Genomic DNA, 225,339 nt, shown 5'->3' with positions numbered 1-225,339 from the left:
CCGCGCCCGGCGGAGTCATGACCCTCCGTCAGGCCGCAGCCGACCGGCTGGACGGCGACAGCCGGTATGACGCCGCCGCAACTATCGCCAAGGCGGCCTTCCCCACCGGAGCCCCGGTCGTATACGTCGCCTCGGGCCAAAACTTCCCGGATGCGCTGTCGGCCGGACCGGTCGCGGCCGCCGACGGCGGGACGCTGCTCCTGACGCTGCCCGGCAGCCTCCCGACGGCTACGCGCGATGCCATCACGGCGCTCGCTCCGTCGAAACTCGTCGTCGTCGGCGGCACCGCCTCCGTTTCGAGCGGGGTGCTCGACCAGCTGCGCGGGCTAGTGCCCGACGTCACCCGCATCACCGGACCGGACCGATACGCGGTCAGCCACGACCTCGTCGCGTCACACCAGAAGCCGGGCAAACCGCTCTTCGTGGCAACCGGCGCCGGGTATGCGGATGCCGTCACAGCGGGCGCCGCGGCCGCTCGCGCGGGTGGACAGTTGCTGCTCGTCCCCGGCAGCGGCGCCGGCCTCCCGGCGGGCTACGCCTCGTTCATCGCCGGGCTCGCTCCCTCCACGATCGCCGTCGTCGGCGGCACCGAGACGATCAGCGACGGCATCCTGAGCCAGCTCAACGGCATCGCCCCCGCGACACGCTATGGCGGCGAGGATCGGTACGCCGTCTCGGCCGCCGTCGTCTCCGCCTTCGGCAGCCCCTCCGCCCACGTCTACCTGACGACCGGTCGGAACTTCCCGGATGCGCTCGCCGCCGCCCCGCTCGCCGGTCGCGCAGACGCGACCCTCGTCTCCGTGCCAGGAACGTGCGTCCCGGCCAGCGCGCTCTCCGCGATCGACGCCGCACGCCCCAGCGCGGTCACCAGCCTCGGCGGCACCGACTCGGTCGGCGTCGACGCCTCATGGCTCGCCGGCTGCTGAGTTCAACGGTTCAGACTTCCCCACTCACGATCGAAGGACGCGCATGTCGAACACCAGCACGAGTCGAACGGCGCTCGTCGCGACAGCGATCGCGATCGTTGCAACCCTCGCTACCGGACTGATCGGTACCGCCGCACCGGCGACGGCTGCGCCGACCCCATCGGCACCACCCATTCCCTCCACCGACCACGTTCTCGTGACGCGGACCGTCCGCTACCCGCAGGCTGCCGGCACCTTCCAGACGCAGTCGCCCGTGATCACCGGCCCGGACGGGGCGCTCTGGTCCACACACGGACTGAACGACATCATCAGGATGTCGGCGGACGGCGTCTACACGCGCTTCGCCGCCTATCCGGCGGGCGGGAACTCGTGGGTCGGGTCGGCGATCGTCGCCGACGATCAGGGCGGCTTCACGTACACGGTCGAGACTGGCAACGACGACATCCCGCATGTCATGCACATCAGCCTCGACGGCGCGGTCACCGAGATTCCGATGCCGGACGGAGCGAGCGCCGCCGACTACCTGGTGGCGGGAACCGACGGCACGGCGTGGTACGAGGGTCTATTCGCCGGTCCGCGGGACCCTGGCCTCGCCGTCCGGATCGTTCACGGTATCGCCCAGAGCTTCCCGTTTCCCAAGCGCGTAGAGAGCATCATCCCCACCGATGACGGGGGAGCTTGGGTGAGGGTGGGGGCTACGCTCATGCGGATCGCTCCGGACGGCACGATCACCACTCCTCCCGGCGTCGCCGACCGTCTCACGTCATACGCCTGGCCGGGAGCCGACGGAGCCATCTGGTACATCGGGAGGATCTCGGGTGACCTGACCGTCCGGGTAGGGCTCGTTCAGAGGGACGGCACTTCGGCCGAGAAAGCGCTCGACACCGGGGTGAATCAGGCGCGTCCCGCGACACAACAGACTCAGCGCTCCGCCACATGGATCGGAGCGTGGCTCCCGAGCGGCACCGGGGTGCTGTACGGCGGCACCACCCCTGCCGATCTGCACGCGATCCCCATCCCGGCGAGCGCGACTCAGCCGCGCGGCATCGAAGCCGGCGGCCGGCTGTGGATCACCGATAACTCCGGCCTCTCGAACGGCGTCGGCACCCAGCATCTCCTTTCTGTCGGACTCGACGGTGCGGCCGTCGACGAGGCCGATCTTCCGGACAACCAGGCCGCGCCGATCGCTGCCGGACCTGACGGCACCGTCTGGCTGGGAGGTCAGAACTACCAGAACGGCAGTTGGACGGATGGTGCACCGGTACTGGCGCTCCGCCCCGACGGGACGCTGCTCCGCGGAGCGATCGATCGGACTTACCTCTCCGCTCTCACGTTCGACACGGAAGGCCGTCCGTGGTTCGTATCGGGTAGCGGCTTTGCGACCATCTCTGACGCATCCTCCGACCGTCTGGCCGGAGACACCCGCTACGACGCTGCCGTTTCCATCGCGAAGGCGGCCTTCCCCAGCGGTGCGCCCGTGGTCTACGTGACGGCCGGCCAGTCTTTCCCGGATGCCCTCTCGGCCGGCCCCCTGGCCGCCGCGACCGGCGGTCCACTGCTGCTGACGCCCGGTGATGCGCTCCTTCCAGCAGTGACGGCGGAGATCGCAGCACTAGCGCCCCAGAAAATCGTCGTGGTGGGCGGGCCGAACTCCGTGTCGGACGGCGTCGTCCGGCAGCTGCGCGCGCTCGCGCCCTCGGTCTCCCGCATCTCCGGAGCCGACCGCTACGCCGTCTCGCACGACATCGTGGCCGCTCAGCAGCGCACCGGTAAGCCGCTCTTCGTCGCTACCGGCTCCGGATTCGCGGATGCTCTCACCGCGGGAGCCGCAGCGGCGCGTACCGGCGGGCAACTGCTGCTCGTGCCGGGCGACCAGAACCAGCTGCCTTCCGGCTACGCGACCTTCGTCGCGGGTCTGCATCCGTCATCGATAGCCGTGGTCGGAGGCTCGGCCTCCGTTAGCGACGGCATCTTCGCGCAGCTGGGGACCATCGCACCGGCCACCCGATACGGAGGAACCGACCGTTACGCCGTCTCCGGGGCTGTCGCGACCGCATTCGGGACCCCGTCCTCCCACGTCTATTTGACGACCGGGCAGAACTTCCCTGACGCCATGGCGGCGGCCCCACTGGCAGGACGCGCGGACGCCACGCTCGTGTCGATTCCCGGCAACTGCGTCCCGGCGGACACGCAGCGAGCGATCGACGGCGCACGGCCGTCCATGCTCACCGTCCTCGGTGGCACCGCCAGTGTCGGCCCCAACGTCGGATGGCTCCAGATCTGCTGAGCCACCCGACGCCGGCCGATCAGGACGCGACGGTCACCAAACCGAGCTCGGCGGGGGTGAGAAGGAGGTCGTTCACCGGCACCACGCGGACCGTGTAGCCGAACGAACCCGCCCAAGCGAGACGCACCGTGCCGACGAACTCGTGCGCGACGGACGCGTCGTGCGTTCCGGGCACCGCCGAGTCGACGTCAAGCGCCTGGCGGCGCACGTCGGTCAGGTCGTCGCCCTCGTGGCTGCGGCCGTACACGACCTGCACCTCGACGTCGTCGGGCGAGAGGCCGTTCAGGTTGACCAGGGCACGGACGTGCAGCTCGTCGCCGACCTGCGGCACCGCATCCAAGCCACCTGCGTCGACGTGCGCGACGTTGACGCCCGGCCAGGCGGCTGTGACGCGCGCCTTCCAGTCGGCTAGGGCGCGCGCCTCGGCGTAGTCGTTCTCGCTGAGGCGGTTCTCGTAGCCGGCGGCCGGCACGTAGAGGCGCTCGACGTACTCGCGCACCATCCGCTCCGCCGAGAGCGGCGACGACAGCGTGGCCAGCGTGTGGCGGATGCGCCCGACCCACGCGGTCGGCACGTCGTCGCCGTCGCGCTCGTAGAAGCGCGTCGCGATCTGGTTCTCGATCAAGTCGTACATCGCCTCGGCTTCGAGCGCGTCGCGCTCGGCACCGTCGCCCGCCGCATCGGCGGACGGGATCGCCCACCCGTTCTCGCCGTCGTAGAACTCGTTCCACCAGCCGTCGAGGATCGACAGGTTCAGGGCGCCGTTGAGTGCCGCCTTCATGCCGGACGTGCCGCACGCCTCCAGGGGGCGCAATGGGTTGTTCAGCCAGACGTCGGTCCCCGGGTACAGCAGTTGCGCCATCCCGATGTCGTAGTCGGGCAAGAACACCATCCGCTGACGGATGTCCGCCTCGGACGCGAACTGCACCAGCTTCTGGATGAGGCGCTTGCCCTCGTCGTCGGCGGGATGCGACTTGCCGGCGATCACGAACTGCACCGGACGCTTCGGGTCGGTGAGGATGCGCCGCAGCCGGTCGGGGTCGTGCAGCATCAGAGTGAGGCGCTTGTACGTCGGCACACGCCGCGCGAACCCGATGGTCAGGACGTTCGGGTCGAGCAGATCGTTCATCCAGGCGGGGGCGATTCCGCCGGGGTTCTGGTCGCGCCACGCCGACTCGACCCGGCGGCGCGCATCCTGCACGAGCTGCTCGCGCATGCGGTTGCGCACGCCCCAGAGATCGAGGTCGGAGACGGCGGAGGCGTTGCCCCAGTCGGCGTGCGTGGTGTCTTCGGTGCCGAGGCGCTCCAGGGCGAGCGCACGCAGCATCGGGTCGGTCCAGGTCGGGGCGTGGACGCCGTTGGTGACGGAATCGATCGGCACCTCCTGCGGGTCGAATCCCGGGTACAGACCGTTGAACATGTGGCGCGAGACGTCGCCGTGCAGCTTCGACACACCGTTCGCGTGCTGGCCGAGGCGCAGCCCCATGAGGGCCATGTTGAAGACGTCGGGCGAACCGGCGGAGTCTTCCGCCCCCAGCGGGAGCACCTGATCGACGCTGACACCGGGGAGCAGCGTCGTCGAGAAGTAGCGCTGGACCAGCGCCCGGTCGAACCGGTCGATGCCCGCCGGGACGGGCGTGTGCGTCGTGAAGACGGTACCCGCCCGCACGACCTGCAGCGCCTGGTCGAAGGTGAGCCCTTCGCCGATCAGATCGGAGATGCGCTCCAGGCCGAGGAAGCCGGCGTGGCCCTCGTTGGTGTGGAACACCTCCGCCTCCGGGGCACCGGTCAGCTCGGTCCACGCTTTCACCGCGCGTGCTCCGCCGATCCCGAGCAGCAGCTCCTGCAGCAGGCGATGCTCGCCTCCGCCGCCGTACAGACGGTCCGTGACCGAGCGCAGGCGCTCCTCGTTATCGGGGATGTCGGTGTCGAGCAGGAGCAGCTTCACCCGGCCGACAGCGGCCTGCCAGACCCGGGCGTGGAGCACGCCGTCCGGCAGAGCCAGAGAGATCTGCACCGGCGTGCCGTCCGGGTTGCGCAGAACGCTCAGCGGGAGCCCGTCCGGGTCGAGGGTCGGGTAGGTCTCCAGCTGCCACCCGTCGGGGGTGATCGCCTGCGAGAAGTACCCGGAACGGTAGAACAGCCCGGCAGCGACGAGGGGGACGCCGAGGTCGCTGGCCGCCTTGAGGTGGTCGCCGGCGAGGATGCCGAGGCCGCCGGAGTACTGCGGAAGGGTCGCCGCGATACCGAACTCTGGCGAGAAGTAGGCGATGGTTCGCGGCGCGCCCTCGCCGAGCGACTGGTACCAGCGCGGCTCGCTGAGATAAGAGTGGAGGTCGTCGCGGATGTGGTTCGCCCAGTCCACATAGCCCTGGTCGCCGGCCAGTTCGGCCAGTCGCTCCGGGTCGACAGCGCCCAGAAGCGCGATCGGATCGTGTCTCACCTGCTGCCACAAGTCGGGCGAGATGCGCGCGAACAGCTCCTTGGTGGGCTCATGCCAGGACCAGCGGAGGTTGCCTGCGATCTCCTCCAACGCAAGGAGATTCTCGGGGAGGACGGCTCGGACGGTGAATCTACGGATGGCCTTCACTCGGTCCACACTAAAGGAGCCTCATTGCGCGTGGGTTAATGAGTGTACGTTCGGGGGCGTGGTGAAGAACGCAGCGACCAGATCAGCAGCCGCCGCGCCAGAGGCGTCCACGGCGAATCCCCCGAAGGCCGACCCGCCGGAGGCGGCGCAGCCTGCCCGATACGAGCCATTGCTCCCGCGCATCCCCATCCTGGAGCTCTCGCCCCAGGTCGATGAGGGCCTGTGGGCGGCGACCGCGTTCAGCGGCGAGGTGATCCCGTTCCGCGCCACCGCGTTCCGCGAGGGCCACGACAAGATCGGGGTCGATCTCATCCTGCTCGACCCCGCCGGGCAGCAGACCGAACATCACATGCATCCGCTGACCCCCGGCACCGACCGGTGGGAGGTGGAGGTGCAGCTCGACCAGACCGGGCTCTGGCGCTACCGCGTCCAGGCCTACGCCGACGAGTACGCCACCTGGCGGCACAACGCCGAGGTGAAGGTCCCGGCCGGCATCGACGTCGAGCTCATGCTGCAGATGGGCCACGACCTCCTGGTCACGGCATCCAAGGACAAGCGCCGCAGCACCGCCGAGCGCCGGCACCTCTCCGAAGCGGCGAAGGTCGTCGCGGACGGCAAGCGGCCAGTGGATGAGCGGTTCCAAGCCGCGATCGACGACCGCATCCAGCAGGTGCTCGCCGCGCGTCCCGTGGTCAGCCTGCCGTCGCTGTCGGCGACCCGCGCCATCCAGGTCGAGCGGACGCGCGCCGGCGTCGGCAGCTGGTACGAGTTCTTCCCGCGGTCCGAGGGCGCGAAGAAGCGTGCGAACGGCTCCTGGCAGTCCGGCACCTTCCGCACCGCCGCCAAGCGCCTCCCCGAGGTCGCGGCGATGGGCTTCGACGTCGTCTACCTGCCGCCGATCCATCCGATCGGCCGCACGTTCCGCAAAGGCCCGAACAACTCGCTCGACGCCGGTCCCAACGACCCCGGCTCGCCGTGGGCGATCGGCAGCGCCGAGGGCGGCCACGACGCGATCCACCCCGACCTCGGCACCGAGAAGGACTTCACCTTCTTCCTGGGCAAAGCCAAGGCGGCCGGGCTCGAGGTGGCCATCGACCTGGCCCTGCAGGCGTCGCCCGACCACCCGTGGGTGACGACGCACCCGGAGTGGTTCACGACCCTCCCGGACGGCACGATCGCGTACGCCGAGAACCCCCCGAAGAAGTACCAGGACATCTATCCGATCAACTTCGACAACGACTACGAGGGTCTGCGCCAGGAGGTGCTCCGCATCGTCCGGCACTGGATGGCGCTGGGCGTGCGCATCTTCCGGGTGGACAACCCGCACACGAAGCCTCTGCACTTCTGGGAGTGGCTCATCCACACGGTCAACGAGACCGACCCGGATGTGGTCTTCCTGGCCGAGGCGTTCACGCGGCCCGCGCTGATGCGCACCCTCGCGAAGGCCGGGTTCCAGCAGTCCTACACGTACTTCACCTGGCGGAACACGAAGGAGGAGCTGGAGGAGTTCCTCGACTCTCTCGCACACGAGACCGCCGACTACCTGCGGCCCAACCTCTTCGTGAACACGCCCGACATCCTCACCGAGTACCTCCAGTTCGGCGGCCAGCCGGCCTTCAAGGTGCGTGCGGCGATCGCGGCCACCGCAGCCCCGACCTGGGGCGTCTACTCCGGCTTCGAGCTCTTCGAGAACGTCGCCCGCCCGGGCGCGGAGGAGTACATCGACAACGAGAAGTACGAGTACCGCCCGCGCGACTACACCAGGGCGCAGGCGCAGGGCAGGTCACTCGCGGACTACCTGACCATGCTCAACCGTGCCCGGAGTGAGCACCCCGCGCTGCGTCAGCTCCGCAACCTGAGCATCCACTGGAGCGACGACGACAGCATCCTCGTCTACTCGAAGTACCTGGACGGGCGATTCACCCGGAGCGGAAAGCCGGACGCGGTGCTCGTCGTCGCGAACGTCGACCCGCACTCGGTGCGCGAGACCATCGTCCACCTCGACCCCACCGCCTTCGGCATCCCGGTCGGCGCGCAGTTCGAGGTGAAGGATCGCGTGACCGGGCAACGCTGGACGTGGGGCACGGACAATTACGTGCGCCTGGACGCGTTCACGGAACCGGTCCACATCCTGTCCGTCCGCCCGCTCTGACCACTGATGCGTGAACTGACCCTTTGCCAGAATTGAGGAGTACCACCATGTCCCCGATCCCCGAAGGTGCGGCCGCCGTCGACCTCCCCGCACTGGACGAGTCCGTCCTCGCCGCCCTCGCAGGCGGCAGCTACCACGATCCGCACTCGGTGCTGGGCCAGCACCAGATCGCCGCGCCCGGCGTGGCCGACCCGGTCACCGTCATCCGCACGCTGCGGCCGCTCGCCCGGGAAGTGTTCGCGATCCTCTCGAACGGCGCGCACATCGAGCTCGCGCATGTCGGCTACGGCGTCTGGCAGGGCATCGACATCGTCGGCCCCGGCGCGTACCAGATCGAGGCCCGCTACGACGACGGCAGCACGTGGACCTCGGACGACCCGTACCGCTTCCTGCCCACGATCGGGCAGCTCGACCTGCACCTGATCGGCGAGGGGCGCCACGAGACGCTGTGGACCGCGCTGGGCGCCCACGTCCGCGACCTCGGCGGGGTCGTCGGGACGTCGTTCACCGTGTGGGCACCGCACGCCCGCGCCGTGCGCGTCGTCGGCGACTTCAACGGCTGGGACGGCACCCTGCACTCCATGCGCAACATGGGCTCCTCCGGCGTGTGGGAGCTGTTCGTCCCCGGCCTCGGCGAGGGCGAGATCTACAAGTACGACCTGCTGGCGCAGGACGGCCGCTGGGTGCGCAAAATCGACCCGATGGCCCAGTTCGCCGAGACTCCCCCGGCCACGGCGTCCCGCATCGCCGTCAGCCGGCACGAGTGGGCGGACGACCAGTGGATGCGCGACCGCGCCGAGCACGACCCGCACGCGGGCCCGATGAGCGTCTACGAACTGCACCTCGGCTCGTGGCGCCCCGGCCTCGGCTACCGCGAGGCCGCCGACGAACTCATCGACTACGTCGGCGCCCTCGGGTACACGCACATCGAGTTCCTGCCGCTCGCCGAGCATCCCTTCGGCGGATCCTGGGGCTACCAGGTGACCGGGTACTACGCCCCGACCAGCCGCTTCGGCTCCCCCGACGACCTCAAGTACCTGATCGACCGCCTCCACCAGGCCGGGATCGGCGTCATCCTCGACTGGGTGCCCGGCCACTTCCCCAAGGACGACTGGGCGCTGGCCCGGTTCGACGGCCAGCCGCTGTACGAGCACGCGGACCCCCGCCGCGGCGAGCACAAGGACTGGGGGACGTACATCTTCGACTACGGCAACTCGCAGGTGCGGAACTTCCTCGTCGCCAACGCGCTGTTCTGGCTGGAAGAGTTCCACGTCGACGGCCTGCGGGTCGACGCCGTCGCCTCGATGCTGTACCTCGACTACTCGCGCAACGACGGCGAGTGGGAGCCGAACATCTACGGCGGCCGCGAGAACCTCGAGGCGATGGGCTTCCTGCAGGAGGTCACGGCGACCGCGTACAAGCGCAACCCGGGCACCGTGATGATCGCCGAGGAGTCGACCAGTTACCCGGGCGTCACCGCGCCCACCTCCTCGGGCGGCCTCGGATTCGGCCTCAAGTGGAACATGGGGTGGATGCACGACGCGCTCCAGTACATCGAGCAGGATCCGATGTACCGCAGCTACCACCACAGCGAGATCACGTTCTCGTTCGTGTACGCCTGGAGTGAGAACTTCCTCCTGCCGATCAGCCACGACGAAGTCGTGCACGGCAAGGGGTCGCTGCTCAACAAGATGCCGGGCGACCACTGGCAGCAGCTGGCGAACGTTCGCGCCTTCCTGGCGTTCATGTGGTCGCATCCCGGCAAGCAGCTTCTGTTCATGGGTCAGGAGTTCGGGCAGCTGTCCGAGTGGAGCGAGGAGCGCGGACTCGACTGGTGGATGCTCGACCAGCCGGCGCACCAGGGTCTGTGGAATCTCGTGGCCCAGCTCAACGCGGTGTACCGCGCCCACCCGCAGCTGTGGGCGGCCGACAACGAGCCGGCCGGATTCGAGTGGCTCGACGGCTCGGACGCGCAGGGAAACGTTCTCGCCTTCCTGCGGAAGGATCGCAACGGCGACCCGATCGCCGTGTTGTTCAACTTCTCGGGGGCGCCGCACAGCGACTACCGGGTCGGACTGCCCTTCGCCGGCGAGTGGGAGGAACTGCTCAACACGGACGCGGAAGCGTACGGCGGATCGGGCGTCGGCAACCTGGGCGCGGTGACCGCGGTCGACGAGCCCTGGATGGGCCGGCCGGCCTCCGCGGTGCTGACGCTGCCGCCGCTCGGCGCGCTGTGGCTGAAGCCGCGTCGCTGAGGCGTCGTCGTTGAGGCGGCGTCGCTGAGGCGGCCGGGTCAGGCGCGGGATTCGATCCAGGCGCCGTAGCCGAGGCCGCCGTCGACGGCGTGCTCGGGGACCAGGTTGCGTCCGGCGCGCCAGGTGGCCCCGAGCGCGCCGCCGAGACGGACCGGCAGGATGACGCGGCGGCTCCCGCTTCCCTGCTTCCACTGCTCGGCGAGCGAGCGGGCCGATTCGACGCGCGGTCCTCCGACGTGGATCACGCTCCCCGGCTCACCGTCCCCCTCCGCTGCGTCGACGAGCACCCGTGCCACATCCCCCACCGCGATTGGCTGGAACCGCGTGCTGGTCGGAGCGAGCAGCGCACCCAACGGGCGCCCGCGGTCGAAGATCGCTGTGACGAAGTCATGGAACTGGGTCGCCCGGACGATCCGGGTGTCGAGCGCCGAATCGAGGTAGGCGCGCTCCTGCGCAGCCTTAGCGCGGTAGTAGCCGTATGCCGACCGGTCGGCCCCCACGATCGACAGCAGAACCGCGCGGTGCACACCGAAGCGCGCCGCGGTGTGCATCAGGTTCTGCGCGCCGGTCGCGAAGACGTGCGCGGCCTGCTTGCCCGTGGCGTTGCTGGTGTCGACGATGACGTCGACGCCGTCGACCGCCTCCTCCAGCCCGCTCCCGGTCACCAGGTCGGCGGTGACATAGGCGGCGCCGTTCACATAGTGGTCGGCGTCGTCGTCCGGAACCCGGCGCGCGGCCACGACGACCTCATGCCCACGCTCGACCGCCTCTGCGGTGACGGCGCGTCCGGCCAGGCCGGTGCCTCCGACGACGAGCACACGAGACATGCGCGATCACTCCTGAACGGTGAGGCGGGTGAGGATCGCCGCCGACGGCCGTCCAGCGGGGACGGACTCAGTACAGCAGCGACGCCAGCCTAGCCCTGGCCTTGCCGACACGCGGGTCGTCCACACCCACGATCTCGAAATACTCGAGGATCCGCGCGCGCACCTCATCCTTGCTCTCCGCGTCGAGGGTCGGGAACACGGTGAGGAGGCGGTCGAACGCATCCTCGATGTGGCCGCCGGAGATGTCCAGGTCCGCTACCCCCAGCTGAGCGGCGGCATCGCCGGGAGCGTCGGCTGCGGCCGCGCGGAGCTCGTCGGCGGTGTGACCGCTGAGCCGGGCCAGCAGGCTCACCTGCGCGAGCCCTGCGGCGGCCATGGTGTCGCGCGGGTCCTGCGCGATCGCCGTGCGGTATGCGCGGATCGCGCTCTCGTAGTCGCCCCGATCGATCGCCTCGTACGCCTCAGCATGAAGCGGCGGCAAGGGCGGCTCCGGAGCCGGCTCGGCCGAGGCCTCGGAATCGCCCTCCGCGTCCGGTCCACCCTCCACGGTCACGGTGTCGGTGACGCCGTTCTGGGCGGCCAGCTGGAGCAGCTGCTCGAAGACCTCGCGCAGCTGCTCCTCCGGCACGACTCCGGCGAACAGCTGGACGGGACGGCCCCCTACGAGCGCTGCGACGGTGGGGACCGCCTGCGCCTGGAAGGCCTGGGTGAGCTGCGGGTTCGCATCCACGTCGATCTTGACCAGTACCAGACGGCCGGTGAAGCCGCCGATCACGCGATCGAGCACCGCCGAGAACTGCGTCGACTGCTCCGACCGGGCGGTTCCGAGATCGACGACCACGGGGACCCGCATGGACAGGTCGATGAAGTCGTTGAAGTTGGCGTCGGTGCCCTCGAAGTACAGGCTCGGCAGCGTCAGCGCTTCGCCCGCCGGCTGTCCGGCGGCGGCGTCGGCCGGGGCAGGCCGATTGACGAGCGAGCTGAGGTCGACGGCCCCGCGCAGATTGGTGGGCGGGGGCGGGACGTTGCTCATTGATCCTCCAGATGCGTGCGCCGGAACGCGATCGACGCGAGAGTCAACGATACTCGCGTCGACGCGACCCGCTACGGGATCTGCTTGGCGGACACCATGCCCTGGGCGAACCCGAGGAGGGTGATCTTCGCGTCGGAGCCGGCCGGCGGGACGTAGAACGCGAGCTGGTAGCCGAAGTCGGACTGAATACCGGTCTTCGACGTCGCCACTCCGCTGAGGGCTGCCGCCGTGGCGCCTGCGCTCACCTCAGCGCCTGCCTCGACGACCTTGAGCACCTGCGACTCCTGCAGGTCGGTCCAGACGATGGCGCCGGAGTCGTTGGTCGCCATGGCGACGTCTGTGCCGGGACCCGGGCCGGTCGTGAACGCGAGCGACGCGGTGGCGGGGACGGCAGCCTTCTGCTTGGCCTTCCAATCGGCGCCGACCTGAGTGCGCAGGGTGTCGCCCTCGGCGCTGAACAGGTTCGCATACTGGCTCTTGTCACCGTTCATCAGGACGTCGCCGTACGCGGCCGACACCTTCTCCGGTGCGAGGGCGAGGAGCTTCGAGTCCGGCGGCACGACCGCCGAGCCGATGCTCGCTGGTGCGAGGTTCGGAACCTTGGCCTTGGGCTCCAGCGAGATCGCGTACTCGACCTGGTAGTTGTCGCGCGGCGACTTCTGCACCATCGTCAGGGCGATCGGCGCCTGGGCGTTGCCCTTGGCATCCTTGGGGCTCTCGATGACCGCGGCGACGGTCCGTGGCCAGCTGTCGGTGGCCTGGGGCAACGACAGCACGATCGGGCTCGCGGGGATGGCCGGGAGCGCCGGCTCGTCGGTCTTCTTCGCACGGATGGCGTAGTTGGCCTGACGAAGCTGGAGCGCCGGCCCGGTGAACCGCGCCTTGGCGAGGTCCGCGCTCGCCTTGGAGTCGGCCTCCGTCGCCGAGTCGGAGATGCGCTTGACGATGCGCTCGAGCTGCGGCACGGTGACCGCAGGCGGCATCTGGTCAGCCGAGTCGGGTGCCTCCGTCGCCAGGGGGGTGGAGGTCTTCGACGGCGTCGCCGCGTCCGTCCCGGCGGTGCACCCCGTCAGGGCGAGCGCTCCGGCGAGGGCGACGGGCAGGATGACGCGGGCGCGACGGGTCGACCGTCGTCCGCGAGGAGTGGTCTCGATCATGGCGGTGGGCTTGTACTTGGGGGCCTTCGGCAGCTTCGGCATCTTCGGGCCGCTCTTGCGACGCGGGCCGCGCGAGCGGCGGTGCGTGTACAGACCCCACAGATACAGGGCGATGCCGATGACGAGCAGGATGAGCCCGCCGATGATGAGCGGGAACGCCCACGGGGTGCTGGAGTCGACCGGCCACGTCACGGTGACGCGGGAGGGCGCCGCTTTCTGTCCGTCGGACGCGACGATGACGCTGACGTCGTCGGGGATGTTCATGCGCGTCACCTGGGCGTCCTGGCCGTCGAACTCCTCGAGCCAGAGGTCGGAGCCCGCCGGGTTCGGGCCGGCGGTGGGCGTGGTGGCCGAGCCGCTGGTCGCGCCCGCCGTCGCGGACGGGGCCGGCGTCGGAGTCGCCGACGCCGCCGGTTTGGAACTGTCGTTACCGCTTGCAGACGCGGCCTGCTTCGGAGTGACCGACTTCGTCGCGAGTCCTCCGGTCGCCTTCTGATAGCGGATGGCGACGTACTTCTGGTCGCCGAGCCATGCCTTGACGTCCGCTGTACGGCCGTAAGCCACGACGGGCTTCACGCCCTGCGGCGCGTCCGCGACGGTCAACGTCTGCTGTCCGGGATGGGCGTTCAGCGCCGACCCGTCGATCACCAGGTATCGCGGGTCTCCGGACACCGTCGCAGCGGCCTCGACCCTGCTGGGGGGCGCGAAGACGGTGCGCTGCGCGATGCCGGCCACGATCATGACGGCGGCGACCACGAACGCGACGATAGCGAGTACGAAACGCAAGCAGGACTCCTCATGTGCCGAAGTTCGGGGGCGGGCACAGACACTCGACGATACCGGACGTGTCTGAAAGCCAGCTAACCCTTGCCTGGACGCTCGCGCAGCCCCCAGTGCGGGCGCAGACGGCAAATTGTAGGATCGATCCGGCACGCGCGCGGCGAGTCGACCCGAAGAATCCCCCAGGAGCATCAACAGTGGCCACCGACGAATCCACCTTCACCCAAGCCTTCCGTGGCTACGACAAGGACGAGGTCGACAAGGCGCTGCAGGAGCTGCGGCGCGAGCTCATCAAGTCGAACACGCAAGCAGCGGACTCGGCCAAAGAGATCAAGCGACTCCAGGCGCGCATCGAGGACCTCAACGCCGAGATCGAGGAAGTCGGCAGCCCCACCTACGCCGGCCTCGGGACCAAACTCGAGACCACGCTCCGCGTCGCCGAAGAGCAGTCCACCCGCCTGATCGCACAGGCCGACATCGACGCGGAGAAACTGCGCGCCGGAGTGGCCGCCGAGATCGAGAAGGTGAAGAAGGCCGCGGCCGCTCAGGCCGAACGCATCCTGGCCGACGCCCAGGCCCGTGCGACGACCCTTCTCGAGGACGCGCAGATCGAGTCCGGTGAGCTGCTCACGAAGACGCGTGCCGACAAGGAGACCCTCCTCACCGACGCCATGCGCGAGGCGGCCGCCATTCGCGGCGCCGTCGCGACCGAAGCAGCCGAGCTGCGGGCGACCAGCAAGCGGGAGGCCGCGGCCGTCCGCGCCGAGGCCGACCGAGAGGCCGCCGAGCTGAAGGCCGTCGCCTCTCGTGAGGCGGAAGCCGCACGCGCCGAGGCCGCCGAGCTCGACCGCACGATCGCCACGCGCCGCAGCGAGCTGGAGAACGCTCTCGCCGCCGATCGTGCGGCGTTCGAGCGCGAGGCGGCCCAGACGCGTCTCGAGCTGGATCGCCGGGTCGCAGAGACCGCCGACCGCCTCGCCGCGGAAGAGACCGAATCCCGCAACGCCCTCGCCGCGGAGGCCGCTCAGGCGCGCGCCGACCTCGCCTCCGAGGTCGAGACCCAGCGCTCCGAACTCGCGGCCTCCGTCGCGCAGACGCGGGCCGACCTCGAGAACGACGAGAAGTCGCGCCGGCTCGCCCTGCAGACCGAGGTGGAGCAGACCACCAAGTCGCTCGCCGCCGAGGTGGAGCAGACCAGGGCGGCTCTCGCGGCCGAGGTCGAACAGGCGCGCACCGCGCTGGACGCCGACGTCACATCGACGCGCAGCGCCCTCGCCGACGAGGTCGAACGCGCCCAGGCGGAGCTCGCCGACGAGGTCACGCGCACCCGCTCCGCTCTGACCGAAGAGGTCACGCGCACGAAGTCGGAACTCGAGACCGAGGTCACCACGACGCGTTCCGCCCTCGAGAGCGAGGTGACGTCGACACGCGCCACCCTGGAGAACGACGTCACGACGACCCGGTCCGCGCTCGCGGAGGAGGTGGAGCGCACCACCACGCAGCTCGCGAACGACACACTGCAGACACGCACCACTCTCGAGAAGGAGACGACGGAGACACGTGCGGCCCTCGAAGCCGACCGCGCCGCGACCGGCGCCCAGCTCGCGGCGGAGCGCGAGCAGACCACCAGCGAGCTCGCCGCAGAAGTGGAGCAGACCCGCTCCCGGCTCGCAGCCGACGCGGAGCGCCAGCGGCGCGAGCTCGACAGTGAGGCGGCCGACCTCCGCGCCGAGCTGGCGACGGAAGTGGACGCGGCCCGCACCGCCCTCGCCGATGAGATCGCCCGGGAGCGCAGCGCAGTCGAAGCCGAGCTGATCGCAGAGCGCGCCCGACTCGCGGCCGAAGTCGAGACGACCACGTCCGCCCTGGCGGCAGAGGTCGAGCAGACCCGGTCCGCGCTCGAGACCGAGGTCACCACCACCAAGGCCGCCCTCGCCGCCGAGGTGGAGCAGACCACAACGGCGCTCGCGACCGAGGTAACCACCACGAAAGCCGAACTGGCCGATGAGGTGGAGCGGACGAGGACCACCCTCGCCGCCGAGGTGGAGCAGACGAAGAGCGAGCTCGCGGCCGAGGTCGAGCAGACGAAATCGGCCCTCGAGACCGAGGTCACGACCACGAAGTCGGCTCTGGCAGCCGAGGTCGTCCAGACGAAGAAGTCGCTGTCCGCCGAGGTCGAGAAGACCACGAGCGCCCTGACCGCGGAGAAGGAGCAGACCCGCAGCCGACTCGCGGAGGACGTGCGGAGCACCACGACCGAACTCGCCGACCGCCGGGAGGCCACCGCGAACGAGCTGGCGGACCAGCGCGAACAGCAGCGGCTGGAGTTGGAGCGCGACGCCGAGCGCACGCGGGTCGCCCTGGCCGATGACGCTCAGCAGACCCGCGTCGCGTTGGAGAAGGAGACCGCTGAAGCGCGCGCAGAGCTCGCCCGGGACGTCGCCCAGGCCCGAACGGCCCTGGAGGCAGAACTGGCGGAGCGCACCGCGGCATTCGAGCAGGAAGCGACGGGCGCCCGCGCAGCCCTCGACGCCGAATTGACGCAGCTGCGCACATCCACACAAGAAGAGGTCGACGCCCGCACACGAGAGGTCGAGCAGGCCCGCATCGACCTCGACGTCGAACTCCGCGCACGCCGCGACGAGGCCGAGAAGGAGTACCTGGCGCGTCACCAGGAGGCCGTCGCTCAGACGCAGAAGTACCTCGACGAGGCGAACCTTCAGCTTGCGGACGCCGTCAAGCGCACAGCGCAGGCGCGATCGGAGGCGGAGGCCTTCGAGGCGGAGGCACGGCGCACCGTCACCGAGGCCCGGTCGAAGGCGGAGGACACGGCGGCCGCGGTCATCCGGGATGCCGAAGAGCGCTCGGCCGCTCTGCTCGCGGAGACCGAGGAGCGTACACAACGCCTGGTGGCCGACGCCGAGGAGAGGCTCACCCAGATTAGGATCGAGCGTGAGGCCGTGGCCGGGTACTTCGAGAATCTCCGGGGCGTCCTGCAGCAGGCTGAGAAGGTGACCGCAGACCGCGACTGATCCCAGGGGGACGCTACGTGAAGATCCAGAACTCGTTCCGCCTCGGCCTGATCGGAACGCTCGGGGTCGGGCTCGGGATCCTCATCCTCATGTCGATCGTCAGCCTGGCGACGATCATCACCTACATCGGCGCTGCGCTCTTCCTCGCACTGGGCATCGAGCCGCTGATCTCGTTCCTGGAACGCCGCCGCTTCCCGCGGTGGCTGGCGCTCACCGTCGCGCTGGTCGTCATCATCGGCGCGTTCATCGGCCTGATCTGGGCGATCGTCCCGGTCGCCGTCGATCAGGCCACCCAGCTGGTCAACAACACGATCTCCTGGGTCAACAACGGCGGCGCGGAAGACTGGTTCCTGAGCCTCCAGCACCAGTTCCCCTCGATCGTCAACCAGCAGAACATCGACGCGGTGACGAAGTGGCTGCAGCAGAACCTCCCCGACATCACCTCGAAGGTGCTGCAGACGGGCGTCGGGATCGTGCAGGGAGTTTTCGGCGCCATCATCGTCGTCATCCTGACGATCTACTTCACGGCCTCCCTGCCGAGCATCAAACGCTCCGCCTACCAACTCGTCCCCGCGTCGCGGCGCGCCCGCTTCGCCGACCTCGGCGACCAGATCACCGACTCGGTCGGCAAGTACGTGATGGGGCAGGTCTCCCTCGCTCTGGTCAACGGCATCCTCAGCGCGATCTTCCTGACGGTCATCGGCGCGAAGTTTCCGATCCTGCTCGCATCCATCGCGTTCTTCTTCTCGCTGATCCCGCTCGTCGGGACGATCACGGGCTCGGTGATCATCGTCGCCGCTTGCTTCCTGGCCGGCCCCCCAACCGCGATCGCCGCCGCCATCTACTACCTCGCGTACATGCAGGTGGAGGCGTACTTCCTGAGCCCGCGCATCATGAACCGCGCTGTGTCGGTCCCCGGTGCGCTGGTGGTCGTGGCCGCTCTCGCCGGCGGCACGCTGCTCGGGATCCTCGGAGCGCTCGTCGCGATCCCGTTCGCCGCGGCTATCCTGCTCATCGTCAAGCAGGTGGTCATCCCCCGGCAGAACGAGCTCTAGGCTGCGGGCGGCGGCCACTCCGTCGGCAGCGGCAACGCCGACGGGTTGAGTCGCTGCACGACCTCCGTCAGCACGCGGCGAGTCTGGTTCTCCCCCACCCACAGGTGCTTGCCGCCTTCGACGTTGACCAGTTCGATCTGCGGCAGAGGCGCGAAACGCTGCTGCGCCTCTGCCGGGCGAAGATAGTCGTCGTTCTCCGGGATGAGTGCGACGATCGGTCGGGTGTCGCCCGCCCAGGAGGCGAGGTGATGCGGCTGGGCACGGTGAAGCGGCGGCGAGAGCAGGATGACGCCGTCGACCGGCAGCTCCCGGCCGTACATGAGCGCCAGCTCCGTGCCGAACGACCATCCCAGCAGCCACGGATGCGGTAGGCCGCGCTCCTCGACGAACGCCATGGCGGCCTCGACGTCGGAACGCTCACCCACGCCCTCCTCGAACGAGCCATCGCTGCGTCCACGCGGCGATGCCGTGCCGCGGGTATTGAACCGCAGCACCGCGATATCCGCCAGGGCCGGGAGGCGCCCCGCCGCCTTGCGCAGGATGTGCGAGTCCATGAACCCACCGGCCGTGGGAAGCGGGTGCAGAGTGACGAGGGTGGCCACCGGCTCCCGGTCGAGCGGGCGGGCCAGCTCGCCGACCAGCGTCAGTCCGTCGGCGGTGCGCAGCTCGACGTCCTCCCGGCGCGCGGGCAGTTCGACACCGCCCCGGATCTCGACCGTCGTTGCCTCGGCTCTCGTGGGTTCAGCGCTCGTGGGTTCCATGCTCGTGGGCTCCATGCTCATGCGATCCTCCAGCAGGACTCGTGCCAGTGCCGCCGGGCGGCCAGGTCGGATGCGTCGCCGAGCACGCCGTCCGCGCGCCACGCGACGACGTGCGAGGTTCCGGGCGGGATGTCGCGTCCGCATCCCGGGCAGACGTACGTCTTCTGCGACTGGGCGGCCGACACCGGCTGTACGTTCCATTCCCCGCCGCGGCGGGTTTCCGTGCGTCGCCAGCCGGCAAGCAGGCGGTCGAGGCCGTACGGGTCCTCCTCCGGGCGACCGCCGGTGCGGCCCCGGGGACGGTTGGAACGCGGCATGCGTCAAGTCTACGTGCGGCCCACCGGCGTCCGGTCAGTGTCGCCGACGCTGTCGGCGATCAGTACCAGCCGTCGGACTCCGAGTGCGCCCACGCGCCGCACGGAGTGCTGTAGCGGCCGGCGATGTAGCCGAGCCCCCAGTTGATCTGCACGGAAGCGTCGGTCTGCCACCCCGGGCCCATCTTGCTGCCGGGGAGAGCCTGCGGGATGCCGTATGCGCCGCTCGGGTTCGCGGCATTCACCCGCCAGCCGGATTCCCGGCTCCACAGGCTGTCGAGGCAGCCCCACTGGTCGTCGCCCCAGCCGTGCTGCTGCATCAGCTGGTAGCCGATGTCGCGCGCGGACCCGGCGCTCGGGATGGGAGCGGTGGGGTTGCTGTTGACCGACGACTTCTTCGCCGAGGCGACCGGCTTGGGGGTCGGCGTCGGGGTGGGCTTGGGCTTCTCCTTGACCGTCACCGCGTCACGCGTGATCGTCAGGGCCGCAGAATCCGGCGCCGTGAGATTCTGGGCCGGAGCGCCGTCGTAACGGTCGGTGGTCGGGATGCTCTGCATCGCCTCCGCATACGCCGGCGTGGTCGTGGTCCCCGAGAACGGGTCGACGACGTTCACCAGTGCGAAGCCGACGGCCGCGGTGAAGGCGAAACCCCACACCGCCGCGTGCGACCGGATATGCGGACGCCGCGACCGCTTGAATGCGACGCCGACCGGGTTGGCCGGAGTCAGCGGCACGATCTCTGCTGCTGCCTCTGCTCTTCTACCCACGATCACAGAACGATAACGGAGATCGGCGGAAAACCCAAGATTCGGCCCCCGCACTCAGCGAACCGCCAGCATGACATCCGTGACGCTGTCGAGGAGCAGATCGACCTGCATCTCGCGATATCCGCCGCGCTGCTCACGGAACGTCACCGTCCGCACCTCGTCGACGCTCATCGGTCGGCCGTCTTGGAAATAGCGCACCAGACGGTTCGCGAACCGGTCGACGTCGTTGCGGTTGTAGCCCAACGTCAGGAAGCTCACGCGCTCGAACCGCTGCCCCAGCGGCCGGTCGAGACGGTTGAGAACGACCTGCGCCGTCGTCCGGGCCTCCTCGAACCAGGCCGCGTCGCCTTTGCGCGTGCGCGCCGCCTCCCGCTCCCGGGCAGCGAACGCGTCTTCCAGGCGCTCCAGCGCCGCGTCGACGTGCGTGGTGGAGTAGCCGCCCTTCATCATCGGGAAGGCCGTGTGGCGGATGTCCGCCGCCGTGAGATCGGGTGCCGACTCGTCGCCGTCGTAGGAGCGGCGGGCGGTCGACAGGAACTCATCCACCTGCTCGACGTCGTAGCCCGGCTGGGACTTGGGGCTGCGGGGGAACGTGCTCACTCCCCCATTCTGTCATCGGAAGATCAGGAACAGCACGTAGGTGGCCGCTGCCGACGGAAGGATCGAGTCGAGCCGGTCGAGGAAGCCGCCGTGTCCCGGGAGCCACGAGCTCATATCCTTGATTCCCAGATCGCGCTTGATCAGCGACTCGGCCAGGTCGCCGGCCGTCGCCGTCAGCAGGATGACGATGCCGAAGATGACACCGAACCACCACGACTCGCCGATCATGAAGATCGAGAGCAGGACACCCGCGATGATCGCGGCCGCGGCCGCTCCGGCGAAACCTTCCCAGGTCTTCTTCGGGCTGATGGTGGGAGCCATCGGGTGCTTGCCCCAGGACAGGCCGCTCACGTAGGCGCCGGTGTCGACGGCGACGACCAGGATGAGGAACGCCAGCACCCACCACTCGCCGCCCTGCTCCGCAAGGAGGAGGATCGCGAAACTGCCGAGCAGAGTGACGTACAGCTGCACGAACACCGACCACAGCAGGTCGATGCCGAGCGCACGCGGACTGCGCCGTCCGGCCGGTATGAAGAGCTCCTCCACGAGACGCCAGACCACGATCAGGACGATGCCGACCGACAGCGCGACGAGTTGGCCGCCCGCGTGGAAGAAGAACGCGGCCGGCACGATCCCGACCGCCGCCACCACCGTCGCGATGCGCGGCACCCGACGACCGGACCCGCGGAACGCCTGCGCCAATTCGAATGCCGCGAAGCCGACCATCGCCATCCCGAACACCAGGAAGAGTTCCTTGATGAAGATCAGGCTCACCACGACGAGCGCGCCGACGACCAGCCCGATGACGGTGGCCAGGATCAGGTTGCGGCCGGTACGCGCGGCGATCCGCTCTTGCGTCGCATCCAGTTGCGCCTTGCGCACCTGTACCTGACGCTCGAAGTCGGCGCGTGTCGCCTGCACCTGTGCGCGGAGTTCCTCGCGCGAGCGCGGCTTGGCCCGACGGGCCGACGGGTCAGCGGCGGACGCGTGGTCCGCCCCGCTCGTCGCCGACGGGGTGCCCGCCACCGGTGGAGTCGGTGGTCCGGAACTGCTCTCGTCGGTCATCCGTTAGACCTCGAGGAGTTCGGCTTCCTTGCGCTTCAACGCCTCGTCGACGGCGTCGACGTGCGTGCGCGTCAGGCTCTCCAGCTCCTTCTCGCCGCGGGACAGCTCGTCGTCGCCGACCTCGCCCTTCAGGGCGTCCAGGTCGTCCTTCGCCTTGCGGCGGATGTTGCGCAGAGCCACCTTGGCGTCTTCGCCCTTGCCGCGGACGATCTTGACGAACTCCTTGCGACGGTCCTCCGTCAGCTCCGGAAGCGTCACGCGGACGATCTCGCCGTCGTTGCCGACGTTGGCCGAGAGGTTCGGCATCGTCACGATGGCTCGCTCGATGTCCTTGAGCGCCGACTTGTCGTACGGCGTGACGAGCAGGACGCGCGCCTCCGGGTTCTGCAGGCCGGCAAGCTGAGCCAGCGGCGTCGGCGAACCGTAGTAGTCGACCAGGACCTTCTGGAAGAGTGCCGGGTTGGCGCGGCCCGCGCTCACGGTGCCGAAGTCCTCCTTCGCCGCCTCCACGGTCTTGCTCATGCGCTGGCGGGCGTCGGAAATCACATCCGCGATCACGGTGTCTCCTTCAGATCGGTGGGTCGGTGTCTAGTCTATTGCGCGGCCGCTGAGGTCTCAGCCGAGCAGTGTCCCGATCTCGGCGCCGAGCAGGGCGGCGGTCACGTTGCCTGCCGGCTCGATGCCGAAGATGCGCATCGGCATCCCGTTGTCCATGCAGAGGCTGAGCGCCGTCGAGTCGACGGCCTTCAGGTTCTGCTGCAGAGCCTCCTGGTGCGTGATCTGGTCGATCTTGCGGGCGTCCGGGTTGGTGCGAGGGTCGTCGTCGTACATGCCGTCGACACCGTTCTTCGCGACGAGCACCAGGTCGGCGCTGATCTCCAGCGCACGCTGCGCCGCGACCGTGTCGGTCGAGAAGTACGGCAGGCCCGCCCCGGCGCCGAAGATGACGACGCGGCCCTTCTCGAGGTGGCGCTCGGCGCGGCGAGGGATGTACGGCTCGGCGACCTGGGTCATCGAGATGGCGGACTGGACGCGCGTCTCAGCGCCGGCCTGCTCGAGGAAGTCCTGCAGGGCGAGCGCGTTCATGACGGTGCCGAGCATGCCCATGTAGTCGGCGCGTCCGCGGTCCATGCCGCGCTGCGACAGTTCGGCGCCGCGGAAGAAGTTGCCGCCACCGACGACGATCGCGATCTCCACATCCTGAGCCGCCTGCGCGATCTCACGGGCGATGCTGCTGACGACGTCCGGGTTCACGCCCAGCTGGCCGGCTCCGAAAGCCTCGCCGGACAGTTTCAGAAGGACCCTGCGTCTCTTGTTGGCTGCCGTCATGCGTGATCAACGTCCTTCCGTCGGTGGTTCTGGTTAACGCTAGCGGGTGCCGCGCACAGAAAAGGAGTCCGGATCGTTGTCACGATCCGGACTCCTTCATCGTCTGCTACGCGCCGACCTTGAACCGGGCGAAGCCGGACACGGTGAGACCCGAGTCCTTCAGCACCTGGCTGATCGTCTGCTTGTTATCGCGGGCGTACTCCTGCTCGAGCAGGGCGACCTGCTTGAAGTAGGCGCCGAGGCGGCCCTCGATGATCTTCGGGAGCGCGGCCTCCGGCTTGCCCTCGTTGCGCGAGATCTCCTCGACGATGCGACGCTCGTTCTCGACCTCGCTGGCCGGAACGTCCTCACGGTTGAGGTACGTCGGGTTGGCGAACGAGATGTGCTGCGCGATGCTGCGAGCCGTCTCCGCGTCGTCGCCGGCGTAGCCGAGGACGACACCGACCTGCGGGGGCAGGTCTTTGGAGGTCTTGTGCAGGTAGATCGCGAAGTTGTCCCCGTTCACGACGGCGATGCGGCGAAGCTCGACCTTCTCGCCGAGGATGGCGGCCTCGTCACCGATGAGCTCGGCGACGGTCTGGCTGCCGGCGGGGGCCGCGAGGGCCTCCTCCACGGTGGTGGCGCCCGCGGCGGCCGCCGCGTCGAGCACCTTCTCGGACAGGGCGACGAACTTGTCACCCTTCGCGACGAAGTCGGTCTCGCACGCGAGCTCGATCATCGTGGCGGTGCCGTTGCCGTTCTCCTTGGCTGCGACGAGCCCCTCGCTCGTGGAGCGGTCGGCGCGCTTCGCGTTGCCCTTCGCACCCTTCAGGCGCAGGATCTCGGTGGCCTTCTCGATGTTGCCATCGGCCTCCTCGAGCGCCTTCTTGGTGTCGACCATGCCGGTGCCGAGCTGCTCACGGAGAGCCTTGATGTCGGCGATGCTGATGTTTGCCATGTTCTGACTGGAACCTTCTGTCTCGAAGACTGTTGTTGGAGGCTGGACTACTTGGACTCGGCGTCCGCAGCAGCGTCCGCCTCGCCCTCGGCCTCGGCGACGACCTCGGCCGTCTCAGCCTCGGTCGCCTCGGTCTCGACAGCGTCGGACTCGCCCTCGGCGATGATGTCGGCAGAGTCTGCCTTCGCCTCGGCCAGGTCGGCGTCCGCTGCCTTGGTGGTCTCGGCGCTCGACTGGACCTCGTCGGTGCCCTGGAGGAGCTCCTGCTCCCACTCGGCCAGCGGCTCGGTGGGCTCAGCGCCCTCCTCGGGCTTCTGGTGACGCTGGATGAGGCCCTCGGCCGCCGCGTCGGCGACGATGCGGGTCAGCAGCGTGACGGAGCGGATGGCGTCGTCGTTGCCCGGGATCGGGTACTGGACCTCGTCCGGGTCGCAGTTCGTGTCGAGGATGCCGATGACCGGAATGCCCAGCTTCTTGGCCTCGTCGATCGCGAGGTGCTCCTTCTTGGTGTCGACCACCCAGAGCGCGCTCGGAGTCTTGCTGAGGTTGCGGATGCCGCCGAGCGACTTGTGGAGCTTGTCCAGCTCGCGCTTCTTGATCAGCAGTTCCTTCTTGGTGAAGCCGCTGGTGGTGCCCTCGAAGTCGAGCTCCTCGAGCTCCTTCATGCGAGCGAGGCGCTTGGACACGGTCTGGAAGTTGGTCAGCAGACCACCCAGCCAGCGCTGGTTGACGTAGGGCTGGCCCACGCGGGTCGCCTGCTCGGCGATCGCCTGCTGGGCCTGCTTCTTGGTGCCGACGAAGAGGATGGTGCCGCCGTGGGCGACGGTCTCGCGGACGAAGTCGTACGTCTTGTCGATGTACGCGAGCGACTGCTGCAGGTCGATGATGTAGCTGCCCGAGCGCTCGGTGAGGATGAAGCGCTTCATCTTCGGGTTCCAGCGGCGGGTCTGGTGCCCGAAGTGGACGCCGCTGTCGAGCAGCTGGCGCATGGTTACGACGGCCATAGCCGTTCTCCTTTTGCTTGCGGTTGTCTGCGACGGCCGGCGGCCGTCACTCCTGGTGCCCCGCGCGCATCCGCACCCTTCCGCCCGCACAGTAAGACCGTGACGTGGAAGGGAGACCGGTGGATGCGCGTACCGCCTCCGCGAGGAGGCGCCCCTGCAGGTGTTGCTTGGCAGGATTGCGGGCACGCGTAGTCACCCCGACGAGCGGAGTGCTCCAAACAGCTTAGCAGGAAAGGGCGCTACGCCGAGTCGCCGGTCGACCGCACCTGCGGACCCCGGGCGCGGCCTCCGGCGTTCTTGAACAGGGTCTCGGCCTGCTCCAGCGCCATGCCGTTCGTCTCCGGGATCTTGAAGAAGACGAAGAAGAACGACAGGGCCGCGAAGATCGCGTACATGCCGTAGGTGAACGGCAGTGAGAAGTCCGACATCGGCGGGAAGGAGATGGTCACCAGGAAGTTGGCGATCCACTGCGCCGCAGCCGCGACGCCGAGTGCCTTTCCGCGGATGCGACTCGGGAAGATCTCGCCGAGCAGCACCCAGACCAGCGGGCCCCACGAGGCGCCGAAGCACACCACGAAGACGTTCGCCGCGATCAGCGCGACCGGACCCCAGGGATTCGGGAGGCTCACCACTCCGTCGTGTTTCTCCGCGAACGTGAAGGAGAGCGCCATGAGGCCGAGCGAGAGCGCCATGCCCACGGAGCCGGTGAGCAGGATCGGGCGGCGGCCGACGCGGTCCACGAGCAGGATGGCCACGATCGTGACCACCACGTTGGTGATCGAGGTGATGACCGTGATCAGGAGCGAGTTCTTCTCGGTGAACCCGACCGCCTGCCAGAGCGTCGTCGAGTAGTAGAAGATCACGTTGATGCCCACGAACTGCTGGAACACGGACAGGATGATGCCGATCCAGACGATCGGCTTCAGGCCGAAACGGTTGCCGACGAGAGTCGCCTTCGCGCCCTCGCGGTCCTCCTTGATCGCGTTCTCGATGTCGCCGATCTGGCGGTCGATGTCGCCTTCGGGCACCAGGGTCTCGAAAATGGCGCGCGCTTCGTCGTGGCGCCCGTTGGTGAGCAGGTAGCGCGGCGACTCCGGCAGGGTGAGGGCGAGAATCCCGTACACGACCGAGGGGATGACGCCGACGAGGAACATCCACCGCCACGCCTCGAGCCCGAGCCAGAGCTGGCTGGCGGCGGACCCGGCGATTCCGGCGAGCAGCGCGTCGGAGAGGAGTGCGACGAAGATACCGATGGTGATGGCGAGCTGCTGCAGCGAGGCGAGTCGTCCTCGCGACTGCCGGGGCGAGATCTCTGCGATGTAGGCCGGGGCGACGACCGACGCGATGCCGATGCCGAGGCCGCCGACGACGCGCCACAGGCCGAGGTCCCACGCGGAGAACGCGAGCCCCGCGCCGATGGAGCTGATGAGGAACAGGCCGGCTCCGAGCAGCATCACCTTGAGGCGCCCCCAGCGATCGGCGAGCCGACCCGCGACGAACGCGCCGACGGCGCAACCGAGCAGGGCGATGGCGACGATGAAGCCGGTGATGAAGGCATTCAGCCCGAAGTTCTTCTGGATCGAGTCGACCGCCCCGTTGATGACGGAGGAGTCGAAACCGAACAGGAATCCGCCGACCGCTGCTGCGATGGCGAGTCCGGTCACCCTGCGGCGCATCTTCGCCGTGGGCTGCGGTGCGTTGTCGTCGGCTGTTGCGGCTGGATTCCTGCGTTGTTCAGACATGTCATCCCTTTTTCGGTTGTACTCGCCCCGGTTTTCGCGTCACCCGCAGAGAGCGCCACGAGGGCGAACCACACGCTACGCCGTGAATCGGCCGGGGAGAACCTTCGGCCTGGCGCGTCCACAGGACCGTGCACGCACGGGTTCTCCACGGCTTCTCGCTGCGGCCCTGCGCCGAGGGCGGGAGGCCGGAAGAGTGGGTGAGGAGATTCCGGAGGTCAGGAGGTGTGCGGGATGCGACAGTACGGGGCACGGGAGGCGGCCTGGCCCGGGCGGCGGGGCGGCGGAAAGGGTCTGTTGGTGGCGGCAGTGCTCGCTGCAGTGGTGGTGTCGGCCGGTGCGAGTAGCGCCAGGGCCGCTCAGGGCTCGCCCAACGCGGTGACCGCCGGTGCCGCGGAGGTGACGGCCCGCGTCAGGGCTGCGTCGATCAGCGGCGGTGTGTGGGCTTGGCCGCTGCAACCGCCTGTGCTCACCGGTGCGTACGCCGCCCCGCCCACGCGGTACGCCGCAGGCCATCGGGGAATCGACCTTCAGGCAGGTCCCGGCGTTGTCGTCACCGCCCCAGACGACGCGGTGATCCGGTTCTCGGGAATGGTGGTGGACCGGCCCGTGGTGACGTTGGATCACGGCGGCGGAGTGCTCTCGAGCTACGAGCCGGTTGAGTCGGAGGCGCCGGTGGGGTCCGTCGTCGGCCGTGGTGCCGTGGTGGGCACAGTCGCGTCTGGAGGTCACTGCGACGCACGCTGCTTGCATGTCGGCGTGCGGGTCGACGGCGAGTACGTATCGCCTCTGCTGTTCTTCTCGCGGGTGGAGCCGGCGATCCTGCTCCCGCTCGGTGGCGGCTAGCGGAGGGGCGCTCAGGCCCGTGGGTGCGCGATCCGGTATGCCTCCTTGAGGCGCTCCGTGGAGACGTGCGTGTAGATCTGCGTCGTCCCGAGGCTGGCGTGACCGAGCAGCTCCTGCACGGCGCGCAGGTCCGCTCCCCCGTCGAGCAGGTGCGTGGCCGCGGTGTGGCGAAGTGCGTGTGGACCCGATGGCCCGCGCCCCGGAATGTCGGCGAGGAGCCCGGCCACGAGCTCGTACACGGCGCGACTGCCGAGCCGTGCGCCGCGCGAGCCCAGGAACAGCGCGGGCCCGGAGGCCGCGACGGCGAACCTCGGGCGCCCGGACTGAAGCCAGACGCGGAGGGCGCGGAGGGCGGGAACCCCGAACGGGACCACCCGCTCCTTGGAGCCCTTGCCGATGACCCTCACGGTGAGACGGTCGAGGTCGACGTCGTCGACATCGAGCCCGGTGAGCTCGGAGACACGAATGCCTGCCGCGTACAACAGCTCGACCACGGCGACATCGCGGAGCGCACCGGGATCTCCCTCGTCCGCCCGCGCCGCCAGCTGCTCGAGGATGCCATCGATCTGCTCGCGGGTGATGACGCGCGGCAGGGTCTTGTCCGCCTTCGGAGCGCGCAGCCGGGCGGCGGCGTCCGCCGGCACGCCAGCCACGCCTCCCGCGGCGCCGTCGTTCATTGTCATGTCGTTCGCAGCGGATTCCGCCGCCGTACCCGAGCGTGCGAGCCACGCGCTGAATCCCCGAGCGGAGGCCGAGCGCCGGGCGAGCGTGGCTTTCGCCAGCCCGCGCTGCGACCCCTCCCACAGCCAGTCGCGATAGAGGTCCAGCGTCAGGCCGGAGGGCGAGTCGACGCCCTTCCCCGCCGCGAAGGCGGTGAGCGCCGTCAGGTCGGCCCGGTACGCTCGCACCGTCTGCGGCGAGTACCCTCGCTCGACGCGCAGGTGGCGCTCGTACGCGTCGATGGCGGCGGGCAGGTTCACCTCCCCAGCATCCATCCGCACACGGACGGGACGGGGCAGCGACGCGCGGGCCGCCCACTACAGGCACTTCCTCTCGGTGAGCGACCATCCGCCCCCGCTCTCGCGTGCCCGACCGGCGAGGTCGAGGCGTCCGAGGACGGCCGCCACCGTCGCGAACGGCAGCGCGGACCGAGCCGCGATCTCGTCAGCGCTCGCCCCGCGGGTGCGAGTCAGTTCCGAGAGCACCGTCCGTTCCTCGGTCGATCCGCCGTCGGGTGACGGCGCCTGTGGCGAGACCGGGTCGGGCGGCGAGCCGGCACCCAACGGGTCCGCGAGCTCCGCCATCTCGTCCGGGGTTGTCACGCACGTGGCCGCGTACTCACGGATCAGCCGATGGCAGCCGGCGGACGCGGGCGACAGGACGCTGCCCGGCACCGCACCCAGCGGCCGACCCATCTGCGCGGCGTGCCCTGCCGTGTTGAGCGACCCGGAGCGGCGACCCGCTTCCACGACGATCGTTGCGCTCGCAGAAGCGGCGATCAGCCTGTTCCGCATGAGGAAACGCCACCGCGTCGGCGCGGACCCGGGAGGGAGCTCGGCGACCAGGACTCCCTCCGCAGCGATCCGCCGCAGCAGCTCGCTGTTGCCCGCCGGGTAGAGACGATCCGCTCCTCCCGCCAGGAAAGCGACGGTCAGGCCCCCGCTCGCCAACGTTGCCCGATGCGCCGCGGCGTCGATCCCGTAGGCTCCGCCCGACACGATCACGAAGCCGCGATCCGAGAGGGCCGCTGCGCTCTCCATGGCGACGTGCTCACCGTATTCGGTCGATGCCCGCGCGCCGACGAGGGCAATGGACCGGCCCAGGCGGCCGAAATGTCCTGGGTCGCCTCGGATCCACAGCGCCAGAGGAGGTCCATCGTCGAGAGCGACCAGGCCCTCCGGCCACCAGTGCGAGTCCGGGGTGAGCAATCGTGCGCCGATCCGCTGCGCTCTCTCGAGCGCCCGTGCCGACTCCGCCAGGGACAAGCGTGCCCGCCAGCGGGCGAACGCCTCGCCGACCCGACGCACCAGCTGGGCATCCAACTCGCCGTCGCCCCGGGACGTCTGGCCCAGCAGTGCAACCCCTTCTACCTCGTCCGCGCCTGCCGCGTATTCGCCGGAGAGCGCCGGTGCAAGAACTGCTGCCGCATCCACTCCATCGATCAGTGCGCGAAGGAGGCCGACCGGCCCGAGCGCTTCGATCAGCCGACCCCCTTCCCGGTCTCCCGGCTCGATGGCCGTGCTGAGGGCGGCGCGCGCGAAGCGGTCCTCAGCGAGGGAGCCACTGCCTCCTGCGAATGCGCCCGGGTTGTCGTCCACGAGTACCGGTTCGAGAAGCCGATCGAGATCGTTTCGGCTCATTCCCGGTATGGCTGAACTCTCCCGTCTCGCCGGAGCGATTGCCGGTGTCCCGGCCCCGCCTTCCGGAGCGGCGAAGGCTGTCACCGCCCGCGTGTCGTGAGCCGCAGCAGGGGCGATGCAGTCTCCGTCCCGCTGGTCAGCCGTCGCGTCGACGCACACGTGCTGCGCGACCGCGCATCGGTCGCATGCGGCGCTCATGCGCCGATCCCGCGACGCAGGAACAGGGCGCGACCGACATGGTCCACGCCGGGAGTGGACGCCTCGTCGAGGTCCGCGAGCGTCCAGGCCAAGCGAAGCGTGCGATCGTAGCCGCGCATGGTGATGGCTCCGCGCTCCAGGGCTCGGTCGAGGGGCGCGATGGCTGTTGGGCCAAGGCGCCGCTCCCCCGACCGGAGCCAGCTCCCGGCGACATCCGCATTGCGGACCCATTCCGTGCCGCGGAGGCGCTCTTCGGCGCAGGCTCGTGCGGCCTGAACTCGCAGCCGAAGGTCGCCGCTGCTGCGCCCAGGAGCCTGCCCCTGAGAAGCAGACCTGAGCGCTGCCAGGCCCAACCGGCGAACCGTCAAGCGGATGTCGACGCGATCGATCAGCGGGCCCGACATGCGAGCCAGATACCGTCTTCGCGCCATCGGCGAGCACGTGCATTCAGCGTCGGACGAGCCGTAATGCCCGCACGGACAGGGATTGGAGGCAAGGATGAGCTGGAACCGTGCCGGATACGATGCGGTTCCGCGCGCTCTGTGGATCGTGATGCTGCCGTTCTCGAGGGGCTGCCGCAGCGCATCGAGCACCGAGGGCGGGAACTCGGCAGCTTCGTCCAGAAACAGAACACCGTGCGTCGCGCGAACGATCGCACCGGGCGTGATCCGTCCGCTTCCTCCGCCGACCAACGCCGCTGCCGAAGCGGTGTGATGCGGCGCTTCGAAGGGCGGCCGCCTGACGAGCTCCGCACCCACACCCAGCCCGGTGAGCGAGCGGATGCATGTCGCCTCGAGCGCATGCTCGTCGGACAGGTCCGGGAGCAGTGAGGGCAGCCGGCGAGCGAGCATGGTCTTGCCGGCGCCGGGCGGCCCCACCATCGAGAGGTGATGCCCGCCGGCTGCGGCGGCGACCAGCGCCTCCACGGCCTCCTCGTTGCCGGCCACCTCCGCCATGTCCGGCTCGGCGGCCGAGCGGACCTCAACGACGGGAGGCAGCACCGGGTCTTCGTCGACCGCATCGAACTCGGCACCGTGGACGATCGCCGCCGCCCGCAGCCCCGTGACACCGATCACCTCGATCCCGTCGACGAGCCCTGCTTCATCGGCGCTGCCGGCCGGGACGAGAACGCGGGCGAACCCGGCGTCGCGCGCGGCGAGCACCGCGGGAAGGACGCCCGGCACCGGCCTCAGCCGGCCATCCAGCCCGAGCTCCCCCAGATGCACAGCGCCAGCGGCCGCGTTCGGGGGAACCGATCCTGCTGCTGAGAGGGCGGCGATCGCTATCGCCAGATCGAACCCCGAACCCTGCTTGGGCAACGCGGCGGGCGACAAGTTGACAGTCAGCTTTTTCTGCGTGAGCGAGCAGCCCGCATTGACAGCGGCAGCGCCCACGCGTTTGCGGGACTCGCCGAGCGCCGTATCCGGAAGTCCGATGAGCACGAATGCCGGGAGGCCGGCCGAGATGTCGGCCTCCACTTCGACGACGTGCCCGCGCACGCCGTCGAGGGCGATGGCGAAGGTGCGTGCGAGCGCCATCAGACGATCCCGGTCAGGTGCTCGACCGTCGGGCGCTCGCTCCAGGCGTCCGTGACGGCCACGGCGTCGATCCGTACATCGGTCGAACCGGGGCCGCGTTCCCGGCACCACGCGGCGGCCAATCGGCGAAGGCGTGCAGCCTTGCGCGACGTGATCGCTTCGAACGGATGCCCGAACTCGAGCGACGAGCGCGTCTTCACTTCCGCGAAGACCATCGTCGAGCCGTCTCGCATGATCAGGTCGAGTTCGCCGGACGGACACCGCCAGTTCCGGTCGACCAACGCGTACCCGCGCTTCTGCAACCACTCCGCCGCGACCTGCTCGCCGCGTCGTCCCAATTCGTCTTTGTGTGCCATGTGAACCTCCGCGAACAGCCTCGCGGGGGTCGGAGACCGGCGGACGCGGGAGGGAGAATCTGTGGAGAAGGCGACCGCCTCCGCGGGTGTGAGCACCATCGCGAGCGCAGCACACCCCACCACACCACAGCGCGCCAACGGCTAGCGTTGACCCGCCCCCGACGGAAGGATCGCCATGCCCTGGCTCGGCCACCTGCTCCGGCATCGACGTGCCGGCGAGCAGTCGCTCTCCTGGCACACGCCGGGGCTGGACGCTCCCGCGTCGATCACGCTGACGAGCGCCGACTTCGCCGACGGTGCACCGATGCCCCGGCGCACGGCCGGCCGGCCCGTCGGCGACAACGTCTCACCAGCGCTGGAGTGGTCGGGCGTGCCCACAGACACGAAGCAGCTGGTGCTGATCGTCGAGGACAGGGACGTGCCCTTCTCGCGACCCATCGTGCACGCTGTGGCTCGCTTCGAACCGCGACTCACCCGCATCGGTCAGGGCGAGCTCGTTGCCGGCGCGATCCACGGCAATGGCGTCGGTGGATTCGGCCGGAAGGGGTATCACGGACCACGCCCGATCCCCGGACACGGCCCGCACACCTACGTCTTCCAGCTGTACGCGCTCGACCGCGCGATCCCCGGCGACGATTCGCTCCGGCCCTCTACCGTGGTCGCAGCCATTGCCGGCCACGTGCTGGCGCGGGGCCGGCTCGACGGCACGTACGAGCGCTGACCGCTCACGAGCGCTGACTGCTCACGAGCGCCGACTGCTCACTCGTCGAGCGCGAGTTCCTTCGGCAGCTCGAACTCTTTCGACGAGAGCTCCTCGATGTTGACGTCCTTGAAGGTCAGGACGCGCACGGACTTCACGAACCGGTCGGCACGGTACACATCCCACACCCACACGTCGTTCATCGTCAGTTCGAAGTAGAAGTCGTGCTCGGTGTCCCGTCGCACGAACTCCACCTCGTTGGCGAGATAGAAACGGCGCTCCGTCTCGATCACGTACTTGAACTGCGAGACGACGTCCCGGTACTCGCGATACAAAGCCAACTCGACCTCGCGGTCGTAGTCGTCGAACTCGTCTTCATCCATCGTTCCGCAAGTCTATGCCGGATGCGCCGCGAGCGCGTCCGCCCTCCGCGAAGCTGTGGACAACGTGCGGCCTGTGAACGGGAATTCGCGGCTACTGGGGGATGTCGATCAGCGCGGGCTGCTTCAGCCAGGTGAGCCGGTGCAGGGCGCTCGGCCCGAGCTCGGCGATCGCGGCGAAGTGCTCCACGGAGGAGTACCCCTTGTTGCTGGCCCAGCCATAGCCCGGATAGTCCTGATCGTGAGCGATCATCATCCGGTCGCGGTGCACCTTGGCGATGACCGAGGCTGCGGCGACCGATGCGCAGTCCCGATCCGCCTTGATCCGCGTCACGACCATCGCCGGCCGCATCAAGGCCGGATTGAGGTAGTCGTAGTTGCCGTCGAGGATGAGCGTGCTGTCGTGTACAACAGCACCCTGCTCCTCCAACTGGGCGAGTGCTCGCGCCCCGGCGAGGCCGAGGCAGCGCATGATCCCGAGCGAGTCGACCTCGGCAGCCGACGCCAGGCCCACCGCGTGGTGCATCGCCCACTTACGGCACAGCGGATCCAGGGTCTCCCTGACCGGTTCCGGCAGCAACTTCGAGTCGCGGAGACCCGGCGGGATGCGCTTCACCGCCGTGTCGATGACGACCATGCCGACCGCGACCGGACCGGCGAGGGCCCCGCGACCGACCTCGTCCACCCCCACGATCGAGGTGACCCCCTCGCGATAGAGGGCCTTCTCGAACCGCAGCGTCGGCGATACGGGGGTCATCATCCGCTCGTCACTCCTCCGCCTGTCGAACTGCTGAGGATCTCAGGATAAACGCTCGTCGGCCCCTGCGGCGTCCATGAAACGACCGAGCTCCCGGTCCGAAATCGGACCGGGAGCTCAGGATGCTCGTGGAAGCGGCGATCAGTTGTCGCGCTTCTCCTTGATCTTCGCCTTCTTGCCGCGAAGCTCGCGCAGGTAGTACAGCTTCGCGCGGCGCACGTCACCGCGGGTGACGACCTCGATCTTGTCGATCACCGGGGAGTGGACCGGGAAGGTGCGCTCGACGCCGACCTGGAAGCTGATCTTGCGGACCGTGAAGGTCTCGCGGACGCTCTCGCCGGAGCGGCCGATGACGACACCCTGGAAGACCTGGACACGAGAGCGGGTGCCCTCGATGATGTTCACGTGCACCTTGACGGTGTCGCCGGCGCGGAAGTCAGGGATGTCCTGCTTCAGAGACGCGGAGTCGAGCTGGTCGAGGATGTGCATGGCTGTTCGCTCTCTGTACCCGCCGCAGGTCGGGGACGGATTCTGGGGCCGGCTCCGATCAGGAGTGTCGGCCGTCTGGCTTCGGTATGTGGGTGTCCGCGAAAAGTGCTGGCTCCCCTGTGGCAGAGCCCGGCCGCGGCACAAGGGTCAATTCTGCCATGCGCGACCCCTGTTTGCCAAAGCGATGGGATGCGCGCGCCCCGGTCAGTCCCGGTCGCGTCGCTCCTCGATCACGATGTACTCCCCGTCATCGACCGAGTCTCTCGCGGGAGAGGCGGTCGCTTGGGGCTGCGCCGCCCGCTCGTAGGCGGCGAAGGTCTGCTGCACCCGCGCGCGCGTCTCGGTCAGAAGCTCCCAGATCGAGACCCAGAAGGTGGCGACGAAGAGCAGGATGCCGGCGACCGCGAACCATCCCGTCAGACCGCTCAGGAAGAACCCGAACCCGATGATGCTGAGGTGCCAGGCGGCGAAGAGGGCGACATCCCACCAGGAGACGGCTCGCCTCTCGCGGACACTCCCTCTCGCCATGACGATGCCGCTCACGATCAGCATGGCGATGAAGAGGATGGGGCACAGCACGAGCAGCCCGAGGAACGACCATCCGCTCCCCTGATGGAAGGCCGCCCAGCCGATCAAAAGCCACACGGGAAGCACCACGGCGGCTGGGAAGAGCCACCAGTAGAACGCCTTTCGGATGATCACGGCATCAGCGTACCTGCGGTCGCCTGTGCTGCGGCTGCGGGTTTGCCGCGCGCGCACCTGCGAGACTTGACCGGTACACGTCGAGAAGGAGAACCCGTGATCGAGCTGAGGACCCCCGCGGAGATCGAGCAGATGCGCCCGGCCGGGAGGTTCGTCGCGGAGGTGCTCGCCGAGACGGCCGCTGCCGCCCGCGTCGGTGTCAACCTGCTGGAGCTGGATGCGGTGGCCCACGAGCTGATCCGCCGGCGCGGCGCCGAGTCGTGCTACATCGATTACCACCCGTCGTTCGGCGCCAGCCCGTTCGGCAAGGTGATCTGCACCTCCGTCAATGACGCCGTGCTGCACGGGCTGCCGCACGACTATCGGCTGCAGGACGGCGACCTGCTCACGCTCGACTTCGCGGCGGCCGTGGACGGCTGGGTCGCCGACTCCGCTGTGAGCCTGGTCGTGGGAACACCGAGGGACGAAGATCTGCGACTCATCGACACCACGCGCCGGGCACTCGCCGCCGGCATCCAGGCGGCGCAGCCTGGCGGCAGGGTCGGCGACATCTCGGCCGCGATCGCCGCTGTCGCGCACACGGAGGGCTACTCCATCAACACTCAGTTCGGCGGCCACGGCGTCGGTCGGACGATGCACGGCGACCCGCACATCGCGAACGACGGGCGCGCCGGTCGCGGCTACCCGCTGCGCCCGGGACTCGTGATCGCGATCGAGCCGTGGTTCCTCGAGACGACGGACGAGATCTACACCGACCGCGACGGCTGGACGCTCCGCAGCGCCGACGGTTCGCGCGGCGCCCACTCCGAGCACACCATCGCGATCACCGACGACGGCCCCCTCATTCTCAGCGCTCCCTGACCCGCACCGGCTCCCTGACCCACACCGGCACTCACGGCAGCAGATCGGGACGCACGGCGCGCGTGCGGGCGAGCTGCTGCTCGCGGCGCCAGGCGTCGACGGCACCGTGGTTGCCGGAGAGCAGCACGGGCGGCACTTCACGGCCGCGCCAGACCGCCGGCTTGGTGTAGCTCGGGTACTCGAGCAGGCCATCCTCGTGCGACTCCTCCACGAGGCTCTCGGGGTTGCCGACGACCCCGGGGATGAGCCTCCCGATCGCCTCGATCATGGCCATGGTGGCGACCTCGCCCCCGTTGAGCACGTAGTCGCCGATGCTCATCAGTCGGACGCGCGCACGTCCTGCCGTCTCGTCGAACACCCGCTGGTCGATGCCCTCGTACCGCCCGCAGCCGAACACGAGCTGCTGCTCCTGGGCGAGCGCGCGCGCGGTCGCCTGAGTGAAGACCTCTCCGGCGGGCGACGGGAAGATCACGACAGGGTCGGACGCGTCGTTCAGGATGCTGTCCAGCGCCTCACCCCAAGGCTCCGGCTTCATGACCATCCCGGCGCCCCCGCCGTACGGGGTGTCGTCGACGGTACGGTGCCGGTCGTGCGTGAAGTCCCGGAGGTCGTGCACGCCCAGTTCGATCAACCCCGTCGTCCGGGCCTTGCCGAGGAGTGAGATGTCGAGCACATCGAAGAAGGTCGGGAAGATCGTGACGATGTCGATGCGCATCCCTGAATTCTAGGAGGCTACGCGGGGACGGCGACGAGTTCCCGGTCGCGCGGCACCAGCGGGGTGGCCACAGCCGGGCAGAGTGCGACCAGCGCGAATGCGAGCGGATAGCCCACCCAGCCGATGAGCGCGCCAACGGCCGGGCCGACGACGGATGCCGCGAGGAACTGCCCGGTGTTCTGCGTTCCGAGCGCCCGTCCCGACCAGAACGGGCCGGCGATCTCGGCGACGGACGTGTACGCGAGACCGTTGTCGGCCACCGTGACGATGGCAGCGACGATGAGGATGACCGCAGCCGCCACCGAACCGAGGGCGGAGGCCGCCGCCATCGACAGCATCACCCCCACCGCGCACAGCGAGACCCAGCGCAGCGGTCGCAGGTGACTGCCGACCCGGTCGCTGAGCAGACCCACGCCGATGCGCCCGATCGCCCCGGCGAACTGGCTGACGCCGATCACCAGCCCCGCGGCGAGCGACGAGAAGTGCAGTTGCGAGACCAGCCAGACCAGCCCGAACGTGGAGACCGTGAACTGCGGCACCACGAGCAGCATCGAGACCCCGTGGATGCGCCAGAGCAGCGACGTCTCCCGGTAGGGCCGCCATGCCGCCTGCGGGTGGGCGGCCTCACCGTCGGCCGCCCGGCGGGGCGGCCGAGGAGGATCGACGATCCCGACGGCGCACAGCACAGCTGACACTCCGCACAGCACCGCAGGGACGACGAGTGCCGCCGCGATACCGCCGGACTGCGCCAGCAGGGGGACGCTGATGGCCGCGACCGCCACGCCGAGCGGCTGACACATCTGCCGGATGCCCATGGCCAGCCCGCGTCGTTCCTTGGGGAACCAGCCGATCACCACCCGGCCGCTCGCAGCGTTCGGGCTGGCGGAGGCCATCCCGCCGACCAGGAACAGCGCACCGAGCGCCACGTAGGAGTCGACGAACATCGCGGCGACCGCCGCCAGCGCCGTGATCGCGAGGCCGGATGCGATCACCCACCGTTCGCCGATCCGGTCGCTCAGCGCCCCCCAGGCGATCAGGGTGAGCACAAGGCCGAGGGTGGGCGTGGAGGCGAGCAGCCCCGCCTGCGCGAGGCTCAGCCCCCGCTCGGTGTGCAGCAGCGGGATGAGGAACGCCGGCGTCGACACGAAGACCGTCGAACTCGCCTGGGCGAGCACGCCGAAGGCGAGCATGAGCCAGGGGCGCGGACGGCGTGCGATTCGACGGTTCACGGGTATACCCTAGCGGTATACCAAGCCGGTATACCAAAGGAGGGTCATGTCAGAGCAGCCGCAGGTGTACGCACGACTGCGCGCCCAGATCCTCGACCTCGACCGCGTCCCCGGGTCCCGTCTCACCGAGCGGGGCCTGGAGGCCGAGCTCGGCGCATCCCGCACTCCGCTCCGTGCTGCGCTCATGCGCCTGGAGGGGGAGGGACTCGTCGCACGCGACGGCCGCGCCTGGCAGGTCTCCCCCATCGACCTCGGCGAGATCGCGCGCCTCAGCGAGGTGCGAGATGCCGTGGAGACGGCCGCCGCACGGCTCAGCTGCGCGCGTGCCTCGGACAGCGACATCGCTGCACTCGCGGTACAGGCGGATCGGATCGATCACAGCGCGACGACCGACGACGCCGTCCGCGCGGGCACCGACTTCCACGTTCGCCTCGCCGCTCTCTCGGGCAACCACTTCTTCGCCGATGCGGTCGACTCGGCCATGACACGGCTCGCCCGCGCGCGCTGGCTCGTCGCCCGCGATGAGGAGGCCTGGGAGGAGCACCGCCAGATCGTGGCGCTCGTCGCCGCGCGAGATGCCGACGCGGCGGCCGAACTCATCCACGAGCATGTCGTCGGCACGCATGCGCGGCTATCGGCGGCACTGGATGCGGACGCTCGGACACTGCGCGGGCGCGGGCTGGCCATCGTCTCCTGACGGGAACCGCGGCTAGCCCACGACGTCGGCGACGGGAACGATCCGCACCAGGTCGTCAGCACCGGTGTACAGGTGGGGAGCGCCACTTCGGCACCGCTCCAACCCGCCTCGGCAAGGCGGATAGCTGCGGAGGCATCGATCACGTAGGCGGTCATGCCGCATTCTGACCATGCCCCCGACGCAAAAGGAAGAGGGCGACCCGTACGGGTCGCCCTCTCAGTCTTCGTCGCGCGTCGGCGTCTGTTCTGCCTCGCCGTCCGGAGCGGGTTCTTCGTCACTCGCGGACTCGATGTCGCCCGCGGGTTCCGGCTCGTCGTCCGGCAGGTCCTCGAAGAGCCCCGCCGGCGGCGTCAACGTCACGGTGCCGGCGGTGATGTCGACCTCGGGCACGATGGCCTTCACGAACGGCACGAGGACCTCCCCGTTCGGCGTAGCGACAGCCAGCAGATCCTGCGCCGGAAGGTGGTCGACACGCGCGATGCGGCCGACGGTCACTCCGTCGCGGACAGCGTCCAGACCGACCAGCTGGTGGTCGTACCAGGCGTCGTCCTCGTCCGGCAGCTGCTTCTCGTCCTGGCTCACCCAGAGGATCGCCTTGACAAGGGTCTCAGCCTCGTCGCGGTCGTCGACGCCGGCGAAGAAGCCGACAGCGTGGCCGTTGTACCAGCGCAGCTCCGTGAGCTCGAGCGTCTTGCCGTGCCACTTGGATGCGGTGGGCACCTGGAGGGTGAACACCGCACCCGGGACGAACCGCTTCTCGGGCTCGTCCGTGAACAGTTCCAGCTTGAGCGCGCCCTTGAGACCGTGCGCCTTGGTGAGGCGCCCCACGCGCAGCTCGGTCTGGCCGGGCCGGGGAGCGACGTCCTTGCGGGGCAGTTTGTGGTCTGCCACCTCAGTCGTCGACGACGTCGACGCGAACGCGACGGCCATCGGCCAGCGCGGCCACGAGAGTGCGGAGCGCTTTCGCCGTGCGGCCGGAACGGCCGATCACCCGGCCGAGGTCCTCGGGATTCACGCGAATCTCGAGGACCTCGCCACGCGGGGAGCTCTTGGCCACGACGTGGACGTCGTCAGGGTGATCGACGATCCCCTTGACCAGGTGCGTGAGCGCGGGTGCGAGCAAGACGTCAGGCCTTCTCGTCGGCGTCGGCGATGGCCTCGGCCTCGGCGACGACCTCGGCCTCAGCGGCCTCTTCGGACTCGACCTCGGCCTCGACGACGGCCGCAGCCTCGGCGGTGACCTTCTCGGCCTTGGGCTTCAGGACCGGCTTCTTCTTCTCGTCGGCGACGAACTCGGCCTTGCCCTCGGCGACCCGGACGGTGCTGACAGCGTTCTTGTCGCCCTTGAAGCGGCCCCAGTCGCCCGTGAGCTTCAGCAGCGCGGCGACCTGCTCGGTCGGCTGGGCGCCGACGCCGAGCCAGTACTGCGCACGCTCGGAGTCGACCTCGATGCGCGAGGGCTCCTCGGTCGGGTGGTACAGACCGATCTCCTCGATCACACGACCATCGCGCTTGGTGCGCGAGTCGGCGACGACGATGCGGTAGTACGGAGCGCGGATCTTGCCCAGGCGCTTCAGACGGATTTTGACGGCCACGATTCTCCTGTATGAGTGGATGCGTTGTGTCGAACTGACTGCCGTGGGCGTGGGGGCACACGCGGCAGGAGGTCTAATGTTCGTCCCACGCGCCGGATAGAGGGTCGGGCACGGTGAACTCAACTAGCTATTCTGTCAGATACTGCCCTGCTTTGGACAATCGGACGGACGGGACGACCGCATGCAGATCGAATTCTCGGAGTCCGAGCGCTCCACCGTCGGCATCGAATGGGAGATCGCACTGGTGGACGGCTCCACCGGCGACCTCGTGCAGATCGCCGACGACGTGCTCCGGGAACTCGGAACGCCCGACGGTGAAGAGCATCCGCAGATAACGCACGAACTGCTGCTGAACACCGTCGAGCTCGTCAGCCGGGTGCACAAGACGGTCCCCGCTGCGATCACCGACCTGCAGGAGCTGATCGGCCTGGTCCGAGAGGTGACCGACCCGCTGGGTGTGGAGCTCATGTGCGCGGGGACGCATCCCTTCGCCCAGTGGTTCGACCAGAAGGTGACACCGAACGAGCGCTACGACCGTCTGCTCGACCGCACGCAGTGGTGGGGCCGACAGATGATGATCTGGGGCGTGCACGTGCACGTCGGCATCGACTCGGTGGATAAAGCGCTGCCGATCGTCAACGGCCTGCTCACGTATTACCCGCACCTGCAGGCCCTCAGCGCATCGAGCCCGTTCTGGGCGGGCGCGAAGACCGGGTACGCCTCCAACCGCGCGCTGATGTTCCAGCAGCTGCCGACGGCGGGGCTGCCCTGGCAGTTCGGGACCTGGGCAAACTACGAGGAGTACGTGCAGGATCTGGTGACCACCGGCGTCGTCGAGGACCACTCGGAGGTCCGCTGGGACATCCGTCCGTCGCCGAAGTGGGGCACCGTCGAGATGCGCGCCTGCGACGGGCTATCGACACCGGACGAGGTGGGCGCGGTCGCGGCACTCATCCACTGCCTCACCGACCGGATGGCCGGGCGGCTGGACGACGGCGTGGAACCGGTCACCCTGCAGCCGTGGTTCGTGCGTGAGAACAAGTGGCGCGCGGCCCGCTACGGTCTGGACGCGGAGATCATCACGGCGCCGGACGGCAGCGAGCGGCTGGTCTCCGACTCCCTCCGCGAGCTGGTCGACGACCTGCAGCCGGAGGCCGAACGACTCGGATGCGTCGACGAGCTCGGGACAGTCCTCACCATCCTGGACACCGGCGCGAGCTATCAGCGGCAGCTGGCCGTCGCCGAACAGAACGGCGGGAGCCTGCAGGCCGTCGTGAGCTCGCTGACCCACGAGCTGCGAAGCGGGCTGGGACGCTGAATCCGGGTGATCCCCTGAGTCCGGCAAAGCCCATCCATAGGATCCGCGCGTACCGTATGGGCATGCTCGCTCGACGTCCCCTCGCCGCCGCGGCGACGGCCCTGACCGCCGCCCTGCTGGCGCTCACGGCACTGTCGGGCTGCGCGACGGCAGCCGACCTGGGAGCGGGCGCCGCACCGTCCGCGGATGCCGCCGACTCCTCGAACGCCGACCGCGTGGCCGTGATCGGCGACTCCATCGAGTCGGGCTTGGGCCTGGAGCCGGCCGAAGCATGGCCCGCGTTGGTCGCGGCCAGCAGGGACTGGCGGCTTGACAACCTCAGCGTCCCCGGAGCGGGTTTCGTCGCGCAGGGCTCGGACGGCGACGATTTCTCGGCGCAGGTGGATGCGGCGATCGCTTCCCGCGCCCAGCTCGTGCTCATCGGCGCTTCCGACAATGACCTCGGCACCGACCTCGCGGAGGTCTCCGCAGCCATGCAGAAGTCCGTGGACCGCCTTCGCAGCGAACTCCCCGACGCGCGACTGGTCGGGTTCAACGCCCTCACCGGCCAGGCCAGCGATGCGGACCTTGCACCCTTCGACGCTGCGCTGCGCACAGCGGTCGAGGGCGCGGGTGGAACGTGGCTCGATCTCGGGCAGCCGTACCGCGACAGAGGTGGTCTCGTCCAGGACGACGACGAGCATCCCACCCTGCCGGGCCAGCAGGCGATCGCCGCCGTCGTCGAGTCGAAGCTCAGTACGTGAGGATGCTCCCAGGCGCGACGCCTAGCGTTGTCCGAGTGACGACCCGACGCTCCGCCCGAGGCCTTCTCGCCACCGCAGTCATCTCGGCTGCCGTCCTCGCGACGGCGCTCACGGGCTGCGCCGCCGCCGGCCAGGCCGCCCCGCCGACCGCCGGCATCGCCGCTGCCGATCGCCCCGGCACGGCTGCGGAGACACCCGCTCCGGTCACCGCGGTCGCGATCGGTGACTCGATCGCCATCGGGAACGGCGTCCCCGCCGACGACGCGTGGCCGCTCCTCGTCGCCGACCACTTCGACTGGACGCTGAGCGACTTCGCCGAGAGCGCCGCGGGCTTCACGGTCGAGGGCCTGAACACGCACACCTTCGACGATCAGGTCAGCGCAGCGATCCGGGTGCACCCGGACGTCGTGCTCATCGGCGGCACGCGCAACGATCTGTTCGCTCCGACGTCGACGCTGGAGGCGGCGGCGACGGCCGCGCTGGAGAGGCTGCGCGCCGCGCTCCCCCACGCCCGCATCATCGGAATCGGACCGCTCTGGGGCTCCGATCCGGCGCCCGCTCAGATCGCGGTCATCGACAACACGGTGAAGGCGGCCGTACTCGGCGTCGGGGGCTCCTGGGTGGAGGTCGGCCAGCCGTTCGCCGGTCGGCCCGATCTGGTCCAGAAGGACCGCATCCATCCCACCGTCACCGGCCAGCGCATGCTCGCGGAGGGCATCTCGAACAGGATCCGAGCGCTGCTCTTCCAGCGCTGATCGCGCGGTTACCACCGCAGCGACACGCCCGCGAGTCGAACACAGCGTTTTCGCAGCTTCGAGCGTTTAGCCTCACACCCGTGCGCATCCTCACCCGCCGCCGCTCGCGCCCGCTCGGCACCCGCCCCGCGTTGCTCGCGCCTGTGGCCCTGACGGTCGCTCTCCTGGCCCTGGCCGGATGCGCCAGCACCCCCACCGCCCGGCCCGTCGCCCAGCCGCAGTCGACGGCGATCGCCGCACCCGCAGCCGGCGCCGGGCATCAGAGCACCGAGGCCGTGGACGCTGTCGCGATCGGTGACTCCATCGCCTTCGGCAAGGGCGTCGCTCCCAGTCAGGCGTGGCCCGCCCTCATCTCGGCGGAGCACGGCTGGCGGCTCACCGACCTGGCGGTCTCCGGCTCCGGCTTCGTGAAGCCCGGGTGGAACGGCGCGACCTACCGGCAGCAGGTCGACGCGGCCCTCCGCCTGCACCCCGAGGTGATCCTCCTCGCCGCGACCCGCAACGACCGGGACCAGGACCCGGCCGCCGTCACCGCGAACGCGGATCGGATGCTCCGTGAGCTGCGCGAGAAGTTCCCGGATGCCACGATCGTCGGCATCACCGGCATCTGGGGATCGGACCAGCCGCCGGCGACGATGACCCGCGTCGATGACATCGTCGAAGATGCCGTCCGGGATGTGAACGGCACGTGGCTGGACATCGGATTCCCGCTGGTCGGGCATCCCGACCTGCTCCAGGCGGACGGCATCCACCCGAATGCCGCCGGACAGAAGGTCGTCGCCCGGACCATCGACTCGAAGCTCCGGCCGCTCAACCTCGCACTGTAAGCGAGCGCTGCGCGCTCACGCGCGGGCGCTACCGGGCGCGCCTACCGCCCCAGGAACTTCTGGAGCGCCGCCATCTCGTCCTCCGACGGCCCGCCATCGGCACCGCCCTGAGGCGCGCCGCCGCCCAGCCCGAAGCCGCTGCCGCCGGCCGACGCGCCCGCGGGCTTGACGCCCGAGGTCAGCGCGGCGTTCTCCGCCGCCCGCTTCGCCGGGTTGCCCGAGCGCGAGCCGCTCTTCTTCTTGTTCTTCGCCTGCTTGCGACCGGCATACGACGCGCCGGGAATCGGGCCCATGCCGGGGACATTCGGCACGCCGCCCTTCGCCACCGTCTTCATCATCTTCGCGGCCTGCTCGAACCGGGTCACGAGCTGGTTCACCTCGGTGACGGTGGTACCCGAGCCCTTGGCGATACGCAGACGGCGGGAGCCGTTGAGCAGCTTCGGGTTGGTGCGCTCCGACGTCGTCATCGACTGGATGATCGCCTCGGTGCGGACGATCTCGCGCTCATCGAAATTGTCGAGCTGCTGCTTCATCTGGCCGGCGCCGGGAAGCATCCCCATCATCTTCTTGATGGAGCCCATGTTGCGCAGCTGCTGCATCTGCTTGAGGAAGTCGTCGAGCGTGAAGCTGTCGGTCGCGAACTTCTCGGCGACCTTGCGGGCCTCCTCCTCGTCGAACGCCTCCTGGGCCTGCTCGATGAGGGTCAGGATGTCGCCGAGGTCGAGGATGCGCGATGCCATACGATCCGGGTGGAACGGCTCGAAGTCGTCGAGATTCTCACCGGTCGACGCGAAGATGATCGGGCGCCCGGTGATCGAGGCGACCGAGAGAGCGGCACCACCGCGGGCATCGCCGTCGAGCTTGGAGAGTACGACGCCGGTGAAGTCGACGCCGTCCTGGAACGCCTTCGCCGTCGCGACAGCGTCTTGACCGATCATCGCGTCGATGACGAACAGGACTTCGTCCGGGTCGGTCGCCTTGCGGATGTCCGCCGCCTGCTTCATGAGCTCGGCGTCGACCCCCAGACGTCCGGCGGTGTCGATGACGACCGTGTCGTACTGCTTGGTCTCGGCGAACTTCAGCGCATCCTTCGCCACCTTGACCGGGTTGCCGACCCCGTTGCCGGGCTCGGGTGCGAAGACGGGCACACCGGCCTGCTCGCCGACGATCTGCAGCTGGGTCACGGCGTTCGGACGCTGAAGGTCAGCGGCGACGAGCAGTGGGGTGTGGCCGTCTTTGACAAGCCACTTGCCGAGCTTTCCGGCGAGCGTCGTCTTGCCGGCGCCCTGAAGGCCCGCGAGCATGATGACCGTGGGTGGACGCTTCGCGAACTGGAGGCGACGCTGCTGCCCGCCCAGGATGGCGACGAGCTCCTCGTTGACGATCTGGACGACCTGCTGCGCCGGGTTCAGCGCCTTGTTGACCTCGTCGCTGAGAGCGCGTTCGCGCACCTTCGCGGTGAAGTCTTTGACCACCGGGAGCGCGACGTCGGCGTCGAGCAGGGCGCGACGGATCTCGCGTACGGTGCCGTCGACGTCAGCCGGCGACAGCTTGCCCTTGGTGCGCAGGTTCTTGAAGGTGTCCGCGAGACGGTCGGACAGCGAGCCGAAAGTAGCCATGATGGAGCTATTCTATCGGGCGACGTTGGCTAGGCGCCGCGAACGTCGGTCAGTCGCCCGATGTCAGTCGCCCGATGTCTCGACCGCGACGACGTCGCCGCGCACGTCGAACGAGACGGTCAGCAGCGCGTCGGACTCGTCCGGTGCGATCGAGTAGTCGAAGGTCGCGAAGACCTCGTCCTCGTCGGCGTGGTCCGCCTGAATGACGACGGTAAGGAGTTGGAGGGACCGCAGCACATCGATGGCGATGTCGCCGGAGTTGTAGACGAGGAGGTCGACGAGGCTGTCGCCCAGTTTCTCCACGTGCTCGTCGATGTAGCCGACCGTCGCCGACTGGCGGGAGCTCAGCTCCGCGACCAGTGCATCCCGAGCCCGGGCGTCGAAGCCCTCCAGGGCCTGAATGAGCGCGGCCGCCGAATCGAGCGCGAACTCCGAGACGCTGCTCTCGTCGTCAGCGAGCAGCTCGAGACCGATGCTCTGGTCGCCCAGCTCGACGGTGTCGTCCCACGCGAGACCGCCGCTGGCCGTCTCGTCGATGATGCCGAAGAAATCGTGCTCGATCGCCATGGCGTGACCCTATCCCACCAGCTGCTGCGCGAAGACGTGCGGGGTGAATCCGGTCAGGTCGTTGATCCCCTCGCCCTGGCCGACGAGCTTGATCGGGATGCCGGTCCGCTCCTGGACCGCGAGCACGAAGCCGCCCTTGGCGGAGCCGTCGAGTTTCGTCAGTACGAGTCCGGTGACCCCGGCGTGCTCGAGGAAGGCCTCGGCCTGGGCGAGCCCGTTCTGGCCGGTGGTGGCATCCAGCACGAGCAGAACTTCCGCAATCGGCGACTGCTTCTCGACGACGCGCTTGATCTTCGAGAGCTCGTCCATCAGGCCCCCCTTGGTCTGCAGGCGGCCCGCCGTGTCGATGATGACGATCTCCGTGCCGTCCCGCTTCGCCTTCTCGACCGTCTGGAAAGCGACGGACGCCGGGTCCTGGCCCTGCTGCTGCGGACGCACGATCTCGGCGCCGGCCCGCTCCGCCCACGTCGCCAGCTGCTCGACCGCCGCGGCGCGGAACGTGTCAGCCGCACCGACGACCACCGACCGGTCGTAGGTGCGCAGGAACTTCGCGAACTTGCCGATGGTCGTCGTCTTGCCAACGCCGTTCACACCCACCACGAGCACGATCGCCGGGCGGTCGCTCAGCTTCAGCGTGGTCTCGAACTTCGAAAGGCGCTCTTCGAGCGTCTCGCGCAGCATCCGCTGGAGGTCGGCCGGGTCAGTGGTGTGGTAGCGCTCCACTTTGGCGCGGAGGTCGTCCACGATCGCTTCGGTGACATCCGGGCCGAAATCGGCGGTGATGAGTGCCGTCTCGAGGTCGTCCCAGGTGTCGTCATCGATGGTCTTCTTCGCGAACAGCCCGCGGAGTGCGCCGGAGAGAGACCAGGGGGTGCGATCAGCCATGACTTCAGATTAGCGGGGGCGGATGTACCGTGTGCTCATGTACGCGCTCGTGGGGGTCTCGGCGGAGCTGGCGGAACAGCTGGTGGCCGTCGAGACCGGCGGCGAGGACGCCGTGCACCAGGCGCGAACGCGGGTGAGGCGCCTGCGCAGCATCCTGAGCGTCTATCGACGCGCCTTCGACCGCGAGGCGGAGGGGCGGATGCGCGCCCGGCTGAAGGGTCTGGGCCATCGCCTCGGCAACGTACGCGACCTCGAAGTGCGGGCGCGCGATCTCGCTGAGCTGGCCGCCAGCCAGCAGAACGCCGACGTCGCACAGTCGGTCAGGCGCCTCGCCGACCGGGCGCGCGAGCAGCACGAGCGGGCCCTTGACGACCTGCTGCGCCTGCTCCGCAGCCGCGGGCTCCGGGAGCTGCTGGCCGACCTGCAGCAGTTCGCCGCCGCTCCCCCGCTCAGCGACGCGGGGAGCGCCGATCCGGTGAAGGTCGCGCGGAGAGGGCTGAAGAAGGCCGTACGGCGCGTCCGACGGGACGAAGGGGACACGCTGGAGCAGCGGCACGCGGTCAGGAAGACCTCGCGCCGCATCCGGTATGCCGCCGAGGCGGTGAGCGACGACCTCGGTGACCGCGCCAAGCGGCTGGCCGCAGCAGCGGAGGCGGTGCAGGATGCGCTGGGCGATCACCGCGACCTGGTGCTGCTCGGGCGCCACCTGCGTGAGGCCGCCCCTGACGGCACGCTCGACGCCGTCGCCGCTTCCTGCGAACGGCGCGCGGACGACGCCGTGGCCGGGCTCGACGAGGGGCTGGCCGCGATCGAGTGGTGAGGCGCGCTAGCTGGCCTGCTCCTGCGCCACCCGCTGTCCGACGACGGCGGAAACGCCGTCCTGGCGCATCGAGACGCCGTACAGCGCGTCGGCGATCTCCATCGTGCGCTTCTGGTGGGTGATGACGATCAGCTGACTGTTCTCGCGGAGATCCTCGAAGATCGTCAGCAGCCGCCCCAGGTTGGCGTCGTCGAGAGCCGCCTCCACCTCATCCATGATGTAGAACGGGCTGGGGCGCGCCTTGAAGATCGCGATCAGCAGAGCGACAGCCGCCAGCGACCGCTCACCGCCCGAGAGCAGCGAGAGCCGCTCGATCTTCTTGCCGGCCGGTTTCACCGACACCTCGATGCCGGTGGTGAGGAGATCATCCGGGTTGGTCAGGCTGATGCTGCCCTGGCCCCCCGGGAACAGAACCGGGAAGACGCGCGAGAATGCCGCCTCCGTGTCGGCGAAGGCGGACGCGAAGATGGACTGCATCCTCTCGTCGATGTCCTCGATGATCGTGAGCAGGTCCTTGCGGGTGTTGGTCAGATCGACCAGCTGCTCGCTGAGGAACTTGTGACGCTGCTCCAGCGCGGCGAACTCCTCGAGGGCGAGCGGGTTCACCCGCCCCAGCTGGGAGAGCTTGCGTTCGGCGGCGGCGAGGCGCTTCTGCTGCTGCTCGCGCGCAAACGGGACCGTCTCGACGTCGGGCTCGGGGCCGGAGTCGAAGTCGGGCTCGTTCTGTTCGCCGCGGGCGACATCCACTGGCACAGGCACCTCCGGGCCGTACTCGGCGACGAGCACGTCCTCGACAAGGCCCAGTTCGCTGCCGGCGCGCTCCAGGAGACTGGACAGGTGCAGCTTCTTCTCGTAGATCTGCAGCTCAAGGCCGTGCACCGACTCGGTAATCGCCTGCAGGCGCTCGCGGACGGCGTTCTCGTCGCGGCGCAGGGTCGCCAGCTCCTCGTTCTGGCTGGCCCGCTCCGCCTCTGCGGTCGCGAGTTCGAGGCGTGCCTGCGCCACCGAGCGGTCCACCGACGCGAGGACCGCAGGCAGGGCGGCGATGACGGACTCGGCCGCATCCAGCTGACGACGGCGGATGACCGCGCGACGGGCTGCTTCCTCGGCCGCCGCGCGCTCCGCGTCCAGCCGGCGGGCGAGCGCCTCGCCGCGGGCCTGCTCGGCGCGCACCCGCTCCTTGGCCGTCTCCACTGACAGGCGGGACTCGACCTCGGCTTCGCGGGACGCATCCAACTCGGCCGACAGGGCGTCACGCGCGCTGACGTCCAGGATCGGACGCGGACGCGAGCGCGCCGCCTCCAGTTCGGCCTTTGCCGTGTCGGCCGCCTTCTCCGCCTCGGCGACCCGCTCGCCGGCCTGCTCGAGCGCCCGGCTGAGCCGGTCGAACTCCGCCTGCGACGCTTCGAGCTGCACCTTGAGCCGGTTCAGCTGCTCGGTCTGCGCCGCGAGCTTCGCGTCGAACTCGCGCAGCGTCGTCAGCGCGGCCTGCGACTGCTCCTTCGCCACCTGCAGCACACCGCGCTGCTCGGCGAGGGCGAACGTGGCGCGGTCGATGAGGGAGGTGACCTCCGTCAGCCGCTCGCGTGCCGCCTCCCGGTCGGCGATCAGCTCGATGCGGCTCTGCTTTGCGCCGGACCCGCCACGGAGGACGTGCTCGGTGAGAACATCCCCACTCTTCGTGATGATGGTCACCGGACCGCCGAGCCGGCGGCTGCCGAACACGTCGAACGCACGCTGGGCGGACTCCAGGTCGTCGGCGATGGCGGTGAACGCGAGGATGCCGCGGACACCCTCCGGCGCCTCCACAACGTCGACGGCGGCCACCACTCCCGCGACGCCGGAGAGGTCGACGGAGGCGGCAGGGGCGTCGGCGATGACGACCTCCACCCGGCCCAGGTCGTCGGCCGCAGCGTGCGCGACGGCCGCGCGGGCAGCATCACGATCATCGGCGAGGACCGCATCGGCCAGGGTGCCGAGCGCCGCCGCGATCGCGGCCTCGTGCCCAGGGTGGACGCGCAGGTGCTCCGCCACCAGACCGCGCACACCATCCAGCCGGTCAGCGACCAGGGCCGCTGAGCCGTCCTTCTGGTCGAGGGCCATCGAGAGGGCGCTCGTCCGTGCGGCCAGAGCGTCGCGCTCGCGCTCCAGAGTGTGCAGCTCCTCGCGGAGCCGCTCGATCTCGCCCTCCGCCTCGAAGACCGTCGCCTGGGCGAGCTCGTACGCTTCGTCGAGGTCGCCCTCGCCGATATCCGCGGTGGCGGCCTCGGCCTCACGTGCGGCGAAGTCCGCGCGGGCTCGCTCGCGCCGCTCCGTGGCGGCATCGAGCGCGTTCTGCTGACGCAGCACCTCGCCGCGCACGGCCGCGAGACGCTGGGCTGCGGCCTCAGCCTGGCCGTTCAGCTTCGAGATCTCGAGGTCGTGGCGGGACACCAGCGCGCTCTGGGCGGCGATCTCCTCGTCCACTGCGTCCAGCCGAGCGCGCGCGGCACGGGTGGCGGACTGCGCGGCGATCCATGCCGCCTCCGCCTCGCCCACGACGGTGCGCAGACGCTCGACCTCGTCGCGCGCGTCCTGAACGTTCTGCGGAGTCACGCTGGGACCGGACCCGGGAGCGTCGCCCTGACTGCCGAGCAGGGCGACGCGCTGGTTCGCGAGGGTGAAGAGGCTCCGCAGCCGTTCCTGCACGGATTCGAGGGCGAAGGCCGTGCTGCGAGCCGCATCCACGGCGTCGCCCACCTGCGCCTGTTCCAGTCGGGTGCGCCGCAACTGCTTCTGCTCCAGCTGCTCCTGAAGCACGATCTGCTCGCTGTGCCGCTCCGACTCCGTGCGGCCGTGATCGTCGAGGGTGCGGCGCAGGGTGACGACCTCGTCTGCGAGCAGGCGCGCCCGCGCATCCCGGACCACCGCGGCGATGGACTGCGCCTCCCGCGCGATCTCCGCCTGATGGCCGAGCGGCTTCAACTGGCGCCGCACCTCGCCCGCCAGGTCGCTGAGCCGGGTGAGATTGGTCTGCATCGCCTCCAATTTGCGGAGGGTCTTCTCCTTGCGGCGACGGTGCTTCAGGATGCCGGCCGCCTCTTCGATGAAGCCGCGACGGTCCTCCGGGGTGGCACGGAGCACGGCGTCCAGCTGCCCCTGCCCCACGATGACGTGCATCTCGCGGCCGAGGCCCGAGTCGCTCAGCAGCTCCTGCACATCGAGCAGCCGGCAGGACTGGCCGTTGATGGCGTACTCGCTGCCGCCGTTGCGGAAGAGCGTGCGCGAGATGGTGACCTCGGAGTACTCGATCGGCAGCGCGCCGTCCGAATTGTCGATGGTCAGCTGCACCTCAGCGCGCCCGAGCGGGCCGCGGGTGGCGGTCCCGGCGAAGATGACGTCCTCCATCTTGCCGCCGCGAAGCGTCTTGGCGCCCTGCTCGCCCATCACCCAGGCCAGGGCGTCGACCACGTTCGACTTGCCGGACCCGTTGGGGCCGACGACGCAGGTGACGCCGGTCTCGAAGGCGAACGTCGTCGGCTGTGCGAACGACTTGAAGCCCTTCAGCGTCAGACTCTTCAAGTACACGCAGGCGAACTTACCGGACGTTCACGCGTGCGCCGCGCCGGAGCGCCGCAGTTATGCCGGCGAGCTGGGCGGCCGAGACGACAAGGGAGCGGGCACCGGGATGTGACGGTACATGTTCTCATCGCCGTCCGGGTATCCCAGTCTGCGCAACATGACTACCGCCTTGTCCGGCATGGACTCGCCTCGAAAGTACTCCGAGAAGTGCTGGTCGGCTTCGGCCACGGTGCGGATCTCACACGCTGTCATCAGCGCCCGGATGTCGTCGCTATCCCGACCTTTTCGCGAGGCATTGAGTTTCATTGCCAACAGGGATTCTTGCGTCGCCAAGTCGATCGACAATGTTTCGTCGGAGAGATCCTCGCTTCGGTTCCAGAGCGGATGACCGGCATAGGCCGGATACAGGCCCTGAGCCTGCCGATTGAACCAGTCGTTTGGCCATCGACGCTCTCTTCCGATAGCGGCCGCGATCGCATCAATGGTTTCGGTCGGAACGGCTACCACAGCATCAATATCCATTGTTGCCTCGCGAGCGGCCAGATCGCTGAGAATCATGGCCGAACCGCCGATGATCTTGATCGTTCCCGTCACACCGATCGCCCTCAAATCTTGTCGAATTCGATCGATCGCCCAGACGAGATCATCTCGGCTGAGGGCGCCGTCGACGCCCATCAGACACTCGCCAGGGTCTGGCGGGGAAGGACGACGCCATGCGCGACGAGAACAGGGTCGGTGTCGTCGTAGTCGTCCGCAGCCCAGAGATACCCCAGCGAGTCTTCCGCGATCTCCGCATATCTGCTGTCCGCGGTCACCCACGGCGGGCTCTCGAGTCCCAACTCGGCCAGACGGATTTCGGCGAGCCCGGCGATCGCAGCATCGAAGTGGACGTCGCCGGTCGTGTCGGGCTCAACCGCAAGGCTGAGGGCGGTAGTGAATGCGTTGCCTGCTCTGAGGTCGTCGGAGAATTGGATGAGCCCGCGGAACGCCGAGGCCGAATTCCCGACCTCCAGCCGCGCGCGGATGAAGCGGGCAACGTCAGCGGCGGCATTGATGCGTCCAGGAACCGCCACGAGAGTGACGCCAAGACTGTCAGCCAGAGTCTCCAGGGTGGCGGTCGTCACACTCGCCTTACCGTTCTCGAACCGCGAGATGGCGCTGTGCGCAATTCCCGAACGGGCGGCGACCTCTTTCTGTGTCCATCCCGCTTGCTCGCGCGCCTTTTTAAGTTGAGAACTGAGTGGCATGTCGGACACCCCCGGATTAGCGAATTCACTAATCGTATCCGACAAAGAAGAGACTGTCATAACTGTTGAGACGCAGAAGGTGCGCCGATCCTGACGGACCGGCGCACCCTATACAAGCGTTGAGACGTCACCCGACGCCGAGGTAGGCCTCCTTGATGGCGGGGTCGGCCAGCAGCTCGCGTCCGGTACCGGCGTGAGTGATGCTGCCGGTCTCCAGAACGAAGGCGCGATGTGCGCGGGCCAGCGCCTGGTTGGCGTTCTGCTCCACCAGCAGGACGGTCGTCCCCTGCTTGTTGATCTCCGACACGATCGTGAAGATCTGGCGGATGAACTGGGGCGCGAGACCCATCGACGGTTCGTCCAGGAGAAGCAGACGCGGGTTCGACATCAGTGCACGGCCGATGGCGAGCATCTGCTGCTCACCACCGGACATCGTGCCGCCGACCTGCGTCTTGCGTTCGGCGAGACGCGGGAACAGCGCGAACACCCGGTCGAAGTCCTCGCCCATCTTGGAACGGTCCTTGCGGCCGAACGCTCCCATGTCGAGGTTCTCCATCACCGTCATGCCAGGGAAGATCCCCCGGCCTTCCGGCGCTTGCGAGATCCCGCGGACCACGCGGATGTGCGCCTTCATCTTGGTGATGTCCTCACCGTCGAACAGGATGGACCCCTTCGACGGGTTGAGGATGCCCGAGATCGTCTTCATGGTCGTCGACTTGCCGGCGCCGTTCGCCCCGATCAGGCTCACGACTTCGCCCTCCTCCACGGAGAACGACATGTCGTGGATGGCCTCGATCCGGCCGTAGGAAACGCTGATGTTCTTCAGCTCAAGCAACGTCATCTTCAGGCTCCCCGAGGTAGGCGGCGATCACACGGGGGTCGTTGCGGATGGCCTCCGGAGTGTCGTCGGCGAGCTTGCGCCCGAACTCCAGCACCACGATCCGGTCGGTCACACCCATGACCAGCTTCATGTCGTGTTCGATCAGCAGCACGGTGTACCCGTCGGCGCGGATGGTCCGGATGAGGTCCATCAGCTCCTCTTTCTCAGCAGGGTTGAAGCCGGCAGCCGGCTCGTCCAGGCAGAGAACCTTCGGGTCCGTCGCCAGTGCGCGCGCGATCTCCAGGCGGCGCTGGTAGCCGTACGGCAGCGACCGCGACAGCGATCCGGCGTGGTCGGCGATGCCGACGAACTCGAGCAGAGCCATGCCCCGCTCGATCGACGACTTCTCCTCCCGGGTGTGCCGCGGCAGGCGCAGCAGGGCGCCCGGCACCGACGTGCGGTGCCGCGCGTCCAGGCCGACGACCACGTTCTCCAGAGCGGTCATCTCGCCGAAGAGACGGATGTTCTGGAACGTCCGGGACAGACCCATCCGCGTGATCTGGTGCTGCTTGCGACCCTTGATCGTCTGACCCTCCAGCAGCACATCGCCGCTGGTCGGCTTGTAGACGCCGGTCATCGCGTTGAAGCAGGTCGTCTTGCCGGCCCCGTTCGGACCGATCAGCCCGAGGATCTCGCCCCGCTTGATGTCGAAGGTCACGTCGTCGAGGGCCGTCAGACCGCCGAACTTGACGGTCAGATTGCGCACCTCCACGATGTTCTCGCCGACCTCGACCGCGATGTCGCGGTCGGGTGCGGCAGCCTCGGCGACCGAGAGGTCGATACCCGCCGCCTCCAGCTCGTCCTCGTTCACGCCGAGGTTCGGCTCCTCTTCCGGGGCCGTATCGCGTGCGTCCGTCATCGTGCGCCTCCCTTCGCGCCGTCTCCATCGAGTGCCCCCGCGTCGACCACGGGCGTCGAGCCCGTCGGCGTCCGCGGTCGTCCCTTGGCCGCATCCGCCACCATGCGGTAGGCATGCCTGCCGTACGCCAGCAGTTTCTGCCGCGCCGGGAACAGCCCCTGCGAACGGAAGATCATGATGAGCACGAGAGCGACACCGAAGATCAGGTACTTGTAGTCGGCGATCACGGTGAACCGCAGCGGGATGTACGCGACGATCGCACCACCGAGCATCGCGCCGACCTTGTTGCCCGCGCCACCGAGCACGACGGCCGCGAGGAACAGGATCGACGTCTGCACGTCGAACTTCTGGTTGTTGACGAAGCCGACCTGGCCGGCGAACAGCGCGCCCGACAGACCGCCGACACCGGCGCCGATCGCGAACGCCCACACCTTGTACTTGAAGGTCGGCACGCCCATGATCTCGGCGGCGTCCTCGTCCTCGCGGATGGCGACCCAGGCGCGGCCGACGCGGCTACGCTCCAGGTTGCCGACGAGCAGAAGGATGACGATGATCACAGTGATCGTCAGCCAGTACCAGGGCACACCGTTCGAGTTCGAGAAGATCGGGACGCCGTCGGCGTTCTCCCCCGGCGGGTGCCCGACGTTCTGGAAACCGACCTGGCCCTTCATCGCCGGGATGATCGTGGCGAGGATGCGCACGATCTCACCGAAACCGAGGGTGACGATGGCGAGGTAGTCGCCGCGCAGACGGAGCGTCGGAACGCCCAGGATGATGCCGAACGTCATCGTCACCGCGATGGCGACCGGAATCGTCCACAGGTACGGGATCTTGACGAACGGGGAGTCCGGGCTGGTCAGCATCGCCGCGGTGTACGACCCCACGGCGAAGAACGCGACGTACCCGAGGTCGAGCAGTCCGGCGTAGCCGACCACGACGTTCAGGCCGATCGCGATGAGGGCGTAGACGGCCATCGAGAAGCAGGCCAGCGCCCAGTCGTTGCCGGGCTCGGTGCTCAGCGGGAAGAAGTTCAGGTACGGCAGGGCGTAGGCGATGACGACCACGATCAGCAGCCACGCCCACTGGACGGCGCGAGGCAGGTTGTTCCAGCGGTCGCGGAGCTGCTGGAACCGGCCATTGCCGCGCTTGCCGCGACCGGCCTCCAGCGCGTCGACCGCCTGCTCTTCGCGACCGTCGGGGAGGACCCGGGGACCTTCTGTCATGCTCATGCGCGGCTCCTTCCGAGCGAGGTGCCGAGGATGCCGCTCGGCTTGATGAGCAGCACGAGGACCAGGACGACGAAAGCGACGACGTCGGTCCACTGCGAGTCACCGAGCAGGATCTGGCCGTAGTTTCCGATCACGCCCAGCAGCAGGCCGCCGAGGAGGGCGCCGCGGACGTTGCCGATACCGCCGAGGACGGCCGCCGCGAATGCCTTGACGCCCAGGATGAAGCCGCCGTTGTAGATGACGCCCGAGGGGACGAGCATCACGTAGAACAGCGCCGCGGCACCCGCGAGGATACCGCCGGTGATGAAGGTGATCTGGATGATGCGCTCCTTGTTCACACCCATGAGCGTTGCCGTGTCCGGGTCTTGCGCGACGGCACGGATGCCGCGGCCGGTGCGGGTGCGGCGGATGAACCAGTCGGTCGCCACCATCAGGACCACCGAGGCGATGACGATGATCAGCTGCTGGCTGTTCACGATCGTCCCGAAGACGTCGAAGATCGGCTGGGCGACGAACATGGTCACCGCCGGCTCCGCGTTCGCTCCACGGATCAGGAAGATCCCGTACTGGATGGCGAACGAGGCGCCGATGGCCGTGATGAGGAACACGAGGCGGGGCGCGTTTCGCTTGCGCAGCGGCCGGTACGCCACACGTTCCAGCAGCCACGCGGTGACGGCGGACGCCAGCATGCCGACGATGAGCGCCAGTAAGAGGTCGCCGATGATGGCGCCGGGGCTCAGGTTCGGCGCGCTCGGGCCGAAGCCGAGCGTGGTGAGGGTGACGACGACGCCGTAGGCGCCGACGATGAAGACTTCGGAGTGGGCGAAGTTGATCAGGTTCAGCACGCCATAGACGAGCGTGTATCCGACGGCGATCAGTCCGTAGACGGCGCCGAATGTGAGGCCGTCGAAGGTGGCGCTCCAGAAATTCTGGACGAGCGCGTTGACGTCGAAGTTGATCCAGGAACTGTCGAGGGCGGGATGGAGGACGAGGGTTTCGAGCATTCGAGCATCCAGGGGTCAGTGCCGGATCGTCGTCGATCCGATCGAGTTTCGAGCGTAGTCCGAAAAAGAGGGTGCCGCGGGCCGATGGGGCCCGCGGCACCCTTCACGAGGCGTCGTTACTCGCCGATGGTGCCGATCGGAACGATCTTGCCGTTCTCGACCTTGTAGCCGTAGACGGCCGGCGCCTGGAGCTCACCGGTGGCGTCCCACTTGTAGTGCTTGCTCAGGCCGTCGGCGTCGTAGTCCTTGACCCACGACAGCAGGTCGGCGCGGGTCGTCTTGCCCTTGTCGATGCCGGCGAGGAGGACGGTTGCGGCGTCGTAGCCCTCGATCGAGTAGGTGCCCGGCTCGGCGCTTGCGAGCTTCTTGTAGGCGGACTCGAAGTCGGGGATCAGCTCGCCCGGGATGCAGGGGCAGGTGAAGTAGGCGTTGCTGGACGCGTCGCCGGACAGCTTGATGAACTGGTCGTCCTTCACACCGTCGGGGCCGACGAACGTGCCCTTGTAGCCCTTGTTGACCAGCTGCTGGTCGAACGGAGCGCCCTCGGCGTAGTAGCCCGCGTAGTACACGGCGTCCGGCTTCGCGTTGATGATCTTGGAGATCACCGCGGAGAAGTCCTTCTGGCCGGTGGTCACCTTGTCGGTGCCGACGAGCGCGTCGCCGAGCGCCTTAGAGGTCTGGGTTCCGAGGCCGATTCCGTAGTCGGAGTCGTCCTGGACCAGGTAGACCTTCTTGGCCTCGAGCTTGCCCGTGAGGAACTTCGCCGCTGCCGGACCCTGGACCGCGTCGTTGCCGAGACCGCGGAAGAAGGTCTTCCAGCCGTTCTGCGTCAGACCCGGGTTGGTCGCGGACGGGGTGATGTGGACCAGACCCTGCTGCTCGAAGATGTTGCCGGTGGCCTTCGACTCACCCGAGAACGGGAGGCCGACGACGCCGACGATGTCGGCCTCGTTGACCGCCTGGGTCACCGGACCGGTTGCCTTGTTCGGGTCACCCTCGGTGTCGAACTTCTTGAAGGCGACCTGGCAGCCCTTGTTGGACGCGTTGTGCTGGTCGATCGCCAGCTGGATCCCGTTGTAGATGTTGATACCGAGCTGGGCGTTCGGGCCCGTCTCCGCTCCTACGTAACCGATGGTCAGGCCCGCAGGACACGTGGCCTTGCCATCACCGGCGGGAAGCACGGCGCCCTTGGGGACATCAACCGACGTGATCGCCGGAATGTCGACCTTGGACGAGTTCCCGTTGGTGGCTCCTCCCGTGGACGGCTGGTTCGCACATCCCGCGAGGAACAGTGCGACTGCCGCTGCAACGGCCGCACCGATGGTGACTTTCTTCGCTAGCATCTTCTGCCTCTCGACGTTCAATTCGTCGCGAACGCGGCGTTCTTGCCTCGTCGCACCACGAATAGGTGTGCTGAGACTACCGTGCGCGCAACTAAATGCCACACCATTCCGGCGCTGGATTTACACGATCGAAACCAAACCGTGCCGTGACTTCACACCGCGAGGGACGCTGGATAGGCTGAAGCCCCGCTCGGACCGGCTCGAGGAGGTGTGCGGCGATGCGCGTGACGCGGCTGCCCATCCCCGAGGTGCTCGGCACCCGGGAGTCCGCCGCGTTCGAGGAGCTCATCGGGGTCCTGAACGGTATCGTCGTCGACCTCTGGGGCGACGACGACTTCGTCGAGACGGCCGAGCAGGCCCTCGCCGAGCACCGGGCGCAGGAGTACACCGAGCGGATCGTCTACGTCGCCGTCGAGGACGACGTGATCGTCGGCCGGGTGGAGGCGATCTTCCCGCTCGACGAGGAATCGGAGACGGTGTCGCTGCTGGTGGATGTCGTCCCCGCGGTGCGCGGGCGCGGGATCGGAACCGCGCTGCTGCAGAAGGGCGAGGAGCTGGCGGCGGATGGCGGCCGCCGCGTCATCTCGACATACACCGAGCACCCGATCCGGACCCTCGAGGGCGCCGACCGCCTGGTTCGGGCCTCCGCCGGAACAGCAGGCCTCCCCCGGGACTCGCGGGATGTGCGCTTCGCCCTGCGCAACGGCTACACGCTCGGACAGATCGAGCGGTCGAGTGAACTGCACCTGCCGCTCCCCCGCGAGCGTGAAGCGGGCCTGACGATGACGCTGAGCGGGTTCCGCCTGGTCTCCTGGTGGGGCTCGGCTCCGGACGACCTGCTGGAGAGGTTCGCCACGATGAAAGCCCGGATGGCGACGGACATCCCGCAGGCGGGGATCGCTGTCGACCCGGAGGACTGGGATGGGGAGCGCGTCCGGTCGCAGGAGCGCACGCTGGTCGCACGGGGCGAGCCGTTGCTGGTCACCGCGGCGGTGCACGAGCCCACCGGCCAGATCGCCGCATACACGGAGCTCGCCGTGCCTGCCGACGGGACGAAGGCCGAGCAGTACGACACCCTCGTCGCGCGCGCCCACCGCGGTCACCGACTCGGCACTGCGGTGAAACTGCGGAACATCCAGGAGCTCGGGCTGCGCGCGCCGCACATCCGCCGCATCCTGACCTGGAACGCCGACGAGAACGACCCGATGCTCGCGATCAACCGCGCGTTCGGGTTCCGGCCGCACGCCCTGACCGGCCACTGGCAGAAGACGCTGGACTGACGGACCCGCGCGCGGAAGCTCCTCCCTTTCGGCTGCCGAGCAGAAAGGGAGGGGATCGGGCGGCTGGGGCGGGTCAGGCCGTGCGGGGGGTGCGGAGGCGCTGGCAGTGCGGGCAGAAGTGCGAGCCGCGGTTCATGAACTGCTCGCGGACGATCGGGGTCCCGCAGCGGGGGCACGGTTCGCCTTGGCGGCCGTAGGCGTTCAGACTGTGCGAGAAGTACCCGGATGCGCCGTTGACGTTGACGTACTGCGCGTCGAAGCTGGTGCCTCCCTCGGCCAGCGCCTTCTCGAGGACGTGGCGCACCTCGGCGAGCAGCGCGCGGACCTTCGCCCGACTCAGCGAGTTGGCCGGCTGGGCGTAGTGGAGGCGCGCGGCCCAGAGCGCCTCGTCGGCGTAGATGTTGCCGATCCCGCTCACCAGGGTCTGGTCAAGCAGTGCGCGCTTGATGCCGGTGTTCTTGCGGGCGAGCGCCGCCGCGAACAGGGCATCGTCGAACGCCGGGTCCAGGGGGTCGCGGGCGATGTGGCCGACCTGAGTCGGGATCAGCGGCTCGTCCGTTCCGAAGCCGCCGTGCGCGCCGTCCGCCGTCGGCACCAGCGCATCCACCGCCATCGATCCGAAGATGCGCTGGTCGACGAAGTGCACCCAGAGCTCGCCGTGTTCAGGATGTTCGATGTGGAGCCGGATGCGGAGGAGCCCCGCTTCGGCGGTGCCCGGCTCCCGCAGGAGGATCTGGCCGCTCATCCCCAGGTGGGCGACGATCGCGCGGCGCGGCGTGCCCTCGAGCGGGATCCAGAGGAACTTGCCGCGGCGCACCGGACCCTGCATGACGCGGCCGGTGAGCAGCGTCTCGAAGGCACCGGCGACGGGATCGTGACGCTTCAGCGATCGCGGTTCGAAGACCTCGACTCCGAGGATGGTTGCTCCGGTGACGGCGGGAGCGAGTCCCGCGCGGACGACCTCAACCTCGGGAAGCTCGGGCACGCCGACTCGTCAGTTCCGTCCAGGCGGTGAGCGCCGCTGCCATCTCGGCTTGCTTCTTGCTGGTTCCCTCGCCGGTCGCGCGGACGAGACCGCCGACCTCGACAGTGGCGTGGAAGGTCTTGGAGTGGTCGGGCCCGGTGTTCGTCACGGTGTAGACCGGTAGCCCTGCACCGCGGTGGGCCGCTGCCTCCTGCAGGCTGGTCTTCGGGTCCATCGCAGCGCCGAACCGGCTGGGATCGCCGAGTAACGGCTCGACCAGCCGCAGCACAAGCGCGGTCGCGGCGTCACCGCCGGCATCGAGGTAGGTGGCGCCGATCAGCGCCTCGACCGTGTCCGCCAGGATCGACGGCTTCTCGCGTCCGCCGCTCTGGTTCTCGCCGCGGCCCAGCTTGAGGTACTCCCCCAGTCCGATACTGCGCGCGACCTCCGCAAGGGCGACGGAACTCACCAGGCTGGCGCGGCGCTTCGCGAGTTCGCCCTCGTCGAGGTGCGGGTTCTCGCGGAACAGCTTGACGGTGACCGCCTGCCCCAGGATCGAGTCGCCGAGAAACTCGAGGCGCTCGTTGTTGGGGATGCCGCCGTGCTCGTACGCGTACGAGCGATGTGTCAGGGCAAGCTCAAGAAGCTCGGGGTCGATATCGACCCCGAGCTTCTCGAGAAGTGCGCTGCGGTCAGCGTTCTCTGCGACCACAGTCTTTCCTGCGTGAGCGACGATCAGACGTCGGCGACCTTGCGGCCCTTGTACTCGAGGAAGAGCGCGGTGCCCGCGGAGTCCTCGACGACCTTGGCGCGGTGCGGCAGGCTGTACGTGACCTTGCCGTTCTCGATGGTCTTGACGAGCGTGGGGACCTCAGCCTTCCACTGCGAACGGCGGGCGTGGGTGTTGGCGCGCGACTGCTTCCGCTTCGGGACGGCCATGACTATCTCTTCTCTGTGTTTGTTCCGGCTGAGTTCGGTCGGGGTTCATCGGTGTCGGAAGCCTGCAAACCAGCGAGCGCCGAAAAATTCGTCAGCGCAGACCAGCGGGGATCGATGATCTCCGTGGGCTCGTGGTCCGGTACATCCGCCAGCCTCTCCCCGGTCTCGGGGTCGAGACCCGGGCAGTCCGGCCGGCACACCGGCTGGAACGGCAGTGACAGCACCACCGTATCTCTGATCAGAGGTTCAAGATCCACGTGGTCGTCGTGAACCTCATAATCGAAAGCTTCCTCAGAAGGATACGCGAAAAGTTCTTGGAAATCGACTTGGACAGGCTGCTCGATGTCGATCAGGCAGCGCCCGCACACGCCGGCGGCAGTGGTCTGCCCCTCAGCGGTGATGAGAATGCCTTCGTGCATGGACTCGATACGGAGGTCGAGGTCGATGGTCTCGCCCTCCGGGACGTTGAGCAGTCCTTCGCCCAGTTTTTCCGTCACAGGGATGTTGACCCGCTGCTCGCGCATCGTGCCCGGATGGCGGATGAGGTCGTACACGTTGACCGCGTACGGGGAGTTCTTCGTAGTCACGAGGAACTATTTTACGCGGCACTCCGCGGTCGCGCGGCAGAAGGCCAGCCCGCTGGCAGCAAGGACACAGGAATGAGCGCCGCCTTCAAGCGGAGTGCCGGCCCGGCCTGCGCCTCGAGGGCGGAGAGCACCGCGCCCAAGTCGTCCGCCAGACCGCCCGCCCAGCGCCGCGTCGGCGGTCCGTAGGCGTCGCGCTCCAGTTCGCCGAGCAGGCGCATCACGGCCTCCTCCCCCGGCGTCCCCGCGACGGCGGCCGCGACCCGGCCGGCGAACACGCGCGGCGTCTCGGTCGCGGGCGCCATCCAGCCCAGGTCACGCACCGTGTCGCGCAGTTCGTCCCAGACCAGGGAGGCACCTCCCCACTCGTCGGTCAGCTCGCGGAGGCGCCGCCTTCGACGCATCCGGCGCCACACGGCAGGCACCAGCAGCACAGCGAGAACCAGGATTCCGACGCCGATGCCGGTTGCAATCGGCTGGGCGCTGGACTGCCCGGTGAAGGCGGCTGAGCCGGAGAGGTTCGCCGGGTCGGTCGGCACAAGCGCGCGCGGCGCCGCGCCCGAGGTGGAGGTGGAGGTGGGTGCGGGTGCTGCGGCGTCCGTCTGCGGTCGCGTGTAGTCGGGCACCGTGCCGCGGCCGACGGTCGGCTCGAACGGCACCCAGCCGACGCCCGCGAAATACAGTTCCGGCCACGCGTGCAGGTCGTCGCTGGTGACCGTGTATTCACCCGGGTTCGTGGCGGTGCCGCCGCTCGTCGCCCCGGGCAGGTATCCCTCCGCGACGCGCGACGGGATGCCGAGGGTGCGTGCCATCAGGGCCATCGCCGAGGCGAAGTGGACGCAGTACCCGCTCTTCACCTCGAGGAACTTCGCGATGACCCGGGTACCGTCCCCGTCGAAGCCCTGCTTGAGCGGGGTCTGCGTGGAGTACACGAAGCTGTTGTCGCGGAAGTAGTCCTGGAGCGCGACGGCCTTGTCGTACTCGGTGAGCGCATCGCCCGTCGCCTTCAGGGCCGTCTGCTCGATGATCGCCGGGGTGTTGGGCGGGAGGAAGAGGTCGTGCTGCACATCCTCCGGCACCAGGCCTCCGGCGGCTTTCAGCTGCACGGCAGTCGGCTGCAGCATGACGCTGGTCGCGGTGTACTTCTGATTCTGGGTCGTCGAGTTGATCCCGCCGATCGTCAGGTCGTCCGGATCCCACGACCAGGTGCCGCTCAGTCCTTTGACGGACTGCACCGGCGCGGGAGCGGGAAGCCAGCGGCTGGTCATGTTGTCGATCGCGATCGTCGTCGTGATCTTCGTCGTCTTGACCTCCGTCGAGAGGCCGGCGATCGGCCCGATCTTCGCACCGTCCGCGAGGCGGTTGGTGTCGCGTTCGCGGTGCTTCCACACCGAGCCGGTGAACTGATCGAGCGAAGCCAGCTTGAGGTACTGGCCGTTCGCCGCCGTCGTCGTATAGGTCAGGGCGCGCACGGCTGCCGGGCGACGCAGGTCTTTGCCCAGGTCGACGAGCGGGGTCACGGTGCCCCCGATGGAGATGCCGCCCGCGGTGAAGGAGGTCGCACCGCCCTGGTCGAACCCCGGCGCGGTGCCGGCGAGCACGATGGCGACGGCCACGGCCGACGCACCGACGGAGAGGGCGGCGCCCGGCCGCGACGTGGCCGACCGGCGGGTGCGGACGTCGCACCGCAGGAGCCAGAGGTACGCGGCGGCGGAGGCGGCCAGCGCGAACGGATCGAGACCGTCGCCCAGCAGGGCGCCGGGGACGACGAGGACGGCGCCGACCACGAGTGCGGTGAACGCCGGCGTGCGGATGGCGACCGCCAGCGTGTCGAGCAGCAGCGCCAGCAGACAGCCGCCTCCCACGACCAGGAACAGGAACTCGGGCAGCGCCTCGGCCGGAGTGCCCTGCTGGTAGATCGACAGCATCGCCTGCTGCAGGTATTGCGACCAATTCGAAACGGTCGTCGGCGTGGGGATGAGGCCGAGCAGTCCGCTGCCGCGACCGAACGCCGCGGTCATGATGGCCGCCGATTCGACCAGCAGGATCACCGGCACGACTCCGCGCGGTACGCCGACGCTGCGCAGGCCGGCGCCGGTCGCGAGCACGAACGCCGCCGTGCCGACCAGCCCGAACCACCACCCTGCGCCCTGGATGAGCCCGATGAGCGCATAGCTCACCGCGAGCACCTGCAGCATGAGGGCGCCGGTGATCCGCCAGTAGCCGATCCTCCGCCGGACGGCTACGCGCGGGACCGCGAGAGCGAGGGAGTCAGTCGCCACGGGACACCACACGCGCTCGCTGGTTGCGCAGAGCGCGCTGCCAGCAGTCCGCCGGGTCGTCGCCTGCCTCGAAGGTCACGCAGAGCCAACCGGCGTCGGCGAGCACCTCGACGGCTTCTACCGGCGTGGAGGTCGCGACGAAGGCCACGGCGGGGTCGCCCATCGAGCGAAGCGACGCGAGGGCTCCGAGCTCCGCGGGGGCCGCGCCGGCCAGAACGGCGAAGACCGGAACGGGCCGGCCCGCTTTGCGCAGGCCCGCTCCCAGCTCGGAGACCGCGTCGTCCCGCGCTGACGCGGACGTCTCGACCGCCGCGAGGTCGCCCAGCAGCATCCGGTCGGCGCTGCCCATGTCGTAGGTCGCAGTCACGGAACCCAGGGTGCCGGTCCGTCCGGCGCCGCTGCGGCCGGACAGCTGCCGGTCCCCGGTCTCCACCACGCTGACCACGAAACCCTCGTCCAGCAGGTGCACGCCGATCGACGCCACCAGATCGACGAGGGTTTCGAACTCATCGGCCGCGACCTCGGGATGCGCGGTGAGTTGGCGCGTGTCCATCAGCATCCAGGCCTCCGGATTGCTGCGCTGCTCCTCCTGGCGCACCATCAGCTGGTCGTGCCGCGCGGTCGCCCGCCAGTGCACCCGCCGCAACGGGTCGCCCGGTCGGTACTCGCGGGCGATCAGCTCGTCGGCGCTCGGGATGCTGTGGCGCAGCAGCTCGTGCTCGGTGCCTTCGCTGTGGGCCACATCCAACTCGCCCCGGGAGAGTGGAACCACGCGAGGAGTAACCAGGAGCTGCCGGGGCTGGCCGATCGCGTACTCCGCGTACGCGACACCGAACGGGTCGGTGCGGCTCACGATCAGCGGGCCGACGGCGTGGGCGCCGCGCCGCTCGGGCACCACATCCTGCCGCAGGACGACGGTGTCGCGCCCGAGGCCGCCGTCCGGCTGATGGGCGCCCAGCCTCGGGAATGGCGCGGAGGCCTGCACGCCCACGACCCGCGGCGCCGATTCGCGCCACCGGGCCGCGGGGCTCGGACGCGGTGACTGGTTGCGAGCGGTGGTCACGATCGTGGCGTGCTCCCCCACCGCGACGACATCGGGATGGAAGCTGCGCGTAACGGTCAGGCGCGGGCGGTCCACCGTGACCGAGATCATCGCGGCGAGCGGGAGGACCGTCAGGAAGACACCCACGAACAGCACGTCGGTGCGGCCGAACATCGCCGATGCGACGAGGGCCAGGACGCCGACTGCGCCGAGCGTCCAGCCGCGCGCGGTCGGCCGCGGCCGCTTGAGCGGCGACGAGGCACGACCACGGCCCGGCATGTCAGCGCCCTGTGCCGCCCACGGAGCCTGCGCCGACCGGGACCGGCGTAGCGGCGACGATCCGGCGCACGATGTCGGCGATCACGGGAGCGCTCTCGTGATGGTGACCGAGCGCACGACTCGTCGGCAGCAGCCGGTGGCTGAGGACGGGCACCGCCAGGGCGTCCACATCGTCCGGAAGGACGAAGTCGCGTCCGGCCAGGGCCGCGGTCGCCTTTGCGGCGCGGATCAGCTGCAGGGTGGCGCGCGGGCTCGCACCGAGGCGGAGGTCACGGTCTTCACGGGTCGCGCGCACCAGGTCCACCGCGTACTGCTTCACCGGCGTCGAGGTGAACACGCTCCGCGCGGTGATCATCATCGCCCGCAGCTCGTCGGAGGTGACCACCGGCCGGATACGCGAGAGCGGGCTCGAGGTGTCTCGGGTCGTCAGCATCGCCAGCTCGGAGTTCTCGTCCGGGTAGCCCATCGCGATGCGCGCCATGAAGCGGTCGCGCTGGGCCTCGGGCAGGGCGTATGTCCCCTCCATCTCGACCGGGTTCTGCGTGGCCACCACGATGAAGGGCGCGGCGAGGGGATACGTCGAACCGTCGACTGTGACCTGACGCTCCTCCATGCACTCCAGAAGCGCCGACTGCGTCTTCGGGCTGGCGCGATTGATCTCGTCGCCGATCACGATGTTGGCGAAGATCGCGCCCGGCTTGAACTCGAACCTCCGCTCCGCCTGGTTGTAGACCGAGACGCCGGTGACGTCGCTGGGCAGCAGATCGGGGGTGAACTGGATACGGCTGACCGTGCAGTCGACCGACTTCGCGAGCGACTTCGCCAGCATGGTCTTGCCGACGCCCGGGACGTCCTCGATCAGAAGGTGCCCCTCGGCGAGCAGGACCACGAGCGAGGTGCGAACGGCTTCGTGCTTGCCGTCGATGACGGACTCGACGTTCGCGGTGATCTGCTCGGCAGCGCGACGCAGCTCGTCCAGGTCCATGCCGGGAACGGTCCCGGTGTCCTCCTCGGGCGCGACGGACGATTCGGTGGGCTGGCGCGTCGCGTAACTGTTCATGACTCCTGCGCTCACGTTTCCTGGAGGTACTCGTGCACGGCCGGCGGGACATACGGGCTCACGTCGCCGCCGAGGGCGGACACCTGGCGGACCAGCGAACTCGACACGTGCGCGTTCGCCGGGTTCGGCAGCAGGAACACCGTCTCGACGTCTGCGAGATGGCGGTTGACGATGGCCATCGGCGTCTCGTAGGCCACGTCGACCTGCGAGCGGATGCCCTTCACCAGCACGTGCGCGCCGACGTCGGTGCAGTAGTCGACCAGCAGCCCGACCGACCACGAGGCGAGGACGATGTTGCCGACGATCCCGGCATCCTCGATCGACTTCTCGATCAGGGCGACCCGCTGGGCGATGGGGAGCATCGCCGACTTGTCCGGGTTGTGGACCACCAGGACGTGGACCTCATCCCAGAGCCCTGCAGCACGCTCGATCACGTCGAGGTGCCCGAGGGTGACCGGGTCGAACGATCCAGGGACAACGGCGATCCTGTTCATAGGCCCTCAGACTATCCCGCGGATCCCGGCATTTCGTTGTGAATCCGTTACCAACGGGTTTCGTCCCTGGAGCGGCCCTGCGGCGGCTACGACTTGCCGAGGAACGCCCGCTCGCTCTCGTCCAGCCGACGGGCGAGAGCCGCCGCGAGGGCGGGATGCTGCGCCAGGCCGGGGTCCGCCTCCAGCGTCTCCTCGGCTGCGACCCGCGCCTCGGCGATGAGCTCGCCGTCGGAGGCGACCCGCAGCAGCCGCAGCGACGAACGGCCGCCGGACTGCCTGCTGCCCAGGACGTCGCCCTCACGCCGCAGCTCCAGGTCGACGTTCGCCAGCTCGAAGCCGTCGAGCGTCGCGGCGACGGCCTCCACGCGCTCCCGCGCCAGGGACTCCGGCTCTGCGGCCGTGACGAGCAAGCAGAGCCCGGGGATGTCGCCGCGGCCCACGCGACCGCGCAGCTGGTGCAGCTGGGAGACACCGAAGCGGTCCGCATCCAGCACCACCATCGCCGACGCGTTGGGCACGTTGACCCCCACCTCGATGACGGTCGTCGCGATCAGCAGATCGATGTCGCCACCCGCGAAAGCGCGCATCACCTCGTCCTTGGTCTCGGACGGCAGACGGCCGTGCAGGACGCCGATGCGCGTATCGCGAAAGAGCGGGTCCGCGCGCACCTGGGCGGCCACGCCCTCCACACTCGCGACCGGACGGGGCGGAGTGCCGTCGGCGGTCTCGCCGTCCGGCTCCGGCTCCTCGCCGTCGTCCTCCGCATCCTTGCCGGAGATCGCCGGGCAGACGACGAACACCTGCCTGCCCTTCGCGATCTCCTCGGACGCGCGCTCCCAGATGCGGCGCTCCCAGCCCGGCCGGTCGGCGAGGGGCACGACGAAGCTCTCGATTCCCTGCCGTCCCGCGGGGAGCTCGGCGATGGTGGACACATCCAGGTCGCCGAAGACGGTCATCGCCACGGTGCGCGGGATGGGCGTCGCGGTGAGCACGAGCACGTGCGGCGGAGTGCCGCCCTTCGCACGGAGCGCCTCGCGCTGCTCGACGCCGAACCGGTGCTGCTCGTCGACGACCACCAGACCGAGGTCGTAGAACGTGACCGCGTCGCCGAGCAGGGCGTGCGTCCCCACCACGATCCGGGCCTGGCCGGAGACGGTCCGCAGCAGGGCGCGCTTGCGTTCGGCCGCCGACAGCTGACCGGTGAGCAGGGTCGGCATGAGCTGGGCCGAGAGGTCGGGACCGAGCATCGCCGCGATGGAACGGAGATGCTGCGATGCGAGCACCTCGGTGGGCGCGAGCAGCGCGGACTGCCCGCCGGAGTCCGCGACCGCCAGCATCGCCCGGAGCGCCACCAGCGTCTTACCCGAGCCGACTTCGCCCTGCACCAGCCGATGCATGGCTGCCGTCCCGGCCAGATCGCGCTCGATCTCGCCGCCGACCACATCCTGGTCTCCGGTGAGCGCGAACGGCAGCGCCGCGTCGAAGCGCTCCAGCAGGCCGCCCGGAACGGGCTTTCGTGGAGTGGCCGCAACCTGCCGCGTGGCCGCCCGCTGCTGCAGCAGCGCCGCCTGCAGCACGAACGCCTCCTCGAAGCGCAGCGCGTCGCGAGCGCGCTGCCACTGGGCATCCTTCTGCGGGCGATGGATGCCCTCCAGCGCGTCGCGGAACGACACCAGTCCGCGCTCGGCGACCACCGCATTCGGCACCGGATCGGGCACCGGGCCGAGCGAATCCAACGCGAGCGCCACAGCCTTCTGCACCTGCCAGCTCGCGACCGTGCCGGTGGCCGGGTAGATCGGGATCGGTGTCAGCGCCCACTCCTTCGCGGCAGCACTGCCCGGACTCACGGCGTTCTCGGCGTCCGGCTCGAAGAGCTCGTAGTCGGGATGCGCCAACTGCAGTGCACCGCGGTACGCCGAGACCTTTCCCGCGAAGATCCCGCGCACTCCGGGAATCAGCTCACGCGACCGCCACGCCTGGTTGAAGAAGGTGAGCGTCAGGATGCCCTCGCCGTCGGAGATCTTCACCTCCAGGATGCTGCCGCGCCGAGCACGCATGGGACGCTCCTGCACCCGCAGCACCTCGGCGATGATCGTGACGTTCTCGTCGAGCGGGAGGTTCGCCAGGGCGGTCAGCTCCCCGCGCTTCGCATAGCGCCGCGGGTAGTGGCTGAGCAGGTCGGCGACGGTGCGCATCCCGAACGCCTTCTCGAACGCGGACGCGGTGCGACCCCCGAGGACGCCGGTCAGCCGGGAGTCCAGGCCGATGGCGCCCGCGTCGGCCGGGCCGGGAGCGGTCGCGGAGGTCATGACTCGATCGTATGCGCCTCGTCCGACGGCGAGTCGTCGATTTCGGCGAGGGCGGCCAGCTCAGCGATGACCGCCGCCTCCCCGGGGCGCTCGGCGGCGAGGTGGCGCTGCACGACCAGGGCCTCGTCGATGCGACCGAGTTCGCGCAGCGCGCGGCCGAGTCCCCAGCGTACGGCGAACTGCTGGTCCGGTGTCCCGTAGCTCTGGGCGTACCCCACCGCATCCTCGAAGGACACCAGCGCTGCGCCCGCATCGTCGTCGTCCAGCCGCGCCCAGCCACGGACCTCATGCAGCACGACTCCCCACCGCAGCGTCCGGGCATCGTCGGTGCTCGCCAGGTCGGCCAGCCCCTCCTCGATCCACTGGTCGGCGTGTGGACGGTCGGTCTCTGCCAGAGCGACGGCGGCCTCCACGGAGAGCGCCGTGTCCCCGTCGCGCCGCGCGGCCCGGAGGGCGGCCGTCAGGTGCGACGTGGCCTCCGAGTGGTCGCCCGCGACGACATCCAGCCGGCCGCGCTCCAGCAGTACACGGACCTCCAGCACTCCCGCTGCCGGCTCGAGCGAGTCGAGCAGCGCCTCCGCCTCCTCGATGCGCCCCTGGAGGCCGAGCGCGCGGGCGCGCTGGGTCTGCAGCTCCGCCCGGACGAGCTCCGACCGGTCCGGCTCGGCGGCGGCAGCAGCCAGCCGTTCAGCGGAGGCGATCGGGTCACCGGGGAGCCACAGCGCGTCGAGCTCTGCCTGCTCCAGGCGTTCCTCCATCCTCATATCTTGGCGGCACTGCGGGCACCGCGGCTAGGCTCGTGGAGCCATGACCCGAATCGTCGCCGGTTTTGCCGGCTCGCTGACCCTCCAGGTGCCCAAGAGCGGGACGCGCCCCACGAGCGACCGGGTGCGCGAGGCGATCTTCTCGGCGCTGGATGCGCGCGGCGCCGTTCACGGCGCCCGGGTACTCGACCTGTACGCCGGCTCGGGCGCGCTGGGGCTCGAGGCGGTCAGCCGCGGGGCGTCGTCTGCGGTACTCGTCGAGAGAAGCCCGGCGGCTGCGCAGGTGTGCCGCCGAAACGCGGCCGCGCTGATATCGGCGGCGCGCTCGACTGCCCGGCACCCGGACGGCCCGCTGCCCAGCATCGAGGTGCGAGCCGTAGCGGTGTCGTCCTACCTGAGCGGGGCCGCAGGTCCCGTCGACGTCGTGTTCATCGACCCGCCCTACGACGTGAGCGACCCCGACGTGCACGCGGTGCTGACCGCCCTCGTTCCGCTGCTCTCCGATGAGGCGATCGTCTGCCTCGAGCGCAGCGCGCGCGGGGCCGAGCCGTCGCTCCCGGACGGGCTCGCGCTCGAACGCCGGAAGGACTACGGCGAGACCGCGATCTTCTGGCTGACGCCGGCCTAGCCGCGCGCGCCGTCCCACTCCAGATACGGGTCCCAGCCGCCGCGCTCGTCGAAAGGGACGCCGTCGACCAGCAGCCCCGCCCCGTCGCGCACCACTCCGACGCGGCGGAAGCCGCCCGGGAGCTCGACATCGGGCGGGAAGGCGGCGAACAGCCCGTGATCCTCGCCGCCGGTGAGCGCGGTCCGCACGTTCGGACCGAGGGTCGTGGTGTCCAGGTCGATCGCCACTCCGCTGGCCTCGGCGACCCGGCGCGCGTCGAGGGCGAGACCGTCGCTCAGGTCCAGCATCGCCGTCGCGCCTGCCACCACGGCGAGCGGACCGTCGGCGATGGGTGGGCGCGGACGCAGCTGCGCAGCGATCGGACCGGGATGCGCGGCAGCGACAGCGGCGAACCGCGCGGGGTCGGGCTCGCCCGACGCGTCCACCGCCTCCGCGAACAGCAGTCGCAGGCCCTCAGCGGCCTCCCCCAACGCGCCCGAGACGGCGACGACATCCCCGGCCCTCGCACCGCTGCGCAGGGCCGGGGCGCGGCCCTGAAGGTCGCCGAATGCGGTCACCGCGAAGGTGAGCGTCCCCGACACGGACAGGTCGCCTCCGACGACGCCGCAGCCCGGTTGCAGCTCCTCGCACGCCAGACGGAAGCCGTCCGCCACCCCCTCCAGCCAGGCGACGGTCGTGTCCGGGGGCGCCGCGATCGCGACGACGAGGGCCCTCGGCACCGCGCCCATCGCGGCCACATCGGACAGGTTCGTGGCCGCGGCCTTCCAGCCCAGATCGACGGGACCGGACCACGCCAGCCGGAAATCGGGCCCGTGCACCATCATGTCCGTCGTGACGACGAAACGTCCGTCCGGCGCGGCCAGCACGGCGGCGTCGTCCCCCGGTCCGATCAGCGTCGCGGACGACTGCGGAAGCCTCGGGAAGATGCGCCGCAACGCCTCGCGCTCCGACGCCTCCCCGAGGGTGAGGCCGGACCCGTCGCTCCCAGAGTTTCCCATGATCTGAAACGGTAGCCTGAAACCGATGAAGTCCCGTCGCCGCACCCTCTTAGGCCTCCTGCTCGGCGCCTCCGCGCTCCTCCTCGCCGGATGCGCGCCCACTGTGTCGCTCGACCCCGCCGCCGACAGCAACGCTCCCGGCTGCGCCGAGATCAGCGTCCGCCTGCCGGACACGGTCGCCGACAAGGCCGAGCGCGAGACCGACGCCCAGGCGACCGGCGCCTGGGGCGATCCGACCGCGGTGATCCTGCGCTGCGGGGTTCCGCCGATCGGGGCGACGACGAAGCCGTGCGTGAACGTCAACGGGGTGGATTGGGTGCTCATGACGGACCCGGCGGCCAAGACCATCGTCTACCAGACCTTCGGGCGGACGCCCGCGACCGAGGTCATCATCGACCACGTCGCGGGAGTGTCGGACTCCTCGGTGCTGCCCGAGTTCGCGAGCGCGGTGTCCACCGTGAAGCAGACGCAGAAGTGCCTCTCGACTCTCGACACCGACCCGTCGGCGACGCCCTCCCCGTAGCGCCCGTCAGGCGGCGGCGCGCGCCAGGGCCACCTGAATGAGCTCGTCGATCAGCGCCGGGTAGCTGAGCCCCGACTCCTGCCAGCAGCGCGGGAACATCGAAATGGGCGTGAATCCCGGCATCGTGTTGATCTCGTTGACGACGAAGCCGTCGGCGGTCAGGAAGAAGTCCACGCGCGCGAGGCCCTCCCCGCCGATCGCATCGAACGCCCGGATGCCGAGCTCGCGCATCTCGGCGAGTTGCGCGTCCGTCAGGTCGGCCGGGCAGACCAGGTCGATGCCCGGAGCATCCAGATACTTTGCGGCGAAGTCGTAGAAGTCACGACCGCTGAGGACGATCTCGCCCGCAACCGATGCGCGTGCGGACTCCCCCGGACGGCCGCCCAGCACGGCGATCTCCACTTCGCGGCCCGTGACCATCGATTCGATCAGCACCCGGTCGTCTTCGGCCAGCGCGGTCGCCATGGCCGCATCCAGCCCGCTCCAGTCGGTGATCTTCGTCACGCCGACGCTGGAACCGGCGCGCGCCGGCTTCACGAAAGCGGGCAGGCCGAGGTCGCGCGCGGCCTCCCGGACGGCGTCGGGAGCGGAGCTCCACTCGAAGGCGGTCACCGTCCGCCACGGCGCGACGGGGATACCCGCCTGCTGCAGCACGGTCTTCGTGAAGTGCTTGTCCATCCCGAGCGCGCTCGCCAGCACGCCGCTGCCGACGTACGGCAGGCCGACCAGCTCGAGCATCCCCTGCAGGGTGCCGTCCTCGCCCCATGGCCCGTGGAGGATCGGGAAGACGATATCGACGGTGCCGAGGGACGAGCGTGCGCCGTCCGTGTCCACGACGGTCAGCTCGCGTGTCGCGATGCTGTCCGGCCACAGGACGCGCGAGCCGTTGTCCTCGACCTCCGGAAGCTTCTCGGTGTTCAGCGCGAAGAGCGCGGCATCGTCCGGTTGGAGCGTGAACGCGCCCTCGTGGGTGATCCCGATCGGGATGATGTCATAGCGGTCGCGGTCGATCGCCTCAAGAACGCCCGCCGCCGTCGCGCAACTGATCGAATGCTCGCTTGAGCGACCCCCAAAGAGAAGCGCGACCGTGACCTTGTCCGTCATCCAGTGTCCTTTCGCCTTGCGGCTCGTCCGAATCCGTCGTGAGATGCGGTGCGATGTCTTTCGGATCGAGCGTACCGGCGAGCACCTGGCTGACCTGACGGACGATCGGCATGTCCACCCCGCGCGCCTCGGCGAGGCTCAGGATGGGCGCGACCGAGGCGAGACCCTCAGCCGTCTGGTTCATCTGTTTCACGACGTCGTGGAACCCGTAGCCCTGGCCGAGCAGTCGCCCGGCGGTGTTGTTGCGACTCAGCGACGACTCGCAGGTCGCGATGAGGTCGCCGAGCCCGGCCAGCCCGGAGAGCGTCTCGGGCTTGGCGCCGTAGGCGACAGCGAAGTCGGTCATCTCGACCAGTCCCCGCGTGATGATGGACGCCTTCGTGTTCTCGCCGTAGCCGACGCCGTCAACGATGCCGATCGCCACCGCGATCAGGTTCTTGAGGACGCCGCCGAACTCCGTTCCGATCACGTCGGTGTTCACGAAACTGCGGAAGTAGCGGTTAGTCGCCGAGATCGCCACCGCCTGAGCGGTCTCCAGGCTCTCCGAGGAGACGACCGCGGCGGTGGGCTGCTCGCGGGCGATCTCGAGGGCCAGGTTCGGGCCGGAGGCGACGGCGATGCGCTCTGGCTCGATCGGCAATCCCTGAGCGATCACCTCGCTCATACGCAAGCCGGTGCCCTTCTCGACGCCCTTCATCAGGCTCACGACGACGGTTTCCGGGCCGAGATGCGGGATCATCGCCTCAAGATTCGAGCGAAGCGTCTGGCTGGGGATCGAGACGAAGACCTGCTCGGCATCGCGCATGGCCTCGCCGAGTCGCGGCGTGGCCCGCAGATTGCGCGGGAGGTTGATCCCCTCCAGGTAGTCGCTGTTGCGCTTGACCTCGTTGATCTCGCGTGCGAGTTCAGGACGCCGAGCCCACAGCACGACGTCGGAGCCGCCGTCGGCGAGGATCTTGGCGAACGTGGTCCCCCAGCTGCCGGCGCCGAGCACGGCGATCCGGCGGGGACGGGCCGCTGGGGCTTTCGGTGCCTTAGCCATCGAAGCGCCCGGTCTCCTTCTGATCATGCTGCGACGGATCCCAGCGGCTCTGCGGAGCCTTCTCGCCGCGGAGGTCCTCCAGGAGCGCGGTGATCGCATCCATGATGACGGCCGTCGCCTCGGTGAGCGTGGCGGCGTCGAGCGGACGGCCGCGGAAGGCCGACAGGTCGACCGGGTCGCCGACCTTGACATCGATCGTCTTCCGCGGGAACCAGCTGATCTTCTTGCCGTACCGTGCCATGACCTGCTGAGTGCCCCAGTGCGCCATCGGGATGACGGGGAGGTCGTACTCCAACGCCATGCGCGCTGCGCCCGTCTTGCCGCGCATCGGCCACATGTCGGGGTCCCGGGTGAGCGAACCCTCCGGGTAGACGATGACGATGCGGCCCTCGTCGACGATCTTCCGTGCCTCTTGCAAGGGTGCGGCACCGCGGGTGCTGCCGCCGCGGGAAACCGGCACCTGGCCCGACTTGCGCATGAACCAGCCGAGGACCGGCACCCGGAACAGGCTCTCCTTCGCCAGGTACCGGGGCAGACGACCGAGCCTCCAGGTGACCATGCCCACCATCACGGGGTCGATCTCGCTGTAGTGGTTCGGTGTCAGCACATAGGCGCCGGTCTTGGGGAGCTTGTCGCCGTCGACGACACGGAAGCGGGCCAGCAGGCTGCCGATCGGCACCACGATCCCCGCGAGCACCCAGAAGACCGACGGACGGCTCTTCTCCGGGCGCTGCTTCTTCGGCGGCACAGGGGTCACGGACGAATCACGTTGGGGCACCATCCCATTATCAGCGACGGGCATCGCACTCGGAGCATGCACGCCGACCATCGGCGATCACACGCTCACCTCCACCGGACGGAGGTCGAGGTGCGGGATGCCCTCGAAATCGGCGGGATTGCAAGTGTGCAAAGGCAAACCGCGTGAGATGGCGGTGGCAGCGATGAGCGCATCGAAAGCCCGCGCGGTCGGCTTTCGCCCGGCGTCGCGCAGCGACTGGGCGACGCGCGCGAACGCCCGAGCCGCCGCCGAGTCGAACGGGATCGGGTCGAAGTCGGCCTCGGCGAGCTGCAGATGCGCCTGGCGCGCGGCGCGCTCCTCCGGGCTCTTCGCCACCAGCGGTCCGACCGACAGCTCCGCGAGCGTCACGGCGCTGATCGAGGGAATGTCCGGAAGGTCCGAAGGGTCTGTCACCCGCCCCAGCAGGATCAGCGTCGACGTATCGAGCAGGCCCGGCCGCATCACCACTGCTGGTCCACGATCTCGTCGATGTCGGACCGGAGGGAGAGCGGGTCGACGACCAGAATGGCGCGTCGCTCGGCGATGAGCACGGACAGCGCTCGCCCCGGAGCAGGCAGAGGCGATAACTCCGCCACTGCCGCCCCGTCACGCGTGATAGTTAGGTGTTCTCCGCGGGCCACCCTGTCGAGGATGTCACCGCCGTGGTTGCGTAGGTCTCTCACGCTGACAGTCTCCATGAGGAGAATGTATCACGGGTGAGACACGGGAGGATCTGTGGATAAGTCCCCGGCTGGGGATCAACCCTCCATCGTGAAGTCGGCACCGAGCAGCTGCAGCTTGGTGATGAAGTTCTCGTAGCCACGGCTGATGATGCCGACATTGCTCACGGTGGAGCGCCCCTCAGCGGTGAGCGCCGCGATGAGGTGGCTGAAGCCGCCGCGGAGGTCGGGGACCTCGATATCGGCGCCCTTCAGCTCCACCGGGCCCATGATGACCGCGGAGTGGTTGAAGTTGCGCTGGCCGAAACGGCAGGCGTGACCGCCGAGGCACTCCTTGTGGACCTGGATCTTGGCACCCATGTCGATGAGCGCGTCGACGAAACCGAAGCGCTGCTCGTACACCGTCTCGTGAACGATGGAGACACCGTTCGCCTTCGCGAGCGCGATCACGAGCGGCTGCTGCCAGTCGGTCATGAACCCCGGGTGCACGTCGGTCTCGATGACCACGGGCTTCAATTCGCCACCCGGGTGGTAGAAGCGGATGCCGTCGTCGTGGATCTCGAACGCGCCGCCGACCTTGCGGAAGACGTTGAGGAAGGTGAGCATCTCCGGCTGGCGCGCGCCACCCACGTAGATGTCACCGCCGGTCGCGAGAGCCGCAGCGGCCCAGCTGGCGGCCTCGTTGCGGTCGAAGAGGGCGGTGTGGCTGTAGCCCTCGAGCGAGTCGACACCTTCGATGCGGATCACGCGGTCGGTGTCGACCGAGATGATCGCGCCCATCTTCTGCAGGACGTTGATGAGATCCATGATCTCGGGCTCGATGGCGGCGTTCTTCAGCTCGGTGATGCCCTCGGCGCGGACCGCGGTGAGCAGCACCTGCTCCGTGGCGCCGACGCTCGGGTACGGCAGGTCGAGCTTGGCGCCGTGCAGGCCGTTCGGGGCCGTCATCCGGATGCCGCTGGGCAGCTTGTCGACGACCGCGCCGAACTGGCGGAGCACCTCGAGGTGGTAGTCGATCGGCCGGTCGCCGATGCGGCAGCCGCCGAGGTCGGGGATGAACGCCTCGCCCAGCCGGTGCAGCAGGGGGCCACAGAAGAGGATCGGGATGCGACTGGAGCCGGCGTGCGCGTCGATGTCGGCCATGTGCGCCGTTTCGACCGCGCTCGGGTCGAGCAGAAGCTCGCCGGCGGTGCCGTCGGTGACCTTCACGCCGTGCACCTCGAGGAGGCCGCGCACCACGCGGACGTCGGAGATGTCGGGGACGTTCCTCAGAACGCTCGGCCCTTCGCCGAGAATGGCGGCGACCATCGCCTTAGTGACGAAGTTCTTGGCGCCGCGGACCTCGATGCGGCCCTGCAGGGGGATGCCGCCGTTGATCGTGATGCGGTCGCCCTTGAGGCCGACGCGTGCTCCAGCTGCCTGGGCGTCCTGAAGAAGTGAGTTCAAAGTTTCACCGGGAGTGTCGTGGGCCGCCAGCTCGCGCGGCCCGATTCGTATTCGGAGATGAGCGCCTCATCGCGCAGGGTCAAGGCGATATCGTCCAGCCCTTCGAGCAAACGCCAGCGAGTGTAGTCGTCGATGTCGAAAGACACCTGGACTTCACCGACGGTCGCAGTCTTGGCAACCAGATCCACCGTCGCCGCTATTCCCGGCTGCGCTTCGATGGCCTCCCAGAGCCGCTCGGCGTCCTCCTCGGAGATGATGCCGGTGAGCAGGCCCTGCTTGCCCGCGTTGCCGCGGAAGATGTCGGCGAAACGGGGGCTGAGCACCACCCGGAAACCGAAGTCGCGGAGCGCCCAGACAGCATGTTCGCGAGACGAACCCGTGCCGAAGTCGGGCCCGGCCACGAGCACCGTGGCGCCCTGGTACTCGGGGCGGTTCAGGATGAAATCGGGGTCCTTCCGCCACTCGTGGAAGAGCGCGTCGTCGAAGCCCGTCTTCGTGACGCGCTTGAGGAACACCGCCGGGATGATCTGGTCGGTGTCGACGTCGGAGCGCCGGAAGGGAACGGCCGTACCGGTGACGGTCTCGAACTTGTCCATCAGGCGCCCACCTTCTCGCCTCGGGCGATATCCGTGCCGCCATCCCGCGGCGTGTCGTCGCCTTCGTTCTCGAGGTCCCACGGACTGGACAGCGTGCCGCGAATCGCGGTCGCGGCCGCCACCAGAGGCGAGACGAGGTGCGTGCGGCCGCCCTTGCCCTGGCGTCCCTCGAAGTTGCGGTTGGAGGTGGAGGCGCAGCGCTCCCCCGGTGCCAGCTGGTCCGGGTTCATGCCGAGACACATGGAGCAGCCCGCGAATCTCCACTCGGCCCCGAACTCCTCGACGATCTTGTCGATGCCTTCGGCCTCGGCTTCGATTCGCACGCGGGCGCTTCCGGGGACGACCATCACGCGGACGCCGTCGGCCTTCTTGTGGCCCTTGATGATGGACGCGAAGGCGCGGAGGTCTTCGATGCGGCTGTTGGTGCACGAGCCCATGAAGACCGCATCCACCGGAATGCTCTTCATCGGCGTTCCCGGCTGCAGGTCCATGTACTCCAGCGCGCGTTCGGCTGCGGCACGGGCGTTCTGGTCGGCGATGTTGGCCGGGTCCGGCACGGGCTGGCTGAGCGAGACGCCCTGGCCCGGGTTGGTGCCCCAGGTCACGAACGGCTCGATCTCATCGGCGTCGAAGTACACCTCGGCGTCGAAGACGGCGTCGGAGTCGGTCTGCAGGGTCTTCCAGTAGGCGACGGCGTCATCCCAGTCGGCGCCCTCCGGCGCGTGCGGACGGCCCTTCAGATACGCGAAGGTGGTCTCGTCCGGGGCGACCATGCCCGCTCGGGCGCCCGCTTCGATCGACATGTTGCAGATGGTCATCCGGCCCTCCATGGAGAGTGAGCGGATGGCGCTGCCGCGGTATTCGAGGACGTAGCCCTGCCCGCCGCCGGTGCCGATCCTCGCGATGACGGCGAGGATGATGTCTTTCGCGGTCACGCCGGGGCGCAGCTCGCCCTCGACGGTGATCGCCATGGTCTTGAACGGCTTGAGCGGCAGCGTCTGCGTGGCGAGCACGTGCTCGACCTCGCTGGTGCCGATGCCGAACGCCATCGCACCGAATGCGCCGTGCGTGGAGGTGTGCGAATCGCCGCAGACCACGGTGATCCCCGGCATGGTGAGGCCGAGCTGCGGCCCGACGACGTGCACGATGCCCTGCTCGACGTCTCCGAGCGAGTGCAGCCGGACGCCGAACTCCTCGGCGTTGCGGCGCAGGGTCTCGATCTGGGTGCGGCTCGTCAGATCCGCGATCGGCTTGTCGATGCCGATCGTCGGCGTGTTGTGGTCTTCGGTCGCGATGGTGAGGTCGGGCCGGCGGACCGGACGCCCTGCCATCCGGAGACCATCGAAGGCCTGCGGGCTGGTCACCTCGTGGACGAGGTGCAGGTCGATGTAGATGAGGTCCGGCGTGCCGTCCTCACCCTTCTTGACCAGGTGGTCGTTCCAGACCTTCTCGGCCAGCGTCAGCGGCCCAGCGGTGGGCCCCGCGGATTCTGAAGCGGATGTGGGGATGCTCATGTCGTGCGAACTCCTAGCGTGTGAACCGATCAGCCGTCGACGGACTCCGCGGCGAGGATGGCCTGATGACTAGGACTCGCCGCGGCGGCTAAGGAGAAGAAGACCCGCGTTCACGAGTGACAGGTTATCACTCGATGGCTCGCGGGCCGGGTCAGGAGCGCTCGACGCGGACGCGCAGGTCACCGAGCAGCACCTCGGCTCCGTCCGCGACCGGAATCGGCGTGCCGGGCTCGGCTCGGACGCCGCCGACGATGACGCCGTTGGTCGAGTGCAGGTCGGTGACGGTGAGGCCGTCGCCACGATCGACGGCGAGTGCGGCGTGGGTCTTGGAGACGGTCGAGGTCGGGTCGTCGAGGGCGATGAGGTCGGCATCCGGCGCATCGGAGTACGCGGAGTGCGACGGATTGCGGCCCACGAGCAGGGTGCCGGTGACCGGGATGCTGCGATCTCCGGGCAGGTGCAGCCTCCAGACGGGTCGCGCCGGCACGGCGGGCGCTCCTGGTCCGGGCGGTGGGGTGAAGGTCGGAAGCGGACGGACCGGCGCCGAACTCCGGTCGGCCGGCGCTCCTCCGTCGTCCGGCGACCCGTGCTGCGGGCGCGACGGGATGAGACCGGGCGGAGGCACGATGAACCCGCTGTCGTCCATGGGCCCACTATACGGATGCCGTCAGGCGCGTCGAGGGCGGCGGTACCGGAAGGCTGCGAGGCGGGCGCGGAGCGGCCCTGCGGCCTTCGTCGCGTTCGCGAGGGCTTCGTCTGCCGTGGTCCAGGCGCGGTCGATGCGGTCCTGCTCCACCACCGAGCCGTCGAAGACGGCGGCATCGACGTGACGCGCCAGGTCACCCAGACCGCCGTCCGGGACGGGCAGGCTCTGCGCGGCGGACTGCTCCTCCAGCGCGGCGGCCGCCTGCAGCCGGGTCGCTCGCTCCGGGACGGTGAGCCCGAGTTCGGCGTACCCGTCGGTCAGTTCGTCCCACGCGCCCGCGGCGCGTCTGTCGGGAGGTCCGTCGCCCTGTCGCCGTTTTCGCCGGCGCTTCTTGAGCGCTGCGATGACGAGGAGCGGGACGAAGTATGCCAGGAGTGGGATCCCGACCACCCCGAGGACGACCCAGGCCCATACCGGGAACACGAACCCCTTGGCTTTGTCCTTCGGATCGTTGTCCTTCGTCTTGACCGGGGTGAGCAGGTCTTCAGCGCGCGGATCGTTGGGCGGGGGCTGTCGCACCTGGGGCTGCGGCTCCAGCTTGGGCTTGGTGGTCTGGTTCTTGGGGGCGTCGGTCTTCGTCGGCGTCGGGAAGAACGGCACCCAGCCGACGCCGTCGAAGGCGACCTCGTCCCAGGCCGTCACGTCGTCGCCTGTGACCGTGGTCGTGCTCCCGGCGACCTTCGGGGCGAACCCCATCACCACCCGGGTCGGGTACCCCAGCCGGCGAGCCATCAAAGCGAAAGCGCTCGCATACTGCTCCTGGTCGCCGACCATCGGCGATTTCGAGAGCAGATCGGTCATCCGGTCGGCACCCTCACCGGCGCGGGAAGGCACAGGGTCCGACGCGCGGCCGTGGCTGAGGAAGCCGAGGGACTTGAGCGAGCGCTCGATGTTGCGCAGCTTCTGAATCGCGGTATCGGCCGAGCCGGCGTACTCCTCGGCCTTGGCCGAGACCACGTCCGGAACGTTCGTGACAGCCGGTAGGGCGAGCTTCGCGGGCGGGACCTTCGCCAGGGCGCGGTCGTTCGGCACCTTCTGCGCGGTGGCGCCGACGGTGTAGGCGAGGCCATCGTGCACCCCGCTGGTCACGGCGGCCGTGCCGGTCGCCGTGTTCACGCGCACGCCTGCTGCGGGATCCTCCCCGGTGTGCTCGTCGAACGTGAGCCGGTTCGTGTAACCCAGGGTCGGCAGCCACACGTCGGAGTACCCGAGGACGGCGATGGACGCCGTCGATGATGCTCCGGCCGTGAACAGCGGCGGCCGAGGGATGGTGCTGCCGAGGAGCTCGAACGCACCGGACGCGTCTGTGCTGCTGCCGGGCGACGCCACCGACCACACCACGCCGTCGTAGCTGTCCATCGTCGCGAGGCGGATGGTCTGCCCCTGCTTAAGGCCCGTGACGGTGAAGAGTTTCGTCTTCTGGAGGTCTTTCGTGTACTTGCGGAAGCCCGCGAGCGGGCTCGGATAGTCGAGCGGGTCGAAGGGTGGAGTGATCTCGTCGCGGACGACATAACGCGAGGCCGCAGGAGGCGCGAGCAGGGTGCCGGCCAGCGCTCCGACGACGACAGCCCCGAGCACCACTGCGGCCCCGCCGAGCAGTCGGCTTCGCCGGACGGCGGAGTCGGTCTCCACGCCATCGCGGGCGAAGCGGGCGCGTCGCCACGACAGCCAGACCAGGGCCACTCCCGCGAAGAGCACCCCGCGAACCCCCGCGAAGAACGGGTCCCGCGTCCCGAGCAGGATCGCCGCCAGCAGCAGCAGCGCGGGGCCCGAGAGCAGGACCGCCGCGCGTCCGACGGAGGGACGGCGCACGCGCGGCAGCCAGCGCACGGCCAGCGTGACGGAGACGAGCGCGACCAGCCATCCGGCGACGTAGGGTACGACCGCGACGTAGGGGGGCGCTTCAAGCGGCGCTTGCAGGGTGACCGCATCCGACCATCCGAAGACGGCGCCGAGCACCAGGCCCGAGAGACTGTCGAGCGTCGGGAGGACACCGAACAGTGCCTGCCCCGGCAACGCCAGCGGCGTCCCGAGGAGGAAATACGCGGCCAGGGCGAGCACGACCGTCAGCGGCCAGCCGAGTCGGAACAGCCGTCCGAGCAGGGCGACTCCCCCGCCGACGACGATTCCGCCGATGGCCGCGGGCGCGAACGCGTAATGCCCGAAGGCCGGCTCGAAACCGACGACAGCGAGCAGGCTCAGTCCGGTCAGGACGGCGACGTCGATCCAGGTCGTCGCCGAGAGGCGATCGAGCATCGGACTCGATGCGTCTGCGGTGCGGGACCTCGTCCCGCCGGCTGCCGCGGTCATCGACCCGCTCGCTTCAGCAGGGCCGGAAGCTCCGGCAGCGCGGACACGGTGATCAGCATGGAGCGCCCCAGACGGGTGAGCCGCGGTTCGCCGCCCTCATCGACGCGGATCACGATCGTCTCGGTGTCACTGCCCCACAAGGCCGACGCACCGCGCAATTCGACGGCCTCCACCTGGGATCCGACGACGGTCACCGCGAGACTCGGGGCCGGGAGCCGCAGGGTCGCCTGCCGGAGGAACTCACGCAGTGTGGGGTGCGCCCCCTCGACCGGCTGGATGCGGCACGAGTCGTCGAGCAGCGCCGTGGGAGAGCCGACTCGCATGGCACCGCCCTGCCAGAGGGCATTGATCTCGGTCTCTTCACGGATCACCTGACAGCCGATGGACGTCAACACCGAGACGCCGAGCTCGAACTCCTCGTCGGACGCGAAGTGCGACCGTTCGCCGTCGAAGGCGAGCAGCAGCTGCGACCGGCGCGTCTCCTGGTACTGCCGCACCATGAGCTGACCGGTGCGGGCGGAGGTACGCCAGTGCACGTTGCGGATGTCGTCGCCCGGCTCGTAGGTGCGCAACGCGTGGAACGCCAGGTCGCTGTCCGTGATGACCTTCGTCGTCTGCCCTTCGAGATCGCGCACCAGACCTCGCGCGGTCGCGGCCAGACGGACCGTCTTAGGATGCACGAACAGCTCGATGCGGTCGGTCCACTGGTTGGTCCGCCGGAGCAGCCCGAGCTGGTCTCCGCGCACCGACAGCGCGGGGCCGGCCAGGATGAGTGCCCGCCGAGCCGTCGGCACGGCGAACAGCTCCTCCGTCTCGGCGCCGGGCGTCAGCCGCGGGATGGTGAAGTCGGCCTGGCCTTCGCCCACCGGTAGTTCCATCCTCGTCGGCAGTACCGGCCGGCTGCCGTTGTTGGCGACGCTGAGCCGGCCGAGCGCGCGGTCACCTGCGACCACCCGCCGCGGGTTGAGCTCGATGCCCACACGGTACGTCGAGCGCCCGAAGACGAACGCCGTCGCGATGAGCAGAGCAGCGAGCAGGGTCGCCGCGATGAAGACGAACTCCGCCCAGCCGAGCCAGACCGCGAGCACCACCGAGACGGCGGCCGAAGCGAGAACGATCCACCCGAGCGTGCTGACGACGCCGAACATCGGACCCACCCGGTCGGCGACGGCGCGCGCCCACGGCGCGACTCGGCCACCGGCCGCACCGAGCAGCCGCCTGATCGTCGCTCCGACCTGACCTGCCGCGATGCGCGCCTGGTCGCCCGCGGACACGCGGCGGCGCCGAGCACGGCCGGGGCTGTCGGTGGTCATGAGAGGTCGGATCCCGTCGGGTCGGAAGAGGTCAGGAGAGGTCAGGAGTGGGTCGTTACGAAGGTCACGCGGCCCGGTACGCCGGCGGGGTGGCCGAAGCCACCGCTCGCTCGACGATGTCGGCCGCGGTGACGCCCGCGAACTCCGACTCCGGGTCGACGATCACGCGGTGCGCGAGCACCGGCAGTGCGAGATCGCGGATGTCGTCCGGTGTGACGTAGGTGCGCCCGACCGAGATGGCCCAGGTCTTCGCCGCGCGGGCGAGCGCGAGGGCGCCGCGAATGCTGACGCCGAGAGCAGCATCTTTGTCGTCGCGGGTCGCCGTGACGATCTCGCTGAGGTACCCCATGACGCTGGCGTCGGTGTGCACTTCGGAGGCGAGCTGCGCCAGCGTCGAGACGGAATCACCGGCGATGATGGGGCGCACCGCCGAGGCTCGGGAGCGGTTGGACGAGTCGAGCAACAGGTCGACGGTCGTCGCGTGATCCGGGTAGCCGAGCGACGTCTTGATCAGGAAGCGGTCGAGCTGCGCCTCGGGCAGCGAGTAGGTGCCCGCCTGCTCGACCGGGTTCTGGGTCGCGATGACGACGAAAGGTGAGCCCACCGGATGTCCGACGCCGTCGACCGTGACCACCCCTTCCTCCATGACCTCCAGCAGGGCGGACTGCGTCTTGGGGCTGGCACGGTTGATCTCGTCAGCCAGCACGACGGACGCGAAGATCGGTCCCGGGTGGAACTCGAACCGGCCGGTCGACTGGTCGTAGATGGTGACGCCGGTCACGTCGGACGGCAGCAGGTCGGGTGTGAACTGGATGCGCGACTGCGTGCCCTCGACGGTGTTCGCCAATGCCTTCGCGAGCACTGTCTTGCCGGTGCCCGGGACATCCTCCAGGAGCACGTGCCCGCCCGAGAGCATCGCCGTGATCACCAGGCGGATGCTGTGCTCCTTGCCGAGGATCGCCTTGTCGACGTTCGACACCAACTGTGTGAACGCTCCGGCGAACCAATCCGCCTGCTCCTGGGTCACTGTCACTGCTGCTTCTCCTTACTTGGACCAGTCTTGGACACTGCTCTGCACCCCGTTCACGACCACGTACGCGCCCGGGTAGCCGCACCACGGCTCGATGTCGCTGCCCGCGTTGCCGTGATAGTGGCCGTAGCCGTTGCCATCGGTCGAGATCGATCGGGTCGACAACGTTCCTCCATTGCAGTGCACCTGCATGCTGAACGCCTTGTTCTTGGCGAAGTCGTGGAGAGTGACGTCGTAGGTATAGCTGTGGACGAATCCCGGCTTCAGGTCACCCTTGGACAGGTCGATCGATGGCGACGGCGGCGGCGGGTCCTGCACCTGCACGGTGTTGGACGACACCGGAGTGCCCTTCTTGCCGCCGGGATTCTCGGCGTAGACATCGAACGAGTAGCTGCCGGCCGGCTTCTTGTTGACCTTCACGCTCGTTGCGGTCGTACTCTGCCAGCCCCCGTTGTTGAGCCGGTAGTAGTAGGTCGCCGTGCCGCCGCCCGTCCCGCTCGGGTCGGAGAGGGCGTTCCAGCTCATCGTCAGATCGCTCGGGGCGTTCCCGCTGCTCGTGATGCGCGCGTTGGCGACCTTCGCCGGAGTGCCGTACGGCGTCACCGGGTCGCTGCCAGCCGAGACGTCGGACCACCCGTCGGCGTTGTAGGCGCTCACCGTGAACGAGTAGGCCTTGCCGTTGGTGAGCCCGCTGATGGTCACATCGCCGACGTCGGTCGGCGTGACGGTCTTGCCGCCGCCGGTGACCTTGTACTGGGTGATCGGCTTCCCATTGTTGGCGGGCGCCTTGATCGCGACGGTCACCTGCCCGTCGCTCGCGCGCGGGTTCGACGGTGCGCTCGGCTTCGACGGCCGGTCGTGGACCGTCACCCGCAGCTGCCCGATGGCCGACGCGGTGCGCTTGGGATCCTTCGTGGCGTCCTCGACGTGGTACACGATGTTGACCGCACCGATGGCGGCTCCGGAGGCGGCACTGACGCTGATGGACGAGCCGGTGTGGGTCACAGTCACACCCGCCGGCGCGCTCTGTGCCGTCGCGTCCGTGATCGTCAGCGGCTGGCCCGGGAACGGGTTGACCCACTGGGCATCGCTCGATGCGCCGTTCAGCGTGGCCGTGGCGCCGCGCTGAACCTCCTCGGTCTGCGGCGGGTTCTTCTGCGCGGCCACCGGACGGCTCGAGCTGACGACCTGCACGGACACCGTTCCGGAGATCGTATGGGTGCCGGAGCTGATGGTCACCGGAATGCTGGCGGTCTGCCCCGCCTGTGCGCCCAGCGGGGCGGAGAGGGTGAGGGTCGATCCGCTCAGCGACGACTGGATCGCCGGGTTGGAGGATGTGCCGCCTGCGTACGTCAGCTTGTTCAGGATCTCAGGGTTCGGGTGGAAGCTCGACGCCCGGAGGTCGACGGAGAGCGGCGCCTCCCCCGGTTCGATCTTCTCGCTGGGGGAAGTGAACGTGGGTGCGACGTCGGACTGGTCCGGCTCGCCGACCGTGATCGGGAGCACGAGCGTGGTGACGCGGTCGGAGCCCTGCCCGGCTTCTCGCCCGTCGTTCAGCTTGAACGTGATGGCGGCCGGACCGCGGTAGCCCTTCGCGGCCGTGAAGGTGAGGGTCTGCTCGTCGCCGTACGACGACGCTCCCGAGCTGTTGGTCGCGCTCACGCCTGAGGCGCCGGTCAGCTTGTAGCCCCGCCCGGACGGGACGGTGACGATGTCGGAAAGCTTCCAGCTCTTCGAGCCGTCGGCCTGCACGATCTGCTGCGGCAGGCCGTCCCGGATGCGCGGCGGAGCAGTCGCGTCGCCCTGGGGCGGCACGACCACGAAAGCCGTGCCCTTCAGCCCCGTCACCGTGTCGGTGAGCGTGTACGCGACGGCGATCCGCTGCTCGCCCGGCCGCACCGTCAGGGTGCCGTCCTGGGCGACCTCGGCCGCCGAGGCGTTGGGCCCGGTGACCTCCACCTTCAGGTCGTCGACGAGACCGGACGGGTTGGTGGCGCCGGCGAGGGCGTTCACCTTCACGCTGGTCTTGTTCGCGACCTCCTCCGGTTCGAGGATGTGGTCGATGGCAGTGGGCGGCACATCCTTGGCATTCGGGGTCACGGTGACCTGGATGAACGCGCTGGCGACCCCGCCCTGCCCGTTGGTGATCTGGTAGCGCACGACGAAGGATCCGTCGTCCTTCGGGGCCGTGACGAGCACGATCTTGCCGTGCACCGACGCTTTCAGACCTTCATCGACCTGCAGCAGCTTCTTCTGCAACCCGATGGCGTATCCGTTCGGATCCGAGTCGTTGTCGAGCACCGGGACGGCGATGGTGCGGCCGGGCTTCACCTGTACGGGGTCGTTGACGGCGATGGGAGGCCGCACTTGGTCGGGGCGCGGGATGACGGCGATCGAGACCGTTCCGGTCGCCACCTTCCCGTAGGTGTCCTTCACCTGGTAGGTGAACGTGTCGGTCCCCGCGGAGTCCGGGTAGGCCTCGTACGTGAAGGACCGGCTGGTGGAGTCGGAGATCCGGCCGAGGGTCGGCTGGCTGGCCAGCCCGGACAGGGTGACGGAGTCGCCGTCGGGGTCGATCCCGTCGAGCGGCACGTCGACGGGAACGGAGGAGCCGGCGAACGCGCGAACCGTCAGCGGCTGGGGTTGAGGAGCCCGGTCGGATGCTTTCTCCGGAGCACCCACCACGAAGGTGAGGGTCGCCTGCGCCTTCTGCCCATACTTGTCGGTGATCCCGTACACCACGTTGTACTGCCCGGGAGTGCTCGGCGCCTGATACCGCACGGTCTCGCCGCTCACGAAAGCGGTCGCCCCCTGGCCGGCGCCCGCCGCATCCCGCAGCTGCGCGTCGAGGGTGAACGGAGCGTTGTCCGGCGAGTAGTCGTTGTCCATGACCGGGACGGTCGCCACGTCGCCGGCGCGGACGGGCACCTGATCGTCGACGGCGACCGGCGGCTGATGCTGAACGAGCGGAGGGACCGGGACCACCGTGATCCCCGCGGTCGCCTCGCTCACGCCGTCGGAGACGACGTAGATCAGCTGCACCTGCTGGGTCAGCACCGTCGGAGCGGTGACCTTCACGACCGCATTGTCGAGCACCTCGACGTTCAGGTCTTCCGCACCCTTGCCGACCGTGACCGACCGGACCGCGAGCACACGACCGGACGGCGACACGTCGTTGTCGAGCACGGCGACCGAGGTCGGCTCGCCGGGGCGCACGTACGCCCTGTCGGTCACGGCGATCGGCGGGGCCTCGCTCGCGCCCTGCGCCGCGATGTCGACCCGGGCCAGTCCGGTCGTGGTCTTCGGCCCCGCCCCGAGGGTGTAGACGAGGTAGTACTGCCCCGGCGAGTTGCTCTTGAGGGTGACCGTGCCCTTGGTCGCGTCGGCCGTGACCTGAGCTCCGGAGCCGTCGAGGTTGGCGCCCACCAGGGTGAGCGGCTCTCCGGACGGCGACTGGTCGTTGTCGAGTGGATGCAGCACCACCGGACGCCCGGTGAAACCGTCGCCGAAGTCGGTCACAGCGACCGGGTCCAGCGTGCCGGCGGGCTTGACCGTGACGATCAGGCTGCCCGTCGTGGAGGCGCGACCGTCCGACACGGTCACCCGCACCTCCTTCGAGCCCGCCTGCCCGGTCTTGCTGGTGAACGTCACGTCGCCGTTCGGCTTGAACCGTACGTCGTCTTCGGTGGTCGCCGTGGCCGCGACGAGGCTGATGTCGTCGCCGTCCGGGTCGTTCCAGTCGTTCAGGATGTTGTAGGTGACGGACTGCCCGACCTCGGTCTGCGCCGTGCTCGATCGTGCGGAGGCGGGCGCCGTATTCTCCGCCGGCTGCTTGAGGGTCGCATCCACTTGCGCCGATGCCGTTCCGCCGCGGCCGTCGTCGACCGAGTAGCGGAACGAGATCGTGCCGCTCAGACCCTCGTTGGGCGTGAACTGGATCGCGCGACCGCCCTCGACGAGCTGCAGCACCCCCTGATCCGTCGGGATGGCGGAGACGTCGGAGACGGTCAGCACGTCGCCGTCCGGGTCGGTGTCGTTCGCGAGAACGTGCAGGACCGTGGACCGGCCGGGACGCACGCCGTAGGCGTCGTTCACGGCGATCGGAGGACGATTGACCCCGGTCCGCTCGGCGAGCGTGTCCGCGAACGATTGGACGACCGGCTTCTCCTCGCCGGTCTCGCCTTGCACGGTCGTGTCGTTCGGCTTCAGCTGCGCCCAGTTCTGCACCAGTCGCATGTTCGACGAGACCACCCACGCATTGCCGTCGCGGAGGTTGTTGAGCGCGATGACGTCGTGGTTCACGCGGAACTCGAGGTCGTCCCCCTGCACCGGTTGGTCGATGTCGAGGGCTACCGGCTTCTTTCCGTCGCACGCGTAGAGGTAGCGAGCGGAGCCCGACCAGGCGCCGTAGGAGCAGTTCCCGAGCCGTACAGGGGCCGAGACCGCGTCCGGGCCGCCCTTCGCCGTGGCGCCGGCGGGACTCGCCACAACCGTTCCACCGCCGAGCGGGACGCTGAGCAGACTGTTGGCGGTGGCGACCAGTGCGGCGCTCCCGTCCTGCCCGGGCTGTTGCAGCTTGAGGCCCTTCGCGGGCAGATCGACCGTCGTGCCTCCCCCGGCGATGACGCGGTTGCGCTGCGTGTCGAGAACGACGGGCTGGTCGCCGACGGCCGTCAGCTGGAACGCTCCGGGGACGGCGAAGTCGCGCGTCTGCGGTTTCGCGCCGGGCTGGTCGACCGTCACCAGGTGCTTACCCCGCGGGGCGACCACGAACGTCTTGCCGGATTTGGCGACCGCGAGCTTCGCACCCGACCCGACCTTCGCGGCCGGTTTCGTCTTCGCGCGGTCGAAGTCGAGGCGCCCGGACGCATCCAGCACCCACAGGGACCCGTTCGGCGCGAGCACGGAGAGCGTGTTGCCGCCGTAACCGACCTGCGAGTGCTCCGGGATCTGGATGCGGCCCCCGAGCGACACGAACGCCGGGTCGATGCGGTCCACCGTGCCGTGCGGGAGGTCCGTCAGGAAGTAGGCCTGGCCATCCTGGAGCACGTCCAGGTCGGCACTCGCGCCCGTGACCGCCGCATCGAGCTCGTCGATCTGGTGGTTGAGGCGGCCGCCGAGGAGCTTCTCCCCGTTGGTGACCCAGACATCGCGGGTATCGAGCTCGACGGCGTTCACCGGGAAACCCTTGTGCAGCACCGCGATGGTGAGCGGGACGCCCGCGACGACGGCGAGTGCAGTGATCGCAGCGAGCGTCTTGCGCTCACGGAACCACGTGCTGAACGAAACCAAGATGCCTGCTATCCCCCGGGCTGGAAAACCGCGTCCACGCTAACACGACCCCCTCACGCGTCCGGAATGGGGAGGACTCCCCATCCCCGCCGGGCCACGCATGCGCGCGTCAGTCGTCCGCCCCACCCTCCCGCGGAGGAACGGGCTGGTCAAGGTGCGCGGGGGTCCCCTCTAGGAGGGGCAGATCCTCGACCCCGACGAGCCGGGTGGTCACCGCGTACTCGACGAGACGCGCGCGCCGGTTGGTCGCCAGCTTCCCGCGGCCCCCGCGCAGCCCGGCAACCCCCAGCTTGTCGAGCTTGTCGCAGACGTTGTCGAGTTTGCGGTTGAACGTGGTCATGCTCCACCCCAGACGCTCGGCCGCCTCGGCAGAGCTCGGGATGGTTCCCCGGCCCGGCACCGTCTGCGTCAGGACGCCCTCGGCCAGAGCAACGATGAGCTGTCGCTGACTGGTCGTCAGAGTGACCGGGAGCACCGTCGTCGAGCCGCCCGAGGAGTCCACCTGGACCGCGGTGTTGAAGTAGTCCTCGTCGCTGGAGATGGTGAAATCGTAGGTCGTCGCGCCCGCACTGAACATGACGTGCATGGTCTGGAAAACGATCGGCAGCTTCGCACCCGGGGCGAGCCACGCCTGCATGGTGCCGGTGGCATCCGTCACGGTCGCGGTGAGGAGGGTTCCGACGTTGTTCAGCCACCACATCCCGAAGTCGTGTCCGACCGTCAGGAAGCGGCGGTGGAGGTACGGGTTGTCGTCGATGGACAGGTCGGCCTCGCGTCCGATGCCGAACTCGGCGCCGGGGTCGACGCTGTACAGCTCGCCGCAGTACTCGACGGTCAGCTTCTTCACGGCGGCCGTCACGACGAGCACGCTTTCAGCTGCTGCGAAGTGCGGCCCGCTCGGACCGTGGCGATGTCGATGCAGACGGGGACGCCCGGGGCGAGACCGGTGACGGTCGCGCGAGGGTCGGCGGTCACGGACGGCCCGTTCGTGGTCCCCTCCTGCACCCAGGTGAACTGGTCGCCCTTCTGCGCGTCCTCCGTCTTCCAGACGAAGGTCGCGCTGGCGCCGTCCGGGGCGCGCACGGCGGAGACCAGCACGGGCGGCGGCACCACGGTCACAGCGATGGAGCTGTCGCCTCCCGAACCCGGGCCTGGCGTTGTGGGCGCCGCAGAAGGGGCGATGACGTTCGCGACCACGGCCGCAGCGATGCCCAGCACGATGACGGCCGCGGCGCCTGCGCCGATCCAGGCGAGGAGGCGACGGCGTGGGTCGCGGGGTTGAGCGACGACGTCGGCGGCGCTGTCGGAGTCGGCCGTGCCGCTTTCCGAGGTCGGAGGCTCGGCGGTTGCCGCCGCGGTCGGTCGCGATCGGACCACCGTGTGCTCAGGCACCGCAGTGGCGGCGTCCTTCGCAGGAGCATCGGGTGAGATCGGCACCACTCCGCGCACGAGGGTGGCCGCCGGCTCGGCTTCCGTCGTCGGCGTCGGCGTCGGCGTCGGCGTCGGCGTCGAGGGTTGCTCGGTCCGATCCGGGGCAGGTGACGCCTCCCGCACCGGAGCTGCCCGCTGCGCCTGGATGGTCGCGACCGAACGCGCGCGCGTCTCGTCGGCGCTCCCACTGCCTCCCGGCGCCGGGCGCATGTCACCCAGGCTGAGATTGGGGACGTCGATGCTCGTCGGGGCCAGACCGAGCTCGAGTTCGACGCGCTGGAGCGCCCGGGCGAAGTCGACGGCCGAGCCGTACCGATCCTCCCGCCTGGTCGCCATCCCGCGCCGCAGCGACGCCGTCAGCGACGTGGGCACGTCGGTGCGGTCCAGAGGAGTGATCATCCCGCGCTCGATGCGTCCCATCAAGTCGAGGGTGCCGTTCGACCGGCCCGGGACCTCGAACGGCGTCCGACCGGCGAGCAGGGTGTGCACGGTCGCGGCCAGCGAGAAGATGTCGCTACGCACATCCGGGTCCGGATCGTCCGTGAACATCTCCGGCGGCGACCACGGCACGCTGAGCCCGACGCTGCGGCTGCCGGAGGTCGCGGTGTCCGACGGCTCCCGTCGCAGCTCGGACAGCGTCGTCGTGTGGACGGGGAGCTCCTCGAGCGCCGAGGCGATGCCGAAGTCGGTGAGCGCGGGCCAGCCGAGAGCGTTGGTCAGGACGTTCGCCGGTTTGATATCGCGGTGCAGGATGCCGGCGGCGTGCGCGGTCGCGACGGCGCTGGAGAGCCGGACACCGGTACGCAGGGCATCCTCCACCCCGATCCGTTCCCGCTTCAGGCGGTCCGCCAGCGACGGCCCCGAGCAGTACTCCATCACCAGGTACGGCCGGTCGTCGCCGGCGACGCCCGCGTGGAAGATGGTCACGATGTACGGGTGCGCCGACAGCCGCGCCATCACGTTGGCCTCGGCGACGAAGCGGGCGCGAGCAGTCTCGTCCACGCCGTCGGTCAGGAGGACCTTCACCGCGACGCTGCGCTTGGGCAGCTCCTGCTCGTAAAGGAAGACGTCGGAGAAGCCCCCGGACCCGAGCAGACGGATGAAGTGGAAGCCGTCGAGCTCGGGCGGCTGCGACGCCATGCGCCTCATCCGGCCGCCTCGACCGTCAGCGTCGCGCCGCTCCCCAGGTCGATCACGGTGCCGAGCACGACGGTGGTCGGCTCGCCGCTGCGCAGCTTCTGCGGAGACGTGCCGGGCAGGACGACGAGGGTGCCGTTCCGCGAGTGCAGATCGGTGACCACGACGCTGTCGCCCTCGACGACGACGGCGACGTGCGAGCGGGAGATGTCGTCCTCCGCGCTCGTGAGCGTGACCGGTCGCGCGCCGCGCAACGACGGCACCGCGGTGACGCTGGGTGCCCGGCCGACGACGATCGGAACAGAGAGCGGCTCGCGGCGGCCGTCGGAGAGCAGGACGGCGAACTCTTGTCGCTCCGGAGCGGAAGGCGTCGCCTCCGGGGTCGCCGGCAGTCGTCGCGGCAGGTCACCGCTCATCACGGTGAGACCGTCGTGATCGCCCTCCAGACGCCCGGAGACGGGAGGGAACGAGTCGGTGATGAATCCGGGGAGGTCGATGCGTGCCGGAGCGGCCTCGTCCTCCTCGGGCCGGACGGCGGCCTCCTCGACGCTGCGGACCAGCGTCGCACCGAAGAGGTGGTCGTAGCCGGAGGTCTCGGACGCTGCGGGTGCGGCTACGGGCTCGGAGGCGAGAGCGGCGAGGGTCGCTTCGGGGACCCGGGTCACCTCCACCGGCTCGGCGAGCACCGCATCCACCGGTCCGGTATCGCGCTCGCGCTTCGGTGAGGCGGCGACCGTTGCGCCCACGTCCTCCGCCCGTTCGGCCGCGGACCACACCAGTCCGCTCGCGCGCACGACGCCCTCCACCAGCGGAAGGGTGACGGTCGCGCTCCCGTCGCCCAGGGTGACGGTGTCGGCGTCGTCGAGCTGCGTCTCCACCCACGACGACACCGCGGCCGCCTGGACGGCGCGTTGGCGGCCGTCTTCGCTGACCGAAGCAGTCGCCGTCCCGCGCACCGCGAGCAGGACGGCCCCCGTGGATGCGTCGAGCAGCGCGAACGATGGCGTACGGCTCAAACCGCGCGCGACGAGCGCATCGAGCGTCTCGGCGAAGCCGGTACGGACGGCATCGAGGAGATCGCGCAACCGCGCGGCGTCCTGCTCGGCCACGAGGAGCGCCCGAGCACCTCCCGCGACGACCGCCCACTCCCCTGCTGCCGCCTGCTGCACCTCGAACACGGACGAACTACTCCCTCGGCTGCGTGTCTTCGAGCTCACGGCCGCTTCCGCCGTCCACGCGTTCACGCGTGTCGACGGGGGCCGGAGCATCCTCCCCGGTCACCGATTCAACCACGATCACGGTGATGTTGTCGTGGCCGCCCGCCTCGTTTGCTGCGTCGACGAGCGCTGAGGCGACATCGCCCGGGCTCTGGGCGAGGATCTCGGCGATCCGCCGGTCGCTGAGTTCGCGGGTGAGTCCGTCCGAGCAGACCAGGAAGATCTGGCGGCCCTGCTCCGGGACCAGCACGCTGTCGGTGTCGACGAAGTCCTCCGCACCGAGCGCCCGCGTGATGACGTTGCGCTCGGGATGCACGGCCGCCTGCGCTTCGGTGATGAGTCCCGCATCCACCAGCTCCTGCACCGCCGAGTGATCGACGGTCAGCTGCCGGAGTTCGCGCCCGTCCCAGGCGTAGACCCGCGAGTCGCCGACGTTGACGACCATCCACTGCTCCGCTGCCAGTTCGGGGACACGGACCCGGACGACGCCCGTCAGCGTGGTGCCCGCGACCGCAGCGCCGGACTCGTCCGCCCCCGACAGTGAACGGACGGCCGCGTTGGCCTCGTCGATCGCCCGGATCACCTCGTCGGGCGTTGGCCTGCTGCCGGCCTGCAGCGTACGGGCGAGACTCTCCACCGCCGTGCGGCTCGCCAGGTCGCCGCGGGCGTGACCGCCCATGCCGTCGGCGACGACGAACACCGGGTCCTGCGCCAGTGCGCTGTCCTCGTTGACGTGACGGACCGCACCCGTGTCGCTGCGGAGGCTCACGCCGACGAGGGAGCTCATGTGCGGGGGTCCTCCTGGGTGCCGTCGACGGCCGCCGCCTCAGTCTCGGTCTCGGGCTCGTCGTCTTCGTCGGAGTCGCCGTGGATGGCCTCGGCGACGGTGGTGCCGCTCATCCTCAGCTTCACCAGACTTGCAATCGTAGCGACAACCATGGCCCCGACGATCACGGCGAGAGACGTCCAGGTACTGATGTCGGGCGCCCACTCGATCGGATGGCCGCCATTGATGAAGGGCAGTTCGTTCTCGTGCATGGCGTGGAAGACCAGCTTCACACCGATGAAGGCGAGGATGAACGCGATCCCGTACTTGAGGTACACGAGCTTGTCGAGAAGGTGCCCCAGCAGGAAGTACAGCTGGCGGAGACCCATCAGCGCGAACACGTTCGCGGTGAACACGATGAACGGGCTCTGGGTGATGCCGAAGATGGCGGGGATGGAGTCGAGCGCGAACAGCAGGTCGGTCGTGCCGAGCGCGATGAAGACGAGGATCAGCGGCGTGAACATGCGGCGGCCGGCGACCGTCGTGCGCAACTTGTTGCCCTCGTACTGGCTCGAGACCTTGAGGCGCCGACGCGCGAAGCGAATGAACCAGGAGTCGTTCTCCCCCTCGTCGTCGTGGTTCCCGAAGGCCTGGTTGAAGGCGGTCCAGAGCAGGAAGGCGCCGAAGAGGTAGAAGATCGCGCTGAAGCTGGCGATGAGTCCCGCGCCCAGCAGGATGAAGACGCCGCGGAACACCAGCGCCAGGATGATGCCCACCATGAGCACCTCCTGCTGGTACTTCCGGGGTACCGCGAACCTGCCCATGATGATGACGAAGACGAACAGGTTGTCGATGCTCAGGCTGTACTCGGTCAGCCACCCGGCGAGGAACTGCCCGGCGTGCTCGGCATCCCCGATCAGCAGCATCAGCAGGGCGAAGATCAGCGCGAGGACGACGTAGAAGGCGACCCACAGGGCCGACTCCTTCGCACTGGGGATGTGCGGCCGCTTGAAGATGATCAGCAGGTCGAACAGGAGGATCCCGATGAGGACGACGAAGGAGCCGATCTCGAACCAGAGGGGCAGTGCGCTTTCCACAGGGGACCTTTCGAAGGGCGTCGATCATCGCCGAAAGTCTCTCCCGCACCTCACGGTGCCGCTGTGCCCGGGCCCGCCTCCGTGGCGGACCGTGATGACGTGCACAGCGCCGGTCCCGTCGCATGGCTCACGCCAACGCCGGTCCCGTCCGGGATACTCCCCTTCGCTGCGGCCATCCTAGCGGGGTCGCCGGACGGGGGTACTGTGCTGGCGTGGAACGGGTGGGGTTCGACAGTTCGGTGATCGCGTCGGCGGGGTACGACCCCGGCGTCCGTACCCTCGAGGTGGAGTTCGTCTCGGGCGAGGTGTATCGCTACTTCGTGGTCCCGGGGCGGGTCTGGCGGGAGCTGCGCGCGGCGGAGTCGGCGGGCGCGTACTTCGGCGCGCACATCCGCGGTCGGTATCCGGAGGAGTGGATGCCGTCCGGCGGGACGCGCTGACCCTCAGTCGCCGGGTTTGATCGCGACCCGCCCGCTGCCGGTGCGAGCGAGGTAGAGGCGGGCGCCGGTGCGCGCGAGGAACTCGTCGACCGCCTCCCGCGAGCCCTGCCACCATCCGTAGTCGTCGAGCAGGAGAACCCCTCCGGGCGTCAGCCGGTCGTACAGGTGCGCCAACTCGTGCGCGGTCGATGCGTACCAATCGGTGTCCAGCCGGAGCAGCGCGATCCGGTCGGGAGCTTGACCGGGAATCGTCTGCTCCACGGGCCCTTTGACGAAATGCAGCTTGTCTTCTGGGTAGGGCACCTGGCGGAAGCCCTCCTGCACATCCTCCAGCGACGCGTAGGCCCACACGCGCGACGTCTTGCTGTAGGACGCGAGCAGGTCGGCCGCGGGACGCCCGTCACCGCGTCGGTCGTTCGGGCCCGGCTCGGTCATGCCCTCGTACGTGTCGAACAGGTACAGGTCGCGCTCGTGCGAGCCGGCCGCATCCAGCGCCCGGGCGATGGCGTGGACGCTCCCGCCTCGCCAGACGCCGCATTCGACGATCGCGCCGGGGATGTCGTACCGGGTGATGTAGCGGGCTGCCGCGATTCCGGCGTACAGCTTGTCGACGTTCGTCATCGTGTACGGCTGTGCGGCGCGGATGATCGCCGCGGCCTCCTCGTCGATGTCGGAGGGGATCTTCGGGTCAGCCGGGGTGTTCGGGGCAGCAGGAGTCTTCGGTGCAGCAGGAGTCTTTGGTGGCGTGGCCTTGTTCCGCACGCGGCGAAGTTCGTACCCCGTCAGTCGGGAGACAACACCGTTGACACGCTTCCGCAGCGACACAATCCACAAGCTACTCTTCGCCGGCTACTTGTCGGGACCGGTGGTTGCGGGGCCGCTGTCGCAGGTGACGGTTCCGATCCCGAACTGGCCGATCACCGTTGTCCCGTCGGACTCGTAGACGTTGATGCACCCGCTGCCCGTGAACGCATCCAACTCCTTCACGTAGATGAACCCGAGTTTCCCGTTGGTTGCCTGCGCCCCTTGCAGGTCGGGGAACCCGTTCTTCGCGTTGGGTGCGCCGTATGTCTGGCCGTGGGCGTTGACGCCGAACGAGCTGGTCGTCGAGCCCCCGTACCGCGCGACGGCCTTCCAGGTGGTGCCGGGGTCGGCGGTGACCGTGATCGCGGTGCTGCCGGGGGCGAGGAAGCCGTCCTTGATGTGGACGGTCGTCGAGCGTTTGGCGCAGTCCCACCCGCTCATCCCGACCATGGGTGTCGTCTCCCCCGCGGCGTCCTGTGAGAATCCGCTGGTCGAAGGGACGGAGATGTTCCCCGTGTCGCTGACGCAGGTGACGTCGATGATCACCGTGTTCGCTCCTTGAGCGACGGGACCGAGGTTGATGGTCGCCGTGCCGGTGCGCGTGACGGCGACGGCATCGCCGATCGGTGCGACGGTCGTGCTCCCGGGGAAGCTGCTGACCACGATGGCCGCGCCGGTTGTCGCCGCGGCAGCGACGACGATGATGCCGGCCACTGCCAGGCGGGTGCGGCGTTGGTGCTGCTGCAGGCGGCTTTTCGTGGTGCCGATCGCGACGAGTTCTGCGCGCACTGCGGCAGCGAAGCCGGGGTCGAGGTCGGGGTCGTTCATCAGCTGATCCCTTCCATGGGCATCGGAGTCGGATCGAGGTCGTGCAAGTCGGCGCGGAGGCGAGCTCGCGCGCGATGGAGCCGAACGCGAGCTGTCGAGGGTTTCAGGCTCACCACCTCAGCGGCCTGGGCGATCGGAATGCCCTCCAGAACGGTGAGGACGAGCAGGGCGCCGTCAACAGGAGAGAGTTTGCCGAGCGAATCCGCCAAGCGTTTTCGTGTCTCCAACGTCTCCGCATCCGGCGCGTCCACGGTCGTGTCGCGCGGTGCCGTGCGGAGGAAACGCTGATACCGCGAGGTCGAGCGTCGCAGGTTGCGCGACAGGTTGACGACCGCGACAAGAAGCCAGGGAAGGACCGACCCGTTAGCGGGCTCGACCGAATGGCGTTTGCGCCACAGCTCGAAGAAAGCCGCGGCTGTGATGTCTTCGGCGTCGTGCTGGTCGTCGACGAGACCGAGTGCACGCCGGTAGATGCGGTGGCGATGCAGGTCGAAGAGCCGACCGAATGCCTCGCCGTCGTTGTGGCGCGCACGCTCCCACAGGTGGAGCTCGGCCGAATCATCCCTCACAGCTAAGAGTGTCCGCACGCACACGATTCGTTACAGCAGAATCGCCGCCGTCAGCGCATTCGTTCAGTCCCGCGTTCACGAGATGCCTAGTGAGCACGACCGGTTACCCCCGATCGCATGCTTTTGCGCCCCCTGGAGAAAATCGGGCGCCACACGCACACTCGGATCATGGACGAGACGCAGGGAGCGACCACGCTCGGACCGGGAAGTGCGCCAGGGGGCATCCGTTTGAAGCTGCACCTCGACCCGGCTCAATTGCGTGCCCTCGAGCGCATCGCCGCTGAGCGGAAGACGAGCGCGGCCGTGTTGGTCGAGCAGCTGGTGCTGAACGCCCTGGCCCATGCAGAGGTTCCACCTCCGGCGGACTCCCACGTTCAACGGCCTCACACGACCTACGAAGAGGCGACCCACGATTTCACGCGGGACCAGCCGGACGGCACCCTCGACCCGGCCTGAGATGTGCCCTCACACTGCCCAGCAGCGGCGGCTCAGGTGTCCCACGTCAGCCAGCGTGCGAGCGCCGCGTCGCGGTCGTCACCGATGAGGAGGAACCGCATCAGCAGGCTGAGCGGCACGGCGAGAATCGCTCCGACGGGACCGAGGAGCACAGTCCAGAGCACGACCGAGAAGAACGTCAGGGTGACGCTTAGCCGAACCGTCTTCGCTACGAAACGCGGCTGGATCAGTTCCTGCACGACGACATTGACGACGACGTACAGAGCCAGCACGAGGAGTCCCATGCTCCAGCCACCGATGACCAGCGCAAGCACGAACGGTGGAAGCAGTCCGATGACGAAACCGACGTTCGGGACGTAGTTGGTGACGAACGCGAGCACCGCCCAGACGAAGGGAAGCGGGATGCCGATCGCCCAGATTGCGAGACCGTCGATGATCGCAACGATGGCGCCGAAGATGGTGTTGACCACGTAGTAGCGCCCAGTGCCGTCGACGAACTCGCGGAAGGTTCGCACCTTCATCGCGTTCTTCGCCGCCAGGTCGGCGGGGATCTCGGCGAATCGTCGCGCGTCGACCGCCATGAACCACACGTACCCGAGCACGAAGAAGAGGGCCGCACCCAGGCCGATCAGCTGCGTGCCGGCAGTGAACACCGTGTGCAGGATCGCATCCGGCTGAAGCCAGCCCCCGACGGCGTCGGCGGACGCCGGATCGAACCCGAGCGTGCCGAGGAAATCTGCGACCGCAGACGAACTCTTCTGCAGTTCGCTCGTGTAGTCGGTGAGGACCTGGGCGAACTGGCCGAGGGCGAGCACGATGACCACCCCGAGCACGACGATGATCGCGTAGGCCGTGACCACGACGGCGACCGTGCCCAGCCAGCGCGGCAGTCCGCGCCGATCGAGCGGACGCCGCACCGGGTGCGCCACGATCACGAGCACCGCCGCGAGGATCAACGGACCGAGGAATCCGCGTCCCGCCCAGATGGCCCATGCGGCAACGCCGGACGCCGCGAGGGTGAGCAGGACCCGCGTCGGCCTCGCGAGACCTTGCGCGCTCTCCTGCTCCGGGTCGGCCATTGCGATGACTCCGTGTTCACGCGTTCATGGTGGATTCAGACATCTCGATGACTCAGAAATTCTGAGTTCCCCGGCAATGTATCCGAGGTGCATACTGTGGCGCGACGGGGGAGGTCGCCATCGTGATCGACCTCAGCTGGAAGGCGACGGCCCGACGCCGAGCGGCCGCCGTCCGCAGCTGAAAGTGTGCCTGCACCGGTCCGCGAAGGGCGACGGGTTATCCGGCGTTCTCTTCGACAACACGGCGGATAGCGGCGACCGCGAGGTGCAGCATGGCGCCAAGAACCCCGAGACCAGTCAGCCCGCTCGCCCAGGCGAAGACGCCTGCCGCGCTCCGAGGGTCGGAATCCAGCGTTACAAACGCCACGACGTAGAGGACGACACCCCCGAGCAGCGCGACAACATAAATGGTCAGCAGGACGGTGAGCGGCAGGTTCGGAGAGCGATGTCGCCTGGACGTCCCCTCGTACCCATGACCCAGCTCTTCATCGGACATGCCCGGATGCTAGCGGCCAGGGATTTCGCTGGCAACGACCAGCCGTCCCGATCGGCAGCTTCCGGCAGGTCACCCGACGGGATAGCGACCTGGGGAAGAAAAAAGCCCGCTTCCCTGTGAAAATCAAAGGGAAGCGGGCGATGGTGACCCCAGCGGGATTTGAACCCGCGTTACCGCCGTGAGAGGGCGACGTCCTAGGCCGCTAGACGATGGGGCCGTCTGGCAACTAGAAGATCATGCCACAGATGGGGTTCCGGTGCCAAAACGGGGACGGCGCCCCGGGCGCGTCGTCAGACGAGGACGCGCAGGGCTCCTGGCGCCACTGTCACCTCGATCGGGAGGGGCCCGATCCGCTCTCCGTCGGCGTACGCGACGATGTCTTCGGCCTCGACACGGACGCTGCCGACGCGGAGGATCGTGACCTCCGGGAGTCCGGTGTGCTCGCCGCGGAACACCTTCGGGAACATGCGCAGGAAACGGAGCCGGGACATCCGCGCGACGATGAAGAGGTCGAGCCGGCCGTCGGCCAGGTCGGCGTCGGGCGCGATGCGCATCCCGCCGCCCAGCGACCGGTTGTTCGCCACCGAGACGAGCATCGCATCCACCTCGATGAGGCGGCCGTCCGCGTGGATGCGGTACGGGCGTGGTTTCAAGGTCGCAAGTTCGCGCATCAGCGCGACGATGTAGCGACTGCGGCCGCGTGGCCGGGTCATCAGGTTTGCCCGCTCGTTGACGGTCGCGTCGAAACCGGCCGAGACGACGGAGCCGAACCAGGTGGTCAGCTCGCCGTGGCGGATCGTGCCGGCGTCGATGGTGCGCGGCTCCCGCTGCAGGGCGGCGAGCAGCTGGTCGATGGCGGCCTCGGTGTCATGGACGGGGATGCCGAGGCCGTCGGCGAGGTCGTTGCCGGTGCCGCTGGGCACGATCCCGAGCGGGAGGCCCGTCTCGGCAACGAGGTCGATACCGAGATTCGCCATCCCGTCGCCGCCGACGACGACCAGGGCGTCGGTGCCATCCTGGATCGCCTTCGCCGTCTCCCGGCGCAGCAGCTCGATGTTGGCCTCGTCCATGGCGACGACCCGGTGGCCGGCCTCGCGGAGCCGTTCGACCACGCGCGGGCCGACCTCGCGGCGGTGCCCGAACGAGGCCATGGGGTTGACCGCGACGACCACGGCCCGCGGAGTTGCGGTCACAGTGCACGATGATGACACAACGCGCGCCCGGACCGCCGACGGCGCGGCGTGTATCAGAGGCGCAGCCGGCGGAGCAACTGGGCGTTGAGTGCGACGACGATCGTCGAGATCGACATCAGTACGGCGCCGAAGGCCGGAGAGACGATCACTCCGAGACCGATCGCGACACCGGCTGCCAGCGGGAGGGCGATCACGTTGTAGCCGGTCGCCCACGCGAGGTTCTGCAGCATCTTCCGGTAGGTCGCGCGGGAGAGGGTGATCACGTCGGCCACACCGCGCGGGTCGCTGGAGGCCAGGACCACGCCGGCGGATTCGATGGCGACGTCCGTTCCGGCACCGATCGCGATACCGACGTCGGCCTGGGCGAGGGCGGGGGCGTCGTTCACGCCGTCGCCGACCATTGCGACACGCGAACCGTCGGACTGCAGCCGCTCGACGGTTCCCGACTTGTCGCCGGGGAGCACCTCGGCGAAGACCTCGTCGATGCCGAGCTCGGCGGCGACCGCCTCCGCTACGGCGCGAGAGTCACCGGTCAGCATAGCGACTCGGACGCCGCGGTCGCGCAGCGAGCGGACGGCCTCCCGCGACTCCGGGCGGACCACGTCCGCGAGAGCGATCAGGCCCAGGATACGGTCGGCCGTCAGGACGTAGACCACGGTCTGGCCGTCGCGGCCGGAGCGCTCTGCAGCGTCCCTCAGCTCCGCCGGGGCGGTGAGGCCGCGTTCGGCGAGGAGCCGCGGAGCGCCGACGGTGATGGTGTCGCCTCCGACGACAGCGGATGCGCCACGGCCGCCGAGTGCCTCGAAGTCCGAAACCGGTGCGATCGACAGTCCCCGTCCGCGCGCTTCGCCGACGATGGCAGCCCCGATGGGGTGCTCGGCCGGCGCTTCGACGGCCGCGGCGAGCGCGAGCAGCTGGTCTGCGTCGCCCTCGGCGACCACGACCTCCGCGACACCCTGGCGGCCCTCGGTGAGGGTTCCCGTCTTGTCGAACAGGACGACGTCGATGCGGCGGGCGTCCTCCATCGCGTGACGGTCGCGGATGAGCAGACCGTTGCGAGCGCCGAGCGCCGTGGAGATCTGGGCGACCAGCGGGATGGCCAGCCCCAGTGCGTGCGGGCAGGCGATGATCAGCACGGTCACGACGCGTTCGAGGACGAAGGCGGGGTCGTCCGGGCGGATGAGGACCCAGACGACCAGGGTGACGAGAGCCACGGCGAGCGCGACGTAGAACAGCCACGCGGCGGCGCGGTCGGCGAGCACCTGGGCGCCGGACTTGCTGGCTTGCGCATCGGAGACGAGCTTCATGATGCCGGCCAGGGCCGTGTCTCCGCCGGTGCGGCCGACCCGCACGATGAGGGAGCCGCTGCCGGAGATGCTGCCCGCGACGACCTGCTCTCCTGCTGCGTGGGTGACGGGCTTGGACTCTCCGGTGAGCATCGACTCGTCGAGCTCGCTGCGGCCGTCGACGATCTCGCCGTCGGCGGGGACGGCGGAACCGGGACGCACCCGCACGAGGTCGCCCACGCGCAGCTCAGAGACAGGTACGGCCTCCGGTTCCGCGTGCGGGTCGGCAACCCGCTCCGCGGTGTCGGGCAGGAGCTTCGCGAGCTCGCCGAGGGCGTCTTGCGCCCCCATGACAGCGGACATCTCGATCCAGTGCCCGAGCAGCATGATCAGGATGAGGGTGGCCAGTTCCCACCAGAAGTCCATGCCCGGAAGCCCGAGTGTCACGGCCACGCTGTACCCGAAAGCCACGACGATAGCGAGCGAGATCAGCGTCATCATGCCGGGCTGCTTCGCCTTCAGCTCATCCACGGCACCGCGGAGGAAGACGAGCCCGCCGTAGAAGAAGATGACGACGCCGAACACGGCCGGGATGAATTGACTCCCCGGGAAGCGCGGACCACTGAGACCCAGGATCTCCTGGAGGCCCTGCGAGAAAACGAGCGTGGGGATGGTGAGGACCAGCGTCAGCCAGAACTTCCGCCGGAACACCGCCGGGTCGTGCCCCGCGTGCCCGGAATGGTCGTGCGTACCGTGACCCGCGTGATCGTTGCCGTGCATCGCGTGGTCGTGCATTGCGTGGTGATCGTGCATCGCGTGGTGGTCGTGCGCTACTGCCGTCGGCTGGTTCTTCTCGTCCATATCGGCTCCAACGGTACCCCCTAGGGGTATATTCCTCAACCGTCGCGCCGCTTGCGTGCGCATCCCATCCGGTATTTCCTGGGATCCATGAGACTCACGAAATTCGAACACTCCGGCCTCCTCCTCGAACAGGACGGGCGGAAGCTGTTCGTCGACCCGGGCAGCTTCACCTCTCCGCTCACCGACACCGCGAACGCCGTCGCCGTCGTGATCACCCACGAGCACCCGGATCACTGGACGCCCGAGCAACTGAACCGGGTGCTCGACCTCTCGCCCGAGGCCGAGATCTACGCGCCGGAGGGTGTGGCGAAGGCCGCCTCCGACTTCGACATCACTGTGGTCCACGCCGGAGACACGATCACTGTGGAGCCGTTCACGCTCCGCTTCTTCGGCGGTCGTCATGCCGTCATCCACGAGACGATCCCCGTCGTCGACAACCTGGGCGTACTGGTGAACGACGAGCTGTACTACGCCGGCGATTCCTTCTTCGTGCCGGAGGGGGTGCAGGTGGACGTGCTCGCCGCGCCCGCCGGGGCGCCGTGGATGAAGATCTCGGAGACGATGGACTACGTGCTCGCCGTGAAGCCGAAGCGCAGCTTCCCCATCCACGAAATGGTGCTCTCGCGCGCCGGGAAGGACATGGCGAACGGACGCCTGCAGTGGGCGACCGAGCAGAACGGCGGCACGTTCTTCCCCCTCGAACCCGGCGACTCGCTCGACCTGTGACCGTCGCCGGATCGTGAGCGTCGACCGAGAGCAGGACCGTCCCGCCGTCGTCTGGTTCCGTGACGACCTCCGCATCGCGGACAACCCCGCGTTGCACGCCGCCGCAGAGTCCGGACGGCCGGTGCTCTGTGTCTTCATCTGGGACGAGCAGACACCGCAGCTGCGCGTTCCGGGCGCCGCGAGCCGCTGGTGGCTCCACCAGAGCCTTGCCACGCTGACGGCCTCTCTCGAGCGCCTGGGTGCCGGTATGACCGTGCTTCGCGGGCCGAGCGAACAGGTGATGGCCCACCTCCTGCGCGAGACCGACGCCGCCGCCGTCTTCTGGAACCGACGCTACGGCGGAGTCGAACGGAGCATCGATGAAGCGGTGAAGTCGAGCGCGCGCGAAGCGGGCCTCGAGGCGACGAGCTTCGGAGCGAACCTGCTTTTCGAGCCGTGGACCATACGCACCGGGCAGGGAACACCGTTCTCGGTTTACACGCCGTTCTGGCGCGCCTGCCTCGCCGCTCCCGCGCCGCGCAAGCCCGGGCCCGCACCGCGCACCCTGCGGCCTGCGGAGCTCCCACCGTCGGTCGATTCTGTGACGCTCGACGATCTCGGCCTGCTGCCGACGCATCCCGATTGGGCGGGCGGCCTCCGCGACACGTGGGAGCCCGGTGAGAAGGCTGCACATGAACAACTCGAGCGGTTTCTCGCCGACGACCTCGGCGCGTACCGGCAGGACCGCGATGTGCCCGGCATCGACGCCACCTCGCGGCTCTCCCCGCGCCTGCGCTGGGGCGAGCTGAGCCCGCACCAGGTCTGGTACGCGACCCAGCAACGACGAGACCGTTCGACGGCGGAGGGCGCCACCACCTTCACCGCCGAGCTGGGCTGGCGCGAGTTCGCCTATCACACCCTCTTCGAGCACCCGGAGCTGGCGACCGTGAACATCCATCGCGAGTACGACTCCTTTCCGTGGCCACCGCTGCATCCGTCCGCGCTGCGGGCCTGGCAACAGGGTCGCACCGGCGTGCCCCTGGTGGACGCGGGAATGCGAGAACTGTGGACAACCGGCGTCATGCACAACCGGGTGCGCATGGTGACGGCGTCGTTCCTCATCAAGAACCTGCTCATCGACTGGCGGCTGGGCGAGCAGTGGTTCTGGGACACCCTGGTGGATGCGGATCCGGCGAACAACGCGTTCAACTGGCAGTGGGTCGCCGGCAGCGGCGCCGACGCGGCACCCTACTTCCGCGTGTTCAACCCGGAGTTGCAGCGCCAGAAGTTCGACCGGAACGGCGACTACGTGCGCCGCTGGGTCCCTGAGTGGGACACGGACGCCTACCCGCCGCCGATCGTCGACCTGGCCGAGACCCGTCGCGCGGCCCTGGCGGCCTACGACGCCGTCAAGCGTTCACGCTGAGGCAGCGACGGGGAACCTCCGGCTCAGCGGCCGTGCTCGGCCAGGATTTGGTCGACGTCGATGCGCTGCAGGAGCGCCTCCCAGTCGATCGCTCGCGCCTCGTCGGCCTGCTCTTCCTCGGCCAGCACCCGGCCGCTGCGCTCGACGACGATGCCGTCGGGCAGCATCCGGTTGAGTTCGGCGAGGATGGCGTCGTCGACTGCTTCCGTGTCGAAGTCGGCGCCCACGCGGGCGAGGTAGTCGCCGGAGACGGTGTAGGAGACGATCCCGGTTTCGATGCGGCTCATGCTCCGCATGCTAGCCCGTCCCCTGGGCAGCAGGTCAAGCTCGACCGGTGCGCGCGTACAGTGCCGGGCATGACCGACCGACCGGATGACACAGCAACACCCCGCGACGCCGACGAGCTCGCGGGAGCCGTCAGCGACCTGGGCGACACCGACACCGACCGCCTGGAGGCGGTGCGCGAGCACAACGACTCGCTCGAGGAGCGCCTCCCGAGCGACGACGAGCTGCCCCGTACGCACGGGTCCCCGGAACAGGGGTAGCCTCCGCGCTCCGTCCCCGGCTGGGGACTGGGACGGGGACCCGCGCCTCTGTACGGTTGCCAGGTGAGTGGACAGCGGATGCGCGATCGGGCCCCCGGCGCGGCGGTGATGGAGCAGGTGGTGCGGCTTCACGAAGCGTGCCCGCAGCGGTCCCGGCTCGCTCGCGCACTCGGGCGGCATCCGCTCAGCGAAGACGCCCAGCCCTGGTTCTCCGGTGCGCTCGGCGAGCGGGAGGTGGGCGCGCTGCTGTCGCGCCTGCCCCAGGGCTGGAGTGCGTTCCACGCGGTCCCCGTTGGCACGGGCGACGCGGATGTGGACCACCTCGTCGTCGGACCCGGCGGTGTCTTCGTCATCAACACGAAGCATCACCGCGGCGCACGCGTGACGATATACGCGCGCTCCGTCCTGGTCGAGGGGGTCAAGAAGCCGTACCTCCGGAACTCCGACCTGGAGGCCTCCCGCGTGCGCGGCCTGTTGCTGCGCGCAGGCATCGATGCTCCCGTGGAACCGGTGATCGTCATCGTGGGCGCGAAGGAGCTCCGGATGCGCCAGAAGCCCGTCCGAGCGGCCGTTCTGCGCTCCGAGGGACTGGTGCGCTGGCTCTCCCGGCGGCCGAACCGGTTGGATGAGCAGACCGTCGCCCGCGCCACGAGCCTCTTCGACGACCCGGCGACCTGGCGGCCGGTCGTCTCGTCGAGCGACACCCAAGAGCGCTTCCACGCGATCGAGCGGGAGGTGCGGGGTGCCCAATGGGTGCGGTTCGGATGGGCTTTCGCCGGCGGCCTCGGCATGCTGGCCGTGGCCGTGCCGTTCGTGCCGTTCCTGCCGCGCTGAGCGCGCGCGCTGGCCTCAGGCCGGTTGTGCGGTCGTCCGCATGGTCAGCGTCAGTGCCCCGTCCGCCTCGCCGAGCTCCAGCGCCACCGTGACGGCTGTCACCTCGGTCAGCGACCGCAGGTGCGTGCCGCCGCACGGGATCTCCACCGCGCCCTCCGGAAGCTCGGCGCGCCAGCGACGACGCTGCCCCAGGCCGTGACCGCCTCCGTCGCGCACGATCGACACGCCTGCACCGCTCGCGACCCACTCGGCGAGGGTCCGGTCGATCGACGCCGACACCTCATCAAGCCGGGGCCCGAGCTCGGCGGCGGCGAAGCCCTTCTTGCGCAGGCTCTTCCCGATCCGGTACTCGTCGAGCGAGCCGCCCTCCAGGATGCGGGAGGTCGTGATCGCCAGCTGGTCGAAGTTCGGGCGGCCGCGTCCATCGACCGGCACCTCCTTGGTCCACAGCGACGACAGCGCGTCGTTCAGAGCGAGGGAGGCGAGGTGGCACGCGGTGTGCCCGGCCGAGAGGGCGCCCCGTCGTTCGGCGTCGACGGTCACCGTGACGGTGCTGCCGGGCTCCAGGCCCGAGGCGTCGTCGACGAGGTGGGCGACCACGAACGCCCAACCGTCGGTCCCGGTGCGCACCGGTGCATCGCCCACGTACAGCGTCGTCCCGTCGGTCGCACCGACCACCGCATCCACGATCGGGTACGACCGGCTGTCGGTCGTCAACGCGCCCGCGTCGGCCGGCTGGTCCGGCCACACCGGGTCGACAGGGTGGAACGGCGTGCGGTCCAGCACCACAGCGGTGCGACCATCCGCCAGCGGCTGCACGCGGAGGACGGTCCCGGTCGAGGTCAGATCGCCGTCCGGGTAAGTGACGACGGTGTCGGTACTGACGCTGATCGGGTTCGGGAGGCTCATCCCTCCAGCCTACGTTTCCCTTCGGGTGGCGGCCGGACGTCGACGTAGGGCAGCATGGCGGCATGGCGAACACCGGCGACCAGCCTTGGCAGCGCGTCCCCATCGATCCGCAGAGCGTCGACGCGCCGCTCTCGCGGGCTGCCGTCTTCCTGGTGGTGACCGTCGGCGAGTCCGCAGAGGCGCTCGCCACGGTCAGAGGGGTGCTCGGCGGGATCACCGACCAGGTCAAGACCGTCGGCTTCCGCGACCTGGGCGCCCGCCTCTCCTGCAACGTGGGAATCGGGGCGGAATTGTGGTCGCGGCTGACCGACACGCCTCCCCCGCGCGAACTGCACCCGTTCCGGGAGATCGCCGGGCCGGTGCATACCGCCGTTTCGACGCCCGGCGACCTGCTCTTCCACATCCGGGCCGAGCGCGGCGACTTCACGTTCGAGTTGGAGCGCCAGCTGCTCGACACGCTCGGCGACGCCGTCGAGGTCGTGGACGAGGTCGTCGGTTTCCGCTACTTCGATGCCCGCGACCTCCTCGGCTTCGTCGACGGCACGGCGAACCCGGCCGCCGGCGACATGTCGCAGGCCACCACCGTCGGTGACGAGGATCCGGACCACGCTGGCGGCAGTTATGTCGTCGTGCAGAAGTACCTGCACGACCTCTCCCGCTGGAACCGACTGCCCGTCCCCTCACAAGAGGGCGTCATCGGCCGCACGAAGGTGGAGAACATCGAGCTCCCCGACGCCGAGCACGGACAGAAGTCGCACAAGACGCTGGCGACCATCGTCGACGAGGCGGGCGTCGAGCACGAGATCCTGCGCGACAACATGCCGTTCGGACGACCCGGCCACGGCGAGTTCGGCACCTACTTCATCGGCTACTCGCGCGCCTTGTGGGTGATCGAGCGGATGCTGGAGCGCATGTTCGTCGGCGATCCGGAGGGCAGCTACGACCGCATCCTCGACTTCTCGACGGCCGCGACCGGGTCGACGTTCTTCGCGCCGACACGGTCGTTCCTGGAGTCGCTCGGCGACTGAGCGGACCGGCGTAGCCGCACCTGCCCGAGGGCGATACCGACGAGCACGATCGCAAGCCCGGTGAACTGACGACCCGTCAGGGCCTCGCCGGCGACCAGGGCGCCGAGCACCACGCCTGTGACGGGATTGAGCAGCCCGATCAGCCCGACGGTTGCGGCGGGCAGGTGCCGCAGGCCCGCGAACCAGGCGACGAACGCCACTGCGGTCGCGATCACCGTGACATACGCGAACCCGACGATGGCCGCGCCGTCGAGCAGCGGCGGCGCCCCCTCGACCAGTACGGCGAGAGGCAGCACCAGCAAGCCTCCGGCGAGCAGCTGCCAGGCGGTGGACGCCACGAGGTCGACCGCGCCCCAGCGGGTCGCGAGCGCGTAGCCGACGGCGGAGGAGACGAGCGCGACGACGGCGAGGAGGATGCCGACCGGGTCGACCGCGCCGTCTCCGCCGAACAGCATCAGCGCAACCCCGGCGATCCCCGCCGCTCCCCCGGTGAGGGCAAGGATGCGCGGCCGCTGCCCGAGCACGACCCGTGCTGCCGCCATCATCACCAGGGGCGACGCCGCCATCAGGGTCGCGGCGACGCCGGAGGGAAGGCGCTGGGCCACTGCGTAGACGAGGGCGAAGAAGCCGCCGGTGTTGAGCATCCCGAGCAGGGCCGAGCGCCACCACCAGGCACCGTGCGGCCGACGACGGCTGAGGAGGAGCAGAAGCACTCCGGCGGGCAGCGCGCGGATGACTGCGCCCCAGAGCGGCTCGGCCGGCAGGACTGCGCGCGTGACGACGTACGTCGAACCCCAGGCGATCGGAGCAATGGCGGTGAGCAGGATCCAGCGCCACGCGCCGGTCCGACCGAGCGAAGTATCTTCCATGGAAGCTATATTAGCTTCCATGGAAGGTATTGTGAAGGGATGGACTCCTCCTCCGACCGCGTAGCCCGCATCCAGAGCGAGTGGATGCGCGAGCGCCCCGACCTCGACATCGCCCCGCAGGGCGTCATCGGGCGTCTCCACCGCCTCGCCGCGCGCCTCACCGACGAACTCACCGCCGTCTACGACGCACACGGCCTGGCCGAGGGCGACTTCGACGTGCTGGCCACACTCCGCCGCGCCGGAGAGCCCTACGAACGGACGCCGGGCGAGCTGGCCGACCACACGATGATCACCACGGGCGGGATGTCGAAGCGCATCGACCGGCTGGAACGCGCAGGCCTGGTCGCCCGGCGCGCCTCGGAGACAGACGGCCGCGGTCGCGTTGTCGCACTCACCCCTCTCGGTCGCCGGACCATCGACGCCGCCTTCACCGACCACATGGCGAACGAGCGACGATTGGTGGACCAGCTGAGCAGCCGGGATGCGGCGGAGCTCGAACGCATCCTCACCGCCTGGCTCGACCACCTCGAGCCGTCCACGTAACACAGCGCAAGGAAGTTGCTCCTCGCGCGCGCGTGCGGGAGCCTTGACATCCCCCCGCCTCGCACCGTGAATCCACCCGGAGGATCCATGTCCCGCTCACGCCGTATCCTGGCCGTCGCCGCCGGCATCACCGCCGCTGCACTCGCCCTCGCGGGCTGCTCGGGCGCCTCGAGCGGGGACTCGTCGTCGTCCGGCGACGCCGGCTACATCACCGCGGGCAAGCTGACGATCGGGACGGCCGAGCCCGCCTACTCGCCCTGGGTGCTCGACGACAAGCCGCAGTCCGGCAAAGGCTTCGAGGCTGCCGTCGCGTACGCGGTCGCCGACAAGCTGGGCTTCGCCAAGAAGGACGTCACCTGGGTACGCAGCACGTTCGACCAGGCGATCGCCCCCGGGCCCAAGACCTTCGACTTCAACCTGCAACAGTTCTCCATCACCGACGAGCGCAAGAAGGCCGTGGACTTCTCCTCGCCCTACTACGAGACCAGCCAGGTGGTCGTGACCACCGCCGCCTCCCCCGCGGCGAAGGCGACTTCGATCGCCGACCTCAAGAAGCTCTCGATCGGTGCGCAGACCGCCACGACCAGCTTCAACGCGGCAGAGAAGCAGATCGCCCCGAGCGGCGGCGTGCAGGCCTTCAATTCCAACGACGACGCCAAGCTCGCGCTCGAGAACAAGCAGGTGGATGCGATCGTCGTCGACCTTCCGACGGCTTTCTATCTGCGCGATGCGGAACTCACCGACGGCAAGATCGTCGGCCAGCTCCCCAAGGCGAGCGGCCAGCAGGGCGACCAGTTCGGCCTGGTGCTCGCCAAGGGCAGCCCGCTCACCACGAAGGTCACGAAAGCCGTCGATGCGCTCCGCTCGGACGGCACGCTCGACAAGCTGGCGACGCAGTGGCTCGCCGCCGACGGCGACGCGCCCGTGCTGAAGTAGCCTTCGACGGTGAGCACCACCTCCACCTCTCCTGCGCCCACGGGTGCGCCGCCGCCCAGCGCGGTGGAGCTCGACCGCCGGCTGTACCGCAAACGGCAGACCACCCGTTCGGTGCTGATCAGCCTGGTCAGCACGGCAGCCGTGGCGGTGATCGCTTGGGCGTTCGTCATCAACACGCCGGGCTGGGCGCGCGTGCAGCAGACGTTCTTCGACCCGGCGGTCGCCGTGGAGGCCTGGCCGCGCGTGTTCGAGGGCCTGCTGCTCAACATCCGCGTCCTGATCGTGGCGGCGATCGGCGTGCTGATCGTCAGCATCCTGCTGGCCGCGGCCCGCACTCTGCGGGGAGCGATCTTCTTCCCCCTGCGCGCGCTCGCTGCCGGCTACACCGACCTGTTCCGCGGGATGCCGCTGATCATCGTCCTGTACCTGGTCGGTTTCGGCCTGCCGGGACTCGGGGTGTTCCCGCGCATGCCACCGGAGTTCTGGGGGACGATCGCGCTGATACTGGTCTATTCGGCCTACGTTTCCGAGGTGTTCCGCGCGGGCATCGAGGCCGTGCATCCGTCACAGCGGCTGGCCGCCCGCGGACTCGGGCTGTCGCACTATCAGACGTTGCGGCTCGTCATCCTGCCGCAGGCTGTGCGCAAGGTGACGCCCGCGCTGATGAACGACTTCGTCGCGATGCAGAAGGACGTCGGCCTGATCTCGGTGCTCGGAGCGGTGGATGCGGTGCGGGCCGCACAGATCGAGACCGCCCTGACCTACAACTTCACCCCGTACGTTCTCGCCGGACTGCTGTTCGTCCTCCTGGCGCTGCCGATGATCCGGCTCACGGACTGGTACTCGGCGCGCATCCGCCGACGCGAGCAGGTCGGGAGCATCGTATGACTGCGCCGGTGCTCCGGCTGACCGGTGTGCGCAAGCGCTTCGGCGACACGGAGGTGCTGCGGGGCATCGACCTCGACGTGCACGAGCACGAGGTGGTCGCCCTGATCGGGGCGAGCGGGTCGGGCAAGTCGACCCTCCTGCGCACCATCAACCTCCTGGAGCAGCTCGACGACGGGCAGATCTTCCTCGGAGACCTGGACATCAGCGACCCGCGCGTCTCGGCCGACGCGGCGCGCGGCCGGATCGGCGTCGTGTTCCAGCACTACAACCTCTTCCCGCATCTCTCCGTGCTCGACAACGTGACCCTCGCATCGCGTCGGGTTCACCGCATCCCCCGGGCCGAGGCCGAGCGGAAGGCGCTGGCCCTGCTCGACGGCATCGGGCTGGGCGACAAGGCGAAGGAGTTCCCCGACCGGCTCTCCGGCGGGCAGCAGCAGCGCGCGGCGATCGTCCGGGCGATCGCCACCGACCCGGAGCTGCTCCTTCTCGACGAGGTCACCAGCGCCCTTGATCCGGAGCTCGTCGGCGAGGTGCTCGAACTCATCCGCTCGCTCAAGGCGTCCGGCACGACGATCGTCATGGCGACCCACGAGATGGCGTTCGCGCGGGATGTCGCCGACCGAGTGGTGTTCATCGACCAGGGGGTCATCGCCGAGCAGGGGCCGCCCGCCCAGCTGTTCGGCTCTCCTCACGAGGACCGCACCCGCGCCTTTCTCGCGCGCTTCGCCGAGCGCACCGCGTAACGCGGCGCAGGCTTTCGCAACAGGTCGTCATGTTCATGGCGACGGGATGCCGCGGCGCGGTACAAACGGTCGATCATGTCGCGCATCTTCACGAGCAAGTTCAACCCGGGCCGCGCCCGCTGGGAGCTGGTCGTCAGCCCCCAAGGGGACGTCTACGCCTTCCCGCTGACGCTGCCCATCGCGCAGCGTCAGGTGCTCGGCGGTCACAAGCGGTACCTCGTCGGGCGCGTCGCCAAGCGCACCGAGGCCTGGACGGCGGCGGGGCCGTCGGGCCTGGTCTACGGAACGACCTTCCCGTCTCTGCCCTCCGCGCTCGAAGCGATCGCCGACGAGGTCGACCTGGCGCCGGTGGGGTGAACCAGTGCCCGCGGCCGAATCTCCGTTACGCGCGGAGGGTGCGGTCGCTAGGCCGACTTGAGGAGGGCGTCCTCGAGGGCGACCCACGGGAGCATCGCGCACTTGACACGCGTGACGTACTTCGAGACACCTGCCAGGGCCACCGCGTCGCCGAGCAGCTCCTCATCGCCCTCGAGCGCACCCTTGGAGTGCATCAGCTCACGGAACGCACCGATGGACGCGCCCAGCTGTTCGCGGTCGACCTCGTGCACCAGGTCGCTCAGCAGGGAGGCCGAGGCGGTCGAGATCGAGCAGCCGTGGCCCTCCCACCCGATCGAGAGGACGCGACCGGCAGCGTCCGTGCGGACGCCCACGGTGACCTCGTCGCCGCAGGTCGGGTTGAACTGGTGCGAACTCGCCACTTCGTCCCCGGCGATCCCGTAGCCGTGCTTCTCGCGCGCGTGGTCGAGGATCACCTGCTGGTAGAGGTTCTGAAGGTCGGTCATCGCGCGCCTCCCGTGGCGACGCCGAAGAAGACGCGGGCGTCGGCGATCGCCTCGACCGCCGCATCCACCTCGTCCGCCGTGTTGTAGAGGTACGTGCTGATGCGCGTGCTCGCGGTCGCGCCGAAGCGGCGGTGCACCGGCTGCGCGCAGTGGTGGCCGACGCGGACGGCGATGCCGCGGTCGTCGAGGAACTGCCCGACGTCGTGGGAGTGGATGCCGTCAACGACCACGCTCGCGAGGCCGACGCGCGGGACACCGAGGCCGGGGCCGAGGATGCGCACCCCCTCGAGCTCGCTCAGTCCGGCCAGCAGGCGCTCGCCGAGCGCCTCCTCGTGCGCCTCGATGGCCGGCATACCGACCTCCTCGAGGTAGTCGACGGCTGCGGCCAGGGCGACGGCCTGCGACACGCGCTGCGTGCCCGCCTCGAACCGCTGCGGCGCGGGCAGGTAGTCGGCGCCCTCGAGGGTCACCTGTGTGATCATCGAACCGCCGGTCAGGAACGGAGGAAGGGCGTTCAGGAGGTCGCTCCGACCGTAGAGCGCACCGACGCCGGTCGGACCGAGCATCTTGTGGCCCGAGAACACCGCGAAGTCGACGTCGAGCGCCGGGAGATCGACGGGCAGGTGCGGCACGGACTGGCACGCGTCGAGCACGACCAGCGCGCCCTGCTCGTGGGCGAGGGCGACCAGCTCGGCGACCGGGTTGATGCCGCCCAGGACGTTGGAGACATGCGCGAACGCGACCACTTTCGTGCGCGGGCCGATGAGCTCGGCCGCCTGGTCGAGCCGCAGCCTCCCGTCGTCGGTGAGGCCGATCACTCGCAGTGTCGCGCCGGTCCGTGCTGCGAGCTCCTGCCACGGGATGAGGTTGGCGTGGTGCTCCGCCTCGGTGACGACGATCTCGTCACCGGCAGCCAGTCGGAAGCGCTCGGCGGCCGCTCCTCCGCGCCCGACGGACGCGTTGGACATCCCGTACGCGAGCAGGTTGATGCCCTCCGTGGCGTTGGACGTCCAGACCAGCTCCTCCGGCTGCGCCCCGACGAAACCGGCGACCCGCGCCCGGGCGTCCTCGAACAGTTCGGTCGCCTCGCCCGCGACGGTGTGCGCGCCACGGTGCACGGCCGAGGTGTACCGCTCGACGAACGCGCGTTCGGCGTCGAGCACCTGGCGGGGCTTCTGCGAGGTCGCGCCTGAGTCGAGATAGACGAAGGGGTGCCCGTTCACCTCGCGGGCGAGGATCGGGAAGTCCGCGCGGAGGGCGGTCGTGTCGAGCGATTGCGTGCGCATACGAGTGACAACGCTATCGCTGCCCGCTTCAATCCCGCTGTGCGTCACGCTCATGCGCGCATCCGAGCACCGCCTCGATCTTCCGTTTCGGGGCGCCCGGTCGTTAGGCTGCACCCGGCCCCTGAACGGGGGCAGACTCCAACGACCCGATGGCGAAGGTGCGGTCCATGTCGAACACTCCCTCCACTCCCTTCCGGCTCCGGCGAGCGCTCGTGGGCGTCGCCGGTGCTCTCGCGCTGGCGCTCGGCGTCGGACTCGCAGACGCCCCGGCGGCTGTCGCGTGGGACCCCGGCCACGGCGGCGCCACGCTCGCTCCGCGAACGGCCTTCACGATGGCGCCCGACGGCTCCAGCGGCGCGACCCAGGGAGGCGAGGGCATCCCGAACATCGACTCGGTGAAGAAGACCATCGCCACCTACTACGGCGACCCGGGGACCGGCATCTCGAACAAGTCGGACTCCCCGTACATCCGCGAGCTCGCCGGCATCCTCGCCCGCGAGAAGGCCCAGCTGAAGGCCGGCTACGACCGTGCCGTCAAGCATGGTCAGAAGCCCGCGATCGTCTTCGACGCCGACGACACCACGCTGTGGACGTACGACATGGAAGTCGCGGACATGCACTTCACCTTCAACCCGGCCGAGCAGGACGTGTGGGTGCAGGCCCAGCGCTTCCCCGCGACGCCTGGGATGGTCGACTTCGTCAACCAGGCCGCCGCGATCGGCTACACCGTCTTCGGACTGACCGGACGCAACGACGACCAGAAGGCTGCGACCCTCGGCAACCTCGCGAAGGACGGGTACACCGCGTTCACCTCCGACCGCTTCTACACGAAGTGGACGGGGAAGGGCGCCTCGCAGCAGCCGTCGTACGTGACCTGCGCAGCGCCCAGCTGCACCACGGTCGAGTACAAGGCGCTGACGCGCAAGCACATCCAGGACCTCGGCTACACGGTCACCCTCAACGTCGGCGACCAGTGGTCCGACCTGCAGGGCGGCTACGCGCAGGAGGCGCTGAAACTCCCGAACCCGACGTACTACCTGCCGTCGGCCGACCTTCCCGGGGTGAACGAGCCGCAGCTCGCGCCGCGCGCGCACTTCACGATGGCGCCCGACGGCTCCAGCGGCGCGACCCAGGGCGGTGAGGGCATCCCGAACATCGACTCCGTGAAGAAGACCATCGCCACCTATTACGGCGACCCGGGAACCGGCATCGCGCACAAGACCGACTCGCCGTACATCCGCGAGTTGCGCTCCATCGTGCAACGGCAGGCACCGGTACTCGCGGCGACCTGCTTCGTGGAGAAGAAGCTGCACAAGAACCCGGCGATCGTGCTCGACACCGACGACACGACGCTGTGGACGTACGACATGGAGGTGGCGGACATGCACTTCACCTTCGACCCGGCCGAGCAGGATGTGTGGGTGCAGGATGAGCGCTTCCCGGCGACCCCGCACATGACGACGCTCGCCGCGATCGCGCAGAAGGCGGGGTGCACCCTGATCGGCCTCACCGGACGCAACGACAACCAGAAGGCGGCCACCCTCGGCAACCTGGCGAAGGTCGGCTACACCGGCTTCACCGCCCAGAACTTCTACACGAAGTGGACAGGCGTGGGCGCCTCCCAGCAGCCGTCGTACATCACCTGCGCGACGGCCAAATGCACGACCATCGAGTACAAGTCGCAGACTCGCGCGCACATCGAATCCGCCGCCGGGGGTCGCTACGACATCGTGGCGAACTTCGGGGACCAGTACAGCGACCTGATCGGCGGCCACGCCGACCGGACCGTGAAGCTGCCCAACCCGACGTACTACCTGCCCTGAGGCGGCTCGGCCATGCCCCGGCGACCGCTCGCCGGTAGGCTCGGGGCATGGTCGAGCGGACGAACGGGTCACCGTGGTTCTTCATCCTCGGAGTCGTGCTCGTCGTCGTCGGGTTGGCCGGACCGCTGTTCGTGGATGCCGTGCTCGGCGACGTGCAGTGGCTGGTCCGCGGAGCAGGAGTGGTGATCGCGATCGGCGGCGGTGTGCTGATCGGGTTCGGCGTACGCCGACGCCAGGGGCGCTGAGCGCGCATCCCGTCGCCGACCTACCGGAGGGGCTACGCTGACGTGCCATGAGCACGGTTACCTCCTCCGACGGCAGCAGCATCGCGTACGACATCGACGGGAGCGGGCCGACCGTCGTCCTCGTGGACGGGGCACTCTGCTACCGCGACTCGGGTCCGATGCGGTCGATCGCAGCGGCTCTCCACGACCGGATGACCGTCGTGCTGTACGACCGGCGCGGACGCGGGGAGAGCACCGATGCGTTTGCGGACCCGTCCGCCCGCGCGGACGCCGTCGCGCGCGAGATCGACGACCTCACCGCGCTGATCGACGCGGCGGGCGGATCGGCGACCCTGTTCGGGATGTCGTCGGGCGGCGCTCTCGCGCTGGCCGCAGCTGCGGCGCTCGGCCCGGGTACCGTCCCGCGCGTCGTCGTCTACGAGCCGCCGTACCTGCCCGACCCGATGCTGCCCTCCGCCGAGGCGTACACCCGGCAGCTTCTCGCGGCGCTCGCGACGGACGACCGCAGCACCGCCGTCGAACTGTTCCTGCGTCGGGTCGGCGTGCCCGAAGCGGGGATCGAGGGGATGCGGCACTCCCCCACCTGGGAGGCGACGCTCGCCCTCGCACCGACACTCGGCTACGACGACGCGGCGATGGGCGACAGCCGCATCCCGGACGAGCTGCTGCAGGCGGTGACGGTCCCCGTCCTCGGGCTGGCCGGTGAGCTGACCCCGGACTTCCTGCGCCTGGGCGCCGAAGGCGTGGCCTCCGGCGCCCAGAACGGAACTTTCGAGATCGTCAGCGGGCAGACGCACGACGTGTCGGGCGAGGCCCTGGCGCCGCACCTGCTCCGCTTCGTCGCGGCCTGACCGGTCCCGGGTCAGCCGCGGGCCGGGGCGCTTTCGCGCTCGGGGCGCTCGGAGAACCCGCGGATCGGGCTGACCGCCTGCTCGGCCTCGTGGTCCGGGCCGAGGGCGATGCCCGTGCGGTCGCGCAAGACCAGCGTGGCCAGCAGGCCGAGCACCGTCATCCCCGCGAGGTACCAGGTCACCGAGAGCGTGGTGCCGGTCGCCTGCACGAGCGCCGTCGCGATGGTCGGCGCGAACGCCCCACCGATGATGGCGCCGATCGCGTACGAGATCGAGACACCGGAGAATCGGATGGACGCCGGGAACAGCTCCGAGTAGAGCGCTGCCTGCGGCCCGTAGGTGAACCCGAGTCCGATCGTGAGGATCGCGAGCCCGAGGAACAGCATCCCCGCGTTCGCCGTGTTGACCAGCGGGAAGAGGGTGAACACACCCACGAGCTGCAGGATCCAGCCGATGATGTAGGTGGTCCGGCGGCTGATGCGGTCGCTCAGCCAGCCGGCGAACCAGGTTGCTGCCAGCCAGGTCACGGCGGACGCGGCTACCGCCCAGAGCACGGGGCCTCGCTCGAGCTTCAACGGACCGTCCGGGTTCGTCGCGTAGTTCTGGATGTAGCCGCCGGTGGTCATGTAGCCGACAGCGTTGTTGCCGGCGAAGACGAACGCGGCGACGATCACGAGCAGCCAGTGCTTGCGGAACACCTGCACGATCGGCATCCGCGTGCGCTCACGGCGCTCGGCGATCTCGGTGAAGACGGGGCTCTCCTCGACCCGGCGACGCACCCAGTAGCCGATGGCGATGAGGACGACGGAGAACAGGAACGGCACGCGCCAGCCCCACGCGAGGAACGCATCCCCCGGCGCGATGACGGTCATCAGGGCCATGGCGCCGGAAGCGAGCAGCAGGCCGAGCGGGACGCCGATCTGCGGCGAGGCGCCGAACAGGCCGCGCTTGGCGGTCGGTGCGTGCTCGACCGCCATCAGCACCGCGCCGCCCCACTCGCCGCCGGCCGAGATGCCCTGAAGGACCCTCAGCAGGATGAGCAGGACGGGGGCGGCTACGCCGATCGCCTCGTAGGTGGGCAGCAGTCCGACCAGCGCGGTTGCGAGTCCCATCAGGATGAGGGTGACCACGAGCACCTGGCGCCGTCCGTACCGGTCGCCGAAATGACCGGCGAGGAACGCGCCGAGCGGTCGGAACAGGAAGCTCACGCCGACCGTCAGGAAGGACAGCACGGTGGCGAACTGCGGGCCGGCCGGCGCGAAAAACAGCTGGCCGAAGACGAGGCCCGCCGCTGACGCGTAGATGAAGAAGTCGTACCACTCGACGGTGGTTCCGATCACCGTGGCGAAGACGACCCGGCGTCGGTCCGCGTGCGAACGGATGCTGCCGGTGGGTGTGAAGGGGGATGTGCTCATCGTTGTGTACTCCCGAGGTGCTGCGACATCATTGTCCGGAGCGGCGCTCCGATTGCGGCAATGATATACGATTTCGGATCCGACGCAACGGGTGATGATCGCACCCCGTTCGCTCACGCGACTCGGGCGGCCAGGCGCTCGTGATCTACCGCGCGGCGACAGGCGCTCAGTGGCGCGCGAAGTAGAACAGCATCCAGACCACGAACAGCGCCGCCCCGACGATTCCGACGACCAGCCCCGATGTGGCGCGCCCCCGGCCTGACTCGCGTTGTCCCGCGCTCTCCAGCTGCTCCGCGAGTTTGCGGCCCTGCGCGCCGAAGACGATCGCCAGGATGGACGGCAATCCGAACGGGTTGATGATGATGCTGATGATGCCCCACACGAGTGCGCGGGTGGCCGGACTGTTCTTCACCGGGGAGGCCGCGGCGTATGGGCTGTACCCCGGGTGATGCGTCGGGTAGGGCGCGTACTGCGGCGAAGCGGCATACCCCGCCGCCGGCGCGGGCGTGGGAGCCGCGGGCAGCGGCTGGACGTGCTGCGTCCATCCCGCACCGTCCCAGTACCGGACCATCCCGGTCGCGCTCGGGTCGGAATACCATCCGGGCACAGCAGTCATCGTCCACCTTCCTAGCGGGGCACCCCCCAGTCTGGCTCCTCTCCCCACGCCCCCGTCATCCCCTCTCCGGGGCTCACCTCCCCCACCCCTGCCCGCCCCGCCACCGAGTACACGAAGACTGCACGCGACTCGCCGTGTTGGCGTGCAATCTTCGTGTACTCGACGGCCGGGCGGAGGCGCCCTCTGGTGCGGGACGGGTGCGGGGGCAGACAATGCGGGAATGAGCGCTGGCTCTCCTGTGATCCGAACGCCGGACCAGCGGCTGCGGATCTTCGTCAGTTCGACCCTCAAGGAGCTCGCCGCGGAACGGCACGCGGCACGCTCCGCCATCGAGCGTCTGCATCTCGCGCCGGTGATGTTCGAGCTGGGCGCGCGGCCGCATCCCCCGCGGGAGCTCTACCGCGCGTACCTGGAGCAGAGCGACGTTTTCGTGGGCCTCTACTGGGAGCGCTACGGCTGGGTCGCGCCCGACGAACAGGTGTCGGGGCTGGAGGACGAGTACAACCTCTGCCCGCCGGACCTTCCGCGCCTGATGTACATCAAGTCCCCTGCCCCCGGCCGTGAGCCCCGGCTCACCGAGCTGCTCGACCGTATCCGCAGCGACGACCGGGCGTCGTTCAAGTACATCGAATCCGCCCAGGAGCTCGAGGTGCTGCTGGAGGCGGACCTCGCTGTGCTTCTCGCCGAGCGATTCGAGCTGAGCAGGGCGGCGGCGTCCGGTCGGGCCATGCCCGCTTCGACGATCGGCGTGGCGACCCCCGAGGCGCCGTTCACCTCCCTCCCTTCGCCGCTCACCCCGCTGATCGGCCGCCGCAACGACGTCGCTGCCGTGCGCGGAATGCTGGCCGGCGGCGCCCGGCTGGTGACGATCACGGGCCCCGGCGGCATGGGGAAGAGCCGGCTGGCGATCGCCACGGCCGCGGACATGGCCGAGACCTTCCCGGACGGGGCCGTCTTCGTCGACCTCTCCCCCGTCCACGATCGGGCCGGCCTGAACGGGGCGCTCGCCCGCGCGCTCGGAGTGCGCGACACGGGCGACGCGCCGCTGGACGAGAAAGTGTCCACAGCGTTGCGGAACCGGCGCATGCTGCTCGTTCTCGACAACTTCGAGCAGGCGCTCGCGGCCGCCCCCGCGGTGACCGAGCTGCTCGCCGCGGCCCCCGAACTCAGCGCACTCGTCACCAGCCGGTCGCTGCTGAGGGTAGGCGGCGAGCGCAGCTACGACCTGGGGCCACTGCCGGCCGATACCGCGTCGGCCCTGTTCGTCGAACGTGCCCATGCGGTGCGGCCGGATTTCGAGATCACCCCCGCGAACGCGAACGACGTCGAGCGGATCTGCGCCGCCCTGGACGGCGTCCCTCTCGCGATCGAGCTGGCCGCCGCGCGCATCCGGATCCTGCCTCCCGCTGAGCTGGCGCGTCGCCTCGACCGCCGCCTTCCGCTGCTGGTGGGCGGCGCGCGCGACCTCCCCGAGCGGCAGCGCACCCTGCGGGCGACCATCGAATGGAGCACACAGCTGCTGGATGCGTCGGAGCGCGCCCTGCTCTCGCGCCTCGGTGTCTTCGAGGGCGGCTTCGCGCTGGAGGCGGCGGAGGCGGTGGCCGCAGACACAGTACCGTCCGGGTCGAGCGGAGCCGACACGCTCTCCTCCCTTGCCGCGCTGGTGGACAACAGCCTGGTCCGTCAGCACGACGATCTCCACGAGTCCCGGTTCTCGATTCTGGCCACCGTGCGGGAGTACGCCCTCGAGCAACTGGAGCGCGAGGGTGTGCTGCATGAAGCGCGCGCAGCGCATGCCGCCTACTTCGTCGCCCTCGGCGATCGGGCCGACCCGGAGCTGGAGGGCGGCGCACAGCACGACTGGGTGATGCGGCTCGGCAACGACACCGGCAATCTCCGGGCCGCCGTCCGCTACCTGCTCGACGAGCGGGACTGGGAGCGTGCGGCCCACTTCGCCTGGAGCCTGTACGTCTACTGGTGGGTCTCCGGGCTACTCGGCGAAGTTCGGGGGTGGATGGACGAGGTGCTCGCGGGTGGCGAGCAGCTGACCGACCGCAGCCGCGCCATCGCGCTGTACTTCACCCAGGCGATCGCGTTCTGGCAGGACCACGAGGGCACCGTCACGACCCGGCTGACGGAGAGCGCGGACCTGTTCCGGCGCGCGGAGGACTCCGACGGAGAGGCCCTCGCTCTCATCTCCTACGCTCTGGCCGTCCTCGCGTCGCCGGAGCCGGATCCCGCCGCCGCCGATCACGCGATGGAGACGAGCCTGGGACTGTTCCGCACCTGCGGCGACCGGTGGGGGCAGGCGATGGCGCTCGTCATGCTGGGGCGCGTCGCCCTTCTGCGGCAACAGGTGGATGCGGCTCTCGGGCACTTCGAGGAGAGCCTCGCGCTTGCTCGGGACAACGGGGACGAGCTCGGGGTGACCATCGCGCAGCACCACCGCGGCTGGGCGCGGCTGCTGCTCGGGGACCCGGCCGGCGCGACGTCCGACTTCACCGCGTGCCTCGCACTGTCGACGCGGCTCGGACATGTGGAGGGTGTCGCCTATGCGCTGGAAGGCCTGGTGGCCGTCGCCGCCCTGGCCGGCGACGCCGAGCGAGCGGGACGGCTGCTCGGCGCCTCCCGGACCCTGCGCGAGCGCACCGGCCTGCACAATGCTCCGGCCTTCTCCTTCCACCAGCTGTTCGTCGATCGGATGCTGGAGGCGGGAGCCGATCCCGGCACGTTCGACGCGGCGATCGAGGCCGGACGGGCGCTGTCGGTGGCCGAGGCGGAGTCCGAAGCGCAGACGCCGGGACGGCCGGCGTGAGCGACCGCATCCACCCCTACACGCGCATCGTCGGCGCCATCATCGTCCCGTTCCTGGTGGCGGCGTTCATGCTGCTGTACCCGCTCGCCGCCACGACGGACCGGTTCTTCGCCTGGACCATCCTTCCGCCGATCACCGCGATGCTGCTCGGCAGCGCCTACGCGGGCGGGATCGTGTTCTTCGTCCACGTGGTCCGGCCGAACCGGTGGCACGCGGTCCGCTACGGCTTCCCCGCGGTGCTGGTGTTCGCCACTCTGCTCGCGGTCGCGACCTTCATCCATCTCGACCGCTTCCACTTCGGCTTCCTGGCGTTCTACGTCTGGATCACCCTGTACATCACGACGCCGTTCCTCGTGCTCGCCGCGATGATCGTCAACCGCGGCGAGGACTCCCGCGAGCCGGATGAACAGGAGGTCACGCTGCCGGCCTGGGTGCGAATCCTCCTGGCCGTGATCGGCCTCTGCTCGCTGGTCGTCGGCCTCACGCTCTTCGTCGCGCCTCAGCTCGGAATCTCCGGCTGGGCGTGGACTCTGACCCCGCTCACGGCCCGCGTCTGCGGCGCCATCCTGACGCTCCCCGGGATGGTCAACCTGTGGATGCTGCGCGACCCCCGGTGGAGCGCCTTCCGGCAGATCTTCCAGGCCCAGCTGATCAGCCTGGCGCTCATCCTGCTCGCCCTCGCGCTGCGCGGCGGCGAGCTGCTGTGGTCGCGGCCCTCCGCTCCTCTGCTCGTCTGCGGCCTGGCCGCGTCGTTCGTCGCGTACGGCGCCCTCTACGTCTGGGCCGAGCGGCGGCGCCGGCGGCTTACGCCGACGACTCCCAGGGGTTGAAGAGCGGGACGCCGAAGGTCTTGAAGTCGCGCGCATTGCGCGTGACGACGCCCAGACCGGCCACTTCCGCCGTCGCGGCGATGAACGCGTCGAAGTCGGAACGCGGGTCAGGCACGTGGTACCCCGCCGCGACCGATGCGACCTCGTGGTCGACCGGAAGGACGCGATCGGCGAAGTGATCGACCACCTCGTCCACCCACTGCCGCAGGCGCGCACCTTGGATCGGATCCGTCCTCTCCTTGCGGACGGCACCGAGTTCGATCTCGAACACGGTCATCGCGGAGATGTGCAGCGAGTAAACGTTCTGCGCTTCGAGCCAACGCACCACACGGGGGTCCGACCGCTCAGGACGCCTCGCGGCCGACAGCACCATGGTGTCCAGGATCCACTTCACAGTTCGATCTCCCGAAGCGTGAAGGTCGCTCGCGGGAACTCGAAATCGAAGTCGCTCTCGGGATCGTCCTGCCGCAGCAGATCGACGATGCTCTTCTGGCGCCCGGACAACCGTTCGAAATCGGCATACGTGAGGAGGACGTACGCGGGCTCGCCACGATCGGTGATGATGAGCGGCTCTGTGGATGCGCTTCGCTTCGCCGCCGACACGTCCTGATTGAATGCGCGTGCTGTCGTAATTGCCACAACCACCCCTTGAGTCTACGTAGGCACACGGTAGCACGACATTGACAGTTAGATTTCTAACTATTAGAGTTCTAACTATGACATCGAGAACCGAGCGCCTCAGCGAGCTCGTCCGGACGGTAGCCTTCGCGGGGCGTGCGGCCGCCGAGGTGTGGGTCCGCGACAGCGGGCTCACCCGCCAGCAGGCCTTCACTCTCGGATACCTCGAACAGAACCGGGATCGCGACGTGATCGCGCGCGAACTCGCCGAGATGTCAGGAACCACGCCCGCCAGCGTCACCAGCCTTCTGCAGGGGCTGGAGGAGCGAGGCTACGTCACCCGCACGTCGTCCCCGGGCGATGCGCGCGTGAAGCTCGTCCGCGTCACCGCGGAGGGCGCCCGGGTCGTCGCCGGATTCGACGAGTCGATGAACGCGGAGCAGCGCAAGCTGTTCGCGACCCTCGACACCGCCGAGCAGGATCAGCTGATCGCCCTGCTCGAACGCGTCGTCGCCGCCGGTCCAGCGGCCGAGATCCGGCCATCCGGTCTGGGCGGCCGTCCGCGCCGCTGAGGCGCAGCTCCCCCACACTCCCTCTCTTCAGAAAGCCGTTCCCGTAACGGAGGTACCGTCATGTCTTCCAACCGCCACTATCTGTCCTCTGCGCCCATCTGGCGCTCGCTGGTGCACCTGTGCGTGCCGATGATCGCCGGCTTCTCCATCGGAGCCGTCTACAACATCATCAACGCGGGCTTCGTCGGCTCGCTGCACTCCACCCCGCTGCTCGCAGCCCTCACCTTCTCGCTTCCGGTCTTCGCCCTACTCATGGCGATCGGCGGAGTATTCGGGGTCGGCGGAGGCACGTACGTCTCACGCCTCCTCGGCTCGCAGGACGAGCCGGGCGCCGATCTCACCGCCTCCGGCGAGCGGATCAAGCAGGTCTCGTCGTTCACCCTCTGGGGCTCGCTCGCCACGGGCGTCGTCATCGGGGTGCTCGGCGTCGTCTTCGCCACCCCGCTGGCGGTCGTCGTCGGCGCGAGCGGCGCCTCCCTCGCACCGACCGCGCTGTACATCGGCGCGATGTGCGCCTTCACTCCGATCTACGTCGCGGCCTTCGCCCTCGAGCAGCTCGTCCGCGCGGAGGGCGCCGCCGTCGCATCCATGACGGGATTGATCGCCTCCACCGTCGCCAACCTCATGTTCGATGTGCTGTTCATCCTCGTGCTCGGCTGGGGCGTTCTCGGCGCCGGCATCGCGCTGGGGCTGTCGAATGCGGTGACCGTCGGCTACTACATCTGGTGGCTCAGCACGAAGAGCTCGACCGTGTCGCTGGCGCTACGCCATTTCCGGGCGGACGTCGGGATGCTGAAGACGGTGTTCGGTGTCGGCGTCTCCGAGCTGCTCATGTCGTCCTTCCTCATCGTGACCACCCTCGTCATGAACTGGATCGCCATCGGCTACGGCGCATCCCTCCTCGCGGCGATGGGTGTCGCCCTGCGCATCTCGCAGCTCCCTGAGATGATCTGCATGGGCGTCTTCATGGGCGTCATCCCGCTGCTCGCCTACGCCCACGGCGCCCGCAACCCGGCCCGCCTGCGGAAGGCCATCACTGGCAGCGCGGTGGCGATCGCGGGCATCACACTGCTGTTCTCGGGTGTGGTCTTCGCCTTCCGGGACCAGGTGTTCGCACTGTTCAGCGCCGACCCGTCCGTGATCGCCGACGGCACGCTCATCCTCACCGCGATGCTCGTCTCCACCCTGTTCAACGGCTTCACGGGTCTGATCATCGCCGTGTTCCAGGCGACCGAGCAGATGCGCAACGCAACGATCATGTCCCTGGCGCAGGGCGTGCTGTTCATCCCGATCGTGCTGATCGCCAACGCGCTGTTCGGGATGACCGGCGTCATCTGGTCGATGACGGTGACCGAACTGCTCTGCTTCGCTCTCGGCGCCGCACTGTTCCGGATGTCGAAGCAGACCCTCGCGGCGGCGCCGTCGGCCGAAGCGGTCGCCGCGGCGGAGCAGGCCGGAGACGACGAGCTGGTCGTGGCGGGCTGAGGGCCGATGCTCAGCGAGGGGCATGGCCTCGAGCGCAGGGATGATATACGATCCATCCCGGGGCCATCGCCCCTCCTCCGACGTCGAAGGGAGCCATCTGTGCTCGACACCCCGACCATCCAGGAGATCGCGGACGAGCTGGCGGCGGCCGAGCGCGACCGCACGACGGTCCCGCTGCTGACCTCCCGCCACCCGGAGATGACGGTGGAGGATTCCTACGCCGTCCAGAAGGTATGGGTCGAGCGTGGGCTCGCAGACGGACGCCGGCTCGTCGGACGGAAGATCGGCCTCACCTCGAAGGTGATGCAGCAGGCGACGGGGATCACCGAGCCCGACTACGGCGCGATCTTCGCCGACATGGTCTATGAGACGGGATCCGTCATCCCGTTCGAGCAATTCTCGAACGTGCGGATCGAGGTCGAGCTGGCGTTCGTGCTGCGCTCCCCGCTCGAGGGACCGAACGTCACGCTCTACGACGTCCTCGACGCGACGAAGTACGTGGTGCCCGCGCTGGAGATCCTCTCCTCCCGCATAGAGATGCCGGGCCGCACCATCGTCGACACGATCTCCGACAACGCCGCGATGGGCGGAATGGTCGTCGGAGGGCGGCCCGTCGCGGTGGACGCGGTGGACCTCCGCTGGGTCGCTGCCCTGCTGTACCGCAACGAGACCATCGAGGAGTCCGGCGTCGCCGCTGCCGTACTCGACCATCCGGCGAACGGTGTCGCCTGGCTCGCCAACAAGCTGGCCCAGCACGGAACGCGCCTGGAGGCAGGGGACATCGTCCTCGCCGGCTCGTTCACCCGTCCGATGTGGGTGGAGCGCGGCGACACCGTCCACGCCGACTATGGAACCCTGGGGGCCGTGACATGCCGATTCGCCTAGAACCCGCACCGACGTTCGCCGATCGGTTGCGTTCCGCCGAGCGCACGCTGTTCGGGATGTGGTCGTGCGGCGGCAGTCCACTCGTCGCGGAGATCTGCGCGGGCAGCGGCCTCGACATCGTGCTGATCGACGGCGAGCACTCCCCGGTCGGACTGGAGTCGATTCTCGCCCAGTTGCAGGCCGTCGCGCCCTATCCTGTGGTGCCGATCGTCCGGGCGCCGTACGGCGACACCGTGGTGCTCAAGCAGTTGCTCGACCTGGGCGCGCAGAACATCCTCGTTCCCATGGTCGACAGCGTGGCGCAGGCGGAGGCGATGGTCCGCGCGGTCCGGTATCCGCCGCAGGGCGTTCGCGGGGTCGGCAGCGCTCTGGCTCGCTCGTCGCGCTGGAGCCGCATCCCGGATTACCTGGCGCGCGCCGGCGAATTGGTCTCGTTGACCGTGCAGATCGAGACGGTGGATGCGCTGAACGCAGCGGCCGACATCGCCGCGGTCGACGGTGTGGATGCGCTGCTCGTCGGCCCCGCCGACCTCGCTGCCTCGATGGGCCTGCTCGGACAGCAGAACCACCCCGATGTCGTGGCTGCCGTCGAGCGCGTGATCGCGGCGGGGCTCGCCGCAGGCACCCCCGTCGGCGTGAATGCCTTCGACCCCGACACCGCCGACCGTTACGCCGCCGCGGGGGCCTCCTACCTGCTCGTGGGAGCCGACGTGACTCTGCTGGCCCGAGCCTCGGAAGCCCTTGCTGACCGCTTCATCGGCGACTCCCCCGACGCGCCTGCAGCGGCGAGCTACTGACGCGTTGCTGACGATGTCAGGATCGTATATGATTTCAAATATGGACCTTCGGGACCTGTCCCCGACGACGAGGAGCATCACGCGTGACTGACATCAGCCGGCCCGGCAAGATCATCGCGGTGCACCTGAACTACGGGTCTCGCGCTGCCCAACGCGGCCGAACTCCCGCTCAGCCGTCGTACTTCTTCAAGCCGTCGTCGTCGATCGCCGCCACCGGCGGCGAGCTGGAGCGCCCGGCCGGAACCGAGCTCCTCGCGTTCGAAGCCGAAATCGCCCTGATCATCGGCCGGCCGACGCGGCGGGTGTCTCCCGAGGACGGCTGGTCCGCCGTTTCCGGCGTGACCGCCGCGAACGACTTCGGCCTGTACGATCTCCGGGCCGCCGACAAGGGATCCAACGTCCGCTCGAAAGGCGGCGACGGCTTCACACCGCTCGGGCCGGTCGTCCTACCGGCGGCCGACCTCGACCCCGGCGCCCTGCGCGTCCGCACCTGGCTCAACGGCGAGCTCGTCCAGGTGGGCAACACCCACGACCTCCTCTTCCCCTTCGGCCGGCTCGTCGCCGACCTGTCGCAGCTGATGACGCTTGAACCCGGGGACATCATCCTCACCGGGACACCGGCCGGCTCCTCGGTCACCGTTCCCGGCGACACGGTGGAGGTGGAGGTGGATGCGCCGAGCGTGCCGGGCGCGCCGAGCACCGGCCGGCTCGTCACCCGCATCACCGAGGGCAGCATCCCCTTCGGCGACTTCGGCACCAAGCCCAGCATCGACGACCTGCAGCGGGCGGAGGCGTGGAACACGCCTCCCGAACCGGCGTTCGTCCTGACCGACGACCTGCGCGCCAAGCTCGCGAGCGTCACCACTGCCACCCTCAGCTCGCAGCTCCGCAAGCGCGGACTCGACAATGTGAGCATCGACGGTCTCACCTCCACCCGGCCCGACCGACGCGTCGTCGGAACGGCTCGAACGCTCCGTTACATCCCGAACCGCGAAGACCTGTTCGCCACGCACGGCGGCGGGTACAACGCCCAGAAGCGCGCCTTCGACTCCGTCGGCGCCGGCGAAGTGCTGGTCATCGAAGCGCGGGGCGAGCGCGGCAGCGGCACGGTCGGCGACGTCCTCGCCCTCCGAGCGCAGGTCAACGGCGCGGCCGCGATCGTCACCGACGGCGGCGTGCGAGACCTCGCGGTGGTCGCCGGGCTCGACATCCCGACCTACCACAACGGCCCGCACCCAGCCGTCCTCGGCCGCAAGCACGTGCCCTGGGACACGGACGTGACCATCGCCTGCGGCGGCGCCGCGGTGCAGCCGGGGGACGTGATCGTCGGAGATGCCGACGGGCTGCTCGTCATCCCGCCGCCGCTGGTGGACGAGGTCGTCGCCGACGCCATCGAACAGGAGCGCCAGGAGGAGTTCATCGCCGAGCAGGTGTCGCAGGGCGCCCGCGTGGACGGACTGTTCCCGATGAACGCCGACTGGAAAGAGAGGTATCGCGCATGGTTGACGCAGCGCTGAAGGCCGCGGCGCCGAGCAAGTCGCAGCTCGCCTACGAGTTCATCCGCACCCGGATCGACGACGGGCGGTACGTCTCAGGCTTCCGGCTCGTGCTCGGCCAGATCGCCGGCGAGCTCGACATCAGCGTCGTCCCCGTGCGCGAGGCCATCCGACGGCTGGAGGCCGAAGGGCTGGTGACGTTCGTGAAGAACGTCGGAGCCCAGGTCGCCCTGCTGCAGGAGGCCGAGTACACCTACACGATGGAGACGCTCGCCCTCGTGGAGGGCGCGGCGACGCAGCTGTCGGCGCCCCTGCTCACCGCGGACCACATCGAGCGCGCCCGCGCCGTCAACCGCGAGATGATCGCGTGCCTCGACGACTTCATCCCGCACCGCTTCACGCAGCTCAACCAGGAGTTCCACGCGATCCTGTTCGAGGAGTGCCCGAACCCGCACATCCTCGACCTGGTGCACCGGGGCTGGAACCGCCTGACGGTGCTGCGCGACTCCACCTTCAGCTTCGTGCCCGGACGTGCCCGCGAGTCGGTCGACGAGCACGAGCAGATCCTCACCCTCATCGAATCGGACGCTGACGCACTGGAGATCGAACTCACCGCTCGACGCCACCGGCTGGCGACCCTGGACTCGCTGCACGCCTACCAGAGCGAACACAAGCAGCACTGACCCACCCAACGACAGGAGGCCGCGCATGGCGCAGCACCACATCCCGGAGAACCTTCCGCAGAAGATCCAGCACTTCATCGACGGCGAGTTCGTCGACAGCGTCTCCGGCACGACCTTCGACGTGCTCGACCCGGTCTCCAACGAGACGTACGTGCAGGCGGCCGCCGGGCAGAAGGAGGACATCGATCTCGCCGTCGCGGCGGCGACTCGCGCGTTCAAGCACGGTCCCTGGCCGCGGATGAAGCCGCGCGAGCGCGCCCGGGTGCTGAACCGCATCGCGGACGCGGTCGAGGCACAGGATGCGCGCCTCGCCGAACTCGAGACCTTCGACACCGGGCTGCCGATCACGCAGGCGCTCGGGCAGGCGCAGCGCGCGGCCGAGAACTTCCGCTTCTTCGCCGACCTGATCGTCGCGCAGAGGGACGACGCATACAAGGTGCCGGGAAGCCAGCTCAACTACGTCAATCGCAAGCCGATCGGCGTCGCCGGCCTGATCACGCCGTGGAACACGCCGTTCATGCTGGAGAGCTGGAAGCTCGCCCCCGCTCTGGCGACGGGCAACACGGTGGTGCTGAAGCCGGCCGAGTTCACACCGCTGTCGGCTTCGCTGTGGGCGACGATCTTCCGAGAGGCAGGCGTGCCCGACGGCGTCTTCAACCTGGTCAACGGCCTCGGCGAGGAGGCTGGGGACGCGCTGGTGAAGCATCCCGGCGTCCCGCTCATCTCGTTCACGGGCGAGAGCCGCACCGGTCAGCTCATCTTCGCCAACGCCGCGCCGTTCCTGAAGGGGCTCTCCATGGAGCTCGGCGGCAAGTCGCCGGCCGTGGTCTTCGCGGATGCCGACCTCGACGCCGCGATCGACTCCACCCTGTTCGGTGTGTTCTCGCTGAACGGAGAGCGTTGCACCGCCGGCTCCCGCATCCTGGTCGAGCGGCCGATCTACGAGGAGTTCCTCACCCGGTACGCCGAGCGCGCGAAGAACATCGTGGTCGGCGACCCGCACGACCCGGCGACCGAGGTCGGCGCGCTCGTCCACCCGGAGCACTACGAGAAGGTCATGAGCTACGTCGAGCTCGGCAAGCAGGAAGGCCGTCTGCTCGCCGGCGGCGGCCGCCCGAAGGGCCTCGAGACCGGCAACTACGTCGCCCCGACGGTGTTCGCCGACGTCGCACCGGATGCCCGGATCTTCCAGGAGGAGATCTTCGGCCCGGTCGTCGCGATCACCCCGTTCGACACCGACGAGGAGGCGCTGGAGCTCGCCAACGGCGTCCGTTACGGCCTCGCCGCCTACCTCTGGACCAGCGACCTGGAGCGCGCGCACACGTTCGCAGCCGACGTGGAGGCCGGAATGGTCTGGCTCAACTCGCACAACGTCCGCGACCTGCGCACCCCGTTCGGCGGTGTGAAGGCGTCCGGGCTCGGACACGAGGGCGGCTACCGCTCCATCGACTTCTACACCGACCAGCAGGCCGTCCACATCTCGCTGGGACCCGTCCACACGGCCCGGTTCGGCGCCACCGTGCACCAGCCGGAGGAGGCTGCGGAAGCGGCCGAGGACGCCGGCGACGCCTGACCCAGCAGCACTGACCCAACTAGAGAAGGCACCACCATGACCATCACCCCCGGCTCCCCGGAGCCCGTCGTGACCGAGACCGACCCCATCCCGGCGCCCACCGACCGCATCCCCACTCCGAAGGCGACGCCACCGGACGTCGTGCGCTGCGCCTACATGGAGCTCGTCGTCACTGACCTCGCCGCCAGCCGCGCCTTCTACGTCGACGTGCTGGACCTCGTCGTCACCGAGGAGGACGAGGACGCGGTGTACCTGCGGTCGTTCGAGGAGTTCATCCACCACAACCTCGTGCTCCGCAAGGGTCCGGTCGCCGCTGTGGCCGCCTTCGCCTACCGGGTGCGAACGCCAGAAGACCTGGACCGTGCCGTCGAGTTCTACACGGAACTCGGCTGCCGGGTCGAGCGCCGTGCGGAGGGCTTCACGAAGGGCGTCGGCGACTCGGTCCGGGTGGAGGACCCGCTCGGCTTCCCGTACGAGTTCTTCTACGAGGTCGAGCACGTCGAGCGCCTCGCCTGGCGCTACGACCTCTACACGCCGGGGGCGCTCGTGCGCATCGACCACTTCAACCAGGTCACCCCGGATGTGCCGCGCGCGGTGGCGTACATGGAGGATCTGGGGTTCCGGGTGACCGAGGACATCCAGGACGAGGCGGGAACCACGTACGCCGCGTGGATGCGCCGCAAGCCGACCGTGCACGACACCGCCATGACCGGGGGCGACGGCCCGCGGATGCACCACGTCGCGTTCGCCACCCACGAGAAGCACAACATCATCGCGATCTGCGACAAGCTCGGCGCGCTTCGCCGCTCCGACGCGATCGAGCGGGGACCGGGCCGACACGGCGTCTCCAACGCGTTCTACCTGTACCTGCGCGACCCCGACGGCCACCGCGTCGAGATCTACACGCAGGACTACTACACCGGCGACCCGGACAACCCGGTCGTCACCTGGGATGTGCACGACAACCAGCGCCGCGACTGGTGGGGCAACCCGGTCGTGCCGTCGTGGTACACGGATGCGTCCGTCGTTCTGGACCTAGACGGCAACCCGCAGCCGCTGACCACGCGCACCGACGACTCCGAGATGGATGTCACGATCGGCGCCGACGGCTTCTCGTACACGCGGAAGGGCGACGACGCGCAGGGCTTCAAGGTCGGCGCGCAGCTCTAGGCGCGACGTCTGCGGTCTCTCGTCACGTTTGCGCCCGGGCGAACGGGTGCACACGTGACGAAAGACCGCACTCAGACGCGTCCTGCGTCCGGGTGCGCGACGTATACGTGCAACAGCCGGTCCTCCACCGCGAAACCGTGGCGTTCGTACACGACGACCGCGCCAGGACTCGAGTGCACGGTGACGCGTTCGAGCTCGCGTTCCGCTGCCCGGGCAAGGACCGCGTCGATCAGCCGGCCGCCGATCCCGTCGTTTCGGAGCTCGGGTACGACGTAGGCGCACTGCAGGTCTCCCGACGCCCGGTCGAAGGCTCGGGCACTGGGAACCCGGGGCAGCGTCGCCAACCATGTCATCCCGACGACCCGGCCCTCGGCAACCGCGACGAAGCACTCGTGCGTGTCCCGATGGGTGGCCGCCCACTCCGCGAAACGGTCCGCGAAGACGTCCCGGGACTCATGCGCTTCGCCGCCGAACTCTGCCAGGGAGTCCCAGCGCAGGCCACCGACGGCTCGCCACTCCCCCGGCTGCGCGGGCCGGACCTCGACCTGTGTCATCCCGCCACCCTACTGTCCGCTGTCGGCCGGGACGGGAAAGGGAGGCGATCTCGGCCGACACGCCGCGTGGTGACGGCTGCGGGAGGCAGCCGAGCCGTCCGTGGCCGGTACTTCCTCCGTTTCGGACCGGTCACGCCGACTCGGGGTCGGCTACTACTCGGTGGCGCTCGTGGTCGACTGACGCCCCGGAGCCAGCTGACGCACCCAGGTCGAAATCTGTACCTGGTCATCGGTGGGCGGATTCACGAATCCGCTGATGTTCGCCTCGAACTCGGCCCCGTCCGGGAGGCTCGCGCGCACCCACGTGCCGCCCGCGCACGTTGTGCCGGAGCGCTCCGCGGTTCCGTCGGTGTACACGAGGCAGAAGCCGTAGGGACCAGTGCCGTGCACGAGGTACAGGTCCCAGACGCCGGACGTGCCCTGGAAGCGTGAGGTCGCGACATCGCCGGTCTGGACGTAGGTCGCAACGTCGCCCGGCAACCGATCGGCATCGACCCGCCGGCCATCGAATGGCGACGGCGACGCGACGCATCCGCTGAGACTCACCGCCACCAGTGCCACACCCGCGAACATCCATCGCCTCATCGCGAACCCCCTGACAGAACGGTAGCAGGTGGAGCCACGCCGCTAGGCGTCCGGCGCGGCGACCGCCAGCCGGAAGCGCGGCGCCGCGGGCTCGCCGTACAGGGCGAGCCGGGCGAGGACGTCGCCGAGGGCCGGACCGAACTTGAAGCCGTGCCCGGAGAACCCCGTAGCCACCACGACGGGCCCGACGCGGTCGAGCACGAAGTCCTCCTCGTCGGTGCTGTCGTAGAGACAGCTGATGCCATCCGGCCGGGTCGAATCCACGCCCGGAACCCACTCGGCGACGTACCGCTGCAGCTGCTCCAGGCGCGATGGATCGATGCGCCGATCGCGATCGTCGGGGTCCACCTCCGGCCCGACACCGTGGAAGCCCACCTTCACGCCCTCCCCCGGCGTGAGCAGGCCGTAGGCGTCCGCGACGGCGGCGTCGGTGGGATGGTGCACGAAGCTCGGCCACGACCGCTCGGTGTCTGCGGGGCCGGGAAGGAGCGGGAAGTGCGCCGGCTGCTCCTCGGTCACGGTGACGGTCGGCAGCACGGCCCTGTGCTCGGCAAGCCACGGCCGGAGGAGCACCGGAGTCCAGGAGCCGGCCGCCACCACGACCCGGTCTGCTGTGTGAACGCCGTCGGAGGCGGTCACCGACACTCCGTCGCCGTCCTCCTCGATGTCTGTCACCCGAACGCCGAAACGGAGCTCGGCACCAGCCGCCTGGGCAGCAGCGAGCAGCGCATCCACCGCGTCGGCGGCATGCAGCCGGCCACCACCCGGGCTGAACAGCACGTGTTCCTCGAAGCGCAGCCCGGGCCAGCGAGCCTCCGCCTCACCACTGGTCAGCCATTCGTACGGCAGCTCCGCCGCATCCTGCGCCTCGGCGATCGCCTTCAACGCGGTGAGGGAACCATGGTCGACGGCACCGGTCGCATCGAACAGCCGTCGTCCGCTGACCCGCTCCAGGTGCTTCCACCCCTGCAGGGCCCGGACGGACAGCTCGACGTAGTCCTCTTCGGCGTAGCCGTGCCGGAAGATCCGGGTGGCGCCGTGGGACGACCCACGATCGTGGCCCCGCTCGAACGCCTCCAGCAGCAGCACCGATGCACCCTCGCGCGCCAGCGACCAGGCCGTCGCCGCGCCGACCACGCCTGCGCCGACGACGATCACGCTGGTTGTCATGCCGCCAACCCTATCGACCGGGCTGCGGAGCATTCCGCCGTGTTACCGCGACCCGAGCTGAGAGCCCACCATGCTGTATCCGCCGCGCGGGTCTGGCGACGGCTGAGGCTCGTCGAACCGCGAGTTCGCCTTGCCGGACGCGCTCTCGGGTGCGCGGTGGACGCGGCGCGCAGCGACGATCGCAAGCACGGTGGCCGCGAGCAGCGTCGCCCCCACAGCGACGAGCGCCCAGCCGACGGGTTGATCCCGCGTCAGGAGGACGACACCAAACGGGACGGCCAACCACGTACCGACACCGGTCAGGCAGCTGACCACCACCAGCAGCGCTACACGCCGCCGCCGACGCTCGTCCTGCTCCAAACCCGCCATCAGTGCGCTCATGAGCGAATACCCCCTGAGCCGCATACTAGTAGACAGGGGCGTCGACCGTGAACCTTCAGTCGACGGCTTGCTCGCGCTTGACGGCGAGCAGGTCGATCGTCTTCAGGTCGGGATCCTTCGCCAGCAGAGTGGGACCGACCTCGCCGAGGGCCTGGGGAATGGCGCCGTTCAGATGGGCCTGGCGCGCATCCTGATCGGCGAATGTGTCGAAGATGCCGAAATGTGTGTCGTCGATCTGGAACGCGTACCACGTGCGGGTCCCCGGCTCCTGGTCGACCACGGCTTTACCGCCGATCAGGAACTCTTTCACTTCGCCTGCCTTTTCGGGCTTCGCTTCGAGCAGCGCCAGAACGCCGAGCTTCAGTTCCATGGGGTTCTCCCTACCGGGTCGTGACGCCCGTGATCCGGGTTCCGGGAGCGTCGCTCACGACGGTACGCTTCGGCGCGCCGATGTGTGCATCGGTCACCGATCCGTCCCGATCGGGCAGTGGTGCCTCAGGGGCGCTCGACCACCTCGAACCGGTTCCCGTCCGGGTCGTGGGCCGCGAACATCGCCGGCACACCCGGCCAGCGCAGCAATTCCCCCACCTCTGTTCCTCGCTCGCGAAGGGACTGGTGCGTCCGCTCGGCATCGGTCGCCTCGAAGCGGATGCCGGTCTCCACCCCCGCGGGCGCCGATTCGTCCGCGATGATGAGGGAGATCGAGACCGCCGACCCGGTCGGTGCCAACATGATCCACCGTCCGCCGGTCTGCGGAAGCGGCGCATCAACGCGCACCTCGAAACCCAGCACGTCACGGTAGAAGACGAGTGCGCGATCCTGGTCCACGACCGGGATGCCGATGGTGTTCACGCCGACGATGCCGACGCCGTTCGAATTCGTCATGACCGCATCCTGGCGCGTTGGTGGAAGTACGGGAAGACAGCCATAGGCATCGTTCCGCGTGCTGTGGTTCGCTCAGCGGCGATCAGGCGTCGACGAGTTCGCGCGGCACCGTGATGACGTCCACCAGAGCGCCGTTGCGCCACACCGTGATCTCGATGGGCCGGTCGATCGCGTCCTCGACCATCAGCTGCTGAACGGCGGTCGTCGTCACCACGCGCTTCCCGGCGAGTTCGACGACGATGTCTCCGCGGTGGAGACCGGCCTCTGCGGCGGGGCTCCCGGCGGACACCCCGGCCACCTTCAGTCCGGTGGGCGAGCCGATCCGCGCCGCGACCTCCGGCGAGAGCGGCACCTGCACGCCGGCGATGCCGAGCCACGCGCGACGCACCCTGCCCGCGGTCATGAGGGCGGTGATGATCTCCCGCGTCGTCGCGTTGATGGGAACCGCCAGTCCTACACCGATCCCGGCTACCGCTGTGTTCACACCGACCATGCGGCCGGCGCTGTCCGCGAGGACGCCGCCGCTGTTGCCGGGATTGAGCGCAGCATCGGTTTGGATCACCTCGTCGATCACTCGTCCGGACTGTGTCGGAAGGGACCGGCCGAGGGCCGATACGATCCCCGCGGTGACGCTCCCGGCGAGGCCGAGGGGATTGCCGAGCGCGATCACGATCTGCCCCACCCGCAAAGCGGATGCGTCGCCGAGAGGGACCGGCGGAGGCACCGTCCCGTGCGCCCGGAGCACGGCGAGATCGGAGAGCGCGTCGCGCCCGACCACCTCGGCTCGGGCAGTGGTCCCGTCCCCGAAGGCGGCCTCCCCATCATTCGCCCCAGCGACCACGTGGGCGCTGGTCAGGAGGAAACCGTCCGCGGTGAGGACACTCGCACTCCCGGCGCCCGTCCCGCGCGGAGTCCTGACCGTGATGCTCGCCACGCTGGGCAGCAGACCGGCGGCCACGCCGACGACCGTGCGGGAGTAGGCGTCGAGCAGGCCATCGTCCCCGCCCGGTACCGGCTCGTGCCGCTGATCGTCCATGAGGATTTGACCCTACGCCCGCAGCAGACCGCCGGACCCGGCGTTCGCTTCCAGCGTTCACCCGAGACGTAGCTACTTCGAGACGCGCTCAGCGGCGATGTGAATGCCGGGTCAAGCCGGCGACGAAGGACGCATGCGAACCCTTCGGGTGAAAGCATGGTTGATACGAAAAAGGCCCGGAATTCCGGGCCTTCGAACGCTTACGTGAACTGCTGGGGTACCTGGACTCGAACCAAGAACAACGGTACCAGAAACCGCCGTGTTGCCAATTACACCATACCCCACTGCTCCGGACCGCGGCCCGGGCACGAGAACCAACTCTAGCCTACCGGAAGGCCGGACTACAAAACGGCGGCACCGTCCACGGACAGTCCGATGAGGTCCCGGTTGACGGCCGCCGCCACCACCGCTCCGGAGCCCGCTGCGACGATCAGCTGCTGCGGTCCGGGGGCCGTCGTCTCGCCCGCCGCGTACACGCCCGTCAGGGATGTGCGGCCCTGGGCGTCCGTCAGGAGGTAGCCCTCCGAGTCGCGGTCGAGGTCCAACGCGTCGGCGAACGACAGCGCGGGCGACCACACCGGGCGGAGGAATCCGCCAAGGCGGTCGATGACGTCGCCGTCGGCGAGGCGGACGCCCGTCATGGCACCCTTCTCCCCCACGATGTCGTCGATCGGGCGGCGTTCGACACCGACGCCGAGCTGCGCGAGCATCCTCTCCTCGTCCGCATCCACCGTGTCGGCGCCGTTCGTGAAGACGATCAAGTCGTCCGTCCACTGGGTCAGCAGCAGCGCGCGTTCGGCCAGATCGGGCGTCTCGCCGATCAGCGCGAGCGGCTGGTCCGCTGACTCGAAGCCGTCGCACTCGATGCAGCTGTGCAGCTGGGTGCCGTAGTAGGCGCGGATGCTCGGGATGGCCGGCATCGCCTCCGTGACACCGGTCGCGATCACCACCACGCCGGCTCGCACATCCACATCCGCTGCGCCGCGCACGCCACGACCGGTGACGCGGAACCCATCGCCCTCCAGCTCCACAGCGCCGACCTGGGCGAAGACCACCGACGCGTTGTCGTACGCGTCGACCTCCTCGCGGCCCATCCGGCGGAGCTCCAGCGGAGAGATGCCGTCACGGGTGAGGAAGCCGTGCGCCAGGAGCGTCGCCGCATGTCTGGGCCGGTTGCCGTCGACGACCAACACCCTTCGCCGGGCACGCGCGAGGTTGAGCGCGGCCGACAGTCCCGCCGGTCCCCCGCCGACGACGACCACATCGTACGACGCAGCGGACGCCACGCCAGCCGCCTCCCCGCTCACGCGGCCTATCCCAGCGTCGCCGACAGCCGGTCGAGCCGCGCGACCGTCTCGGCCTTGCCGAGGATCTCCATCGACTCGAACAGCGGCGGCGACACCCGGCGACCGGAGACGGCGACCCGCAGCGGACCGAAGGCCACCCGCGGCTTGAGGCCCAGGCCCTCGACGAGCGCGTCGCGCAGGGCGGACTCGAGCGCGTCATGCGTCCACTCGGCCTCCGGCACGAGCTCCAGGGCACCGAGGGATGCGGCGAGCACCTCGCCGGCGTTCTCCGGAAGCGAGGCGCGCGCGTCATCGGCGACGACCAGGGAGGATGCGTCGGTGAACAGGAAGCCGAGCATCCCGGGCGTCTCGCCCAGCAGCTGCACCCGCTCCTGCACGAGCGGTGCGGCCTTCACCAGCACGGCGTGCTGCTCGGGCGTCAGCGGCTCCTGCACGACGCCGGCTGCCACCAGGTACGGGATGGTGCGCTCGGCGAAGTCGGCGACGTCGAGCAGCCGGATGTGGTCGCCGTTGATCGACTCGGCCTTCTTCAGATCGAAGCGGGCCGGGTTGGGGTTGACGTCCTTCACGTCGAAGGCGGCGACCATCTCCTCGAGCGAGAAGACGTCGCGATCGTGGGTCAGCGACCAGCCCAGCAACGCCAGGTAGTTCACCAGTCCCTCGGGAATGAACCCGCGGTCGCGGTGGTGGAACAGGTTCGACTCGGGGTCGCGCTTGGACAGCTTCTTGTTGCCCTCGCCCATGACGTACGGGAGGTGCCCGAAGCGCGGGACGAAGGTGGTCACTCCCGCGTCGATGAGCGCGTGGTACAGGGCGATCTGGCGCGGAGTCGACGACAGGAGGTCTTCCCCGCGGAGCACGTGCGTGATGCCCATCAGCGCGTCGTCGACCGGGTTCACGAACGTGTACAGCGGGTGGCCGTTGGGGCGGACCACGACGAAGTCGCTGAACGATCCGGCCTTGAAGGTGATCTCTCCGCGCACCAGGTCGTCGAAGCTGAGGTCGTCGTCGGGCACCCGCAGGCGGAGCGCAGGCTCGCGACCCTCGGCGCGGTACGCCGCCTTCTGCTCCTCGGTCAGGTCGCGCTCGAAGTTGTCGTAGCCGAGCTTCGGGTCGCGCCCGAGCGAGACGTTGCGCGCCTCGATCTCCTCGCCGGTCGCGAAGCTCTCGTAGATGTGGCCGGACTCGCGCAGTCGCGCGATGAGGTCGCGGTAGATGTCGTACCGCTGCGACTGCCGGTAGGGCCCGTCGGGGCCGCCGACGTCGATCCCCTCATCCCAGTCGAGGCGCAGCCAGCGGAGCGCCTCGAGGATGAGCTGGTAGCTCTCCTCGCTGTCGCGGGCCGCGTCGGTGTCTTCGATGCGGAAGATGAGCTTGCCGCCGGTGTGCCGGGCGTAGGCCCAGTTGAACAGCGCCGTGCGGATCAGGCCCACGTGGGGCGTGCCGGTCGGAGACGGGCAGAAGCGCACGCGCACATGGGCGCCGGTGGCATCGGAGAAGGGGTGAGCGATCGAGTCAGACATACGACTCCGATCCTACCGGGAGGGCTACTTCGGGGCGCGCACCGGATTCACCAGCGACCCGACGCCCTCGACCTCCACCTCGACGGTGTCGCCGGCCTTCATCGGCCCGATTCCGGACGGCGTTCCGGTCAGGATGACGTCCCCCGGCAGCAATGTGAAGACGCTCGACGCGTAGGCGATGATCGAGGGGATGTCGTGCACCATGTCCGAGATCGGCGCCTCCTGCTTGAGCTCGCCGTTGAGACGGGTCCGCAGGACGGCGTCCGCGGCGAGCTCGGTGTCGATGACCGGCCCGAGCGGGCAGAAGGTGTCGAAGCCCTTCGCGCGCGTCCATTGCCCGTCCTTCTCCTGCAGGTCGCGCGCGGTCACGTCGTTGGCGACGGTGTAGCCGAAGATGTGGTCCGCAGCGTCTTCCGGCGCCACGTTCCGGGCGATCTTGCCGATCACGACGGCCAGCTCGCCCTCGTAGTCGACGCGCTCCGACTGCGGCGGGATCACGATAGCGTCACCGAGGCCGATGACCGCGGTGTTCGGCTTCAGGAACAGCAGCGGCTCACCGGGCGCCTCACCGCCCATCTCGGCGGCGTGCTCGCGGTAGTTCTTGCCGACCGCCACCACCTTCGAGCGCGGGATGACCGGGGCGAGCAGCGCGCCGACCTTGGCCAGTGGGACGCGCTCACCGGTCGTCTCGAAACCGACGAACAGGGGGTCGCCGGCGAGAACGACGATGGCGTCCTCGTCGATGATCCCGTACTCGATCACCGGGCTCTTCTCGCCGTCGCGGGTGTGGCTGAATCGTGCGATCTTCACGCGTTCGAGCCTAGCGCCGTGAGGATGCGCCCGAGCGCGGGTGTCGGGATGCCGTGCCGCTCGCCGATCCGGAGCAGCGCGCCACCGAGGGCGTCGAGTTCGCTGGGCGCGTCGGCGGCGAGGTCCTCCTGTAGGGAGGTCCGCATCCCACCGGGGACGCTTCGGAGGGCGCGCACCAGGTCGAGCTCCGAGGCGGGGACACCGTCCGCGGTCGAGCAGGCGACGACCTCTGAGACGACCGCCTCGGTCAGTTCCGGATCCTCGCTCAGTGCGGCGCCCGCCGGCTGCCGCCAGTACGAGGTCAGCAGCGCGAGGGACGCGAGCAGACGAAACTTGGCCCACAGGACCTCCGCCTCGCTCCCGCCCACGCGAACGCTCGGGCCGGCATCGGTCAGCGCGAGCACGGCCGCGAAGCCGGAGGCCGCCTCGGGCGCCTCGATGCGGACGAACGGGCTGCGGTGGTCGATCACCGTGGTGGATGCGCGCAGCGCGGACACCGCGACGGACGCACCCGCGACGGGAACGTCGGGCAGGGCGCTGCGCAGCGGGACCATGTGCTCCACACCGTTCAGGAACGAGATCACCTCGGCGGGGCGCGCCGAGACGATCCCCGGAAGCACGTCATCCAGGCCGTACGCCTTAGTCGTCAGGATCACGCTGGCACCCTCCGGGATGCCCGTCTCGGCGCGCACACGCTGCACACCGTTTCCGAAGAGCTGACTCCGCACCTCGATGCCGTCCCGGCGGATCGCATCGACCGTCGCGGGACGGCCCACCGCGACGACCTCATGGCCTGCTCGCTGCAGCAGCCACGCGAAAAGCCCACCGACCGCGCCAGGTCCGACGACCGCGAACACCGAATTGTCACCCATGCTTCGACACTAGTCACCCGGACGAACGGAGGGGCCGGTCGGCCGCCCCCTCGCTTCACACTCCGACGGAAACGGAGGAGGCCGCCTCCTGATCGGCTTGCAGCGCGCGAAACGGAGGCCGGACAGCAGCCGGATGCGGCGAAACTCCTCCGTTCCCGGACGCGGTGGCTCGCCGTTCGACCCGGCTCACCACGACGAAACGGAGGGGATGCTGGCCGTCATGGCCGGCATCCCCTCCGTTTACGCACATTCGCGGGCCCCCTGGAGGAGAACTCCTCCGTTCTCGACTGCCGCCTCAGGCGTCCAGCCGGTACATCCAGTTGTGGCGGTCACGCACGCGGCCGTACTGGATGTCGGTCAGCTCCTGGCGGAGCGACATCGTCAGCTCGCCGGGAGGAGCGGTGACGTCTCCCACAGTGAAGGTGTCCGACTTGAGTTCGCCGATGGGAGTGATCACCGCGGCGGTCCCGCAGGCGAACACCTCGACGACGTCGCCCGACTCCACTCCGTCGCGCCACTCGTCGATGGTCACGCGGCGGCGCTCCACCGCGTGGCCGCGATCGCGCGCCAACTGCAGCACCGAGTCGAGCGTGATCCCCTCGAGGATGCTGTCGGATTCCGGGGTCACCAGCGTGCCGTCCTTCTTCACCAGCACCACGTTCATCCCACCGAGCTCCTCGATGTACTTCCCCTCGACCGAGTCGAGGAACAGCACCTGCGCGCAGCCGTGCTCGTACGCCTCGGCCTGAGGAAGGAGGCTGGAAGCGTAGTTGCCGCCGGTCTTCGCGGCGCCGGTGCCGCCCTTGCCCGCGCGGGACCAGTGGTCGGAGAGCCAGATCGACACGGGCGCGACGCCGCTCGGGAAGTACGCCCCGGCCGGGCTGGCGATCAGGTAGTAGGCCACCTTGTTCGCGGGGCGCACCCCGAGGAACGCCTCCTTCGCGAACATGAACGGCCGCAGGTAGAGGCTCGTCTCAGCCGCGTCCGGCACCCAGTCGCCGTCGACCGCGATCAGCTGCTTGAGCGAGTCGAGGAAGTACTCCACCGGCAGTTCCGGGAGCGCCAGCCGGTACGCCGATCGCTGCATGCGCGCGGCGTTCGCCTCCGGCCGGAAGCCCCAGATCGAGCCGTCGGCGTGGCGGTACGCCTTCAGGCCCTCGAAGATCTCCTGCGCGTAGTGGAAGACGGCGGCCGAGGGCTCCAGCTGGATGGGCCCGTACGGCGACACGCGCGGCCGATGCCAACCGCCCTTGGCGGACCAGCAGATGTCGACCATGTGGTCGGTGAAGTAGTTGCCGAAGCCCGGGTCGGCGAGGATCTCCGCGCGCTCAGCCGCCTCGCGGGCGGCTTCGTTGCGGGAGACGTTCCAGAGCAGGCCCGAGGTCTCGGTGGGGCCGCTGGTGAGAGAGATGCTGGTGGAGGTCATGACTTGTCCTTTACGCGACGGTGAATCAATTCTGCGCCACTCGTCCGGCGATCGCGTCGCCGATCTCGGCAGTCGTTCGCGGAGCGCCCGTGCGGGCGGCGAGGTCGGCGGTCACCGCGGACTCGACCCGCTCGGCGAGCTCGGGCTCGCCCAGGTGGCGGAGCAGGAGCGCCGTGGAGAGGATCGCGGCGGTGGGGTCGGCCTTCTGCTGGCCGGCGATATCGGGGGCCGATCCGTGAACCGGCTCGAACATGCTCGGGAAGGCCCCGGTCGGGTTGATGTTGCCCGAGGCCGCCAGCCCGATGCCGCCGCTGATCGCGGCCGCGAGGTCGGTGAGGATGTCGCCGAAGAGGTTGTCCGTGACGATCACATCGAATCTAGCAGGATCGGTGACCAGGAAGATGGTCGCGGCGTCGACGTGCAGGTAGTCGACTGCGATCTCGGGATGCTCGGCTGCCACGGCATCCACGATCCGCTTCCACAGTCCGCCGGCGAACGTGAGCACGTTGGTCTTGTGGACGAGGGTCAGCTTCTTGCGTCGCTGCGCAGCCTGCTCGAACGCGTAGCGGACCACGCGCTCCACCCCGTATGCGGTGTTCACGGATACTTCGTTGGCGATCTCGTGCGGCGTTCCCTGACGGATCGCTCCGCCGTTGCCGACGTACGGGCCCTCCGTGCCCTCCCGGACCACCACGAAGTCGACCTGGCCGGGATTCGCGAGCGGGCTGGCGATGCCGGGGAACAGCGTCGTGGGCCGCAGGTTCACGTAGTGGTCGAGCGAGAACCGCAGCTTCAGGAGCAGGCCGCGCTCGATGTTCGCGCCGGCCAGTCTCGGGTCACCCGGCTTGCCGCCCACGGCGCCGAGCAGGATCGCGTCGTTGCTTGCAATCGCCTTGAGGTCGTCGTCTGTCAGCACATCGCCGGTGGCCAGGTAGCGGTCGGCACCGAGCGAGAAGTGCGTCTTCTCGAACGTCAGCCCGTTCTCGCCGGTCACCGCGTCGAGAACCTTGACCGCCTCGGCGATGACCTCTGGTCCGATCCCGTCACCCGGAATGACGGCGAGCTTGACGGAACGGGACATGGCACTCCTGCGCTGTTCGATGGCGGAACGGTACTGCCACCCTATCGCCGCGCACCGACGCGACGGACTCGCTCCGTCGCCGTCAGGAACGGACCCGGCGGAGAGTGACCAGCGCGACGACAGCGGCCGTCGCGACCAGCGCGACGCCGATCACGGCGGTCACGCCCACACCGCTGTCGAAGGCGGCGCGGGCCGAGCGCAGCAACTCGTCGGCCAGCGGGGCCGGGAGGCCGCGGGCGACGGATACGGCTCCCCCGAGCGTCTCCCCGGCGGCGTCCGCCTGCGACGCGCTCAGCCCCGACGGCACGACGAGGGCCGCGCGGTAGGACACCGTGATAAGCGTGCCCAGCGTCGCGGTGCCGAGCACGGCACCGAGTTCATAGGCCGTCTCCGAGACAGCGGAGGCCGCGCCCGCCTTCGCCGCCGGAGCGGTCGAGATCACCAGCTCGTTCGAGACCGTCTCGGCCGCGCCGATCCCGGCGCCGAGCAGGACGAAGGCCGCGAGCAGGATGCTCCACGGCGCGTCGCCTCCGGTCAGCGCGATCAGAACGTAGCCGGCGGCGGACAGCGTCAGCCCCGCCGCGATCACCACCCCCGGCCGGATGCGGCGGGCCACCGGAACGACGACCAGTCCCGCGATGATCATGGTGACGAGGCCCGGCAGCAGCACGAGGCCCGACTGGAGCGGCGTCAGTCCGATCACCAGCTGCAGATGCTGCGACACGAAGAACAGGAATCCGACGAGGGACACGACGCTCAGCAGATTGACGACGATCGCGCCGCTGAACGCGGGACGCGTGAACAGCCGCATATCGAGCATCGGCACCGGGCGATGCAGCTGACGGCGCACGAAGAGCGCCCCGGATGCCACGCCGATCGCGATCGCGATCACGGCCAGCGCCGAGAAGCCGTCGACCGCGAGCGACTTGATGCCGTAGACGATGGGCGCCATCGTCAGCAGCGACAGCACGATGCCCAGCGCATCCACCGGGCCCGGGGAGGGGTCGCGGGACTCGCGCACCAGCAGCGGCGCAAGCACCAGCAGCGGGATGAGGACGGGAACAGCGAGCAGGAACACGGAGCCCCACCAGAAGTGCTCCAGCAGCAGTCCACCGACGATGGGCCCCAGCGCCGAGCCCGCAGCGAACCCGGCCGCCCAGATCGCGATCGCGAGGCGGCGCTGCTCGCGGTCGGCGAAGACGCTGCGCAGGAGCGACAGGGTCGACGGCATGAGCATGGCACCGAACACACCGAGCGCGGCGCGCGCCCCGATGAGCAGCTCGGCAGTGGGGGCGAAGGCCGCCACAGCCGAAACGGCGGCGAAGCCGGTGGCCCCGATGAGCAGAAGGCGGCGGCGGCCGATGCGGTCGCCGAGGCTCCCCATCGCGACGAGCAGCCCCGCGAGCACGAGCGGGTAGATGTCGACGATCCACAGCATCCCCGTCGCGCTCGGCTTCAGGGCCTCGGAGATGGAGGGGAGGGCGAAGCTGAGCACCGTGTTGTCGACGGAGACCAGGAGGGTCGGGAGCATGAGCACCGCGAGGGCGGCCCACGCGCGGCCGCCGGCACGCGGCGAGCGGGCGGCGGAGGCGAGGGACGGAGCGGTGACCGAGGACATGCGTTTACTGTACCGTCTGGACGGTACAGTGGCAACTCCCGGCGGACTAGCATGTGCACATGCCGAGTGACTCCCCCGCCCCCTCCCGCTCCGCCCGCGATCGCGTCCTGGATGCCTTCGAGGAGCTGCTGGCCGAGCAGAGCGAGCGCGCAGCGACCCTCGACGCGGTGGCAGCGCGGGCCGGCGTCTCCAAGGGCGGCCTGCTGTATCACTTCGCGTCGAAGGAGGCGCTGGTCGGCGGCGTCCTGGATCGGTTCACCGACCTGATCGCCGACGACGTCGAGCAGATGCGTGCTGCCCCGGCAGGCCCCGTGGACTACTTCTTACGCACATCCATCCCGACCGACTCCCGGTTCGAGCGGGCGATCGTCGCGATCGCCCGGCTCGCGCAGGCCGCGGACACCCGCGCCCGGGATGCGCTCGCCGGCGCCCAGCGGGTGTGGCTCGCCGTGCTCGAAGAGGCGGTCGGCGATCCCCTGGCCGCTCGCATGGTCATGCTGATCGGCGACGGGATGTACTACAACACGGCCCTCCTCCCCGCGACCAACACCGTCCTGCGGGATGAGACCGACGTCGACGAACTGATCGCCCTGGTGCGGAGGATCGCGGAACCGACGCGCTGACGCACTGACCCCTCCCGACCGCGCTCAGCCCAGCGACGACAGGAGCCGCGACAGCGACCGCGCGGTGCGGTCGTCCGCGGCGGCAGCGATCGCCGCGCGGAGGGCGTCCGCCGACTCGGCGTTCCGCCCGGCTTGCCGCAGCAGATCGGCTCGGACGGCATGCGCCTGCGCGGTCAACGGCTCGCGGAAGAGCGCGGGATCGGCGGCGAGCTCGGCGAGGGCGACCTCCGGACCGGCGTCAGGGCTGTGGCCGAGGGCGACCAGCCGCCCCAGCCGCGCCGACGGGCTCGGCCACTGCCGCACCAACCCGTCGTAGAGGCGCGCGATCGCGGGCCAGTCGGTGGCCTCCCAGGTCGGCGCGATCGCATGCAGTCCGGCGATGCCCGCCTGAAGCGCGTACCGTCCATCGCCAGCGAGCGCGGTCGCGGCGAGCCGTTCCCCCTCCGCGATCTGGGCGGCATCCCAGCGTGACCGGTCGGCCTCGCGCAGCGTCGCGAACTCGTCGGCCGCGGTGAGGCGCGTCGCCTGACGGGCCTCCGTCAGCAGCAGCAGCGCCAGGAGCCCCGCGCTCTCGTCATCGAGCGCGTTTCGGCGGGCGTCGCGGGCGAGCGCGATCGCATCCTGCCGCAGGGCGTTGTCCGCCGTCTGGTGCCCGACCGTGTACAGCAGGTAGATCGTGGTCAGGGCGTCGGGCATCCGTTCGGCAACAGCGACGGGGTCGTCCAGGACGAAGCGGAGGTCAGCAGCGTGGATGCGCTTCTTGGCCCGGGTGATCCGTGCCGCCATCGTCGTCTCGGAGACCAGGAAGGCGTCGGCGATCCGCGAGGTGGGCAGGCCGCAGACGAAGCGGAGGGCCAGCTCCACTCGTGCTTCGGGAGTGAGCCAGGGATGCGCGACCAGGAGGATGAGCTCCAGCCGCTCGTCGCCGGTGAACACGGACTCCTCCCCCCGTTCGGCGTCGTCGGCGATCGCACGCTCGGCGCGGGCGATTTCGGCCGCCAGCGCCGGTGCCGACCGCGCGGCGGTTCTCTCACGCCGCAGTGCGTCGAGGGCGACGCGGCGCGCGACTGTGGTGATCCAGGCGGCCGGGTTCGCCGGCGCCCGTCCGCGCGCCGCCTCGGCGAGGGCGCGTGCGAACGCCTCCTGCACCGCGTCCTCGGCAAGCAGGAGGTCGCCCGTCGTGCGTGCGACCGCTCCGAGGATGCGCGGCGACTCCTCGCGCCAGGCGCGATCGAGCCGCTCACGCTCCGACGGAGCGGTCGGCGTCACTCAGCGCACCGCGTCCAGGACCAGGACCGGGTAGAGCTCGATCCAGCCGTGCGTCGGGCACAAAGCCGCCAGCTCCCGTGCCTGCTCGGGGCTCGACGCGGTGAAGCCGTAGAAACCGGTGACGACCTCGCTGGTCTCGCCGAACGGTCCGTTCGTGAAGACGGGCTCACCGTCGGACCCGTGCGTGATCCGGGTGGCCTGGGTGACGGCCTGCAGGGCGCTGCTGGCCGTGATCCGCTCGCCCGCCGCTGCGACGGCGTCCTGGAAGACCTTGTGACCCGCCATCCCGGCTTGCCACTGTTCGGCTGTCATCTCATCGGGGTTCCAGTTCGGCTCTTGGATGAGCAGAACGTACTCGTCAGACATGGTGTCTCCTCGTTCGTAGGGATATCGACACCCTTACGACGCAAGTAGGCCACACGAATCGACAGGCGGGAAGAAGAATCTTCCTCGCGTTCAGGACTCGGTGATGTCGATCTCCTGCATGAGGTCGGCGTCGATCGCGAGGCGGACCTTCTCGAGCAGCCCGTCCGGCACGCGAGAGTCGACGGTCAGCACGCTGAGCGCCTTGCCGCCGGCCGACGTCCGGGCGACCTGCATGCCGGCGATATTGATGGCCGCTTCGCCGAACTCGCGTCCGTAGACCGCGACGATGCCGGGGCGGTCGTCGTAGACCATGACCACCAGGTGCTCCGCGACCGGCACCTCGACGTCGTAGCCGTTGATCCCGACGATCTTCTCGATCTGCTTGGGGCCGGTGAGGGTGCCCGCGACGGAAATCTGCGAACCGTCGCTGAGAGCGCCGCGCAGCGTGATGAGGTTGCGGTACTCCTCGCTCACCGAGTCGGTGATCAGCCGCACCTCGATGCCGCGCTGCTCGGCGAGCAGCGGCGCGTTCACGTACGAGACCGTCTCGCTGACGATGTTGGTGAAGATGCCCTTCAACGCTGCGAGCTTCAGCACGCTGACGTCGTAGTCGGCGAGTTCTCCGCGGACCTCGACATCGACGCTGGTGACCGGGCTGCTGGCGAGGCCCGAGAACACCTGCCCGAGCTTCTCGACGAGCGGGATGCCGGGGCGCACGTACGGGTCGATGACACCGCCGGCGACGTTGACCGCGTCCGGAACGAGCTCGCCGGAGAGCGCGAGGCGCACTGAGCGTGCGACCGAGACGCCCGCCTTCTCCTGCGCCTCATCGGTGGAGGCGCCCAGGTGCGGGGTGACGACCACGTTCTCGAGCGCGAGCAGCGGCGAGTCCTGGGGCGGCTCCGACACGAAGACGTCGAGGCCGGCCCCCGCGATGGTGCCGGTGGTGAGAGCGCGGTGAAGCGCATCCTCGTCGATCAGGCCGCCGCGGGCGACGTTGACGACGAACGCGGTGCTCTTCATCAGCGCCAGCTGGTCGTCCGAGATCATGCCGGTCGTCTCCGGTGTCTTCGGCATGTGGATGGTGACGAAGTCGGACTGCGCCAGCAGCTCGTCGAGGCTGACCAGCTGGACGCCCAGCTGCTGGGCGCGGGCGCTCGTGACGTACGGGTCGTACGCGATCACATTCGTGCCGAACGCCTGCAGCCGAGCGGTGATGAGCGCGCCGATGCGGCCGAGGCCGATGATGCCGACGGTCTTCTCGTACAGTTCGACACCGGTGTACTTCGACCGCTTCCACTGCCCCTGGGCGAGGGCGCTGTGAGCGGCCGGGATGTGGCGGGCGAGGCTCAGGATGTGACCGACCGTGAGCTCGGCCGCCGAGATGATGTTGGAGGTCGGGGCGTTGACGACCATGACGCCCGCGTTGGTGGCCGACTTGATGTCGACGTTGTCGAGGCCGACGCCCGCTCGCGCGATGACCTTCAAGTTCTTGGCAACGCCGATGACCTCGGCGTCGACCTTCGTCGCGGAGCGCACCAGGATCGCGTCCGCGTCGGAGACTGCGGAGAGAAGGGCCGGGCGATCGGTCCCGTCGACCGAGCGGATCTCGAAGTCGGGCCCGAGGGCGTCGACGGTGGCGGGCGAGAGTTCTTCGGCGATCAGGACGACCGGCTTTGTCACGTGGCAGTTCCTTAGAAGGGAGGGCTGGCTTGGGAGGTGCACCACGGTCGGTGGGGCGCGGAACGGGTTAACTCTAGCGGGGCGTCAAGCGCCCTTTTCGCCGCGTTACGCGGACTGTGGACGGTCGCGGGAGAGGATGGCCTGGTGACACCTTTCGACATCGCACAGCTCGTGGTCCGCATCCTGCTCGCGATCGTGTTCGTCGCGATGGGTGCCCTGCACTTCGTCCCCGGGCCGTCGCGCGGGATGGCGGCGATGATCCCGCCGGCCCTGCGGATCGTGTCGCCACGCGCACTCGTCGTGTTCACCGGCCTGTGCGAGCTGGCGGGTGGCATCGGGCTGCTGGTGCCGGCGACACGGGTCGCCGCGGCGATCTGTCTCATTGTCTTCCTGGTGGCGGTTTTCCCCGCGAACGCCTACGCGGCGGGAAAGACCGACCGCTTCGGCGCCTTCGCGACGCCGCTGGTCCCGCGGGCCATTCTGCAGGTGGTGCTGATCGGGCTCTGCGTGTTCTGCGCCCTGTGACGACGGCTCAGCGAGCCAGTGCAGCCATGACGAGGGCGTCGTGGACGGTCGCGGGATCGGTGATGTCGTAGACCGCGTCGCCGCCTCCTGGGCCGCTGGGCGCTCCCCGAGCGCTGTCGCGGGCGGACAGGTGGACCGCGTCGATCCCGGTGGCCGCGAGCGAGGGGATGTCATCGACACTCACGCCCCCGCCGGCCATCACCTCCAGGCGTCCGGCGAAGGCGTGGGACAGAGCGCGAAGCCGAGCGACGCCATCGATGCTGCGGGACGCACCCCCGGAGGTGAGGATGCGCGTCACGCCCAGCGCGACGAGTTCTTCCGCGGCGGCCATGGGATCGGCCACGACGTCCATCGCGCGGTGGAACGTCACCTGCAGGGGTCCCGCCTCTTCGACGATCCGTTCGACGGCATCGCTGTCGATCCGCCCGTCGTCCGTGAGCGCACCGACGACGACGCCGCCGGCGCCCGCTTCGCGCGCGAACCGCACATCGCCGAGGATGGTCGCCAGCTCGTGGGCATCGTAGGCGAACCCGCCTCCGCGCGGCCGCACCAGCACATGGACGAACTGGTCGCGGCCCCGACACTACTGCGCGGCATCAGCCCCGCATCAGTCCTGCATCAGTTGCTGTCGACCTCAGCGGGCGACCTCGCCGTCGACGTAGTCGTCGTCGTTGGACGCGTTCCACGCGAAGAGCTTGCGCAGCTCGCGGCCGGTGGCCTCGATGGGGTGCTGCTCGCCCTTCTTGCGGAGCTCCAGGAACTCGGGCGCGCCCGCATCCTGGTCGGCGATGAAGCGCTTGGCGAAGGTGCCGTCCTGGATGTCGGACAGCACAGCCTTCATGTTCTCCTTCACGTGCGGGTCGATGACGCGCGGGCCGGAGACGTAGTCACCGTACTCGGCTGTGTCGGAGACGCTCCAGCGCTGCTTGGCGATGCCGCCCTCCCACATGAGGTCGACGATGAGCTTGAGCTCGTGCAGCACCTCGAAGTAGGCGACCTGCGGCTGGTAGCCGGCCTCGGTCAGGGTCTCGAAGCCGTACTGGACGAGCTGCGAGACACCGCCGCAGAGCACGGCCTGCTCGCCGAACAGGTCGGTCTCGGTCTCCTCGGTGAAGGTGGTCTTGATGCCGCCGGCGCGCAGACCGCCGATGCCCTTCGCGTACGAGAGGACGAGCGGCCAGGCGTTGCCGGTCGCGTCCTTCTCCACGGCGACGATCACGGGGACGCCACGGCCGGCCTCGTACTCACGGCGGACCGTGTGGCCCGGGCCCTTGGGCGCGACCATGATGACGTCGACGCCCTCGGGGGCCTCGATGTAGCCGAAACGGATGTTGAAGCCGTGTCCGAAGACGAGGGCGTTGCCCTCCTGCAGGTTGCCCTGGATGTCGTCGGCGTACAGGTGACGCTGGACCTGGTCCGGAGCCAGGATGACGATGACGTCCGCCCAGGCCGCGGCGTCTGCCGCGCTGAGGACGCGGAAGCCCGCCTCTTCGGCCTTGGGCTTCGACTTCGAGCCCTCCTTCAGGCCGATGACGACCTCGACGCCCGAGTCGCGGAGGTTCTGGGCGTGGGCGTGGCCCTGGGAGCCGTAGCCGATGACCGCGACCTTCTTGCCCTGGATGATCGAAAGGTCTGCGTCGTTGTCGTAGTAGATCTCAGCCACTGGTGCTTTCTCCTTGCTCATTGGTTCGAAAAGTCAGTTCTTTCGTCGCCCGAAGGGCGAGTCAGTTCTTGAAGACGCGTTCGGTGATGGACTTGCCGCCACGGCCGATCGCGAGGAGGCCGGACTGCGCCATCTCCTTGATGCCGTAGGGCTCGAGCACCTTCAGCAGCGCCTGGGTCTTGCCGCTGTCGCCCGTGACTTCGATCACGAGCGCGTCGGTCGCGACGTCGACGACGCGGGCGCGGAAGAGGTTGACCGCCTCGAGCACCTGCGAGCGCGTCGAGTTGTCCACCCGCACCTTGATCAGCAGGTGCTCGCGCTGCACGGACTGTGCGGCATCGAGTTCAACGATCTTGATGACGTTGATCAGCTTGTTGAGCTGCTTGGTCACCTGCTCGAGCGGGAGTTCCTCGACGTCGACGACGACCGTGATGCGCGACAGTCCGTCGACTTCGCTGGTACCCACCGCGAGCGAGTGGATGTTGAAGCCGCGGCGGGCGAAGAGTCCCGCGACGCGGGTCAGCAGGCCGGGCTTGTCCTCCACGAGGAGGCTCAGAACGTGTGTGCTCATGGTCACTCCCCTCCGAACGACGGGCTGTGCTCGCGGGCGTACTGAACGTAGCTGTTGCTGACGCCCTGCGGCACCATCGGCCAGACCATCGCGTCCGCGCTCACGACGAAGTCGATCACGACCGGACGGTCGTTGGTCTCGAGCGCGAGCTTGATCGCCGCATCGACGTCTTCCTCTTTCGTGACCCTGATGCCGAGTGCGCCGTACGCCTCGGCCAGCTTCACGAAGTCGGGGATGCGGACGGTGTCGTGACCCGTGTTGAGGTCGGTGTTGGAGTAGCGACCGTCGTAGAAGAGGGTCTGCCACTGCCGCACCATGCCGAGCGACGAGTTGTTGATGATCGCGACCTTGATCGGGATGTTGTTGATCGTGCAGGTGGCGAGCTCCTGATTGGTCATCTGGAAGCAGCCGTCGCCGTCGATCGCCCACACCACGCGGTCCGGTTGCGCGACCTTCGCGCCCATCGCCGCGGGCACTGAGTAGCCCATCGTGCCGGCGCCGCCGGAGTTCAGCCACGAGTTGGGACGCTCGTACTTGATGAACTGGGCCGCCCACATCTGGTGCTGGCCGACGCCCGACGCGTAGACGCCCTCCGGCCCGGTCAGCTCACCGATCCGCTGGATGACGTACTGCGGGGCGAGGAGGCCGTCCGTGGTCGGCGTGTAGCCGAGCGGGAACTCCTCGCGGAGCCCGTTCAGGTAGGTCCACCACTCGACGAGGGTAGGCCTGCCTGCCCTCGTCGCGTCCTGGTAGGCCGCGGTCAGATCGACGATGACGTCCTTGGCATCGCCGACGATGGGGACGTCGGCGACTCGGATCTTGGAGATCTCAGCAGGGTCGACGTCGACGTGCACGATTTTCGCGTCGGGCGCGAACAGGGAGGTGTTGCCGGTGACGCGGTCGTCGAACCGCGCACCCAGGGAGACGATGAGGTCGGACTCCTGCAGCGCCAGCACCGCAGGAACAGTGCCGTGCATTCCCGGCATGCCGAGATGCTGCTTGTGGGTGTCCGGGAACGCGCCGCGAGCGGTGAGCGTCGTGACCACCGGCGTGCCCGTGGCCTCGGCGAGTTCGAGGAGCTCCTGCGACGCCCGCGAGCGGATCACGCCGCCGCCGACGTAGAGGACCGGCTTCTTCGCCTCGGCGAGCAGCTGGGCCGCTGCCAGCACCTGCTTGCCGTGCGCTTTGGTGATCGGCCGGTAGCCCGGCAGGTCGACCTTGGGCGGCCAGACGAACGGCGCCGCGTTCTGCTGGGCGTCCTTCGTGATGTCGACGAGCACCGGACCCGGTCGGCCCGTGCCCGCGATGTGGTACGCCGCCGCGATGGTCGCCGGGATGTCTTCCACGTCTTTGACGAGGAAGGAGTGCTTGGTGATCGGCATCGTGATGCCGACGATGTCGGCTTCCTGGAATGCGTCCGTGCCCATCAGCGTCGAGAACACCTGACCGGTGATGAACACGACCGGGACGGAGTCCATGTGCGCATCCATGATCGCCGTGACGAGGTTGGTCGCGCCGGGACCGGAGGTCGCCATGGCGACACCGATCCGGTTGGAGGCGACCGCGTAACCTTCGGCCGCGTGACCGCCCCCCTGCTCGTGGCGGACCAGGATGTGACGGATCTTGGTGGAGTCCATGATCGCGTCGTAGATGGGGAGGATCGCACCGCCCGGCAGGCCGAAGACGTCGGTGACGCCCAGGAGCTCGAGGGTGCGGACGACCGACTGGGAGCCAGTCAACTTCTCGGGCGACGCCTTACCGGGCGCCGCGGACGGCAACACACTGCTGGGGGTTGCATCCGTGGACATGGATGTCATCAGTCCCTTACGTACGAACGGTGGTTTACGGAGCGCGAGTTGCGCCTAGCCGGTGACGGCTCCTTCTGCTGCGGAGCGGACGAGCTTGGAGAACTTCGCGAGAACGCCACGGGTATAGCGCGGAGGAAGAGGCGCCCAGCCTTCACGGCGGGCGGTCAGCTCTGACTCATCGACAAGTAGGTCGAGGGAGCGAGCCGCGATATCGACCCGTATCAGATCACCATCGCGCACGAAGGCGATGGGACCTGCGTCCACCGCTTCGGGTGCTATGTGGCCGATGCACAGGCCGGTTGTGCCGCCTGAGAATCGTCCGTCCGTCAATAGTAGTACATCCTTGCCGAGCCCTGCGCCCTTGATGGCCGCAGTGATGGCGAGCATCTCGCGCATCCCCGGGCCACCCTTCGGGCCTTCGTAGCGGATGACCACGACGTCGCCGGCGAAGATGCGCCCCTCGGTCAGGGCGTCCATCGCCTCGCGCTCGCGCTCGAACACGCGGGCTGGGCCTTCGAAGACCTCGGCGTCGAAGCCGGCCGTCTTCACGACGGCGCCGTCGGGGGCGAAGCTGCCCTTGAGGATGGTGATGCCGCCGGTCGGGTGGATGGGGTTGTCGAGCGTCCGCATCACCTCGCCGTCTGGAGCGGGCGGGTTGATCTCAGCGAGGTTCTCGGCGACGGTCTTGCCGGTCACGGTCAGGCAGTCGCCGTGGAGCAGGCCGGCGTCGAGCAGGGCCTTCATGACGACCGGCACGCCGCCGTGGCGGTCGACGTCGTTCATGACGTACTTGCCGAAGGGCTTGAGGTCGCCGATGTGCGGGACCTTGTCACCGATGCGGTTGAAGTCGTCGATCGTGAGGTCGACCTCTGCCTCGTGCGCGATGGCGAGCAGGTGGAGTACGACGTTGGTCGAGCCGCCGAACGCCATGGCGACGGCGATGGCGTTCTCGAACGCTTCCTTGGTCAGGATGTCGCGGGCGGTGATCCCCTTCTTGAGAAGGTTGACGACGGCCTCGCCCGAGCGGTGAGCGTAGTAGTCGCGGCGGCGGTCCGCCGAGGGCGGGGCCGCGGAGCCCGGGAGGCTCATCCCGAGCGCTTCGGCGACGGAGGCCATCGTGTTGGCGGTGTACATGCCGCCACAGGCGCCTTCGCCCGGGGCGATGGCGCACTCGATGCGCTTGAGGTCCTCCTCGCTCATCTTGCCGGCCTTGCATGCACCGACCGCCTCGAAGGAGTCGATGATCGTGACGTCTTTCTCGGTGCCATCGGAGAGCTTGACCCACCCCGGAGCGATCGACCCGGCATAGAGGAACACTGCCGAGAGGTCGAGCCGCGCGGCCGCCATGAGCATGCCCGGAAGCGACTTGTCGCACCCCGCGAGCAGAACGGTGCCGTCGAGGCGCTCCGCCATCATGACCGTCTCGACCGAGTCTGCGATCACCTCGCGCGACACGAGCGAGAAGTGCATGCCCTCGTGACCCATCGAGATGCCGTCGGAGACGGAGATGGTGCCGAACTGGAGCGGGTAGCCGCCGCCTGCGTGCACGCCCTCTTTAGCGCCCTGTGCGAGACGGTCGAGCGAGAGGTTGCAGGGGGTGATCTCGTTCCAGGACGAAGCGATGCCGATCTGCGGCTTCTCCCAGTCTTCATCGCCCATTCCGACCGCGCGGAGCATCCCGCGGCTGGTGGTGGCTTCGATCCCGTCAGTGACGACGCGCGAACGCGGCTTCCAATCGACTTCTGGCATGGGTCAACTCTAGAACGTCTCGAATGCCGCTCCGAACATGTGGCCGAAGCCGTGGAGAGCCGCCCGCCGCGTCAGTCTGTGGACGATTTCAGGTGCGCCTCGCGCGCCTGAGCCAGCAGGCCGAGCAGGGTCGCTATCGCGCGCTCGTCGGCCACGCGGTACTGCGCGGCCGTCTCCCCCGTCCCGACCTTGATGCCGACGTCGCCGCGCTCGGGTCGCAGCACCGAGAAGCCGTCCTCGTCGGTGACGTCGTCCCCGGCGAACAACACCGCGGTCGCCCGCGTGTATTCGCGCAGCCGTTCGACCCCGTCCCCCTTGTGCGCCTCGCGCACCGAGAACTCGATGATGTCCTTGCCATCCCGGATCGTCAGCGCGGAGCTGACCCCGGCGGCCGCCTCCCGCGCTCGCGCGACGACCTCCGGTCCCCGGTCGCCCACCAGCCGGTAATGCACCCCGAAGCCGACCGGCTTGGTCTCCAGCTTGGTGTCCGGGACGCTGTCGACGAGCGCCTGGAGCGCATCCCCCAGCCGTTCCATCGTGCGCCGCTCGTCGTCGCTCAGATCGAGCGAGACGCCGTCGCGACCGAAGCGGATCTCCACGCCGTGCGAGCCGACGAGCAGCGCATCCTCATCGGCCTCGGTCACCGTCTCGAGACTCGACAGCGGGCGGCCGGAGACATATGCCACCCAGGTGTTCGGCAGATGTTCGAGCCGATCCAGTGCTGCCTTCGATTCGGGCAGCGCGCGGGCGCCGCGCGGGACGTCGACGAACGGCGCCAGCGTCCCGTCGAAGTCGAGGGCGAGCAGCAGCCGCTCCTCAGTGGCCAGCTTCTGCAGCGCGGATGCGAGAGCGATGGCGGAGGCGGGCGGGAGGTGCGAGGCGGTGTCGGTCATGGTCCTTCGGAAATGCAGATCGGAAAACGAGAAGTGGGATGCGCTCAGCGCCGGTTGACCGGCGGGTCCTGGAGCGGGTGGTCGCCGTGCGCGGCGCGGGTGAGGGCGTCGAGGAACGATGCCGACCAGCGGGCCACATCGTTCGTCAGCACCTTCTTGCGCAGGGCGCGCATCCGTCGAGTGCGGTCCCGCTTCGGCATCGCCAGCGCCTGCAGGACGGTCTCCTTGAGGCCCTCGATGTCGTGCGGATTGATCAGCAGTGCCTGCCGCAACTCATCGGACGCACCGGCGAACTCGCTGAGTACGAGGACGCCGTCCTCGTCGACGCGGGTCGCGACGTACTCCTTCGCGACGAGGTTCATCCCGTCGCGCAGCGCGGTCACGAGCATGACGTCCGCCGCCAGGTACAGGGCCACCATCTCCTCGCGCGGATAGCCGTGGTGCAGGTAGGCGATGGCGGTGTGGCCGAGGGTGGAGTAGTCGCCGTTGATGCGTCCGACCGTCAGCTCGATCTCGTCGCGCAGCTGGCGGTACGTCTCGACGCGCTCCCGGCTGGGGCTCGCCACCTGGACGAGCGTGACGTCCTCCGCGCGGAGGCTGCCCTCCTCCAGCAGCTCGCCGAACGCCTTCAGCCGGTGGCCGATCCCCTTGGTGTAGTCCAGCCGGTCGACGCCGAGCATGATCTTCTCGGGGTTCCCCAGCTCCTCCCGGATCTCCTGGGCGCGCGCCTGGATGTCCGGGCGCCGGGCGAGGTCCTGATACTGGTCGGCGTCGATCGAGATCGGGAAGGCGCGCGCCAGCACCGTGCGCACCAGGCCGCCGCGGCGGTCGGTGGTGACGTGGCGGTGGGAGCCGGCATCCGGGTCGTCGGTGTCGATCGGCACCTCGATGATCGGACCGCGGGTCTCGTAGCCCTTCAGCCGCCGCACCGCGCGGGAGAAGTTGCCCGCGTCCGCGACACGCTGGAAGCCGATGACATCCGCACCGAGCAGGCCGTCGATGATCTGACGACGCCACGGCAGCTGAGAGTAGATGCCGTACGGCGGGAACGGGATGTGGTTGAAGAACCCGATCACCAGGTCCTGGCGGAGTTCGCGGAGCAACGCCGGGACCAGCTGCAGCTGGTAGTCGTGCACCCAGACCACCGCTCCCCGGGCGGCGACCGACGCGGCGGCCTCGGCGAACCGCCGGTTCACCTTGACGTAGGAGTCCCACCATTCGCGGTGGTAGCTCGGCTGCGCGATCACGTCGTGGTAGAGCGGCCACAGGGTGTCGTTCGAGAAGCCCTCGTAGTACTCCTGCAGCTCCTTTTCGGAGAGCGGCACCGGCAGGATGTTGATGCCGCCGGCCTCGAACGGCTCGATCTCCTCGTCGGAGACGCCCGCCCAGCCGATCCATACGCCGTCCTGCGATCGCATCACCGGCTCGAGGGCCGCCACCAGTCCGCCGGGCGAAGGCCGCCAGTCTGCGTTCCCGCTGTCGTCGACCACCCGGTCGACGGGGAGGCGGTTGGACACGATGATCAGGTCGTACGTGTCGCCGTCGGTCGCAGTGTCGGTCGCGGAGGTGGTCGGAGCAGGTGTGGCGGTGATGGTGGGTCAACTCCCTCGGAGGGGTCGGGACGTGAACACCAGCCAGGGTACCAGCGACCCTTGCGGCGGCTCCGGGGGGGGGGGGGGTTACTGCGCCGTACCGAGCAGTTGTATGAGCCTGCTCGCGTACTCGGCGTAGCCCGTCGCGGTCGGGTGGAAGATGTCCGGACCGGTGGTGTTCAGCCACGGCTTCCTGTCGCCGATCGCGTGCCCGGCGAAGTCGACCGGGAGATAGGTCATCGCCTTGCCGTCGGCCCTCTGCTCCTCGACGGCCTGGCGGATGACCTCGTTCAGCCCGAGGGTCGCCGCGTTGATGGCTGCCGCGGTCTGGAAGTCGGGTGCACTCGGGTCCGACGAGTCGTAGAGCAAGGTGTACCCGGTCACGACGATGCGCGCGTTCGGTGCGGCCTGAGCGACGGCGCTGTAGACGGTGTCCAGCCGGTCGGGCAGCACGTTCAGGAGGGACAGCGCCGCGGTGACCTGGTTGCGGCAGGCGACCGCCTTGCCGGCAGCACAGTCGCCGGCGATCGCGGCGACGCCGAGGTCGTTCCCGCCGATGCTGACGGTGACCAGGTCGGTGCGGTCGTCCAGCGCGATGAGCTGATGCTTCAGCAGGTCGGAGGTGGTCGCGCCCGCGCAGGCGGCATTGACGACGAGGTCGATGCCCGCCTTCCGCGCGAAGACGGAGGGATAGGCGTTGGCGCTCAGCCGGCACTTTCCCTGCTCGGCCCCCGCGCCCATCCCGGCCGCGAAGGAGTCGCCGATCGCGACGTACCGGGTGGATGGGGTGAGCGGCTCGGTGCGGAACGGGTCCGGTGCGGCTGTGGGCGTCGGAGAGGCGGTGGCCGCCTGGCGCGGCTGATCGGCGCTGCTCGGCGCTCCGGAGCATGCGCTCAGCGCGAGCGCCGCGGAACCCATCAGGAGCACAGCGACGGCGCGGACCACACGGGAAGCGCGCGGCGCGCGGGACTCTCGGGATGCTTCGGGTCGCATCCCTCAGACACTAGACCGCGAGCCTTGGCGAACGCTCACACTCGCTCGGTGAGTGCGAGCAGGATGGCGAGCACCGATTCGGAGAGCCGCTCCTGGAAGGTGCGCTGGTCGTCGGCGAGCACCGCCCGCGCCTCGCCGTTGGCGCACAGCTCCGCGATGACCCGTACACCTTCTTCCGGATCGATGATGAACCGCCGGCGCGCGCTGGTGAGCGCCTCGACGACGATCTCGGTCAGGTCGGCGAAGAACTCGTCCTGGTAGCGGAGGTAGTCGGCCGCGATCGCGTGGTCGCGGAGGGCCATCAACTGGAACTCCGCTTGGACGAGCCACCAGCGCCGGTCGTCGGACTGCAGCTCGAGGACCCTCGTGATCGTCTGGAGGACGTCCTCGTCGGCGAGTTCGCCTCCCTGCTCTCCCACGAGAGGCGTGAGGAACTGGGCGACGCCCGAGTTCAACTGCTCCAGCCGGATGGTCTTCTCGCGATCCATGAGCGCGAAGAAGAGCTCCTCTTTGCTGGAGAAATTGGAGTAGAACGCGCCGCGGGTGAACCCGGCCGCCTCGGCGATCGTCTCGACGCTGGCCGCGCGGACGCCCTGCTCGGCGAAGACGTCGAAGGCCGCGTCGAGCAGACGCCCCCGGGTGCGCTGACGGCGCGCGGACTCGGTGCGTGCGTCTTCACTGAGAGTCGTGCTTTCCAAGCTGAAACCTTCCTGAATTCAACTTTCGATACAGCAGTGTATCCGATACGGTTCTGTACGGATACATCGGTGTATCGAACCTCGTCCATCCTTTTCGGTACTCACCCACTGGAGAACCCGTGTCCTCGCTCCTGTACTCGGTCGGCCGGTGGGCCTATCGCGCTCGCAAGCTCGTCGTGATCATCTGGATCGGACTCCTCGCCGTTCTCGGCGGCGGCGCCCTCCTCTTCAATCAGGGTACGGACAACAGCTTCAGCATCCCCGGCACCGAGTCGCAAGAGGCGCTCGACACGCTCAGCCGCACATTCCCGCAAGTCAGCGGTACGACGGCTCAGATCGTGGTCGTCGCCCCCGACGGTCAGACGGTCGACGACGGCGACATCAAGCAGCCGATCGAGGATGCGGTCGGCAGCATCACAGACATCCCGGGAGTCTCCGGCGTGAGCTCTCCCTACTCGAAGCAGGTCAAGAACCTCATCTCGGACGACCGTTCGGCGGCCATCATCACCGTCCAGCTGAAGGGCCAGATGACGACGGTGACGGCGGAGACCAAGACCGCCGTCAAGGATGCCGGAGCCGACCTCGCGAAAGCGCTTCCAGACGGCGCCAAGTCGGCCGTCGGCGGTCAGCTGTTCTCGCAGAATCTGCCCACCCTATCGGTCATCGAGCTGCTCGGCGTCGGCATCGCGCTCGTGGTACTGATCCTGACGTTCGGTTCGTTCCTGGCCGCCGGGATGCCGCTGCTCACGGCCATCCTCGGGGTGGCGATCTCCATGTGCCTGATCTTCATCGCCACCCTGTTCGGCTCGATCTCGTCGACAACGCCGATGCTTGCCCTGATGCTGGGCCTCGCTGTCGGCATCGACTACTCGCTGTTCATCATCTCGAGGCATCAAGGGCAGTTGAAGGCGGGAGTGCCGCCCGAGGAATCGGCGGCACGCGCCGTCGCCACGGCCGGCTCGGCCGTGCTCTTCGCCGGGCTCACCGTCATCATCGCACTCGCCGGACTCGCGGTCGCAGGCATCCCCTTCCTCACGACGATGGGCATCGCCGCCTCGGCGGCGGTCGCCGTGGCCGTGGTCATCGCGCTCACGCTGACGCCCGCGCTGCTCGGCTTCGCCGGCGCGCGGCTCACCCCGGGTCGCCGGAAGGCTGCTCGCGCGGCGAAGCGACGGGAGGCCGACGCCCCCGCCGAGACCGCCGGCGCTTCAGCCGAGACACCCGCTCCCGCCTCAGCTCCTGCACCCGCGGCGGACTTCGCTCATGCCGCGACGGCAGAAATCCCGCCGGGCTTCTTCCGAGGCTGGGTCCGGACGGTCACGCGCATCCCGATCATCACGGTGGTCGCGGTCGTCGTCGGCCTCGGGATCGCGGCCCTCCCCGCCCTGCAGCTCCGGTTGGCCCTCCCCGACGCCGGGTCGCAGCCCGAGAGCTCCCCGGCCCGCGTCGCCTACGATCTGGTCTCCGACCACTTCGGACCGGGCTACAACGGGCCGCTGATCGTCACCGGCTCGATCATCCAGAGCTCCGACCCGGTCGGTCTGATGAAGAAGATCGGCGACGAGATCGCCGATCTCCCTGGCGTCGCCTCGGTGCCGCTCGCTACACCGAACGCGACCGCCGACACCGGAATCGTACAGGTCGTGCCGACCACCGGCCCGAACGACCAGAAGACCGCGGACCTGGTCGCCGAAATCCGCTCGAAGCACCAGCACTTCCTCGACGAATACGGCGTCGACCTCAAGGTCACCGGCAACACGGCGGCTCAGATCGACGTGTCGTCGCGCCTGGCCGGTGCTCTGCTGCCGTTCGGCATTCTCGTCGTCGGCCTGTCCCTCATCCTGCTGACGATGGTGTTCCGGTCCATCGCGGTTCCGATCAAGGCGGCTCTCGGCTACCTGCTCTCGGTGGGCGCGGCGTTCGGCGCGGTGACGGTCGTGTTCGAATGGGGGTGGTTCGCGGATGCACTCCACGTCGATAAGACAGGCCCGATCATCTCGTTCATGCCGATCATCCTGATGGGCGTGCTCTTCGGCCTGGCGATGGACTACGAAGTGTTCCTCGTCAGCCGGATCCGCGAGGACTACGTCCACGGCGGAAACGCGCGACGCGCGATCCAGAGCGGTTTCGTCGGCTCGGCGAAGGTGGTCACCGCCGCCGCGATCATCATGATCTCGGTGTTCGCCGCGTTCGTGCCGGAAGGCGACGCCTCCATCAAGCCGATTGCGCTGGGACTCGCGGTGGGCGTCTTCGTCGACGCCTTCCTCGTCCGGATGACCCTCGTACCGGCCGTGTTGCAGCTGCTCGGCGAGAAGGCCTGGTGGATGCCGCGCTGGCTCGACCGCATCCTGCCCTCGTTCGACGTGGAGGGCGACGGCCTGCAGAAGGAACTCGAGCTCGCCGAGTGGCCAGAGCCGGGAGCGAACCTCGTCGCCGCGGCCGATGGCCTCACGGTCAGCGCGCGCAAGCGCCGGCTGGTCGGCGACGTGTCGTTCCGACTCGGCGACGCCGAGGTCCTCGTCGTCCACGGCGGCGACCGGACGGCCTCGCTCGCCCTCCTCATGGCGATCACCGGGCGCACGCACCTCGACGGCGGGACCGTCAAGGTCGCGGGCTTCGTGCTCCCGACCCGCGGATCGGCCGTTCGCTCGCGAACGTCGGTCGTCCGGCTCGATCGCTCCGAGACCCCGGTCGAAGACATCCGCCGAGCGCTGGACGGCCGGCCGCAGCTGCTCGCGCTCGACGCCGTCGATTCCGTCACCGACCCGGTCGAGCGCCGCCGCATCCACGGCGAACTCACCGCCGCACTCAGCCGGGCCCGGGTCGAGGAGCGGCCGTTCGCGCTCGTCGTGAGTTGCGTCGAGCCCTCCGGCCTCGACGACCTGCTGCCGTCCAGCGTCGAGACGACCGCCGTCGACCTGGACGACGAGCCGCGGGGGCCGCGCGCGCTCGCCGCGTCCGATCCCTCCGACACCGACCGCGCCGAGCACGGCGCCCACCTCGAGAAGGCCAACGCCTGATGAACACGCCACCCTCTCCCCTGCGCCGCCCGGGTTCGCTCTTCTCGCTCGAGCGGATGCGCTCGGACAAGCGCATCACCTGGCTCACCATCCTCGGCATCCTCCTGGTCCCGATCGTCATCGGCGGCCTGCTCGTCTGGGCGCTCTGGAACCCCACCGAGCGTCTCCACGACGTGAAGGCGGCTGTTGTCAACCTCGACCAGCCGATCAAGCTCAACGGCCAGACCGTTCCCCTCGGCCGACAGCTGGCGGCCGGCCTCCTCGACGCCAAGAACGACAACTTCAGCTGGGTACTGACCGATAAGAAGGATGCCGACAAGGGAGCCGCGAGCGGCGAGTACGTCTCCGTGGTCACCATCCCGGAGAACTTCTCGAAGGCGGCGACCTCGACGGCCGGCGCGGCCTCCGACGCGACCCAGGCGACCATCGACGTGCGCACGAGTCCCGAGTCGAAACTGGTGGACCCGGCCATCAGCCAGGCGGTCACCACCACAGCGACCTCGGTTCTGAACAAGCAGCTCACGTCGACGTACATCGCGAACGTGTATGTCGGGTTCAACACGCTCGGCGAGCAGCTGGGCAAGGCGGCGACCGGTGCCGATCAGCTGACCGGCGGACTCACGCAGCTGGCGAGCGGGACGCACCAGCTCGCCGACGGTGCGGCGCAGCTGGCGACCGGCGCGTCGTCGCTCGCGGGCGGGGTCTCGCAGCTCTCGGACGGCACGTCCGGGCTGGCGAGTGGGCTTCAGCAGCTGTCTGCGAGCGGACCGGCCCTCGACCAGGGCGCGCAGCAGCTCGCGGGCTCAGCCGCAGCCGCGTCGTCGGCTCTCACTCCCGCGACTTCTGCGATCAATGCCGCCACAGCGCAGAACTGCGCGCCGCCCATCGTCGATCCGAAACTCGCCGCACTCTGCCAGACACTCAGCGATCAGCTGGTGAACCTCAACACGGCCCAGGCCTACAGCGCTGGCGTCGCCTCGGGAGCCGGCACCTTCGCGTCGCAGCTGGGCAAGTACACGGGCGGGGTCGCCCAGTCGTCGGCGGGCGCGCAGCAGCTCGCCTCCGGCGCCTCCCAGTCGGCGGAAGGCGCAGCCGGGTTCGCGACCGGCGTCCAGCAGCTGAGCGACGGCATCCCCGCACTCGCCTCGGGCGCGGACCAGTCGGCCTCCGGTGCCGCCTCTCTGGCGACCGGTCTGCACACCGCCGTCAAGCAGCTCCCGAGCTACGACAGCGGTGAGCGGACGAGCCTCGCGAAGGTCGCGGCCGAGCCGGTCACGCAGAAGAGCGCCGGTACGGCCGCGTTCGGCAGCACGAGTATCCCGCTGTTCGCCTCCGTCGCCCTGTGGCTTGGCGCACTGGCGACGTTCCTGGTGCTGCAGGCGCTGTCGCGTCGCGCGCTGCTGACGTCGCGGGCCGCCGGGCGTATCGCGCTCGACGGCTTCCTTCCGGCGGCGGCGCTCGGGGTGGTCCAGGGCGCCCTGGTCGCCGGTGTCATGGCTCCCGCGCTCGGACTCGACGCCGGTCACTGGTTCGGCTTCGCCGGCCTCGCAGCAGCGACCGGGATCGCGTTCGCGGCCGTCAACCACGGGCTCGTGGCGCTGCTCGGCGGGATCGGGCGATTCCTCTCGATGCTCGTCGTGGTGGTGACGCTCGCCTCCGGCATCGTCTCGACAGCCCCCGCCTTCTTCGACGCAGCGCTGCCCTGGCTGCCGACGTCGCCCGCGATCACCGCGATGCAGGGCGCCATCGACGGCTCGGCGGATGCGTGGCGCGGGCTCGGCGGCCTGCTCCTGTGGGCCGCATTCGGCTTCGTTCTGGCACTCATCGCCGTCGCGCGGCGCCGCGTCGTCAACGCGGCACAGCTGCTCCCCGCCGAGTAGCCGCACGGACTGGTCCCGACACGCCGTCAGGTCGACACGCGTGACGGCGTGTCGGGACCACTAGATCGTGTACGCGAGCGCCAGCGTCGCGAGCACGACGGTCACCGGCGCGACGATCAGCCCGAGAAGCATGTAACGGCTCCAGCGGATCTCGACGTCGAACGACGTCAGCCGCTGGTGCCAGAGCAGGGTGGCGAGCGACGCCCACGGCGTGATCAGCGGTCCGGCGTTCACACCGATCAGCAGTGCCGCCAGACGCGCCGGGCTGTCCGCGACGGGCTCCAGCGCCAGATACGCGGGGAGGTTGTCGATCGCGTTCGCTCCGACCAGCCCCGTCAGCGACAGCCGCAGCAGAGCGAGCGGCGACTCCCCGGTGCCGGACACGGTCGCCATCAAGGTCCCCAGTCCGGCCGCATGCAGCGCCTCGATGAACAGGAACAGCCCGAGGGCGAGCAACACAAGCTGCCAGGGAAGCAGGCCGAACCGCAACACTCCCCGTCGACGGACCAGGAACACGACGGCGAGCACGAGCGCCGCGATCGTCGTCGGCAGCCAGACCGGAATCCCGGAGACCAGCAACGGGATGAGCGCGACCACGACAGCGCCGGAGATCCAGAACAGCACCGGGTCCTCGATGCCGTCCTCCTCGCCCGTCTCGTAGCGGACGAGCAGCGAGCGCCGCGCGATGATGAAGACGACCACCATCGGCACGATCATCGCGACGAGCGCCGGGGCGAGCATCAGCGATGCGAAGGCGGCAGGCGAGGGGTCGCCCATCGTGTGCTGCGCCAGCAGGTTCGTCAGGTTGGAGACGGGGAGCAGCAAGGAGCCGGCATTGGCCATCCACACGGTCGTCAGCGCGAACGGCAGCGGGTTGAGCCCGGCGTGCCGAGCCATCACGATGACCACAGGGGTGAGCAGCACCGCCGTGGTGTCGAGCGACAGGAAGATCGTGCTCAGCGCGGCGACGAGCACCACCAACAGCCAGAGCACCCACGCGCGACCGCGGCCCCACCGGGCGGTCTGCTGAGCGAGCGCGGTGAAGACGCCGGCTTCCGCGGCGAGCTCGGTCACCACGGTGATCGCCACGACGAACAGCAGGATGGGCCAGACCCGGTCCCACAGCTCGACGACCTCCGGAACGGGCAGCACTCCGGTCGCCACGGCGATGCCGCCGAATACGAGGAGCACGGCGCCCACGATTGCGGTGCGCATTCTCCTCCTCCCGGTCCCGACTGTGGAAGCGTACGCTACGGGACGACACCGAAAGGAACGGGATGCGCAAGTACCTCTTCAACGGCGCCGTGATCAGTGCGGCGGTCGGACTGTGGACCACCATCCGTTCGTCCCAGAACGGGCCGCGCGATTGGCGCCTCCCGCTGATGTGGATCAACGCCGGGATCTCGCTGGCGCTGGCCGTCGGCGCAGTGCTGCAGGAGTCGCGGGAGGCGTCGGAACGCGAATCCAAGCCCGTTAAGGCCCGAAAGGGTCGCTGACCCGCCGATTTCCGCCGATTCTCCCGGCGTGTCCAGCGGGTTTCCGCGCTGGATGTCCAGGACACTTGTATTCAACAGTGAACCTGGAAGGGGTTGCGCGATGTTTGGTCGTAGGCGGCATGTCGCGGCAGTTGCGGCGGCTCCAGTCCCGCAGTTGACGGACGCCCAGATCCTCGAGCTCGTGCACACCAAGGTTGCGGAGCTGATCGGCGAGAACGGCGAGTGGACGGTCATCCGTCGCGCGCAGAACGACACCGACGCCATCTTCCATTCGATCCTCGCCCAGTCGGTCTCGGTCGGCATCGCCGCAGCGATCGCCGAAGCACGCCGCCGGCTGGAGGCCGGTGAAGCGCTCTCGGAGCCGCAGCATCTCGCGCCGGCCGTCGCCGACGCGCCCGCCACGATCGTCGAGGAGACGGTCGCGAGGGAGCCGGTCGCGGTCGTGGCCGAAGCCCCCGCCGCCGACGAGCCCGCAATCGAGCCGGTGCCTGCAGCCGAGCTTGAGCCGGCCGCGTTCAGCTGGGAGCCGGCGCCCATCACCCAGTGGACGGACCTGCGCAAGCCGGTGACCGGGGAATTCCCGGTCGTCGCTCACCGCTCCGCGGCCTGACGGCGGCCTTCCGCCGTCAGCCGAGCTCCGGCCAGTCCTTCGGACCTTCCGACCCCGCCGGATATTCCTCCAGCGGCACCTTCCCGTCACGCCAGGCCTTCAGCACCGGCTCCACGATCCGCCAGCACTCCACCGCCGTGTCCGCGCGGACCGACAGCGTCGGGTCGCCGTCGAGGATGCCCTCGAGGACTTCCCCGTACGCCAGCAGCGCGCCCGGCCCGAACTCGGCCGTCAAGGTGGTCCGTTCCAGCTCGTACGGGTCGCCCGTGCCGTTGATGTTGACCTCGAGCGACATGGAGTCGGGCGCGAACATCAGCCGCAGCTGGGCCGGATCCATCGCTCCTTTGAGGCCGGTGGGCACGTGCTGAGCCGGCGTGAAGGTGATCACCATCTCGCGCCGCCGGCCGCCGAGGGCCTTCCCCGAGCGGAGCGTGAACGGGACGCCCTTCCAGCGCCAGGTGTCGACCTGGAGGGTGACCTCGGCGAGCGTCTCGGTCTCGCGTGACGGGTCGACTCCGTCTTCGTCCGCGTAGGCCCGCAGTTTCTTGCCGTCGATCTTCCCCGCTGCGTAGCGGGCGCGCCGGCTCGCCGTGACCGGGTCGCCCTCCCACACCTTCGTCGCCCGCAGCACCAGCTGCTTGGCGTCGCGCAGGTCGGCGGCTTCCAGCGTCGACGGCGGCTCCATCGCCAGCACCGCCATGACCTGGAGCAGGTGGCTCTGGATCATGTCCATCAGGGCGCCGGCTCCGTCGTAGTACCGGGCGCGGTTCTCGAGGCCGAGCGTCTCGTCGTAGATGACGTCGACGCGCTCGATGTGCAGGCTGTCCCAGATCGGCTCCAGGATGCTGTTCGCAAAGCGCACGCCCAGAATGTTGAACACGCTGGAGCGCCCCAGGAAGTGATCGACGCGGTGGATCTGGTCCTCGGGCACGAGGCGCGCGAGCTGCTCGTTCAGCGCGATGGCGCTCTTCCGGTCGGTGCCGAACGGCTTCTCCAGCGCGAGCGTCAGTCCCTTCGGCAGCTCGAACGTCCCCAGCGCACGGCACGCCTTGGCAGTAATGGCCGGCGGCAGGGCGAAATACAGAGCGGGCACGCCGTCCACGCTGTCCAGCAGGCTCTTCAGATCGTCCGCGCTCGTGGCGTCGGACTTGACGTAGCGCGTCTCCTTCAGGAGCCGCTTCACCGCATCCCCGGTGGCGTCGACGGTCGCGAACGACTTCTTCACCACAGCCCGCCAGGCGTCATCGTCCAGGTCGTCGCTGCTCGACCCGACCAGCGTGAAAGCACGGTCCGGTTGGTCCGTGAGCAGTTGTCCGATGGCAGGCAGGAGGAGCCGTGACGTGAGGTCGCCCGATGCTCCGAGAATCACAAGAGTGTCCACGGACTGCGTCATGCCCATCACAGTACGGCCATACTGGAAATATGTCGCTCCCCATCGAGGATTACGCCCTGATCAGTGACTGCTTCACCGGGGCCCTCGTCGGTAAGGACGGAAGCATCGACTGGCTGTGCCTGCCGCGCTACGACTCCCGCTCGATGTTCGGTGCTCTGCTCGGGACGGAGGATCACGGCCGCTGGCTGCTCGCGCCCGCCGATGCCTCGTCGACGAGCACCCGGCACTACGAGAAGGACACGATGATCCTCGTCACCCGGTGGGAGACGTCGGAGGGTGAGGTGGAGGTCGTCGACCTCATGCCGATGCACGACCACCGTGCGGACATCGTCCGTCGGGTGCGCGGCGTCCGCGGGTCGGTTCGGATGCACCAGGATCTGCGCATCCGCTTCGGTTACGCGACAGCCATCCCGTGGGTGCGGCAGGAGAAAGCCGACCGTCCGCATTCCCTGATCGCGGTCGCCGGTCCTGACGCCATCGTCGTCCGCGGCGCCGAGCTGCACCCGGCCAACCACTCCCACCAGGGCGAGTTCGTCGTCCATGCCGGTCAGACCGTCGACCTCACCCTCACCTGGTACCCCTCCCATCGCGACGCTCCCCCGGCCCTCGACGTCGAAGGGTCTCTGGAGCTCACCCGCGGCTGGTGGACGGAGTGGGCGAGTGCCAGCGAGCACCAGGGGCCGTACCGCGACGAGGTCGTCCGCTCGCTGCTCCTCCTGCGCGCGCTCTCGCACCTGGAAACGGGCGGCATCGTCGCCGCCGCCACGACCTCGCTGCCCGAGGCGTTCGGCGGAGAACGCAACTGGGACTACCGCTACGTCTGGCTGCGGGACGCCTCCCTCACCATCGGCGTGCTCCTGGCCCACGGCTACAACGGCTACATCGACCACTGGCGCGACTGGCTGCTCCGCGCGGTCGCCGGCGACCCCGGCGACGTGCAGATCATGTACGGGCTGTCCGGCGAACGCGATCTGAACGAGCGCATCATCGACAGCCTCCCCGGCTACCAGGGAGCGCATCCCGTACGGATCGGCAACGACGCCTCCACACAGTTCCAGGCGGATGTGATCGGCGAGGTCATGCTCGCCCTCGACCGCGGCCGCCGCGCGGGCAATGCCGAGACGCGCTTCTCGTGGGCACTGCAGCGGGCGCTGATGGGCTACCTCGAGCAGCATTGGCGCGAGCCGGACCACGGCATCTGGGAGATCCGCGACAAGCCGAGGCAGTTCACCCACTCGCGCGCGCTCGTCTGGGCGGCGTTCGACTGCGCCATCCGCGCCGTCGAGGACTACCACCTCGACGGGCCGGTGGAGCGCTGGAAGCGGGAGCGTGACGCCATCCGCGCCGACATCGAGTCCAACGGATGGGATGCGCACCGCGGCACCTACGTGCAGCACTACGGCAGTTCCGAGGTGGATGCGTCGCTCCTGCAGCTCTCGCAGGTCGGCTACATCGACGCGGACGACCCGCGCATGCTCGGAACCGTTCGCGCGATCGAGCAGGACCTGCTGCGGGACGGCCTGCTGCTGCGGTACCGCACCGAGTCGGGGGTGGACGGCCTGCCGCCAGGCGAGCATCCCTTCCTCGCGTGCTCATTCTGGCTGGTGGAGCAATACGCGACCTCCGGCCGCCACGACGACGCGATCCGGATGATGGATCGACTGGTCGGCCTGGCGAACGACGTCGGCATGCTCTCCGAGGAATACGACATCGAGGGCCGGTCGCACGCGGGCAATACGCCGCAGGCGCTCACGCACCTGGCCCTGGTTCGCGCAGCGGACGCGATTGGCGGCCACCCGCTGTGAGCCCCTCCCCGACCGCCGACGCGGGCACTCTGGAGGAGACCGGCACGGATGTGCTGCTCGAGCTGGGCACCCCGTGGATCACGATCGTCTGGAACGACCCGGTCAACCTGATGAGCTACGTGACCTACGTCTTCCAGTCGTACTTCGGGTTCTCCCGGCGGGAGGCGAAACGGCTGATGATGCTTGTCCACAACGAGGGACGCGCGGTCGTCGCGACAGGGACGCGCGAGGAGATGGAGCGGCATGTGGAGGCCATGCACGACTACGGGCTGTGGGCGACGCTGACCAAGGCGGACGCGTGATCCCGTTCCGGAAGCGGAAGGACGGCCGCGTGGTCGGGCGCTTCCAGGAGGAGGAAGTGCACCTCCTGGTGTCCCTGGCGGAGGAGGTCGTGGAGCTCGCGCGAGCTGCCGCCAAGCCGGACGGGGCCGCCGGTATCGACCCTGCGCTGGTCCGTCTGCTGCCCGACGCGTATCCCGGCGACGCTGCGGCGTCGGCCGAGTTCCGCCGCTTCACCGCGGCGGGCCTCGCGGATCGCAAGGAGGCGAACGCTCGCGTCGTCATCGAGTCGCTGGCCCAGAGCGATGGCGACCTCGTGGAGGTATCCCTCGACGAGGCGCAGGCGACCGCCTGGCTGCGGTCGATCACGGACATCCGCCTGGTGCTGGCGGCACGTCTCGGCATCCTCGAGGACGGCGACGAGGGCGACATCCACGACCAGGAGTCGGCGCTGCAGCGCGTGGTCTACGACTGGCTGGCCGGCGTCCAGGAGTTCCTGGTGCTGGCGCTGCAGTCGCGGCGCTGAGTCACCGGCTCGGGCCGACGCTCAGACCGGATAGCGCACCGCGGCGGCCGCTGCTCCTCCTCCGGGAACGTCCTCCGCGCGCAACGCATAGACCTTCGCCTTCGACCCGAGCGCCCGCCGCAGGATCTCGTCCACGACGCCGTACTCGCCGGGTTCGTCCTCGTCGTCCAGGGTGATCGCTCCCGTCTCGTCGTCGACCGTCCCCGGCACCCGGCGGTCGATGTCGATCACGAGCGACTCGACGGCACCGAAAGTCGCCGCACGGGCGATGTCGCTCAGGTCGACCAGCGCCGTTCCGGCGGCGATGCGTGCTTCGTACGCCTCCCGCAGCGCGGCGACTTTGCCGGCGTAGAGCCGGTCGAGCACGCCCCTGGCCTCGCCGGCGAGTTCCTCATCCGTCTTGTCCTCGGGGTTGCCGGCGATCGTCTCGGCCACCAGCCGCGGATAGTCGCTGACCCCACGGAAGATGCCCGCGAGCGGCTCCGCAGCGGCGAGGATCAGCGGCTCGGTCGAGTTCGCGAGGAGCGGGTGGAGAGCGCGTTCGATCGCCTGCGCGTACTCCAGCATCCTCACCTTCTGGCCCTCCGAACCCTGAATCCGCCCGTCGGGCGAGCGACCGCTCACCGAAGCGAGCCCGACCGCGTCGGCGACGTCGCGCGGCATCCCCGGCACGTCCATCCGCTCCGCGGGGCGGTCAGGGGTGATGTGCAGCAACCGCACGGAGTTTCCCGCCAGAGCGAGGATGAGCGCCGACTGCGGGAAGGTCAGCGCGCGCAGCAGCGGCTTCACGTAGAACCGGTCCGCGATCTCGCACGCGGTGCTGAGCCTGTTGGGGAGGCGGAAGGTCTCCGCCAGGTCGCCGTCGAGGAAGACGGCGAGAGAGCGCGACTGGTACCGCCAGAAATCGCGATCCTCCAGGATGCGCTCCCCCTCGGTCTGGATCGACTGGACGCGCGAGCGTGCCAACCCCAGCTCCTGGAGCGCTCTGACCGCGGTGCCGAGATGATTCTTGAGCTCGATGCGCGCCCGATCCGCCTCCGCCGGTGTTGTCCCGGTAGGCAGGTAAATACTCACGCAACCCGGTTGCCGGAGGGCGGAGATCCTTTCGACGTCGGCCTTGGTGGGAATGTCTTTGTACTCCACAGGTGGTCCTCCTGCCCCGTCGGTGCGGCGTCGTCGGTCGCGGTCCCGCCAGTCTCGTCGCGCGCTAGGGACCTTCACAAGAGTCATGTTGACTTTCCTCACGACCGCGCCTACCGTCCTTTAAACCGGTTTAGATGACGGCTTGGACCGCCAGCCGCACAACCTTGAGGGGTCGCAACGATGCGTAGCCGACAACTGATCATGCCGCGGGCGGCGCTCGCCTTTACTCTGGGCGCAGCGCTCGCCGTCACGGCTGTCGCGCTGCCCGCGCAGGCCGCGATGGTCGCTCCCGCGACGTCTCATTCGGCCGCTTCCGCTGTGCCGAAGCTGACGAATCTGTCGCACCTCGACTTCCTGCTCGACGATGTGCCGCTCCTCGCGGGCGTCCCCGGTCACACGACCTACCGCGCGGCCGAGGAGCCGACGGCGCGGGCGCCGTGGGTCTATGCCGACCGGCAGTCCGACGGTACCTTCCATCGCGTCGGGGGCGGTCCCGTCACGGATCCCGCGCGCGGCTGGTACGCGCAGGGTGCGTACGACGCTGACGACATCTCGCGCGCCGCCGTCGTCTATCTGCGCGACTGGAAGCAGAACGGTACGGCGTCCAGCCGGACGACCGCGTACGAGCTGCTCCGCTCGCTCACGTACCTGCAGACCGCGGACGGGCCGAACGCCGGCAATGTGGTGCTCTGGCAGCAGCACGATGGAACCCTGAACCCCTCGGCCATCCCGAAGGAGCTCCCGGACCCGTCCGATTCGGCCGAGTCGTTCTGGCTGGCGCGCACCGTCTGGGCGCTCGGCGAGGGCTATGCCGGCTTCCGCTCGGCCGACCCGGCGTTCGCGTCGTTCCTCGGCCAGCGGATGGACCTGGCCGTCTCCGCTCTGCAGCGGCAATCGCTCGCGCAGTACCCGCAGACACAGGTCGCCAACGGAGTGACAGTGCCGGGCTGGCTGATCGTCGGCAGCGCCGGCGCCACCGCGGAGGCCGTGCTCGGCCTGAGTGCGTACTCGGGCGCGAAGCCGAGCGACCAGGCCGCACGAACCGCGCTCGCACACTACGCCGAAGGCATCGCGAAGCTGCAGAGCGGAGGCGTCGGCCAGTGGCCGTTCGGCGCTCTGCTGCCCGAGGCGAACTCCCCCACCTTCTGGCACGCCTGGGCGGGGATGCAGCCCGCCGCACTCACCGCCGCGGCCCGAGTGCTCGGTGACAGCGGCCTGCAGAAGGCGGCGACCACCGACGTCGCCCAGTTCACCGCGCAACTGCTGGCGACGGGCGGCCCGGACAACGGCTGGACGCCCACCCCGGCCGATCGCACCCAGATCGCGTACGGAGTGGACTCTCGCCTCGAGAGCCTGATCGCGGCCTCCGACGCGACCGGTGCCGCGGGCCTGGCAGCACTCGCCGGAGCGCAGGCCGCCTGGTACTTCGGTGCCAACCGTGCCGGGGCTCCTGCCTACGATCCGGCGACCGGAGTCTGCGTCGACGGCATCGCCGCCGACGGCACGATCAACCACAACTGCGGGGCCGAGTCGGTCATCCACACGCAGCTCAGCATGCTGGCGCTGGATGCGCATCCAGCCATCGCCCGCGCCGCCACCTCCCTCACCCGCACGACAGCCACCGACGGACTGAAGGTCGTCGAGGCGGAGAGCGGAACCACGACGGGCCCGGTCACCACCGTCACCCCGCCGTCCGCGTGGACGGGTTCGGCCAACTGGTCGGGCGGCGCGTACCTGCAGGCGGACGCGGGCTCGACCGTGACGCTGACGCTCCCCGCGGGTCACCCCGCCGCGCGCATCCTGCCGATCGCCGACCTCGGGCCCGGAGGCGCAGGAACGACGAGCTGGACGACCTCCGTCGGACGCTTCACGCTGCCTCTCGGCCGCACGGACAACGTCCGCGCCGGCGCCCAGGGCATCGCCCCGAGCCCTGTCTTCCTGCTGCCGCAGACACTTCCCGTGCCCGTTCCCGCTCAGGCGACGACCGTGACGGCGACGGTCAGCGGCACGGCCCGGCTGGATGCCGTGCTCGTACAGCCGGTCGTCTCCCACCTGGGACTCGCGGGCACTACAAGCCTCGACGTCTACGTGAACGCGACCAAGCTGCCCGTGCCCCACAAGATCGACGCGACCGGTCCGGTCACCGCGACGAGCTACGACTCCGCCGGCCGTCAGGTCGGGCGCGCCCAGACGGTCGGCGCGCACGGCTTCGTGCTGGTCCTGCCGGGCGGCTTCACGACGGTGAGCCCGCGGTGAGCCCGGCCAGCGTCACGATCAACGACGTCGCCCGCGTGGCGGGCGTGAGCAAGTCGCTCGTCTCGCTCACGCTCAACGACCGCCCCGGCGTGAAGAGCGAGACGCGGGAACGCATCCTGCAGACCGCGCAGGAGCTCGGCTGGACACCCCACCCCGGCGCCCGCGGTCTCACCACCCGGCGCGCGTACGCGCTCGGCCTCGTGCTCCGCCGCGAAACCCGCACCATCGAGGTGGACCCGTTCTTCGCCGCGTTCATCGCCGGCGTCGAGACCGTCCTCGCCGAGCGCGGCAACGTGCTCGTGCTGACCGTCGTCCCCGACCAGGAGGCGGAAGAGCGGGCGTACGCCCGCCTCGCTGCCGACAAACGGGTCGACGGCTTCCTGCTGACCGACCTCCTGGCGGAGGATGCGCGCATCCCCCTCATCGAGCGGCTCGGCTCGTTCGCCGTGTCGCTCGGCGCACCTCCCGGCGGCAGCCCCTTCCCGGTGATCACCCGCGACTACGACTCCGGCATCGACGACCTCGTCGCCCACCTGGTCGGGCTCGGGCACCGCCGCATCGCCCACGTCTCCGGCGACGAGCGGATGCTGCACGGACTGCGCAGGCGCGAGCGCTTCGAGCGCGCGGCGCACGCGGCGGGAATTGCCCCACTGATCATCGCCACCGACTTCTCTCCCGAGCAGGGCGCCCGGGTCACCAAAGACCTGCTCGAGACAGAGGACCGCCCCACCGCCATCGTCTACGGGAACGACCCGATGGCGATCGCCGGGATGGGCGTCGCACACGAACGCGGGCTCGACCTTCCGGGCGGGCTCTCGGTCACCGGGCTGGACGGATCCCAGATCGGTTCGTTCGTCTACCCGTCCCTCACCACCCTCGACAACGACCCCGCCGGTTGGGGCATCGCCGCTGCCACCGCACTGCTGCGGCTGGTGGAGGACGGCGAACCGGCCGACGTCGCCCTTCCCCCCGCCCGGCTGGTCGTGCGCGCCTCGACGGCGCCGCCGGCCGCTCGCTCAACAGAAATCCCATCCCGAAAGGCAAACCCATGAGAAAGCGTCGAATCGTCGTCTCCCTCCTGACCGCCGGCCTCATCGCCGGCACTCTGGCCGCGTGCGGCTCCAGCGGAGGGGGCTCCAGTGACGCCATGAAGGCGCACGGCCCCATCACCATTTGGTACTCCAACAACGAGCAGGAGGTGCAGTGGGGCAAGTCCATGGTCTCGGCCTGGAACTCCGCGCATCCCAAGGAGCAGATCAAGGCTCAGGAGGTGCCCGCCGGTAAGAGCACTGAGGAAGTCATCGGCGCTGCCATCACCGCCGGCACGACGCCGTGCCTCGTCTTCAACAACCTCCCCGCCGCCACCGGTCAGTGGCAGAAGCAGGGGGGCCTCGTCGACCTGTCGAAGTTCTCCGACGGGGCGAAGTACATCGAGGCGCGCAGCGGCCAGGCCGCCGACCAGTACAAGTCGGCGGACGGCGACTACTACCAGATGCCGTGGAAGCAGAACCCCGTGATGATCTTCTACAACAAGGCGATCTTCCAGAAGGCCGGGCTCGACCCGGAGAACCCGAAGCTGTCGACCTACGCCGAATTCCAGGCGGCCGCGGAGAAGATCAAGTCCTCCGGTGCCGCGCCCTTCGCCATCTACCCGGCGCCGACCAGCGAGTTCTACCAGGTGAACTTCGACTACCTGCCGCTGCTCGCCGCAGAGACCGGCGGCAAGACCTTCATCGAGGACGGCAAGGCGACGGTCACCAGCGCGGCCTCGATGGATGTGGCCAACTTCTGGAAGCAGATCTACAGCAGCAACCTGGCCGGCAAGGAGCAGTACCAGGGTGACGCGTTCGCCGACGGCAAGGCCGCCATGGCGATCGTCGGACCGTGGGCCATCGCGTTCTATGGCGACAAGGTGCAGTGGGGCTCGGTTCCCGTCCCCACCAAGGACGGCAAGTCGGCCGACGAGACCTACACCTTCCCGGATGCGAAGAACATCGGCATGTACACCTCGTGCAAGAACCAGGGCACCGCGTGGGATGTGATCAAGTTCGCGACCAGCAAGGCGCAGGACGGCAAGCTGCTCGACGTGACCGGCCAGATGCCGATCCGGACGGATGTCGCCACCACCTTCGCGGACTACTTCAGCTCGCACCCGGCCTACAAGGAGTTCGGAATCCAGAGCGCCCACACCACGGACGACCCGACGGGTACGAACACCATCGCCCAGATGCAGGCACTGCGTGATGCCTACACGAAGGCGGTCGTCAACGGCAGCGGATCGGTCGAGGACGCGTTCAAGGCCGCAGCCCAGAAGATCGACAAGCTGCAGGCCCAGAAGTAGCCATGAGCACGCTCTCGACACGCCCGGCGGCGGGCACCACGCCCGCCGCCGGCCCCGGCCGGCGCCACCGCGCGCCGATCGCGCAGCGCATCCTCGGCAAGAATCCGCTCGGCTGGCTGCTCGGAGCGCCGTACATCGTCTTCGTGCTGACGATCTTCGCGTTCCCGCTGTGCTTCGCGGTGTACATGTCGTTCTTCGACTACTTCTTCGCAGCGCCCGGCGCGACCGTCGACCGGCCGTTCGTCGGCCTGGACAACTACGTTCAGGCGCTCACGGACCCTGCTGTGCTGCAGTCGTTCGGCAACGTGGGGATCTTCCTGATCATCAACGTGCCGCTCACGGTCGTGCTGTCGCTGCTGCTCGCCTCCGGGCTCAACAGCATCACGCGCTTCCGCACCTTCCTGCGGACGAGCTACTACGTCCCATATGTGACGGCGAGCGTCGCGATCATCGGCGTGTGGCTCTTCCTGTTCGGGCAGAACGGGCTGGTCAACCACATCCTGGGGCCGCTCGCCCCGAGCCCCAGCTGGTTCTCGAATCCGGCCCTCGCCATGCCGACCATCGCGATCTACGTGACGTGGAAGGGTCTCGGGTTCTACATCCTGCTGTACCTGGCGGCGCTCCAGAATGTGCCGACCGAGCTGTACGAGTCGGCCGCGACCGACGGCGCGGGCAAGGTGCGCCAGTTCTTCTCGGTGACCGTGCCCGGGGTCCGCACCGCTACCGTCCTGGTGCTGCTGCTCGCCACGATCACCGGCGCGAACCTGTTCACGGAACCGTACCTGCTGACCGGCGGCGGCGGCCCGGACGGGCACTCCACCAGCCCCGTGCTGCTCATCTACCAACAGGGCATCCAGCAGGGCCACCCGGGTTACGCCTCCGCCATCGGCGTCATCCTCGTGATCGGCGTACTCATCATCGGCTGGCTCCAAAACCGCTTCGTAGGAGGGAGGGACTGATGACGCAGACAGCCCCACGCACCACCGCCGAGCAGTCGCCCCGCGGCAAGGGCCGACGCGACCTCGCAACACCGCGGCACCTGAGCCGCAGGCAGGCGATCGTGCAAGGGATCGTGCTGGCCATCGGCGCGGTCGCGTTCCTGTTCCCGTTCTATTACATGTTCGTCGGGTCCCTCCAGGCCTCGCCGGACACGACGGTCGCCGGCGCCTTTCCGAACCCCGCGAACCTGACCCTGAACAACTACGCCAACATCAACTCGCGCATCAACCTGCTCACCGGTCTCGTGAACTCCGGGATCTTCACCGGTGGCGTGCTGCTCGGGACGATCGTGTTCGGCGTGCTGGCCGGATACTCGCTCGCGATCCTGCAGTGGCGTGGCCGCGGTGCGACGTTCGCGCTGGCGCTGCTGGTGCAGACCATCCCGTTCCAGTTGCTGATGATCCCGCTGTACGTGCTCATCGCGCGCAACTACGGGCTCGCCGACAACTACCTCGGCATGATCCTCCCGTTCGCGATCAACTCGGCCGCGGTGCTCATCTTCCGGCAGTACTTCCTCCAGTTGCCCCGCGAGCTGTTCGACGCGGCGCGGATCGACGGCGCCGGCGAATTCACCCTGCTGTGGCGGATCGCCCTCCCTCTGGTCCGGCCGGCGCTCGTCACCGCGCTGCTCCTGACCTTCATCGGCCCGTGGAACGAGTTCCTCTGGCCGTTCCTGATCACGAAGGAGGCGAGCCTGCAGCCGCTGGCCGTCTCGCTGGCGAACTACATCTCGACCGTCTCCGGCTCCACCTCCAACCCGTACGGCGCCATCCTCGCCGGCGCGGTGGTGCTGGCGGCCCCGGTCGTTGTGCTGTTCATCGTCTTCCAGCGCTACTTCACCTCGAGCGACCTCGGTTCGTCCGTCAAGGGCTGACCAGACAAGGAACCATGAACGACCTGCACACCGCATCGGCGGAGCACGATGCTCTGCTGGCCAGCTATCGCGAGGCGCTGGCTCACACCAACGCGCTCACCGATCGGATCTCGACCGACCAGTTCTCTGCGCAGTATCCCGAGCGTCCCACGTGGGCGATCGGACCTTTTCACCGCGACGACGAGCTGACCTTCCGACTGGAGGGGCAGTGGGACGACCCGACCGGCATCGGATGGACGAGCGACTCCATCTTCAATCCGACGGTGATCGAGCGCGGCGACGAACTGCACCTGTTCTATCGCGCGTCGCCGCGCAAGGAGTCGACCGCCAGCCGCATCGGTCACGCCGTCCGCCAGCGCGGCGCCTGGCGCGACTCCCCGGCGAACCCGGTGATCTATCCCACGCTCGCGAACGAGACACTGGGGTGCGAGGACCCGAAGATCTACGCGCTCGACGACGGCTACGTGCTGTTCTACAACGCGATCTGGCGGCGTGACGACGGCTCGGTGGCGGTCGACATCATGTCCGCCGTCTCGGACGATCTCGAACACTGGAAGAAGCGTGGGCTGGTCGTCCCGTACGACGTCTCCGAGTATTGGGCCAAGGGCGCCGTCCTCCCCCGCGACGCGAAAGGCCGCGCCGTCCGCATCGGCGGCGACTACCTGATGTTCCTGTCGGAGGGATGCGGCGGCCGCCCCACGATCGGACGCTCCGCGGACGGGCTCGACTGGCGGTTCGAGACTCAGCCCTATCTCGACCTGACGCCGCTGGCCGGCTCCCTGTTCGAGGTCGCCTGCGCGGTCGTCGACGACGACCGCCTCGTGCTCGACTTCTTCTACGCCGACGAGCACGGCGACTTCGCCGCCGCCCAAGCGCTCTACCGGCTCGACGAGCCCTTCACCCAGCTGGAGCTCAACCGCGGCGGCTCACTCGCCTGGGGCGGACTGCAGAAGATCGGCGGCCGCTGGTCCTTCGCCCAAGGCTGGGACGCCCCGAAGGACGCCCGCGAACTGTACTTCTACCAGGAGGTGGACGCATGACCCTGTTCCCATATCGACTCGCCCGCGCAGGCGTCGTCATGACTCCCGCGGAGGGCGACCCTCTCGAGGCGGAGGGCGTGCTCAATCCGGCGTCCGGGCGCGGTCCCGACGGCGAACTGTACCTTCTCCCGCGACTGGTCGCCGAGGGCAACGTCTCCCGTGTCGGTCTCGCCCGCGTCGTGATCGAGGACGGCATCCCCGTCGCCGTCGAGCGCGAAGGCGTCGTGCTGGAGCCCGACCGGCCGTTCGAACGTGGACGCAGCAACGCCGGCGTCGAGGACCCGCGCATCACGTTCATCCCCGCGCTCGGGCTGCATGTCATGACCTACGTGGCCTACGGTCCGCTCGGGCCGCGCACGGCCGTCGCCGTCTCCGACGACCTGCGCGCGTGGCGGCGACTCGGTCCGGTCTCGTTCGAGTACGACGATGCGCTCGGGATCGACCTGGCGCTGTTCCTCAACAAGGACACCGTGTTCTTCCCGGAACCGGTCACCGCGCCCGACGGCACGCCGAGTCTGGCCGTGCTGCACCGGCCGGTGTGGGACCTCGGCGACATCCGGCCCGGCGAAGGGGAGCATCCACCCACCGGCGAGACGCGCCCCAGCATCTGGATCGCGTTCATCCCCCTCGACGCCGTGCAGCGCGATCTCTCCGAGCTGGCGCACTGGCGGCAGAACCGCTTCCTGGCCGGACCGGAATTCCCGTTCGAGGAGCTGAAGATCGGCGCTGGTCCCGCTCCTCGCCGCGTTCCGGAGGGCTGGCTGCTGCTCCATCACGGCGTCACCGGACGATTGGAGTCGGGTGTCGCGCAGCAGAAGAACGTGAACTACGCGGCCGGCGCGATGATCCTGGACGCCGACGAACCGTGGCGGGTGATCGACCGCACCACCGAGCCGTTGCTCTCCGCCGAGACCGAGGACGAACGAAGCGGCATCGTGCCGAACGTCGTGTTCCCGACCGCCATCGAGACGGTCGATGGCCGCGACTGGGTCTTCTACGGCATGGCGGACTCGAAGATCGGGGTGGCGCGACTGGAGCGGGCTGTGTCGAAATAGCAGGATCGCGTTCGTGTAGACGGTGAGAGCGCGCCGCGCTCGGAGAGGATCACCATCATGACCCAGTACCTGCTCAGCGTCTACCAGCCCGACGGCCCCATCCCGGAGCCTGCGGTGATGGCCCGGATCGACCGCGACGTGACGGCGGTGAATGTCGACATGCGGAACGCCGGCGTGTGGGTGTTCTCGGAAGGTCTGCTGCCTGCGTCCTCCGCGACGGTCTTGCGGCCACAGGACGGCGACGTGCTGATCACCGACGGGCCCTACGCGGAGGGCAAGGAACACCTCGGCGGCTTCACCATCGTCGACGTCCCCGACCTGGATGCGGCACTCGAGTGGGGCCGCCGGGTGGCGCTCGCAACCACGCTGCCCATCGAAGTACGGCCGTTCGCCGACTGAGGACAGGATGGACGTCGACGCGATTGGACGACCCCGAGATGGACGACCCCGCGATGGACGACTTCGGTATCGCGCCCACCTTCCGCGAGCAGTACGGCCGCGCCGTCTCCGTGCTGTACCGCGTCCTCGGCGATCTCGACCGTGCCGAGGACGCGGTGCAAGAGGCGTTCGTCGTCGCCGCCGAGCGCTGGCCGCGCGACGGCATCCCACCGGCCCCGGCCGGCTGGATCATCACCACCGCGCGCCGTCGTGCCATCGACCGGCTCCGGCGGGACGCGGTGGGCCGTGAGAAGGAGGCCGAAGCGGCGATCCTGAACCAGCTGACGGCCGCAGAAGCAGAGGAGCCCGACGAGATCGCGGACGACCGCCTCCGCCTGATCTTCACGTGCTGCCACCCGGCACTCGCGCCCGAGTCCCGGGTCGCCCTGACACTCCGTCTGCTCGGCGGACTCACCACGGCCGAGATCGCCCACGCGTTCCTGGTGCCCGAGCCGACGATGGCGCAGCGGATCTCCCGCGCGAAAGCCAAGATCCGCGATGCGCGCATCCCGTACCGCATCCCCTCGGCGTCCGACCTGCCCGGTCGTCTCCGCTCGGTGCTCGCGGTGCTGTACCTCGTGTTCAGCGAGGGCTACGCCGCCAGCGCCGGCGACCGGCTGATCCGGGAGGAGCTGTGCGACGAGGCGATCCGCCTCGCGCGCGTTCTCCGGTCGCTGCTCCCCGACGAGGAGGAGGTGCTCGGCCTTTTGGCGCTCCTGCTGCTGGTGGATGCGCGCCGCGCTGCCCGCGCCGACGCCACGGGGGCGCTCATCCCCCTTCCCGACCAGGACCGTTCGCTGTGGAACCCCGCCACCATCGCCGAGGGGCACACCCTGGTGCGCGACTGCCTGCTCCGCGGCCGGCCTGGTCCGTACCAACTGCAGGCGGCCATCCAGGCGGTGCACGACGACGCCAGGACGGCCGAGGCGACCGACTGGCCGCAGATCGTCACGCTGTACGACCAGCTGCTGCGGGTCGCCCCGACGCCGATCGTCGCGCTCAACCGCGCGGTGGCCGTCGCCGAGGTGGACGGGGCGGATGAGGCGCTCGCGGCGATCGAACCGCTGCGGCAGCCGCTGGCACGGTTCTACCTGCTGCACGGCATCCGTGCCGGGCTGCTCGCCCGGGCAGGACGGTCTGCGGAGGCATTCGATGAGTACAGCGTCGCCGCCTCGCTGTGCGCCGGCGACGCCGAGCGCCGGTTCCTGGAGCGCCGCCGCGACTCCCTGTCGGCCTGACCCCCTTCCATCCGCGCGGTGCCGGGCGCAGAGTGGACGGCATGGACATCGCGCTGCTCGGGCTCGGCCGCATGGGTCGTGAGCTCGTCACCCACCTGATCGACGCAGGCCACAACGTCTCGGCCTGGAACCGCTCGCCCGAGCCGACCGAGACCGTCGGCCGCCGCGGGGCCACGATCGCCTCCTCCCCGGCCGAGGCGGTGGAGGGAGCCGACGCCATTCTCACGGTGCTCTTCGGACCGGATGCGGTCCGCTCGATCGTGATCGAACAGGCGCTGCCGATCCCCCGCGGAGCTCTGTGGATCGATGTGACGACGGTCGCGCCCGCGGATGCCGACGAGTTCGCATCCCGGGCCGCGCCTGCGGGGATCCGCTACGTCCACTCCCCCGTCGTCGGCTCGCTCGCCCCCGCGCGGGCCGGGAGTCTCGCGGTGCTGATCGGCGGCGAGCACGACGCGGTGCGTCAGGCCCGCGGAATCGTGGGCCTGTGGGCGGACCCGGACAAGATCCGCACCTTCGACACCCCGGCCAAGGCCGCGGCCGCGAAGCTGGTCGCGAACCTGGCGCTCGCCATCTCGATGGAGGCGCTCAGCGAGTCCCTGCGCCTGGGCGAGGCAGGCGGCCTCACCCCCGATGAGGTGCTCGGCCTGCTGTCTCTGACGTCGATCGCACCGATCGCGGCGATGAAGGGCCCGGTTGTCTCCTCCGGCGACTTCGACGACACCCAGTTCTCCGCCGCCCTTCTCGCCAAGGACCTCCGCCTGATGCTCGCCACCGCCGACACTCCGCTCCCCGCCGCAGCCCTCGTCGCAGCCGAGCTGCAGCGCGCCATCGACGCCGGCCACGGCGAGAAGGACTTCTCCGTCATCGCCCGCGACCGCTGACCGCGCGCATCTATGTGACGCAACACGCCGTTATCCCGCACCGCTTAACGGCGTGTTGCGTCACATAGATGCCGCTGCCGCCGACAGCGTAAAAGAGGTGCGCCCCACGGTCGGGGCAAGCGCTCGCCATTTGCGGCGTCTCGGGGACGGCCGTCGAGATCAGAGTGCGTTGTGGCTCACCCGTAGGCTGAGGCGACGGCACGCAACATTTAGCGACCGTCGTTAGGAGGTCGCGATGGAAGAACGCGACTCCGGACGGGCATGGAGGGTACGGCTGTGGTTCTCTCGTGTGGCTGAGGTCCTGAGCGCAATCGCGGACAGCTTCCTAGGCAATTTTCGCCGATAAGGCGAGGAATGGTGCAGATTCGCTCTGCACCATTCCCCCGGGCTAGTCCTGCTCCCGTCGAAGAGCATCCTTCGCTGCCCAACGGTTCCCGAGAATTAGGAACACAACGCCTTCAAGAACAAGCAGCGCGGGCCACACCCACCAGGGCGCTACAGCGCGAAAGGCGATCGCCAGCGCCACCAGAACCAGCATTGACCCAAACGACGCGATGCGCCGGGGGCGCGTGGCGTTGATCGCTCGCCTCACGTCGAAGCCGAACACATCGCGCAGACTCACTTGCAGTAGCCTCCGGAGTAGCCGACGGTGCCGATGACTCCGGGCGCGATGAGCAACTGCGCGCAACGCTTCTCCGTGAAGTAGATGCGCTGTGCGTTGTAGATGATGGAACCGGCGTTCGCTGCACACAACGCGCCGCCGACGTAGCTCGTGTACCGAGCCACCCAGCCGCACACCGTCGCCATCCCGGTCAGTGTCGTTGCGGTCTTTGTCTCAGCCCGAGCGAGCTTCACGGAAGGCATCGGTCCGTACCACGCGAATTGCGGGTCAGCGACCACCGGGAACGCCGACACCGCCGACAAGTCCACCACCTGCGTCAGCGTCGTCCCACTGAGCTCGTAGCGCGTCGGGATCTGTGCACCTCTCGCATCCTTCGCCCACGGTGGGTTGATGACCGTCACCGGCTCGCCGTCCGCGTTCACAACGAAGAAGGCTTCACCGGCTGGCACGATCTGGCCGCCGTCCGGGATCGTCAACTCGTAGCCGTACCGCGTGGGTGCCGTCGGGTTAGCGATGACCGTGTTGATCTGCAAAGAGCCGTCGTTGGTCACAACAGGGACTGAGACGGAGCCGTTGTTGTTGTCGTAAGACACGACACCGCGCTTCTCCACGGACGCATCATCGGCCTCCTCCGAAAACGGGAGCAACACGGAGAACGCCCCTCCCTCGGTTTCGAGCGAGATGTCATCGGTTGGGTCGGTCGGGACCACGATGCGCACGTCCGACACAGTCGCGTCGATTGCATTTTCGCCGGTGGTACGAGTGACAACCTGCGCGGCATCGTTGGCCGTCTCCGGCGTTGCCTCTACTACTGCCGCCAGCGGGCTTTCTGTACCGGTATCGGCAACGGCCGGCGCTGCGACGAGCAATCCCAACACAATCATCGAAGACGCCACGACGGCGCATCCCGTCCGTATCTTCGCTGTCGACTTCCTTGCAAGAGGTTTCCGCATGGAATGCCCTTCCGTTCTTCGTCGAACGCGCGAACCCTTGATCCTCACCCGCAAGCGGAAAGATCGGCCGTCCGCGACCGTAACGGAGATCGCCCCCGTCACCTGGTTAGACGAGGGAGTCTCCGTATCGTGATGCGACCGACGAGAAATCGCTGCTCGACCTGCTGTCGCTGACGTCGATCGCACCGATCGCGTCGATCGCTTCGATGAAGGGCCCGGTCGTCATCGCCCGCGACCGCTGACCGCGAGCATCGATGTGACGCAACACGCCGTTATCCGCACCCCATAACGGCGTGTTGCGTCACATAGACGATGCCGGTCTGAAACCAGCGGTTCAGCTTTTGGCCCCTGTTCGCGCGCTGGGGACGGAGTGGTGCCGCTCGATAGGCTGACGCAATGCCCTCTCCCGAGACACCGACTCTGATCCTCGTCATGTACATCTCGGCATGGCTGCTCTTCACCCTTATCGGCCTCCTCATCCTCTGGGCCATCATTCGAGGTGCAGTGCTCTCAGCGCTGCGAAAGCACGAGCGCGAGACCCGCCAGCTAGAGTCGACACGGACAGGCCGGATCCCGACGAACCCGTAAGCGTCGGATACTCTCACGGTGTTTTGCGAGTCACGACTCGAACGGAGAACACGGGTGGGGATCCCAGACACCGGCGACCAGGGTCCGCAGTCGGACACGGCCACGATGTGGCTCGTCGGCGAGGTGCGTGACTTGCTGGACGTGGGCGCGGTGGGACTCTACGAGTTTCTCTGGCTCCTTCGCGGTTCGAACTTCAGGCTTTCAGAACGCCAGATGAAGTTGCGATCGAGCGAAAGCCTGCGTCTAGTGCTACTTGAGAATGCGAACGAGCTCTGCTGGCTGATATGGCCAAGTCAAACGGTGGTCACTGGACCCCGGCGGGTCGTGGCTGAGGAAGCCGATTGGGCAGAGCCGCGAAACGGTCTTCCTTACGTCGCTCTCGTTCGCGGTAATGCCCGTGCAGGGAAACCGCTCGGCTAAAGCGAAGAAGCCCCCGTTCCCTGTGTTTCCAAGGAATCGGGGGCTTCTCGCACCTCGCGGTGTGTGGTGCGCCCCCAGGGACTTGAACCCTGAACCCATTGATTAAGAGTCAATTGCTCTGCCGATTGAGCTAGAGGCGCATCCGGTTCAGTTACCCGAACCGAGGCTCAACACTAGCATCCGATCGGCGTCGGTTGCCAATCGAGGGCCGCTCGGTTCAGGTGCGGTCTTTTCGGGGCATCACGATCTCTTTGATGACCAGGATGATGCCGGCCGAGATGGGAATCGCGACCAGTGCGCCGGGCAGCCCGAACAGAGTCGAACCGGCCAGCGCGGAGATCAGGACCACCGATCCGGGCACCTGCACCGCTTTGCCCATCACCCGCGGGGTGAGGATGTACGCCTCCACTTGCATGTAGACGAGCATCAGCAGCAGCACCACGACGCCGCTGACCGGCGAGTGGATGAACGCGAGCACCGACATGACCGCTGTGGTCAGCACGGTCCCGATCAGCGGGATCAGGGTGATGAAGAAGGCCGCCAATGCGATCAGGAACGCGCCGGGCACCCCGGTGGCGAGCAACAGGATCAGGCTGTAGACGGAGTTGCAGAACGCGAGCACAACCATCCCGCTGAGGTACTTGCCGAAGTTCTGCAGGATGCGCTCCGCGTAGCTCTCGAAGCTGGCGCGATGGGAGCGGCGCACGAGACGGTACGCGGCCTCCTTGGTCGAGTCATACGACGCGATGAAGTAGATGGTCAGGATGGCGATGAAGAAGCCGGTCGTCACCGCGTTGAGCACCGACAGCCCGAAGCCGACCAGACCGTTGCCGATCGTCGCCCAGGTCTTCGGGTTCTGCGCCTCCTGGGAGATCCAGCCGACCACCTGTCCGAGCACGCCGTTGGACGTTTCGTTCGCGGAGTCGAACCAGCCCTGGGCCCGCAGGGCGGCCACCTCTTTCGGGATCGCCGTGGCGAGGAACGAGATCTGGTTCACGATCAGGGGCACGACGACCCAGATGATCGCGACGAGCAGCGCGACGACGAGCAGGATGACGGTGACGATCGCCCAGGCCCGCTTCATCCCCCGGCGCTGGAACCAGCGGATGAGCGGGTCGAGCCCCACCGTCGCGAACATCGCGAGGAAGACGGTGAAGATGATCGAGCGGAGTCCGTACACCATGAATCCGGTGGCGACGGCACCGATCGCACCGAGGGTGATGATGTAGCCGAAGAGGAGCGGACGGCGGCTGGCGAAGGGTTCCTGACCGTGAGATGGTGCGGCCGGGTGGGAGGCGCTGACCGGTCTCCGGATGTATCGCATGGTGCCTCCGCTTCCGCCTGCCCGGGCTAGGGCGAGCGTATTGGCAGCGGCCCGCTTGCAACAAGGGCCGATGGACGGCATCGGCGGGCGTCGCCGGCCCGAGCACCCCCTGCACGCTCCGCGACGAAGGTATCTTTCCCGCTCGAAGAGGAACAGACTGAGCCCACACCGGTGCCCCAACCGAGGAGCTGGCTGGCTCGACCGAGGAGCACATCATGGGCACTCTCACCTACGATTCCATCGTCATCGAGTTCGAGGATCGGCTTCTCGCTCACCTTCAGATCGTGATCGTCAACAAGCTCCGAAGACGCGAGTCGTTCGCCATGTCCTGGCGGGATGCGCCGGAGGTGGGCGACGGCCGCAGCACCATCTGGCTCGACCCGAGCATCCCGGTCTATTTCAAGTTCGACGGCTCTCGCGTGCCCGCCATCAACCGGGAATGGGTGGACCAACTGGCCGAATCGGCCGCCAGTTCACACGGCCTCGTCGTGACCGCCGAAGAGGGCGAACTCATGCAGCGTCCCGCGCGTCTGGGTTCGGCGGCCGAACCTTTCACCGTAGGAGTCGGCATTCCCGCGCGCTGAACGGAAGGCGACCTCAGAAGGGGTCGTCGAAGGCGGGGCGACCGTCGGCGGCGGTCCTCCCGGTCTCTTCGTCGAAGCGCTCGGCCGCAGGCTTTCGCGGCGCCAACTGAGCGGTCAACTCGTCGAGGCGCCTCACCATGTCCGGATCCTCCAGCTCGCTGCCCACGAGTTCGATGGGCTCGCTGACCATCTGGCTGGCCGGCCCGAGGAGTACCTCGATCTGGTCCACATCCCCCTGCGTGGTCCGCCCCAGCACGAACACCGTGTCCGCGATGTCGTGCCGGGCGAGCGCCCGAGCGTACTCGAGCAGTGCCTCGGCCAGCGCATCGCCGGTGTAGAAAGCGGTCCCCGCGTACGTGATCTTTCGCATGCCTCCAGACCTACCCTCCGCTGGACGGGCTGCCAAGCCCGCCCGCTAGGCTCGACGCCGTGACCGATACCGCTGCGTCGCTTCCCTTGGCGGCCGACCTCCAACTCGCCCTGCGTCTCGCCGACTGCGCCGACCAGATCTCCGTGAGCCGGTTCCGCGACCGGGACCTCCACGTCGAGACGAAGCCGGACCGCTCACCGGTGACCGAGGCCGACCTCGCCGTCGAGCGCGCCATCCGCGAGGCCCTCGCGGACGAGCGCCCCGCCGACGGCATCCTCGGCGAGGAGTACGGGACGGAGGGCGACACCGCCCGGCAATGGATCATCGACCCCATCGACGGCACCGCGAACTACCTTCGGGGTGTCCCGGTCTGGGGCACCCTGATCGCGCTGGCGCTCGACGGCGTGCCGCGCGTCGGTGTGGTCAGCTCACCCGCCCTCGGACGCCGCTGGTGGGCAGTCACCGGAGGTGGGGCCTGGACGACGGATGCGCCCGGCGGCGAGCCGCGCCCGCTCCGTGTCTCGGGGGTCTCCGACCTCGAGCACGCCTCGCTCAGTTTCCAGAGCATCGCCCAGTGGGACGAGGCCGGCTACCTCGACCGGCTCATCGCCCTCTCCCGGCGCGTCTGGCGCGATCGCGCGTACGGCGACATGTGGTCCTACATGCTCCTCGCCGAAGGGCTCCTGGATGCCGTGGGCGAGTTCGGCGTGAAGACGTACGACCTGGCCGCGCTCATCCCCATCGTCGAGGAGGCCGGTGGCACGTTCACCTCGGTGGATGGCACCCCGGGCCCAGGGAACGGGTCGTCTCTCGCGTCGAACGGCGCCATCCACTCGGCCCTGCTGGAAGCGCTCGCCTGAACCGCGCCGCTGGTCCTCCCGTGCGGGCACCTCTGCCCCTAGGCTGAATCGGGTGAGCGCACCGACACCCTCGACGACGGCGGAGCCGCTGGTCCACATCGCGAACTTCCGTATGGACTTCGGCCGCACCACGGTGATCCGCGACCTGTCCTTCGACATCGAGCGCGGCGAGACCTTCGGCTTCCTCGGCAGCAACGGCTCCGGGAAGACGACCACCATCCGGGCGCTGCTCGGCATCTACCAGCCGACGGCCGGCGTACTTCACATCGACGGCCGGGCGTTCAGCCCGGAAGCCGGTGAGCGGCTCGGCTACCTGCCAGAGGAGCGCGGACTCTACAAGAAGGAGTCGGTGATCGATGTCATGGTCTACTTCGGCCGGTTGAAGGGGCTCGGCGCCGAGCAGGCCAGACGGTGGTCGCGCGAATACCTCGAACGCGTGGGGATCGGCGACAAAGAGAAGGTCCGCCTGGACAAGCTTTCCGGTGGCCAGCAGCAGAAGGTGCAGCTGGGTGTCACGATCATGAACCAACCGGAGCTGCTGATCCTCGACGAGCCGACCAAGGGTTTCGACCCGGTCAACCGGCGCCTGCTGATGGACATCATCGACGACCAGAAGCGGGCGGGCTCCACCGTGATGATGGTGACGCACCAGATGGAGGAGGTCGAACGCCTCTGCGACCGCGTCATCCTGCTGAAGGACGGCATGGCACGCGCCTACGGAACGGTCGAGCAGGTGCAGGAGCAGTTCGGCGGCACGATCGTGCACGTCGACCACGAGGGCCCGATCCCCTCCTCCCCCGCGTACCGGCTGCTCTCCGACGCGGCCGGGCATGCGCAGCTGGAGCTCGCCGACGGCGCCGACTCAGCCACTGTCCTGCGTGAGCTGATGGATGCGGGCGTCCGCGTGTCGCGCTTCGCCCCCACCCGCAAATCCCTCGACGACATCTTCGTCGAGGTCTACGGCGCCGAGAGCCAGGAGGACTGACCGTGGCCCGTCACAACCTCAGCACCGTCATCGGTTTCGAGTTCCGCCGCACCATCACGAAGCGCCGGTTCTGGGCGGTGACGCTGATCCTCCCGATCCTGGTCTTCGGCCTGGGCGGCCTCATCATCGCATCCAACGTGTCCACCTCGAACACCGCCGACCAGCAGAAGAATGCGCGGTTCGAGTTCCTGTACTCGGACGCCTCGAAGCTCGTGGATCCGGCCATCGCCAAGCAGTACGGCGGCACCGAGATCAGCTCGGACGCGGAGGGTGTCGAGGAAGTGCAGATCGGCGGCACGGCGGCCTACTTCGCGTACCCGGCGGATCCCGCGAAGCAGACGATCCGCGTGTACGGCGAGGACGCCGGGGTGTTCCAGAACAACAAGTACTCCGCAGTGGCGGAGTCGCTGCTGTCGACCAGCGTCGAGAAGTCGCTCGACGACCCGGTCACGGTCTCCGTGCTCCGCGGCGACGTGAAGACGAACACGACGACGTTCGCGAACGGAAAGGTCGCGCCCGGCTTCGAGGCGATCCTGCCCGCCCTGCTCTTCCTGGCGGCGTTCTTCATCGTCATCGTGTTCCTCGGCAACCAGATGCTGAACTCGACGCTGGAAGAGAAGGAGAACCGCGTCACGGAGATGATCCTGACGACGATCAACCCGACCAACCTGCTGCTCGGCAAGGTGATCTCGCTGTTCGCCATCGGGATCATCCAGCTCGCTGTCTTCGCGCTGCCCATGGTCATCGGGTACCTGTTCTTCCGTGATCAGCTGCAGATCCCGAGCCTCGATCTGACGGGGCTCGTCTTCGACCCGCAGAAGATGATCGTCGGCACTCTCATCCTGATCGGCGGCTTCGCTCTGTTCACCGGCACCCTGGTGGCGGTCGGCGCGGTCATGCCGACGGCGAAGGACGCGGCCCCCGTGTTCTCCATCGTCATCTTCGCCGTCGTCATCCCGCTCTACGCCTCCGGTTTCGCGATCAGTTCACCGCAGTCACCGATCGTGCAGCTGCTGGCGTACTTCCCGTACACGGCGCCGATCACGGCGCTGATCCTGAACGCGTTCGGCTCACTCCCTCTCTGGCAGGCGATCATTATCATCGTCGAGCTGTTCGTGCTGGCCTACGTGGTGCTGAGGATCGCCGTGCGGCTGTTCCGCTACGGCTCCATCGAGTACACCAACAAGGTGAAGGTGCGGGATGTGCTCAGCCGCCGCTCCGACCGCAGCGAGCCCCCGCAGCGAGTGGGCCGCTCCTGATGCGCGTTGTCCTCGTATCGCAGCCGGGAGACGCGGACGTCCTCGAGCTCGGCAACCGTCCGGATCCGGTGCCGGCCGAGCACGACGTCCGCATCCGGGTCGCGGCCGCCGGGCTGAACGGAGCCGACCTCAGCCAGCGGCGGGGGTTCTACCCGCCGCCGGCCGGGGCCCCCGAGTGGCCGGGGCTCGAAGTCTCGGGCACGATCGACGCGGTCGGGACGGCAGTGAACGGGTGGCGGCCCGGCGACCGCGTCTGCGCGTTGCTCCCCGGTGGCGGCTACGCCGAGCTGGTGACCGTCGACGCCGGGCTCGTCCTCCCGATCCCTGAGACCGTGGACCTGGTCGAGGCCGCCGGCCTCCCCGAGGTAGCCGCGACCGTGTGGTCGAACGTCTTCGACCTCGGCAGGCTCACCGCCGGCGAGGCGCTGCTGGTCCACGGCGGCTCCAGTGGCATCGGCACGATGGCCATCCAGCTCGGACGAGCACTCGGAGCGAATGTCATCGCTACGGCGGGCAGCGACGATAAAGCGTCCTTCTGCCGCGAGGTCGGCGCGCACGCCGCGGTGAACTACCGGGAGCAGGACTTCGTGGAGGCTGTCCGCGCCTTCACCGACGGCCGCGGTGCCGACGTGGTCCTCGATATCGTCGGCGGCGCGTACATCGCGCGCGACCTGGAAGCCCTGGCGACCGGCGGCCGCATCCTGTCGATCGCCGTCCGCGACCGCGAACCGGCCACCGTCGACATGGGTCTGCTGATGCGCAAGCGGGCATCCCTCTACGGCACGACCCTGCGGGCGCGTCCGCTCGCCGAGCGGGTCGGGATCATCGCCGCGGTGCGCGAGCACGTCTGGCCGCTGTTGGCTGAGGGCCGCGTCCGCCCGGTCATCGACTCGGTGTTCCCGCTGGAGGACGCATCCGCCGCGCACCGCCGGATGGAGTCGTCGGCGCACCGCGGGAAGATCCTGTTGCGCGTCGGCTGACCGCATCCACCACCCCCGCTGCGGCGGCACCCAGCGCGTACGCGAGGAGGTCCGTCCACTGGAACGTCGTGCCGAGGACGAGCGCGGCAACCGGAAGCGTCTGCGCGAGCCGGGCGGGGATGCCGCTCAGCTGGAACACCTCGATCACGGCGCACGCGGTGAACGCGAGCACGGAGACCGTGCGTTCCGGCGCCTGCGGCGAGATGGCGGCAACGACGACGTACAGCAGCGCGGCGTACAGCGCGTCGCCCACGAAGGTCCAGCCCGCGCCGGCCGTCAGCCGGGCCAGCGTCAGGCCGCTCACCACGAGTGCGACGGCGACGACGGCGAGGAGGATGCGACGGCGGGTCATTCTGCGACGCTACGGCCACCCAGGTCACCCGCGCGTCCGTCCTGCGACGCAGAGTCGTCCGTCGGTGGGAGGATCGTAGCCATGACCACCGGCGCCCTCACCGACGAAGCCCTGCTCGCCCTTCCCAAAGCCGAGCTCCACCTCCACATCGAGGGCACCCTGGAGCCGGAACTCGCGTTCGAGCTGGCCGCACGCAACGGCGTGGACATGCCGTACGCCACGGTCGAGGAGTTATCGGCGCAGTACGACTTCGACGACCTGCAGTCGTTCCTCGACCTCTACTACGCGACCATGGCCGTCCTGCTGACCCGCGGCGATTTCGCCGAATTGACGCGTCGCTATCTGCGCCGGGCGCACGCCCAGGGCGTCCGCCATGTCGAGCTGTTCTTCGATCCTCAGGCGCACACCGCGCGCGGCGTCGCGTTCGACGACGTGGTCGACGGGATCGGCGACGCCCTCGACGAGGCCGAGCGCGACTTCGGGATGAGCGGGGCGCTCATCCTGTGCTTCCTGCGCGATCAGCCGGTCGCCTCCGCCGACGAAGCACTGACCGCTGGGCTCGCCCGCATGGACCGGATCATCGGCGTCGGGCTCGACTCCGCCGAGGTCGGCTACCCGCCGTCGCTGTTCGAGAGCGTCTACGCACGGGCCCGCGCCGCCGGCCTGCATTCCGTCGCCCACGCCGGCGAAGAGGGCCCGCCCGCGTATGTCTGGGAGGCGCTCGACCTGCTGCACGTCGAGCGGATCGATCACGGCATCCGCTCGATCGAAGACGCCGAGCTCGTCGCACGGCTGGCTGAGGAGCGCATCCCGCTCACGGTGTGCCCGCTCTCGAACGTGCGGCTGCAGGCCACTCCGGACCTCCGCGACCATCCACTGCTCCGGCTGGATGCTGCGGGAGTGGCGGTGACCGTGAACTCCGACGACCCGGCCTACTTCGGCGGCTACGCGGGCCAGAACTTCACGGCGGTCCGGGATGCGCTCGGTCTGACCGAAGAGCAGGCCCGCCGGCTCGCGCGCACCTCGATCGAAGGCTCATTCGCTTCCCCCGAGCGGAAGCGGGCACTGCTGGCCGAGCTGGAGGGGTGGCGGCCGTGACCGTGCCGCAGCAGTTCCGCACGGCCGGCGGCCGATCAGTGCGGTACTTCGACACCGGGGGTGCGGCGGATGCGCCCGTGCTCGATGCGCCCGTGCTCGTGTGGCACCACGGCACCCCGCAGACCGGCGCCGTGATCGATCCGGTGGCGGCGGAGGCCGCGGCGCGCGGACTCCGTGTCGTCTCGGTGGCGCGGCCCGGCTACCCCGGGTCGGACACGCTGCCCGGCCGGTCAGTGGCGGATGCCGCCGGGGACGTGCTCGCCGTCCTCGATGCGCTCGGCGTGGACCGTTTCTCGACCATGGGCGCCTCGGGCGGCGGACCGCACGCCCTCGCCCTCGCCGCTCTGGCCGGCGAGCGCGCCACAGCCGTCGTGACGCTCGCCGGGATCGCCCCCTTCGACAACTCCCCCGACTGGTTCTCGGGGATGGCCGCCCCGGGCGGGCTGCGGGCCGCCCTCGCCGGTCGCGAAGCGCGCCTGGCCTACGCGGAGACCGCCGAGTTCGACCCCGACTCGTTCACGGCGCGCGACTACGAGACGCTGAACGGCGTATGGGGTGCCCTCGGAGCCGACGCGGGCAGAGGATCAGCGGAGGGCCCTGCCGGAGAAGCCGACGACGATCTCGCGTACGTCTCCCCCTGGGGTGTTGACCTCGGGGCGGTTCGCACGCCTGCCCTCCTCGTTCAGGGAGGAGCCGACCGGGTGGTGCCTGCTCCGCATGCCGCCGCCATGCTCGAGCGCCTGCCCGAGGCCGAACTGTGGATGCGTCCGCGCGAGGGACACGTGTCCGTGCTGACGGTGCTCGGGGTCACGCTGGACTGGATGCGGGCGCTGCGATGAGCCATATCCGAAGAGCTCCGCAAATTCGCTTATATTTTTGGGATATAAGCGATATCGTGGTGACATGACGTTCACCGTCGCACTCATCGCCGACATCGTGGGCTCGCGGAACCTCTCCAGCAGATCCGCCGCTCAGGATGAGATGCGCGCCGTCTTCGCGCGCGCCGACCTGCGCTTCCCCCCGGAGCAGCCGCTGTGGGCGACCGTCGGCGACGAGTTTCAGGCACGCTACCCAGACCTTGCTTCCGCGCTGGGGGCCACGGCGCTGGTGCGCCTGAACCTGCCCGAGGGGCTCGACTGCCGCTTCGGACTCGGCATGGGCGAAGCGACCGAGATCGAGCCGGGGCCCGACGGCAACACGATTCAGGACGGCTCGGCCTGGTGGCGCGCCAGGGAGGCGATCGTCACAGCGCACCGGCTCCAGGATCGCGGGCAACCGTCCGTCCGCACCTGGTTCGTCGCCGAAGACGCTCTACTCACCGCCGCCGTGGCTGCCCTGCTGCTCCAGCGCGACCACACCATCGCCCGGATGAAGGCCCGCGAACGGCGACTCGCGGCAGGACTGCTCGAAGGCCGGACGCAGACCGAGCTCGCCCACGAGGAGCGAATCGCCCAGTCGGCTGTCTCCCAGACGCTTCACCGGTCAGGAGCGATCGCGCTCGCGGCCGGCATCGAACTCTTCTCGGAGGTGGTGCCGACGTGATCTCGGCCATCCTGCTCCTCACCCTTGCGGCGATCGACGTCGTCATCGGACTGGCGAAATTGCGTGTCCCGGGGCGCGCCTCTGCACGACGCGTCCCGGGCCGCTGGGGCGCTCTTGTTGCTGCTCTGGCGGTTCCCGCTGCCGGCTGGCTCGTCGCGGGCACGCCTGCGGTGTGGGCGGCCGCCCTTGCGCTGTCGGGTTTGGTGTGGCTCTGGGCCGAATCCCGGTTTCTCCACGGTCGCGGGCACGTCGCGTTCCTGACGGCGGCGATCCTCGCCGTTCCCCTGGTCGCCGTCACCGTGGTCGCCGAGCGCCCCACGGTCGGGGATGCCGAAGCCGCCCGGGCGTTCGCGGATTACGCGGCGAGCGCCGGCCTCCCCCTGTCCCTCTCGTTGGTCGTCGCGGTGGTCGCGACCGTTCTGGTCCTCACCCGAACGGCCAACGTGATCTGCCGCGCGGCATTCGGGCGGACGATGACGACGGATGCGCCGCGGGACGTCGCGCCGCAGCGGCGGTGGAGCGTCGCCTTCCGCTCGCGGGAGCTCGCGTCCGTCGTCGAGGACACGGGTGCCGGCGCGGCGGCTGACGCGGCGACCGGCACCGCCCCAGCGCTGCGCGGTGGGCGCGTGATCGGACCGCTCGAACGCATCCTGATCGTCGCCCTGGCCCTGTTCGGGGCCGAGGCCGTCATCGTCGGCCTGCTCGCTGCGAAGGGAATCGTCCGCTTCCCGGAGATCAGCGCAGACGGCCGACGGGGGTCGAAGGCGGAAGAGTTCCTGATCGGCAGCCTGGTCAGCTGGACGATCGCCGGCATCATGGTCGCCTATCTGGTGACGCAACGAATCAGCTGATATCTCCGGACTATAAGCGAAATCGCGGAACCGAGATCAATCGTCCGGCAGGGAAACCTGTTCAACGACACCGCCGTCCTTCACGGTGCCCGGAAGGGTCTCCTCGTAGAGGAACGCCGCCACCTCCGGCCACGAGCTGGCGTCCGCCAGCCGGAAGACTTCGACCGCCTGCGCGCCCTCGAACGTTGCGGAGGTGCGCAGCAGCCCCGGCGGCCTCGCTCCCTCGAGCGGCAGGCGCACGCTGAACGCATCCCTCGACTCGTCGGGGTAGAGGAGCAGAGCGAGAAACGTCTGCTCGCTCATCTCCCCACCCCCGAACACCGGCGTTACGAGCGCAATTCGCGCCCGTGCACGGTGACCCCGTCGATCACGAGAGCGTCGATGGCGACCATCACGATGGACCCCGGGCTGCGCCGGGTCGTCGTCCGCACTTGGGACATGGGAGCCGCCTTTCCACGCAGGTACGTTCCGGCGCTCACCGGCCCGTGGGGAAGCCGGCCGGCCCACCCCCGCGAGCCGACCGGCGCGAGGCGACGGATCCCCCGGGTGCCGAAAATGTCCCGGGTCCTGCGCATCGCTTTGTTGATCTCGCCCGCATGATGCACCCCCGGGAGGCGCCACGGCAACACACACTTCTGCGACTTTGTGGATTTGGCCCCGGTGTCGAAATGCCGTCTATCCGACGGCACCGTTGATGCTGGACAATGCGGCCATGAGCGACGCGGAGCACATCGGAGGCACGACGCTGGGGCCCGGCCATGCGCCCGGAGGGATTCCGCTACGGATCCATCTGGGCGAACCGGAGTACGCAGCGCTCGTCCGCATCGCGCGGCGGCGGAATACGACCGCGGCGCGTCTCGTAGAGCAGCTCGTGCTCAACGCGCTCGAGCACACGGATGTCCCCCCGCCCGCCATCTCGTATCCCAAACGCCCGCACACGAGCTACGAGCAGGCGACCAGCGGCTACAAGCCGGACAAGTGACGCCACTGGGCGTTCGCGGGTCAGCGCCGCTCGACGAGGTCGTCCGCACGACGCAGGACGTTCTCCGCACGGCGGACGCCGAGCTTGACGCTGGTGATCAGCAGTAGTGACCGCACGCCGACCGCCACGATCACGACCGTGACCAGCGCGACGACGACCCAGGCGACGACCTGCCAGCCGGCGAAGCCCGCCACCGCCAGCCACTCGATCCCGTAGCCGCCGGCGGCCGCCAGCGGGAACGTGAAGGACCAGAATCCCAGCGAGAACGGCAGCACCCGGTAGCGCGGGATGAGGGCGAGCTGCTGCAGTGCCATGAGGACCAGCAGTCCGAGGAGGGCCGTCGACACGACGTCCGCCCGCTCACCGTTGATAGTGAACCAGGCGGTCCCGGCGACGGCCGGCGGCGCAAGCAGGATCGCGCACGTCGGCGTCAGGGCCGCGGGGAGCGGAGGGAAGAACGCCAGGCGCGCGAGCAGAACAGTCGAGATCACGATCCAGAAGAACACGCCGACGGCGAAGGCGGCTATCGCGACGCCGGGAAGGCCGATCCGGAACGACGTCGTCGCTCCGATCAGTCCCGCAGCGACGGTCGGCAGCAGGTAGCCGCCGTGGAACGCCTCCGGCGGGAGGCTGCCAGCATGCCAGAAAGCGAGGATCCACCCGGCGAAGAGCGCGGCCGCGATCAACGAGGCAATCACCACGATGGCACCCGCGACGGGTACGAACCGATACAGGTCCGCTCCGATCAGCATCCCCACCACCGGGACCAACGCGGCGATGGGCCCCTGCGCCGGATGCCGCAGCTGGGCGCCCAGGGATTCGGCACTCCGCGCACCGCGGCGGAGGTGAGCGACGATCAGCCACAGCCAGGCGACCAGGACGCCCGCCCAGAGGACCTGCCCGATGGCATCGGGCAGGCCGAAGAGGCGACCGGCCGTGGTCCAGACACCCGCGAGCCCGGCGAGCCCGAAGGCGATCGCGAGGGTGTTCAGCGGGATGCGCTGCGCCGTCCGCTTATCAGAAGACCGCCTCACGCCCACTGCTCGAACACCATGAACGGCACCTTGGCGTGCCACGCCTGGAACGCCTTGCTCGACCCGAAGGTGTCTTTGGTGGAGAAGTCGATGCCGCCGTTCATCCAGAACCAGACCAGGTACCAGTCGCTGCTGGTCCCCCAAAAGTAGTTCTGATTCGGCCAGTAGCCTCCCCCGCTGTCGCTGTGGTCCTCGTACCAGGAGGTGCCGTCCGACCACAGCTGGTCCCGCGTGTCGAGGATCGTCTCCATGTCGCCCGGGCCACGGCGGTGCTGGACCATCACGCAGAGCTGGGCGCGGTTGTGGGCGACTTGCAGGCTGGAGCTGTCAGCCCAGTCGTAGTCGTACTCCACCAGCCCGGACACCCGCACGTACGTCGAAGGCGCCTTCGGCTTGAACCACAGTCCGACCCCGGCGCCCGCGTACATCCAGCCGCCCTCGGCCACCGGCCGGTCGACGTACGTTTCGGTCAGGTCGATGAACATGCTGCCGTACTGCTTGTATACGCTCGGTCCTCGCGCCGCAGTGCCTGCGGCGCCAGGCGGCTGGAACGTCGTCCAGGTCGTGTCGTACGGAGGGCCCGCGAAGAACAGCCGGTCGGTGCTGCCGGCCGTGACCAGGCTCAGCGTGTGCAGCTCACCCGGTGAGGGATTCACCTCCCGCTGTATGGCGACGGGAGCTTCCAGCCGGCCGATGGCGGTCGTCAGCTCGCGGAATCGTTCGTCGACGCCGATCAGCGTCTCGGCCACCTGCTCCGCGCGACGCGAAGCCCGGAGGTAGGACGTTCGCGACTTCCTCAGTTCATAGTCGAACGCCTGGTCGAGGGCTCGAGCGGCCTCCTCTTCGACCGGCTTCTCCTCCGCCGAACGCTTGCCTTCTGATGAAACGGACACGGGAACCCCCAGAGCGCTGCGTGCATCACACGAACAGTCGCGAGTCGTTTTGCGCGACACGGTATTCCGGCGACATGCGCCGTGGCAAGACAGCGCGATGGGGACCGACGTCAGCTGTTCGGCTGGACAGCACCACTTCGGGAAGGGGCGGCGACGCGCGGGAGCAACCCGGACACAACGACGCCCGCGACGGCTACGACCACCAGGACCGCCATCGCCAGGACATACCCTCCTGCGCGTTGGCCGACGCCGAAGCCCAGCACCGTGCCGACGATGGCGGTGCCGAAGCTCGAGCCCAGGTTCGACACGCTCCGCGACAACCCGGAGATCTCCCCCTGTTGCGCTTCCGGGAACGCGGACTGCACCACATTGACGCTGGGCGTCAGCATGACCCCTACGCCGAGGCCGATGACGAGGAGGCCGGGGACGAACGGCCAGCCGCCCGGCACCGCGCCGACGAGCAGGAGCAGCACGGTCCCGATCGCGGTCAGAACGAACCCGACAAGGATCAAAGTGCGCTGCGCGATGAAACGCACCAGGCGACCCGCCGCAAGCGACGAGGCGAGGATGCCGACCGTCGCCGCCGTGAAGATGACGCCCGTCTGGACCGCGTCGTAGTGCCTGACCACCTGCAGATGGCTCGAGACGAGGAACGAGATCCCCATCAGCAGCAGCCATTGGAAGTTCTGGGTCACGAGGCCCAGATTCGAGGTCCGGTCGGCGAAGAGCGCGGTCGACAGCAGCGGTTCCCGCTTGCGGCGCTCGAGTCGCCGGATCCAGGCGAAGAATCCCGCGATGATCCCGGCTCCCGCCACGAGAAGCAGCACGGCCACGACCGCGTTGCTGTCGATGAGGAGGATGCCCGCGACGAAGACCACCAGCCCGGCACCCGACAGCACGGCCCCGATGACGTCGTACGGGCGCCCCGGATCGGCGGGCAGCGGGTCCTTCAGGCTCAAGGCGAACACGATGATGACCACGATGATCAGCGCTTGGAAGACGAACGCGGCGCGCCAGCTGATGGCGCTGCAGATCCACCCGCCGATCAGCGGGCCCATCGCCGCACCGATGCCTCCCGCAGCGCTCACCAGGCCGAACGAGCGGGCCCGGCTCTGGAGGTCTTTCCAGTACAGGGTCACCAGGATGTACACCGGAGGGATGAGGAGCGCGGTCCCGGCGCCTTCGAGGATCGAGTTGCCGAGGATGAGCAGGCCGAGACCCGGCGCCAACGCACTGAGCACGGCGCCGAGGCCGTAAATGCCGAGCCCCAGGAGGAAGCAGGTCTTGCGGCCGAGGTTGTCGGTCAGTTTCCCGAACGGGACCATCAGCGCGGCCATCGTCAGCAGGAACAGCGTGATCGAAAGCTGGATGCCCGCGACCGTCGTGCCCAGGTCCCTGCTCATGTCGTTGAGCATGACGTTCATGTTCGAGCCCGCGAACGAGCAGATGAACTGTGCGAGGGCCAGGGGCACGAGGGTCCACCCGGCGACCGTCCGAACCGCTGCGGTGCTCATCGCCCGAAGGTAACTTCGCGGGTCGGGAGTTGGCTAGAGGGCGATCAGAGATCGGCAGCGACAGGAGATAGAGCTGGATGAATGGCGTGATAGCAGCCCTGACCGCGCTCTGTAGGGTTGCGACCATGACTGTCGAGTCGCAGAACCTCGTTTGGCGTCCGCTGGCTGTGACCGACAGCGCGGCGATGGCAGACCTCCTGAACGCGATCGACGCGGAGGACCACGTCTGGGGGCAGTACACCGTGGAGGACGCGGCCGAGGAGTTGGAGTCACCGGTCGACGACCTTCCGACATCCACTCTTGCCGTGTTCGACGGCGCGACGATGCTCGGCTTCTCGGCGGTGCACTACAAGCCGACAGCCGAGATCGTCCACCGGGTGCAGGCCGCCGGCGCTGTCCGGCCCACGCATCGCCGCCAGGGACTGGGGACGAAGCTCCTGCAGCACGGGCTGGTGACGGCCGAAGCGCTGCACGCACTGCATCACCCCTCGCTCCAATTGGTCGTCGAGTCCGTCTACGGCGAGCATGTCGACGGCGCGGTCGCCCTATACCGTGCTGCCGGTATGACGGCGACGAAGTGGAGCCGGCACATGAGACATCCGCTCGGCGCGGCGATTCCGGACGCTCCTATCCCCGACGGCCTTCGGATCGAGGGCTACGCGGCTGAGACCGATGAGGAGTTCCGCGCGGTCCGCAACGACGCCGCCCAGCAGGTGGGCCGGTCGCAGCTCAGCGCAGAGGAGTGGAAGGTATGGGCCGTGAACTCCAGCTTTCAGCCGGAGCTGAGCTTTCTGTTGCGTGACGCCGCGACCGGGATGGCCGCCGGGGCCCTCCTGGTCGTCTCGTGGGAGGCCGAGACGGCGGCGACTGGCATCCGTGACGCCTATTTCAGGGTCGTCGCCACGCGGCCCGCGTACCACGAGCGCGGCGTGGCCGAAGCCCTGATCTCGCACACGCTGCGGGAGGCACAAAACCGCCGCTACGGACGGGCCAGCGTCAGAGTAGATGCGGATCCTTCAAGCCCCGAACTCGGAATCTACGAGAGGGCTGGGTTCGTCACCCACGATAGCCAGGTCCACTACTCCATCGAGCTCTGACGCACTCCACGGCGTGACCACGCACGCGGATCTCAAGCAACGCGTGACAGCGACCGAATGGTGGAGATGGGGGGAATTGAACCCCCGTCCACTGCTGTGGTCATGTGCCTTCTACGGGTGTAGCCGGTGGAATTCGCTTTCTCGGCCCCGGAGCTTGTCACAGGCATCTACTCCGACGGGCCCAGTATCAGTGGAAGTCCCTCTGCGCCCTGATGCTCAACGCAGAAGCAAGTCCCCTAGCTGACGCCAGGATCCGGGTAGGGAACAATTCCCGGACTGACGGTCTCTTAAATGGCGGAGGTGAACTTACGCCGCGAGGGCGAAGTCGGCCTTGGCCGAGACAGTGCTCTTGTTATTGGCACTTATTTTTTTGCATGGATCGTTAACGAGATAACCATGCATCCTCGACCCGCTTCTCACAGTCACGCAGACAATGTCGAAACCGATCATCCCCATGCGCGGCCGTCTGGCCGGGTCGCTGTCACGCGCTGTTGAGTTGTGCAGATACAGATCCCACCGCTTCCGCGGCGAGCTTCTCATCATACAACATCGGTGCACCATCGTTTATGCCACCATCGGGGAATGGCCGACACGATCATCACGGTTCAGGGCGAATACGAGCTGCGTCATCCTGCTGAGCGGGGCGCCCTGCGACTGCGGGTCTCCTACGAAGGACCGGTACGGAATGAGGTGCTCGCGCTGACCACGCAGCGGCAGATCTCGCTCACCAGCGAACTGCGCGACCTGCACGATCCGCAGAGCGGGCCTGTCGTCCAGTGGTCGTCCGACCAGCTGCGTGTGTGGGGCGACCGGCCCTGGAGCAGCGAGGGGCAGCGCCTCGACGTGGTGCACCACGCCGAGGTCGGAATCGACGCGCTGTTCAGCGACCTCACGGCACTCTCCGACTGGGTCGGTGTGGTCTCCCTGCTCGACGGCGTCCTCGTCGATGGAGTGACCTGGTCGCTCACCGAGGCACGCCGGCAATCGCTCACCCAGGAGGCTCGGCGCCGCGCCGTGGAGAACGCCGTCGCGAAGGCGACGGTCTACGCGACCAGCCTCGGTCTCAGCACCGTCAAACCGCTCGCTCTGAGTGACCCGGGGATGCTCGGTGACAGCTCAGCGCCCGGCCAGCCGCCGCAGCCGCTGTTCGCGCGGGCGGTCTCCGGAGACGCCGGGGGCGTCAGCCTCGCGCTCAAGCCGGAGGAGCTCACCATCGCGGTCCAGGTGCACGCGCGCTTCTCGGCCGGCTGATCACGGCCCTGGAGTCGCGGGGGCTCCCGGTGTCGACGGCGGACGGGTCGGGAACGAGTCCAGCTTCAGGATGCGGGTCGCGGTCACCTCGCCGTCGGAGCGCGTCCCGATGATGACGACCTCATCCCCCCGCGCGAAGTCGGACTTGGCCACCGACTGGCCCGGCGCGCCGAAGACGGTCGAGGAGTTCACCGTCACGTCGACCGAGGAGCCGTTCTGCCGGGCGATGCTCCAGCTGTCGCCATCGACGGATGCGATGGTTCCGCGCACGAGCACCTGGCCCTGCTGGGGTCCCCCGCCCTGCTGACCGCCACCCTGGCCGCCGCCGTTCTTGCCGCCGTCGTTCTTGCCGCCGTCGCCCGGCAGGCCGGGCATCCCGGGCACGCCGGGCTGCTGTGGGAAGGTGCGGGAGATGACGCGCTCCCCCACGTGCGAGACCACGCTGGCCACCGCGAAGGCGCCTGCCGTGACGATGCCGAGCAGGATGACGATCGAGAGCACCAGCGTCGAGATGGCGAACGCCAGCCCGTGGCGCTTGTAGAACGGCTCACCGGGCGTAACGACAGGAGCCTGCCCGCCATAGGGCGGGCCGGGCGGTGTCGGCGGTTCCTGGCGAGGCAGGAGCGGCTCGGTCGGCTGGGTGTTGCTCATGATCACATGAAAGCAGCCGTGAGCCCCATCCGTGCTGGGAGGCGGTTATGGGTCCGGTGAGAATCCGGTCGCGTCACGCAGGTTCGACGAGCACCGAGCGGAGTTTCGCCAGCTCCAGTTCGTCGAGGCCGGCGGCGAGGAGGTACTCGCGGACGCTTCCGTACCGCTCCTCGATGCTGTCGATCGTCGTCTCGAGAGCTTCACGCGGACTCCCGCCGAGGATGATACGCAGGTCGGGTGTGACCTCCACGCCGTATCCGCGGACGAGCTCCAGCATCCCTTCCAGCCACGGCCCCTGGAGGTTCGCCTCGGTGAGCGCGTAGTCGTCCACGACCGTGCGACGGTCGACGCCGACAGCCAGGAGGGCGAGCGCGACCACGATCCCCGTACGGTCCTTGCCGGCCGTGCAGTGCACGACCACCGGCTCGTCGCCGGTGTCCGCGATCTCGCGCAGCGCCCGGACGATCACCTCGGTGTGCTGGAAGACGATCTTGTCGTACAGGTGCAGGATGGTCGCGCCGACCGTCGAGGCCGATGCGCCGGAGCCCTCGAAGACGGGAAGGTGCAGCACCTCCACGTCAAGCCCCGCAAGGTCGTCCGGTAGGGATTGCACCTCGAAATCGTCGCGCAGGTCGATGACGATACGGATGCCGAGCTCGCGCAGTCCCTCCCGTCCCGCCTCGCCGAGACGGCCGAGTGCGTCGGCCCGGTACAGCTTGCCCTCGCGGGTGACGCCGCCCTCCGTCGGGTACCCGCCCACGTCCCGGAAGTTATAGGTGCCTTCGATCGGGATGCGCTGAGCGGTGGAGTCCATGGATCCCAGTCTGTCACTCCCCCAAGTGGCGCTGGGTGGACATGGCGCGCTGCGCCTCGCGGTTGTCCTGACGCTCACGCAGTGCCTGGCGCTTGTCGTACTCGCGCTTGCCCTTCGCCACCGCGATCTCGACCTTGGCCCGACCCTCGTTGAAGTAGATCGACAGCGGGATGATCGTGTAGCCGCCCTGCTTGACCTTGTTCTCGATCTTCAGGATCTGCGCCTTGTGCAGCAGCAGCTTTCGCTTGCGGCGCGGGGCGTGATTGTTCCAGGTGCCGTCCGCATACTCGGGGATGTGCACCGCATCGAGCCACGCCTCGCCACCCTCGACGAAGGCGTAGCCGTCGACCAGCGAAGCACGACCCAGCCTCAGCGACTTCACTTCGGTACCGGTGAGCACCAGTCCCGCCTCGAAGGTGTCCTCGATCGTGTAGTCGTGGCGCGCGCGGCGATTGGTGGCCACGACCTTCTGGCCACGTTCCTTCGGCACAGCGCACTCCTGACATCGACGGTGGAAGCCGCCCGGCACGATGCCGGGCAGCGGACCAGTCTATCGCCTCCGAGAGGCGTCTGGTCGCGTCAGACCCGCAGGTAGCGCCGGATGGCGAAGTTGGCGGACGCCGCCGCGAGCAGCACGCCGATGATGATCAGGATCGGGATGACCAGCCATGCCTGATCCATCCCGACGAAATTGATCGACTGGATGCGGTCGCTCAGGTACCCGCGCACGAAGAACTGCACGCCGACGGCCAGCACGACCGAGGCCAGGATCGACCCGATCAGGGCCGCGATCACACCCTCGATGATGAAGGGCGTCTGGATGAACCGGTTCGACGCTCCCACCAGGCGCATGATCCCGATCTCCCGGCGTCTCGAGAAGGCGGAGAGCCGGATGGTGGTGGCGATCAGGAGCACCGCGGCGACGAGCATGATGGCGGCGATACCGATCGCCGTGTAACTGGCCGCATTCAGGATGCTGAAGATCTGGTCCAGGTAGCTCCGCTGGTCGACGACACTCTGCACGCCCGCCGCTCCGGACAGCGTCTCGGTCAGCACGGCCGAGTTGTTCGGGTCCTTCAGGTTGACCCAGAACGTCTGCGGGATCATGTCCGGCGTGACGAAGTCCGCGATCTGGTTGCCCTTGAACTGCTGCTTGAACTGCTCGTAGCCCTGCTGCTGGTCCTGGAAGTAGAACTTCTGGATGTACGGAGCGAGCTCGGGCGACTCCAGCTGCTTCTTGACCGTCTCGATGGACTGGTCGGTCGCGGCGCCGGACGCGCAGGCGTCCGTTGGCGTGCACATGTACACGGCGACCTGGGCGCGGTCGTACCAGTAGGTCTTCATCTGGCCGATCTGCATCTGCAGCAGCACGGCGGTTCCCACGAAGGTGAGGGAGATGAAGGTCACCAGGACGACGGAGACGACCATGGAGAGGTTGCGGCGGAGGCCGTTGCCGACCTCCGACCAGATGAGTCCGAATCTCATTTCGTCGGCCCTACATTCTGGTCGCCCTGGCGGTCGGCGCCCTCGCGCAGTCCGCTCAGGTCGAGGTTGGCGGTGAAGTTCAGGTGCTCCGGCAACTCCTCCGATGCGGGCGCCGGCGGCACCGGCTCCTGCTGGTGCCGCGGGGGCTCGTGGTGCGCGGGCACGGTCTGGGGCTGCACCGGCTGGACCGGAGCGGTCTGCTGCGGCAGCGACACGGGGGCGGTCGGAACGGAAGTCGGTGCGTGGGGGCGCGTCATGGGCGCCTCGGCGGAAGCGGCCGCCTGCGCCGGAACTCCGCCGGCGTAGGCCGGCGTCGCGATCGTAATCGGCTCGTCGCGCTCCACCGGCTGCGCGATCGGTACCGCCGCGGTGAATCCGTAGCCGCCGTGTCGCTCGTCGCGGACGATCTGCCCGTTCACCAGCTCGATCACGCGGCGTTTCATCTGGTCGACGATCGCCGCCTCGTGAGTGGCCATGAGCACCGTCGTGCCGCTGGCATTGATCCGCTCGAGGGTGGCCATGATGCCGGCGCTCGTGGCCGGGTCCAGGTTTCCGGTGGGCTCGTCAGCGAGGAGCACCTGCGGCTTGTTCACGACCGCTCGCGCGATCGCGACGCGCTGTTGCTCACCGCCGGAGAGCTCGTGCGGAAGGCGGAGGGCCTTGCCCTCGAGTCCGACCATCTTGAGCACGTCGGGGACGGCCTCCTGGATGAAGCCGCGCGACTTCCCGATCACCTGCAGGGTGAATGCGACGTTCTGGAAGACCGTCTTGTTGGGGAGCAGCCGGAAGTCCTGGAAGACGACGCCGATGTTGCGGCGGAAGTAGGGCACCTTGCGCGACGAAATCGAGCCGAGGTCCTGACCCAGAACGTGGATCTTGCCCTTGGTCGGCTTCTCCTCCTTGAGGATGAGGCGCAGGCAGCTGGACTTGCCGGAACCCGAGGCGCCGACGAGGAAGACGAACTCTCCGCGCAGGACTTCCAGGTTGATGCCGTTCAGCGCCGGGCGCGTCGTGCCCGAGTACTGCTTGGATACGTGTTCGAACCGGATCATGACCCTCTGAGACTAGGCAGTCGCGCGCCGATCCGCAGTAGCGACATGCCCGAGCGCCGCAACCCTGACAGCGAGGTGGACGTCCGCTACGCGAAGCCCATGCGTCGGATGCACTCCCGCAGCGGATTCCGCCGTATGACCCGGACGCCGATGCTCAGTCGTCGGACTTGCTGCCTGCGCGCCAGCGGATGCCCGCGGCGATGAAGCCATCGAGGTCTCCGTCGAACACCGAGCTCGGATTGCCGGACTCGTAGCCGGTGCGGAGGTCTTTGACCAGCTGCTGGCCGTAGAGGAAGTAGGAGCGCATCTGGTCGCCCCAGCTGGCGGTGATGGTGCCGGCGAGTTCCTTCTTCTTCGCAGCCTCCTCCTCCTTCTGCAGCAGGAGCAGGCGGGTCTGCAGCACGCGCATGGCGGCGGCGCGGTTCTGGATCTGCGACTTCTCGTTCTGCATCGAGACCACGATGCCGGTCGGGAGGTGCGTGATCCGGACGGCCGAGTCGGTCGTGTTCACCGACTGCCCGCCCGGGCCGGAAGAGCGGAAGACGTCGACGCGGATGTCGCCCTCGGGGACCTCGACCGCCGTCGCCTCCTCCATCAGCGGGATGACCTCGACCGCGGCGAACGATGTCTGGCGCTTGTCCGCCGAGCCGAACGGGCTGATCCGGGCGAGACGGTGAGTGCCGGCCTCGACCGACAGCGTGCCGAACGCGTATGGCGCGTCGATCTCGAAGGTGGCCGACTTGATGCCGGCGCCCTCGGCGTACGAGGTGTCCATGACCTTCACGGGGTACTTGTGCTGCTCCGCCCAACGCAGGTACATGCGCATCAGCATCTCGGCGAAGTCGGTGGCGTCGTCGCCGCCCGCACCGGAGCGGATGGTGACGATCGCGGAACGGTCGTCGTACTCACCGCTGAGGAGCGTCTGCACCTCGAGGTCGCCGAGCGCCTTCTGCAGCGACTGGAGCTCGGCTCGAGCCTCGGCGGCGGACTCCTCGTCCTCCGCCTCATTGGCGAGCTCGACCAGCACTTCCAGGTCGTCGAGCCGGCGCTCGATGGCGGTGATCCGCGCGAGCTCGGACTGGCGGTGGCTGAGGGCGCTCGTGACCTTCTGCGCGTTGTCCGTGTCGTCCCAGAGGTCGGGGACGCCCGCCTGCTCGCTGAGGTCGGCGATCTGCGAACGGAGGCGCGGCACATCCACCACCGCAGTGATGTCGGAAAAAGTGGAGCGCAGGTCCGCGATCTGGGAGGAGAGGTCGAGTTCGATCATGTCGCCCTCCAGCCTACCGGGCGGGCACCGGGCCCGGGCGGACGGGCTCCGCCGGGGAAAGTTGTACGGTGTTAAGGACATGACATCCGACGAGCGCTCCTTCAGTTTCCGCTCCGTCGCCCTCGCCGCCTTCCTCCCGACGCTCCTGTTCTCCATCGGAGAGGGGGCGATCATCCCGATCATCCCCGTCGCCGCAGGCAATCTGGGGGCCGGGCTCGCCATGGCGGGCTTCATCGCCTCCATGGTGATGCTGGGCGAACTGGCCGGGGACATCCCCAGCGGCTGGGTGGTCTCGCGCTTCGGCGAGCGCACCTCGATGATCGGCGCTGCAGCCGTCGCGATCGCCGGCGTGGTCGTCTGCCTGCTCGCGCCGAACTATTGGGTGCTGACCGTCGGCATCTTCGTGGTGGGGGTCGCCACCGCGGTCTTCGCGCTCGCCCGCCACGCGTTCATGACCACGTATGTGCCGCAGCGGTACCGCGCGCGAGCCCTCTCGACGCTCGGCGGCATCTTCCGCGCCGGCTGGTTCATCGGCCCACTCATCGCGTCCGCTGTCATCGCCCTCACCGGATCCACCCAGTCCGTCTTCTGGATCTTCATCGTCAGCTGCCTCGGCTCGGTGATCGTGCTGATCACCCTCCCAGATCCGGAGAAGATGTTCGGCCCGTCGCAGCGCGTCGCCGACGAGGCCGGCGCGCCCGTCACTGCCGGCGAGGAGGATGCCGAGGAGCGCACGCACGGGCTGTTCCGCACCATCTGGTCGTTCCGGGAGGTGCTGGCACGGATGGGCGCGGGAGTCTCGCTCGTCGCTGCGGTCCGCTCCGCCCGCACGGTCCTGCTCCCGCTGTGGGCCGTGTCCATCGGGATCAGCGAGTCGAACACCGCACTCATCATCGGAATCGCCGGAGCGGTGGACTTCGCACTGTTCTACTCGAGCGGGCAGATCATGGACCGCTTCGGACGGATGTGGAGCGCCATCCCTTCGATGATCGGCCTGGGGCTCGGCTTCCTCGTGCTCGCGTTCTCGCACGACCTCGCCTCGCCCGTCGCCTGGTACGTCGGCGTCTCGCTGTTCCTGTCGGTGGCGAATGGCATCGGATCGGGCATCGTCATGACACTCGGGGCGGACCTCGCACCGAAGGATCGTCCCGCGCCGTTCCTCGGCGCGTGGCGGTTCTCGGCCGACGCCGGGCAGGCCGCCGCTCCCCTGTTCGTGTCACTGCTCACCGCCCTCGTCTCGATCTCGTTCGCGAGCGGAGTGATGGGGCTGCTGGGCCTGGCGGGCGCGGGAATGCTGGCCCGCTACATCCCGCGTTATGTACCGCGCAGGCCCCGCCCGGCCTGATCGGGAATACCCTCGTTCTCAACTGCGGTTGTATCCATGCAAACGTATGAATTGAGGATGACATGGCTGGCACGATCGAACTCGGGATCGACACTTTCGGCGACGTGACACACGATGCGGACGGCACGCCGCTCCCGCAAGCGCAGGTGCTCCGCAACGTCGTGGCCGAGGGCGTGCTCGCCGACCGCGTCGGGCTCGACTTCTTCGGCGTGGGCGAGCACCACCGAGCCGACTTCGCCGTATCCGCGCCGGAGGTGGTGCTGGCGGCGATCGCCGGGCAGACCGAGCGCATCCACCTGGGGTCGGCCGTCACCGTGCTGAGCTCGGACGACCCGGTGCGCGTCTACCAGCGGTTCGCCACCCTCGACGGCGTCTCGAACGGCCGCGCCGAGGTCATCCTCGGTCGGGGATCGTTCATCGAGTCGTTCCCGCTCTTCGGCCTCGACCTCGCGCAATACGAGGAGCTGTTCGAGGAGAAGCTCAATCTGTTCACCGAGCTCCGGAAGCAGGAGCCCGTCACCTGGACCGGTCAGCTGCGCGCGCCGCTCACCGAGCAGTCCGTCTATCCGCACGTCGAGCACGGACCGCTGAAGACGTGGATCGGCGTCGGAGGCAGCCCGGAGTCGGTCGTGCGCGCCGCGCACTACGGACTCCCGCTCATGCTGGCCATCATCGGCGGAGGCCCGATGCGCTTCCAACCCCTCAGCGAGCTCTACCGGAAGGCGCTGGAACAGTTCGGCCAGGATGCGACGCTGCCGATCGGCATCCACTCCCCCGGCTTCATCGCGGAGACGGATCAGGAGGCGAAGGACATCCTCTGGCCGCACTACGAGGTGATGTCGAACCGGATCGGACGCGAGCGCGGCTGGCCGCCCGCGTCGCGCGCGCGGTTCGAGCACGAGGCCGGCGCCGACGGCGCGCTGGTCGTCGGCTCGCCCGAGACGGTCGCGCAGAAGATCGCGTACGCGGCGAAAGGGCTGGGGGCGACCCGCTTCGACATCAAGATGAGCAACGGCACCCTGCCGCACGACGACCTCATGCGCTCGATCGAGCTGTACGGGAGCGAAGTCGCACCGCGCGTCCATGAGCTAATGTCGTAGCCGCGCCAGACGCGGCCGCGGGAGTGGTGAAATTGGCAGACACGCAGGATTTAGGTTCCTGTGCTTCACAGCGTGAGGGTTCGAGTCCCTTCTCCCGCACCGGCCCCTAACTCCACAGGATGATCTTTGCCCGCGCGAACTCGATTCGCACGCTTCGTGCAGCTTCGCACAGCCTGCCGCCGCTAAACTCGGGCACAGCTTTCCCACCGAATCCTCCTGGAGAACAGTGATCCATCACGCCGGCCTCATCCCGTGGCTCGACCCGAACGTCATCATCCAGTCGGCGGGTCCGTGGGCGCTGCTCGTCGTGTGCGGCATCATCTTCGCCGAGACGGGACTGCTGATCGGCTTCCTGTTCCCGGGCGACACCCTTCTCATCATCGCCGGCCTGCTGACCCACACCTCCCTCGTCTTCGGGGTCGACATCTGGTGGGTGTGCCTGGCCATCTCGTTCGCGGCGTTCATCGGCGGCGAAGTCGGCTACCTGATCGGCCACAAGGCCGGCCCCAAGATCTTCGAACGCAAAGAGTCGGGCCTGTTCTCGATGGAGAACGTCCGCCGCACCAACCAGTTCTTCGAGCGCTTCGGAGCCCTCGCGATCATCGTCGCCCGCTTCGTCCCGATCGTCCGCACCTTCGCGCCGGTGGCGGCCGGCGTCGGCCACATGAGCTACCGCAAGTACTCGCTGTACAACGCGATGGGCGCGCTCCTCTGGGGCGCCGGCGTGACGTACTTCGGCTTCCTCATCGGCTACATCCCGCCCGTCGCGAAGTTCGTCTCCAGCTACATCGACATCATCCTGATCGGCGCGGTCGTCATCACCTTGATCCCGACGCTGTTCCACTACGTCCAGTCGTCCCGCAAAGCGAAGAGGAACGCCGCCGCTCAGGCCGCCGCCGGCCAGGATGCCGGGGAAGCGCCCGCCGCGGAGCCGACCATCGAGCAGCCGACGCCGTCGCGCCCGGAGGCCTGACCGCCGCCGCACACGAAGGAGATCTGGTTCCGAATCTCCTTCGATGAGCAGTCTCGAAGGAGATTCGGACGCGAAAGCGCCGAATCTCCTTCGCTGGCGAACGCACACCCCTAGCGGTGGAACTCGTCCTCGTGGGCAGCGTGCTCCGCGGGCTCCAGCTGGAACGTCGAGTGCTCGACGTCGAAGTGTTTCGTCAGGCAGCCCGACAACTCGTCGAGGAGCGCGCCCGTTCCGCCCGACCGGAAGACGGACTGCTCGCACACCACGTGCGCGCTGAACACGGGCGCACCGGAGGTGATCGCCCAGACGTGCACGTCATGCACGGCGACGACACCCGGTGTGCCGAGGATGTGGTCCCGGATCTCGGCGACGTCGGTGTCGGCAGGGGCCGCCTCGCTGAGCACGCGCACCACATCCCGGAGCAGTGAGAACGCGCGGGGGACGATCAGTACGGCGATGAGCAGGGACGCGATCGCGTCGGCCGCCACGAAGCCGGTGGTCAGGATGACGACGGCCGCCACGATGACGGTGGCCGACCCGACGAGGTCGCCGAGCACCTCCAGGTAGGCGCCGCGCATGTTGATCGAGTGCCCCGCCGCCGGACGCAGCAGCAGCAGGGCGCCGAGGTTGGCGACCAGCCCGATCACGGCCACGATCAGCATCGGAACGCTGTGCACCTCCGGCTCGCCGCCGACGAGTCGGCCGATTGCGCCGACGGTGACCACGACAGCGACGACGACCAGGATGAGCCCGTTGATGAGCGCACCGAACACCTCTGCGCGCCGATACCCGAACGTCTGGCGGTCGGTCGCAGGACGGGCGGCGACGATGGTTGCCATCAGCGCGATCACCAGGCCGGCGAGGTCGCTCAGCATGTGGCCGGCGTCCGCCAGCAGCGACAGCGAGCCGCTCAGCCACGCGCCGACGACCTCCACGACGAGCACCGCCGCCACGATGCCGATGGCGATCAGCAGGCGGTTGCGGTTGGTGCCGTGGGTGTGGTCGTGACTCATCTCACCTTCTACGGTAGATAGAAGTGCTCGCCTCCGCCAGAGGCCGCGACTAGATGGGAATGAGTGGCGTTCTCAGCTGCGCGCCGCGAGCTCTCGGAGCGCCGGAATGATGGCCGTCAGCGCCCTGGCGCGGTGGCTCTCCGCGTTCTTCTGCTCGGCCGTCAGCTGGGCTGCGGTCCGGTCTCCGCCGTCCGGCACGAAGATGGGGTCGTAGCCGTGACCGTTCTCGCCACGGGGCTCTCGAGCGATGCTTCCCTGCCAGACGCCCTCCACCACCGTCGGCTCGCCGTCCGGTGTCAGCAGGGCGAGGGTAGCCGTGAAGTGGGCGCTCCGGTTCGGCTCCGGGACGTCGGCCAGCTGGTCGAGGAGCAGCCGGAGGTTCGCGGACGCATCGCCGTGTGACCCGGCCCAACGCGCGGAGAAGATCCCCGGGGCGCCGCCCATCACATCCACGCAGATGCCGGAGTCGTCGGCGAGCGCCGGGAGCCCTGTGTGCGCTGCCGCGGCGCGCGCCTTGATGAGTGCGTTCTCCGCGAAGCTCACGCCGTCCTCCACCGGCTCGGGACCGTCGTAGGCGACGATCTCCAGGCCCGGGACTTCGCCGCCCAGCAGCTGCTGGAACTCCCGCGCCTTGTGCGCGTTGTGCGTGGCGAGGACGACGCGGACCACGCTCAGGCCTCCGCGGCCGCGGTGAGCGTATCCGTCTGGATGGCGGTGAGCTCGGTCGTGCCGGCGAGCGCGAGGTCGAGCAGCGCGTTCAGTTCCGTGCGGTCGAAGGGCGCGCCCTCGGCCGTTCCCTGAACCTCGACGAAAAGACCACGGCCCGTCACGACGACGTTCATGTCGGTCTCGGCGCGCACATCCTCGACGTAGGCGAGGTCGAGCATCGGGGTGCCGTCGATGATGCCCACCGAGACGGCCGATACGGAGTCGATCAGCGGTGTCGCCTTCTGACCGATGAAGCGGTGGTCGCGGCCCCACTCCAGTGCGTCCGCCAGCGCAACGTACGCTCCCGTGATGGCCGCGGTGCGGGTGCCGCCGTCGGCCTGCAGCACGTCGCAGTCGAGCACGATCGTGTTCTCGCCGAGCGCCTTCATGTCGACAACGGCGCGGAGGCTCCGGCCGACGAGGCGGCTGATCTCGTGCGTGCGTCCGCCCACGCGTCCTTTCACCGACTCTCGGTCCATCCGGTCGTTGGTCGAGCGCGGCAGCATCGCGTACTCGGCGGTGACCCAGCCACGGCCTTTTCCGGACATCCAGCGGGGAACGCCGTTGGTGAAGGAGGCGGTGCACAGCACGCGGGTGTTCCCGAAGGAGATGAGCGCGGAACCTTCGGCCTGACGGCTCCAGCCGCGTTCGATGGTCACCGGCCGCAGCTGGTCCGGGGTGCGCCCGTCGGCGCGGGTGATGTCGGTCACGGTGATCTCCTCGATAGGGATGGGATGGTCAGAGCGGCAGGTCGATGACGCCGGTCTGCACCAGGTCGACCCGCGACACCTCGGGGCCGATGAAGCGGTGCGCCAGGCGCAGGAAGCCGTCGGCGTCGGAGCCGGTGGCTTCGTAACGGAGGGTGGGGGGCAGCGGCGAGCGCCGCTCCGCTCCCTGGCCGACGAGCGTGCGGTACACGTCCTTGGCGGTCTCGGTGTCGCTGGAGACGAGCGAGACGCCCTCCCCCATCACGTAGGAGATCGCTCCCTTGAGGAACGGGTAGTGCGTGCACCCGAGGACGAGCGTGTCGACGTCCGCTTCGCGCAGGGGCTGCAGGTACTCGGCGGTGACGGCGAGCACCTCCTCGCCGCTGGTGATGCCCGCCTCGACGAACTCCACGAATCGCGGACACGCCTGCGTGAACAACTCCAGAGTCGGCGCGGCGGCGAAGGCGTCTTCGTAGGCGCGGGACGCGATGGTCCCGACCGTGCCGATCACCCCCACCCGTCCGGTGCGTGTCGCGGCGACCGCGCGCCGCACCGCCGGCTGGATGACCTCGATCACGGGCACGTCGTAACGCTCGCGCGCATCGCGCAGCATGGCGGAGGATGCGGTGTTGCACGCGATGACGAGCATCTTCACACCCTGCTCGACGAGGAAGTCGAGGACCTCGAGCGAGTAGCGGCGCACGTCGGCGATCGACTTCGGTCCGTACGGCGAGTGCGCGGTGTCGCCGACGTACAGGAGGGACTCGTTGGGCAGCTGATCGCGGATCGCCCGGGCGACGGTCAGCCCGCCGACACCCGAGTCGAAGATCCCAATCGGCGCATCCGTCACAGCAGTCCAGCCTACCGGGCCACCCCACACGGTCGGCCGCACGGATGCGCATCCCGGGCGTGAGTAGGCTGGGCCGCGTGACTGAGAGATCAGCGTCCACCGCGTTCCTGACCGACCGCTACGAGCTGACGATGCTCGACGCCGCACTGCTGGCGGGCACGCACGACCGCGAATGCGTCTTCGAGGCGTTCACCCGGCGCCTGCCCGCCGGGCGCCGCTACGGCGTGCTCGCCGGGACGGGCCGGCTGCTCGAACTGATCGAGGAGTTCCGCTTCGGTGACACCGAGCTGCAGTTCCTGCGCGACAACCACGTGGTGCGCGACGAGACGATCGACTGGCTCGCGGACTACCGCTTCTCGGGCACCATCCGCGGCTACCGGGAGGGCGAGCTGTTCTTCCCGGGCTCACCCTTCTTCATCGTGGATGCGCCCTTCGCCGAGGGCGTTATCCTGGAGACGCTGTTGCTCAGCGTCTTCAACTACGACTCCGCCGTCGCCTCCGCCGCGGCCCGCATGGTCGCCGCCGCGGGCGGTCGCCCGCTCGCGGAGATGGGATCCCGACGGGCCAACGAGCGCTCGGCCGTCGCGGCCGCGCGCGCTGCTTTCATCGCCGGATTCTCGGCCACCTCCAACCTCGAAGCCGGCCGCACCTGGGGTGTCCCGACGATGGGGACGGCGGCTCACGCGTTCACCCTTCTGCACGACAGCGAGGAGGCGGCGTTCCGGGCTCAGGTGGATGCGCTGGGCCCGGGGACGACCTTGCTCGTCGACACCTTCGACGTGCAGAAGGCGATCGAGACCGCCGTGCGCGTGGCCGGTCCGGAACTGGGCGCCGTGCGCCTCGACTCGGGCGACCTCCCCAAACTGGTCAAGCAGGTCCGGGAGCAGCTCGATTCGCTCGGTGCCACGAAGACGCGCATCACCGTGACGAACGACCTCGACGAGTTCACCATCGCGGCGCTGGCCGCCTCACCGGTCGACTCGTACGGAGTGGGCACCTCCGTCGTGACCGGCTCCGGCAATCCTGCGTCCGGAATGGTGTACAAACTCGTCGCTCACCGCAGCCGGGGTGGCGAGGGCGAGTGGATCCCGGTCGCGAAGAAGTCCGAGAACAAGGCCAGCGTCCCCGGGCGCAAGCACCCGGTGCGGCGTCACGACGCCGCGGGGACAGCGATCGCCGAGGTGGTGCACATCGTCGAGATGGGCGACGTCCCGGACGACACCGGGCGCGACCTGCTGACGCCGCTCATCACCGACGGCGAGGTGCATCGCGAGCACCTGGGGATCGAGGGGACGCGACGGGCGCGCGAGCATCGCGAGCTCGCGATGAGCGAACTGCCGGACGAGGCGTTCCGGTTGGGGCGCGGCGACCCGGTGCTGCCGACGATCTTCGAGTGATCGCAGCCGAGGCGACGGGGACTACTCGCCGTTCAGGCCTTCGTAGATCTCGCGGCAGGTCGGGCAGACCGGGAACTTCTCGGGGTCGCGGTTCGGCGTCCACATCTTCCCGCAGAGCGCCTTGACCGGTTTGCCGGTCATCGCCGACTCGAGGATCTGCTCCTTCTTCACGTAGTGCGAGAAGCGCTCGTGATCGCCGGGCTCCTGATTCTGCAGAAGCTCCTCGAGCTCGCGGTCGAGCGTGGTCGCTCCGCCGCCGCTGGGTGCGCCGCCGGGCTCGGAGATGCTCGCGTCGTTCATGGTTCCAGTTTAGTCGCCTGGAGCCGCAACGCTTCGGGGTCAGTCGTTGCGGTTGGCGAACGCCATCAGCTCCGGGCCGCGACGGTCGAAGAGCCTGCCCCCGAGCCACAACCCGAAGAACAGGGTGGCGAAACCGATCAGCACCGCGACGACCGGTGCGATGCCCAGCCAGAACGAGTTGACCGTCAGGCCGAGCACCAGGAACACGAGCACCGGCGAGGCGAGGATCAGAATGGCGAAGAAGCTCAGCGACTGCACGACCGCGGCCGACGCACCGGACGTCTGCGGCTGTGTGAAGGCGCTGTCTCCCGGCTTCGTCGCGGGGTACGGGAACAGCACAGACGAGATGCTCGACAGGCCCAGCCCGATCACGAGGACCGCACCGCTCAGCGCGGCGACCGACGGCAGAACCGCCCAGTCGCCGAAGACGATCGTCGTCGCGATGGAGCCGACGACGAGGACGGGGATCCCCACGACGATCGCCGGGAACATACGGCCGACGCGGTCCGCGATCCCCCGCGTCCCGGACACCAGGTGCAGCCAGATCGCGGTGCTGTCGTAGGCCAGGTCATTGTGGATGCTCCAGCCCAGGAACAGGCACACCAACGGCAGCGGAACGAGGGCGATGAAGTGCGACGGCAGCCCCGCCAGGGCCAGCGCAACGATCACGAAGATGGGGATGACGGGGATGAGGACGATCGACACCCAGTAGCGCGCATCCCGCCCCCAGTACGTCATCGACCGCGCCGCGATGGCGGCCGTCGGGCCGCCGGGAAGCCGGTCGAACCAGCCGAGCCCGTGGTACGCCTTGGAGCGGGCTTCGCGCTCGGGCGACGCCACCATGCGGGCGATCAGTGCGGTCCAGGCCAGCCAGAGCAGGGCGAGCGTCGCGAGAGCGATGAGCAGCTGCACGACCGCCGAGCCCCACTCCCCCTGCGCCGCGGCTCCGGGGGCGGACCAGGCGGCCCCGAGCGGCGTCCAGGCGAGCCAACCGGCGAATCCGCTGAGCGTCCCCAGGCCGTCGCGGTTCCAGTCGACCGTTGCGAGGAGCAGCAGCACCGGCGCGATCAGCACCAGCAACAGGATCCCGATCACGCCGCCGGCTTCGCGGGAGCGCCGCGTCGAGAGCGCGGCGTGCGCGATCGCGGTGGTGACCCGGGAGGCGAGGACGCAGGTGAGCACGACGACCGCCCCCGAGATCAGCGCCACCAGCACCGTCCCGGGATTCTGCGACCAGGTGATCACGGTCGCCGCGGTGCAGACGACGAGCACGAGCGAGGGCACGCCGATGAGACCGGCCAGCAGCAGGCCGATCGCGAGCGTGCGGTTCGGGATGCCGAACAGGGAGAACTCCCGTGGGTCGAGCGTGTCGTCCACGCCGAACAGCAGCGGCAGCAGGGCGAATCCGGCAACGACCACCGACCCGATCACGACGACCACGGTGTGGGTCGCCGCGACGTCGTCGACGACTCGTGCGGCGACCAGCGAACCGACGACGACCACGGTGATGAAGCCTCCGTAGAGCAGGCCGATCACCAGGCCGAAGATCTGCCACGGGGTCCGCCGGAAGGCGTTGCCCATGATCCGGAGCTTCACTCCGAGAAACTGTGCAACCACTCCATGCCTTCCGCTGCCTTGCGACCGCCCGCGAGGTCGACGAAGCGCTCCTCCAGCGTCTGCTCACCGCGGACCTCGTCGATCGTGCCTGCCGCGAGGACCTGCCCGCGCACGATGATCGCGACGCTGTCGCACACGCGCTGGATCATGTCCATCCCGTGGCTCGAGACGACGACCGTACCGCCCGCGGCGGTATACCGCTGAAGGATTTCGATGATGTTCGCGGCCGAAACGGGGTCGACCGACTCGAACGGCTCGTCGAGCACGAGGAGCCGGGGCGAGTGGATCATGGCGGCGGCCAGCGCGATCTTCTTGGTCATGCCGGCGGAGTAGTCGGCGACCAGACGATCGAGGGCGTCCTCGATGCCGAAGGCGACCGCTAGGTCGGTGGTACGAGCGCGGACGGTCTTGGCGCTCAACCCGCGGAGCGTTCCGGCGTAGCGCAGGAATTGGGCGCCGGTGAGGCGGTCGAAGAGGCGCAGCTTGTCAGGGAGGACCCCGACGATGTGCTTGGCGCGGACCGGCTCGGCCCAGACATCCACCCCGTGCACGACCACGCGGCCGGCATCGGGCCGCAGCAGGCCGGTGACGATCGAGAGAGTCGTCGTCTTGCCCGCGCCGTTCGGTCCGACGATCCCGTAGAACGAGCCCTCTGCGATGTCTAGGGTCACGCCGTCGACGGCCACCGTGTCGCCGTAGCGCTTGTTGAGGCCGGTGATGGACAGCACGGTGGGCCGGATGTCGACCGGCTTCGGCGCCTCCGCAGGAGGGATCGGCGCGGTGGTCCGGGGAGTCTGTCGGGGCTTCGCCGGGGTCGCGCGCTTGCGCGGCGCTCGCGTGCTCGTTCCCGCGGCAGCCGCCGCCGTCGTAGCCGGTGCCCGCTTGGGCGCGGTTCGCGGCGCAGCGGCCCTTTCGGCCTCCGTCTGCGCAGCCGTCGGCTCGGCAGCCTCCGCCATGGTCTCCCCCCTCTGTGAGTCCGGCCGCGGCCCCTGCTCCTGGTCCTCGGCGGACTCGGTGATCGGGGGACGGGCGTGCTCGGAACTCACTCCGCTAACGTACCAATACATGCATTCGCGCGTACCCCCCGGGCGAATTGCTACGGTTCTCGGTGCCTCCGAAAGTCCTGTGAGGAACATAACGACCCAGCAACGAGATCAGTCAACCCCTGCCCCCCGAGAGGGGCCCCCGGTATTCTAGGTCGGGCATGCGGGGGACGTCGGTACACGCCGTGTCGACGACCTCACCAGCGGATGAATCCTGGGTGAACCACAGGACCGCGCAGACCAAGGAGATGATTGTGACGACTCAGGTAGTGATTCTTGCGGCCGGCATGGGGAGCCGGCTCGGACGGAGCCTCCCCAAGCCGTTGACCGAGCTCAGCGACGGTCGCACGATCATGCAGCAGCAGTTCGACAACGTCCACGCGGCCTTCGGCAAAGACGCCCAGGTGACGATCGTGGTCGGCTACAAGCTGGAGCACATCATCGAGGCGTTCCCGGACGCCCAGTTCGTCTACAACGAGCAGTACGACCAGACGAACACCTCGAAGAGCCTCATGCGCGCCCTGCAAGCCTCGGGCCCCGGCGGAGTGCTGTGGATGAACGGCGACGTCGTCTTCGACCCGGCCGTGCTGGTCCGCGGAGCCGCCATGGTCGCCCGCGACCAGACGTTCGTGACCGTGAACACCTCGTCCGTCGCCGACGAAGAGGTCAAGTACACGACCGGTCGCGAGGGCTTCATCCAGGAGCTGTCCAAGACTGTCAAGAACGGTCTCGGCGAGGCCGTCGGCATCAACTACATCTCCTCGGCCGACAAGGCGACCCTGCTGCGTCAGCTGCAGCGCGTCGGCGATCAGGACTACTTCGAGCGCGGCATCGAGCTCGCGATCGAGCAGGACCGCCTGCTGGCCGAGCCTGTCGACATCTCCGACCTCTACGCGGTCGAGGTCGATTTCCAGGAAGACCTCGAGCGCGCGAATCTTTTCGTATAGTCGAAGCCGCGTGAGCCCTCACGCAGCTTCGATCAATACGATGGGTTCTCGTGACCAGTATCCCGACTGAGGTGCGCCCTGCGCAGCGATCGCGGTTCGCGCGCTACCGGCAATCCCTCTGGCTGCTGACCAGGCGCGATCTGCGCGTCCGCTACTCGACGAGCGTTCTCGGCTATGTGTGGTCGATTCTCGACCCGCTGGTGATGAGCGGCATCTACTGGTTCGTCTTCACGGTCATCTTCAAGCGCGATGTCGGCGAGAACCCGTACATCGTCTTCCTCCTGACGGCCCTGCTCCCATGGATGTGGTTCAACGGCGCGGTCTCGGACAGCACGCGGGCGTACATCCGTGAAGCAAAGCTGATCCGCTCGACGATGATTCCGCGGACCATCTGGGTCAACCGGATCGTCGCGTCCAAGGGGATCGAGTTCTTACTGTCGCTGCCCGTGCTGGCGTTCTTCGCCATCATCGCCGGCGCCAAGCTCAATGTGGACGTGCTGCTGTTCCCGCTGGCCATCCTCATCCAGACCGTGCTGACGATCGGTGTCGGGCTCATCGTGGCGCCCCTCGTCGTCTTCTTCCGTGATTTGGAGCGAGCCACGAAGCTGGCTCTCCGGTTCCTCTTCTATGCGTCGCCCATCATCTACAGCGCGCGCGACCTGCCCGGTGGATGCGGTGGCGGCATCCCGGCCCGGGACTGCGCAGCCTACGTCGCGACGCATCCGGGAGCCCAGACCGACGTGCTGTTCTCGCTGCACTTCTGGTCCGCCTTCAACCCGCTGACGGGAATCTTCAGCCTCTATCGGTCCGCGTTCTTCGCCGAAGAACTCGACTGGTTCCTGGTGGGAGTCAGCGCGGCGATGTCGCTCGTGCTGCTGGCCATCGGCTGGGCCGTGTTCAAGCGCTTCGAGCGCGACATCCTGAAGGAGATCTGAGTGGGCCCCGTCATCGCCGTCGACGGTCTCGGCGTGCGCTTCCGCCGCAACCGGGGAGCGCGACGCTCGTTCAAGGACCTCCTGTCGTCCCGCGAGCGGCGCAGCCGCCCCGACGACTTCTGGCCGCTGCGGAACGTCTCGTTCCATGTTCAGCCGGGTGAGGCGATCGGTGTGGTCGGTCGCAACGGCCAGGGCAAGTCGACCCTGCTGAAGCTCGTCGCCGGCGTTCTGCTCCCGGATGAGGGCTCCGTGAAGGTGACGGACGGTGTCGCTCCCTTGATCGAGATCACGGGTGGTTTCGTGGACGATCTGACCGTGCGTGACAACGTCTACTTGACGGCAGGCCTGCACGGGATGTCGCGAGCGCAGATCGACGAGCGGTTCGACGGGATCATCGATTTCGCCGAGATCGGTGACTTCGTCGACACCCCCTACAAGCATCTCTCCAGCGGCATGAAGGTGCGCATCGCCTTCTCGGTCATCTCGCAGCTGGAGGAGCCGGTGCTGTTGGTGGACGAAGTGCTCGCGGTCGGTGACCGGGGCTTCCGGGAGAAGTGCTACCGGCGCATCGAAGAGCTTCTGGCCGGCGGAAGGACCCTGTTCTTCGTCTCTCACAACGAGAAAGATCTGCGCCGGTTCTGCGAACGCGGGCTGTATCTGGACAAGGGCGTTCTGGTGCTCGATGGTCCGATCGACGACGTGCTCAAGCTTTACAACGCCGACTACGGCAGCTGAGCGGAAACGCAGGTCAGGGGCTTTTCCGGGCCCGCTGAAATCGTCCCCAGAAAACAATTCGGCGAGTTGTCCCCGGAAGTGGTGTTCGTGCCCGATTCCGGGCCCTCGAGCGTCGGAGGGGCTCGTTAGGTTCGACGCATGAATCGTCTCCGGTTTCTTCGCAGCCCCTCTCCAGCCCCTCGTCCCCTGCGCTTCGCCTACGCCGTGCCGTGGCGCGTCGACCGCTCGACCTCGCCGCACCTCCGGCTGGTGAACACCGGCCGTCAGACCCTGAGCGGCGTGACGGTGAGCATCGCAGGGGGTTCCCGACTTCGCGTCAGCGCACCGAGCTCTGTGCAGCCCGGCGAAGCGATTCGCGCCAGCGTGACCGGACCGGATCCCGCGCGCGACACCGTCCTCGTTGTCCGCTGGTTTCCGCCGGACGGGCGCGAGTATCTCTGGCAGATCAGCCTCTGACCGCTTCTCGGGCCGCCGCGCGCGGCCCGAGAACGCGCAAGCGACGCAGCACTCGACCACCCCGCGAAGCTCACAAAATGCATGTGTCGAAGGCATTTCAGAGGCAATACGCGTGAGGTCCGGCGAACGGGGTGCACGCGCTCTGGAGTCGCGAAGCCGATGGTCCTGTACTGGAAACATTATGAAGAACTCCGCCGATCCAGCCGCGAAACTGCTCGGCGATCGCATCCGCAGGGCCCGTCTCGCACTCGGGCTCAGCCAAGAAGCGATCGCGGGGCTCGCGTCCATGCACGTCACCAATTTCGGCAAGATCGAACGCGGTCATGCCAATCCGAGCCTGCTCACGATCGTGCGGATCGCTGCCGCGCTGGGCACCGATGTCGCAACGCTCGCGCAAGACATCACACGGGAACATCTGCCCAGCGGAGTGCGTGTGCTCTCTGCGCACGACTACCTGAACGAGCGCGACCGACGTTCCCGTCGGCCTCGCTGAGAGATGTCCGTCACCGATGGCGCTCACGGATAAGCGGCCTACACTTTCTGGAGATGGCCAAGAAGCAGCAACCGATCATCTCCGTCACCGGGGGCCCGCAGCAGGGCGGGGACACCCCGCGCGCGCTGAACACGACGCTGGACCGTTTCCTCAGCATCCAACGCCCAGCCGTTCTCGCGCACCTGCGCAGCCTCCGACGGCGTCACCCCGACGCGACCGCGCAAGAGCTCGCACGCATCCTCGAGCGCCGCTATCTCGCCGCCGTGACCAGCGGCGGAGCGGCGGTCGGCGCCACCGCTGTGATCCCCGCGATCGGCACCGGCGTCACGCTGGCGCTGTCGGGATTGGAGACGGCCGGCTTCCTGGAGGCGACGGCGCTCTACGCCCAGTCGATGAGCGAGTTGCACGGCATCGCCGTGGACGATCCCGACCGCGCACGCGCCCTCGTGCTGACCATGATGCTGGGACGGGAGGGCTCCGATCTCGTCCGTCAGCTGGCCGGGCAGTTCGCCGGGGGCGGCGCCAGCCGCAACGCGTACTGGGGCGAGCTGATCACCTCCAGCCTGCCTGCCATGGTCGTCGGTCCGTTGGTCGATCGCCTGAAGAGCGCGTTCATCCGCCAGTTCGCCGTGCGCGGGGGTGCGAGCATCCTCGCCCGGGCCATCCCGTTCGGCGTGGGTGCGGTGATCGGTGGCGCCGGGAACAACATCCTCGGCCGCCGGGTCGTACAGAACGCTCGTCTGGCCTTCGGGCCCACTCCGTTGGTCATCCCGCAGGCCCTGACGCCGATCGAGGGTCCCGGGACGGTGCGACGGCTGGGCTCGGCGACAGGCGAGCAGGCGGCCCGCGTCGGCAAGGCGACCAGTGGCAGCGCCGTTCGTGTCGGCAAGGCGACGAGCGAGACCGCGATGCGCGTCGGGCGCGCGACCGGCGAGCGCGCTGCCCGTGTCGGCAAAGTGCTGGGCGGAGCGATGCCGAGGCGCAGGAAGGCCGCGAAGGGCGGCGACGCGATCACCCCATCGCAGGAGATGCTCTCCCTCGAGAGCCTCCCGGCTCCATCGGCAGAGACGCGCACGTCGCCCGGCACCGATGGCGCGTCGCCCGATCGGGCGCGAGCCGCGGGCTGAGCGACCGGCTCAGACGATCGGCGGACGTCCGGCGGCAGTCATGCGCGCCACCGTGCGCCAGCGTAACGGTCGACGCTCCCCCGGGTCGGCACGCCAGCCTTCGGCCCAGCCGCCGAACCAGGCGCGCAGGACGGCGGGCTTCCGGAACCAGCGCAGCAGCTGGATCCCCGTCCACGAGCCGACGTACAGCGGGATCAGCACGACCGGCAGGTTGCGCCGGGCCAGCCACACGCGGTTACGCGCGTTGAGGCGGTAGTAGTACGAGTGACGGGTCGGCGAGACCGACGGATGCTCCGCCACGAGGTCGCCCGCGTACCAGACGCGCTTCCCCTGGTCCCACACCTTCCAGGCCAGGTCGATGCCCTCGTGCGCGTAGAAGAACGGCGCCGCCCAGCCTCCCGCGCGCTCGAAGACATCGCGCGGCAGCACGATCACCGCCTCGAGTACGGCGAACACGTTGCTCGAGCGCTCCGGGTCCCCTTTTCGGATGCGCGGTATCCAGCGGCGCGGAGCAGGCGCGCCGTCGGGGACGCGCAGCCGCGGCTGCAGCATGCCGATGCTGGGGTCTGCGCGCAGCTTCGCAACCGCGTCGGCGAGGAACGTGGCGGAGGGGATGTCCGCGTCGTCGTCGAGGAAGAAGAGCCACTCCCCCGACACCAGCGGGACGCCGGCGTTACGGCCGGCCGGAATGCCGACGTTCTCGGGCAGCGCGAGGGCGCGAACACCCGCGGGCAGTGCCGGGTCGGCGGTGGCCGGGTCCCAGCCGTTGCCGACGACGACGACGTCGGTGACGACGCCCTGTTGCGCGAGCACCGACTCCAGCCCCCGCCGCAGTTCGACGGGTCGCGTGCCCTGCGTGAGCACGACGACCGCGACCGCGGGCTGCTCAGCCACGGACCCGCCGCGACGCCATGATCGTCACGAAATGCCCGACGAGCGCCAGGAGCGACAGCGGAACGAGCGCGACGAGCAGGATGCGGTCGGCCAGCGTCGCGCCGATGAAAAGACCGACGATGGCGAAGATGAAGATGAGGATGGTCAGCTCGACCGAGTGATAGAGCCGGTGGAATGG

The 225,339-nt window shown here is 69.0% G+C and carries 222 protein-coding genes, 4 tRNA genes and 1 other RNA gene (2 of these 227 running past the window's edge); 86 read left to right on the top strand and 141 right to left on the bottom strand.

Annotation, left to right across the window (positions count from 1 at the left end; all coding sequences use genetic code 11):
• On the top strand, positions 1–926 hold the final stretch of the coding sequence (locus AB4Y74_RS07035) for a cell wall-binding repeat-containing protein (RefSeq protein ID WP_441798394.1). The gene continues 1,276 nt to the left of window position 1, outside the view; only the last 926 of its 2,202 coding nucleotides appear in the window; its start codon lies beyond the left edge, outside the window; its stop codon occupies positions 924–926.
• A 43-nt stretch (positions 927–969) separates the two neighbouring features.
• Positions 970–3,213, top strand: coding sequence for a cell wall-binding repeat-containing protein (locus AB4Y74_RS07030; RefSeq protein ID WP_441798393.1), 2,244 nt, complete (start codon positions 970–972; stop codon positions 3,211–3,213).
• A gap of 19 nt (positions 3,214–3,232) precedes the next feature.
• On the opposite strand, the gene glgP is transcribed toward AB4Y74_RS07030, so the two are convergent.
• Positions 3,233–5,803, bottom strand: coding sequence for an alpha-glucan family phosphorylase (gene glgP, locus AB4Y74_RS07025; RefSeq protein ID WP_441800408.1), 2,571 nt, complete (start codon positions 5,801–5,803; stop codon positions 3,233–3,235).
• Between the two features lie 187 nt (positions 5,804–5,990).
• Between glgP and AB4Y74_RS07020 the strand changes: the two genes are divergently transcribed.
• Positions 5,991–7,955 carry an alpha-1,4-glucan--maltose-1-phosphate maltosyltransferase gene (locus tag AB4Y74_RS07020; RefSeq protein WP_441800407.1) on the top strand — a complete coding sequence of 655 codons (1,965 nt, stop codon included), beginning with the start codon at positions 5,991–5,993 and terminating at the stop codon, positions 7,953–7,955.
• Positions 7,956–8,002: 47 nt separating this feature from the next.
• Entirely contained in the window at positions 8,003–10,210 is a 2,208-nt protein-coding gene (gene glgB, locus AB4Y74_RS07015) for a 1,4-alpha-glucan branching protein GlgB (RefSeq protein WP_441798392.1), read from the top strand.
• Between the two features lie 38 nt (positions 10,211–10,248).
• Here glgB and AB4Y74_RS07010 read toward each other — a convergent pair whose 3' ends face one another.
• The 3 genes from AB4Y74_RS07010 to AB4Y74_RS07000 all read right to left on the bottom strand — a co-directional run bounded on the left by AB4Y74_RS07010 (position 10,249) and on the right by AB4Y74_RS07000 (position 14,013).
• Positions 10,249–11,037, bottom strand: a complete 789-nt coding sequence (locus AB4Y74_RS07010) for an SDR family oxidoreductase (protein WP_441798391.1) — start codon at positions 11,035–11,037, stop codon at positions 10,249–10,251.
• Positions 11,038–11,104: 67 nt separating this feature from the next.
• Positions 11,105–12,070, bottom strand: a complete 966-nt coding sequence (locus tag AB4Y74_RS07005; protein ID WP_441798390.1) for a co-chaperone YbbN — start codon at positions 12,068–12,070, stop codon at positions 11,105–11,107.
• 71 nt (positions 12,071–12,141) lie between these two features.
• Positions 12,142–14,013 carry a hypothetical protein gene (locus AB4Y74_RS07000; RefSeq protein WP_441798389.1) on the bottom strand — a complete coding sequence of 624 codons (1,872 nt, stop codon included), beginning with the start codon at positions 14,011–14,013 and terminating at the stop codon, positions 12,142–12,144.
• A gap of 191 nt (positions 14,014–14,204) precedes the next feature.
• Between AB4Y74_RS07000 and AB4Y74_RS06995 the strand changes: the two genes are divergently transcribed.
• Positions 14,205–17,039 carry a DivIVA domain-containing protein gene (locus AB4Y74_RS06995; RefSeq protein WP_441798388.1) on the top strand — a complete coding sequence of 945 codons (2,835 nt, stop codon included), beginning with the start codon at positions 14,205–14,207 and terminating at the stop codon, positions 17,037–17,039.
• 17 nt (positions 17,040–17,056) lie between these two features.
• Positions 17,057–18,094 carry an AI-2E family transporter gene (locus AB4Y74_RS06990; RefSeq protein ID WP_441798387.1) on the top strand — a complete coding sequence of 346 codons (1,038 nt, stop codon included), beginning with the start codon at positions 17,057–17,059 and terminating at the stop codon, positions 18,092–18,094.
• On the opposite strand, the gene AB4Y74_RS06985 is transcribed toward AB4Y74_RS06990, so the two are convergent.
• The 10 genes from AB4Y74_RS06985 to AB4Y74_RS06940 all read right to left on the bottom strand — a co-directional run bounded on the left by AB4Y74_RS06985 (position 18,091) and on the right by AB4Y74_RS06940 (position 26,613).
• Positions 18,091–18,870 (bottom strand): alpha/beta hydrolase, encoded by a 780-nt coding sequence (locus tag AB4Y74_RS06985; protein WP_441800406.1) that lies wholly within the window; start codon positions 18,868–18,870, stop codon positions 18,091–18,093. The two genes, AB4Y74_RS06990 and AB4Y74_RS06985, sit on opposite strands and share 4 nt — an antisense overlap.
• A 2-nt stretch (positions 18,871–18,872) precedes the next feature.
• Complete coding sequence (locus AB4Y74_RS06980) at positions 18,873–19,172, bottom strand: hypothetical protein (protein ID WP_441798386.1); 300 nt, start codon at positions 19,170–19,172, stop codon at positions 18,873–18,875.
• 59 nt (positions 19,173–19,231) lie between these two features.
• Positions 19,232–19,936 (bottom strand): lytic transglycosylase domain-containing protein, encoded by a 705-nt coding sequence (locus AB4Y74_RS06975; RefSeq protein ID WP_441798385.1) that lies wholly within the window; start codon positions 19,934–19,936, stop codon positions 19,232–19,234.
• 54 nt (positions 19,937–19,990) lie between these two features.
• Complete coding sequence (locus tag AB4Y74_RS06970) at positions 19,991–20,536, bottom strand: DivIVA domain-containing protein (RefSeq protein ID WP_441798384.1); 546 nt, start codon at positions 20,534–20,536, stop codon at positions 19,991–19,993.
• A gap of 12 nt (positions 20,537–20,548) precedes the next feature.
• Positions 20,549–21,601: a phosphatidate cytidylyltransferase gene (locus tag AB4Y74_RS06965; RefSeq protein ID WP_441798383.1), complete on the bottom strand. Its 1,053-nt coding sequence runs from the start codon at positions 21,599–21,601 to the stop codon at positions 20,549–20,551.
• A 3-nt stretch (positions 21,602–21,604) separates the two neighbouring features.
• Entirely contained in the window at positions 21,605–22,159 is a 555-nt protein-coding gene (gene frr / locus AB4Y74_RS06960; RefSeq protein ID WP_441798382.1) for a ribosome recycling factor, read from the bottom strand.
• 57 nt (positions 22,160–22,216) lie between these two features.
• On the bottom strand, positions 22,217–22,930 hold the full coding sequence (gene pyrH / locus AB4Y74_RS06955) for a UMP kinase (protein ID WP_441798381.1): 714 nt from the start codon (positions 22,928–22,930) through the stop codon (positions 22,217–22,219).
• A gap of 106 nt (positions 22,931–23,036) precedes the next feature.
• A complete protein-coding gene (gene tsf / locus AB4Y74_RS06950; protein ID WP_441798380.1) occupies positions 23,037–23,867 on the bottom strand; it encodes a translation elongation factor Ts in 831 nt (276 codons plus the stop codon).
• Positions 23,868–23,914: 47 nt separating this feature from the next.
• Positions 23,915–24,871, bottom strand: a complete 957-nt coding sequence (rpsB, locus tag AB4Y74_RS06945; protein ID WP_441798379.1) for a 30S ribosomal protein S2 — start codon at positions 24,869–24,871, stop codon at positions 23,915–23,917.
• Between the two features lie 239 nt (positions 24,872–25,110).
• Complete coding sequence (locus AB4Y74_RS06940; protein WP_441798378.1) at positions 25,111–26,613, bottom strand: sugar porter family MFS transporter; 1,503 nt, start codon at positions 26,611–26,613, stop codon at positions 25,111–25,113.
• A 231-nt stretch (positions 26,614–26,844) separates the two neighbouring features.
• On the opposite strand from AB4Y74_RS06940, the gene AB4Y74_RS06935 reads away from it, so the two are divergent.
• On the top strand, positions 26,845–27,456 hold the full coding sequence (locus AB4Y74_RS06935) for a murein hydrolase activator EnvC family protein (RefSeq protein ID WP_441798377.1): 612 nt from the start codon (positions 26,845–26,847) through the stop codon (positions 27,454–27,456).
• An 11-nt stretch (positions 27,457–27,467) separates the two neighbouring features.
• On the opposite strand, the gene AB4Y74_RS06930 is transcribed toward AB4Y74_RS06935, so the two are convergent.
• The 4 genes from AB4Y74_RS06930 to AB4Y74_RS06915 form a co-directional block, all read right to left on the bottom strand.
• Positions 27,468–28,436, bottom strand: coding sequence for a tyrosine recombinase XerC (locus AB4Y74_RS06930; protein ID WP_441798376.1), 969 nt, complete (start codon positions 28,434–28,436; stop codon positions 27,468–27,470).
• 57 nt (positions 28,437–28,493) lie between these two features.
• On the bottom strand, positions 28,494–29,816 hold the full coding sequence (gene dprA, locus AB4Y74_RS06925) for a DNA-processing protein DprA (protein ID WP_441798375.1): 1,323 nt from the start codon (positions 29,814–29,816) through the stop codon (positions 28,494–28,496).
• A gap of 194 nt (positions 29,817–30,010) precedes the next feature.
• Entirely contained in the window at positions 30,011–31,552 is a 1,542-nt protein-coding gene (locus AB4Y74_RS06920) for a YifB family Mg chelatase-like AAA ATPase (RefSeq protein WP_441798374.1), read from the bottom strand.
• On the bottom strand, positions 31,552–31,908 hold the full coding sequence (locus AB4Y74_RS06915; protein ID WP_441798373.1) for a YraN family protein: 357 nt from the start codon (positions 31,906–31,908) through the stop codon (positions 31,552–31,554). The genes AB4Y74_RS06920 and AB4Y74_RS06915 overlap by 1 nt, the downstream gene beginning before the upstream one ends.
• Positions 31,909–32,083: 175 nt before the next feature.
• Between AB4Y74_RS06915 and AB4Y74_RS06910 the strand changes: the two genes are divergently transcribed.
• Positions 32,084–32,629, top strand: a complete 546-nt coding sequence (locus tag AB4Y74_RS06910) for a YbhB/YbcL family Raf kinase inhibitor-like protein (protein ID WP_441798372.1) — start codon at positions 32,084–32,086, stop codon at positions 32,627–32,629.
• A gap of 38 nt (positions 32,630–32,667) precedes the next feature.
• Here AB4Y74_RS06910 and AB4Y74_RS06905 read toward each other — a convergent pair whose 3' ends face one another.
• The 4 genes from AB4Y74_RS06905 to AB4Y74_RS06890 all read right to left on the bottom strand — a co-directional run bounded on the left by AB4Y74_RS06905 (position 32,668) and on the right by AB4Y74_RS06890 (position 34,936).
• The gene (locus tag AB4Y74_RS06905) at positions 32,668–32,991 is read right to left on the bottom strand and encodes a DUF2469 family protein (RefSeq protein ID WP_018190696.1); all 324 of its coding nucleotides are present in this window, start codon (positions 32,989–32,991) and stop codon (positions 32,668–32,670) included.
• Between the two features lie 91 nt (positions 32,992–33,082).
• Complete coding sequence (locus tag AB4Y74_RS06900; RefSeq protein WP_441798371.1) at positions 33,083–33,745, bottom strand: ribonuclease HII; 663 nt, start codon at positions 33,743–33,745, stop codon at positions 33,083–33,085.
• A gap of 141 nt (positions 33,746–33,886) precedes the next feature.
• Complete coding sequence (gene rplS / locus AB4Y74_RS06895) at positions 33,887–34,234, bottom strand: 50S ribosomal protein L19 (RefSeq protein ID WP_374010834.1); 348 nt, start codon at positions 34,232–34,234, stop codon at positions 33,887–33,889.
• A 204-nt stretch (positions 34,235–34,438) separates the two neighbouring features.
• The gene (locus AB4Y74_RS06890) at positions 34,439–34,936 is read right to left on the bottom strand and encodes a hypothetical protein (RefSeq protein WP_441798370.1); all 498 of its coding nucleotides are present in this window, start codon (positions 34,934–34,936) and stop codon (positions 34,439–34,441) included.
• Positions 34,937–35,032: 96 nt separating this feature from the next.
• Between AB4Y74_RS06890 and map the strand changes: the two genes are divergently transcribed.
• Positions 35,033–35,797 (top strand): type I methionyl aminopeptidase, encoded by a 765-nt coding sequence (gene map / locus AB4Y74_RS06885; protein WP_441798369.1) that lies wholly within the window; start codon positions 35,033–35,035, stop codon positions 35,795–35,797.
• Between the two features lie 31 nt (positions 35,798–35,828).
• On the opposite strand, the gene trmD is transcribed toward map, so the two are convergent.
• Together trmD and AB4Y74_RS06875 are read right to left on the bottom strand one after the other, a co-directional pair.
• On the bottom strand, positions 35,829–36,512 hold the full coding sequence (gene trmD, locus AB4Y74_RS06880; protein WP_441798368.1) for a tRNA (guanosine(37)-N1)-methyltransferase TrmD: 684 nt from the start codon (positions 36,510–36,512) through the stop codon (positions 35,829–35,831).
• Positions 36,513–36,529: 17 nt separating this feature from the next.
• Positions 36,530–37,702, bottom strand: coding sequence for an MFS transporter (locus AB4Y74_RS06875; protein WP_441800405.1), 1,173 nt, complete (start codon positions 37,700–37,702; stop codon positions 36,530–36,532).
• Positions 37,703–37,787: 85 nt separating this feature from the next.
• On the opposite strand from AB4Y74_RS06875, the gene AB4Y74_RS06870 reads away from it, so the two are divergent.
• Positions 37,788–38,438, top strand: a complete 651-nt coding sequence (locus AB4Y74_RS06870; protein ID WP_441798367.1) for a GntR family transcriptional regulator — start codon at positions 37,788–37,790, stop codon at positions 38,436–38,438.
• Between the two features lie 216 nt (positions 38,439–38,654).
• On the opposite strand, the gene rimM is transcribed toward AB4Y74_RS06870, so the two are convergent.
• The 3 genes from rimM to rpsP are packed head-to-tail and all read right to left on the bottom strand — an operon-like array spanning position 38,655 to position 40,033.
• Positions 38,655–39,368, bottom strand: a complete 714-nt coding sequence (rimM, locus tag AB4Y74_RS06865; RefSeq protein WP_441798366.1) for a ribosome maturation factor RimM — start codon at positions 39,366–39,368, stop codon at positions 38,655–38,657.
• Positions 39,331–39,561 (bottom strand): RNA-binding protein, encoded by a 231-nt coding sequence (locus AB4Y74_RS06860; protein ID WP_090042196.1) that lies wholly within the window; start codon positions 39,559–39,561, stop codon positions 39,331–39,333. The genes rimM and AB4Y74_RS06860 overlap by 38 nt, the downstream gene beginning before the upstream one ends.
• A gap of 4 nt (positions 39,562–39,565) precedes the next feature.
• On the bottom strand, positions 39,566–40,033 hold the full coding sequence (gene rpsP, locus AB4Y74_RS06855) for a 30S ribosomal protein S16 (RefSeq protein ID WP_441798365.1): 468 nt from the start codon (positions 40,031–40,033) through the stop codon (positions 39,566–39,568).
• Positions 40,034–40,214: 181 nt separating this feature from the next.
• On the opposite strand from rpsP, the gene AB4Y74_RS06850 reads away from it, so the two are divergent.
• The 4 genes from AB4Y74_RS06850 to AB4Y74_RS06835 all read left to right on the top strand — a co-directional run bounded on the left by AB4Y74_RS06850 (position 40,215) and on the right by AB4Y74_RS06835 (position 43,676).
• A complete protein-coding gene (locus tag AB4Y74_RS06850) occupies positions 40,215–41,351 on the top strand; it encodes a glutamate--cysteine ligase (RefSeq protein ID WP_441798364.1) in 1,137 nt (378 codons plus the stop codon).
• A 62-nt stretch (positions 41,352–41,413) separates the two neighbouring features.
• Positions 41,414–42,094 carry an SGNH/GDSL hydrolase family protein gene (locus AB4Y74_RS06845; protein ID WP_441798363.1) on the top strand — a complete coding sequence of 227 codons (681 nt, stop codon included), beginning with the start codon at positions 41,414–41,416 and terminating at the stop codon, positions 42,092–42,094.
• Positions 42,095–42,129: 35 nt separating this feature from the next.
• Positions 42,130–42,849, top strand: coding sequence for an SGNH/GDSL hydrolase family protein (locus AB4Y74_RS06840; protein ID WP_441798362.1), 720 nt, complete (start codon positions 42,130–42,132; stop codon positions 42,847–42,849).
• A gap of 80 nt (positions 42,850–42,929) precedes the next feature.
• Positions 42,930–43,676 (top strand): SGNH/GDSL hydrolase family protein, encoded by a 747-nt coding sequence (locus tag AB4Y74_RS06835; RefSeq protein WP_441798361.1) that lies wholly within the window; start codon positions 42,930–42,932, stop codon positions 43,674–43,676.
• 41 nt (positions 43,677–43,717) lie between these two features.
• Here AB4Y74_RS06835 and ffh read toward each other — a convergent pair whose 3' ends face one another.
• From ffh to ftsY, 3 genes are all read right to left on the bottom strand, one after another.
• Entirely contained in the window at positions 43,718–45,295 is a 1,578-nt protein-coding gene (ffh, locus tag AB4Y74_RS06830; protein WP_441798360.1) for a signal recognition particle protein, read from the bottom strand.
• A 63-nt stretch (positions 45,296–45,358) separates the two neighbouring features.
• Entirely contained in the window at positions 45,359–45,862 is a 504-nt protein-coding gene (locus AB4Y74_RS06825; protein ID WP_441798359.1) for a DUF2004 domain-containing protein, read from the bottom strand.
• A gap of 9 nt (positions 45,863–45,871) precedes the next feature.
• The gene (gene ftsY, locus AB4Y74_RS06820; protein WP_441798358.1) at positions 45,872–46,747 is read right to left on the bottom strand and encodes a signal recognition particle-docking protein FtsY; all 876 of its coding nucleotides are present in this window, start codon (positions 46,745–46,747) and stop codon (positions 45,872–45,874) included.
• Between the two features lie 37 nt (positions 46,748–46,784).
• On the opposite strand from ftsY, the gene AB4Y74_RS06815 reads away from it, so the two are divergent.
• Entirely contained in the window at positions 46,785–47,567 is a 783-nt protein-coding gene (locus AB4Y74_RS06815; protein ID WP_441798357.1) for a CHAD domain-containing protein, read from the top strand.
• Positions 47,568–47,573: 6 nt separating this feature from the next.
• On the opposite strand, the gene smc is transcribed toward AB4Y74_RS06815, so the two are convergent.
• From smc to AB4Y74_RS06775, 8 genes are all read right to left on the bottom strand, one after another.
• Complete coding sequence (gene smc, locus AB4Y74_RS06810; RefSeq protein WP_441798356.1) at positions 47,574–51,134, bottom strand: chromosome segregation protein SMC; 3,561 nt, start codon at positions 51,132–51,134, stop codon at positions 47,574–47,576.
• 51 nt (positions 51,135–51,185) lie between these two features.
• Complete coding sequence (locus tag AB4Y74_RS06805; RefSeq protein WP_441798355.1) at positions 51,186–51,803, bottom strand: hypothetical protein; 618 nt, start codon at positions 51,801–51,803, stop codon at positions 51,186–51,188.
• On the bottom strand, positions 51,803–52,375 hold the full coding sequence (locus AB4Y74_RS06800; protein ID WP_441798354.1) for a helix-turn-helix domain-containing protein: 573 nt from the start codon (positions 52,373–52,375) through the stop codon (positions 51,803–51,805). The genes AB4Y74_RS06805 and AB4Y74_RS06800 overlap by 1 nt, the downstream gene beginning before the upstream one ends.
• 127 nt (positions 52,376–52,502) lie before the next feature.
• The gene (locus AB4Y74_RS06795; protein WP_441798353.1) at positions 52,503–53,216 is read right to left on the bottom strand and encodes an ABC transporter ATP-binding protein; all 714 of its coding nucleotides are present in this window, start codon (positions 53,214–53,216) and stop codon (positions 52,503–52,505) included.
• Positions 53,203–54,114, bottom strand: coding sequence for an ABC transporter ATP-binding protein (locus AB4Y74_RS06790; RefSeq protein WP_441798352.1), 912 nt, complete (start codon positions 54,112–54,114; stop codon positions 53,203–53,205). Before AB4Y74_RS06790 ends, AB4Y74_RS06795 begins: the two co-directional genes overlap by 14 nt.
• Positions 54,111–55,343, bottom strand: coding sequence for a branched-chain amino acid ABC transporter permease (locus AB4Y74_RS06785; RefSeq protein WP_441798351.1), 1,233 nt, complete (start codon positions 55,341–55,343; stop codon positions 54,111–54,113). The genes AB4Y74_RS06790 and AB4Y74_RS06785 overlap by 4 nt, the downstream gene beginning before the upstream one ends.
• Positions 55,340–56,347, bottom strand: a complete 1,008-nt coding sequence (locus AB4Y74_RS06780) for a branched-chain amino acid ABC transporter permease (protein ID WP_441798350.1) — start codon at positions 56,345–56,347, stop codon at positions 55,340–55,342. Before AB4Y74_RS06780 ends, AB4Y74_RS06785 begins: the two co-directional genes overlap by 4 nt.
• A 116-nt stretch (positions 56,348–56,463) precedes the next feature.
• A complete protein-coding gene (locus AB4Y74_RS06775; protein WP_441798349.1) occupies positions 56,464–57,690 on the bottom strand; it encodes a branched-chain amino acid ABC transporter substrate-binding protein in 1,227 nt (408 codons plus the stop codon).
• Positions 57,691–57,908: 218 nt separating this feature from the next.
• Here AB4Y74_RS06775 and AB4Y74_RS06770 point away from each other — a divergent pair, with 218 nt between their 5' ends.
• Positions 57,909–58,970 (top strand): GNAT family N-acetyltransferase, encoded by a 1,062-nt coding sequence (locus tag AB4Y74_RS06770; RefSeq protein WP_441798348.1) that lies wholly within the window; start codon positions 57,909–57,911, stop codon positions 58,968–58,970.
• Positions 58,971–59,043: 73 nt separating this feature from the next.
• On the opposite strand, the gene mutM is transcribed toward AB4Y74_RS06770, so the two are convergent.
• The 10 genes from mutM to AB4Y74_RS06720 all read right to left on the bottom strand — a co-directional run bounded on the left by mutM (position 59,044) and on the right by AB4Y74_RS06720 (position 69,681).
• On the bottom strand, positions 59,044–59,955 hold the full coding sequence (gene mutM, locus AB4Y74_RS06765) for a bifunctional DNA-formamidopyrimidine glycosylase/DNA-(apurinic or apyrimidinic site) lyase (RefSeq protein ID WP_441798347.1): 912 nt from the start codon (positions 59,953–59,955) through the stop codon (positions 59,044–59,046).
• Positions 59,933–60,646 (bottom strand): ribonuclease III, encoded by a 714-nt coding sequence (gene rnc, locus AB4Y74_RS06760; protein WP_441798346.1) that lies wholly within the window; start codon positions 60,644–60,646, stop codon positions 59,933–59,935. Before rnc ends, mutM begins: the two co-directional genes overlap by 23 nt.
• Before the next feature lie 23 nt (positions 60,647–60,669).
• The gene (gene rpmF, locus AB4Y74_RS06755; protein ID WP_018190667.1) at positions 60,670–60,873 is read right to left on the bottom strand and encodes a 50S ribosomal protein L32; all 204 of its coding nucleotides are present in this window, start codon (positions 60,871–60,873) and stop codon (positions 60,670–60,672) included.
• Positions 60,874–60,875: 2 nt separating this feature from the next.
• On the bottom strand, positions 60,876–61,460 hold the full coding sequence (locus AB4Y74_RS06750) for a YceD family protein (protein ID WP_441798345.1): 585 nt from the start codon (positions 61,458–61,460) through the stop codon (positions 60,876–60,878).
• An 11-nt stretch (positions 61,461–61,471) separates the two neighbouring features.
• Complete coding sequence (locus AB4Y74_RS06745; protein ID WP_441798344.1) at positions 61,472–63,739, bottom strand: transglutaminase family protein; 2,268 nt, start codon at positions 63,737–63,739, stop codon at positions 61,472–61,474.
• Entirely contained in the window at positions 63,729–65,060 is a 1,332-nt protein-coding gene (locus tag AB4Y74_RS06740) for a DUF58 domain-containing protein (protein WP_441798343.1), read from the bottom strand. The genes AB4Y74_RS06745 and AB4Y74_RS06740 overlap by 11 nt, the downstream gene beginning before the upstream one ends.
• A 1-nt stretch (position 65,061) precedes the next feature.
• Positions 65,062–66,120 (bottom strand): AAA family ATPase, encoded by a 1,059-nt coding sequence (locus AB4Y74_RS06735; RefSeq protein WP_441798342.1) that lies wholly within the window; start codon positions 66,118–66,120, stop codon positions 65,062–65,064.
• 11 nt (positions 66,121–66,131) lie between these two features.
• On the bottom strand, positions 66,132–66,614 hold the full coding sequence (gene coaD / locus AB4Y74_RS06730; RefSeq protein ID WP_441798341.1) for a pantetheine-phosphate adenylyltransferase: 483 nt from the start codon (positions 66,612–66,614) through the stop codon (positions 66,132–66,134).
• An 86-nt stretch (positions 66,615–66,700) separates the two neighbouring features.
• Positions 66,701–68,923: an ATP-dependent DNA helicase RecG gene (locus tag AB4Y74_RS06725; protein ID WP_441798340.1), complete on the bottom strand. Its 2,223-nt coding sequence runs from the start codon at positions 68,921–68,923 to the stop codon at positions 66,701–66,703.
• Positions 68,920–69,681 (bottom strand): hypothetical protein, encoded by a 762-nt coding sequence (locus AB4Y74_RS06720; protein WP_441798339.1) that lies wholly within the window; start codon positions 69,679–69,681, stop codon positions 68,920–68,922. Before AB4Y74_RS06720 ends, AB4Y74_RS06725 begins: the two co-directional genes overlap by 4 nt.
• 49 nt (positions 69,682–69,730) lie before the next feature.
• Between AB4Y74_RS06720 and AB4Y74_RS06715 the strand changes: the two genes are divergently transcribed.
• Positions 69,731–70,315 (top strand): RsmD family RNA methyltransferase, encoded by a 585-nt coding sequence (locus AB4Y74_RS06715; protein WP_441798338.1) that lies wholly within the window; start codon positions 69,731–69,733, stop codon positions 70,313–70,315.
• Here AB4Y74_RS06715 and thiL read toward each other — a convergent pair.
• Positions 70,312–71,313, bottom strand: a complete 1,002-nt coding sequence (gene thiL, locus AB4Y74_RS06710) for a thiamine-phosphate kinase (protein WP_441798337.1) — start codon at positions 71,311–71,313, stop codon at positions 70,312–70,314. The genes AB4Y74_RS06715 and thiL overlap by 4 nt on opposite strands.
• Before the next feature lie 25 nt (positions 71,314–71,338).
• Between thiL and AB4Y74_RS06705 the strand changes: the two genes are divergently transcribed.
• Entirely contained in the window at positions 71,339–71,836 is a 498-nt protein-coding gene (locus AB4Y74_RS06705; protein WP_441798336.1) for a DUF3515 family protein, read from the top strand.
• A gap of 6 nt (positions 71,837–71,842) precedes the next feature.
• Here AB4Y74_RS06705 and AB4Y74_RS06700 read toward each other — a convergent pair whose 3' ends face one another.
• The 18 genes from AB4Y74_RS06700 to AB4Y74_RS06615 all read right to left on the bottom strand — a co-directional run bounded on the left by AB4Y74_RS06700 (position 71,843) and on the right by AB4Y74_RS06615 (position 95,295).
• Complete coding sequence (locus AB4Y74_RS06700) at positions 71,843–72,940, bottom strand: D-alanine--D-alanine ligase family protein (protein ID WP_441798335.1); 1,098 nt, start codon at positions 72,938–72,940, stop codon at positions 71,843–71,845.
• On the bottom strand, positions 72,852–73,982 hold the full coding sequence (locus AB4Y74_RS06695; RefSeq protein ID WP_441798334.1) for an NAD(P)H-dependent glycerol-3-phosphate dehydrogenase: 1,131 nt from the start codon (positions 73,980–73,982) through the stop codon (positions 72,852–72,854). The genes AB4Y74_RS06700 and AB4Y74_RS06695 overlap by 89 nt, the downstream gene beginning before the upstream one ends.
• A complete protein-coding gene (locus AB4Y74_RS06690; RefSeq protein ID WP_441800404.1) occupies positions 73,975–74,730 on the bottom strand; it encodes a lysophospholipid acyltransferase family protein in 756 nt (251 codons plus the stop codon). The genes AB4Y74_RS06695 and AB4Y74_RS06690 overlap by 8 nt, the downstream gene beginning before the upstream one ends.
• A gap of 87 nt (positions 74,731–74,817) precedes the next feature.
• Positions 74,818–75,222, bottom strand: a complete 405-nt coding sequence (locus tag AB4Y74_RS06685; RefSeq protein WP_441798333.1) for a type II toxin-antitoxin system VapC family toxin — start codon at positions 75,220–75,222, stop codon at positions 74,818–74,820.
• Complete coding sequence (locus tag AB4Y74_RS06680; RefSeq protein ID WP_441798332.1) at positions 75,222–75,458, bottom strand: type II toxin-antitoxin system Phd/YefM family antitoxin; 237 nt, start codon at positions 75,456–75,458, stop codon at positions 75,222–75,224. Before AB4Y74_RS06680 ends, AB4Y74_RS06685 begins: the two co-directional genes overlap by 1 nt.
• A 60-nt stretch (positions 75,459–75,518) precedes the next feature.
• Positions 75,519–76,886 carry a UDP-N-acetylglucosamine 1-carboxyvinyltransferase gene (gene murA, locus AB4Y74_RS06675; protein ID WP_441798331.1) on the bottom strand — a complete coding sequence of 456 codons (1,368 nt, stop codon included), beginning with the start codon at positions 76,884–76,886 and terminating at the stop codon, positions 75,519–75,521.
• Positions 76,883–77,482: a 3-isopropylmalate dehydratase small subunit gene (leuD, locus tag AB4Y74_RS06670; RefSeq protein WP_441798330.1), complete on the bottom strand. Its 600-nt coding sequence runs from the start codon at positions 77,480–77,482 to the stop codon at positions 76,883–76,885. Before leuD ends, murA begins: the two co-directional genes overlap by 4 nt.
• On the bottom strand, positions 77,482–78,996 hold the full coding sequence (leuC, locus tag AB4Y74_RS06665; protein WP_441798329.1) for a 3-isopropylmalate dehydratase large subunit: 1,515 nt from the start codon (positions 78,994–78,996) through the stop codon (positions 77,482–77,484). Before leuC ends, leuD begins: the two co-directional genes overlap by 1 nt.
• Positions 78,997–79,147: 151 nt before the next feature.
• Positions 79,148–79,642 carry an FHA domain-containing protein gene (locus AB4Y74_RS06660; RefSeq protein WP_441798328.1) on the bottom strand — a complete coding sequence of 165 codons (495 nt, stop codon included), beginning with the start codon at positions 79,640–79,642 and terminating at the stop codon, positions 79,148–79,150.
• 21 nt (positions 79,643–79,663) lie between these two features.
• Complete coding sequence (locus AB4Y74_RS06655) at positions 79,664–81,958, bottom strand: transglutaminase-like domain-containing protein (protein WP_441798327.1); 2,295 nt, start codon at positions 81,956–81,958, stop codon at positions 79,664–79,666.
• A gap of 50 nt (positions 81,959–82,008) precedes the next feature.
• Positions 82,009–83,325: a DUF58 domain-containing protein gene (locus AB4Y74_RS06650; RefSeq protein ID WP_441798326.1), complete on the bottom strand. Its 1,317-nt coding sequence runs from the start codon at positions 83,323–83,325 to the stop codon at positions 82,009–82,011.
• Between the two features lie 64 nt (positions 83,326–83,389).
• On the bottom strand, positions 83,390–84,352 hold the full coding sequence (locus AB4Y74_RS06645; protein WP_441800403.1) for an AAA family ATPase: 963 nt from the start codon (positions 84,350–84,352) through the stop codon (positions 83,390–83,392).
• A gap of 18 nt (positions 84,353–84,370) precedes the next feature.
• Positions 84,371–89,647 carry an Ig-like domain-containing protein gene (locus tag AB4Y74_RS06640; RefSeq protein WP_441798325.1) on the bottom strand — a complete coding sequence of 1,759 codons (5,277 nt, stop codon included), beginning with the start codon at positions 89,645–89,647 and terminating at the stop codon, positions 84,371–84,373.
• Between the two features lie 109 nt (positions 89,648–89,756).
• Positions 89,757–90,494 (bottom strand): hypothetical protein, encoded by a 738-nt coding sequence (locus AB4Y74_RS06635; protein ID WP_441800402.1) that lies wholly within the window; start codon positions 90,492–90,494, stop codon positions 89,757–89,759.
• Between the two features lie 8 nt (positions 90,495–90,502).
• Entirely contained in the window at positions 90,503–92,218 is a 1,716-nt protein-coding gene (locus AB4Y74_RS06630; protein ID WP_441798324.1) for a protein kinase domain-containing protein, read from the bottom strand.
• Positions 92,219–92,223: 5 nt separating this feature from the next.
• Complete coding sequence (locus AB4Y74_RS06625) at positions 92,224–93,393, bottom strand: FHA domain-containing protein (RefSeq protein WP_441798323.1); 1,170 nt, start codon at positions 93,391–93,393, stop codon at positions 92,224–92,226.
• 7 nt (positions 93,394–93,400) lie between these two features.
• A complete protein-coding gene (locus AB4Y74_RS06620) occupies positions 93,401–94,219 on the bottom strand; it encodes a PP2C family protein-serine/threonine phosphatase (RefSeq protein ID WP_441798322.1) in 819 nt (272 codons plus the stop codon).
• Entirely contained in the window at positions 94,216–95,295 is a 1,080-nt protein-coding gene (locus AB4Y74_RS06615) for a TerC family protein (RefSeq protein WP_441798321.1), read from the bottom strand. Before AB4Y74_RS06615 ends, AB4Y74_RS06620 begins: the two co-directional genes overlap by 4 nt.
• Positions 95,296–95,507: 212 nt before the next feature.
• On the opposite strand from AB4Y74_RS06615, the gene AB4Y74_RS06610 reads away from it, so the two are divergent.
• Complete coding sequence (locus tag AB4Y74_RS06610) at positions 95,508–95,735, top strand: KTSC domain-containing protein (RefSeq protein WP_441798320.1); 228 nt, start codon at positions 95,508–95,510, stop codon at positions 95,733–95,735.
• Positions 95,736–95,738: 3 nt separating this feature from the next.
• Here AB4Y74_RS06610 and AB4Y74_RS06605 read toward each other — a convergent pair whose 3' ends face one another.
• Genes AB4Y74_RS06605 through AB4Y74_RS06595 form a run of 3 tightly spaced genes read right to left on the bottom strand, consistent with a single transcriptional unit; the run spans position 95,739 to position 97,936 of the window.
• Positions 95,739–96,560, bottom strand: a complete 822-nt coding sequence (locus AB4Y74_RS06605) for a TylF/MycF/NovP-related O-methyltransferase (protein ID WP_441798319.1) — start codon at positions 96,558–96,560, stop codon at positions 95,739–95,741.
• Between the two features lie 24 nt (positions 96,561–96,584).
• On the bottom strand, positions 96,585–97,367 hold the full coding sequence (locus AB4Y74_RS06600) for a hypothetical protein (protein WP_441798318.1): 783 nt from the start codon (positions 97,365–97,367) through the stop codon (positions 96,585–96,587).
• A complete protein-coding gene (locus tag AB4Y74_RS06595) occupies positions 97,367–97,936 on the bottom strand; it encodes an RNA polymerase sigma factor (protein ID WP_441798317.1) in 570 nt (189 codons plus the stop codon). Before AB4Y74_RS06595 ends, AB4Y74_RS06600 begins: the two co-directional genes overlap by 1 nt.
• Positions 97,937–98,104: 168 nt before the next feature.
• Here AB4Y74_RS06595 and AB4Y74_RS06590 point away from each other — a divergent pair, with 168 nt between their 5' ends.
• The gene (locus tag AB4Y74_RS06590; protein WP_441798316.1) at positions 98,105–98,392 is read left to right on the top strand and encodes a hypothetical protein; all 288 of its coding nucleotides are present in this window, start codon (positions 98,105–98,107) and stop codon (positions 98,390–98,392) included.
• 32 nt (positions 98,393–98,424) lie between these two features.
• Here the strand turns inward: AB4Y74_RS06590 and AB4Y74_RS06585 are convergent, their stop codons facing one another.
• From AB4Y74_RS06585 to AB4Y74_RS06565, 5 genes are all read right to left on the bottom strand, one after another.
• Entirely contained in the window at positions 98,425–99,471 is a 1,047-nt protein-coding gene (locus AB4Y74_RS06585) for an AI-2E family transporter (protein WP_441798315.1), read from the bottom strand.
• 217 nt (positions 99,472–99,688) lie between these two features.
• The gene (locus AB4Y74_RS06580; RefSeq protein WP_441798314.1) at positions 99,689–99,967 is read right to left on the bottom strand and encodes a hypothetical protein; all 279 of its coding nucleotides are present in this window, start codon (positions 99,965–99,967) and stop codon (positions 99,689–99,691) included.
• A 141-nt stretch (positions 99,968–100,108) separates the two neighbouring features.
• Positions 100,109–100,184 (bottom strand) — tRNA-Glu (locus tag AB4Y74_RS06575).
• A 73-nt stretch (positions 100,185–100,257) separates the two neighbouring features.
• Entirely contained in the window at positions 100,258–101,160 is a 903-nt protein-coding gene (locus AB4Y74_RS06570) for a YegS/Rv2252/BmrU family lipid kinase (protein WP_441798313.1), read from the bottom strand.
• A gap of 53 nt (positions 101,161–101,213) precedes the next feature.
• The gene (locus AB4Y74_RS06565; RefSeq protein ID WP_441798312.1) at positions 101,214–103,307 is read right to left on the bottom strand and encodes a heavy metal translocating P-type ATPase; all 2,094 of its coding nucleotides are present in this window, start codon (positions 103,305–103,307) and stop codon (positions 101,214–101,216) included.
• A gap of 87 nt (positions 103,308–103,394) precedes the next feature.
• On the opposite strand from AB4Y74_RS06565, the gene AB4Y74_RS06560 reads away from it, so the two are divergent.
• Together AB4Y74_RS06560 and AB4Y74_RS06555 are read left to right on the top strand one after the other, a co-directional pair.
• Positions 103,395–104,033, top strand: a complete 639-nt coding sequence (locus AB4Y74_RS06560) for an MBL fold metallo-hydrolase (RefSeq protein WP_441798311.1) — start codon at positions 103,395–103,397, stop codon at positions 104,031–104,033.
• Positions 104,034–104,046: 13 nt separating this feature from the next.
• The gene (locus AB4Y74_RS06555; RefSeq protein WP_441798310.1) at positions 104,047–105,438 is read left to right on the top strand and encodes a cryptochrome/photolyase family protein; all 1,392 of its coding nucleotides are present in this window, start codon (positions 104,047–104,049) and stop codon (positions 105,436–105,438) included.
• A 23-nt stretch (positions 105,439–105,461) separates the two neighbouring features.
• Here the strand turns inward: AB4Y74_RS06555 and AB4Y74_RS06550 are convergent, their stop codons facing one another.
• A complete protein-coding gene (locus tag AB4Y74_RS06550; RefSeq protein ID WP_441798309.1) occupies positions 105,462–105,725 on the bottom strand; it encodes a hypothetical protein in 264 nt (87 codons plus the stop codon).
• Positions 105,726–105,794: 69 nt separating this feature from the next.
• Here AB4Y74_RS06550 and AB4Y74_RS06545 point away from each other — a divergent pair, with 69 nt between their 5' ends.
• Positions 105,795–105,983, top strand: a complete 189-nt coding sequence (locus AB4Y74_RS06545) for a hypothetical protein (RefSeq protein ID WP_441798308.1) — start codon at positions 105,795–105,797, stop codon at positions 105,981–105,983.
• Between the two features lie 63 nt (positions 105,984–106,046).
• A complete protein-coding gene (locus AB4Y74_RS06540) occupies positions 106,047–106,817 on the top strand; it encodes a nuclease-related domain-containing protein (protein WP_441798307.1) in 771 nt (256 codons plus the stop codon).
• A 15-nt stretch (positions 106,818–106,832) separates the two neighbouring features.
• Here the strand turns inward: AB4Y74_RS06540 and AB4Y74_RS06535 are convergent, their stop codons facing one another.
• The gene (locus tag AB4Y74_RS06535) at positions 106,833–107,726 is read right to left on the bottom strand and encodes a metal-dependent hydrolase (protein ID WP_441798306.1); all 894 of its coding nucleotides are present in this window, start codon (positions 107,724–107,726) and stop codon (positions 106,833–106,835) included.
• A 62-nt stretch (positions 107,727–107,788) separates the two neighbouring features.
• On the opposite strand from AB4Y74_RS06535, the gene AB4Y74_RS06530 reads away from it, so the two are divergent.
• Positions 107,789–108,754, top strand: a complete 966-nt coding sequence (locus AB4Y74_RS06530; RefSeq protein ID WP_441798305.1) for a Dyp-type peroxidase — start codon at positions 107,789–107,791, stop codon at positions 108,752–108,754.
• Here AB4Y74_RS06530 and AB4Y74_RS06525 read toward each other — a convergent pair.
• Positions 108,664–109,623, bottom strand: coding sequence for a DMT family transporter (locus AB4Y74_RS06525; RefSeq protein ID WP_441798304.1), 960 nt, complete (start codon positions 109,621–109,623; stop codon positions 108,664–108,666). The genes AB4Y74_RS06530 and AB4Y74_RS06525 overlap by 91 nt on opposite strands.
• Before the next feature lie 39 nt (positions 109,624–109,662).
• On the opposite strand from AB4Y74_RS06525, the gene AB4Y74_RS06520 reads away from it, so the two are divergent.
• From AB4Y74_RS06520 to AB4Y74_RS06500, 5 genes are all read left to right on the top strand, one after another.
• Positions 109,663–110,166 carry a MarR family winged helix-turn-helix transcriptional regulator gene (locus AB4Y74_RS06520; RefSeq protein ID WP_441798303.1) on the top strand — a complete coding sequence of 168 codons (504 nt, stop codon included), beginning with the start codon at positions 109,663–109,665 and terminating at the stop codon, positions 110,164–110,166.
• Positions 110,167–110,253: 87 nt separating this feature from the next.
• Complete coding sequence (locus AB4Y74_RS06515) at positions 110,254–111,102, top strand: ABC transporter substrate-binding protein (protein ID WP_441798302.1); 849 nt, start codon at positions 110,254–110,256, stop codon at positions 111,100–111,102.
• A 9-nt stretch (positions 111,103–111,111) separates the two neighbouring features.
• The gene (locus tag AB4Y74_RS06510) at positions 111,112–111,990 is read left to right on the top strand and encodes an amino acid ABC transporter permease (protein WP_441798301.1); all 879 of its coding nucleotides are present in this window, start codon (positions 111,112–111,114) and stop codon (positions 111,988–111,990) included.
• Positions 111,987–112,733: an amino acid ABC transporter ATP-binding protein gene (locus AB4Y74_RS06505; protein WP_441798300.1), complete on the top strand. Its 747-nt coding sequence runs from the start codon at positions 111,987–111,989 to the stop codon at positions 112,731–112,733. The genes AB4Y74_RS06510 and AB4Y74_RS06505 overlap by 4 nt, the downstream gene beginning before the upstream one ends.
• Before the next feature lie 75 nt (positions 112,734–112,808).
• On the top strand, positions 112,809–113,090 hold the full coding sequence (locus tag AB4Y74_RS06500; RefSeq protein ID WP_441798299.1) for a hypothetical protein: 282 nt from the start codon (positions 112,809–112,811) through the stop codon (positions 113,088–113,090).
• Between the two features lie 47 nt (positions 113,091–113,137).
• Here the strand turns inward: AB4Y74_RS06500 and sufU are convergent, their stop codons facing one another.
• Positions 113,138–113,575, bottom strand: a complete 438-nt coding sequence (gene sufU / locus AB4Y74_RS06495; protein ID WP_441798298.1) for a Fe-S cluster assembly sulfur transfer protein SufU — start codon at positions 113,573–113,575, stop codon at positions 113,138–113,140.
• Positions 113,572–114,861 carry a cysteine desulfurase gene (locus tag AB4Y74_RS06490; protein WP_441798297.1) on the bottom strand — a complete coding sequence of 430 codons (1,290 nt, stop codon included), beginning with the start codon at positions 114,859–114,861 and terminating at the stop codon, positions 113,572–113,574. Before AB4Y74_RS06490 ends, sufU begins: the two co-directional genes overlap by 4 nt.
• A 167-nt stretch (positions 114,862–115,028) precedes the next feature.
• Between AB4Y74_RS06490 and AB4Y74_RS06485 the strand changes: the two genes are divergently transcribed.
• From AB4Y74_RS06485 to AB4Y74_RS06475, 3 genes are read left to right on the top strand one after another with little or no spacing between them, the layout of a single operon-like run.
• A complete protein-coding gene (locus tag AB4Y74_RS06485) occupies positions 115,029–116,684 on the top strand; it encodes an HAD family acid phosphatase (protein WP_441798296.1) in 1,656 nt (551 codons plus the stop codon).
• Positions 116,685–116,731: 47 nt separating this feature from the next.
• Positions 116,732–116,929 (top strand): hypothetical protein, encoded by a 198-nt coding sequence (locus AB4Y74_RS06480; RefSeq protein ID WP_441798295.1) that lies wholly within the window; start codon positions 116,732–116,734, stop codon positions 116,927–116,929.
• A 47-nt stretch (positions 116,930–116,976) separates the two neighbouring features.
• Positions 116,977–117,780: an alpha/beta fold hydrolase gene (locus tag AB4Y74_RS06475; protein WP_441798294.1), complete on the top strand. Its 804-nt coding sequence runs from the start codon at positions 116,977–116,979 to the stop codon at positions 117,778–117,780.
• A gap of 11 nt (positions 117,781–117,791) precedes the next feature.
• Here the strand turns inward: AB4Y74_RS06475 and AB4Y74_RS06470 are convergent, their stop codons facing one another.
• Both AB4Y74_RS06470 and AB4Y74_RS06465 read right to left on the bottom strand, forming a co-directional pair.
• Entirely contained in the window at positions 117,792–119,195 is a 1,404-nt protein-coding gene (locus AB4Y74_RS06470) for an MFS transporter (RefSeq protein ID WP_441798293.1), read from the bottom strand.
• 166 nt (positions 119,196–119,361) lie between these two features.
• Complete coding sequence (locus AB4Y74_RS06465; protein ID WP_441798292.1) at positions 119,362–119,811, bottom strand: DUF2510 domain-containing protein; 450 nt, start codon at positions 119,809–119,811, stop codon at positions 119,362–119,364.
• 220 nt (positions 119,812–120,031) lie between these two features.
• Between AB4Y74_RS06465 and AB4Y74_RS06460 the strand changes: the two genes are divergently transcribed.
• Positions 120,032–122,626 (top strand): DUF4062 domain-containing protein, encoded by a 2,595-nt coding sequence (locus AB4Y74_RS06460; RefSeq protein WP_441798291.1) that lies wholly within the window; start codon positions 120,032–120,034, stop codon positions 122,624–122,626.
• A complete protein-coding gene (locus AB4Y74_RS06455; RefSeq protein WP_441798290.1) occupies positions 122,623–123,456 on the top strand; it encodes a hypothetical protein in 834 nt (277 codons plus the stop codon). The genes AB4Y74_RS06460 and AB4Y74_RS06455 overlap by 4 nt, the downstream gene beginning before the upstream one ends.
• Here AB4Y74_RS06455 and AB4Y74_RS06450 read toward each other — a convergent pair.
• Complete coding sequence (locus AB4Y74_RS06450; RefSeq protein WP_441798289.1) at positions 123,431–123,850, bottom strand: type II toxin-antitoxin system VapC family toxin; 420 nt, start codon at positions 123,848–123,850, stop codon at positions 123,431–123,433. The genes AB4Y74_RS06455 and AB4Y74_RS06450 overlap by 26 nt on opposite strands.
• Positions 123,847–124,101, bottom strand: a complete 255-nt coding sequence (locus tag AB4Y74_RS06445; RefSeq protein WP_441798288.1) for a type II toxin-antitoxin system prevent-host-death family antitoxin — start codon at positions 124,099–124,101, stop codon at positions 123,847–123,849. The genes AB4Y74_RS06450 and AB4Y74_RS06445 overlap by 4 nt, the downstream gene beginning before the upstream one ends.
• 71 nt (positions 124,102–124,172) lie before the next feature.
• Between AB4Y74_RS06445 and AB4Y74_RS06440 the strand changes: the two genes are divergently transcribed.
• From AB4Y74_RS06440 to hpaD, 8 genes are all read left to right on the top strand, one after another.
• Positions 124,173–124,646, top strand: a complete 474-nt coding sequence (locus tag AB4Y74_RS06440; protein ID WP_441798287.1) for a MarR family winged helix-turn-helix transcriptional regulator — start codon at positions 124,173–124,175, stop codon at positions 124,644–124,646.
• A 60-nt stretch (positions 124,647–124,706) separates the two neighbouring features.
• On the top strand, positions 124,707–126,131 hold the full coding sequence (locus AB4Y74_RS06435; RefSeq protein ID WP_441798286.1) for an MATE family efflux transporter: 1,425 nt from the start codon (positions 124,707–124,709) through the stop codon (positions 126,129–126,131).
• Between the two features lie 99 nt (positions 126,132–126,230).
• Positions 126,231–127,016: a 2-oxo-hept-4-ene-1,7-dioate hydratase gene (gene hpaH, locus AB4Y74_RS06430; RefSeq protein WP_441798285.1), complete on the top strand. Its 786-nt coding sequence runs from the start codon at positions 126,231–126,233 to the stop codon at positions 127,014–127,016.
• Positions 127,001–127,813, top strand: a complete 813-nt coding sequence (locus tag AB4Y74_RS06425; RefSeq protein ID WP_441798284.1) for an HpcH/HpaI aldolase family protein — start codon at positions 127,001–127,003, stop codon at positions 127,811–127,813. Before hpaH ends, AB4Y74_RS06425 begins: the two co-directional genes overlap by 16 nt.
• 83 nt (positions 127,814–127,896) lie before the next feature.
• The gene (locus AB4Y74_RS06420) at positions 127,897–129,330 is read left to right on the top strand and encodes a fumarylacetoacetate hydrolase family protein (protein WP_441798283.1); all 1,434 of its coding nucleotides are present in this window, start codon (positions 127,897–127,899) and stop codon (positions 129,328–129,330) included.
• Positions 129,312–129,992: a GntR family transcriptional regulator gene (locus AB4Y74_RS06415; RefSeq protein ID WP_441798282.1), complete on the top strand. Its 681-nt coding sequence runs from the start codon at positions 129,312–129,314 to the stop codon at positions 129,990–129,992. The genes AB4Y74_RS06420 and AB4Y74_RS06415 overlap by 19 nt, the downstream gene beginning before the upstream one ends.
• Before the next feature lie 25 nt (positions 129,993–130,017).
• Entirely contained in the window at positions 130,018–131,565 is a 1,548-nt protein-coding gene (gene hpaE / locus AB4Y74_RS06410) for a 5-carboxymethyl-2-hydroxymuconate semialdehyde dehydrogenase (RefSeq protein ID WP_441798281.1), read from the top strand.
• 36 nt (positions 131,566–131,601) lie between these two features.
• Positions 131,602–132,735, top strand: coding sequence for a 3,4-dihydroxyphenylacetate 2,3-dioxygenase (gene hpaD, locus AB4Y74_RS06405; protein WP_441798280.1), 1,134 nt, complete (start codon positions 131,602–131,604; stop codon positions 132,733–132,735).
• Between the two features lie 71 nt (positions 132,736–132,806).
• Here the strand turns inward: hpaD and AB4Y74_RS06400 are convergent, their stop codons facing one another.
• The 15 genes from AB4Y74_RS06400 to AB4Y74_RS06330 all read right to left on the bottom strand — a co-directional run bounded on the left by AB4Y74_RS06400 (position 132,807) and on the right by AB4Y74_RS06330 (position 145,983).
• Positions 132,807–133,289 (bottom strand): GNAT family N-acetyltransferase, encoded by a 483-nt coding sequence (locus AB4Y74_RS06400; RefSeq protein WP_441798279.1) that lies wholly within the window; start codon positions 133,287–133,289, stop codon positions 132,807–132,809.
• Between the two features lie 153 nt (positions 133,290–133,442).
• Positions 133,443–133,874, bottom strand: a complete 432-nt coding sequence (locus AB4Y74_RS06395; RefSeq protein WP_441798278.1) for a hypothetical protein — start codon at positions 133,872–133,874, stop codon at positions 133,443–133,445.
• 42 nt (positions 133,875–133,916) lie between these two features.
• Positions 133,917–135,044, bottom strand: a complete 1,128-nt coding sequence (gene solA / locus AB4Y74_RS06390; protein ID WP_441798277.1) for an N-methyl-L-tryptophan oxidase — start codon at positions 135,042–135,044, stop codon at positions 133,917–133,919.
• A gap of 42 nt (positions 135,045–135,086) precedes the next feature.
• Positions 135,087–135,425 (bottom strand): hypothetical protein, encoded by a 339-nt coding sequence (locus AB4Y74_RS06385; protein ID WP_441798276.1) that lies wholly within the window; start codon positions 135,423–135,425, stop codon positions 135,087–135,089.
• Between the two features lie 55 nt (positions 135,426–135,480).
• On the bottom strand, positions 135,481–135,795 hold the full coding sequence (locus AB4Y74_RS06380) for a putative quinol monooxygenase (RefSeq protein ID WP_441798275.1): 315 nt from the start codon (positions 135,793–135,795) through the stop codon (positions 135,481–135,483).
• A gap of 125 nt (positions 135,796–135,920) precedes the next feature.
• Positions 135,921–136,310: a VOC family protein gene (locus AB4Y74_RS06375; RefSeq protein WP_441798274.1), complete on the bottom strand. Its 390-nt coding sequence runs from the start codon at positions 136,308–136,310 to the stop codon at positions 135,921–135,923.
• Positions 136,311–136,392: 82 nt separating this feature from the next.
• Positions 136,393–137,346 (bottom strand): S1C family serine protease, encoded by a 954-nt coding sequence (locus AB4Y74_RS06370; protein ID WP_441798273.1) that lies wholly within the window; start codon positions 137,344–137,346, stop codon positions 136,393–136,395.
• A gap of 212 nt (positions 137,347–137,558) precedes the next feature.
• A tRNA-Gln gene (locus AB4Y74_RS06365) sits at positions 137,559–137,630 on the bottom strand.
• Positions 137,631–137,687: 57 nt separating this feature from the next.
• The gene (locus AB4Y74_RS06360; RefSeq protein WP_441798272.1) at positions 137,688–138,632 is read right to left on the bottom strand and encodes an NAD(P)/FAD-dependent oxidoreductase; all 945 of its coding nucleotides are present in this window, start codon (positions 138,630–138,632) and stop codon (positions 137,688–137,690) included.
• A 26-nt stretch (positions 138,633–138,658) separates the two neighbouring features.
• Positions 138,659–140,176, bottom strand: coding sequence for a glutamate--tRNA ligase (gene gltX, locus AB4Y74_RS06355; protein WP_441798271.1), 1,518 nt, complete (start codon positions 140,174–140,176; stop codon positions 138,659–138,661).
• 24 nt (positions 140,177–140,200) lie between these two features.
• A complete protein-coding gene (locus AB4Y74_RS06350; protein WP_441798270.1) occupies positions 140,201–140,986 on the bottom strand; it encodes a fumarylacetoacetate hydrolase family protein in 786 nt (261 codons plus the stop codon).
• Positions 140,983–141,858, bottom strand: coding sequence for a ketopantoate reductase family protein (locus AB4Y74_RS06345; RefSeq protein WP_441798269.1), 876 nt, complete (start codon positions 141,856–141,858; stop codon positions 140,983–140,985). Before AB4Y74_RS06345 ends, AB4Y74_RS06350 begins: the two co-directional genes overlap by 4 nt.
• 295 nt (positions 141,859–142,153) lie before the next feature.
• A complete protein-coding gene (locus AB4Y74_RS06340; RefSeq protein WP_441798268.1) occupies positions 142,154–143,284 on the bottom strand; it encodes a branched-chain amino acid aminotransferase in 1,131 nt (376 codons plus the stop codon).
• Between the two features lie 25 nt (positions 143,285–143,309).
• Positions 143,310–144,365, bottom strand: coding sequence for a 3-isopropylmalate dehydrogenase (locus AB4Y74_RS06335; RefSeq protein ID WP_441798267.1), 1,056 nt, complete (start codon positions 144,363–144,365; stop codon positions 143,310–143,312).
• Positions 144,366–144,447: 82 nt separating this feature from the next.
• Positions 144,448–145,983 carry an MFS transporter gene (locus tag AB4Y74_RS06330; RefSeq protein WP_441798266.1) on the bottom strand — a complete coding sequence of 512 codons (1,536 nt, stop codon included), beginning with the start codon at positions 145,981–145,983 and terminating at the stop codon, positions 144,448–144,450.
• A 59-nt stretch (positions 145,984–146,042) separates the two neighbouring features.
• Between AB4Y74_RS06330 and AB4Y74_RS06325 the strand changes: the two genes are divergently transcribed.
• Positions 146,043–146,606 carry a TetR/AcrR family transcriptional regulator gene (locus AB4Y74_RS06325; protein WP_441798265.1) on the top strand — a complete coding sequence of 188 codons (564 nt, stop codon included), beginning with the start codon at positions 146,043–146,045 and terminating at the stop codon, positions 146,604–146,606.
• A gap of 24 nt (positions 146,607–146,630) precedes the next feature.
• Here AB4Y74_RS06325 and AB4Y74_RS06320 read toward each other — a convergent pair whose 3' ends face one another.
• The 3 genes from AB4Y74_RS06320 to serA all read right to left on the bottom strand — a co-directional run bounded on the left by AB4Y74_RS06320 (position 146,631) and on the right by serA (position 149,924).
• On the bottom strand, positions 146,631–147,875 hold the full coding sequence (locus AB4Y74_RS06320) for an RNA polymerase sigma factor (RefSeq protein ID WP_441798264.1): 1,245 nt from the start codon (positions 147,873–147,875) through the stop codon (positions 146,631–146,633).
• Positions 147,876–148,241 (bottom strand): YciI family protein, encoded by a 366-nt coding sequence (locus tag AB4Y74_RS06315; RefSeq protein ID WP_441798263.1) that lies wholly within the window; start codon positions 148,239–148,241, stop codon positions 147,876–147,878. It lies immediately after the preceding gene.
• A 90-nt stretch (positions 148,242–148,331) separates the two neighbouring features.
• The gene (gene serA / locus AB4Y74_RS06310; RefSeq protein ID WP_441798262.1) at positions 148,332–149,924 is read right to left on the bottom strand and encodes a phosphoglycerate dehydrogenase; all 1,593 of its coding nucleotides are present in this window, start codon (positions 149,922–149,924) and stop codon (positions 148,332–148,334) included.
• Positions 149,925–150,068: 144 nt separating this feature from the next.
• Here serA and AB4Y74_RS06305 point away from each other — a divergent pair, with 144 nt between their 5' ends.
• Positions 150,069–150,449, top strand: coding sequence for a DoxX family protein (locus AB4Y74_RS06305; protein WP_441798261.1), 381 nt, complete (start codon positions 150,069–150,071; stop codon positions 150,447–150,449).
• Positions 150,450–150,456: 7 nt separating this feature from the next.
• On the opposite strand, the gene AB4Y74_RS06300 is transcribed toward AB4Y74_RS06305, so the two are convergent.
• The 9 genes from AB4Y74_RS06300 to AB4Y74_RS06260 all read right to left on the bottom strand — a co-directional run bounded on the left by AB4Y74_RS06300 (position 150,457) and on the right by AB4Y74_RS06260 (position 160,416).
• Complete coding sequence (locus AB4Y74_RS06300) at positions 150,457–150,999, bottom strand: copper homeostasis protein CutC (protein WP_441798260.1); 543 nt, start codon at positions 150,997–150,999, stop codon at positions 150,457–150,459.
• 84 nt (positions 151,000–151,083) lie between these two features.
• A complete protein-coding gene (gene ilvC, locus AB4Y74_RS06295; RefSeq protein ID WP_441798259.1) occupies positions 151,084–152,112 on the bottom strand; it encodes a ketol-acid reductoisomerase in 1,029 nt (342 codons plus the stop codon).
• 61 nt (positions 152,113–152,173) lie between these two features.
• On the bottom strand, positions 152,174–152,683 hold the full coding sequence (gene ilvN, locus AB4Y74_RS06290; RefSeq protein WP_441798258.1) for an acetolactate synthase small subunit: 510 nt from the start codon (positions 152,681–152,683) through the stop codon (positions 152,174–152,176).
• A 2-nt stretch (positions 152,684–152,685) separates the two neighbouring features.
• On the bottom strand, positions 152,686–154,491 hold the full coding sequence (locus AB4Y74_RS06285; RefSeq protein ID WP_441798257.1) for an acetolactate synthase large subunit: 1,806 nt from the start codon (positions 154,489–154,491) through the stop codon (positions 152,686–152,688).
• 54 nt (positions 154,492–154,545) lie between these two features.
• Entirely contained in the window at positions 154,546–156,240 is a 1,695-nt protein-coding gene (gene ilvD, locus AB4Y74_RS06280; protein WP_441798256.1) for a dihydroxy-acid dehydratase, read from the bottom strand.
• A gap of 71 nt (positions 156,241–156,311) precedes the next feature.
• A complete protein-coding gene (gene otsB, locus AB4Y74_RS06275) occupies positions 156,312–157,133 on the bottom strand; it encodes a trehalose-phosphatase (RefSeq protein ID WP_441798255.1) in 822 nt (273 codons plus the stop codon).
• A 44-nt stretch (positions 157,134–157,177) separates the two neighbouring features.
• On the bottom strand, positions 157,178–158,650 hold the full coding sequence (gene otsA / locus AB4Y74_RS06270; protein ID WP_441798254.1) for an alpha,alpha-trehalose-phosphate synthase (UDP-forming): 1,473 nt from the start codon (positions 158,648–158,650) through the stop codon (positions 157,178–157,180).
• 162 nt (positions 158,651–158,812) lie between these two features.
• The gene (locus tag AB4Y74_RS06265) at positions 158,813–159,718 is read right to left on the bottom strand and encodes an SGNH/GDSL hydrolase family protein (RefSeq protein ID WP_441798253.1); all 906 of its coding nucleotides are present in this window, start codon (positions 159,716–159,718) and stop codon (positions 158,813–158,815) included.
• A 35-nt stretch (positions 159,719–159,753) separates the two neighbouring features.
• Positions 159,754–160,416, bottom strand: coding sequence for a TetR/AcrR family transcriptional regulator (locus tag AB4Y74_RS06260; protein WP_441798252.1), 663 nt, complete (start codon positions 160,414–160,416; stop codon positions 159,754–159,756).
• Positions 160,417–160,535: 119 nt separating this feature from the next.
• On the opposite strand from AB4Y74_RS06260, the gene AB4Y74_RS06255 reads away from it, so the two are divergent.
• Positions 160,536–163,436: an MMPL family transporter gene (locus tag AB4Y74_RS06255; RefSeq protein WP_441798251.1), complete on the top strand. Its 2,901-nt coding sequence runs from the start codon at positions 160,536–160,538 to the stop codon at positions 163,434–163,436.
• The gene (locus AB4Y74_RS06250) at positions 163,436–165,316 is read left to right on the top strand and encodes a YhgE/Pip family protein (protein ID WP_441798250.1); all 1,881 of its coding nucleotides are present in this window, start codon (positions 163,436–163,438) and stop codon (positions 165,314–165,316) included. The genes AB4Y74_RS06255 and AB4Y74_RS06250 overlap by 1 nt, the downstream gene beginning before the upstream one ends.
• Before the next feature lie 60 nt (positions 165,317–165,376).
• Here AB4Y74_RS06250 and AB4Y74_RS06245 read toward each other — a convergent pair whose 3' ends face one another.
• Positions 165,377–166,531 carry an SLC13 family permease gene (locus AB4Y74_RS06245; RefSeq protein WP_441798249.1) on the bottom strand — a complete coding sequence of 385 codons (1,155 nt, stop codon included), beginning with the start codon at positions 166,529–166,531 and terminating at the stop codon, positions 165,377–165,379.
• 62 nt (positions 166,532–166,593) lie between these two features.
• Here AB4Y74_RS06245 and AB4Y74_RS06240 point away from each other — a divergent pair, with 62 nt between their 5' ends.
• Both AB4Y74_RS06240 and AB4Y74_RS06235 read left to right on the top strand, forming a co-directional pair.
• A complete protein-coding gene (locus tag AB4Y74_RS06240) occupies positions 166,594–166,812 on the top strand; it encodes a hypothetical protein (protein ID WP_441798248.1) in 219 nt (72 codons plus the stop codon).
• Between the two features lie 154 nt (positions 166,813–166,966).
• Positions 166,967–167,422: a hypothetical protein gene (locus AB4Y74_RS06235; protein WP_441798247.1), complete on the top strand. Its 456-nt coding sequence runs from the start codon at positions 166,967–166,969 to the stop codon at positions 167,420–167,422.
• A 16-nt stretch (positions 167,423–167,438) separates the two neighbouring features.
• Here the strand turns inward: AB4Y74_RS06235 and AB4Y74_RS06230 are convergent, their stop codons facing one another.
• Positions 167,439–168,815, bottom strand: a complete 1,377-nt coding sequence (locus tag AB4Y74_RS06230) for a glucose-6-phosphate dehydrogenase (protein WP_441798246.1) — start codon at positions 168,813–168,815, stop codon at positions 167,439–167,441.
• A 29-nt stretch (positions 168,816–168,844) separates the two neighbouring features.
• Here AB4Y74_RS06230 and AB4Y74_RS06225 point away from each other — a divergent pair, with 29 nt between their 5' ends.
• From AB4Y74_RS06225 to AB4Y74_RS06215, 3 genes are read left to right on the top strand one after another with little or no spacing between them, the layout of a single operon-like run.
• Complete coding sequence (locus AB4Y74_RS06225; RefSeq protein ID WP_441798245.1) at positions 168,845–170,620, top strand: glycoside hydrolase family 15 protein; 1,776 nt, start codon at positions 168,845–168,847, stop codon at positions 170,618–170,620.
• Positions 170,617–170,922: an ATP-dependent Clp protease adapter ClpS gene (gene clpS / locus AB4Y74_RS06220; RefSeq protein ID WP_441798244.1), complete on the top strand. Its 306-nt coding sequence runs from the start codon at positions 170,617–170,619 to the stop codon at positions 170,920–170,922. Before AB4Y74_RS06225 ends, clpS begins: the two co-directional genes overlap by 4 nt.
• Entirely contained in the window at positions 170,919–171,425 is a 507-nt protein-coding gene (locus AB4Y74_RS06215) for a DUF2017 domain-containing protein (protein ID WP_441798243.1), read from the top strand. Before clpS ends, AB4Y74_RS06215 begins: the two co-directional genes overlap by 4 nt.
• A gap of 21 nt (positions 171,426–171,446) precedes the next feature.
• On the opposite strand, the gene AB4Y74_RS06210 is transcribed toward AB4Y74_RS06215, so the two are convergent.
• Positions 171,447–172,391, bottom strand: a complete 945-nt coding sequence (locus AB4Y74_RS06210; RefSeq protein ID WP_441798242.1) for a baeRF8 domain-containing protein — start codon at positions 172,389–172,391, stop codon at positions 171,447–171,449.
• Positions 172,392–172,748: 357 nt separating this feature from the next.
• On the opposite strand from AB4Y74_RS06210, the gene AB4Y74_RS06205 reads away from it, so the two are divergent.
• From AB4Y74_RS06205 to AB4Y74_RS06160, 10 genes are read left to right on the top strand one after another with little or no spacing between them, the layout of a single operon-like run.
• Positions 172,749–174,824, top strand: coding sequence for a hypothetical protein (locus AB4Y74_RS06205; protein WP_441798241.1), 2,076 nt, complete (start codon positions 172,749–172,751; stop codon positions 174,822–174,824).
• Positions 174,821–175,876, top strand: a complete 1,056-nt coding sequence (locus AB4Y74_RS06200; protein ID WP_441798240.1) for a LacI family DNA-binding transcriptional regulator — start codon at positions 174,821–174,823, stop codon at positions 175,874–175,876. Before AB4Y74_RS06205 ends, AB4Y74_RS06200 begins: the two co-directional genes overlap by 4 nt.
• On the top strand, positions 175,873–177,165 hold the full coding sequence (locus AB4Y74_RS06195) for an ABC transporter substrate-binding protein (protein ID WP_441798239.1): 1,293 nt from the start codon (positions 175,873–175,875) through the stop codon (positions 177,163–177,165). The genes AB4Y74_RS06200 and AB4Y74_RS06195 overlap by 4 nt, the downstream gene beginning before the upstream one ends.
• A 2-nt stretch (positions 177,166–177,167) precedes the next feature.
• Positions 177,168–178,124 (top strand): carbohydrate ABC transporter permease, encoded by a 957-nt coding sequence (locus AB4Y74_RS06190; protein WP_441798238.1) that lies wholly within the window; start codon positions 177,168–177,170, stop codon positions 178,122–178,124.
• Complete coding sequence (locus tag AB4Y74_RS06185) at positions 178,124–179,038, top strand: carbohydrate ABC transporter permease (RefSeq protein ID WP_441798237.1); 915 nt, start codon at positions 178,124–178,126, stop codon at positions 179,036–179,038. Before AB4Y74_RS06190 ends, AB4Y74_RS06185 begins: the two co-directional genes overlap by 1 nt.
• Positions 179,039–179,052: 14 nt before the next feature.
• Positions 179,053–180,078, top strand: a complete 1,026-nt coding sequence (locus AB4Y74_RS06180) for a hypothetical protein (protein WP_441798236.1) — start codon at positions 179,053–179,055, stop codon at positions 180,076–180,078.
• Positions 180,075–181,133 (top strand): glycoside hydrolase family 130 protein, encoded by a 1,059-nt coding sequence (locus AB4Y74_RS06175; protein ID WP_441798235.1) that lies wholly within the window; start codon positions 180,075–180,077, stop codon positions 181,131–181,133. Before AB4Y74_RS06180 ends, AB4Y74_RS06175 begins: the two co-directional genes overlap by 4 nt.
• Positions 181,134–181,190: 57 nt before the next feature.
• Positions 181,191–181,532, top strand: a complete 342-nt coding sequence (locus tag AB4Y74_RS06170; RefSeq protein WP_441798234.1) for a YciI family protein — start codon at positions 181,191–181,193, stop codon at positions 181,530–181,532.
• A gap of 38 nt (positions 181,533–181,570) precedes the next feature.
• On the top strand, positions 181,571–182,809 hold the full coding sequence (locus tag AB4Y74_RS06165) for an RNA polymerase sigma factor (RefSeq protein WP_441798233.1): 1,239 nt from the start codon (positions 181,571–181,573) through the stop codon (positions 182,807–182,809).
• Entirely contained in the window at positions 182,749–183,693 is a 945-nt protein-coding gene (locus AB4Y74_RS06160) for an NAD(P)-dependent oxidoreductase (RefSeq protein WP_441798232.1), read from the top strand. Before AB4Y74_RS06165 ends, AB4Y74_RS06160 begins: the two co-directional genes overlap by 61 nt.
• A gap of 388 nt (positions 183,694–184,081) precedes the next feature.
• On the opposite strand, the gene AB4Y74_RS06155 is transcribed toward AB4Y74_RS06160, so the two are convergent.
• The 3 genes from AB4Y74_RS06155 to AB4Y74_RS06145 form a co-directional block, all read right to left on the bottom strand.
• Positions 184,082–184,315, bottom strand: coding sequence for a hypothetical protein (locus tag AB4Y74_RS06155; protein WP_441798231.1), 234 nt, complete (start codon positions 184,313–184,315; stop codon positions 184,082–184,084).
• Complete coding sequence (locus AB4Y74_RS06150; RefSeq protein ID WP_441798230.1) at positions 184,312–185,268, bottom strand: hypothetical protein; 957 nt, start codon at positions 185,266–185,268, stop codon at positions 184,312–184,314. The genes AB4Y74_RS06155 and AB4Y74_RS06150 overlap by 4 nt, the downstream gene beginning before the upstream one ends.
• A gap of 106 nt (positions 185,269–185,374) precedes the next feature.
• Complete coding sequence (locus tag AB4Y74_RS06145) at positions 185,375–185,536, bottom strand: hypothetical protein (RefSeq protein WP_441798229.1); 162 nt, start codon at positions 185,534–185,536, stop codon at positions 185,375–185,377.
• Positions 185,537–185,664: 128 nt separating this feature from the next.
• On the opposite strand from AB4Y74_RS06145, the gene AB4Y74_RS06140 reads away from it, so the two are divergent.
• A complete protein-coding gene (locus AB4Y74_RS06140) occupies positions 185,665–185,856 on the top strand; it encodes a hypothetical protein (RefSeq protein WP_441798228.1) in 192 nt (63 codons plus the stop codon).
• A 484-nt stretch (positions 185,857–186,340) separates the two neighbouring features.
• Here AB4Y74_RS06140 and AB4Y74_RS06135 read toward each other — a convergent pair.
• Together AB4Y74_RS06135 and AB4Y74_RS06130 are read right to left on the bottom strand one after the other, a co-directional pair.
• A tRNA-Lys gene (locus tag AB4Y74_RS06135) sits at positions 186,341–186,416 on the bottom strand.
• A gap of 77 nt (positions 186,417–186,493) precedes the next feature.
• On the bottom strand, positions 186,494–187,600 hold the full coding sequence (locus AB4Y74_RS06130) for an AI-2E family transporter (RefSeq protein WP_441798227.1): 1,107 nt from the start codon (positions 187,598–187,600) through the stop codon (positions 186,494–186,496).
• 215 nt (positions 187,601–187,815) lie between these two features.
• Here AB4Y74_RS06130 and AB4Y74_RS06125 point away from each other — a divergent pair, with 215 nt between their 5' ends.
• The gene (locus AB4Y74_RS06125) at positions 187,816–188,184 is read left to right on the top strand and encodes a DUF7882 family protein (protein ID WP_441798226.1); all 369 of its coding nucleotides are present in this window, start codon (positions 187,816–187,818) and stop codon (positions 188,182–188,184) included.
• Positions 188,185–188,197: 13 nt separating this feature from the next.
• Here the strand turns inward: AB4Y74_RS06125 and AB4Y74_RS06120 are convergent, their stop codons facing one another.
• The gene (locus AB4Y74_RS06120; RefSeq protein WP_441798225.1) at positions 188,198–188,554 is read right to left on the bottom strand and encodes a hypothetical protein; all 357 of its coding nucleotides are present in this window, start codon (positions 188,552–188,554) and stop codon (positions 188,198–188,200) included.
• Between the two features lie 59 nt (positions 188,555–188,613).
• On the opposite strand from AB4Y74_RS06120, the gene AB4Y74_RS06115 reads away from it, so the two are divergent.
• Genes AB4Y74_RS06115 through AB4Y74_RS06100 form a run of 4 tightly spaced genes read left to right on the top strand, consistent with a single transcriptional unit; the run spans position 188,614 to position 192,638 of the window.
• Positions 188,614–189,414 carry an inositol monophosphatase family protein gene (locus tag AB4Y74_RS06115; RefSeq protein WP_441798224.1) on the top strand — a complete coding sequence of 267 codons (801 nt, stop codon included), beginning with the start codon at positions 188,614–188,616 and terminating at the stop codon, positions 189,412–189,414.
• A gap of 52 nt (positions 189,415–189,466) precedes the next feature.
• Positions 189,467–190,399, top strand: coding sequence for an ABC transporter ATP-binding protein (locus AB4Y74_RS06110; RefSeq protein ID WP_441798223.1), 933 nt, complete (start codon positions 189,467–189,469; stop codon positions 190,397–190,399).
• Positions 190,400–190,401: 2 nt separating this feature from the next.
• On the top strand, positions 190,402–191,658 hold the full coding sequence (locus AB4Y74_RS06105; RefSeq protein ID WP_441798222.1) for an ABC transporter permease: 1,257 nt from the start codon (positions 190,402–190,404) through the stop codon (positions 191,656–191,658).
• On the top strand, positions 191,658–192,638 hold the full coding sequence (locus tag AB4Y74_RS06100) for an NAD(P)H-quinone oxidoreductase (protein WP_441798221.1): 981 nt from the start codon (positions 191,658–191,660) through the stop codon (positions 192,636–192,638). Before AB4Y74_RS06105 ends, AB4Y74_RS06100 begins: the two co-directional genes overlap by 1 nt.
• On the opposite strand, the gene AB4Y74_RS06095 is transcribed toward AB4Y74_RS06100, so the two are convergent.
• Positions 192,541–192,990 (bottom strand): DUF2809 domain-containing protein, encoded by a 450-nt coding sequence (locus AB4Y74_RS06095; protein ID WP_441798220.1) that lies wholly within the window; start codon positions 192,988–192,990, stop codon positions 192,541–192,543. The genes AB4Y74_RS06100 and AB4Y74_RS06095 overlap by 98 nt on opposite strands.
• Positions 192,991–193,071: 81 nt before the next feature.
• Between AB4Y74_RS06095 and AB4Y74_RS06090 the strand changes: the two genes are divergently transcribed.
• The 4 genes from AB4Y74_RS06090 to AB4Y74_RS06075 all read left to right on the top strand — a co-directional run bounded on the left by AB4Y74_RS06090 (position 193,072) and on the right by AB4Y74_RS06075 (position 196,481).
• Positions 193,072–194,088 carry an adenosine deaminase gene (locus AB4Y74_RS06090; RefSeq protein ID WP_441798219.1) on the top strand — a complete coding sequence of 339 codons (1,017 nt, stop codon included), beginning with the start codon at positions 193,072–193,074 and terminating at the stop codon, positions 194,086–194,088.
• On the top strand, positions 194,085–194,927 hold the full coding sequence (locus AB4Y74_RS06085; protein WP_441798218.1) for an alpha/beta fold hydrolase: 843 nt from the start codon (positions 194,085–194,087) through the stop codon (positions 194,925–194,927). Before AB4Y74_RS06090 ends, AB4Y74_RS06085 begins: the two co-directional genes overlap by 4 nt.
• Before the next feature lie 64 nt (positions 194,928–194,991).
• Complete coding sequence (locus tag AB4Y74_RS06080; protein ID WP_441798217.1) at positions 194,992–195,630, top strand: SatD family protein; 639 nt, start codon at positions 194,992–194,994, stop codon at positions 195,628–195,630.
• Positions 195,627–196,481 carry a hypothetical protein gene (locus AB4Y74_RS06075; protein WP_441798216.1) on the top strand — a complete coding sequence of 285 codons (855 nt, stop codon included), beginning with the start codon at positions 195,627–195,629 and terminating at the stop codon, positions 196,479–196,481. The genes AB4Y74_RS06080 and AB4Y74_RS06075 overlap by 4 nt, the downstream gene beginning before the upstream one ends.
• Before the next feature lie 36 nt (positions 196,482–196,517).
• Here AB4Y74_RS06075 and AB4Y74_RS06070 read toward each other — a convergent pair whose 3' ends face one another.
• Positions 196,518–196,784, bottom strand: coding sequence for a hypothetical protein (locus AB4Y74_RS06070; protein WP_441798215.1), 267 nt, complete (start codon positions 196,782–196,784; stop codon positions 196,518–196,520).
• Between the two features lie 409 nt (positions 196,785–197,193).
• Between AB4Y74_RS06070 and AB4Y74_RS06065 the strand changes: the two genes are divergently transcribed.
• Complete coding sequence (locus tag AB4Y74_RS06065) at positions 197,194–197,463, top strand: hypothetical protein (protein ID WP_441798214.1); 270 nt, start codon at positions 197,194–197,196, stop codon at positions 197,461–197,463.
• Positions 197,464–197,483: 20 nt separating this feature from the next.
• Here the strand turns inward: AB4Y74_RS06065 and AB4Y74_RS06060 are convergent, their stop codons facing one another.
• The 3 genes from AB4Y74_RS06060 to AB4Y74_RS06050 form a co-directional block, all read right to left on the bottom strand.
• Positions 197,484–198,497 carry a transporter gene (locus AB4Y74_RS06060; RefSeq protein ID WP_441798213.1) on the bottom strand — a complete coding sequence of 338 codons (1,014 nt, stop codon included), beginning with the start codon at positions 198,495–198,497 and terminating at the stop codon, positions 197,484–197,486.
• Positions 198,494–199,390 carry a hypothetical protein gene (locus AB4Y74_RS06055; RefSeq protein WP_441798212.1) on the bottom strand — a complete coding sequence of 299 codons (897 nt, stop codon included), beginning with the start codon at positions 199,388–199,390 and terminating at the stop codon, positions 198,494–198,496. The genes AB4Y74_RS06060 and AB4Y74_RS06055 overlap by 4 nt, the downstream gene beginning before the upstream one ends.
• 110 nt (positions 199,391–199,500) lie before the next feature.
• Entirely contained in the window at positions 199,501–200,904 is a 1,404-nt protein-coding gene (locus AB4Y74_RS06050; RefSeq protein ID WP_441798211.1) for an MFS transporter, read from the bottom strand.
• Between the two features lie 125 nt (positions 200,905–201,029).
• On the opposite strand from AB4Y74_RS06050, the gene AB4Y74_RS06045 reads away from it, so the two are divergent.
• Entirely contained in the window at positions 201,030–202,001 is a 972-nt protein-coding gene (locus AB4Y74_RS06045; RefSeq protein ID WP_441798210.1) for a GNAT family N-acetyltransferase, read from the top strand.
• Between the two features lie 58 nt (positions 202,002–202,059).
• On the opposite strand, the gene ssrA is transcribed toward AB4Y74_RS06045, so the two are convergent.
• Positions 202,060–202,455, bottom strand: a transfer-messenger RNA (tmRNA) gene (gene ssrA / locus AB4Y74_RS06040).
• A 128-nt stretch (positions 202,456–202,583) separates the two neighbouring features.
• On the opposite strand from ssrA, the gene AB4Y74_RS06035 reads away from it, so the two are divergent.
• Positions 202,584–203,252 (top strand): SIMPL domain-containing protein, encoded by a 669-nt coding sequence (locus AB4Y74_RS06035; RefSeq protein ID WP_441798209.1) that lies wholly within the window; start codon positions 202,584–202,586, stop codon positions 203,250–203,252.
• On the opposite strand, the gene AB4Y74_RS06030 is transcribed toward AB4Y74_RS06035, so the two are convergent.
• The 6 genes from AB4Y74_RS06030 to prfB form a co-directional block, all read right to left on the bottom strand.
• Positions 203,253–203,903 (bottom strand): DUF5666 domain-containing protein, encoded by a 651-nt coding sequence (locus tag AB4Y74_RS06030; protein ID WP_441798208.1) that lies wholly within the window; start codon positions 203,901–203,903, stop codon positions 203,253–203,255.
• A 73-nt stretch (positions 203,904–203,976) separates the two neighbouring features.
• Positions 203,977–204,717 carry a tyrosine-protein phosphatase gene (locus tag AB4Y74_RS06025; protein WP_441798207.1) on the bottom strand — a complete coding sequence of 247 codons (741 nt, stop codon included), beginning with the start codon at positions 204,715–204,717 and terminating at the stop codon, positions 203,977–203,979.
• A 13-nt stretch (positions 204,718–204,730) separates the two neighbouring features.
• Positions 204,731–205,207, bottom strand: coding sequence for an SsrA-binding protein SmpB (gene smpB / locus AB4Y74_RS06020; protein ID WP_441798206.1), 477 nt, complete (start codon positions 205,205–205,207; stop codon positions 204,731–204,733).
• A gap of 89 nt (positions 205,208–205,296) precedes the next feature.
• Positions 205,297–206,202: a permease-like cell division protein FtsX gene (ftsX, locus tag AB4Y74_RS06015; RefSeq protein WP_441798205.1), complete on the bottom strand. Its 906-nt coding sequence runs from the start codon at positions 206,200–206,202 to the stop codon at positions 205,297–205,299.
• The gene (gene ftsE, locus AB4Y74_RS06010) at positions 206,199–207,254 is read right to left on the bottom strand and encodes a cell division ATP-binding protein FtsE (protein WP_441798204.1); all 1,056 of its coding nucleotides are present in this window, start codon (positions 207,252–207,254) and stop codon (positions 206,199–206,201) included. Before ftsE ends, ftsX begins: the two co-directional genes overlap by 4 nt.
• Positions 207,255–207,408: 154 nt before the next feature.
• A complete protein-coding gene (gene prfB, locus AB4Y74_RS06005) occupies positions 207,409–208,521 on the bottom strand; it encodes a peptide chain release factor 2 (RefSeq protein ID WP_441798203.1) in 1,113 nt (370 codons plus the stop codon).
• 79 nt (positions 208,522–208,600) lie between these two features.
• Between prfB and AB4Y74_RS06000 the strand changes: the two genes are divergently transcribed.
• From AB4Y74_RS06000 to AB4Y74_RS05985, 4 genes are all read left to right on the top strand, one after another.
• Positions 208,601–209,866 (top strand): MFS transporter, encoded by a 1,266-nt coding sequence (locus tag AB4Y74_RS06000; protein ID WP_441798202.1) that lies wholly within the window; start codon positions 208,601–208,603, stop codon positions 209,864–209,866.
• Between the two features lie 62 nt (positions 209,867–209,928).
• Complete coding sequence (locus AB4Y74_RS05995) at positions 209,929–210,966, top strand: LLM class flavin-dependent oxidoreductase (RefSeq protein ID WP_441798201.1); 1,038 nt, start codon at positions 209,929–209,931, stop codon at positions 210,964–210,966.
• A gap of 17 nt (positions 210,967–210,983) precedes the next feature.
• A tRNA-Leu gene (locus AB4Y74_RS05990) sits at positions 210,984–211,065 on the top strand.
• 127 nt (positions 211,066–211,192) lie between these two features.
• Positions 211,193–211,939 carry a DedA family protein gene (locus tag AB4Y74_RS05985; protein ID WP_441798200.1) on the top strand — a complete coding sequence of 249 codons (747 nt, stop codon included), beginning with the start codon at positions 211,193–211,195 and terminating at the stop codon, positions 211,937–211,939.
• Positions 211,940–212,049: 110 nt separating this feature from the next.
• Here the strand turns inward: AB4Y74_RS05985 and AB4Y74_RS05980 are convergent, their stop codons facing one another.
• The 4 genes from AB4Y74_RS05980 to murI form a co-directional block, all read right to left on the bottom strand.
• Entirely contained in the window at positions 212,050–212,952 is a 903-nt protein-coding gene (locus tag AB4Y74_RS05980; RefSeq protein ID WP_441798199.1) for a cation diffusion facilitator family transporter, read from the bottom strand.
• Positions 212,953–213,024: 72 nt separating this feature from the next.
• Positions 213,025–213,621 carry an RdgB/HAM1 family non-canonical purine NTP pyrophosphatase gene (rdgB, locus tag AB4Y74_RS05975; RefSeq protein WP_441798198.1) on the bottom strand — a complete coding sequence of 199 codons (597 nt, stop codon included), beginning with the start codon at positions 213,619–213,621 and terminating at the stop codon, positions 213,025–213,027.
• A 2-nt stretch (positions 213,622–213,623) separates the two neighbouring features.
• Positions 213,624–214,370: a ribonuclease PH gene (gene rph / locus AB4Y74_RS05970; protein WP_441798197.1), complete on the bottom strand. Its 747-nt coding sequence runs from the start codon at positions 214,368–214,370 to the stop codon at positions 213,624–213,626.
• Positions 214,371–214,398: 28 nt separating this feature from the next.
• On the bottom strand, positions 214,399–215,217 hold the full coding sequence (murI, locus tag AB4Y74_RS05965; protein ID WP_441798196.1) for a glutamate racemase: 819 nt from the start codon (positions 215,215–215,217) through the stop codon (positions 214,399–214,401).
• A 77-nt stretch (positions 215,218–215,294) separates the two neighbouring features.
• On the opposite strand from murI, the gene AB4Y74_RS05960 reads away from it, so the two are divergent.
• The gene (locus AB4Y74_RS05960) at positions 215,295–216,614 is read left to right on the top strand and encodes a nicotinate phosphoribosyltransferase (RefSeq protein WP_441798195.1); all 1,320 of its coding nucleotides are present in this window, start codon (positions 215,295–215,297) and stop codon (positions 216,612–216,614) included.
• A 21-nt stretch (positions 216,615–216,635) separates the two neighbouring features.
• On the opposite strand, the gene AB4Y74_RS05955 is transcribed toward AB4Y74_RS05960, so the two are convergent.
• The 3 genes from AB4Y74_RS05955 to AB4Y74_RS05945 are packed head-to-tail and all read right to left on the bottom strand — an operon-like array spanning position 216,636 to position 219,487.
• Positions 216,636–216,914, bottom strand: coding sequence for a DUF3039 domain-containing protein (locus AB4Y74_RS05955; RefSeq protein WP_441798194.1), 279 nt, complete (start codon positions 216,912–216,914; stop codon positions 216,636–216,638).
• A 39-nt stretch (positions 216,915–216,953) separates the two neighbouring features.
• The gene (locus AB4Y74_RS05950) at positions 216,954–218,510 is read right to left on the bottom strand and encodes a hypothetical protein (RefSeq protein WP_441798193.1); all 1,557 of its coding nucleotides are present in this window, start codon (positions 218,508–218,510) and stop codon (positions 216,954–216,956) included.
• Positions 218,507–219,487 carry an ABC transporter ATP-binding protein gene (locus AB4Y74_RS05945; RefSeq protein ID WP_441800401.1) on the bottom strand — a complete coding sequence of 327 codons (981 nt, stop codon included), beginning with the start codon at positions 219,485–219,487 and terminating at the stop codon, positions 218,507–218,509. Before AB4Y74_RS05945 ends, AB4Y74_RS05950 begins: the two co-directional genes overlap by 4 nt.
• A 341-nt stretch (positions 219,488–219,828) precedes the next feature.
• Between AB4Y74_RS05945 and AB4Y74_RS05940 the strand changes: the two genes are divergently transcribed.
• The 6 genes from AB4Y74_RS05940 to AB4Y74_RS05915 all read left to right on the top strand — a co-directional run bounded on the left by AB4Y74_RS05940 (position 219,829) and on the right by AB4Y74_RS05915 (position 224,267).
• Positions 219,829–220,521, top strand: coding sequence for an NTP transferase domain-containing protein (locus tag AB4Y74_RS05940; RefSeq protein ID WP_441798192.1), 693 nt, complete (start codon positions 219,829–219,831; stop codon positions 220,519–220,521).
• Positions 220,522–220,592: 71 nt separating this feature from the next.
• A complete protein-coding gene (locus tag AB4Y74_RS05935) occupies positions 220,593–221,456 on the top strand; it encodes an ABC transporter permease (protein ID WP_441800400.1) in 864 nt (287 codons plus the stop codon).
• A complete protein-coding gene (locus AB4Y74_RS05930; protein ID WP_441798191.1) occupies positions 221,457–222,191 on the top strand; it encodes an ABC transporter ATP-binding protein in 735 nt (244 codons plus the stop codon). It begins immediately after the preceding gene.
• 138 nt (positions 222,192–222,329) lie between these two features.
• Positions 222,330–222,647, top strand: coding sequence for a hypothetical protein (locus AB4Y74_RS05925; RefSeq protein ID WP_441798190.1), 318 nt, complete (start codon positions 222,330–222,332; stop codon positions 222,645–222,647).
• A gap of 181 nt (positions 222,648–222,828) precedes the next feature.
• A complete protein-coding gene (locus AB4Y74_RS05920; protein WP_441798189.1) occupies positions 222,829–223,140 on the top strand; it encodes a helix-turn-helix domain-containing protein in 312 nt (103 codons plus the stop codon).
• A gap of 53 nt (positions 223,141–223,193) precedes the next feature.
• Positions 223,194–224,267 (top strand): hypothetical protein, encoded by a 1,074-nt coding sequence (locus tag AB4Y74_RS05915; RefSeq protein ID WP_441798188.1) that lies wholly within the window; start codon positions 223,194–223,196, stop codon positions 224,265–224,267.
• Positions 224,268–224,276: 9 nt separating this feature from the next.
• On the opposite strand, the gene AB4Y74_RS05910 is transcribed toward AB4Y74_RS05915, so the two are convergent.
• Complete coding sequence (locus tag AB4Y74_RS05910; protein ID WP_441798187.1) at positions 224,277–225,161, bottom strand: glycosyltransferase family 2 protein; 885 nt, start codon at positions 225,159–225,161, stop codon at positions 224,277–224,279.
• Positions 225,154–225,339, bottom strand: partial view of a CDP-alcohol phosphatidyltransferase family protein gene (locus tag AB4Y74_RS05905; RefSeq protein WP_441798186.1) — the final stretch only. 633 nt of this gene lie beyond the right edge of the window; 186 of the gene's 819 nt are visible here — the last part of the coding sequence; the start codon falls outside the window, past its right edge; the stop codon is at positions 225,154–225,156. Before AB4Y74_RS05905 ends, AB4Y74_RS05910 begins: the two co-directional genes overlap by 8 nt.

It is taken from the genome of Leifsonia sp. RAF41 (genome assembly GCF_052114085.1).
GTDB lineage: Bacteria > Actinomycetota > Actinomycetes > Actinomycetales > Microbacteriaceae > Leifsonia.
Note: the sequence above shows the minus strand (reverse complement) of the source record. Positions and strands in the feature narration are given on the sequence as shown.

What these genes read in the sequence shown, in the direction of transcription:
- AB4Y74_RS06065 (WP_441798214.1), top strand. Translation starts at nt 197,194, where the DNA reads ATGAGCGACGCGGAGCACATCGGAGGCACGACGCTGGGGCCCGGCCAT.
- AB4Y74_RS06735 (WP_441798342.1), bottom strand. Translation starts at nt 66,120, where the DNA reads ATGAACAGTTACGCGACGCGCCAGCCCACCGAATCGTCCGTCGCGCCC.
- AB4Y74_RS07030 (WP_441798393.1), top strand. Translation starts at nt 970, where the DNA reads ATGTCGAACACCAGCACGAGTCGAACGGCGCTCGTCGCGACAGCGATC.
- AB4Y74_RS06480 (WP_441798295.1), top strand. Translation starts at nt 116,732, where the DNA reads ATGGTCGAGCGGACGAACGGGTCACCGTGGTTCTTCATCCTCGGAGTC.
- AB4Y74_RS06770 (WP_441798348.1), top strand. Translation starts at nt 57,909, where the DNA reads ATGCGCGTGACGCGGCTGCCCATCCCCGAGGTGCTCGGCACCCGGGAG.
- AB4Y74_RS06630 (WP_441798324.1), bottom strand. Translation starts at nt 92,218, where the DNA reads ATGGCGTCGCAGCCGCCCGAGCTCGACGGCTTCCACTTCATCCGTCTG.
- AB4Y74_RS06805 (WP_441798355.1), bottom strand. Translation starts at nt 51,803, where the DNA reads ATGGGCGTCGACGGCGCCCTCAGCCGAGATGATCTCGTCTGGGCGATC.
- AB4Y74_RS06685 (WP_441798333.1), bottom strand. Translation starts at nt 75,222, where the DNA reads ATGCGGCCGGGCCTGCTCGATACGTCGACGCTGATCCTGCTGGGGCGG.
- AB4Y74_RS06715 (WP_441798338.1), top strand. Translation starts at nt 69,731, where the DNA reads ATGACCCGAATCGTCGCCGGTTTTGCCGGCTCGCTGACCCTCCAGGTG.
- ilvD (WP_441798256.1), bottom strand. Translation starts at nt 156,240, where the DNA reads ATGCCAGAAGTCGATTGGAAGCCGCGTTCGCGCGTCGTCACTGACGGG.
- AB4Y74_RS06780 (WP_441798350.1), bottom strand. Translation starts at nt 56,347, where the DNA reads ATGCTCGAAACCCTCGTCCTCCATCCCGCCCTCGACAGTTCCTGGATC.
- AB4Y74_RS06470 (WP_441798293.1), bottom strand. Translation starts at nt 119,195, where the DNA reads ATGAGCACATCCCCCTTCACACCCACCGGCAGCATCCGTTCGCACGCG.
- ftsX (WP_441798205.1), bottom strand. Translation starts at nt 206,202, where the DNA reads ATGAGATTCGGACTCATCTGGTCGGAGGTCGGCAACGGCCTCCGCCGC.
- AB4Y74_RS05995 (WP_441798201.1), top strand. Translation starts at nt 209,929, where the DNA reads ATGGCTGGCACGATCGAACTCGGGATCGACACTTTCGGCGACGTGACA.
- AB4Y74_RS06965 (WP_441798383.1), bottom strand. Translation starts at nt 21,601, where the DNA reads ATGACCGACGAGAGCAGTTCCGGACCACCGACTCCACCGGTGGCGGGC.
- AB4Y74_RS06585 (WP_441798315.1), bottom strand. Translation starts at nt 99,471, where the DNA reads ATGGCCGACCCGGAGCAGGAGAGCGCGCAAGGTCTCGCGAGGCCGACG.
- AB4Y74_RS06080 (WP_441798217.1), top strand. Translation starts at nt 194,992, where the DNA reads ATGACGTTCACCGTCGCACTCATCGCCGACATCGTGGGCTCGCGGAAC.
- AB4Y74_RS06180 (WP_441798236.1), top strand. Translation starts at nt 179,053, where the DNA reads ATGAACGACCTGCACACCGCATCGGCGGAGCACGATGCTCTGCTGGCC.
- leuC (WP_441798329.1), bottom strand. Translation starts at nt 78,996, where the DNA reads ATGAGCATCCCCACATCCGCTTCAGAATCCGCGGGGCCCACCGCTGGG.
- AB4Y74_RS06620 (WP_441798322.1), bottom strand. Translation starts at nt 94,219, where the DNA reads ATGAGCTCCCTCGTCGGCGTGAGCCTCCGCAGCGACACGGGTGCGGTC.
- AB4Y74_RS06090 (WP_441798219.1), top strand. Translation starts at nt 193,072, where the DNA reads ATGACCACCGGCGCCCTCACCGACGAAGCCCTGCTCGCCCTTCCCAAA.
- AB4Y74_RS06785 (WP_441798351.1), bottom strand. Translation starts at nt 55,343, where the DNA reads ATGAGCATGACAGAAGGTCCCCGGGTCCTCCCCGACGGTCGCGAAGAG.
- AB4Y74_RS05915 (WP_441798188.1), top strand. Translation starts at nt 223,194, where the DNA reads ATGGCCAAGAAGCAGCAACCGATCATCTCCGTCACCGGGGGCCCGCAG.
- AB4Y74_RS06905 (WP_018190696.1), bottom strand. Translation starts at nt 32,991, where the DNA reads ATGGATGAAGACGAGTTCGACGACTACGACCGCGAGGTCGAGTTGGCT.
- AB4Y74_RS06385 (WP_441798276.1), bottom strand. Translation starts at nt 135,425, where the DNA reads ATGAGCGCACTGATGGCGGGTTTGGAGCAGGACGAGCGTCGGCGGCGG.
- otsB (WP_441798255.1), bottom strand. Translation starts at nt 157,133, where the DNA reads ATGACCGACACCGCCTCGCACCTCCCGCCCGCCTCCGCCATCGCTCTC.
- AB4Y74_RS07010 (WP_441798391.1), bottom strand. Translation starts at nt 11,037, where the DNA reads ATGTCTCGTGTGCTCGTCGTCGGAGGCACCGGCCTGGCCGGACGCGCC.
- AB4Y74_RS06545 (WP_441798308.1), top strand. Translation starts at nt 105,795, where the DNA reads ATGACCGACCGACCGGATGACACAGCAACACCCCGCGACGCCGACGAG.
- AB4Y74_RS06190 (WP_441798238.1), top strand. Translation starts at nt 177,168, where the DNA reads ATGAGCACGCTCTCGACACGCCCGGCGGCGGGCACCACGCCCGCCGCC.
- AB4Y74_RS06980 (WP_441798386.1), bottom strand. Translation starts at nt 19,172, where the DNA reads ATGCCGCGTTCCAACCGTCCCCGGGGCCGCACCGGCGGTCGCCCGGAG.
- AB4Y74_RS06700 (WP_441798335.1), bottom strand. Translation starts at nt 72,940, where the DNA reads ATGACGGACAAGGTCACGGTCGCGCTTCTCTTTGGGGGTCGCTCAAGC.
- AB4Y74_RS06170 (WP_441798234.1), top strand. Translation starts at nt 181,191, where the DNA reads ATGACCCAGTACCTGCTCAGCGTCTACCAGCCCGACGGCCCCATCCCG.
- AB4Y74_RS07005 (WP_441798390.1), bottom strand. Translation starts at nt 12,070, where the DNA reads ATGAGCAACGTCCCGCCCCCGCCCACCAATCTGCGCGGGGCCGTCGAC.
- AB4Y74_RS06520 (WP_441798303.1), top strand. Translation starts at nt 109,663, where the DNA reads ATGGACTCCTCCTCCGACCGCGTAGCCCGCATCCAGAGCGAGTGGATG.
- AB4Y74_RS06050 (WP_441798211.1), bottom strand. Translation starts at nt 200,904, where the DNA reads ATGAGCACCGCAGCGGTTCGGACGGTCGCCGGGTGGACCCTCGTGCCC.
- AB4Y74_RS06985 (WP_441800406.1), bottom strand. Translation starts at nt 18,870, where the DNA reads ATGGAGCCCACGAGCATGGAACCCACGAGCGCTGAACCCACGAGAGCC.
- AB4Y74_RS06500 (WP_441798299.1), top strand. Translation starts at nt 112,809, where the DNA reads ATGTCGCGCATCTTCACGAGCAAGTTCAACCCGGGCCGCGCCCGCTGG.
- AB4Y74_RS06740 (WP_441798343.1), bottom strand. Translation starts at nt 65,060, where the DNA reads ATGCCGGGCCGTGGTCGTGCCTCGTCGCCGCTCAAGCGGCCGCGGCCG.
- AB4Y74_RS06650 (WP_441798326.1), bottom strand. Translation starts at nt 83,325, where the DNA reads ATGACCACCGACAGCCCCGGCCGTGCTCGGCGCCGCCGCGTGTCCGCG.
- AB4Y74_RS06400 (WP_441798279.1), bottom strand. Translation starts at nt 133,289, where the DNA reads ATGACACAGGTCGAGGTCCGGCCCGCGCAGCCGGGGGAGTGGCGAGCC.
- AB4Y74_RS06425 (WP_441798284.1), top strand. Translation starts at nt 127,001, where the DNA reads ATGCCGATTCGCCTAGAACCCGCACCGACGTTCGCCGATCGGTTGCGT.
- AB4Y74_RS05920 (WP_441798189.1), top strand. Translation starts at nt 222,829, where the DNA reads ATGAAGAACTCCGCCGATCCAGCCGCGAAACTGCTCGGCGATCGCATC.
- AB4Y74_RS06465 (WP_441798292.1), bottom strand. Translation starts at nt 119,811, where the DNA reads ATGACTGCTGTGCCCGGATGGTATTCCGACCCGAGCGCGACCGGGATG.
- AB4Y74_RS06825 (WP_441798359.1), bottom strand. Translation starts at nt 45,862, where the DNA reads ATGGCGATCGAGCACGATTTCTTCGGCATCATCGACGAGACGGCCAGC.
- AB4Y74_RS06175 (WP_441798235.1), top strand. Translation starts at nt 180,075, where the DNA reads ATGACCCTGTTCCCATATCGACTCGCCCGCGCAGGCGTCGTCATGACT.
- AB4Y74_RS06250 (WP_441798250.1), top strand. Translation starts at nt 163,436, where the DNA reads ATGAACACGCCACCCTCTCCCCTGCGCCGCCCGGGTTCGCTCTTCTCG.
- AB4Y74_RS06340 (WP_441798268.1), bottom strand. Translation starts at nt 143,284, where the DNA reads ATGACCTCCACCAGCATCTCTCTCACCAGCGGCCCCACCGAGACCTCG.
- AB4Y74_RS06870 (WP_441798367.1), top strand. Translation starts at nt 37,788, where the DNA reads ATGTCAGAGCAGCCGCAGGTGTACGCACGACTGCGCGCCCAGATCCTC.
- glgB (WP_441798392.1), top strand. Translation starts at nt 8,003, where the DNA reads ATGTCCCCGATCCCCGAAGGTGCGGCCGCCGTCGACCTCCCCGCACTG.
- AB4Y74_RS06315 (WP_441798263.1), bottom strand. Translation starts at nt 148,241, where the DNA reads ATGTCTGACGAGTACGTTCTGCTCATCCAAGAGCCGAACTGGAACCCC.
- AB4Y74_RS06150 (WP_441798230.1), bottom strand. Translation starts at nt 185,268, where the DNA reads ATGCGGAAACCTCTTGCAAGGAAGTCGACAGCGAAGATACGGACGGGA.
- AB4Y74_RS06800 (WP_441798354.1), bottom strand. Translation starts at nt 52,375, where the DNA reads ATGCCACTCAGTTCTCAACTTAAAAAGGCGCGCGAGCAAGCGGGATGG.
- AB4Y74_RS06375 (WP_441798274.1), bottom strand. Translation starts at nt 136,310, where the DNA reads ATGACGAATTCGAACGGCGTCGGCATCGTCGGCGTGAACACCATCGGC.
- AB4Y74_RS06230 (WP_441798246.1), bottom strand. Translation starts at nt 168,815, where the DNA reads ATGACGCAGTCCGTGGACACTCTTGTGATTCTCGGAGCATCGGGCGAC.
- AB4Y74_RS06900 (WP_441798371.1), bottom strand. Translation starts at nt 33,745, where the DNA reads ATGACCCCCGTATCGCCGACGCTGCGGTTCGAGAAGGCCCTCTATCGC.
- AB4Y74_RS06935 (WP_441798377.1), top strand. Translation starts at nt 26,845, where the DNA reads ATGCGACAGTACGGGGCACGGGAGGCGGCCTGGCCCGGGCGGCGGGGC.
- ftsY (WP_441798358.1), bottom strand. Translation starts at nt 46,747, where the DNA reads ATGGCTGATCGCACCCCCTGGTCTCTCTCCGGCGCACTCCGCGGGCTG.
- AB4Y74_RS06590 (WP_441798316.1), top strand. Translation starts at nt 98,105, where the DNA reads ATGGACGAGACGCAGGGAGCGACCACGCTCGGACCGGGAAGTGCGCCA.
- AB4Y74_RS06325 (WP_441798265.1), top strand. Translation starts at nt 146,043, where the DNA reads ATGCCGAGTGACTCCCCCGCCCCCTCCCGCTCCGCCCGCGATCGCGTC.
- AB4Y74_RS06655 (WP_441798327.1), bottom strand. Translation starts at nt 81,958, where the DNA reads ATGCTCGATCGCCTCTCGGCGACGACCTGGATCGACGTCGCCGTCCTG.
- AB4Y74_RS06265 (WP_441798253.1), bottom strand. Translation starts at nt 159,718, where the DNA reads ATGCGACCCGAAGCATCCCGAGAGTCCCGCGCGCCGCGCGCTTCCCGT.
- AB4Y74_RS06070 (WP_441798215.1), bottom strand. Translation starts at nt 196,784, where the DNA reads ATGAGCGAGCAGACGTTTCTCGCTCTGCTCCTCTACCCCGACGAGTCG.
- AB4Y74_RS06790 (WP_441798352.1), bottom strand. Translation starts at nt 54,114, where the DNA reads ATGACGGACGCACGCGATACGGCCCCGGAAGAGGAGCCGAACCTCGGC.
- AB4Y74_RS06550 (WP_441798309.1), bottom strand. Translation starts at nt 105,725, where the DNA reads ATGAGCCGCATCGAAACCGGGATCGTCTCCTACACCGTCTCCGGCGAC.
- AB4Y74_RS06030 (WP_441798208.1), bottom strand. Translation starts at nt 203,903, where the DNA reads ATGAGCAACACCCAGCCGACCGAGCCGCTCCTGCCTCGCCAGGAACCG.
- AB4Y74_RS06140 (WP_441798228.1), top strand. Translation starts at nt 185,665, where the DNA reads ATGCCCTCTCCCGAGACACCGACTCTGATCCTCGTCATGTACATCTCG.
- AB4Y74_RS06240 (WP_441798248.1), top strand. Translation starts at nt 166,594, where the DNA reads ATGCGCAAGTACCTCTTCAACGGCGCCGTGATCAGTGCGGCGGTCGGA.
- solA (WP_441798277.1), bottom strand. Translation starts at nt 135,044, where the DNA reads ATGACAACCAGCGTGATCGTCGTCGGCGCAGGCGTGGTCGGCGCGGCG.
- AB4Y74_RS06335 (WP_441798267.1), bottom strand. Translation starts at nt 144,365, where the DNA reads ATGTCCCGTTCCGTCAAGCTCGCCGTCATTCCGGGTGACGGGATCGGA.
- tsf (WP_441798380.1), bottom strand. Translation starts at nt 23,867, where the DNA reads ATGGCAAACATCAGCATCGCCGACATCAAGGCTCTCCGTGAGCAGCTC.
- AB4Y74_RS06815 (WP_441798357.1), top strand. Translation starts at nt 46,785, where the DNA reads ATGTACGCGCTCGTGGGGGTCTCGGCGGAGCTGGCGGAACAGCTGGTG.
- AB4Y74_RS06440 (WP_441798287.1), top strand. Translation starts at nt 124,173, where the DNA reads ATGACATCGAGAACCGAGCGCCTCAGCGAGCTCGTCCGGACGGTAGCC.
- rplS (WP_374010834.1), bottom strand. Translation starts at nt 34,234, where the DNA reads ATGCACATCCTCGACCAGCTCGACTCCGCGTCTCTGAAGCAGGACATC.
- AB4Y74_RS06095 (WP_441798220.1), bottom strand. Translation starts at nt 192,990, where the DNA reads ATGACCCGCCGTCGCATCCTCCTCGCCGTCGTCGCCGTCGCACTCGTG.
- AB4Y74_RS06490 (WP_441798297.1), bottom strand. Translation starts at nt 114,861, where the DNA reads ATGCGCACGCAATCGCTCGACACGACCGCCCTCCGCGCGGACTTCCCG.
- AB4Y74_RS06370 (WP_441798273.1), bottom strand. Translation starts at nt 137,346, where the DNA reads ATGGACGATCAGCGGCACGAGCCGGTACCGGGCGGGGACGATGGCCTG.
- gltX (WP_441798271.1), bottom strand. Translation starts at nt 140,176, where the DNA reads ATGTCTGACTCGATCGCTCACCCCTTCTCCGATGCCACCGGCGCCCAT.
- AB4Y74_RS06775 (WP_441798349.1), bottom strand. Translation starts at nt 57,690, where the DNA reads ATGCTAGCGAAGAAAGTCACCATCGGTGCGGCCGTTGCAGCGGCAGTC.
- AB4Y74_RS06285 (WP_441798257.1), bottom strand. Translation starts at nt 154,491, where the DNA reads ATGTCCACGGATGCAACCCCCAGCAGTGTGTTGCCGTCCGCGGCGCCC.
- AB4Y74_RS05980 (WP_441798199.1), bottom strand. Translation starts at nt 212,952, where the DNA reads ATGAGTCACGACCACACCCACGGCACCAACCGCAACCGCCTGCTGATC.
- AB4Y74_RS06025 (WP_441798207.1), bottom strand. Translation starts at nt 204,717, where the DNA reads ATGGACTCCACCGCTCAGCGCATCCCGATCGAAGGCACCTATAACTTC.
- AB4Y74_RS06725 (WP_441798340.1), bottom strand. Translation starts at nt 68,923, where the DNA reads ATGACCTCCGCGACCGCTCCCGGCCCGGCCGACGCGGGCGCCATCGGC.
- AB4Y74_RS06380 (WP_441798275.1), bottom strand. Translation starts at nt 135,795, where the DNA reads ATGGAACTGAAGCTCGGCGTTCTGGCGCTGCTCGAAGCGAAGCCCGAA.
- AB4Y74_RS06035 (WP_441798209.1), top strand. Translation starts at nt 202,584, where the DNA reads ATGGCCGACACGATCATCACGGTTCAGGGCGAATACGAGCTGCGTCAT.
- AB4Y74_RS06920 (WP_441798374.1), bottom strand. Translation starts at nt 31,552, where the DNA reads ATGGCGCTCGCACGCACCTTCGCCATCGCCCTCGACGGCGTGCGCGGG.
- AB4Y74_RS06530 (WP_441798305.1), top strand. Translation starts at nt 107,789, where the DNA reads ATGGCGAACACCGGCGACCAGCCTTGGCAGCGCGTCCCCATCGATCCG.
- AB4Y74_RS06000 (WP_441798202.1), top strand. Translation starts at nt 208,601, where the DNA reads ATGACATCCGACGAGCGCTCCTTCAGTTTCCGCTCCGTCGCCCTCGCC.
- AB4Y74_RS06845 (WP_441798363.1), top strand. Translation starts at nt 41,414, where the DNA reads ATGCTCGCTCGACGTCCCCTCGCCGCCGCGGCGACGGCCCTGACCGCC.
- AB4Y74_RS06045 (WP_441798210.1), top strand. Translation starts at nt 201,030, where the DNA reads ATGACTGTCGAGTCGCAGAACCTCGTTTGGCGTCCGCTGGCTGTGACC.
- AB4Y74_RS06910 (WP_441798372.1), top strand. Translation starts at nt 32,084, where the DNA reads ATGCCCTGGCTCGGCCACCTGCTCCGGCATCGACGTGCCGGCGAGCAG.
- AB4Y74_RS06660 (WP_441798328.1), bottom strand. Translation starts at nt 79,642, where the DNA reads ATGGACGACAGCGGGTTCATCGTGCCTCCGCCCGGTCTCATCCCGTCG.
- AB4Y74_RS06330 (WP_441798266.1), bottom strand. Translation starts at nt 145,983, where the DNA reads ATGTCCTCGGTCACCGCTCCGTCCCTCGCCTCCGCCGCCCGCTCGCCG.
- AB4Y74_RS06565 (WP_441798312.1), bottom strand. Translation starts at nt 103,307, where the DNA reads ATGGACGAGAAGAACCAGCCGACGGCAGTAGCGCACGACCACCACGCG.
- AB4Y74_RS06915 (WP_441798373.1), bottom strand. Translation starts at nt 31,908, where the DNA reads ATGGCACACAAAGACGAATTGGGACGACGCGGCGAGCAGGTCGCGGCG.
- leuD (WP_441798330.1), bottom strand. Translation starts at nt 77,482, where the DNA reads ATGGACAAGTTCGAGACCGTCACCGGTACGGCCGTTCCCTTCCGGCGC.
- AB4Y74_RS06875 (WP_441800405.1), bottom strand. Translation starts at nt 37,702, where the DNA reads ATGCTCGCCTTCGGCGTGCTCGCCCAGGCGAGTTCGACGGTCTTCGTG.
- AB4Y74_RS06165 (WP_441798233.1), top strand. Translation starts at nt 181,571, where the DNA reads ATGGACGACCCCGCGATGGACGACTTCGGTATCGCGCCCACCTTCCGC.
- ilvN (WP_441798258.1), bottom strand. Translation starts at nt 152,683, where the DNA reads ATGAGCACACACGTTCTGAGCCTCCTCGTGGAGGACAAGCCCGGCCTG.
- AB4Y74_RS06525 (WP_441798304.1), bottom strand. Translation starts at nt 109,623, where the DNA reads ATGGAAGATACTTCGCTCGGTCGGACCGGCGCGTGGCGCTGGATCCTG.
- hpaE (WP_441798281.1), top strand. Translation starts at nt 130,018, where the DNA reads ATGGCGCAGCACCACATCCCGGAGAACCTTCCGCAGAAGATCCAGCAC.
- AB4Y74_RS06205 (WP_441798241.1), top strand. Translation starts at nt 172,749, where the DNA reads ATGCGTAGCCGACAACTGATCATGCCGCGGGCGGCGCTCGCCTTTACT.
- coaD (WP_441798341.1), bottom strand. Translation starts at nt 66,614, where the DNA reads ATGAACAGGATCGCCGTTGTCCCTGGATCGTTCGACCCGGTCACCCTC.
- AB4Y74_RS06680 (WP_441798332.1), bottom strand. Translation starts at nt 75,458, where the DNA reads ATGGAGACTGTCAGCGTGAGAGACCTACGCAACCACGGCGGTGACATC.
- AB4Y74_RS06195 (WP_441798239.1), top strand. Translation starts at nt 175,873, where the DNA reads ATGAGAAAGCGTCGAATCGTCGTCTCCCTCCTGACCGCCGGCCTCATC.
- ffh (WP_441798360.1), bottom strand. Translation starts at nt 45,295, where the DNA reads ATGGCTACTTTCGGCTCGCTGTCCGACCGTCTCGCGGACACCTTCAAG.
- AB4Y74_RS05925 (WP_441798190.1), top strand. Translation starts at nt 222,330, where the DNA reads ATGAATCGTCTCCGGTTTCTTCGCAGCCCCTCTCCAGCCCCTCGTCCC.
- trmD (WP_441798368.1), bottom strand. Translation starts at nt 36,512, where the DNA reads ATGCGCATCGACATCGTCACGATCTTCCCGACCTTCTTCGATGTGCTC.
- AB4Y74_RS06705 (WP_441798336.1), top strand. Translation starts at nt 71,339, where the DNA reads ATGAAGTCCCGTCGCCGCACCCTCTTAGGCCTCCTGCTCGGCGCCTCC.
- rpsB (WP_441798379.1), bottom strand. Translation starts at nt 24,871, where the DNA reads ATGGCCGTCGTAACCATGCGCCAGCTGCTCGACAGCGGCGTCCACTTC.
- AB4Y74_RS06515 (WP_441798302.1), top strand. Translation starts at nt 110,254, where the DNA reads ATGTCCCGCTCACGCCGTATCCTGGCCGTCGCCGCCGGCATCACCGCC.
- AB4Y74_RS06535 (WP_441798306.1), bottom strand. Translation starts at nt 107,726, where the DNA reads ATGAGCCTCCCGAACCCGATCAGCGTCAGTACCGACACCGTCGTCACT.
- AB4Y74_RS06245 (WP_441798249.1), bottom strand. Translation starts at nt 166,531, where the DNA reads ATGCGCACCGCAATCGTGGGCGCCGTGCTCCTCGTATTCGGCGGCATC.
- AB4Y74_RS06435 (WP_441798286.1), top strand. Translation starts at nt 124,707, where the DNA reads ATGTCTTCCAACCGCCACTATCTGTCCTCTGCGCCCATCTGGCGCTCG.
- sufU (WP_441798298.1), bottom strand. Translation starts at nt 113,575, where the DNA reads ATGACCGACCTTCAGAACCTCTACCAGCAGGTGATCCTCGACCACGCG.
- thiL (WP_441798337.1), bottom strand. Translation starts at nt 71,313, where the DNA reads ATGGGAAACTCTGGGAGCGACGGGTCCGGCCTCACCCTCGGGGAGGCG.
- AB4Y74_RS06940 (WP_441798378.1), bottom strand. Translation starts at nt 26,613, where the DNA reads ATGTCTGAACAACGCAGGAATCCAGCCGCAACAGCCGACGACAACGCA.
- AB4Y74_RS06560 (WP_441798311.1), top strand. Translation starts at nt 103,395, where the DNA reads ATGAGACTCACGAAATTCGAACACTCCGGCCTCCTCCTCGAACAGGAC.
- AB4Y74_RS06580 (WP_441798314.1), bottom strand. Translation starts at nt 99,967, where the DNA reads ATGTCCGATGAAGAGCTGGGTCATGGGTACGAGGGGACGTCCAGGCGA.
- AB4Y74_RS06345 (WP_441798269.1), bottom strand. Translation starts at nt 141,858, where the DNA reads ATGGGTGACAATTCGGTGTTCGCGGTCGTCGGACCTGGCGCGGTCGGT.
- AB4Y74_RS06120 (WP_441798225.1), bottom strand. Translation starts at nt 188,554, where the DNA reads ATGCGAAAGATCACGTACGCGGGGACCGCTTTCTACACCGGCGATGCG.
- AB4Y74_RS06850 (WP_441798364.1), top strand. Translation starts at nt 40,215, where the DNA reads ATGCAGATCGAATTCTCGGAGTCCGAGCGCTCCACCGTCGGCATCGAA.
- rimM (WP_441798366.1), bottom strand. Translation starts at nt 39,368, where the DNA reads ATGGCCGTCGCGTTCGCGTCGACGTCGTCGACGACTGAGGTGGCAGAC.
- AB4Y74_RS06125 (WP_441798226.1), top strand. Translation starts at nt 187,816, where the DNA reads ATGGGCACTCTCACCTACGATTCCATCGTCATCGAGTTCGAGGATCGG.
- AB4Y74_RS06720 (WP_441798339.1), bottom strand. Translation starts at nt 69,681, where the DNA reads ATGGAGGAACGCCTGGAGCAGGCAGAGCTCGACGCGCTGTGGCTCCCC.
- AB4Y74_RS06415 (WP_441798282.1), top strand. Translation starts at nt 129,312, where the DNA reads ATGGTTGACGCAGCGCTGAAGGCCGCGGCGCCGAGCAAGTCGCAGCTC.
- AB4Y74_RS06185 (WP_441798237.1), top strand. Translation starts at nt 178,124, where the DNA reads ATGACGCAGACAGCCCCACGCACCACCGCCGAGCAGTCGCCCCGCGGC.
- dprA (WP_441798375.1), bottom strand. Translation starts at nt 29,816, where the DNA reads ATGAGCCGAAACGATCTCGATCGGCTTCTCGAACCGGTACTCGTGGAC.
- AB4Y74_RS06395 (WP_441798278.1), bottom strand. Translation starts at nt 133,874, where the DNA reads ATGAGGCGATGGATGTTCGCGGGTGTGGCACTGGTGGCGGTGAGTCTC.
- AB4Y74_RS06130 (WP_441798227.1), bottom strand. Translation starts at nt 187,600, where the DNA reads ATGCGATACATCCGGAGACCGGTCAGCGCCTCCCACCCGGCCGCACCA.
- prfB (WP_441798203.1), bottom strand. Translation starts at nt 208,521, where the DNA reads ATGATCGAACTCGACCTCTCCTCCCAGATCGCGGACCTGCGCTCCACT.
- pyrH (WP_441798381.1), bottom strand. Translation starts at nt 22,930, where the DNA reads ATGACGGCAGCCAACAAGAGACGCAGGGTCCTTCTGAAACTGTCCGGC.
- AB4Y74_RS06460 (WP_441798291.1), top strand. Translation starts at nt 120,032, where the DNA reads ATGAGCGCTGGCTCTCCTGTGATCCGAACGCCGGACCAGCGGCTGCGG.
- AB4Y74_RS05955 (WP_441798194.1), bottom strand. Translation starts at nt 216,914, where the DNA reads ATGAACGACGCGAGCATCTCCGAGCCCGGCGGCGCACCCAGCGGCGGC.
- rpmF (WP_018190667.1), bottom strand. Translation starts at nt 60,873, where the DNA reads ATGGCCGTCCCGAAGCGGAAGCAGTCGCGCGCCAACACCCACGCCCGC.
- AB4Y74_RS06225 (WP_441798245.1), top strand. Translation starts at nt 168,845, where the DNA reads ATGTCGCTCCCCATCGAGGATTACGCCCTGATCAGTGACTGCTTCACC.
- AB4Y74_RS06100 (WP_441798221.1), top strand. Translation starts at nt 191,658, where the DNA reads ATGCGCGTTGTCCTCGTATCGCAGCCGGGAGACGCGGACGTCCTCGAG.
- AB4Y74_RS06475 (WP_441798294.1), top strand. Translation starts at nt 116,977, where the DNA reads ATGAGCACGGTTACCTCCTCCGACGGCAGCAGCATCGCGTACGACATC.
- AB4Y74_RS06505 (WP_441798300.1), top strand. Translation starts at nt 111,987, where the DNA reads ATGACTGCGCCGGTGCTCCGGCTGACCGGTGTGCGCAAGCGCTTCGGC.
- AB4Y74_RS06485 (WP_441798296.1), top strand. Translation starts at nt 115,029, where the DNA reads ATGTCGAACACTCCCTCCACTCCCTTCCGGCTCCGGCGAGCGCTCGTG.
- AB4Y74_RS05945 (WP_441800401.1), bottom strand. Translation starts at nt 219,487, where the DNA reads ATGGCGGAGGCTGCCGAGCCGACGGCTGCGCAGACGGAGGCCGAAAGG.
- AB4Y74_RS06695 (WP_441798334.1), bottom strand. Translation starts at nt 73,982, where the DNA reads ATGGCTAAGGCACCGAAAGCCCCAGCGGCCCGTCCCCGCCGGATCGCC.
- hpaD (WP_441798280.1), top strand. Translation starts at nt 131,602, where the DNA reads ATGACCATCACCCCCGGCTCCCCGGAGCCCGTCGTGACCGAGACCGAC.
- AB4Y74_RS06600 (WP_441798318.1), bottom strand. Translation starts at nt 97,367, where the DNA reads ATGAACGACCCCGACCTCGACCCCGGCTTCGCTGCCGCAGTGCGCGCA.
- ftsE (WP_441798204.1), bottom strand. Translation starts at nt 207,254, where the DNA reads ATGATCCGGTTCGAACACGTATCCAAGCAGTACTCGGGCACGACGCGC.
- AB4Y74_RS06795 (WP_441798353.1), bottom strand. Translation starts at nt 53,216, where the DNA reads ATGACGTTGCTTGAGCTGAAGAACATCAGCGTTTCCTACGGCCGGATC.